Origin of the sequence: Pontibacter aydingkolensis (assembly GCF_019443125.1) — a bacterium.
In the GTDB taxonomy this organism is placed as follows: domain Bacteria; phylum Bacteroidota; class Bacteroidia; order Cytophagales; family Hymenobacteraceae; genus Pontibacter; species Pontibacter aydingkolensis.
Map to the genome: position 1 here is coordinate 1 of NZ_JAHYXK010000009.1, position 191,770 is coordinate 191,770.

Here is a 191,770-nt window from a genome sequence, read left to right on the forward strand (position 1 = left end):
CTTCTACAACCGGGAAAGGAGACACTCAGCGCTGGGCTACCTCACACCCTGCCAGTATGAGGAAAGACTATACAAACAAAGAATGGCTGCCTGAGAAAAACCCTACAGTAAACCGTTGCAATTCCAGAATATGCGTAAGCATAATACTGGTGGAACTGATAAAAAACATGAACCCTAATATGGATTTGCTGTCTGTTATGCGGCAATGTGCAGCTTCTTGCTTATCTGGGGCGAATAAGGTGGCCCTAGTCTAGGAATTGACGCTTGTACTTACCTTACTTTTACGGGCTCATGGTATTATCACGTAAAAGCAAAAGGCAGCCCGCTTTGGCGTTAATAACGCTAGTAGAATCCAGATTTACTGTACGAGCGCTTTGCTTCTAGTTGCAGACACGGCGAAGGAGAAAAATCCATACGATGAAGAGAACAATACTTGACCGCTCCATAGAGCCTATTAATAAGTTTCTGCACTATGAAAACTCAGGAGGTGCGGTTTTAATGTTAGCAGTACTTGTTGCTATTCTATGGGCGAATTCGCCTTGGAGTGAGGCTTACCATCACCTATGGGAAACAGAGTTTTCCATAGGTTTAAAAGGTTCCCTTTTAACCTATTCTCTTCACCATTGGGTAAATGACGGGCTTATGGCTATGTTCTTCTTTGTGGTGGGGCTGGAACTAAAGCGTGAAATTATTGCTGGCGAGTTGTCATCTTTCAAGAAAGCGCTGTTGCCGATGGCTGCCGCCTTGGGAGGCATGATCTTTCCGGCCTTAATCTACTTTATCATCAATATAGGCCGAACTTCCTTAAGTGGTTGGGGCATTCCCATGGCAACTGATATTGTCTTTGCGTTGGCACTCATGTCCCTTGCAGGCAAAAAATTACCTGTTTCCGCAAAGGTTTTCCTGGTTGCTCTGGCCACTATAGATGATTTGGGGGCTGTACTGGTTATAGCCTTTTTTTATAGCTCAAATTTGTCTTTTGAAAGTCTTGCTTACGGGTTTGCTTTGTTAAGCATTCTCTGGGTAGCGAACCGTGCAGGAGTCCGAAATACGCTGTTTTATGCTTTGATCGGCATTGGAGGAGTGTGGCTTGCCTTTTTGCTTTCCGGCGTGCACGCCACTATCGCAGGGGTGTTGGTAGCGTTCGCTATTCCGGCACGTACGAAGATAGATGAGTCGGCTTATTCCGCTAGTCTGGAAGTGCTGGTGGCAGAATTTGATGAGGAGATCCCGAACCAGGGCCCTCTGATGACTCAAAAGCAACATCAGGTAATTGAGAAAGTAAAAAATAAGAGTGCCGAAGCTCAGACGCCTTTACAGAAAATAGAAATTGCCCTACACCCTTGGGTCACTTTTTTGGTTATTCCCCTCTTTGCCCTTGCTAACGCCGGTGTTGCAATCGGTTCAACTTTCTTCTCAGATCTTTTACATCCCATCAGCATAGGGGTGTTTGCAGGTTTGGTATTAGGAAAGCTGACTGGAATCCTGTTATTTACCTGGGTGCTGGTAAATTTCAGGGTGGTACCCCTTCCTGAGGCAGTTACGTGGAGGCATATTGTGGGCATTGCTTTTGTAGCCGGTGTGGGCTTTACCATGTCCCTTTTTATTGCCGCCCTGGCGTTCAAAGACCCACATATGATTGAACAGGCGAAATACGGCATACTCTTGGCATCCGTTGTTTCAGGCACGCTTGGGGTTTTGACCCTTAGAAGTGCTGAATAGTGTAAACTGTGCACCTTCGCCCAAGAAGGACTGACCTCCATGCCGATTAAAGAAGAGGCATGTTCAGATTGCCAAACTCTGCCGTAGTCCTCGTGGTGCAGCTTATTATCCTCAGCTACTATGCCCTCTGCTGGTTTCTCCCTGTTCCCGACATATACGACCTTTCTAGGCAAGCTAAAATTTCCTCCTCCGAATCCTGTCAGATCTACAATGTAGCGCTACGCACACTCCCCTCGTTCCCTCGTGCGCTAATCATCAACAGCAGGTGCCTACAATGCTAGCCCTGCAGGTAGTCCTTTTTCCCCCTTGACTAGCTGAGTACATCCTTTACAGAATCCCAGCCTATATGCTATTTCTTTAGAGGTCAGATTACCAAAATGGATTTCACGTTTTGCCTAAAGTATCAACCGTTGCAAAATCCATTCTTTCACCCTAGCGCCCCTTTTCCTTTTTACAAGAACGTTCAGATGTTTAACTGGTCTGCACAGAATGTTGCTTCACATATAGTCAAAACACACCCCAAAATTCGGAATTAAGCCCAACGGGGTAAAAAATTTGAGATACCTAGCTTCTCATTGGAACACAAAACCGCATACTATACCGCTGGTAGTGATCTGCCGCTAACAGACACTTGCCAATGAACCGGCTGACGAAGTGCTAATGCCGGTATGATACAGTGGGTGCCAGTCGCTAAGCCAGGACAGGCTAATAGGTCAAATCTCAAAACTTTTCCCCTCGCCTGAAGTTAAAAGCTTCATACTCTATAATGTTTAATGATAGTCCGGAGAAATTTGAGCTGGAGGGGGATCCTCCATTACGCATGGAAAAGCCTGCTTTACTACTTGGTTCTGGCAGTTGTTGTTTACCTTGTACATGACCATTTTGAGGTGGCCTACCTGAGCATTCCTTTCAACACCGTTACCGCCCTGAGCACGGCACTGGCTATCTTTCTGGGCTTCAAGAGCAACAGTGCCTATGAGCGGTGGTGGGAAGGCCGTAAGATATGGGGCCTGCTGGTTAACTACAGCCGCGCCTGGACCCGCCAGGTGATTACGATGGTCATTCCAAGTGAAGAGGCGGAGGCCGCAGCGGCAAAGGAACTGCAGCGCCGTATGGTCTACAGGCACATTGCCTTTGTGCATGCGCTGCGCGTGTTTCTGCGGTTAAAGCATGCTTACAACATAACGGCCCAGGAAGAAATATACGAGGAGACCAACATATACACCGATATACAGGCTTTCCTACAGAAAGATGAGTTTGAGGCCTTCTACCACAAGAACAACCCTCCCAACTTCCTGCTTGAGCTGCAGGGCGAGGACTTGCGGCAGGCCTTCAAGAGAGGCTGGGTCTCGGATTACCGGTTTGTAAAGCTGGAGGACACGCTGGTGGAGTTCAACAACATCCAGGGCATGAGCGAGCGAATCAAGAATACCCCCTTCCCGCGCCAGTACAGTTTCTTCTCCCGGGTTTTTGTGTTTATACATGCCTCGTTGTTGCCCTTCGCTTTCGTGAGTGAGATGGGCCTGGCCACTATTCCTGTCTCCGTTATGATTTCTTTCGTGTTTTTAGCGCTGGATTTGGTGGGTGAGCGTATTGAGGACCCATTCGAGAACAAGCTAGAGGATGTACCACTCACGGCCCTCAGCCTCACCATAGAAACCAACGTCAAGGAGCAGTGGGGCGACCAAGACTTTCCTGTTAAGCAGACGACGCAGGAGGGCATTGTTTTATAACACCCATTTTCAAGCCGCATCGTCGGGCTGGAATTCAGAGTGCCGGAGCTTAGCCTGGGAGAGTCAGGAAGTTTGCCCTCCGGGAAGGAAAAAGGTACCGTTGCTGACAGCTCAGCAGCGTTATCGGACTTATTTTATATGCTTTCGGCCAAACCGCTTTTTACTGACATCACGTTTTCTTCACTGTATATCCTGCCGATGGATGGATTTTGCACATTGACGGCACGTAGCCCCTACCAATATTTAATATGGTTAAAGACTTCTGCCCCTCATACTCTTACTCATGCTGCGCCTCCTCACTTATCGCTAACTCACGCTCGTAGTAAATGAGATCTTTTCCAGGGGATGCTCCAAATGCGTGCCACGTACCGCCTCGTCGCCAGCCAGGGTTGACTTTAGCGTGCACAATGGCCCCCTTCGGGAAATTTATTTTCCATGGTGAAGGAAGGTGAAAGTATAGATTAGTGGTTGTTGCCTTAGCTACTTTCTTGACCTGTTTGTCAGCCTGTGCACGGATCCGCTGCGCTTTCGCATGTTTTTCGGCATAGGCCCTATTTCTGGGACACAAGCAACAAAGGGGCAACATAAAGCAATCAGTCTTGTTCTTTATTGATAGTGCTCTGCTGCTGATCATAATAGACATTGTAGAACAGGGAAGGCTCCTTAATTACGGGGAACCTTCCTTTATTTATAGCCAATATGCCAGCCTGTGTCAAGCGGGAACCTGCATGTTCAATGGCTTGCCACGATTCGGTGCTTTGCGACCTTTTGCCTATATTGAAGAATATACCAAAGCAATTACGATTATGAAATGCCCTAACTGCAGCGAAACGCTTTTGATGAGCGATAAAAACGGAGTTGAGATTGATTACTGCCCTAATTGCCGTGGCATCTGGCTGGACCGTGGTGAACTTGAAAAGATCATGGAGCGATCCGCCGACCATTACTCCAAAAAAGAAAACTACGAGGCCGACTCTAAACGCTACGGCTATGGCGATCATGGCCACAGTTCTCACAAAAAGCATCCACACAAGAAAAAGGAATCTTTTCTGAGCGATTTCTTTGATTTTTAATTCCCAAAGAAGGCAAAAGGAAAGCGCCTGTGCAAGTAATTGCACAGGCGCTTTCCTTTTGCTGAGAACGCGTTTTTAAAGTAAACAACCAGGGCCCTAACCCGATCAAAGATTCCAGTGGAGAAGTTATTGCTGCTATTGGCGTGTCGGGCAGCACTGTCGAAAATGACCACACAGTGGCCGAAGCCGGTCTGAACGCTACATTTTACTAATCTCATTATTCCGGAGATCATTGAGACAGGAGCAACAGATAGAGCAACAGCTTGAAAACTGGAGTTACAAGCGCTGTGTTTGAGCGAAATCATTATATAGAGCATGGTCAACATATTTTAGGACGGGTCAATATTACTTTTTTGAGCAGAGGATAAGTCCTGAGCCGAAAAAGAAAACTATTAACTTATAAACTATTACTTGCAAAGCACATGTTGTAGCTGTATATAGTTTTATCTTGGCCCGATGGCCAGAACTCACTAGCCGCTAAGGGCGACCTGCTCTTTTATCCATCCCGCTCCTTCTTCTTCACATATGAAAAAAAACAATGTCACCAGTAGCGACTATCAAGATTACCTGTCGGAGCTTCTGGGTAGGGTGCCAAACCCTCTGGAGCTACTCGTCTTTGAGCGTAATCAGGATTTGTTGCGTATTACTAAACGGAAGATACAGAATGATGCCTACCACATTACTTTTACCAACTGTACAGAGATTGAAATGGTGTAGGGTGTGGTAGTGCAAGGTGGTGCTATTCAGCTACACAGCCAGCAAGAGGGACACCGATTCTATTCTGTTTTCTTTGAAGAGTACGGCGTTGAAGAAAGGCATTACCTGATGTTAGATGCAGAGGTAAAGATCATCCTCCTTAGCGGCTGTGTCATCATGCTGGTATCGGGAGTTCGGCTAATAACAATTGAGGACCTTGTATTCGGCTTCAGCCCCATTTTATATGACCTAGACTAATTGCAGACAATGAAACAAGAACAGTTTTACTATTGCCTTAGTAGAATCCTGAAACTGAGAGAAAAGATTGAGCAGACATATCTTGTTCGCAGAAATGCCCAAGCTATAGAATCTGCTCAGACACAAGAGCAGCAGGTGGGGTTCGACTCATTGAAGCTCTTTGCTGAGAACAAGGAAAATGCAGACAAAAATACAGCTGAGGAAAAGGCACTTATAAAGGAACTGGCAGCGCAGGAGGCTAAGATCAGGACATTTGTGCCAGTAGCCCTCTATGGCACTAGGATAGAGGCAACACTGCCAGGGCATACTACCTTAAATGTAGTGATTGAGATTCAGAGTATCGTAATAGAGAAGGCGACTCAGCAAATTTAGCAATAAGATTAGCTTGTGATTTGAGTTGTCCATAAAGCGTCAAGAGTGTTTAATCCGCATGATTTACGTTTGGCAAGTGCAGATCAAAGCATTCTGATGTGTATTATCTTAATATTGGGTTTAAATAGCTACAGTGTAAGATAAAATGCCCTAGGCTCGCACTCACCGGAGCCTATTCGATAAAAATCTTGAAAGCTGCTTGGTATAGCCTCCTTTGGTGAGGCACAGCATCTCTCCGGTAGTGTCATTTCTCATCCAAACAACAGCATTGTCCTGCTCCCCATTTTGGAAAACATATTCATGCATTCTTGTGCAGCTAAGTTCAGCTTGCGTTCGAGTTTTTCCAATTTGTTCTCTTTCATGGTAATGGAGTTAAATACTATAGGTTATACGAAGCACTTAGCATAGGTAGTGCAGTAATACCTCAAGCTTATACAAACCGTAAAACTATATACTGGCATCAAGACAAGCCTTATTATATTTTTTACTCTTAAAGCACATATGCAATGGCAAAGCCAGCTACAACCGGCAGCAGCCGAAAAGCCTTAAAGACTGCTGGTATTGTACTTGCAAGCCTGATGGGTTTCTTATTGGTTGTGTTGGTGGCACTTTACTTCCTGGCCGAGCCACTTGTAGTGCGTTATATAAAAAAGCAGGTTGCCTATCAGACCAATGAACTGTATCAAATTGATTTAAGTGATCTTCAGCTTCACTTTCGCACTAGAAGCATCGCTTTAAAAGGACTGCACTTCTACCCGGACACAACAGTGAACAATCAGCTAAAGGAAAACAGCCTGGCGAGCCCTAGTCTCTTCGACATTCGTGTTCCAAGGCTGGAAATTAGAAACGTAAACCTAATTGATCTGATTTTTAACAATCAGCTTAATATGAATACTGTTGTAGCAGAACGTCCGGAGATCACGCAGCTGCTGAATAAGTCTGTACAGAGAAATAGAAAGTATAGAAGCAAAGGGGGGGCTATGGACGCTGTGCGCATCCGGCAGCTCGAAGTACAGGATGCAAGCTATCGTTACCTGGCACAGGGACTACAAAGCAGACCTAAACATCAAATTCATCACCTGTCGCTACAGGTTCAGGGCGTGCAACTGAACTTAGAGAAACAGCAGGATATTACAGAGATGCTTCAGGCAGATGAGGTTGAACTCCGTTTAAATAGTTATACTTATCTTTCCCCGGACAGTGTGTATTCAGTACGGCTTGGTCGACTTTCCTACTCCTACAGGCAACAAGTACTGAAAGCAGTAGACCTGGAGGTGCAGCCGGACATTAAGGCAAATTCGACCCTTTCTAAAGACTTGGCGCACCAGGTAGTGTATCAGCTTCATGCACATAAGCTACATATAAAAGGTCTGGATATAGGAGAAACCTGGCGTACAAAGCAACTGCACCTCGACCAGTTAATGTTGAACCGTACTGCCCTGCATTTAACCGAAGATCTTAATGTACCTGATGCTGCTTCATTTCCTGGCCTGGCTGAACTTTACGCTGAGCTGTCACCTTACCTAAGAGAAGTAGGCATTAAAGAGCTTCGCCTGACTGACGGCAGCTTCAGTTATGGCCAGAAAAATGGTGGCTTTCATACTGTACATAACCTTGATAAGGCAAACATTTACCTGCAGGCGCTGCAGCTCGACTCCGCAACCCTTTTTACACCGAAAGAAAAGTCTTTTGCAGCAGCAATAAGAGCAACCGCAAAAAACTATACCTACAGCCCACGCTACAGTCCTTATACCACAAAGGTAGGAAGTATGAAGCTATCTACCCGAGACAAAACCTTGCAGGTAGATGCTCTGCGCTTAAGTGGTGACTGGGATAAAAACAATAAGCTGAAAAGCCTGAACACGGCCAAACGCACTTTTTACAACATCTCCTTGCCTCATCTGCGGTTTGGTGATATAAGCCTGCTACAGGCCTTACAAACATCCCACCTGGCAATAGGAAGTATAACAGCTGTGCAACCTGTCATTGATATACGTACCGACCAGCTGGTGAAAATGCAGGATACAGGGCCGGGTCTGCAGGAGCTGTACCGGCAGGTTTCTGGTTTTATAAACAAATTGGAAGTAGGAGAGATAAACATTACGGATGCCTCACTTACACAGCACAGCAAAAACAGAGCTATCCATCTCCTGCAGCAGCTGGATCACGCCTCGCTGAAAGCCATTGGTCTGGTGGTAGATTCTGCCTTCATTTTCAATCCGGATAAAAAACTGCCCCTGCAGGATATGGTCGTAACTGCCCGTAACTACCGCTACCAGATGCCCGACAATACCTACATCTTTGCCCTGGCTGATCTGCGCTACTCCACTAGGCAGAAGGAATTTTCTGCCCGTTCGGTAGATGTGATCTCCAGCATCAGGGAAAACGACCGGCAGAAACTCTACGAAAACGCCAGCCGCAGTCTCTACGACCTTTCCGCTAATACATTACAAGTAACCGGTCTAAATCTGGTTAAGGCATTTAATACCGGGCGGCTGGAGGCAGACCATTTGCTGCTCCGTCAACCGGATGTGGCTATCCTGCTGGACCGTAAGGTGGCAGTTTCAGAATCGGGTAAACAAGGTGCAGGGGAGGGGCTCTTTAAATATTTAGATATTGTTTCCGTAAAAACTGTCCGGCTGGAAGATGGCTCCTTTACCTTTAACGAAAAGCTTGAACCGGTTATGCGGACGCATTTGCTGGAGCACGCCACCGCCACGATTACAGGATTTCAGCTGACATCTGCCAGTTTTGCGAACCTGAGCCAAGCGCTTCCGATGGAGGAGATGACCCTGCTGGCAAAAAACTATACTTACAGGACAACCGACAGCCTTTACACCATCCGGCTGGACAGCCTGCACTATTCCAGCAGGCAACAGGAGGTTGTCGCCCATACCTTCACGGTAAGCGCTGACAGGGAAGTAAACGAACGACTGAAAGCTGAACACCCGGAACTTGCCAGCCGTAACCTGATCGATATTTCATCGGAGAGGTCCCGAATAACCGGTTTTAACCTGATCCATGCTTACGCAACAGGTCAATACCACATGATCAAGCTGCTGCTCTCAGGCCCAAGGGTAACTATTCTGCAGGACCACAGTGTGAACCTGTCAAATGACAAAGTTTCGGTCTGGCAGGATACGAAGACAACCAGTGAATCTATGCAACAGCTGACTGATAGAGAAACGACTTTCCGTGTGGAACGACTGGAGATAGATGATGGCACGTTTGATTTTCACATTCTGGAAGATACGATTCGCATAAGCCAGACCCTGGAGCACGTAGCGCTGGAAATAGATCAGTTCCGGTTGGTTTCGCTGGAGTCTTCTGATCCGCTTGAAATTTTTGATGTGGATGACGTAAGTATACAAGTGCGAGGCTATACCTTCTTCACGCGCGACAGCCTGTATGCGCTCGAGGTAAAAGCAATGAGGGCTTCGATGAGTAACAGGTCCCTCTCTGTAGATAGTCTTCGCCTGCGGCCACTCTACAGTAAAGAACAATATGCTAGTCTGTTCAGGTATGCCCGTGACCGTATTGACTTGACAGTACCTGATATTGAGTTGCAGGGCATCAGTTTGCGGGCGCTTTTCAATAACCAGGATATAGTTGCGCACAACATGTTGATCCAGAACCCGGTTGTGGAGATCTACCGCGATAACCGTTTAGGGATTGACCCGGACCTAAGGCCACCAACCCTGCAGAGTGCACTACGCGGTGCGGGAGTATACATTAAACTAGACACTATTCGGGTGGAAAAAAATTACTTTATCCATCCTGTTATCGCCATAGATGGTATTAAACCTGCGGAGTTTGTGCTGGATAACATTCGAATGCAAGCCTATAATATCACCAACGATACGGCGCTCATCCGGAGGAACAATATGTTAACAGTAAATGCTTCCGCACTTTTTATGGGCGTCAGTTCTTTAAAGGCTCATTTCCAGTTTCAGCTGGACCATCCGGAAGACCGGTATACCTACGAAGGCACCTTGGAACCAATGGATTTTAAAGCTTTAAACCCTTTGTTAGAGAACTTGGTATTTATTCGGATAAAAAGCGGCCAGATACATAAAGCGACTTTCAAGATAGAGGCTACCGGAAATGAAGCCACAGGCCAGGTACACTTCCCATATAATGACCTGAAGGTACAACTACTGAACAAACATGATCCCGATAACCCTGGTTTAGTTTTAAAGGCTGGTACCAGATTAATAAATATATTTATCATCAAATCCAATAACCCGTCAGCCTGGGGTAAATTTCGAGTGGGGGATGTTGAAGAGGAGCGTGATCCAAAGCGGTCTGTATCCTACCATATAAGCCAGTCCATGCTAGATGGAGTCACTTCCAGTTTGATGACAAAATTGGTGTATCAGATAGTTTCCAGATTTGTTGAACTATGATTTTGCTTGCTATCAAAGAAGTAGCTTCACTTATAGACTGTTTTAAAACTAGTTACGCTCAATGAACTGGACTAAAAGGTATTGGTAAAAGAACGGGAGTTCCTTTTACCAGCATTCGTCTGAAGTGCTGGAGCCAGCGCTAGAGCAGGGAAGCCTATTTTAGTTGTGGATGCTCTCGTGGTGTCAGAATAGTGTCCAAAAAAAAGGCCTTCAGTGATCACTGAAGGCCTTTTTAGTAGAACCAAAGGATGGAATTATCGAATTTTATCCACAGGGATTTAACCGCCCTAAGTGATTATCTGGCGATAGGAGAGGTTCAGAAAACTTAGTAGTTCTTAGAATCAAAATAAAAGCCATTGTTTTACATAACAGTTGTAGGATAGAGAAAAGGCATCATTTTAACGGGTTGCCTTAGTCGCTGCTGCTCACATCCGTATAGCAGAACTTTAAGCATTTGCATTCGAGTCATACACCATGGAGCACACACCCGACAAAGGCCATCAGAAAGAGAAACTGCCTCAGTCACCGTCGGCACAATCCATCCATAACACCATCTACCAGGAAGCTGAATCTGAGCTCGACCGCCCAACATCGGTCTTATTCTGGTCGGGTTTGGCAGCCGGCCTGTCTATGGGTTTCTCCATGATCGCGGAAGGCCTGCTCATGGCTTACCTGCCGGATGCAGAGTGGAGTATCCTAGTGTCAAACTTTGGCTACAGCATGGGTTTCCTCATCGTCATACTCGGCAAACAGCAGCTCTTCAAAGAAAACACACTGACGCCCATCCTGCCGCTCCTCCGTAGGAAGAACGCAGATACATTCTTCAACGTGCTACGCCTTTGGGGGGGCAACTTGCTGGGCGTGCTTCTCATTGCCATGGTTACCGCTCGCACAGCTGCCTTTGACGCGCACGTGCACAAAACTTTCACGGAGATTGGCCGCAAAGTCATGGAGCCTGACTTTGGCGCCGTGCTGGTGCGGGGGATATTCGCCTAATGGCTCATCGCGCTGATGGTTTGGCTCCTGCCTTACGCGCAGACTGCCCGGGTTTGGGTTATCATCCTGATCACCTACGTAGTCGGCATCGGGCACTTCAGCCATATCATAGCGGGCGCCGTTGAAACCTTTACACTGGCTGCGACGGGCCAGGCCGCCTGGTGGGACGTTCTTGCAAACTACATCCTCCCAGCCTTGGTTGGTAACGTGACAAGGGGAGTGGTGCTGGTGGCAGCGTTAAACCACGCGCAGGTAAAAGATAAACCCGAATAAGATGGGAGCGGCTTACCTGATTCATGGGATCCTCCTTTCCCAGGGAAACTTTATCCGTCTGGAAGGGCTCTTCCCCTGATTCTAATTTTTTCAACAGGGCTTTCATTTCAGCAATTTCCTCCTCCTGTGCCTTGATAATCTCACCCGCCAGCTTCCTTACTTCCGGGTCCTCCAGGTTTGCCCTTTTACTTGCCAGAATCGCTATGGAGTGGTGTGGAATCATCGCTTTCATATACAGCACATCCCCTACGGGAGTTTGTGTTCTTGCCAAGGTTAAAGCACCGACAAACAAAACGAGACTTCCGAGTACGATGGCAATGTTCTTCTTCCTGTTCTTGTACATGCTTTGCATAAAGGCCAGCATAATAACGGCCATTGCTGCAATGCCTAAACAGGCCATATAAAACCGAGTCAAACTGAAATACACGTGATCAAAGGCGTAGGTGTTGAAGTACATGGTGATGTACATGGCTATGAAGGACCCCGCTAGCATCAGAATAAACCTAGTGTAGGGGTATTTCTTCTTTTTGTTTTGGCTCATGACCTGCTTGTTGTCCATTTGTCATTTTTTAAAATTGTACATACTTCTGCCTTATCAAGTATGGCAGCTGAATAATCGCTAAACGTGAATATACGCATACAGGCACGAAATAGTCGAAGCTGGATTTCTCTCATCTCTGAGCCGGACGCGGATGGGGTACTGTCCGCTATGGTAGACTGCAATGCCATTCCTGTTTTTACTTCCTTTTCCATCATATGGGGCTTCGGCGCCATGCGGGTCTTAATTGGCATAAGGCGATAGGCATGTTGTCAGAGGCCCTTTTGGGTTATCTCCTAAGCTTTAGGCTACCCTGATGCGTCTTTGTATAGCTGGCACTGACCTGCCTGGATGGGTTTTAACTGGTTTATGCACCTGCTGGAGAAGGGGTACAGACGGGAGGCTGCTAGTCTGCATTGCAGCGTGAAGCCACTAATCATCAGAAACGGTTGACACGGCATTATGGCGTACCCTTCTTCGTCCGCACGCCGTTTAAACTACTTTAAAATTCTATGTTTCACTATAAGTATGAAAACAGATGTTTTACCACGTAAAAGAATTGTAGTTCAACGCACGCGCCTCCAAGATAGGTGCGGCAGGAGTGATGGTTGTGGGCTACAGGCCCTACGAGGCACTGTTGCAGGCCTTGGCGCAGGTTGCCCCGGAACTGGCACCTACGCAGCATGCCGAGGATGAGGAGAAGTACAAAGCCTATTGGGGAGAAGGCATCACAGAACGAGAGGTGGCAGAAGCGCTGCTAACAAAAAAACAAGCACAGAACGCGCCTGAACCAGGCAAGCCTCCGGTGGTAGCAGCATACGAAGGAAACAAAACATAGGAAACCCTTTCCTGCTGCCCAAGGCATGCCAAGGGAAACCTTTATGTACCAATAAACTTTAAGCTATGAAGAAAATATTCTTAGTGCCGTGTGTGTTGCTGCTGCTGTGTGTCTCGTGCAGTTCAGAAACAGCATCTGAAAACAAAGGAGAGGCGAGCACTGCCTTGTCTGCGGAGCCTGTCGATTCGGTTGGCTTGCAGCTGATAGCCTCAGACCTGGTGTCACCTGTTTTCCTCACGCAACCACCCAACGACGAGAGGCTGTTTATTGTGGACCAGATCGGGGTCATACGGGTCGTCAAAGAGGGAAGCCTGTTGCCTGAGCCGTTCATGGACCTGAGGAGCAAAGTTGTAGCGCTCAAGCACGAGCATGAGGAGCGCGGGCTTCTGGGCTTGGCCTTCCACCCCGACTTCCGGGAAAACGGCAGGTTCTTCGTGTACTACAGCGCCCCGATACAGCCGTCAGCACCCAATGACTTTGACCATACCTCCGTCATCGCCGAGTATAGGGCTACTGGAGCCGGGTTGGAAAGCGGAGACGCAGCGTCCGGTAAAGTGATCCTGCAGGTAGACCAGCCACAGTACAACCACAACGCCGGCACCCTGATGTTCGGACCCGACGGCTACCTCTACATCAGCATAGGCGACGGGGGAAATAAAAATGACATCGGAACCGGCCACGTGCGGGACTGGTACGAGGAGAACGATGGCGGAAATGGGCAGGACATCAAGCACAACCTGCTTGGCAGCATCCTACGCATCGATGTCAACGGCTCTTCGCCTTACGCGGTGCCTGCCGACAATCCCTTTGCCACTGGCAACAACGGCATGAAGGAGATTTATGCCTACGGCCTTCGGAATCCCTTCCGCTTCTCCTTTGACCGGGAGACGGGTATGCTGATAGCAGCCGATGCGGGGCAGGTGCTGCGGGAGGAGATAGATGTCATCACCAGGGGGGGCAATTACGGATGGAACGTAAAGGAAGGCACGCTGTGCTTCAACGCCGCCGATAACAAGACCCCCCTTCCGGACTGTCCTGATGCGGATAGCCTTGGTCACAGCTTTATAGACCCCGTCATAGAGTTTAAAAACAGTATGACCTACCCCGAGGAGGGGTTGGGGATTGTAGGTATAGGCGGCTATGTGTACAGAGGGCAACGGCAGGCGCAGCTTAACGGGAGCTATCTTTTCGGCGTATGGACGCAGCATCATGGGAAACCTGACGGCGCTATTTTTGCTGCCAGCGTAGCTGGAGAGCAGGGGCCGTGGGCATACAGGAAGCTTCACTTCCGCGACAGGGCGAGTGGCTTGGGGCACTACCTGCTAAGCTTCGGCCAGGACAACAGCGGGGAAGTGTACCTGCTGGTCAACGACGAGCACGGTCCCCATGGCAACACAGGGAAGGTGTATCGGATTAACTGATGGCCGTGCTGAACTGCACTTTGATTCTAACTTCCGCCTTCGTTGTGTTTCGCACGGGCAAATGTTTAGACGTGATGGCTTTCGTCATCGCGCACGGCGCTGTTTTACCTTAATGGACTAAGCCACTCACCGAAGTCTCCGGCAGCCGGGCGCACCACCAGAAGTTCTGGGGTGAACAGCATGCCTACCCACTGGATTATCCGTTGCTTTGCGTGAAAACTTTCTAAGGTAAAATCAAGCAAGGTCTTGGTAAGGAGCGTTTCCGGCTCCTATTCAGGAAGGTACACTTCTTTCCAGGACCAGCCGTCCATTTCCAGCAGTGCCGTAAGCAGTCTGCGGCGCTCCCGTAGGTCCTGCTCGAAATAATGCCTTATGGCCTCCTTGCCCTTTAGCGGCACCCTTTTCTCCTCCAGCAGCCTTAGGTCAGGGACAAGGGCCTTTTCGTTGGGGGAGGCGTTCTTGAGAAAGCCCTCTCTGACCACCTCCAGGTAAGCGTCCAACGCGGTCTGCAGCATTGACATCTTCGTTTCATCAACAGCCACCTCCCGCTGTAGGGCGTTTGCCAGCAGCTGATACGCCTCGTCCAGCAGCACAATGGCCGGGGTAATGGAGTGCTTCGGCTGGCTGTTGTGAAAATAATGGATGACGGGGTAGGAATGGTGGTTCACCGCATGCTTCATCAGCATCTGGCACAGATCGGAGGTGTTGTCAAAGAAGGAGGAGAAGTCCTTGCCGTTCCAGCTCTTGGTTAGGATCTGCTGCGGGGTTTTCCCCATGCCGCTGATGTACAGGCTAAGGGTGCTCTGCAGGCCCACGGCAGAAAGCACCGGCAAAAAGTAGGTGATGGAGGTGGTAATGAACACCAGCCCCGAATACGCCGCTACGTCCGTCACGATGCGCCAGAAATCATTCGAAGCCACATAGTCGCCTATTCCCAGCGTGGAGAGGGTAAACCCCGCGTAGTAGAGTTTCTCCAACGTGCCGGCAGGGGTTTTTGTGACACTGTGAACGACGGAGTCCGAGTCGGACAGCAAGGCAATGAACAAGCCGACCCAGAATCCCGCTATCCAAACCGAAAGGATGGAAACGAGCACAGCAGGACCCGCGTACCCCAGCAGTTTGGACTTCCCCTTTTTTTCTGCTGCCAGGAAAATAGCTTTGTACACGGCTTTCGATACAAGGCTCGTAATCATGCCGCCGCCGTTGGAGGAGAAGGTGGTTTTGATGATATCCAGTGCGGTGAGGGCAAAAATTAGAGCTCCAAGGAAAAATAAAACATTCATGAAAGGCTGGTAGAATTAGTTCTTTTTGCTAAACGGAATTGCTCTTGATGGGTTAGCAGACCTTTATACAGTGTGCTCAAAAGATGTACCGGTTGTTTATCTGACAACGTTACTACCGGGCACATCGGCACTTCTCTGTATGAAGGCAAAGCATTGCTACTTAAAAAGTTGTCTTGTCCTGGTGTAGGTTGATACAAAGTCATTAAGAATAAGTCGCTCTCGTCCCAAACAATGGCCGTTTTAGCAGTATATAATTCGGAGAAGGGGTAGGTACAGGCTAAGATTAAACAGCAGTGCGGGGCATCGGACTTTGTTGCCAAATGTTGCTTTCTTGTTGCTGTAGGGCCCTAAGATCTTGCCGCACCGCCCTGAAAACGCTCCCAATACATCTGAAATAATGCAGTAACGTAATTGAGAGCATGATTTACGCAAATGCAGCGCTTGCACTTCCGGTTTAGCTGGCAATTGTTCTTCTGTTGCTCTGTGTTGGTTATTGTTGCTGGTTGTTGCTTTTGTCCCAGAAATCGACCGTTTAAGCAGTATGGGGAAATATTCAGGAAAATAGGCCTTATTCTGTCCCTTTCAGCCATCTCATAAATCAAATCAGTTTTTTGTTTTATTAGATGAGTAGGGGAGACACCACCGATGGTGTGGAAAGAGCAATGTTAACACTTTATGCAATGCTCACTTTAATTCTGATAGAAGGGGAGGAACTCTTAAAAAAAAGGCTGTCCAGCAGATATAATAGCACGTCACAAAGGACGCTTAAGGTATGAATGGAGGATTGGCAGGCGAGAGGAGAATGCATTAGCGTCCGAATAGTGTCCGAACGGCATAAGAAAAGCCCCTCATCGTTAACTGAGGGGCTTTTTAGTAGACCAAAGGATGGAATTATCGAACCTTATCCACAATGATTTGTCAGCATTGGCATTGTTTCTAAGATAGGTATAAGTTAATACTTTAGCGACGCTAGTACTACATTACAGTATTTTACGGTAACATGAATCCTCAAAGGGAGCTAATTTAGGTTCCTTTGCAATTTTTGAGTAATCTCACTTTTGCGGTAAGGCGGAAGCAAATAATTAGGTTTTGTAGGAATTGTCTATCATAGCATGTGCCTAGTTTTAGGATTAGATCGAAAAGCTCTGAACTAGTACGTTGGTTTAGAGCTTTTCGCAGAAGCTCAGTTAAAGGTTATTTCCGGATTCCAATTAGCGGATATTCCAAGCTGATTTTCTGTCCAAATCCACATATGCAGTTCATAGTATAGTGGAATGCCATGAGTGCCTCTGATGATGGAATTATAAACCTAATCCACAATTATTTAGCGGTTATAAGGTAATATATGCAACTAAGATAGAAGTAGATTTAAAATCTACTTCTATCTTAAATTTTACTAAAACTGAACGTAAAAGTACAGGCTTTTTATAAATGTACTTTATTTTTCAAACAGGTCACACTTCCGCCAAGACAACGCAGCCTCTGCTTCAGCCTTCACTATCAATAAGCGATTATAAACATAAGTACACTAATAAGATTCAACACGGACATATAGTACTCAGCTAAAGCCTGTCTAGAATTAGGGCACATTCAATCCGCGGCAGATCACAACTTGCGATTCAAGTGTAGGGTAAAATATTTGTACTTTAATTACAAAAAATAGGCTTATATAAAATAAGCTTATACTCTTTATTTTCTTACTTTTACCTATAGTTTACTTTTTTTATTAAAAAAATTGTTACAAAAGAGCAATTAAAGCATAAAGCAAATCTAAAATTTAAAATACTGGTTGCCGCTTTACCTTACCCTCTATTTATCACCCTCATATTTTAATGCTTCCCGTGGAATGGCTTTTAAAGGGCTTAAGTGAAATCTATTTGTAATATTTAAAACTTCATCCTTATTCCCCAATGTCACTTATAAAGAATTTTACAACTTTCAACAGAACAAAGTTTTTCATTGTGCTAATCATGAAGGAAATAGGCAAACTCACATTTTAACCAATATACTTAACGCAATTGTATATTTTAAATAGGCGCTAAAGAGTATGTAATATACTAATAACTAGTAATGTGATCGAAAATAGGTTTAAGAATTCATTCAAAATATAATAGAAATTATCATTAATTTTTCAATTATAAATGTAACTTTAATGTTGTTTTGAAGTACACCTATACATTTATATCCTTATATTAATATAAAAAAAGTTCAATGTGATTAAAATATTTATATTAGTTAAATCTAAATTTTTAATTCAATAAAACTATAATTATTCTACTGTGAGTTTGGTATGGAATGCATGCCTAATCAAGTTCACATTCCTTGCTATTATTACCAGCAACCCTAATTACAGCTTATTTTAGAGTAAGGCAGTTACTGCAGAACTGCTCTGGTCCTACCGTTACCCGCCTGTAAGGTTGGTAGAATACCTGCCTTTGTTAATTCAAATCTAAATAAATGTAATTATTAAATTATGAGAAAATATATCAAAACAACATTATCAATGAATCAATTTTCATTAATAGCTGCATTTGTCTTTTTTTCTTCTCTTCCTGCTATTAGTCAAAATAATCCTTTACCTATTAATCATCCAGTTCTTACTGCCGCCCCAAATTTGCCTACCGTTTTTAAGTTTAGTGGTAACACGAATGGATTAAGGTATACTGCTTATTTAACTGAACATGAGGAATCCTTTGTAAAGCAATGGGCATTGTCATTTCCAGAAGAAGTAAAAAAATATAAAGCTGCAATTTCAACTTACCTGAAAGATTCCAACCCGTCAGAGTTACCAGAGGATGAAAGGGTACTCTATTATGATTTGCAGGCACAACTTCCTAAAGTTACAGAATACTGCCTCAACTGCGATTGAACTTAGGAGTTCAGCTAACATTGGAAAAGCTAATTATTGCATGAGTTGCTCATCGCTGTTAATTCCTTATTCATTGTCTTTAGCATACCCTATTTAAGAACTTTCATTAACCATTTTCAAACTGATGATATGATAAAAATTATTACAATCCAAATTTGCGTTTTAGCAATGCTTCATGCTGGCACGGTTAAAGGTCAAGGGTGCAATGCACCTGTTATCAATTCCTTCAGCCCCAATACTGGCTTTATTGGAAGTACCGTTACAATTACAGGAGCCAATTTTGACCCGATTCCAGCCAATAATCAGGTTTTCTTTGGTGCTACAAAGGCTGCTGTGGAAACGGCAAGTTTTGGTGTTTTAACAGTAAAAGTGCCTGTTGGGGCAAGTACGGCACCTATTTTTGTAAAGAATGGCTGTAATTTAATTGGATATTCTTCTACATCATTTAATGGTATATTTTGTCCTACTCCCATCAATGCATCTACCTACCAGAATACTGCATTTGCCTTAACTGGAATACATGGAGCATATAACATGCTGTTAATGGATTTAGATTTAGACGGTAAACCAGATGTTATCTCAGCATCTAATTCAGGAGGCTTAACCATCGCAAGAAACTTAAGTACACCAGGTAGCTTAAATTTTGTAGCCCATAATTTTGCTGGTGCCGGAGGAAATAGTATAGCATTAGCAGATTTTGATGGTGATGGAAGAGTTGATATTGTTAGTCCCAACAGAATATCTAGAAATATCAGTACTGGTCCTGGAAATATAAATTTTCAATTTTTTAGTTCCTTCGGTGGCTATCAGGTAGCAGCCGGTGATTTTAATAGTGACGGTAAAATAGATATACTAGCGCAGGATGGTTCTAATAATATCATTTTATATAGGAACACTAGTACTGGACCAGGGGCAATTTCTTTTGTTCAAGCTTTTTTGATGAATGTTGGACATAGAAACAATGGCGTACAAATAGGTGATGTGGATGGAGATGGGAAGGTAGATATTATGGCCTCACAAGGGAATGGTAACAGAATGATAAGTTTAAGGAATACAACACCAGTTAATGCAACTTCTTTCGCTTTTGAGCCCTATGAGTCGTGGCCTTCAAATGGTGTATATCCTTATCGAGCTATGATTGCTGATTTTGATAAAGACGGTAAAATTGATTTTACCACTCCAAATTATGGACATGGCTCATCTGATCCCGCTCAAACTAATACTGCTATTTTTAGAAATACATCCGTTGTAGGTGATATTTCTTTTGCCCCTTCGGTAAATCTACCGGCTCCGGTTAATAATTACCGGATTGGTGTAGGCGATGTTAATGGCGACGGCTTTCCTGATATTGTGACCAAATCACTAGGCGTGAATGTATTTTCTGTGTATCCAAATATAAGTACAGGCCCAGGAAATGCTGCCTTTAGTTCCCGTATAGATTATACTTCTTCTGCCCAAGCGGAGGTGAGCGGTATTGTTATTGGTGATTTGGATGGGGATTTTGTTCCGGATATTGCAACGAGTGGTATTAGTAGTAATACCATTCGTTTCCATCGGAATACAAGTGCTCAAGCCGATATTACGCCTCCAACAGTAGTTTGTAAAAATATTACAGTTGCCTTAACTCCTTCAGGAACCGTGAAGGTGACACCGGAGATGATCGATAACGGTAGTGGTGACGCCTGCGGCATTGCTAACATGGAAGTTAATGGTGCAGCTTCTGTAGATTTTACTTGTTCTGATATTGGTGTAAATAGGGTTACATTAAAAGTTATTGACAAAGCTGGTAATGCCTCTACCTGTACTGCAACTGTAACGGTAGCGCCCGCGGCTATAATTGTTGCTGGTCAAACTACGGTTTGTAAAGGTCAAACCGTAGCATTATCGGCCAATCAAGGAGATAGTTACCAGTGGTATAAAGATGGTACTATCATCAATGGTGAAATTAATCAAAGTTATACAGCAACTGAATCGGGGAATTATACGGTGGCTGTGACCAATTCGGGCGGGTGTTCCGGTGTTTCGGCAGCTACAGCCGTTACAGTTAATGATAACCCAACAGTAACAACATTTCCAACAGGCAATGCCTCAATCTGTTCAGGTGGTAAAGTTACTATAACAGCCTCCGAATCCAGCGTTTACCAATGGTATATTAACAATAACCCAATATCAGGAGCAAACCAGAGAACTTATAGTGCAACAACTGCGGGTACCTATACAGTAAGTGTTATTGATCTTTTTGGTTGTTCAGCTATTTCAGATCCCATCATAGTAGATGCAACTGATGATATTAATCCTATAGCAAAAGTTAAGAATATCACAATTGCTTTGGATGCAAATGAATCAGCAACAGTAACGGCGGCTGATATTGATGATGGAAGTTATGACAACTGTAGCACAATATCGCTCTCATTGTCTCAATCTACCTTTAGTTGTTCAGATGTTGGTAAAGTGATTCCAGTTACACTAACTGTAACTGATGGAAACAACAACGTTAGCTCTGCAATTGCACAGGTAACTGTTACTGACCCTAACTCTTATTGCAATTCTACTCCTGTTGCGGTAGGTAGAGAAATCACTGTGCAAGCTGATGAAAACTGCCAAGGTACTGCAGAAGCTATTATGTTTGATGGTGGCTCTACTGATGAGGATGGCGATGAGTTAACCTTTAGCGTTGCACCAGCAGGACCTTATATATTAGGTTTAACGAGTGTGGTACTTACTGTGAGAGATAGTAAAGGCGCTATTAGTACTACAAACGCAAGTGTAACAGTTAAAGATGAAACTAAGCCTGTGCTATCTACTGCTCCAGCTGATATAATAGTTTATACAGGTTCAAGTGCAACTTCCTGTACAGCAACAGCTACTTGGACTACATTAACTGCTACTGATAATTGTGGAGGGGTAACTGTTTCATCCAACTTTGAACCTGGTATTGAATTTCCTATTGGTACCACAACAGTAACATATACAGCTGTTGATGGTGCGGGAAACAAATCGGAGAAATCATTCACCGTAACTGTAGTAGATAATACTAACCCTACTCTTACGGCACCTGCAGCTATTGTGCGTAATACAGATGCCGGAAAATGTGATGCAGAAATTAGTAATTTGGGTTCGCCTGTGTTCGGTGATAATTGCGCTGGAGCTACCGTCTCAAACAACGCTCCAACCGTATTTCCTAAGGGCACTACAACGGTAATATGGACAGTTACAGATGCGGCCGGTAATACTGCAACAGCTACACAGACAGTAACTGTTGAGGATAAAGAAAATCCGGTAATTACTACTCTGCAAAATATCACAAAGGCAAATGATGATAGTGAATGTGGAGCAGTTGTAACTTTTACTGGGCCAACTGCCACGGATAACTGTTCTGATGTTATTGTAACTCAAACAGATAATACAGACTTAACTTCCGGCTCTACATTCCCGGTAGGAACAACCTTACTGGAATATACTGCAACAGATGCTGCAGGTAATACTGCTGTTACCACCTTTAGCGTAACTGTTACCAATGCAGTACCTGCTATTGATTTGGTTTCAGCAACTACCGATCCTATTGCTGTTAATACTTCTATAAACTTGGGTGTTGCTTATACAGATAATAACATTACCAACGCAGCAATTAATTGGGGAGACAACTCTGGAGTACAGAATATACCCAATCCGGCCAACAACTTTGCCGTATCACATACTTACAATGCAGCGGGCGTTTATACTGTAAAGGTTATTTTAACAGATGCCTGCTTGGCGACCAGCAATGAGTATGTATACCAGTATGTTGTAGTATATGATTCTGATGGAGGCTTTGTGACTGGCGGCGGCTGGATCGATTCACCAAAAGGAGCCTATAAAGCAGACGATGCTATGGGAGGTAAAGCACACTTCGGTTTCGTGTCCAAGTACCAAAAAGGTGCTAATGTACCTAGTGGTAAAACTAATTTTGAATTCAAGACAGCTGAACTTGATTTCCAAAGTACAAGTTACGAATGGCTTGTAATATCTGGGGCTACTGCCCGCTTCAAAGGGGAGGGTACTATTAATGGAAGCGGTTGGTACGGTTTCATTCTAGCAGCTACAGATGGACAAGTGAATGGTGGTGGCGGTACTGATAAGTTCCGTATCAAAATATGGGATAAGAACAACAATGATATCATTATATATGATAACAACCTTGAGGTTGGTAATGGTGATGATGACGCTAATGCTGAAACAGCTATTATGGGTGGATCCATTGTGGTTCATGAAGGTATGAAGGGCAAGTCCACAAGCTCTGTTGTTTCTGCCGGGGCCATAGAGCCTGAGCCACTAAAGGTAAACTTCTACAGCTACCCTACAGCCTTTTCAGCCAAGACTACGATTGCCTTCTCTCTGGAGAAGGAAGAGGAGTATGTGCTTGAGGTGTTTGACATGAAGGGGGCTCTGGTGAAGAAGCTAGCTAGTGGAAATGCTGAAGCCAAGAAGCTTTATAAGTATGAGCTAAAAAGTGATGGTATGGCAGAAGGCGTATACATCACCCGCCTTACAACCACGTCAAGCGTACGAAGCATAAAAGCTGTTCTAAAGCGATAAAAAGTTGTATTAAAAATAAAGGGCTGGGTGGAGTTTTCTGCTCAGCCCTTTATTTTTAGGCTATGATGAAGATACAATAGATGCACAAAAGAGTTTGTATAAAGTTAGTGCGGTGCAACTGCCTGTGTTGAGAAAGTACTAGGAGCAAACACAAAAGGGAGTAATAACAAAGATGGAGGAGGTAATAATGTAAAAAATCTTTTTTGTTACTTTTCTGTTACTATGGAAAAGAAAAAGCGGCTTAAACTATAGTCTAAGCCGCTTTTTGCTGTTTACTCTGTAGCCCGAAGGGTGGAATTATCGAACCATTTCCATAGGGATTTAACAGCTGTAGAAGAAATATTGGTGCTAGGAGAGAACTGGAAAAGTTAATATTAGGTCTGGCTTCCATATAACAGATGGAAAGCAACTTATCATTTAATCACTCTGTTGATGAAATCTATAGCAACTCAAACTATACCCTTCTGATCAGTAGGATATAGTTTATATAAATTTTTTGTACCAACATTTATTAAATTAGATTCATCAATAACAGGCAAAAGAGCTTTCTACCCAACTTTTACAACCCTGCGCTTAGGGTTTAGCTTAAAAGCTTCGAAACATAGTTGCTGTTACATTGATCTTCCGAGAACCCGAGATAGCATCCTTTGTCGATTAATGGTAGCTTGATAAGCCTTAAAAGCTTTTTCCTTTATTTCACATCTTCTTTTTCACGTGCCTCCCGATAGCCTGTTACTTTGCCGTACAGTTTTGATAGCGGAGTAGAGCTGACCCCACACGCCACCACCGAAGCGCAGATAACCAGGCTTACCACGTCCCAGATCAACGGCTCTTTTAACTTATGCTCCGCCAGAGACGCATAGTAAATGGCAGCCACGGCAATCGGGCCAAACCAGCCCAGGAAGAGAGCGTCCTTTTTAGTGTACAGCGCAGGCAAAAAGGGCTTCAGGAGCAACAACACCGGAGGCCGTCGCAGCAGGAGCACTGCAACTGCCAGCAGTACGCCTTTCCAGCCAAGTTCGAACCAGCCAGACCATGGTATCTCGGTACCAAGCAAAGCAAAAATAGGGTAGGAGAAGAAACGGTTAACCGCCTCCTGTCCCTTTTCCTCTTCTCCCTGCTCTTCAGCGCTTATTACCTGCACAAAAGCCGCACCTGCTGCAAACACCACCAGCACTTCATCACTCTTTATCAGCTTGCCGGCCCCAACCGCCAGCAACGATAGCGCCACAGTATACACCAGCCTCCATTCTTCCTGGACCATGTCATGCCTCTCTGCCAGCCTCAGTAGCTTTCCGGCTACAAAGCCAAGCAACAGTCCAAACGCCGTGGCCCCTAGCATCTCCCAAAGTAACGTGTGCTTTAGCCATTTTTCCATAGCCAGGCCAGGGGTAAGGGTAATAACGAGGAGCGGCAGAAAGATAAACAGGTAACTCAGCCCGTCGTTGGCTCCTGATTCAAAGGAGATAGCATGCCTTATCCTGTCGGGCAGGTTCTTTTTAGCCACAGGTCCGGTAACAATGGGAGATGCAGCGATCGGGTCGGTGGGGGTGATAATGGCACCTATCAGGGCTGAAAGCCAGAAGGAAGTACCAAGTATTAAGTAGATGAGTGCAGTACTGATAACCCACATCAGCACCATGCCAGCACCGACCAGAAGCGTCATCTGTCGCCAGTTTTGCCTTGGGTATGCCTTTGGTATTCTTAGTGCCACCCCCACCAGGCCTATACCCAGGACAAGGCGCGCCGTGCTTTCCAGTATTTTTGACTTATTGCCAAGTTCCCCCAGGTCTATCAGGTCGAGAAACTCTGGTCCTATGAGGATGCCAAGCACCAGGGCTACGAGTGTAGCCGGTACCGGACTTTTCTCCAGTTTCTTTGAGGGCAAGGCAAGCAGCACAACCAAACCTCCCAGAAGGGTAACTATTATATTCAAATAGTCTTTTCCTATCATGACGTACAGTTTGTGTTAAAGTAATGTGTTACGGCTACAGCAGGAAAAGGTATTGGAGGGAGGGGCAGGGTAGTGAGAAGTCGATGATAGTGATGCCAGCCATGATCATCAGCAGTATCTTGTACTGAATCATGTTTTGTGATTAGAGGGGCGTGTCTTTTTTAGCGTTCCAAGCGCAAAAGAAAGGTGGTACTCAGTTGCCATTGAAGGCCTTTCGAGTATACCTGAAGGATGGAGTTGTCAGGCTTATCCACAGGGGTTCGGCGGCTGTGGAAGAATGCTTAGCGCTAGAGGGGGTAAGGATTTGAGCACAAGGGTTCTCAGGCAGCAGAGTACCAATGACATCAAGTATCTTCTGTTCCTGCAGTGGTTGCCACATGCATGTCATGGTGACAAGGTGATTAGTGCCTATCTAGTAGGTGTTTGTTTGTATTTGGCCGTGGAAAAGCAGTAAAAGTTAGTGAGAGGGCGGCCTTTACTGTACAAGACTCGTACAAAGGCATACCTTGGTAAGAGTTATTTGTTTTTCTATCGGGTTACTAAGGATGTGGGAGTGGCCATACCTAAGTTGGGTGCTGAGGATGGCCCTCCTGCTTTCTTGTCTTTCTAACGCGCCATTGAAACTAACAGTAAGTTCTAGATCATGCAGTTGGTTCAGTCTTACAACATTAATATGGAAAAACCGGTAAATTTAATTGATGTAAGGGAGGAGAGCAGTAATATCACTTATCATCCTGTTGCGGGAATCTACAGACTGAACAGGCAAATTCCCGGTCATGCTTATAATAGCGGTTGTATGCGTGGCAACGACAGGTATCAGGCGAGCGGCAGTGTCACTGTTGGCATCTTTGATGCTTATACGAAATTCTCACCTGATCCTAAAGGTTATAGTGAGTTTATTACGCATAACTATGGACAGGAGTACGAGCGCCAGCATCCGTCCTCTTCCTTTCCCGGAAAGGCAGAGGACGGCATGTAAGCAAATTATTATTACAAGCTGCCGTGTTAAATGGTTATCATAGTTGTTTTTTTGTTCAAAGAATGGAGGAGCGTTTGTGCATAGAGAGTAGACGCTCTTTCCATTTTAAAAGCATACGCTGTGTTTTAACCCCATCATATTGCTTTTACAGGCAAACCCAGTTCAGGCAGCGTTAGTGAAACATAGCAATCACACCCGCATTTTACCAGTACCAAGCACAGTAAAGATTATGCCTGCTACTGCGTTTAAACTTAATTACTTGTCAACTGCAGCCTTTTGCTTAAGCGACCTTAACTTCGATCTATTGATCTACAGTTCGTAAGAATAGTTTTATAATATAGGCGGACCTAAAAAAATTCTAAGTGGATTGCAGATAGGATTATCTAAGTAAATGAACACTATCCGTATCCGGGCTTTGTTTCACAACTCTAGTGGATCTTGTACAACATAAAATGCCCTCTAGCATGGCTCAGGAAAAAAACCGTAGGAAGATACACAAATCAATTTAAGATTATGCCCGTGGTATAGCGGGAAGGCTGGGTCGGATTCAGGAACAAACCCGGCGAGGCAGATACGCTGATAACAAGAGTAGTAAGTTACAAGAAGCCTTAAATTTAGCTAATAGAGATAAACAATGACAAAACGCAAAACATCAGGAAGCAATATAGCTGGCAAACAGCCACCCATACCTAAGGGCTGCCTGCTGGCCATTGGAGGCAAAGAAAGCAAAGGAGACAAACAGAAAACCGAGGATCAGCAGCGTAATGTTGATTTCGAAAGCGAGGAGATTCTCAAATTCTTCAAAGGGAAGCTGAGGGGAGACAACCCTACGGTGGCGTTCTTGCCTACTGCCTCTACGTTGCCAGAGCTTCAAGCCAAAGAGTACGTTCGCCTGTTCAATGAACTTGGCCTGAGCAAGGTGGAGGTGCTGGACGTCAGAACAAGGGAGGATGCGCAAAACGACGAGTACCTGAAAGTAATTGAGCAGGCCGACGGCATTTACTTTTCGGGCGGAGACCAGTTGCGGCTCACCTCAATCCTGGGTGGCACCAAGCTGTTGCAGCTCATGAAAGAGAGGTTCACATACGATAATGTGCTGGTGGCGGGTACGAGTGCTGGCGCAACCGCCTTGTCTACGCCTATGATCTATGAGGTGATGGCGAAGGGAGGATTTATCAAAGGCGATGTGCGCATAACTACCGGGCTGGAATTCCTAAAAAATGTTGCCGTAGATACCCATTTTATACAAAGAGGCCGCCTGGTGAGGATGGCCCAGTGTATCGTTACGAACCCTGGCTGTATCGGACTTGGCCTGGAGGAGGACACCGCTGCTTACATCACAGAAGGCAAGGAGCTGACGGTAGTGGGCAGTGGCCTTATTACCATAGTGGACGGCATGAGAATGACTGGTACCAACATTTATGATATTGAAGCCGGCGAGCCTTTTTCGGCCAAGGGACTGACCGTGCACCTGTTAAGCAAAGGCGAAAAGTATACCTTTCCTATTTACGATCAGCTTCACATATAGTCTCTGTCGTGCAAAAATGAGGAGGAGGAAGACGGTGTTTCTTTGGCCTTTATATGTTGAGGAGATCTAGCGTGCTGCCATCTTATTTGCCCGCCTTCCTTCTTACCCTAATCATTGTTGATTTTCTGCGCTCTATGGTGTAGAGTCGATTTTGAAAAAACTGGGCACTCTCCTCCTGCACCTTGAAGGGAGCTGTCGTGGAGGCCCACCATCAATATTAAGTTTATGCTCTTACTTTAAAGTTGTCTGAGCTTATACGACGTGAGACGGAGTCTAACTACTGCTTGCGCTACTTAGTGCACCCGTGGCTTAATAATCTTTTCTATGTGTCGAGCTGCATTCATTGGACATGCGCTGCCTTTTCGTTTCCTCTAAAACAGCTTTTATATAGTTTACGTCTTCCTGGCTAATCATCTCTTTGCCGGATGCTTCTTCGATTGATTGTAGTTCTCTTTCAAGAAGATTGCGGTGCCTGTCCTGTTCATCGCGCTCGCTTATCTTGCTGATCAGGTTGATGAGGCGTGTTTGAACGGTCACATCCTTTGAGGAGTAGGCGCGGATACTGGCAGAGCAGAGGTAGAAGGTGTTCTCAAACGGGACCGGGGCGTATATGATACAGGCGGTTCCGTCATCGTGCTGTATTACCTTCTGCCCGCGCAGCTGTTGGAGCCTGCACAGCAGGTCCATGAGGTAATCCACTGCCTGCACAGCGGTGCCTGGGTCATTTACTCCCGGACTCAGCGCCTTTACGGCGATCTCTGTCAGGTGCTTGAACCCGTAGAAGAAGTTCTCTTTCACCATCTCCTGGTGCCGGAGCAGCACATTTTCCTCCAATATATCCTTTATCTTCTCATTCAAGGGGGTGTTTATTTCCAGGAGAGCGTCTCCTTTCAGTAAGTACTCGCCCTGGGTTATTAAAAGCCTGAGCTTGAGCCCAAGCTTTTTGGAGGCCTTCCTGAATTCACGCTCGGTGATCTTGTCGAAGTAGCCCGAGTCCCATGCCTCCACCAGGTGGAACTGCCCGTCCTCCTGCCAGTCCTCGTGATAACTCCCGCCTTGGAGCTCCCTGTTTAGTACATCCCTGGTTTTGCGGTAGGTGCTGTTGAGGATGTTGCCTATCTGAACCTCGTTGGAGATCTTGTAGATGAAATAGATAAAGGAGATGACGCAGCCAAAGCCCAGGAGTACATTCACAACAGTAGAGAGGAGGGGGACCCCGGGACCTGCGGCCATCGTCTGTACGTTGCTGAGCACGACAATAGTGAAGCACACTGTGCCGACAATGACCCCGAGCACCACCTGGCTACCCCTTTTCCGGAGCAGGTCGGGCAGCAGCCTTGGCGAAAAGCTGGACGTGACCTGGGTCAGCACGATCATCACCATGGCAAAGGTAAAGGTAAAGAGGCTAATCAGGCCCGTCAGCAGGGATGAGAGCAGGCTTCTGGCCGTGTCGGCGTTGTTGATCATTAAAAACGACACCTTGCTGATTATTGACCTTCCTACAGAGGTCTTGTCCAGGTACGTGCAAAGAAGTGCCAGTAACAATAAGCCCAAAGCAATCAGGGTAGGGTAAAAGGCAATGCTGCTGGTCACCTGCATGTATGCCTTCTTCACAGAGTACTTTAGCTTTGAGAGTTTCATAGTAGACAATATAAATGTTGGGGTGCCAAGCGGGACGCTGCTAAAAGCAAGCGTAGCTTGAGCAGTAGTGCCTTGTGTTTCAATTCTGCTTTTTAGGATATATCTCCACACCCTGCTTTTTAGCGCTGGTTTTCCAGCCGCGGTGCATGCGCTCGCTGTTGAAGACCAGCGCTATGTTTCCCTGCAGGTCTACGCCGATCACACCTACATCTCCTTCACCAGGATCTGTGCGGTCCAGCACCACCGCTTCGCAGGCTTGCTGCAGGGAAAGACCTTTATACTCCATCAGAGCGGATATATCATAGGCGGTAATGTTTTTTATCAACAGCTCCCCGTCCCCTGTGCCCGAGATGGCGCACGTGCTGTTTTTAGCGTAGCAACCGGCACCTATAATGCAGCTGTCACCAATTCTGCCCATCTTCTTGTTTTCCGTACCACCCGTTGAGGTTGCTGCGGCAAGGTTCCCGTCCCGGTCGAGGGCAACGGCCCCTACCGTGCCGTGCATGCGGGCATTCAGTTGGTCCATCCCTATGTGGTCGCTGCTGGTAAACTCCTCTTCCCGCTTTTTAGAGAAAAGATCGAACTGGTGCTCGGTAATAAAGTAAGAAGAAGGCTCCAGCCGTATATCAATTTTCTTTGCGTACTCCAGCGCTCCCATGTCGCCCAGGAAGCGGTACTTGGTATTCATCATGACGGCTTTTGCCAGGGAAATAGGGTTTCGGATGTTTCTCACCAACGTGACAGCGCCTGAAGCCTGATCGTTGCCCCGCATGATGGCCGCGTCCATCTCCACCTCCCCGTTGGCATTAAGGGCAGAGCCTCTGCCGGCATTTAACAGCGGGTTGTTCTCCAGAGAGACTACTGCTGCCTCCACGGCGTCAACTGCTGAGCCTCCTTTCTCCAACACCATACAGCCTTCATCAACTGCTTGCCGGATACCAGCCTCGTATGCTTTCTTGTTTGAATGAATATGGTCGGAGTCGGGGTCGGCGCCGCCGTGTACGACAATTGCAAGTGGTTTTTTCTTAGCCATAGCTGCTTTCTTTACTTTTTGTTTTTAGCCTGTTTGGCAGCAACAGGATTTTTATTCATTTCCATTACGCTAATTCTAAATGCACTGGTTACTGCCTTCATTAGGTTTTGCCATACCTCAGTCTCGCCGTTCAGGTAGAACCTCTGATTGACTTCCAGCTCGAAGCCAGCGTAATGCTCATCCAGAAATAGTTTCCGGAGATGGGAGGGTAGGCCATCAGCGGTTCCTGGGTAGGGTGCGTTGTACTGTACTTTCAAGTTCGGGTCCTGCAGTAAAAGTCCTGATTTGTAGAGTATTGCTAGCGCTTTCTCCGATTTACGTTTCGGATCAAACAGAATCCCTATGTCGGCTTTGCGCACTTCTCCGTCCATAGCAGGGGTGAAGGAATGGATAGCAAAATGTACTACCTGGTTTCCGACAGCTATTTCCTTTCCAACCGCTTCCTCAACCTGCAGCCTGTGCGGGAAATAGTAGGTGCCCAGTACTTGCTTTTTCTTCTCCGGTAGCAAACCCTGCGTGTACGCTGAGAACAACTCCTCATTTTCAGGAGAGCGGTTTGCCTCTACCAGCAGCCTGGAGACGCAGGAGTAATACAGCGCAAGACCTAGCTCGGCGGCCAGGTATTGAGCCAGCTGAAGTGCCCCGAAGTCTATGGCCTTGTGCGTGAAGAGTACTTCTTCACTTGCTCTGAACAGGTGTCTGCACCTGGCCGGGATCTCGTTGACGGCATGTTCGCACGTAAGTATTAATGTTGTGGGCATAGGTCAAAGTCAATGAGAGGTTTGCTGCCTAAGCATTAAAACGAACTGTAGTACCCTTCGCAGTGACATCCATATGCACGGGAGCGCCAAAGACCATCGCCTTGTTTACGCCACCGTGTCCGGCCGGAAAGCCAAAGCAGACCGGGAAATCATACTTTTTTACTGCATCCAGAACTATTTCCTCGGGCGTCTTTCCAAAGGGCGGATCATCTTCTTGTATATCGACTAACTGGCCAACCAGAAGACCCCTTACATAGTCAAACTTACCGGCACTTTTAAGCGAGGTAAGGTAACTCCCTTGAGAGGGCGGTATCTATACAGAGGGGTTAGTCTGCTACTTCGGATGAGGTCTCCTCTAAACAGGGTTCAAAAGGAGAGATGAAGTGGGACATTACCCATTAGAGATCATTTCTATTATTCTAAAGATGTGCTATCGCTTTGAGAGTGCTGTTTGTTACTTCTTCCATTTTCTCAAGATTCAGTGTTCCAGTTGTGTTGGTGTGCATGTCCTAGGGCTGCTGTCAGCTGCTTTACCGGCAAACATTTCTCACCCTACAGCAAGCCTTACACTATAAGGGGAGATCAGGTACTTGATATAACTCAGGTACCTGCTCTCCCCTTAATAAAGCGATTCTACTACGGACGGTGCAGCAGTACCACAGACCGACCCTGCACCTCAATGGTAGCGCCTGCTTTATAGACGACATCTTTCTCTACTGCGCGGCTTTCGCTCGTGTCCAGTATCTTTGTCCATCCACTACCGTACTTTTCAGGGGGCAGCCTATACTCCAGCGGTCCGTGGTGGGCATTGAAGATCACATAGAAACTGTCGTCTACAATCCGCTCGCCTTTAGGACCCACAGAGTGCAGTCCGTGTCCGTTCAGGAACACTGCCAGCGACTTTGCATAATCATGATTCCAGTTCTCTTCAGTCATCTCGTTACCGTTGGGCAAAAACCAGGCAATGTCCTCGGCGCCGGCCCCTTTTATAGGCTGCCCCTGAAACCAGCGGCGGCGGCAGAAGACTGGGTGGTTCCTGCGCAGCTTAATAAGTTTCTGTGTGAATTCCAGCAAGTCCTTGTCCGCCTCCTGCCAGTTTAGCCATGATATTTCATTGTCCTGGCAGTAGGCGTTGTTGTTACCCTGCTGTGTGCGGCTTAACTCGTCTCCGGCCACCAGCATCGGCACCCCCTGCGATAAAAACAAAGTTGTCAGGAAATTCCTCTTTTGCCTGTTTCGTAGGGCAATAGTTGAATCATTATCGGTTGGCCCCTCTTCTCCACAGTTCCAGGAGCGGTTATGGCTTTCACCGTCGTTGTTATCTTCGCCGTTTTCTTCATTGTGCTTCTCGTTATAGCTAACCAGGTCGTGCAGGGTAAAACCATCATGGGCCGTTACAAAATTTATACTTGCCGTGGGGTTGCGGGATTCATCTCGGTACAGGTCTGAGCTGCCGGTAAAACGTTCTGCAAACTCTCCCAGCATACTGTGTTCTCCGCGCCAGTAATCACGTACGCAGTCACGATACTTGCCATTCCACTCGGCCCAACCCGGAGGGAAATTACCTACCTGATAGCCGCCTTCACCTACGTCCCAAGGTTCCGCGATCAGCTTCACCTGCGAGATAACCGGGTCCTGATGGATGATATCGAAGAAAGAGCCTAGCTGATCTACTTCATGTAACTCACGGGCCAGCGCAGAAGCCAGGTCGAAACGGAAGCCATCTACGTGCATCTCGGTTATCCAATAGCGAAGGCTGTCCATGATCAGGCGAAGCACGCTTGGCATCATGGCGTTCAGGGTGTTGCCCGTGCCGGTGTAATCCATGTAATAGCGTTTTTCTTCTTCCACAAGCCTGTAGTAAGATGCATTGTCTATACCCCGAAACGATATGGTTGGCCCCATGTGGTTACCCTCTGCCGTATGGTTGTAAACTACGTCCAGTATTACTTCAATACCCGCTTTGTGCAGGGCCTTCACCATGTTCTTAAACTCCGCCACCTGTTCTCCGAGCATGCCGCTGCCTGAGTAGCGCACGTCAGGGGCGAAGTAGCCGATGCTGTTATAGCCCCAGTAGTTACTCAGACCCTTCTCCACGAGGTGGCGGTCTGATATGAAGTGATGTACCGGCAATAGCTCCACAGCCGTTACGCCCAGGTCCTTCAGGTATTTGATTGTTTCAGGGTGAGCCAGCGCAGCATATGTTCCGCGAAGCTCTTGCGGTATGCCCGGATGCATTTTGGTGAAGCCCTTTACATGGGCCTCATAGATGATAGACCGGTGGTAAGGAGTCTTAGGGGGCTTGTCTCCGCCCCAGTCAAACGATGGGTCAACCACCACTGATTTGGGAATGAAGGGGGCACTGTCGGTAGTGCTCATGCTCAGGTCCTCATCAGGGTGCCCCACCTCATACCCAAAAAGGGAGTCATGCCAGTCTATGGTGGCCGAAATGGCCTTGGCATAGGGATCCAACAGGAGCTTGTGCGGGTTAAAGCGATGCCCGTTCTCTGGCTCGTAAGGACCATGCACCCGGTAGCCGTAAAGCTGACCCGGCTTTAAATCGGGCAGGTAAGCGTGCCACACCTGGTGGGTGCGCTCCGCCATCTTTATTTTCAATGATTCGGTTTCGTCTTCTGCGGAACTGAAAAGGCAGAGTTCCACACCTGTGGCATTGTCTGCGTAAAGGGCAAAGTTCACGCCTTCCCCGTCCCAGGTGGCTCCCAAAGGATATGGGTTGCCGGGATATGTTGTTTTCTTCATGTACTGGCTGTATTCATTCAGTGATAGCTACTCGCTGCAGAGAGAGGTAACATCCGCTCGTATACGTATCTGGCTCAAAATGGTCTACATCCTAAAGTGGCGGTTTAGGTATTGCCCTAGTACCTTTCATTCGAAAGTTTATTTACACAGAGTTGCAGTGAAACAACGGCACGCTACGAATTGTATTGATAGATCGTATTGATAGAATAAAGAGGTTTTTTAGCTTTCGCCTATGTTTGCTTTGGAACATTGACAGTTTTGTCTATCTATCCTGCCGACCTACTTTTTGGTGAAAGGTCATTTTGGGGAGTTATGGTTACCTTTCCAGTAACCTTCATCAGCTTTGGGTATAGATAAACTGAGAGCAAAACTTATATCCTGCTTTCAGGACTCAATTCCTAATGTTGCTTATCACATGGTTAGCGGTATACCTTATGCTCGCATAGGACAAGTCTAGAAGAAGTTAATGTTAGGGTAACAACTATGTAAAATAGCTGCAATCAAATTAAGAACTACTTAAGCCAACGCGGCACATAAGCTAAGCCCGGAATATGTCCAAACTATAGGCACCTCACTTATTATTGGCATTTCCTCTGCTATCGATTCGAACGAAGTTTCAATGGTCAAGGCTGGGCAAACATATTGCTTCGCTTAAGGTTAATAATTTGATAAAGCCGTCTCACGGATAAAGCACTTAAGACGGTATTTGAGATGAGTTTACGAGAAATAAAACCAGCCTTACTCTAACTAGAGGTGTGATAGAGACATCTTACTACCCTGCCTTAATGCAATGCAGGGGAGAAGGTAAAATGCAGGGGAGAAGGTAATAAGATGAGTAAGAGAAGAGTAACAACATGAAAAATATTTTCTGTTACTCTGGAAACGAAAAAGCGGCTTAAACTGTAGTCTAAGCCGCTTTTTGCTATTTACTCTGTAGCCCGAAGGATGGAATTATCGAACCATTTCCACAGGGATTTTGCTGGGTTGAATAGGTTGCTGGTCTTGTAGAATCTTCAACTTTCTGATTTGGCATCAAATGATTTTATTTCCAGAAGCTTATCGACACCTAAAGCCAGCTCAGAGTACTTCTCTGTACGTTTCAACACTATTTTCTAATGTTTCATCACTTTTAGTTGCTGTCATTACAAGAATTGCCCATTCTTATGCCTTTAAACTCCTGTGCTTCAGTAGACAGATATTGTAAGACCTATTTATGCAAAATGAACCTATGAAATTAACGACCAAAGTCATCACCGTGGCTTGCCCTGTTAGTGCGGGCAAACCTACTTTGCAGCGGTACTTAACCAAGTGCTGTAGGCCGAGGCTTTTAATATTTTTTTTGCTAATCACATTTTCTTGTAGGCCAAACAAAGCTTTTTTCAACCAAAGCAGTAGCGAATTCCTGCAAGAACATCCCCAGTTTTCATCAGAGTTTGAAAACAAGCTAAGGGGCATCTATACAGACAAATCTCTTTTCGGCGATGTCATCTTTGGTGTTGTTGATGAAAATGGACTGGTTTATTCGTTTGCTCTCAACAGAGAGATAATAGAAGGCAAAGCAACTTCTCTCGATAACAATTCCCCACTTTACATCGCCTCCAGTACAAAGTCATTTACAGGGACATTGCTCAAAATACTTGAAGAAGAAAAGAAGCTTGACTTAAACAAATCCCTTGATGAGTACCTTCCTCAACTCAACTACAGTGATAGCATAGACACAAACAAGATAACGATCAAAAGCCTCCTGAATCACACCCACGGCACCTTTAGCAATAGCATGACGTGGAAAACAGCTTATCTGGGCTATAGCGGTGAAAATGAAGAATTGATCCATGACCTGAATACTGATTTTCTTTACGATCCATCAGGTAAGTTCAGATACTCCAACGTCGGTCCGATCATAGCTGGAATGGTTGTAGAGAACCTGACAGGGAAAACGTGGAAAGCAGGCATGGAAGAGAACATTTTCGCGCCCCTCAACATGGATAATACCACTGCAAGTGTCAGCGATCATAAGCTCGATGAGATTCGCCCGTCCCTTATTGTGTCAAAAGAAAGGGGGGTAGTCGATAAAGGTTTCTACAAAAGTGATGTCACGATGCATGCAGCAGGTGGAATGATTTCTACCATAAACGACCTTTCCAGGTGGCTAAGTGCTAACATAAGACAAGACTCAGTATTACTATCTAAAGATTCCTGGGCGGCGCTTCATGCTTCTACCACACCCCAGGACAAAGTTTACTTTACCTACCGTCGCACGGGCTACAGCTTGGGCTGGGATGTTGCTCAGTATCAGCAGGAGGAGATACTGACCCGCTTCGGAAACCTGGCAGGCATCAGTTTCCACATCTCTTTTATGCCAGAGAAAAAAATTGGAGTTATTGCGTTTTCAAATGACAACAGGGCTTATTTGCTGCCTCACTTGATGGCAAACTACGCCTACAATATGCTTAACGCATTGCCGGCAGACAGCATCTTCCAGAGTGAAAGAGCAAGATTTGAGGAAGCTTTCAAAAGCGAGAACGAGATAGTGTATCCTGAAGCATCGCAACTGCTAACGCAAAGTACCGGCAATGACAGCATACTTGGAACTTACCACAATAGGGGAAACTGGCCCACTATATCTGTAATCAAGGAAGGTAACCATTACAATATGAAATGGGGCATTCTAAGCGGACCTATCTATAAAAAGGAAAAGGGTGGAAACCAATCCAATTTAGGATTGTTAACAAGAGACTTTGAAATAAGGAATGACACCCTTAAAACAGGATCATTGACTTACATCAAAGCTAAGCAGTAAAAAGGACCTCATCTGCTCATTAGGGAAAGATTAGTTGCCATATTAGGTTTGCTCTCAAAGCTGTGGCTGCCTAGTACCTGAAAAGTTCGATAAGCCTACCGAAGGGGATGAATTATCGAACCTTATCCACAGGGATCTAGCTGCTTTAAAAGATTATCTGGGGTAGGAGCTTCAGGCTTTTTACAAACCTGCTGTACATAAGGTTTATTATAAGTATAAATGACATCTGTCCATAGCCAAACACATATAGAGCTCCTTCGGGAACTAGCAGGCACAGATGGCAGATAACATGGCACCTGTATGTGCGCATGGAAACCAGAGAAGCACATCCTAGAGGATGTGCTTCTATCTCTAAAATAAAACCTAGAATAACTGATTAAGACGGGTTCTCCCCCCGGAAGGCGTCCTTTATCTTCTCACCTGCCTGCTTAAGCATGGCGGCGCCGATCTTTGACTCGTCCGTGAACCTGGTATCTTCCGTGGGAGGTGTGAACTGCAGGGCTTCGGCATAGGGGGGCGGGCGGTTGAGCATGAAGTCCGCCGTCACCTCGGCGTATTTCTCGCGTGCCTGCTCTGCTGTGTATCTCCCTTGGATGATGTCATGCATCAGGTTAAGCGAGAGGATGTTGGCGTTTTCCATGTCGCAGCGCGCAGATGCCTCGCCCCGCGTCCTGTCCACGTAGAGGCTCCCGTCGTAGCGCCCCAGCTCGGTGAGCCTGTCCACTGGCACCTTGTAGCTGATCACGTTCTCGATTACGTCCGTGTGTGGCTGGGGGAAATCGTGCGGGATCTCGTGGCGGTGCACGATGGTGCGCTTCCACGGGCCGTTGTTAAACCAGACCAGGTGGCTGGGCGTGGCCTCGTTGGGCGGGCCGTACTTCTCGGTTGTCTGCCGGGCTGACTTGGCTGCCATCTCAGGCCATTCTCCGATAATGCCTTCCACCTGTGCTATATCCACTAGTGTGGTCGTGGGCTTCTCGATTGCGGACGGTTCCGCACCCGTTTTCATCCTGCTGGCCATCGTAGTGGCGGTTGTGCTGAGTTTCTCGCTTTGTTTCATAGCTGCTTTGTGTTGTTTGTACTTTTTACGGATTTGACATGTATCTGGGCGTCATGAATTTCGGAACCCGAATATCCTCACCACTGAACTTAGGGAGGCTCTTCCCTTGGGTTATACGCCTTTGGCATTGGATCTCCATGTGTCTTTGCGTAAACAGGGGAAGCCAAACCATGGTTTTTTAATAGCAAAAGAAATAATAATGGTTTTCATATCGGAGCATATACCTACAACCGCTGCAGGATAAGCTGGTAGTTCTCGAAGTTCCTGAATCCATGTTTAAGCTCCAAATACGACCCAATTTATGTTTAAGTGATGTAAACTTTAAAATAAATTTGCTTTTAAAGCTTAACATGCTTTACCTTTGCAAGCGTAAAGTCAAAATACCTACACCGTATTTGATTTATAAAGAAGAAGGGAGAGAACAGGCTCTGTGAACTTCTAGCAACCAGTTAACCAGACCAGGTGCTAATTCCTGCCTAAATTATTTAGGGGATATAAATTGTTAAAAATGAAAATCTCAACAAGCAACCGTACTGGTATTTCAATCAACCGAAACACTTCTACTTCTTTCGGTGCCACTTCATCTATTGCTTCAGTTACCTGTTGTTGTTGCTGTTGTTGCTAACACAGCTGCTTCGGGTTCTTAATCTTACTTTTAGTTAAGCCATAACAACTCCCGTACGCGGCCTACAGGGATCATTGTACCTATTTGTTATTGAAGCAAATCAGGCTAAACCATGCTGTGCCATCTTGTTTCAGTTCCTGAATCTGGTGCTTATTCCTGTCTCCTAAGCATGTTGTCGCTCTGCCGGCGCAGGGGCATTGTATCTATACCTTTTCATTCACACTATTTCAATTCAGAACATTATGTCAACTTATTCATCAGAAAAACCTTTTGCTATATTTCACGAACACCAGGAGTGGTTCCGCCCGCTGTTTAACGAACTGGATGTGCGCGGCATCGCCTATGAGCGGCTGAATGCGGCAGAGCATACTTATGACCCGGCGCAGAAAGAGCTGCCGTACAGCCTATTCTTTAATCGCATGAGCCCATCGGCTTACCTGCGTAACAACGAGCAGGGCATTTTTTATACGTTAAACCTGCTGGTGCACCTGGAAGCGAAAGGCGTAACTGTGATCAACGGCTACAAAGCTTTCCAGTACGAAACATCAAAAGCCCTGCAGATTACCCTGTTGGATCGCTTGGGGCTAGCTTACCCGAAAGCACGTGTTATCAACCATCCTTCCCAGGCGGTGAAAGCAGCGAATGGCCTCCGCTACCCGGTGGTGGTAAAAGCGAATATTGGCGGCAGCGGAGCCGGTATAGTTCGTTATGACTCACCAGAGGAGCTGGCGTTGGCTGTAACCGCTGGCCAGATAGAGCTTGGCATAGACCACACAGCACTTGTGCAGGAGTTTATACCTGCGCGCGGTGGCCACATCAACCGGGTAGAGACATTGGGTGGCAAGTACCTGTATGCTATCAAGGTTTATACTTCAGGTGAGAGCTTTAACTTATGCCCTGCCGACATCTGCCAGACCACCAACGGAAAAGAACTGGTAAGGAATGCCTGCGCTATTGATGCGCCTAAAAACGGGATGAGGGTAGAAGCCTTTACGCCGGAGCAGGAAGTGGTTGAAGCCATTGAGCGCATTGTGCAGGAAGCAGGGATTGATGTAGGTGGCATAGAGTACATTATCGACGACCGCGACGGCCAGATCTACTACTACGATGTGAATGCCCTTTCAAATTTTGTGGCGGACGCTGTAAATGTAATTGGATTTAACCCACACGCCAGGCTTGTTGATTTCCTGGAGAAAAAGGTTCAGCTTAAAAGAGAGGAGGTTAAATAATGGAATTCGGATATTGGTTACCTGTTTTTGGAGGCTGGCTTCGTAACATTGAAGACGAGAGCATGGCTGCAAATTGGGAGTATGTGAAGAAACTGGCTCAACGCAGCGAGGGCTGGGGCTATAGCCTATCGCTGATCGCAGAACTGTTCCTTAATGACATCAAGGGGGAAGAGTCGCCTTCTATGGAAGCTTGGTCTACGGCGGCGGCGCTGGCAGCTGTAACGGAGCGACTGGAGATAATGGTAGCGGTGCGCCCTACCTTCCACAACCCGGCTATACTGGCCAAGCAGGCATCTAACATCGCCCAGATCAGCGGCGACAGATTATCACTCAACGTGGTGTCGTCGTGATGGAAAGATGAAGCCACCAAGTATGGCCTGCACTTTGAAGAGCACGACGACCGCTACGCCCGCACCAAAGAATGGCTGGATGTAGTAACAAACGTGTGGGAGCAGGATCATTTTACTTACGACGGCAAATACTACCAGGTACAGGACAATGTGCTGCAACCAAAGCCAAAGAAAAAGCCATTCCTGTATGCTGGTGGCGAATCAGAAGCTGCCAAAACACTTATCAGCAGGCAGTGTGACGGCTACGTGATGCACGGCGACTCGCCGGAGTTGATCGTTAAGCGCATTGATGACATGAAGCGCCGTCGCGAAGCAAACGGGTTGCCACCTATGAAATTCGGCGTTGCCGCCTACAGCATCGTGCGCGACTCGGAACAGGAAGTTAAAAAGGAGCTGGAGCGCATCACAAACGTGAAGGAGGCAGCCGCCGGCTTTAAAAACATGCAACAATGGGTGACTGGTACACAGTTAGAGCGCCAGCTTACCCTGCAGGATTATTCTGTCTCGAACCGTGGACTCCGCTCTGGTTTGTTAGGTACACCTGCGCAGGTACAGGATCGAATAGCAGAATTTGAAGCCGTTGGCGTTGACTTTTTCCTGCTGCAATGCAGCCCGCAATTAGAAGAAATGGAACGCTTCTCCGAAGCGATCATACAAGTAACTACCTGATGCCTTTTTAGCTTTAAGTATGACAGTAAGAACCTGCTTATATCCTGCTCCTGGTACCTTATACTTTTAGGCTATATTTAATTACTAATCTGATCTGCCTTCCCTGCCGCACCTTAACGGCAGGGATAAATTAATATCTATCAAGCTGCTATAAAAGCAGTAAAGACTGAAGATAAATAGTTACTCTTGTAAATCCTTTTTCTTCTGCTTTACCTTACTTTCTTTTGCAGCTAATTAACGATATCATAACAGTATGGAAAATATATTAGATAAAGCATACGCAACTGAAGATTTCCGCAGGCAGGGGCACGCCTTGATTGATTTGATGGCAGACTATCTGGCGCAGGCCACTTCTGATAGTAAAGAGGTTCAGGCTATCCCGTGGCAGAGCCCCGAGAAGCAACTGGATTACTGGCAGAAGGACTTTAGCAAGGTCGACACAATTGATCCGCTTGATCTGTTCAGGGACGTGATTGACCGATCTATACAGGTACACCGCAAGCGTTACCTGGGCCACCAGACAACACCCACATTACCTGTTACTGTGCTCTCTGCTGCTGTTACAGCTCTTTTAAACCAAGGTATGGGCGTATACGAAATGGGAATGGTAGGTAACACCTTCGAGAAGTTGCTCACGGAACACCTGGCGCAAAAGCTGGGTTTTAGCGGGGAAGCATCCGGTTTTATTACCTCAGGGGGATCGTTGGGTAACCTTACAGCCTTATTAGCAGCAAGAGCGGCATGTACAGGAATTTGGCACAACGGCTATGTAAATGAGCAAAAACTGGCAGTTCTGGTTTCTGAAGAAGCTCATTATTGTATAGACAGGTCTGCTCGAATCATGGGGTTTGGCGCAGCTGGTATTATAAAGGTTCCTGTAAACGATAAGTTCCAGATGCGCACAGAGCTGCTGGAATCTTATTACCAGCAAGCTATCACAGATGGAAAGCAGGTGATCAGTGTGATTGGTTGCGCAGGTTCTACCTCCACGGGCTCTTATGATGACCTGGAAGCTATTGCAGCTTTCAGTCAGAAGTATAATATTTGGTTTCACGTAGATGGCGCACATGGGGCACCGGCTGCCTTTTCACCTAAATATCAGCACTTGGTTAAAGGCATTGAAAAGGCTAATTCGGTAGTGGTGGATTATCATAAAATGATGATGACGCCATCGCTTTCAACTGCCGTGCTTTTCAAGAATGGGAGCGACGCCTATAGATCCTTTTCTCAACGAGCGCAATACCTATGGACAGATCAGGATACAGAAGAGTGGTACAACGGGGGTAAGCGCACGTTTGAATGTACAAAGGCCATGTCAGCCCTAAATGTTTACACCATATTCAGAACTTATGGGGATGATGTCTTTCGAGAGAATATAGAGCGCTTGTATGGGTTGGCTGAAAAGTTTGCTGAACTGATTAAGTCGAAGAAAAACTTCGAGCTGGCGTATGAACCACAGTGCAATATTGTTTGCTTTCGTTTAAGAACAGCAAGCGATGTTAGTAAACTGAATCTGGCTATCCGCAATCAGTTATTGGAAGATGGCAGGTTCTATATTGTTCAGACTGTCTTAAATGGTGACCTCTACCTGCGTGTCTCACTTATGAACCCCCTTTCTACTGAAGAAGAACTTATAGAACTACTACAGGCAGTAGAAGAAAAGGCTGTAATTTTAACATCAAAAGTATAGAATAGTAGTGTATGTAATAGGGTAACAGAACTGTTAACAGCTAAATTTTATTTAATTCAAGATATACTTTCAATGTTTAAAAAAGAACAGACTATCGTTGTTGCTTCAAAAAATCCGGTTAAGATTGAGGCCGCTCTCCTCGGATTTCAGAAGATGTTCCCAGAACAGACTTTTCAAACACTTACTATTTCTGTTCCTTCTGATGTGCAGGATCAGCCTATGTCTGATGATGAGACTCTCAAAGGTGCTGTAAACAGGGTAAATAATGCCTTTGAAAAGCATACTGAAGCTGACTTCTGGATTGGAATTGAAGGGGGAGTAGAAATGCACGATGGGGAGTTAACGGCCTTTGCCTGGGTAGTGATACGATCGGACAGTGGCTTGGGAAAAGCCAGGTCTGGTACGTTCTTTTTACCGGGTGCCGTAGCGGAACTGGTAGCACAGGGCATGGAGCTGGGTGAGGCGGATGATATTGTTTTCAACAAGTCTAACTCAAAGCAGCAGTCCGGAGCTATTGGTCTTCTGACAGATAATGTAGTGGATAGGATGCAACTGTACCAGCAGGCAGTCGTGCTGGCACTGGTAAGCTTTAAAAATGAAGCCTTGTACCGGCAGCAGTTGCAGAAAGTTAATTTTAAGATAGTTTAGCACTTACAAATGATAAGTCCGGAAGAACGCCTGCAGCAACTTGGCATACTACTCCCAGAGCCTGTAAAGCCCGTAGCTAATTATGTCACCTATATTCAGACAGGTAACTTGCTTTTCCTCTCAGGACACGGCTATTGCGGAGCTCCTACAGCCGTCGACATAGGAAAGCTGGGAAGAGACCTGACGGTCGAGCAGGGCTATCTGGCCGCCCGTAACTCAGGAATTTGTATTCTAGCCACTATCAAGCATGCCCTTGGGGATCTTGGCAGCGTGAAAAGAATTGTTAGGGTGCTTGGTATGGTGAACGCCACCGACGACTTTGCGGATCACCCGAAAGTAATCAACGGCTTTTCTGACCTGATGGTGGATGTCTTTGGCGAAAAGGGGAGACATGTGCGGTCAGCTGTCGGAATGGGTTCTCTTCCTGGCGGCATAGCCGTGGAAATAGAGGTAACCCTTGAAGTGGCAACAGAATAGATCGGCACAAACCGGTGAATTAAACTAAAAATTATGTACAATAAGAGAACAGGATGTGTCCAAAATCAGCAGCAGCGGCAGGGAGTGAACACCCCCATATTTACATCAACAGCTAACAGGTACATTGGCAATGATGAAATAGTATATCCAAGGAATTTTAACACAGAGAACCAGAAGGCTATAGTTGAAAAACTCTGCTTGCTGGAACGTGGAGAAGCCGGCATGATCTTGAGTTCAGGCACTGCGGCCATATCGACGGTGCTTTTTTCTTTGCTCAAAGCAGGAGACCATGCCTTGCTGTCCAGAGAAATTTACGGTGGCACCTTGAAACTGGTAAAAGAAGAGTTTACTAAATTCAACATAGCATTTGATCTTGTACCCAACGCTGAGATAGGGAACATAAAGTCTCTGATAAGAGAGAATACAAAAGTTATTTATACTGAAACGCCCTCTAATCCGCTGCTTTCAGTTGTTGACTTACAGGCTATTGCCAACATTGCCAGGGAGCACCAGATCTTAACTGTGGTTGACAACACGTTTGCTACACCAATCATCCAGAACCCGATTGCGCTGGGCATCGATATTGTAGTTCACAGCGGAACGAAATACCTGGGAGGACACCATGATCTATGCTTTGGGGCAGTGGTTACCACCCAAAAGCTAAAAGATATTATTTACCAGAGCGCGTTGAACTTTGGTGGCAGCCTGAACGGGCTGGACTGCTACCTGATCGAACGGAGCCTGAAGACTTTGGCACTCAGGGTTGAGAAACAAAACGATAACGCGATGCGAGTAGCCAAAGCGCTACAGGAAAACGCTGGAATATCAAACGTTTATTACCCCGGCCTGGTGAATCATCCGAACCACGCTATTGCAGCCAGGCAAATGGAAGGCGGCTTCGGAGGGATGCTCTCCTTTGAGTTGAAGGATATAGGTAAGACAGATGAATTTTTAGACAGGCTGCAGCTGATCATTCCTGCTTTAAGCTTGGGCGGGGTGGAGACCACGATCTGTCAGCCTTCTAACTCTTCTCATGCAAGTTTAACAGAAGCAGAGCGCTTAGGACAGGGTATCACGGATGCCTTGCTGCGGCTCTCAGTCGGGATAGAAGATGCGGATGATTTGATCAGAGACATAGAGAAAGCCCTAACAGCTTAGGCTTATGTTGTAAACAGTATCTTTTTCCTTTATGATTGGCGTAGGAGAAATGTGTCCTCCTTTGCCTTTTTAATATTAAATCAGTGTAGTATGAGTACATTAAAAGTAGCCTTAGCTCAAATAGCACCAATTTGGTTAAACAAAAATGAGACCTTGGACAAGGTAAAAGCAAGTATTTCAGAAGCAGGGGCAAAGCAATGCGATCTTGTTGTCTTTGGAGAGGGGCTGTTGCCGGGCTATCCTTTTTGGGTGTCTTTAACGAATGGATCAGAATTCAATTCCAGCGTACAGAAAGAAATACACGCGCATTACATCAGGAACTCCATACAGATTGAGGCAGGAGAGCTTGACGGGGTGTGCAGCTTAGCCAGGGAACATCATATTGCGGTTTATCTGGGAATTATTGAGCGTGGCAGGAATCGTGGTGGGCATAGCTTGTACTGCTCCCTGGTATACATTAACCAAGAGGGCGAGATTAAATCCGTTCACCGAAAGCTCCAGCCTACCTACGAGGAGCGATTGACCTGGTCGCCGGGTGACGGGAATGGCTTGAGGGTACACCCACTAAAGGAATTCACAGTGGGCGGTTTGAACTGCTGGGAGAACTGGATGCCCCTGGCCCGGACAGCGCTTTATGGGCAGGGCGAAGACCTGCATGTGGCTGTTTGGCCCGGCTCTGACCGAAACACGATTGATATTACCCGTTTCATGGCAAAGGAGTCTAGGTCCTATGTCATCTCTGTGTCTGGCCTTATGAGAGTAGGAGACTTCCCAAGCGATACACCACACTTGGATAAGATTCTGGAGAAGGCTCCTGATGTGCTGGCCAACGGTGGATCCTGCATAGCAGGCCCTGATGGAGAATGGATAGTCGAGCCTGTAATAGGGAGAGAGGGGCTTATTGTAGAAACACTGGACTTCAACAAGGTACTGGAAGAGCGTCAGAACTTTGATGTCTCAGGCCACTACTCACGCCCTGATGTCACAAAGTTGACAGTTAACCGGGAACGGCAGTCGATCTTAAATATAGAAGATGGTTATACAGGGTAGCTGGGCACTGATCCTGTACCGATTTGATGTTATTATAGAAGGTTTATGCGAGAGGTAATTATAGTTGGTGCTGGCCTGAGTGGACTGTCTGCAGCATACTATCTGAAGAAAAAAGGCATAGATGCCCTTATTCTGGAGGCAGGGGAGCGGTGGGGAGGAAGGATAGACACTGTTTATGCTGAAGGGAACGCCACCCCGGTTGAAATGGGAGCTACCTGGTTTAATGAACAGCATACGCATTTAGTGCAGTTGCTTAGAGAACTAAAGCTTCCGCATTTTAAGCAGTTTCAAAAGGGTGTAGGTGTGTTTGAAACGGAATTACATCAAGAGCCGCAGTTGTTTCAGATACCTGACTCAGAAGAGTCATCCTACAGAATTGCAGGGGGCACATCAAAGCTTACTGATGCGTTGGCTCATCAGATCGGGCAGGACCAGATTGTCTTAGGCTCTCCAATAGCCGAGGTAACAGAACACAGGGATTACATTGAAGTTATAACCGGCAAGGGCAACAGGTTTGTTTGCAGGAACCTTTTGATCACCATTCCTCCCTTTCTGATCTTATCACAGAACATAAGCTTTGATCCGCCACTACCAGGTGAGGTGCTGAGCGTCATGGCAAGCACCCATACCTGGATGGGAGATGCCATCAAGTTTGCGGTAGAATACGAAGCTCCCTTCTGGCGGAAGGAAGGCTATTCCGGAACAGTGTTCAGCCACTCAGGAATTGCTACCGAAATGTATGATCACTGTGATTCCGAGGGGACACATTATGCTCTGATGGGCTTCCTGACCACTGCTGCGTCTTCCTTATCCAAAGGGGAGAGAGAGGCCAGGCTAATCGGGCAGCTGACAAGGCTATTAGGACAGGAAGCGGCCAACTACCTTTCCTATACAGAGAGGGTATGGGCGAAAGAATATTATACTTTCGCAGATTATGGGAAGTTTGTCATGCCTCACCAGAATAACGGTCACCCGCTCTACTCAAAGCCTCTTATGGATGGCAAGTTACGCTTGTGTGGCACCGAAACATCGCCTCAACACGGAGGTTATATGAATGGTGCGGTTTCCAGTGGTTTAGTTGTTGCTCAGTTAACTATAAATAAGGTAAGAGGGGTTTGAATAATAGTAGAAGCCACCTAGGCAGAACGAATGAAACTTGCCAGGTTCTGCCTGTGGAATTCTTTTCCTTGCCTAAACACCATTCAGCTATGGCTTACTAAGACGGAGCTTGCTTGGCATTCATAACCAGAAAGGTACAGCCGGAAGTGGTTGTTGCTTTATGCCGGCTACCGGGAGCGTAATAGAGATAAGAACCCGGCCCATACTGCTTCTCCTTGTCTGCATCGGCATCAACGTAAATACCCTCAAGTATGAACACTTCCTCAGCTACGGCATGATCGTGCACCGGATAGGCTCTGCCGGGAGCGAGGCGAAGAAGAACTCGGTTTTCGCCTGGCTCAGCGCGAAGCACCAGCATCTCCACCCCTTCTGTGACTGTTTTCCAGCTTTCCGTATGGCTATTTATATGTTTGATGTCTGTCATGCCTGAATTTCAAATAAAGAATAAAGTATGTATGCGCGCAAGCAGTTTTGTCACTCCATAGGCTCGCTTTGCTGCAAAAATACTAAATTGTCTTTAAAGGCAGACAGATACTTACCTGAAAGAAGAATAAGATGCAGGTAAACTCTCTATCACTATGGCTGAAGGGCATTGATTTTCCTTCCAATCCTTTTTGATGGCGGCTCACGCCTGCGGAGGCACATGGCAGGAGCGACGAGTTTAAGAGGCACTGGCTGTGTAGCAACTTTTTACCAAAGAATTTATCCAGGCTGTTATTTTGTTGTTTAGAAATAGTTTATCCTACTGGCAAGGAGTGAGGTAATACGAACTAAGAATAACTACCTAAAAAATCCATACAGTAAACTGTTGTAATTCCAGGGGTGGAGAAGATCGCTCAGATTATGGGCATCAGCCGCGCCACCTGCTACCGCTACATCAACTTGGCACCAAAGCTTGGCAATGAATGATCTCTTCTTATATTAGCTAATGCACATTTAAAGTAATTTAGTGACATGAAATTTGAAAAAATCGGTCGCAGATACTCATTGTACAGATAAGCGTATATTGGTTGGCGGAAATAAGGTGAAACATCATAAATTTAATATAGACAGTAATGGACAGGAAAGAATTTTTAAGAAATTCGGCTATTTTAGGTGGAGCAACTATACTTCCTACAAATAGTGTTTTTTCTCAAAATATAAGCGAAAACGGCATTGACAAGTTAGTGGACAGCAACGGAAATTTTATTCAAAAACCGCTTCCTTACAACAAGACCTTTTTGGAGCCACATATGGATGAAGAAACCCTTCACTTGCACTATGAATTTCATCACGGTGGAGCCGTGAAAGGGGCTAATAAAGATTTAGAGAATATCAAGAAGCATTTAAAGTCAGGAGATTTAGACCAAGTAGATTTATGGACAAAAAAATTGGCTTATCATTTTTCAAGCCATGTGCTTCATTCAATATTTTGGACTAATCTGATAAACAAAAAAACAGAACCTAGATCCGAATTGCTAAAGCAGATAGACAAAGATTTTGGCTCATTCGACAAACTCAGAGCATACATTGCGATAATCTCAAAAACAGTTGAAGGAAGCGGTTGGGGAATTTTGGGTTATCAACCATACTCGGACAGTCTAACCTTACTACAGTGTGAAGACCATCATAAACTTACTCAATGGGGAGTAGTTCCGATCCTAGTGATAGACGTATGGGAACACGCTTATTACCTGAAGTACAAAAACAAAAGAGCTGAGTTTGTAGATACAGTTCTTGAAATTATCAATTGGGACAATGTAGCGGAGAGATTTATGACTGCAAAAAGACTGACATAATAAACATTGCAGTGGCTCAATTTCAGGGAAGCTTACAACTTATACTTAAGCAGAAAAGGTATCCTGCTTATGATGCTAAACAGGTCGCAAACGTTTACTTTTTTAACCTTGAAGAAAGCCGGCTTTGACAGCACCTTTAGCTTGTATCTAAAGCAGGTATAAGAACGACGACCAACAACGATACCAACAGGAGGGACAACAGCAACCAACACAGACACCAACAGCGGCAATAGTCCACTGTTGGTACGTCACCAAGTGAATTGCTCCAGCATAAGCTAATATAGGCAGGCATGGTGGGTGGTAATGGTTACTTCTAAAAGGATTAAAATTTTAAAGGGTGTACTTGTGCTGGGAAAGTGTAGCGAATGGAGCCATAACAAGTGCTTTTCCCTAGTTTTGTCAATGCATAGCTCCTTGTAAAGGTATGGACTGATTCAGTGCATAAAAATGCATACCTTGCCTGTTGTTTTAAACGAGTATGCATTGAATTTCCTTTCTCTGTTCTCTTTATTTAATGATCCGTGCATAAGTGCAAAAAAAGTATATAAAAAGAGGGGTACCCTATTTCATGCCTAAATAAAAGAGTAGGCGCCAATAATCTTCACAAGATTGAAAATTGTACTTAGGCAATGGGATGCTTCTGTTTTGGGTATATTGCATTGATCTTACTAATGTCTTCATTATAATAGCAGTTTTAGTGCGCCAATTTTATTTCCACTCACTCTTCTGTTTCAATGTTGGCTTTCAGCCGATGTTGAAAGCTATGTTGGCCCTGTTGTTGGAGCTAAAGTTGTCTGGCAAATGTTAGAATTATTCACCATCTCATAAAATAGCGTTTTGTGGGACAGGAATAGAAATGACCTGTCCTGTTCCTCATCCTGAAAAAAATTTACAGCTTGCGTTGTTAATCCTACACTAGTTTAACAGGAAATTCTTCATCCTGATAGTCCTTTACACTTAATACGCCATACCTCCACGGACTGGATTTAGCCTTTTAAAAATATTTTTTGTTTACTATATATGCTTGTAAGACAGTATAATAATTGGCACTATTGAAGTCACCTTCTTTTTTGTCTATCAAAAGAAGAAGGTATGGTTAACTAGGCTCGTAAAAAAACACTTTCATGCTTCCTATGCATGCGGATCAGACAACTGACATAACCGGGGCCTAGAGTAGAGTGGTTCAAAGGAATCAGAAGCTGCATGTTTCCCCTCCTTCAGTTTTTAGGATACCCTAAGTATTAAGCTAAATTCATATATACTTATACTGAATATAAGTTTTCTTCTAATTATTTCACGCGCCGCACCGTATAGATATACAGGCTATAGTTCTATACAGTACCTCCTAATATGAAAGCGATGAAAATACTCTACATGAAAGCGATGCAAATATTGAATATCCTCTGTTTTGCCATTAAAGCATAAAATATCAGAACGTGAGCTGATCGAGCGCCTTCAGTCGCGTGACCATATGGCTATCTCTGTTCTGTATGACAATTACTCTGCGGCAATATATGGCGTGATCCTGCGCGTTGTCCGGTGTGAGCACACGGCTGAGGACGTGATGCAGGAATGCTTTGTCAAAATATGGACGTCCATCTTAAGTTATGACCCCCTTAAGGCTAGGCTTTTCACTTGGTTGATACGCATTGCCCGCAACGCGGCCATCGACGCTTTGCGTTCGGCCCATTACAGGATGAGCCTGGGCACTTGCGACATAAAGGAGATAACGTTTGATGGGAATAACGCCATTCACACCTCCTTTAATCCAGACCCCATCGGCATCAGGCAACTCACTCAGGTCCTAAACACGGAGCAGAGGGAGGTGATCGACCTGCTTTACTTCGGAGGCCTCACCCAGACGGAGGCGGCAGAAGCGCTCAACATCCCGCTAGGAACCGTGAAAAACAGGTCAAGAACTGCCATTAGCAAACTTAAGAAACTTTTTGGACCTGCTTAAACAGGCAGGTCAACTAACAAAACTACAGGCAGATCCATGGATGAACTCCTAAACTTCCTCTATTCCTAGAGGAAGCATTACTCATAATTCATTGAAATTTACCTTGCTCCTGTTTTTGCCATAGCATTATTTGTAAGCTGAGAATCTGCTACAATTGATAGAGCCCCCTGTGCGCCTGGTCATGGGCAAGTGCTATTTATAACAATAACAGCAGTTATGTAAAATGCTGATGATCCCACTAGAAGATCGTTTCATTATTTATCCCTTTTATGGGACAACCAACAGCAGGGCCAACATACAAACCAACAGCAGTTGAAAGCCAACTTTGCAACACAAGAAATGGGTGCTCAAATAATGTACTTAGTTTTCATAGGTATTTATTGAGTATGGATAAAGTTTTTTGAGAAGAAGTATGGGGGCGCTTCATTACTTTACTAACATCAGGGGCACAGGGTTTCCGTTCTCCAGATTCATGTAAGGGCACTACTTTTTACATCGAGCTGCCAAAGGAGTAGCGCAGCAAATGAAGCTTGATGACTGAAATACAAAGCAAGAGAGAACAGAACAAAATAGGAGTGTAGCAGCAGTTAAAAACTTTTTTGTTACTTTTCTGTTACTCTAAAAACAAAAAACCCGCTTATTTGTTGAAATAAGCGGGTTTTTAAGCTTTACTGTGTAGCCCGTAGGATGGAATTATCGAACCATTTTCATAGGGATTTGGCTGCTCTTGAGCTATCCTTTGGTGTTTATTTAGAGGAATAATTTTTACTGTGTGGGTACATTTAAAATAGGGGTCTTTCGTTATTTGCTCCTGTACATTAAAAAATCCCGGTACCAAATTCCGGAGTCTTTTATAGTGCGCTGCTGCGTTTCATAATCTACGTGCACCAGACCAAAGCGGGGATCGTATCCTTCTGCCCATTCAAAATTATCAAGAAAAGACCACACGAAATACCCCTGCACGTTGGCGCCTTCCTGCTTTGCGCGCAGTACCTGCTGCAGGTAGCGTTGCAAAAAGTCTAGTCGTTGCTCGTCGTTAATCTGCCCATCCTTTAGCTCATCCGGGAAGGCTGCACCGTTTTCTGTAACGATCATTTTTTTGATGTTTTTATACTGGCTATACTTGTGCAGAAGGTGGTAGATACCCTCCGGGTATACTTCCCAGTTCATAAGCGTGTAAGGTACATTTCTCTTTTTAGGCGGCACCAGGTTAGCCTGTAGAAAGGGTGTCCAGAAAGAGTACTTTACTACTTCGCGTGTATAGTTCTGTATGCCTATAAAATCAAAATCAAATTGCAGCAGCGCTTCATCGTCGGGCTTCATGTATTTTTCAATGCGGCGCATGAATTTCAGGTCATCCAGCGGATATCCAAGCCCAAGTGCAGGCTCAAGAAAAAGCCTGTTTAGTAGCGCGTCTACCCGATGCGCTGCCTTTATGTCCTTTTCGCGTTGCCGGATGGGCTCTATGTGAGAGCAGGAAATGGTAGTGCCCACTTCTGCATGCGGGAGTATACTTTTTAAGATGCGGCCACCTTCGGCCTGGCAAAGGGCAGTGTGATGTACGGCAGGTATAAACGAGCCAAAGCCCCTGCGGCCAGGCGCATGAACTCCCAGAAAATAGCCGGCTCCGGTAAACACCATCGGCTCGTTCAGCACCATCCAATTATTCACTCTGTCGCCGAAGGTGTTGGCACAAAAAGCAGTATATTCCCCAAACCAGCTAACTATGTCGCGGTTTGGCCAGCCGCCTCTTTTCTCCAGTTCGTGCGGTAAATCCCAATGGTACAAAGTAACCCAGGGCGTGATGCCTAATTCCAGGCAATGGTCTATCAGGCGGTTGTAGTAGTCTATCCCTTGTTGGCTGATTTTACCTGTACCGGTAGGCATCAGGCGGGACCATGAAAGTGAAAAGCGAAAGTTCGGGATGGCCATCTCCTGCATCAGCATCAGGTCGTCGGGGTAGCGGTTAAAAAAATCGCAGGCAATTTTGCCGTGGTGGTTTTGTTTTACCTTACCTCTCTTGCCTGTGAAAACATCCCAGATGGAGGCACCTTTATCTGCTGTGTCGTGAGCACCTTCTATCTGGTAAGCTGCTGTGGCAACTCCCCAGTCAAAATCCTTCCCGAAATCCAGTCTATTCAATACAGGCTGATCCTGTACCTGTGCTGTGCTATTGTCTATCATAAAATAAGCAGCAGAAAAGATTCCTGCTGCACGAAAAAGCTATACTTTATACTTATGTGTTTTCATGCACTATACGTGCTAAAATCGCATCGGTCTCATCTGGGTAATGCACCTGAATTGGTTCACCGTGCTTCAGCCACTCGCTTATCTTGGGCAGGTGTTTTTTCTTGAGATTTTTAACAGTAGCTACTCCCATATGCTTCAGAGCTGCTGCGTTGCAAACCTGCTCGTACTGGTTTTTCATGGGCACCACCAGCAGCTTTTTTTGCAAGTATAAAACCTCTGATGGTGTTCCGAATCCTGCTGCGCAAAGCACCCCTGCCGAGGAGGCCATACTTTGCAAGAAAGCATCGTTCTGGATTGGTTTTATAGAGATATTTTCATGTTGGAAAGGCTGCTTGTTGTGCTTCGAAAAAACCTGCCACTCTACGTTTTTGAACCGGGAGAGCTTGTTTATAATTTTTTGGTCGTCGTGCGCGGGTAGGTATACAGTGTAGTGCCCCTGGTTGCTTACCTCTAGTTCCCGCACCTGCTTTCTAATGATAGGTGTAAAGATGGTATCGTCGAATTTAGCAAAGTGGAAGCCATACTGTGCAGTGGTAGGGGCGTAGTTTTTGAGGATAAACTTTCCCATGTGGTCTGTTTCCTTTGGCTTGGGCACGTTTTGGTTCAATACCGCCACCTGGTTGCTCAGCCCCACGCAATGTTTTTTTGCCCGCATGCAGGCCCAGGCTGTTACAGGCTCAAAGTCTGTGATAACAAGGTCATACTCATTTACGGGCAGCTGGCATGTTTCTTTGTAAAATGCACGGGAGTTAGCTTTCACAAATGTCCTGTAAAAGTCTACGCCTCCGCTCTTCCCAAAAACAAAACCAAGGCCTCTGAGTCTATACTTTACCGGGTATGGTAAGCTGAGATCCACCTGGCTGCCGCTCACAACTATGTCCACCTCACCGCGCTTTTGCAGGGCCGGTAAAATGTCCAGAGCACGGGTAAGGTGGCCATTACCTGTGCCCTGAATGGCATATAGTATTCTCAAGCTGATTTCAGGTTAAATTCTACCATCAGGCTATGGAACAGCTGTATATTGCTTGGCACAAGCTCCTCTTTCATGTCCATAACCACCGCATCCAGGTTCTCCCGGAACTTGTAAAGGCTCCAGGCACCCTTATTGTACTCTAAGGATGTCAGGTTCTCAATCCAATCACCGGAGTTCAGGTAGGTAACGCTGCCTTCTTCATTTGTGATCTCGCGCAGTTCCGGCTGATGAATATGGCCGCAAACCACATAGTCATATCCGGTGGATATGGCGATATCAGATGCAGTTTTCTCGAAGTTGTTGATGAACTTAACAGCGCTTTTAACACGGTTCTTAATGTTGCGGGACAGGTATACTTTCTCCCTGTTCAGCTTCAGGCAAAAGAAGTTTACCATACGGTTCAGCAGGATGAGCAAATCATAGCCATGTGCGCCTAACTTAGCCAGCCACTTAGAGTGCTGCATGGTTACATCAAACACATCGCCATGAAACATCCAGGCACGCTTACCGTCCATTTCCATTACCAGCTTATTCACAATCTGAAAGGAGCCAAGTTTTAGTCCGACAAACTTGCGAAGCATTTCATCATGGTTGCCGGTAATGTAGTACACTTTGGTGCCCTTGGCGATGAGGCCCATCAGGTGCTTGACTACACGCATGTGCGAAGCAGGCCAATAGCTTTTACTGAACTGCCAGATGTCTATGATGTCGCCGTTGAGAATAACGGTACCAGGCTTTATACTTTTAAGGTAGGCCAGCAGTTCTTTTGCGTGACAACCATAGGTGCCGAGGTGTACGTCGGATATGACAACTACCTCTACTTTTCTTTTTCTTGCCATATATCAGGCGTGGGTGAGAATTAAATTAGTCTCCATTAAATTTAAAAGGGGAGTAGAAGGAGTGCAGTCTGTACAGGAGAATGTCTAGAAGCTTGCTTGTGATAAAGCTTGCAAATGTTTTTGCCTTTTTCATTTCGTATAGTTTTAAGTCCTAATTCCCCTGGCTAAAGGTTGTTCCTAACTACGCTACTAAAGTATTGCTTGATTGTTAGCTGCAGGTTATGAGGTGGTTATGATTTTGTTAAGAATTATTTATCAGCACAGGTATATGAAGGTGCCATTATCAGTTTTGCTTTTATATGAAATATTTTTCATGTGAAGTTTTTGTGAATTTATCCTGCCGTTTAAGCCCAAAGGATTAATACAAACATAGTTTAGAGTTAATATTCGCGTAATCCGTCAAGTATAGTTTTGTGGCAGAAATCAACCAAAAAACTATGAGGATGAGAATCTTTACAATTTGTAGGTACAGCATCATCTGGGGCCTTGCCTTGCTGTGCTGCTTTAATGCTTCTGCACAAACACGTGCAGTAAAGGGAAAAGTAACAGATGAGAAAGGGCAGGGGCTACCTGGCACTAGTATCGCAGTGAAAGGTACTGCCAACGGTACAATCTCTGACGTTAACGGCAACTACAGCCTAGATGTAAACGATGAAACGGCGGTACTGCTGGTTAGCTTTGTGGGCTATCTGACCCAGGAGACGAGCATCGGCAACCGTGAAACCATCAATTTCCAACTGTTGCCAAACACCAAACAGCTGAACGTGGTAGTGGTTACAGCCCTTGGAATAGAGCGTGATGAAAAGGCGCTTGGCTACGCTGTAACAAAAGTAAGCGGCGAGCAACTGATGGAAGCACGTTCGAATAACTTTGCCAGTGCATTGTCTGGTAAAGTGGCCGGCTTGAGCCTTGTCTCTGCAGGTTCTGGCCCTATCAATACCACTACCATTAAATTAAGAGGCGATAACTCCTTAAACCCTGCTAATAACCAGGCGTTGATCGTGCTGGATGGCGTGCCGATGAACACCGGCCTTACTTCTTCTGGCGTAAACGATGCCTATGGTGCAGGTTCTGGTAACGATGTGCCGGTGGATTTCGGTAATGGTATCTCAAATATCAACCCAGACGACATTGAAAGTATAACTGTGCTGAAAGGCGCAAGTGCCGCAGCTCTTTACGGTCACCTGGCTGCTAACGGTGCTCTTATCATTACAACCAAATCCGGTTCGCGCAACAAAAAAGGACTGGGCGTAACGGTAAACACCAACATCAGCTTTGACGATGTGCTGAAATGGCCGGACTACCAGTATGAGTATGGTCAGGGTACAGGCAAGCAGTTGAATAAAAATAAAGAGCTGTACTACTCTTATGGTCCATCAGAAGACGGAAACAATACTGGTGGCACAAGTAGTGCTTACGGTCCCAAGTTCAATGGTCAGTTATACTACCAGTACGATCCTGCTACCGAAGGTCAGTCGCCGGAGCGCAGGTTATGGAGACCTTATAAAGACAACATCAAAGGCTTCTGGAGAACAGGACAGACCATTTCTAACAATGTGGCCATAGCAGGCGGCAACGAAAAAGGATCTGCCAGAGCGTCCATCACGCACACTAAAAACGAGTGGATAATGCCGAATACAGGCTTTGAGCGCCTGAATACTTCGCTTAGCCTGAACTACAAGGTAGCAGACAAACTGCGCCTGAACTCTAAAGTTAATTTTGCGCACAAGCAAAGTGATAACCTTCCGGCCACAGGCTACAACAACCAGTCTATCGCATACTTCATGATCTTCCAGAACCCGAGCATCGACCTGGCCTGGTATGAGCCAAGATGGAAGCAGGGGCAACACCAGGTAGATCAGCTTCATCCTTTCAGCCCTTTCATAGATAACCCATACGTGATTGCCTATGAGATGACCAATGGGGTAGACAACTACAGCACCGTTGGTAACATTTCTGCCACTTATGAAATCATGCCAAAGCTGGAGTTTATGCTACGTTCTGGTATAGACATGAGCACTGAAGATCGCGCCATGCAACGTCCTTTCAGCTCAGCCAACTTCCAGAAAGGTTATTTTAAGGAGCAGACGATTTTCGACCTGCAGCAGAACACTGATGCGATGTTGACTTACAAAAATCAGCTGACAAGCAGGATTGATGTTCGTGCGATGCTGGGTGGTAACATTATGTCGTCGCAGTACAAGCGCACAGAGGGCTACGTGGATGCGCTGGTAGTACCCGGTGTTTACAAACTTTCGAACGGTGTAAACAACCCTATGATGCGCACCGTTGAGCGCAACAGCGAAGTGCACAGCGTTTTCGGTTTGATGACTTTCTCTTATGACGACAAGATCTTTGTAGACGTGACAGCACGTAACGATTGGTCGAGCAAACTGCCTGTAAAGAACAGCTCTTTTTTCTACCCATCGGTTAACACCAGCTTTATACTTTCTGACCTGTTCCGATTGCCAACTGTAGTTTCTTATGCAAAGCTGAGACTCTCTGTTGCGGAAGTGGGTAACGGAGGCGATCCTTACCAGACAAATAGGTATTATATTCCAAGTGAGTTTGCCGGCTCTGCCACCGCAGATTATACTTTGTTCAACGCTGACCTGAAGCCGGAAATGGCTACGAACTATGAAGCTGGTCTAGAATATAAGCTTTTCGGCGGACGCTTGGGAATGGACATTAACTTCTACAGGAACATTACCCGCAACCAGATTGTAGCCGTTCCGCTTGACCCGACCACAGGTTATAGAGAAGCTTTCCTGAACGCAGGTAAAGTACAGAATCAGGGTATAGAGTTAGCGGTAACTGGCAAACTGCTGGATAATAACAACCTGAAGTGGAATTCTACCCTTACCTGGTCTAAGAACCAAAATGAGGTGTTAGAGCTAGCCGAAGGTATGGACGGAAGCCAGATCATTGGGTATGGCGGTAACGCTACCATCATTGCCAAAGTGGGCGGTACTACCGGCGACATCTACGGCTACGGCTTTGTTCGCAACCCGGAAGGCAAGATAGTTTATAACAAAGACGGCTTGCCAGAGCGTCCAGATGAAATTCAATACATCGGCAACGCTTACGCCGATTGGAAAGGTGGCTTGCACAACGAAATATCTTACAAAAACCTGCGCTTTAGCATGCTACTGGATGGCCAGTACGGCGGTATCGTTTACTCACAAACGCACCACAAAATGAGCGAAATGGGTAAGCTGGAGCACACACTTATGGGCCGCGAAGAAGGCTTCATCATCGGTGATGGAGTAGTAGACAACGGTGATGGAACATACTCTCCTAATACAGAGGATGTACTTCCTGTTGACTATTACAGAGAGTACTACCGTCGTGCCAACGTGGAGTCAAACTCTTTTGATGCCTCTTACCTGAAGCTGCGCGAGTTGAGACTGGAGTATAGCCTGCCACAGCAATTGCTTTCCAGGACCAAGTTTATCCAGGGTGCGAGTGTAGCAGTTTATGGCCGTAACCTTGCCATGATCACCGACTTCCCAATCTTCGATCCGGAGACAGCTGCACTTAACGGTTCTCAAGCATTGCCAGGTATAGAGATGGGCCAGCTGCCTACGCCAAGAACCTACGGCATGAACGTAACCCTGAAATTCTAATCCAGACTGAGAAACAAGTATGAAGCGCCGCCGCAGGTATAATGTGGCGGCGCTACCAAAAGCTAAAATTATGACAACGATAAAGAAATACCTGTTTGTATTGATGGCTGCACTTGGTACCATCAGTATCTCTTGTACCGATGATTTCGAGGAGCTGAACGTAGACCCGAATAAGATCGACAAGATCAGCCCGGGCACACTGCTGAACCCGATCATTTATGAGATGGCCAGCTTTAACACTTCGCGTGCCGATGCCTTTACCTTTGAGATAATGCAGGTAGGGTTGCCTTACCCAAGTCCATCAGGAGGGGAGCATCGCTACGACATCAGCGAAGCTGCCGGTAATTCTACCTGGAACAACTACTACCGCTGGATAAAGAACATCAAAGAGATGGAAAAAACAGCGGTGGCTGCGGAAGATAAGAACTACGAAGCTATTGCGCTTACACTAAACGCCTGGGTTTACTCTTTGCTTACCGACAGCTTTGGTGATGTACCGATGACTGAGGCTGCACGCGGTGATGAGAAAATTTTGCACCCGGCCTTCAATACACAGAAGGAAGTATACACTAAGATTTTGGCTGACCTGGAAAGGGCAAACACGTTGTTTGATACATCGAAGCCAATGATTTATGGCAAAGACATATTGTTTGAGAACAATATTGGCAACTGGAGAAAATTCAGTAACTCTATGCGCCTGCGACTGCTGCTTCGTGTTTCTAAGCGCACAGAGATGAACGCTTATGCAAAGATGGCAGAGATCATCAACAACCCTGCTATTCACCCGATCTTCACCAAGAACGAAGAGGCGGCTATACTTAAGATCACAGGTGTAACGCCGCTTGTATCGCCTTGGGGCCGCGCCATCGACTTCACCACTTTCCGCTCTATGTCGGAGTTTTTTGTAAACAACCTGAATGACCTGAACGACCCGCGCCGCGCAAAGTTCATGATTCAGGCGAAGTCTAAAGACGGAAAGACCTCTATCGGTTACAAAGGTATACCGAGCGGTTATACCGGCAGCGATTCACAGTTCGATTTTATCCCATCCAACCACAACATCGCACTCGTTACGGCGCCAATGGTTTCTGTAATAATGGGATATGCCGAGGTAGAGTTTATTAAAGCAGAGTTGGCTATGCAAGGTCATATTGGAGGTGATGCCAAAGCATTCTATGAAAAAGGTGTGAAGGCAGCAGTTGAGCAGTGGGGTGCCACGCTTCCTGCCGACTACTTCACCAACCCGAAAGCTGCTTACGATGGCACGTTAGAGCGTATCATTCTGCAGAAGTATTATGCTTTATACTTCAATGATTATCAGCAGTGGTTCGAGTACCGCCGCACAGGTTTCCCTGTGTTGCCAAAAACACCTGCTATGCTAAATAACCAGCAGGTGCCGGTGCGCTTTAAGTATCCGGATTTGGTGCAGATCTACAACGTTGAAAACTACAATAAAGCAGTGTCAGCAATGGGTGGCGACAACATCAATTCCAAAGGCTGGTGGGAGAAATAAAAAGCATTTAAAAATACACTTTTCAATTACTGAGGCGGGTGCTACAGGTGCCCGCTTCTTTTCCATGTCCATCTTCACATCTATTTATACTTACAAAATCCATGTCACAGAAAAGAAGAACCTTTCTTAAATCTTTGGGCCTTGCAGGGGTTGGCTTTACGCTATCGCCAAGTATACTGCAGGCCAAACCGAAAGCATTAGCAATAGGCAAAGACCTGTCTTTAGTTACACTTAGCGGCAAAGTATACGCTAACGGAAAAGGTGTTGCTGGTGTAGCTGTTACCGACGGCATAAATGTGGTGCTGACCGATGCCAGCGGAAAGTACGAATTCGAGAGCAATGCAACAGCTGAGTTTGTGTACATCTCCATACCACGTGGCTACGAGTTTAACAACGAGAAAAGCATTACCCGTTTCTATAAAAAGATTGAGTCCATCAAAGGTCGTTTTAAAGCTGACTTTGATCTGAAGAAACTGGCTCAGGACGATACCAAACACAACTTCGTAGTTTGGGCCGATCCGCAGATTATATCGGAGGCAGACGCTGTGCAGCTAAAGCAGGAGTCTGCGCCGGACCTGAAGCAACTGGTGGGCAGTTACCCGAAAGACACGTTGTTCCATGGCATCGGCTGTGGCGATTTGGTATGGGATAAGTTTGAGCTGTTTGAGGATTACCAGGAGGCGCTTGCCATTACGGGTGTTCCGTTCTTCCAGGTAATCGGAAATCACGACATGAACCTGGATGCCCGCACCGACGAAGGCTCGGCAGAAAAATTCAAGGAACTGTTTGGCCCAACCTACTACTCCTTTAACCGTGGCGACATACACTATGTGGTGCTGGATGACGTGTTCTTTATCGGTACTGCTAAAAAGTACATTGGCTACTTAACAGAGCGCCAGTTGGCTTGGCTGGAGCAGGATTTAGCTATCGTTAAACCTGGTTCTACGGTGGTGGTAAATGTGCACATTCCGGTTTACACCAAACAACACATCCGGAATAAAGATAAAGAGGAATCTATAGGTGGTGTGGTGTCTAATAGAAAGGAACTGTACCGCATCCTGAAGCCATACAAGGCGCATATCATGTCGGGCCACACGCACTTTAACGAGAAAATTGTAGACAACGAGAATATCGTAGAGCACGTGCACGGCACCGTTTGCGGCGCTTGGTGGACGGGTCCAATTTGTTACGATGGTACACCAAGCGGTTACGGCGTGTATGAAGTAAACGGTTCGGATGTGCAATGGTACTACAAGTCTACAGGCCTGCCGAAAGAACACCAGCTGCGAATTTACCCTGCGGGTGCTGTGGCAGAAAAGCCTGAGCACGTTGCGGCCAACGTCTGGAACTGGGACCCGGAATGGAAAGTGGAGTGGCTGGAAGACGGCAAACCGATGGGAGAGATGCAGCGTGAAACTGCTAAAGACCCGCTATCCATAGAGTTGCATGAAGGAGCAGCCAAGCCTGCCAAGCATAAATGGGTAGAGCCTCTGCTAACAGACCACATGTTCTTTGCCAAGCCGTCTGCTGCTGCATCAAGTATAACTGTTGTGGCTACTGATCGCTTTGGTAAAATTTACAAGGAAGAGCTGAAGCTGGAGACAACGCAAAGTCTGGTGAGGTAACTCAACTATAGTATAAAGTTTAAAAAAGCTGTTCTATTTATTTAGAGCAGCTTTTTTATTTGCTACAGATCCCTCGAAAGCAATCTTAACATAACGGTTAAAGTAGCTTTACCATCAGTAAACACAAGCTTATACCTTTTCGAAAAATAACAAATGATGTTTCAATTTCATCTCTATCCAAAGAATTAACGCCATGTCAAAGTTTATCAACTTCAAAAGCTTGGCATCAGGTACGCAGCTAGAGACACCATCTGGATTAGGCACATTTGTATCTTATAAACAAGGTAACTTCAGAAACCAGGATGTGCTAGTGGAGCATCTTTTCGGTAAACTGGTTTGGTACAAAGAGGATGTGTTGGGTAAGCCCAACGGAACGGAAGCGACTGTGGTAAGACTGGCCCAAACCCCGTACTCTAATAGTCAATTTGCCCGCTTATAAAGCTGTTCATTCGTTCAAACTAACAGAAATCTTTTGGGTAAAGTGTAAACTGTTGATAGTAGTGGCTGCAGGAGAGAAGAGAAAGTCGTATAACAAGTTCGATAAGCCTCCCCTTCGGTTAAAAATATCGAACCAAAAAAGCCGCTCCATTTGAAATGAAGCGGCTTTTATACTATGGTAGACCGAAGGATTGAATTATCGAACCTTTTCCACGATGATCTGAAGTCTATGGAGGGGTGGCTGCAGGCAGGGGAGGGCTAGTCTTCTTGATAAGTTTTGCTTAATTACTATATACTATGGAAATTACCAAAGGGAGGGGAAGCCTAGAAAAGTTGCCTTTTAGGGTGGCTTTACCGCTTAAGCACATAGTGCAGATAAATGTCACAGTGACGTTTATACAGTAGTGCTTGTATTGACTTTGTCAATGTTTCGGGCATGATAACTTGAGCTTGGCACTTAAGCCTAAAAGCTGGGGAAAGAGTAAAATCAGGTACAGGAGCTTTTGCAGCAAGACCTTTCCCAACATTGAGTGCGTGAACTCTACCGGTAGTGTGGTCCTGCTGCCCCATTAGGTTTCAAACTGGGCGATGGAGCCCGCATAGAAGAGTAAGCTGGCTGGGCGGCAGGCAAGGGCTGTTGTATTTACCCCAAAACACGAAAGCCTATGAAAAAGCAAACCTTCACAAGAAAGAGTGTCGTCAACCTGCCACTGGTCAATCCGAATGCGGCAGGTATCGACGTAGGAGACACCATTCACGCCGTCGCCGTGCCCGAAGATAGGGGTCCAGAGCCGGTCAGGTCCTTTGGGACGATGACCGGCGATTTGGAAGCCATCGCCGTCTGGCTGCTCGAGTGCGGGGTGGACACAGTGGCCATGGAGAGCACGGGCGTGTACTGGAAGCCCTTGTTCACCCTGCTCATCCAGCAGGGCCTGGAGGTGTAGCTGGTCAATGCCAAGCAGGTCAAGAACGTGTGCGGCAGGAAGAACGATGAGGATGACGCGCGCTGGATCCAGAAGCTGCACAGTTGCGGACTGCTTCGCAGCAGCTACCTGCCCGATGACGAGCATGAAGCTCTGCGCACCCTGGTGCGCCATCGCAAGGCTTTGGTGAAGGACCGAAGCCGCTGCGTGTTCCGCATGCAGAAGGCCCTGGAGCTGATGAACGTGAAGGTGCACACGCTCCTGCGTGACATCACCGGCAAGGCCGGCCTTGCCATCATTGAGGCCATCCTGCGGGGGGAACGGACAGCGGAGAACTTCCTTGCCTGCGTCCACTTCAAGGTGAAGGCCGACAGGGCCACCATCCTCAAGTCACTGCAGGGCAACTGGCGGGAAGAGCAGCTTTACCTGCTGGAGGATTGTTACATGAACTATCAGTACCTGACCCAGCGTATCGCCTCGTGCGACGTGGCCATCGAGCGGCAGCTCGAACACTACCACAGGGAGATTCGGCCTGAAGCGGCGCCTGAACGTGAGGCCACCTCCACCAAGAGGGCCAATAGGAACAAGCCCTCATTCAACACCTACTCCTACCTGAAAAAAGTGCTAGGAGTGGACGTAATGGCTATCTACGGCATTAGCGACATTGCCGCTTTAGAGATTCTCTCGGAGACGGGCACAGACATGAGCAAATGGGAAACAGCTAAGCACTTTGTCAGCTGGCTCAATCTGTGCCCTAACAACAAAATATCAGGCGGGAAGCTTATCAGCAGCACACTGATGAAGAAGAAGCCCAACCCGGCCAGTCATGCTTTCCGCAACGCCGCCAATGCTGTGCAGCGGAGCGACAACTGGCTCGGTGACTACTTCCGCCGGATGAAAGCAAAGGGCGGTAACAAGTATGCCACCGTGGCCACGGCTAATAAACTTGCCACTATTTACTACAAAATGGTATCTTGCCAACAGGAGTTTAGGCCCGTAGAATTAGCTGCTTACCAGAAGAAGTACAAGCAAGCAAAGATTATGTATCTGGAGCGAAGGCTTCATGAACTCAAAAAAGAAGCTGCTTAGTTGTTATATAGAAGTTGGGCTGCATTACAATTTATAGATAGTTCACATGACTCCAGAGGAAAAGGAAAGACAAAGGTTCATCAATAAAATAGTTTTTAACGCAAGAGCTATAATATCAAACCAAGTCGTTGTTCCACTGGGAGTCTAATTACCTGCCTGTTTTTCTCACCTTAATTTAGCCGAACCTTTTCTGCGCAGGCCGTGCAGATGCTCTCCTGGTTTATAACTACAAGCTCGCACTGCCGTTAGAAAGTAGGTAATATATCTACAAACCTATAACAAAACGCTATGGGTAGATACAACAGAGACCGATTAGGCTCAGGCTACGGGGATGATTATTACGACCGCTACGGTGATCTTAACCGTGACGGCCACAACCGCTACTACGACTTCGACCGCGGCGACCGTTACCGCGATGACCGTCACCTCGACAGGGACAGGGACAGGGACAGCGACAATAGGCTGGACCCTGAAACACGCAACAAGTTCGAAAGAGAATACCGTGCGCGATTCGAAAACGACAATCGCTATAACAGTGTATACCAGGACCGCGACCGTTTCCGCAACAACTACCGCGACGAAGATGACAGGTACTCCCGCTATGATGACCGCAGAGACTGGAGCGGCTCCAGAGGCTACAGCAACAACGACCTAGAGGACCAGAAGCGCAGCAGCAGAGAAAGACGCAGCTTGGGTGATAGACACCAAGGCTACGGCATGTCAAACTACGACAGCGCTTCCGACCGTTACACCACCCGGAACTCACGGGGCCGCAACGGCATGGACTACGACCAATCATACTACTCCGGCGGTTATTGATCAGATCCTGAGAAGAACTAAGGCAGCTCTTAAAACAGGAAAGTGCGCTGCCAAAAGAGTTGATTTTTAGGTGCGGCGCAGGGTACGTTGCTTGCATTGTGCTGCTGATCTATGAGACTAAGAAGCCGCTCCATTTTATGTGGAGCGGCTTTTACTTTTTATGTTAATACAAGTAACCTGACGCTAAATAAAACTCAGGGAAGAGGGGCAAATCTGGTTCCTGCCTTTCTGAATGTGCAGGCAACAAATGGTGTGGTGCATCTAATCGACAAAGTTATTTTACCGGGTCTTGAAAGCTAGTTAGCACCTTTGGGGTCCGGGTAGTGTCTAAGGTGAAATGAAAAAGGCCTTCAGTGTTAACTGAAGGCCTTTCGTGTAGACCAAAGTTGTCAAAAATCGAACATTATCTTTGATGATTTAACTGCCATTGCAGAATTCTGCCGGTCTCAGGAAGAAAATAAAACTCACGAAAAGCTTTCAGCAAAATAGATTGTTGCTCCTATTATTAGCCTAGCATTTTACGCAACTATGACTCATACAATCCTAAACAGGACAAATGTTTAGTAGATTATGGGGAGTCTTTGTAATCCCAACAAAGGTTTGTGCAACAGTAACATCTCTATTGAATTATTGTGTCAATCAAATGGTAAGATAATTGAACCTTGACTAAAGGGATTTCATAGCTGTAGATTAGTGTGTGAAGATATAAGAGTAACGCCTTCTTAAGGATTAAACCTAAGGTTCAGGTAAGGGCCTACGTTCAGGGTGTAAGTCTCGTTAAACCTAGCAGGCATATTTTCACTGCCCAAGAAGATATTTCTTAGCCCTCTCTCTACACTAATGCCATAGCCAACAGTCAGGCCTCCGATCCGTTTCTCCTGACCCAAAGCCCCTCGCACACCATAGTCATATTGACTGTACCTGCTTTGGGTTTCTCGCAGTTCACCTTGTTTGTCGTACAGAAACCCACCGAATAAACCGGCTTTAACGGTGATATCAGAGAGCAGGGATTTCCTGTTTTGAAGCAAGTTGTACTGATACTGTACATACCCTTTATAGTAGGTTAGCTCGAGTCCCTTTCTGATATAGCTGCCATCCCCGAAGGTTTTGTATTCTTGCCCGTTCTTTGCAAGGTGAACCTCCGCGGAAATTATACTTTTGCTGCTGAGATGGTATCCAAGTGTAAGACCTATACTTTCCTTGAACGTAGGGCTGCTTGAGATAAGGCTTCCTCTATCGAAGCTCCTTTGGGTTTCATTATTTAGTAACCAGCTATTGTTATAGGATAAGGTTAAACCAAGGTTGAGCCTGCTCAATATTATTGGCTTTTTCTCGTACTCTTCAGTAGCATTGTTTTGAACCTCAGCCATAGGCCTGAAGCCTAAGGAGTCGAAGGCTGCATAAATTCCCTTGTTCAGCGGGTCAGGTATCACCGTCCTTGTTTTCAGGAGATCCGAAGGAGTACTTTTTGATATACTGCCCAGGGAAGCCAAACTATTATCTGTTGAAGGAAGTGTTGATGCTTCGTGCTCAAGAATATTCTCATGCACTCCGGTAACAGACTTAAGAGAGACCTTCGAAGCATCTTCGTCTTCATGAAAGGGGGATTCTTCCTGTTGCTGATTTACCTGGTGTTCTGATAAATTTTCGCTGATGTTTCCTAGCTGGGGTGATTGCTGCTCTTCAGTAGTGGCGGATGTATTTTCATTGTTCTTTTTTACACCGAAACCGGTGGCCAAACTTTCTCTTGCAAGAGTGTCAGCTAACAATATGGAAGTTTCAGAGTCTCTGACTAATAAAGTCTTAGTATCTTCCGAATTTAAATAGTAGGCACCTGCAATCCCAACCATAAATAGGAACATGGCAGCTACTGCTGTCCACTGCCATTTATGCCAGCTTATACCTCCTGTTCTATCAAGTTCTTTACTGACCCTTGTCCAGACTAGATCGATGTTCAGTTGCTTGTTAATGGACTGCCAGACATGAGAAGGCGCTATATGGTGCTGCGAAGAATAGCTCTCTTTTATTTTTTGGAATAAATAAGATTCTTCTGATTCGGGCGCCGCATCAACAGGAGAATTTTCATCAAGGGAAGCGGACAGATCATTCCACAGAAGGTCTGGAGCCTTCTTGTTCATCTGTCCAAAGCTGTTCTTTATCTTATCGTTCAGCTTGTCGTTCTTCTCCTTCATCACCTAAGCTATTTGATCTTTAAGGTTAGCACCAATTAATAGGTAAATACTACTTCCGCTCCTTTGTTAAAACGGCTTACCACAATTTCATAGATGTCTTCGTTTATTTCTTCATTTATAAGAATTGTAGCTACCCCATTTCTTTGAACCACTTCCGCGCTTTCAAAATAAGAAGAAGGAACAGCCTGAAACCAATAGAAAGGGTTTAATCTGATGGTGGCAGCGGTTGGTGTTTCTCTCTTTAGGATGATCTGATTTCCGTCTGGCAAGCTTTTAGCCACAACTTCAAAATCTTCCGATGATTGAAGCTCAAGAATAAAAGGAAGCTCAGTTCCTCCACTCGGACGGTACATACCTTTCACTACAAGACCGCTCCTTCCTTGATTATCGTCAGAGTCATCATTCTCAAAGGTTTCAAAACCTATGGTTATTCGGTTATAGTTTCCCTGCGGAACTTGGAACTTCAGTTCCCCAATATTTTGATCGGGAGAAAAAGGGACATAAAGTCCCTGCTTGTATTCTTTTTCGAAATGAATGCCCTCTGCTTGCTCCCTGTCTCCTTCAAACTCAAAAGAAGATAAAATAACATGACCTTCTGTAAAGCGAATGTTGCTGCCAGAGGTCTGCTCCCTCTGCATATCTACCTGAAAGCTTACATCAACGGGTATTTTGAACTCATCTTCTTTCTCACATGAGAGAAGAAAGCAGGAAAGGAAAAGCACTAGAAACGATACTCTTCTCATTTTGAAAACTCTTTTACTATGACGTCTTTTCACTACCTTGTTAGAATAAGCGCTATTGATGTTAAGATGCATATCAAGCCGTAAACGTTGGAAGATAACGGTAAATAATTTTAATTTTCCATAAAGTTTTTTACATTTCTGCATTTTTACCCTCCTTTATAGCCTTTGATAAAGCGATTACCTTACTTTCCTGTCTTGCAATAGATTCTTTTAACAGGAATCTTGCCCTGTTGAGCTGCGACCTTGAAGTTCCTTCTGATGTTCCCATCAGCTCCGCTATTTCCTTGTGGTCATAACCTTCAATGGCGAAAAGTTTCAAAACCATACCTGCCTTTGATGGTAGCTGGTTAACTAAGGCAATCAGCTCATCAGCGTGGAGCCTGTCTAGGATATTATCCACCAAAGGGTCGATATAGTTTTGGTAAATATCAAGATGCTCTTTTTCCCGCTTTTTCTTTTGATAATATGCAAGCGCCGTATTAACCATTATTTTCCGGACCCAGCCTTCAAAGGAACCGGTAAATTCATACGAGGCAAGGCTACGGAACACCTTAATGAAACCTTCCTGCAGCACATCGCAGGCTTCGTCCTCATCTTTGGTATAGATAAGGCAGACATTATACATTTTATCTGCATGCTGCCTGTACAGCATTTCCTGCGCCCGACGCTCCTTGGCAATACATTTCTCGATAAGTTCTCTCTCAGACATAGCAAAAACGCTGGGTACTATAAAATAGAATGCGGACCTAAGTAAGCCTTAGATATAAAAAGACCACCAAAAGTTGGAATTCGAGAACCATCAAGAAGAAAAAAAGTAATAACACCATTCTTCTCCCCAAAAAGCTTTTTATTTTTCATGGTATTATCCTATAAATTAAATATGCCAATTTGCTGATACATAATTTTTAAAAAATAACAGCGTTAGTTAAGCACTGCCATTTAGTAAATTAAAAGAGATTGTAGCATCTTTTGACAAAACAACTTCTAAAGCACTGCATTAGAAACGTACAAAAGTAAACATTTCTGTAATAGAGGAAGACAGAGACGCTTTAATATTTAGAAGTATTTGTTTATGCCGCTGCAGCTTATAACTTCCTGTGCATTAAATGTTTAATAAAAGGTCATAGTTTATTGACTTATTTTTAAAAAACTAATTGCCATTTTTTTCTGCCACTATTCCAACGTTTAGCAGCCAGTCAGTGTCTTCCCCACAAAACGACCTAAATCATAACCTCATGAAAACCTCATCCTTATTACTTATTGGTTCTTTAGCGCTTGGTTTGTTTGCCTGCGATTCAGAAACTGCAGCGCCGCAGCCCCAGGTAGGGCTAAGCTTTAACACCGTCAAAGAGGCCGCGGCTATGGGAGCCAGGCTTTCGGCTCCAAACAGCCTATCCTTTACCTCCGGCACCATCACTTTAAGAGAGATCCAGTTTGAGGTGGAGAGCGATGCTGACTCCCTGGAGGTAGAATTCGAGCTGGAGCAGGATGTGACCATTGACTTCGCCACCGGCGCCACTTCCCCTGACATCAGCGCCATAACCATCCCCGCAGGCACCTATGAGGAGTTTGAAATAGAGATGGAACTACAGGATCAAGGTACTAAGCCAGCTATTATGCTGAACGGCACCTTCACGGATGCACAGGGAAAGGCCCACCCAATCCGGTTCGAGTTCAATTCAGGTGAAACATTTGAAGTGGAAAGAGAAGGCGTAATCACTTTTGCAGAAGGGCAGAGCATGGTAGCCCAGGTTACTTTTGACCCTACTGCTTGGTTCGCAGGTGTTTCTTCTGCACAGTTGGCAAGCGCAGTTAAGAACGCAGAAGGAGTTATCGTTATTAGCTCGACTCAGAACACAGACATCTTTGAAGTGGTGGCCGATGGCTTGGACCTGGCGACAAACGTAGAGATCGAAGACTAGAGCAGAGAATTTAAGGAGTATAACCTGCGATGAACAGCTATTTCCGGGACTGGAAGATCTACAACATCCGGTTAAAAAATGAAGAGCACTCTGATTGAGTGCTCTTCATTTTAATCGCTCTAAAACTGGTGGTGCACTGCACCCATGTTCACCTTTGAGTTCTTACTTAATATTTGCTTTCAGCCTTTTAACCAATTTTAACCGATCAATTATATGAAAATTCAGTTTCACTTTATATCATCAGCTCTCCTGCTCGCAGGGCTAAGCCTTTTCACCTCCTGCGAGACAGAAGAGGTGAACCGTACCAGCGGAAGTGTGGCGGTGCAGGCAACCGTCTCTCCACTTACGGCAATGGAAAGCCAGCAGGGCCGGATTGTGATCAACGATTTCCGCATCAACATGAAGGAAGTTGAGTTTGAGTTTGACAAGACTGATTTAAGGTCCACCACAGAGGTTGCCATCAAAGATGTAAAGCTCAAGGGGCCTTTTGAGTTCGACCTGCTTAGCCCAAGCGGCTCTTTGAGTGCTTTAGCGGCAACGGTAGAATTGCCTAACGCCGTTTATGAAGAAGTTGGTTTTAAAACTCACAAAGGCACCAGTGGCGTTATGCTGGATAGAGCTGTACTAATGACTGGCACTATAGACGGTGTTCCTTTTGAGTTCTGGCATGATATGGACGAAGAGTTTGATGTGGACTTTACAGATGCCAACCAGGATCTGGTGGTGAACGGGCAGGATCAGGCGCTGATCATCGACTATAAATTAGGCACCTTGGTGGGTGCCGCGTCAGGAGTAGACTTAACTACCGCCACCGACGGAAACGGAGATGGTAGAATAGAAATACATTCCAAGGACACAGACGGTAACCAAAACCTTGCAAAGGCCCTGCGTGACAGCCTACGCAATGCCATTAAGCTGATTGACGACAAGTAGCTAGGAGCATAAGTTAAAATCGTTCTAATGAGTTTGGCTTATGCAGTTTTAACTTAAGTAAATAAAGGTTTTGCAAAAGGTTAAAAGGGGGGCACTTACTGGCCCCTCTTCATTAACCCCTATTACATCTTAGTACGCTTTGTGAATGTTTATCTTGGAGTACAAAGGTGGAGTAGGGATAATAACGCTTTATCAAACGTGGTTAACACTGAGCAGAACCAAGAAAAGACGGAACAATCTACAGGCTTTAAAAGAACAACTGGAGGGTTGAACTTTCAGGAATACTATTTTACTATAGAGTTATGATAGATTGCTAAGGCTCTAGTCAAAGGCAGCAGAATATGATTGCACCGGCCATACATTGCTTTCTATATGAAGCAGAAATCCATTTGAAAAGGGGGAATTTATAGAACCAAAAAAGCCGCTCCATTTAACGTGGAGCGCCTTTTTTACTGAGGTAGCCCGGAGGATGGAATTAGCGAATCATTTCCAAAGGGATTTGGCGGTTTTAGAGATGAGGCTGCAGGTAGGGGTGGAGCAGGCATGTTACGCTCTTCCTTTCACATAAGACCTGTTATGAATACTTGATATAACAGAGTCAGTGGATAGAAGCTGGTTGTGTATGTTTCAACCTAGGCGAAACATTAGCCCTCAGACACGTGGGTGGGGGAGGGCTAATGTAAAGTTGGTGCTGTATAAGGGGGTGCACAACATGGCATACAATCCTAGCCTGCTGTGGCTTTACAAGCAGCGGCTAAGGCCGTAGCGGAGCAGATGTAGCCTAATTTTTACTCCTTAGTTTAGCGCAGGCATTGCCTGCCTTATCTCCTGCTGCATTTAATGACATAGCAGCACATGGCTTTTGGCATGCTTTTTCGGAGCGGGTGCTGGTAAGAGTTTGTTTGCCGCTGTCCGACAGATATGGCAATGGGAATAATGGAGCGAAGGCGTTCTCAACAACAAAACAGACTCAGGTTAGCGGCTCAGAGGCAGAGTTTGATTTGAGGATGTCTGTGACGCTCCCACCCGGCTTCAGGCTGCCATTTGGCTACATACAGGATAAAAATGAAGAAAGAATACTCCAGTAAGAACAGGATTGCTTTCAGCAGCAAGGGCAAAAGTATCCTAATCGCTGGTGCTCATGTGCCTGATGAAACTCATACGTAAGACAGCTTATTTATGTGTTTTTTTGCTGTCTGCCCGTTCTGCATCTGCACAGGTAGGGATTTCTGAAAATCGTAAATTTTGAGTTCCTGAATGTTTGCCGGCAAGCCAAAACCAGTTTCCAGCAGGACCTTTTTTACTTGCTGTATGATCCTCCCCTTCTAGGACACCAGTCCTTTCTTGTAGTCATCTGCCTCTCCCAAGTGCTTGAGGATTACCTTATCGACCCTAAGCCCGTCCATGTCCACTATCTCCACCTCGTAGCCGCTGACCTGCAGCTTGTCGCCGGTGGCAGGGAGCTTGCCGAGGGTGTAGGACACGAAGCCTGCGAGCGTCACGTAGCTGTCGGCGTCCATGGGGATGACCTCCTGTCCGAGTTCGCTGTTGAGCTCGTATATCTCCATGGAGCCGTTGACCAAAAGCGACCCGTCATCCCGCTTCACCACATCCGGCTCACCCGACTCGTCCATGTCCGGCAGGTCCCCCACGATGGCCTCCAGGATGTCGTGCAGGGTGATGATGCCCTCGACCGAGCCGTACTCGTCCACCACAATGCCCAGGTACTGCTTCTGCCTTTTGAAGATGTTGAGCACCGCGCTTGCCGGCATGGTCCTGGGGATGTAGATGGGCTGCTGCAGTATGCCCCGGAGCGGCTCGCCCTTTCCCTCGGCCAGGTGCTCGTAGAATCGCTTGGCCGTCAGGGTGCCGACGATGTTGTCGAAGCCGCCCACGGCCACCGGGAACTTTGAGTGCGCGCTGTGCCGCACAGTGTCCCTGATGACCTCTAATGGCTGGCTGATGTCGATGTACTCGACGTCGGCGCGGCGTGTAATCAGGCTCTTGGCGCGCTGCCCGGCGTAGGAGAAGATATTCTGGTGCAGCTGCATCTCCTCCTTGGCCAGGACGCCCTGCCGGCCGGCAGTCTTGATGATCTGCCGGAGTTCCTCCTCTGACATTTTCTCCTCTGACGGCTCTTTGATGCCCAGTGCCTTGATGACTAGGTTTGTGGAGCCTGAGAGCAGTTTCACCAGCGGCATTGTGATGAGGGTGAACACTTTGATGATCGGCGCCACGGAAAGGGCGATACCGTCGGCGTTGCCGAGCGCCAGGGTCTTGGGGATCAGCTCTCCGAAGACGATGGTGAAGTAGGTGATCAAGCCCACCACCAGTACGATGGAAAGCATGTCGGCGTATGGGGCTAGAAAGTCCACCCCGACAAGCCACCTCCTCACATCATCGGAGAGGGCCGCCCCGCCATAGGCACCGGCCACGATGCCGATCAGGGTGATGCCGACCTGTATGGCCGAGAGGAAATTCTCGGGCGATTCGAGCAGCTTCAGGACCGTGTCTGCGCTTTTGCTTCCCTGCTGTGCTTTTTGGGCAATCCTGTTCTTGTTGACTGAGATGATGGATAGCTCCGAGAGGGCGAAGAAGCCGTTGAGCAGGGTCAGCATTATCAGAATGGCTATTTCCATGCGGGTTCTGGGTAGTTAAAATATCAGTTGGCCTTTGCGTCCAGATATGAGGTAAAAAACAATACAAGGCGACTAATATAAGGAAAATTCTTGTCAGGCGCATTTAATGTGCCATTGCCTGGGCATTTACGTGCCACCAGGAGTATAAAGTGTTTCTGAGTCCTCTCCAGAAAAGGCCTAATCAACAACAGCGGCTTTAGTCGATAGCGGCGAATCATGGCGGCCTCTACTCCCGCACTGCATGCGCCTGTGATACTAAGCTCTTAGCCTGTAGAGCGTGTTCCACGCCAGGCCTTTGGTGTCATGCAGGGTCCAGAAGCCAACAGGGCTTGTTTCCTGCAATTGGCCCGCATCCGTGCCTAGCTGTACATAGGCTATGAAGTGCGCTGTCTTATCAGGCGAGGCGTTCAGAGCCTGGCGGATTACTTCACTTACTTCGATCTGATAATTTATAAGCAGCTTAAAGCGGGAGGGCTGGCTGTTGTCTGCCCTCCCCAAGCCGGGACTCGACGGCTCCTTCTTCGTAGGCCTACATTCCCAATCCGTTATTTTCAGTACGGACAGTCCGCCTTCGGCCCCACCCTCCAAGACTGGATTCCCAAGGTGAACTATCGCACCCTCCTGCCCGGCCAGCCGGCCGCGGAACACCCCACAGAAGGACTTTGCCCTGCTCTCCTCTATGATGGCGATGTCGAAATCGACTTGATTCAGGCTCAGAACGTCTGAACCAACTGATACTATCTCTATTATAGGCATAAGGTTATTATATGTCCTCTCTAAAGATCGTTTTACATGCAGCATACACCACTATGACTGCACGTCTATGAGCACAACGCATGGTGTTGGCCTTTCTGTTGCTCTGGCGCAGCTTGTTTAAATAAACCAGTTTAAAAGCACAAAGAACGGCAAAGCTTCCGTGACTCCCTATATGGTAGTATAGTTTTTGTTAACTAAGATAACGGTAAATCAACAAAAATAGCGAAGGAGTAAAGTGTAGGCGGGGCAACCCAGCTGGGTCCCGCCCCCTCTGTGTAGCGTGAACGCAGGGGCTGTACAAATAGTTAGCCTCCATGGTCCTGCGCTAGACCTATCATCATAACCCGTCTGCAGGTAGAGAAGTATATACCCATAGCAGAACACCATAACCTTGAACAGACCATACCTCAACACCCTCTTAACGATAGTTCCCCTCATCCTGGCCGGCTGCGGCCCGTACACGCACACCGTCCGGCAGGTGCCGCATGCCAGACAGGAGAAGGAGCTGTTGCTAAACGAAAGCACCATCTCTTTGGCGGCAGGCAAGCATTACCGGACAGGGAGGCTGCACACCTTCCTCTACGGCAAGCACTATCGGGACGCGTGGGCAGCGCCGGTGCCCGTCCGAGTGCTGGACCTGAAAAGGGAGAAGGGCGGGCTTACCCCGGTAAAGCAGGGGGGCAGCCGGCAGACGCTGAACCTGTGGTTGGCCGACAGCGCCGGAAGAGAATATGTGCTGCGGTCCGTCGACAAAGAGCCGGCCGTGGGGCTGCCGGAGAGCCTTCGCGCATCCTACATCGCCTTCATAGCGCGCGACGCCACCTCCGCCACGCACCCCTACGCGGCCCTCACCCTGCCCCCTATGGCCCGGGCCATTGGGATTTACCATACCCGGCCCGAGCTGGTGTACATGCCCCACAGCCAGGACCTGGGAGAGTTCCGGGACACCTTCGCAGGGATGGTGGCGATGCTGGAGCGCCGGCCGGACGGCGACCAGTCGGATGCACCTTGGTTTGGGAGCGCTGAGAACGTGAAGAGCACCCGCTCCATGCTGGAGGACCGCTTCCGCGACAATGACACCGAGGTAGACGCTGAATTCTTCTTGCGCTCCCGCCTCTTTGACATGCTGCTGGGGGATTGGAGCCGCCACGAGGGGAACTGGCGCTGGGCAGAGTTCGGGCTGGAAAAGGGGGTAAAGTACAAAGCGGTGCCGCGCGACCGGGACAACGTCTTCTACAAGCTCAACGACGCCCTTGTCCCGATGCTGTTCATGGCCACCAAGCAGAAGGAGCATTTCCGCACGTTCCGCGGCAGCATCCGGAACGTGGAGGCGCTCAACCGGAGCGGGCGCAACCTGGACGAGCTGCTGCTGGCGGAGTTGCCCCGGGAAACGTGGATACAGGAAGCTAGAACTATTAAAGCACTTTTGACGGATGAAGTGATAGAAAACGCCTTTCGGGAGCTACCAGACACCATTTACGCCCTGACAGCAGATCGAATCATAGAAAAGCTAAAGAGTAGGAGAGGGCAGCTGCTCCGAGTGGCAGAGGCTTACTACGAGTCACTGTCCCGCGAAGTAGACATCGTCGGGTCGGACAAGCACGAGGAATTCGCGGTGGAGTTTCTGAATGAAGGCCGGGTAGAGGTCAAAGCCTACAAGCTGAAGGACGGCGCCAGAGAAAAGGCGGTTTTCAGGCGCGTATTCGATCCGGAGGAGACAAAGCAGCTAAACATCTACGGGGAGGACAGGTTCTTGTTTTCTGGAGAAGGCGCAAGCCAGATAAGGATACGGGTGTTCGGCGGGGCGGGAGAGGACCGATACGCAATCAGGGAAGGGCTTGGTACCAAGGGAAAGGTGCACATCCATGACTCTACCTACGGTAACGTCTACCCTGACGGAGGCAAAGCCAAGGTCAGGAAAAATAATAATCCGCCCGTCCAGACGCTTGACGCAAAGGGGATGCTGTTAAAGTACTACCTTGATTGACAGGCATAGGATGGTCCAGCTGAAAGAGAGAGAGCAGAACTGCAAAAACATAATAGCTGCATAGCACATGGTCCCAACCCTTCTTTTCATGGGCTTTGTCATAGGGTCGAACAACCTGGCTGCGGCGCTCACGCTCGGGACGCTGGGGCAGGTGAGGCGCAGGTGGCGCATATTCCTCGTCTTCGGGGCCTTTGAGTTCCTGATGCCCCTGCTCGGGGTGTGGGTCGGAGAGAAAGCCTCTGAGTTGGTGGGGGAAATTGGTGCTGTGCTGTCCGTGCTTGTTTTGCTGGGTCTTGCGGCGATGGCCTTCTACGCGGCCGCGAAGCCGGCCAGGACGGACCGAAGGTTGACAGAGAAGCTCACCACCTGGAAGGGGCTTGTCCTGCTGGAGCTGGGGCTGAGCATGGACAACCTACTGGCCGGTTTTGGCATTGGGTTGGGACCTGTAAACTTGCCGCCGGTGCTGCTGGCAGCTACCATTGCGGCCTTTTCTGTGTTGTATACCTGGCTAGGGCTGACTGTGGGCAGGAAGGTGGCTGTCAAGTGGCAGAACTACGCGGAGGCCGGGGCGGGCGTACTGCTTTGCGCGCTGGCGGCGTTGAGCTGGTTTGACCTTGTCTGATGCAGACTTATGCGAAAGCAGGTAAGCGGCCTGCCTGGTGCCTTTGTAACTTTCGCCCCCTGTAAGGGGTACTCTTTAAAGGGGGCACCCGCACCACAGTGTTTCATGTAATAAAAGATCTATGAAAAATATCAACACACCTTGGCTACTTAACCTGCTGTTTGTCTTGTTTACGTTCACCCTGTCTGGCTGTGACTTTGTGGGGGATGTGCTCGAGTTCGGCTTTTGGACGGCCATCATTATCATAGCCGTCATCGTGCTGATTATTTACTTCATCGCCAGGCTTTTCAGAAAATAAGAGGAGCGGGATTAACCTGGGCAGCGTTTCTACCCATACTTACTGCCTCTTTCTTGGTTCACATGTAGTCTTTCCATTCTTTTTTCTGCATGTGGAGCGTACAGTCGTTTGGTTTAAGCGAAGCTTTTTTAGGCCCGGCTGCAGGCTACACCGTTTGTGTTTTTATTGATTATCATACCAACTGAATGTCTTGCTGGATGAGAACACAGCTGCTCGGGTAGGGCAAAAATGTCATTGAGCTGTAGGCTTCCGTGTCGAAGAGGCGGCAGATGTGCTTCCTGAGCACGTATCTGGTATAAAAGGGTTGATGTAAGGAAGGCAGACTGCCAATCTATAGGCTGACCAATGTCGATATTCCCTACAAATGCCGTCAATTTGTAAGCATAGCCACAGGTCCGTGCCACGCAGGGCGACTGACAAGGCTTCAGCGTAGATGAAGCGATGGTCATGTGCCTTCCAGGCTAAGCGCTGTGCAAAGGGTTGTCAGCCGCCGTGGCGTCCACGGTCTTTGCCTCCAGCACGTCCTTCACGTACAGTTCCTGCACCAGCACCATCAGCACGGCCAGTATGGGCGCGGCCAGCAGCAGCCCGAGCGCGCCCAACAGCAGGCCCAGCAGCACCTGGAAGAAGAGCAGGAGGGCTGGCGGCAGGTCCACCGTCCGCTTGAAGATGATAGGGGTGAGCACGTAGCTCTCCACAATCTGGACGCCGAAGTGAATCAGCAAGACATAGATCACCATCTGGCTCCCCTCTGTTAGGGCAATGAGCACCGCCGGCGCCAGGGCAATCCAGGGCCCGATGTTGGGCACGAAGGCGAAGAGGAAGGCGATGAAAGCCAGGGCAAAGGCCAGCGGCAGCCCGATCAGGCTATAGCCGATGGCGATGCTGACGCCAATCACGGCCATGGCCAGCAGCATGGCCACCAGCCATTTCCTGAGCGTGCGGTAACACTTGTCAAGCACCCCCAGTATCCGCGTTCGCCTGTGCACCGGGAAGAGCTTGGTCAGGCCGTGGGTATAGAGGGTGGGGCTCGCGGCCAGGAACAGGCCCGTGATAAGCACGATCAACAGGTCGGCCAGGAAGCCGAGTGTGGTGGAAAAAGCGCCTGAGATGCCAGCGAGGATATCTTTCTGTTTGGGAAGAGCGCTCTCCAGGTCCTCAGGCATCTCCTCCACGACACGCTTGCCCCAGCCCCGCTCCCCCAGCCAGCCTTCCAATTGCCCGACGGATTTTGGAATAGTCTCCCGCATCTGTCCCACCTGCTCGCCCACAGTGGGCGCCAGCAGCCAGAGAGCCCCTGCCAGCACACCGAAGAAAAAAAGCACCGACAGCAGCAGGGCAAGCCATCGCTTCATGCCGGTTTTCCCAGCAAGCCAATCTGTCATGCCGCTGAAAAGCACGGCCAATAGGATACCCGAGAACACCAGCAGGAAAAAATAGCCCTGCTCTATCAGCAGGTAAGCGCCCAGCACGATGAGCACCACGGCGGCAACCCGCTTGACGAATTCGTAGGTATCTGTCATTTAAAATCTATCTCTTTGTCCAAATATGAAAACGTTTTCATATTCCTATACTGTTCCCCTACGCCTTAGGTTTGCCGAAGAGGAGCTTGGACGGACCCTTGACTCCCTTCTCTTGTAACCTGATGGGGGCGGCTCCGTTAGAAAGGAAGACACAACCCATAGTACAAAGAGCCCCGCCCAGTCGGGGTTTTTTGTGGGTGGTGAAACCTTTCATAGCGTGTAGGCCCGCTCAGTCGAACCAGTCTCTAGGTAAGCTGTTAGCACAGGCAACCTAAAAAGAAGATAAACTTGGAAGACAGGGAGAGGACAGAAACAGAGAAACTGAGAGAGAGCCCTAAGGTCCGGCGGGCGCTTGGCGAGTACAGTCCGGTGGAACAACACCGCAGAGCGAGGGAGCCGATGGCGCTGAACAGAGAGAAGACAGCACTTTGGGTGTTCGGGGCAGTATTCATAGCCGCCGGCGTCCTCTATTACCTCTTCAGGCTGGAGGCTTTCCCCATCCGGGGCAGGTTTCTCCCGCTGCTTCAGAACCTGATGGCCGGCACGATGCTGGTGACGGTGGTACTGGTGGCCAGCCGCCTGCTCAAGTCACTTTTTAGAGGCAGGATAGAGAACCCTTCCACCCGCTACAATCTGAGAAGGATTGTGGACCTGGCCGCCGCGCTCCTGATTTTCTTCATCTTCGTCTCCATCCTGTTTGTCAACTGGTACGCGGCCGTGGTCTCGCTTGGCGTCGCCTCCCTTATACTCGGCCTGGCGCTGCAGAACCCGATCTCCAGCTTCTTCGGCTGGGTCTATATCCTTATTCGCAGGCCCTACGAGGTGGGGGACCGCATCAAGATCGGGGGCGTGTCGGGCGACGTGATCGAGCTGGGATACCTGGACACCACGCTCTGGGAGTTCAACGGGGACTACCTCACCGGGGACCACCCGAGCGGCAGGATCATCCGCTTCGCCAACTCCAGGGTGTTCAGCGAGTACGTCATCAACTACTCCTGGCCGCTCTTTCCCTACATCTGGAACGAGGTGAAGTTCTTCGTCTCCTACGAGAGCGACCTGAAGTGGGTGAGGAAAACCGCTAGAAAGGTGGTGCAGGAGGAGATAGGCCCGGAGATGGCCCGGCGGGTGGGGCTTTACCGCCAGATCCTCCGGGAGTCGCCGGTGGACGAGGTGGAGGTGCGGGCAAGGGGCTCGGTCTCCTTCAGCGCGCATGACAACACCTGGATACAGGTCACCGTCCGCTTCCTGGTCGAGCCCAAGCAATCGGGGCCCGTCAAGCGCCGGCTGTTCACCAGACTGGTGGAGGAGCTTTCCTCACAGCCTGAGCGGGTGATGTTCCCCAAGACGAACATGCGGTGAGACACACGGAGAGTAAAGTCGTCAATGGGAAATAAAGAGCTACTTTAGTATTTTAAGCTTGTTCTAAACCCTAAGCCTTTATAGCACACAACTAAACGGTATTGGAAAAGAACAATGCGGCGGTACAGGCGCGGACTGATATTTTGGCAACATTGACTACCCTGAGGGTGTATAAAGAGTAAAGACCATCTGTTTCTGATTCATGTTAGAGTATGTCAAAACAATCTTGCAGAAGGTGAGCTTTAGTAAAAAGCTGTTTGAGAAGGAACTCCGCAAAGCCTTTCGCTTCCTCGACCCAGAAGAACTAAAGCAGCTTAAACGCTGGTGCTACGCCCGGTTTAGGGGAAGATTTCTTCCGATCATGGATAGGGTCTTCTATGGAGAGTTCTCATAGGCAGGCCCACGTTGTCCCGTCAAAGCAAAGAGGCATGTGCTACTCCAACACGTGCCGATGTTTTCTTCGGGTGTTTTTAATGTGGCTGCGAGTTAACAGTCATGATGCAGGCAACTAGCGCCGGCTTGCTCTATTTTCAATAGACTAGCTGCCCAGCTTCATTATTTCCCTGTAGTCAGTTTCCATCACTTGCGAGACCTTCTCCCCGTGCTCCTGCAGGCTTTCCCCATAGAGAGCCTCTGCCATGTGCTTCAAGGCTTGACGGTACTCGCTGTTCTTTGTCAGCGTAAGCGGCTTTTTCAGTGCCCGGAGCACTTCGGCGGCAACATACATGTTTGACTTCGCATATACCCTAAAATGATCAAAGCATACATCCACTATTGCCTGGTATCCGAACTGCCTTCTGATCACCCTGACGATTCCGTTTTTGTCTCTTAGTGTTGGCTCTTGGAGCTGTACTGTTGCTATGTCGGTCAGCGCAGCACCCAGCCAGTGCAGGCAGGTGACGGCTGTGTGGGGGTCGTTGATGCCCGGCGAGAGCGCCCGTACGCCCACCTCTACAATCTGCTTGAGCGGAAACAGCAGGTCCTGGTTCGGGGTTCGCTGATAGTCAATTCTCACCAAGGCTTGAAGTTGGTCCGCGGCCTTCTCCGGTAACGCAGCCTGGTGATACACCCTTGCGTAGGGGTGATGGACGGTTGCAAACAGGCCCGGATAAACGAGCCACTCGAGGACCACGTTGTGTTCCTGTGCCCAGGTGCAGCTTCCGCCGTAGTCCATTCGCTGTACGTAGCCAGAGGTATGCAGACGCATCTCTGTTTGTAGCTTGCCCTCTGTCTGCGCCTTCTTCACCGCCTCCTGGAAAGACTCCTGTTCCTCTTTCTCCTCGCTGCGCGTGGATTCTGCCAGGATCTTCTGAAAGTCCCCGTAGGATGACTTGATCACATAGTCTGCCTGAATGGAGGTGGAGACGTGGTGGATAAAGTAGATAAGGACCCCAAGGCTGAACACGGCGACAAGAAAAGCGAGCACAACGGATATTTTGGGTACAAACTCATCGTCGCCTGTGCCGCGGATGGTCAGCAGGACGATCAGCGAGTAGACGAAGGTGGAGATAAAGGTGCCGATCACAAACTGGTTGCCCTTGTCGGCGATGAAGTTGCGCAGCAGTCTGGGGCCGAACTGCGACGAGGCCATCGTCAGGGCCACCAGCGTGACTGAAAAAGTAACGCCGGCGATGCTGACCATGGAAGATGCTATTGTTGACAGGACAGAGCGGGCGCCTTCCCGCTGGCCGCCATAGAGGAACCAATCAAAGGGGAGATCTTCATAAGTAAGGGAGTTGTCCAGTCTGATCATTCCAAACGCTATCACCGCTGCCGACAAGGCCATAAGTGTAGGTAGAAACCAAAGGCTGTTCTTAATGTTGAACCAGTACTGTTTGAGTCTTATATCCATAGGGTAACTTCAACGGCTTGTCCTGAATTCAGGTTAAGACTTTTCTATAGGATGCTTGCGTCGTAGGGTGCTCCTTCAGGTAAAGGCTGCTGCTTCAACTGGGCAGGTGTCATATGGAAGAGCGGCGTGTAAACATTTCTTTTGTGTCACGTTTATAAAGGGCATGTACACAAACACGCACAAGCACAAACTGCATGCAGTCATAAATTCACTCTTTTTCTTTTTGCCTCTGCTCTTCTCCGGCTGCGCCAAGAAAAACTTTTACTCGGGTACCCCTGTCATGAGCACTGAGGTGTACCGGCAGCTGCTGCAAGACCCAAGGGCTGTGGACAGCGTGACGGTGCAGGCCGGCAGCCACTACAAACGCGGCCTGCTGCACAAAGCCCTCTGGGGCAGCAGGCACCGGGACCTCTGGGCCGAGCCTGTGCGGGTGCCGGTGCTGGACCCGGATTCTGTGAAGGGCGGCCTGGAGGTCGAGAAGATCGGCGGCGGCATGCAGACGATCAACGCGGCGCTGGAGGCGGAAAGCGGGATGACCTACTCGCTGCGCACAGTGGACAAGCGCTCGGCCAAAATCCTGCCCCTGCCTATCCGCAGGACCTTCGTAGCCAACGTGGTGCGAGACCAAACCTCTGCCCTGCATCCCTACGGGGCCCTGGTGGTGGCACCGCTGGCCGAGGCCGCGGGCGTGCCGCACGCCACGCCGCGCCTGGTGTACGTCAGGCCCGGGGAGGAGCATTTTAACCAATATGATGAGAAGCTCAGCGACCGGCTCTATATGCTTGAGGAGAAGTTCAACGACGAGCGGGCCATCACAGGCGACGTGGCCGGGGCGCACGACATCGTGGGGCAGTGGGAATGGGCCGAGTACAAGGAGGGCGGGGAGCACCTTTACCGCCCCATCCCCAAGGACCGCGACAATGCCTTCTACCGCTTCGGCAACGGAGTCTTCTCCTGGCTCTTCAGCCGCAAGTGGGCCTTCCGCAAGTTCGAGAGCTTCACGGCCGATTACAAGGACGTGAAGGCGCTGACGGTCAACTCTGAGTTCATAGACGCGCGCGCCATGCCCGAGGTGACAGGTGCGCAGTTTGACTCACTGGCCCATGTACTGCAGCAAGAAGTCACCGATGAGGTGATCGAGCGGGCCGTGCGGCAGCTGCCGGAGAACATCTACGCGTTGCAGGGAGAGGAGCTAACGAATAAGCTCAAAAGCAGGAGGGACAAGCTGGATGTGGCGGCCTGGGAGTTCTATGAGATACTGTCAGAGAGGGTGCTGGTAGTAGGCACGGACAGAGAGGACATCTTTGAGGTGAACCGCATGCCCGGCGGGGAGACGGATGTCACGGTGCGGCGCAAGTCGGACGAAAAGGTAATGTATCACAGGATCTTTTATTCGGGTGAAACGAAGGAGATCGTGCTGCACGGGCTTGCCGAGAACGACGTGTTCCGCGTGAGCGGAGAGACGGACAAGGGAATAAAGGTCAAAATCGTGGGCGGCCGGGGGCAGGACGAGGTCTACGACACGTCCGACGTGAGGGGATGGGGAAAGAAAACATGGGTGTACGACACCCCGCGCGAAACCAAAATTGAAAGCGGTCCGGAGACCAAGGAAAAGACAAGCAGGAAACCGGAAGTGAACTTTTTTGACCGGGAGGGCTACAGGCGCTAGTCCCTAAGCCAGGCCAGGGCCACCTCCAGCCGCGCGAAGGTCTGGAACTGATAGGATGCTGCTTTTTCCCCTGCCTGTCGCCGTGACTGCACGTCGCGGGAGGCGGTGTCAGCGACCAGCCGTGCCACCTTCCGCACGCGCGTCGCCTCCAGGGCCTGCAAGAAGCGGATGCCCAGGTCCAGTTGGTCAGGTTCGTCGGCAACAGTGGTGACGCGGCGGGCGTCAACCAAGAGGCGCGGGATGTAGTAGAGGCGGAGCGTTTCTACCAGGTGCTCTAGGGCGTGCTCGAACTCGGGCACCGAGAGGCTGCCGTAGGGAGGCCACTCCACCTTTAGCAGGTCCAGGGCGGGGTTGTAGTCCATTCGGAGTAGCGTATGAGGTATGTCCATGAAGCAGAAGCTTGGATTCGGCTTCAAAGTACGAAGAATAAGCCTGACGGTAAAATTTAAGAAAATAGGAAGATATGCATGAACAGGTGTAAAGATAAAAAGCGGTGGGCGCTTGGCGCGGCGGCGGCAGTGGCAGGATACCTGTTGCTGAGGGCTTTCGTGCTGGAGAAATACTTCTTCCAGGTCAGGCGCTACAGGATCGGGGACCGCGGCGGGAGGCGGGTGATCAGGCTCGTCCTGCTTGCCGACCTGCACTTTAGGCGCCTGCTGCTGCCACAGCACCGCAGGCTGGCACGGAGGGTGAATCGGCTGCGCCCCGACCTGATCCTAATAGCCGGCGACACGCTGGACGCGGCCGGCGGCACCGGCCCGATGGAGGAGTTTTTCCGGCTGCTGGACGAGCGGACCCGGAAAGCGGCCGTACTGGGGAACCATGACTACAGGGCGAGCCCGAGCGTGGATGAGCTGCGGCGGGCATACGGGCGGCACGGCTGCGACCTGCTCGTGAATGAGACGAGGGTATACAGGCTCGGGGGCACGGAGCTGGCCGTCACGGGCCTGGATGATCTTATCGAGGGGGAAAGCTCCGTGGAAAAGGCCTTGGGCGGGGTGGGAAGGCAGGAGCACCACCTGATGCTGGTGCACAGCCCCCTGCAGCAGGAGACGGCCATGGCAGGGGTGGCGCGCCTCAACCGGGCAAGGCCGGAGGGGGAGCGCCTGCGGATCCGCTACATCTTCGCCGGCCACAACCACGGGGGGCAGGTCCGACTGCCGTTCTGGGTGCCGGTGCTGCCTCCCAGTTCCGGCGACTATGTGGAGGGGTGGTACAATGACAGCGAGCCCTTCCTCTACGTCTCCCGGGGCTTCGGAACCTCCACGCTGCCGCTGCGGTTCCTGGCCCGATCGGAGGTGACCCTTTTCAATTACTTCGCTTAGCTTGGCCCCGGCAGCACGAGACACTGGGGCTTTGTCAATATTCAGATTTTGCTTGCGCTTCGTGCGAGTGTGGCCTAAAAGGTTCGTGTTTATGAAAAAGAATATTATCCGGAGTGCTGCTAGTGGCGTTGGGCTTGGCATGCTACAGCTTCCGGAGGTGGCTTCAGGCTTTGACGGGCACAGAGGGTAAAGGAAGCAGTTAAGAGGGAGCAGCGTACCGCCTGCGCTTTGCCGGGAGCGGAGCTCTAAATGGCTTTCTGGCATACGTGTCTGCGTAGTTTGCCCTAATAGAGGGTAACGGTAGAGACAGGCAAGAGGTTATCTTGAGTGTTCTGCAAAAGCATTTTGGACACCTTCTGGTAGGTCCGTTACTGGGGCGCTCGCGCTCGCCGACGCTTAATCAGTTGTGCGAGGGGCTCTCGGGGAGATACACGAAGAAAGTGAGAGAGGAAGGGCTAGACAAAAAGATAGAGGACACAATGGTTGTAACCGGAAAGATTGGGTTCGTGGCTTGTGGTATTGTGTCGGGTATCGTCAGCTATCTGTAAGTCCGCACCGCCTTTGGAGTTAAGGAAGCAGAAGACAGCGGCAATGCATTTGAATTTATGCAGGGGTTTTCCTACGGTTCCTCTCTAATAGAAGGGGTGGCCCAGAGTCTGCTTTGCTACAGCCTGTTAGTGTTTATAAGGCTAATGACGATACAAGAACTACTGAATTCTGCTTCATAGCAGACTCGGCTTACTACCTGCTCTCCGGAGTATATCATTGGGCAGACTGTACTTTTTGCAGATGACTCAGTTTTGCCGAGAGATGTATTGTAGTTACCTGTTATATTTGATGAAATCATCAATTGCTACCATGGGCTTACTCGTTCTATACTTGCTTATCTCCTTGTTCTTTTCTTTCCTGTGCTCGCTGCTGGAGGCTTCCCTGCTCAGTATAACGCCTTCCCACGCCAGCGTGGTGAGCAAGGATAATCCTACACTTGGCAAAGACCTGCAACACTTCAAGGACAACATTGATAAGCCGCTTGCCGCTATCCTCACGCTCAACACCTTCGCCCACACTATAGGGGCGGCCGGGGTAGGCGCACAGGCGCAGGAGATTTGGGGCGATGAGTACTTGACGGTAGTCTCTGTCGTGCTGACTATCGTTATCCTTATCCTGACAGAGATAATCCCGAAAACGTTAGGCGCCAACTACTGGAAGTCGTTGACTCCTTTTACCGTCCGGACGCTGAAAGTCATGATCTACTCGCCGCTTTACCCGCTTATCCTCTTTTCACAGTTCATCACCAAAAGACTCAAGCGTGAAAAGGACAAGAGCGTGCTGAGCCGTGCCGACTTCACGGCCATGGCTGAGATCGGCACAAAAGAGGGTATCCTGCATCAAGACGAGTCCAGGGTGATCAACAACGTGCTGCGCTTCAACGTAATACAGGCCAGCCACATCATGACGCCACGTACCGTGATAAAGGCTGCCCCCGAGAAAACGTTTATTAGAGAGTTCTACGATAACTCCACAAACATGCGCTTCTCCAGGATACCTGTCTTCGACGACTCGATAGATCATGTCACAGGTTATGTGCTCAAGGATGAGGTGCTCCAGCGGATTATCGAGGGCGAAGGAGGACTGTCCCTGGCAGAGATAAAGCGGCCGATTCAAGTCGTGCATGAGAATACACCTGTGCCGCAGCTGTTCACCCGCCTCATGGAGAAGAAAGAGCACATTGCACTCGTCGTAGATGAGTACGGCGGCACAGCCGGTATCGTGACCACGGAGGACATTATAGAGACGCTACTGGGCCTGGAGATCACAGATGAGCTTGACGTGGTGGAGGACCTTCAGAAGTGGGCCAGGGAGAAATGGGAGAAAAGGGCCGGGAAGATGGGCGGCTACGATAATAATTAGCAGCGGGGCTAAGCTTAACCCAGCTGCTATTCCATACTTAGTTGCCTTTCCTGCTCCGCATCCATTTCTCTCTGTTAAATGAGGGTGCAAGTGTTTTCATAAACAAAAGGGTTCTGAAATGAGTAGTAATTATTATGCCTTCTGTACCTTAGGGTAAGCAGCAGGTAAAGCATACGTTTTATTGAAGCTATTTAAACACACAACTATGAAGATGAAAAGTTTACTAAACCTATTTGTAGTACTTATGGTTGGGCAGCTCTTATTTGCCTGTAGTACTGCCAGGTATTATGAATTTGCTGCTCATAAACCTGAAGCTTTTAACAGTGCGAAGGGTAAAACAGCCACGAAAGCCGAAAAAGTTGAAAAAGAAAAAAAAGCTGCAACTCTTTCACATATAGCCCTTGAAGCTGCGGCAGCTAAAGAGGCTAAAGAGGCCAAAAAAACAACAGAACCGGTACTAGAAGCCAAAGCAGGCAAAACAGTATCCGTGACCTTGCCTGAACCAGCCGTAAGAGAAGAAATCAGCGCGCCGGAAACTAAAACAATTACGGAGGCGGAGGCTTTAGCAATGGCAAAGGAGCGCATTGCCAATATGACCAAAGCTGAGAAGAAAGAATTAAAGAAAGAATTGAAAGAAGCTATCAAACAAGATAGGGTCACAGGAACCAATATCCTGGAAATAGTTCTGGCAATTTTCATCCCGCCCCTGGCAGTTTTCCTGCACGATGGTATTGGTACATCTTTCTGGATTAATATTATCCTGACGTTACTGTTTTTTATCCCGGGTATCATTCATGCCTTACTGGTGGTTACGGATTCTATTTAACTTATCGGGTGCAATGCTATTTTTTCTCACATCCAGTTTATAGGGTTAGGCTAAATGGCAATGGCTTGAGTGAGCTCAATTGTTGAGGTGACGGCTTGTCTGGTAGAACACTCCACTGGCTGGAACAGGCACTCACTGGCTATAGTACCGCAGCGAAAGCATTGTAATTCATACGGAAGAGGTTCTTACGCGCTGTCACCACCTCACTGAACACGCGCTGAAAGTACATCCAGAAAACATCCTGGCGCTGTGCCTGAGGGATGTACTTTGGTTTCTATAAGCCAGGCGCCTGACCAACCAATTCTGATCATTAATGGAAGGCTTAAACAAGTGTTGAGAGGTCATTACAGATTAGAGTAATCTGATGTAGTAAGTTTATGTGTCGAGTCCCAGCAGGTTAGAACTTTAAGGCCGAATTCCTCATAGATATTTCGGAAGGTGGGTAGCCGTCTGGAAAGATGTATGGGACAGGTGCACAACTAACGCTCATAGGTTGTCGTCTTAAAGGGAAATTATGTTTTATGCCAGCTGCCACAGTATCACTGCGGCAGCACGACAAATTTTAATCCCATCAAGGGTCTTGCGACAACACTTTACATGAACTTCCCTGATCCAGCCGACTATCTCCCTTCTGTCCCACGTAAATGGGTGAGACGCTTTGCCCGACTAGGCTTGGCAGCCAAAGGCATCGTCTACAGCCTTATCGGCTTTCTTGCAGCTAAAGCAGCCCTTGGCATAGGCGTCGAGGCGTATGATGTCGAGAGGAAGGATGTGTTTCTTTTCATAGAGGATCTGTTCATGGGTGGAGTGCTGTTGGGGCTTGTTGCGCTAGGCCTAGGGTTCTACAGCCTTTGGAGGTGGCTACAGGCCATAACAGACACAGAGAAGAAAGGGAGCAGTTTGAAGGGAATGGCATACCGGTTGCGCTACGCCGGCAGCGGTTTACTCTACGGGCTTCTGGCTTTCATAGCTGCGGGGCTGTCGATAGGTGATGGCAGTGAGAGGGACCGGCAGGAGGTTATTATAAGTGTGTTGCATAAGCCGTTGGGCCATTTGGTGATCATGTCGGCTGCGGCGACCGTTGCACTCGCCGGTGTGTATCAGGTTTACGTGGGGCTCTCCGGACGATACACCCGGAAGGTGAGGGAGCAAGGGCTGGACAGGAAAACTGAGGACACCATGATATTTACTGGAAAGGTCGGACACATAGCCCGTGGCTTAGTTTGGGGTATTCTGAGTTATCTCTTGGCTCGAATGGCCCTAGGGTTAAGGAAAACCGATGACAGTGGTAATGCTTTTGAGTTTATGCAGGGGTTTCCCTACGGCCCCTATCTGGTGGGGGCTATGGCTCTTGGCCTGCTTTGCTACAGCCTATTTATTTTCATAGAGGCTACCTACCGCTACCAAGATCCCTAGATTCAGCTTTAAGATTACAAAATTCGTTAAACACATTTACGCCACACTCATGTCATACTCCTTATACCTCGCCTCTGCCTGCTCCATGATTTCATCCAAGATCTCCTGCAGCTCAGCTTTCACTTTGAAACGTAACACAGACTTTACAGCCAGTTGCAGTTTGGCTTTGGTATCGTCTTTTTTGTACCAGTCGGGTTGGGAGGCGCTTTTCTTTACCTGGGCCAGTATCTTTTGTACGAGCTCTTTAATCAGGTCGAAGTCCTGCACGGCGTTTGGGTGTTTGGCCAGGATCTCGTAGAAAGCTTCTTCCTCTTCGGTAAGCCCAAGCTGGTTGCGGCGCTCGTCTTCTTCCTGCATTTGCCTGGCTACATCGCGCAGCTTTTCCATGGCTACCAGACTGTCGAAGAAGTGGTTGTGGTAGTCGGAGATGATCTTCTCTACTTCCTCTTTAAGCTTCCTGTACTTGACCAGGTTCTTCATAGAACGCACTTTAATTTCGTCGTTCATGATCTGGCGCAGCAGCTCCAGCTTTAGTTCATTGCCGGTCTTTTGTTCTTTGGCCGTTGCCAGGAAATCATCGTTGATAATCGAGATGTCGAAGCGCTCGATGCCGGCCATCTGGAAAACGTCTACCACGTCTTCGCTTTCTATGCTGCGGTGGATCAGGTCTTTTATCTTGTCCTGCTTTTTCTTGATGTTGGTGCTTGGGTACTTTACCTTTCTAACGGCAGCGCCTACGTGCTGAAAGAAAATCAGGTCCAACGCTATAACATTGATACTTGCGTGGCTTTTAATAATAGGAGCGAGGCTGCTGAGCTTTTTCTCGTTCAGCATAAAGGCCTTGCAAAGTTCATCTTCAGCAACTATATAGTTTGTTGCCTGGCTTACCAGCTTTATCTTTTCAGGACTTGTTAAGGCTGGCCAAGTGCTATAGTTAAAATTCTCCGCAATTGCTCTTTCAGCAACTCGATTATTTCCTGTGCAAGAGAAAAAGCTTCTTCTATGTCTATAGTTACGGTTCCTGAACCACCAGCACCTGTATACTTCTTCGTGGCATCCCTTAACCTGTCGCCGATGCCGATGTAATCGACGATCAGGCCGCTGGGTTTGTCACGGAAAACGGTGGCGACGCGGTTGACGGCCTGTATCAGGTTGTGGCCGCTCATTACTTTGTCGACATACAAGGTATGCATGGCAGGGTTGTCGAAGCCGGTGAGCCACATGTCGCGCACGATCACGAGTTTGAGTTCATCGTCCGGGTCTTTGAAGCGGGCTTTTATACCTTCCATCTGCTCTTTCGAGCGCACGTGCGGGTTCCAGGCCACAGGGTCTTTGGCGATGTTGGTGGTCATGATCACGGCTACTTCGGGGCAGCCTTCCAGCGCGGTGAGAGCATCGTAAAGCTTCACGCAGTTGCGGCGGCTCATGCACACGATCATGGCTTTGCCTTCCAGACTTGCTCCGTTAGCTGTGCGCGAAGTATAGTGCTGCAAAATGTCGCGGGCGATGGCTTCTACACGCTCCTTTGCTCCGGCGGCGTCTTCCATGGCCGCCCAAAGTATACGATTCTTCTCATTCTCTTCCAGACCGCCGGTTATCTCTTCGGCTTCTTCTTCTAGTTGTGGATTGCCCAGGTGCAGCTTGGCCAGGCGGGGCTCGTAGTAGATCGGCACCACGGCTTTGTCTTCAGTGGCCTGGCGGATGTCGTAGGTATGGATGATGTCGCCGAACACGGCTACGGTGTCGGCGTCTTTGCTGTCAACGGGGGTGCCGGTGAAGCCGATGAAGGAGGCCTGCGGCAGGGCGCGGCGCAGGTTGTTGGCAAAGCCCTGCACGAGGCCATACTGTGTGCGGTGGCACTCGTCGGCAATCACGATAATATTGTCGCGGGTGCTCAGCATGGGGTGCTCCACCTCGCGGCCGGTGGCGGTGTCTTTCAGGTTGAACTTCTGCACGGTGCTGAACACCACGCCGCCGCCATCACCACTCAGCAGGGCGCGCAGCTCGTCGGTGGTGTTGGCAATCTGCACGTCACCTACCAGGTCTTTGGCAGCAACGAAATCGTCGAAGAGCTGGCGGTTGAGGTCGAAGCGGTCTACCTGCACCACAATGGTCGGGTTCTTGAGCTCGGGCAGCTGGCGCAGGATGCCGGTGTAAATGGCCATGGTAATGCTTTTGCCGGAGCGGGTGGTGTGCCATACCACGCCAATGCGGCCGTCGCCGTAGGGCTTCACCGACTTTAGCGTTTCCTGCAGGGCGTACTGTATGCCGAAGAACTGATGGTACTTGGCGCCTTTCTTGATCAGCTGGCCCTTGTCGAGCTCATGGAAGATGAAGTAGCGCACGTATTGCAAGAGGCGCTCTGGAACGAGCAGCCCTTTGATGAGCGTTTCCAGTGCGAACCCGTTTGGGATCACAGATTTGCCGTCTATACTTTTCCAGGCGGCGAACCACTCCAGGCCGCTGCTGTACATGCCGTGCAAGGTGGTCTGGCCGTCGCTTACTACCGTGAGGGCATTGTACTCGAAGAGCTGCGGAATCTGGTAGGTATAGTGCTGCACCTGGTTGTAGGCGGCTTCTACGGTGGCGTCCTGGCTGAAGAGGTTCTTGAACTCGAAGAGCACCAGCGGCAGGCCGTTCACGAAAATGATCAGGTCGGGGATGCGCTTGCTTTTGCCGATGATAGTGAACTGGTTGACCACTCGAAACTCGTTCTGGTGCACATCGTCGTAGGCGATGGGGTAGAAGTGGCCGAAGTGCTGCCGGCCTGTATCGTTTTTCCAGGTTTTGCTGATGCCTTTGCTGAGCTTGAGGTGGAAGGCGTGGTTGCGCTGGTGCAGATTGGCGCCGCTGTTGTAGAGGAATTCCTGCTTCAGTTCGGCCAGCACCTTACCTGGCACCTGCGGGTAGCGGCGCTGCAGAAAGGCCTCGAACACGTCTTCGAGCACGGCTTTGCTCAGGTCGCGCTTTATATCGGAGCCGTGTTGGTAAGTATAGGGCTCCTGCTCGCGCAGCCAGGCAAGGGCCGCTTGCTCAATGGCTTCTTCAGCTAAGTACTGGCTCATAAAGCGCTGCTGGTTTGGTTTGCATTACATCAATTTCTCCTGACATGAGTTTGGGGAGAAGAGAGTCTCTTGTTTTTGATAAGGTAATGCTCTCCTTTAGGTTAGCGAGAATTTTCAGGTATAGGGGCTTGAGTTTCTCTTCAAGTGCTAACACCTTATCCTGAGCAGGAATTGAAATTTTAATGTCGCGTAAAGTATTTGTTGTTATAGTGTCAAATACGGTTCCATAGCTATTCCTTTGGAGTTCTTCTATTGAACTTTGAATAAGTTGAAAGGCAACAAAATCTGTATTTTCTTTCTTTGCTTTCAAAGCATAATTAGATTGGCTAATTGTCATTTCAGACGAAGCTATACATAGCTTACCTACTGTTCCCCTTGCAGTAATAATGGTTGAGAATTGAGGAATTAGCTTAGCACTACTTTTACTTAAGCCTAGTTCTGTAATTTTCTTTTCTGTATCAATTATAAAAGTCCCGTCGTTCGGAGTAACATCTTTAGCAGATACCCAAAATATATTTCCATCCCAGTATTCACTAACTGATGTTTTAGGCGTGCCTCCACCGATCAAGTTAGCAAAATCTAAAAGGCTAATTTGCTCTTGATTCTCTTCATCAATTCCATCCACGAAATACTGCCGAAAGAGCGTTTGCGCCATTTGCTCCAGCGTTTGGTTCATGCGGCGGTTCAGCTCTATTTTGTCATCCAGAGCAGATAAGATTTCGGCAATGCTGCGTTGGGTAGGGAGGTTTGGAAGATTAACTTCCAATTGCTCAAAAGTTTGTCTGGTAATCGTGTCGAATACGGAACCATGAGCAACAGATTTAAGCGACGCTATTCTATACTTTAGCAGGTAGTATAAAAAGTTTTTACAGCTATTTCTGGCTTGGCATCCAGACCGTAGCAAGACTGATTGAAAGCCATATCCGTACCAAGTACAGCAATTTCACCTACGGTACCTCTGGCTGAGATTATTAGCTGTCCTTTATTTAAGAGCTTTGTGCTGCTTTCGTTTAGACCTTTTTCAGTAATAGACTTTTCTGTGGTATAGACTGTCTTTCTGTCACCGCCAAAATCTACAACTGACAGCCAAGGAATATGGCCTCCCCAATACTCAGAAACGGAAGTCTTTGGAGTACCCCCGCCAATGATGTTGACGAGTTCGCTAAACTTATATGTTTTCCGATTAATCATTTAATACTTTATGATGCTCTGCTATATCTCTTTGTGGTAATAGTAATAGGTTAGGAATTAGCTATTTTGACTTCTTTGTTTTAGATGATTTAGAAGTAACTTTTTGCTTCTTGCCTTTTTCTTCTTTTTTAGAAACCTCCCAGCTTACATCAGAAACGCTAAAAATGTAGAATAGCTGACACTCATCATTATCTTCATCTTCTTCCAATAAATCCACAGTTTCAAATATGCCGCCTTGTAACTCATTTAAATAGCTATCACCGTTTACAACGAGTTGTTCTTCAAGATCAAGCATCATTTCCTGCAACGGATACGTTTTGCAAGCAGCAATTACTGCCTTAGGATAAAGATCGAAATCACCAAGGTTGTTTAGTAGACGCCAAAAAGAATCAATAGGATCTTTCGTTACTTGACTAATAGTTAAAAGTTGGGTAAGTGTAGCGCGCTCCTTTTCATCTAAACTATGAAATAACCGAATGTAAAATTCAGCTTCGTAATGAACTTCCTCTGCAACATCAATCCAAAGTTCTACAGGTAGTAGTGCAGCCCAATCAGGGTCTGTCAAATACGCTTCGACTTTATTTGAGATGTCATCAACACTATTTATTTCATAAACATCATCTTGATACTTAACTAAGTAAGGGCCATCATGATATTTCTGCACTATCTCAAAGTGTTCTGTTGTACAGTTAAACAGCTTAGCAAAAGCTTTAGCGTAATCTCCTGCTGTTGCATTAACATCTAGTTGATCTTCAGTTTGCTTCATGTGTGGTGATGATTTAATTAATTCTCAATTTAATTTCTCTGAACCACCCTAGTATTTCATTACCAGGATCAGCTGCTTGGAATTCGTCTGCAGTCATCTGAGGGGTAACATCATAATTGAGGCGCTTTTTTGCTTGGCTTATCTTTTTCTTTTTTGTATCCGATTGAACATCTGACCACGGGTTTGGGCTTTCACTAGATGAATGAATAGCTTCTGCAACCAATGCAGGAACATCGCATGTATCTGTGAAAGGAACTATGGATGTGCCTAGTAATCTGTTTATAGCTTCGTGATGAATGTAATTTTCAGTCTCTCGTTTGTTGGTTAAAACAGCATAATGATATCCACCTCTTCCAATTACTGCTTGTGCAGCAGCTAGATAGGGAGGGTTACTTGGGTCATCTCTGTCATAAATGTGATATTCTGGTAACCCTAAACCTTTCAGATAGTCATTATTTACCCAGTCTTTCAGAGTACCACCGCCCAAAGGTATAATCGCTACAGATGGTTCATTATTTAGATCGGGTAAACTAGGATCTATTTCTCTAACTATAGGAGAAACATTTTTTAGAAAGGCTATGTCATTAGGCCCTTCAACACATACCATAAGTTTTATTGTAGAAGCGAGCGGATCTGGAAGTACACCTAAAGTTCTTGCTATACATTGGAGGACATCATTTTCACCTTCCTTAACTATAGCTATACCATGTTCATCTTTAGTAACAAACCTTAAGTTCTCACTTTCTATTAACCCGCCAAGCGATGGAGTATGTGTTGTAAGTAAAATTTGTGTATTTGGTGCTTCAGCTAGTTCTTTAAATGCTTGTACAAGTAATATTTGATGATCTGGATGTTGGGAAGTCTCTGGCTCTTCAAATGCATAAATTATACTTGGATTATTAACCGTTTGTCTTCTTCTTTCTGCTTCAGCCCTAAAGAAGTTAAGCACAATTAGTCGCCTCACTCCACTACCTCTTTTATTGATTGGAATATCACGATCAGAAGCTAGTGTAAGTGAGAAAATTGAATTCCATTTCGGTTCAGCTTTAAAATCAGGTTTTAGTTCATTTGCTAAAGCTGGGTTCATTTCCTGCAGCTTCTGTAGTGTTCTGTTAGCTACTTCTAATGCTTTATCATGTACCCTTTGTTGAATCAACAGTAAATCAGCTGATACTTCTTGTAGTGCCTCATTTATAGCGACCTTCATTGGGTCTGTTATCTCCTTATCGTCCTCCCTGCTTTTTCTATCTGATTGAAATAAAGCAAAAACTGGTAGCCACTTTTCTAAAGCCTCCCAAAGTTTTTTTGAATCTTCCTTATCAACCGGAATATCAGTTAAAGCAAAATTTAGATTTTCTACATGCTGCCAAATCGCTTGTCTTATTGACGAATTTACATTTGCATTATAATTATCAGACACTACTCCTAAATCAGTTGCTCGTGTGCGGAGTTCGTTTCTTTTTAATTGTAAAAGATCGGAAGCATTAGATGTTATTGGGTGATTGGCGACAATGAAAACTTGTCCTTTAGGTTTTGCAGCTGTACATGGGAACACTTTTTTTATTTCAAGTAATCCCTCTGTATTTACTAGATATTCATCTTGTAAAGAGGTATGATTCGCTGCATCTATAATTATTCTACTTGGTAACTCGCTAAAAAAGCAGCTAATTTCTATTTTCAACTCCCCAGCGGCGAGAGAATCTTTATTTAGATCATCTTTATCAATGACTACAGTTGAGTTGTTAAAAAAGATTTCTAAGGCCTCTAAAATTGTAGATTTTCCTGCATCATTTTTACCGATAAGCGCTGTAAGATCATTGAAGTTAACCTCCATTTCATTTCGATAGCAGCGGAAGTTTTTGATTTTTACCTTGACTAGTTTCATAGCTATTTAAGTTAGTTTAATCCAAACCCAATTCCCTCCAGATTCTCCCGAATTCGCTTCTCCAGCAGGGCGCTTTCCTCAAACTGAGCGGCCAGTTCGGTGGTCAGCAATTTCATCTTCTCTTCAAACGGAACGCCGTCGTCTTCCTCGGCTTCTGAGCCCACGTAGCGGCCCGGCGAGAGCACGTAATTGTTGGCGGCCACTTCGGCTAAAGTAGCGGCCTTGCAGAAGCCTTCGGTGTCGGAGTAGCTGCCGCCGATGTTGCGCCAGGTATGGTAGGTGTCGGCAATGCGGGCCACATCGGCATCTTCGAACACGCGCAGCCGGCGGCTGGCCATCGTGCCCAGTTTGCGTGCATCTATAAAGAGGATCTCGTTTTTGCGCTCGCGGTGCTCGCCGTCGCGGCCATCGCGGTTTTTGCTAAGTATAAAAATACAGGCTGGTATGCCGGTGGTCAGGAACAGCTTGTCGGGCATCTGCACAATGCAGTCTACCATGCCTTGCTGTATCATGTGCTCGCGCACGTTCTTTTCGCCGGCGCTTCCGGTGGTCATGGCGCCGTTGGCCATCGCCACGCCCGCCGTGCCACGTTCCGAGAGGTGGTGCCACAGCGTCTGGAACCACATGTAGTTGGCGTTGCCGGGAGTTGTAAAGGTATCTTTGGCCCCGAAGAGGCGCGGGTCGTTGTCGGGCAGCAGCTCGGGGTGCCAGTTACTGATGTTGAACGGCGGGTTCATGAGGGCGTAGTCTGCCTTCAGGTCGGGGAAGCGGTCCTGCAGCAGCGAGTCGCCAAGCTTCACATCGAAAGAGAGGTTGCGCAGCAGCAGGTTCATTTTGCAGAGGCGCAGCGTGCCTTCGTAACGCTCCTGCCCGTAAATGGAAATGTCGTTTTTGTCGCCGCCGTGCGCCTGCAGAAACTTGAGGCTCTGCACAAACATACCACCCGAACCGCAGGCCAGGTCCATGATGCGGCCCTTGAGCGGCTCCAGCATTTCCACTAGCAAACGCACTACCGAGCCCGGCGTGAAAAACTGCCCCGCACCGGAGCCCTCGGCCATGGCAAACTTACCGATGTAGTATTCATACACGCGGCCGTAGATGTCGGACTCGGGGTTGTTGATCTCGGAGAACTTCTCTTTGGAGAAGAGGTTGATGAGTCCGGCCACCTGCGTAGGGGAGAGCTGACTCTTCACGAAGATCGGCTCCAGCACACCTTTGTAGTCGGGGTTGCGCTTGCTCAGGATCTCGTCGATCAGCACAAAAGCCTGGTCCACCTTCACCTTGATGTCATCCTGCTCGGCGTTCTCGCGCAGGTAAGCCCATGTCGCCTCGCGGGGCAGGCGGTACACGTTCTTCACCTGGTACTCCAACTCGTCTTCCAGCACCTCGGTCTGTTCATATGCTTCTATGTTATAGTAGTCGCTTTGCGGGTCTGCAAACGAAAGTTGCAGTTCGTGTTTGCGTACTTCAAATCGCTCGGAGAGGTGCTTCAGGAACAGCAGCGACAGCACGTAGTCTTTGTACTGGTTCTCTGCCACGGCGCCGCGCAGTTCGTTGGCGGCATTCCATAGTTCGTTTTCAAAATCGATGTCCGCCTTTGCTTTGGCAGATGGGGTGCTTTTAGTGCTCATGTATACTTGGGTACTCGGAGTTAAAACAGGAGTACAAGGTAGGGAAAAGGTGGCACTGTTCTGTAGAAAAATATAGAATTTTTGCGATGTTTTGGAGCGGGTGCTGAAGGTAAAGACGGCCGGTAGGAGCGCGGTATAGTTATAGTGGCCGTGCAGGCTAAAAGGGATTTGTAGGTGTTGTAAAGTTGGTTGTGTATATAACACAGGCTGTAGTTGTACTATAGGTAGTTGTGTTGCCGCGCTTGAATTCACGCCGGAATCCGCGGAAAACGGGTGCTCCGGGCCGCTGTTTTATGCTTGTTTACGCGCGGTTTTAGCAGCCGGAAAAAGTGCGGTAAAATCCGGTGTATTTAACGTGCGGAAAACAGTTGGTTTTTACTGTCTCTCGTTACCTGGATTCGAACTTAAGCACGGAGCAAAAAGAGTGTGCTAAAAAAGCGCGTAGCTTTCTGTAACGGCCTTTCCGGCTGCGGAAAAGTTTCGCAACCAAACGTGATTCTACCTATTGTTTAAGCGCCGGAAAAGCTGCGGTTTACCCCGGCTTTTTTTAGATCGCAAAAACAGTCTGTTTCGGCGGCGCTAAAGGGTCTGTTTAGCGTGCGGATTTACCGACTTTTTTCCTTACTTTTTTCCGTGGCTCTTTTTTGATGGTCAAGTGCATGGTATCCGTGGTACTTTACCATGAAGTTGGCCTGTGAAAGTTAAGGTTGAAGAGAGTGGGCTAAATTGCTCGTTTCGGAGCCTTGCCGTACGTAGCTCCGGAAGACGCTTTTTCTGCCTGTTTTCCGGCTCTTAATTGTTGCGTAACCCCTTGTGATAGCGTTAGTTGCGTGCATATTTGACTGCTTGTTTTAGGTGTTGTTCCGGAAGCGCTCTGCGGAATGCGATTTTGGGGTTTCCGTGGATTTTGCCTGAGAGCTATAATTTCCGGCGCGCTTCCGCCCGTAAAAACACCACATTCCGGTAGTTGATTTTAATGTTTCTGGTACACTTAAGAACGGTTGTAACTGCCTGTGCGCACGTTACTTAGCTGTCCGCAAAAGTCTCCGCAAAACAAGCACTTGCAGTGCCTATGCGGATACCTTGATTTTCTACCGAAAACCCTGCTTTTCCGGCCTTGTTTTCCGCCTCCGCTAGCGGTATAGACGTTTATATAGTCGCGCGCGCCTGCACATCATGTACGCGCGCATGCGTGCGTGCGAGATCCGGTTTCAGTTTCTTGAGACTCTCGTTTCTGCATAACAAAGCTGCTGTTTTGATAACCAAACCTGGTTTCAGAAAATATTTTACCCCGGAATAAAACAAATATTACAGAGTTGTTGTATAGTCAAAAAATAATATTACCTTTGGGTAACATATAGAATTTAACCACGCATGAGAAAGGAGACACAATCCCCGGAAACCAGCACGGAAGACTTTTCCTTGCAGTTGGACCTGCAGGAAACGGGCCAGATACCCGAGCTATATGAGAAGCTGCGCGAGCCGATCTTCTCGCTTAAGCAAACCGGTATTGCCCCCAAGCTCTACGTGGACTGGAAAAAAGCCGGGCTGGCGCCCAGGACCGAGGAGCAGTCCTGGACCAAGCTCTCGTTTCTGGAGTACCTGTGGCTGAAGATGGCCAAAGAACTGCGCGAGCTGGGTCTGCCGCTGGCACGGGTAAAAGCGCTGCGGGAGTATCTGTTTGGCGGTCAGCAAATCCCGCCTGATGCCTTCACTCCAGAGGTAGTGGCAAAGCTTCGGGAAGAGCTCGGCAAGACAATGCCCGCCAAACAGGTGGAAGCGCTGATAGAAGAACACCTGAGCGGGCAGGCGCAGGCAGCGCAGGAAAGCTACGGCATCCGGTTTTCCTTGCTCGAAACAATGGTGTATTCCGCCTTGTACCGTAAGCAGGAAGCTGGCGTGCTGATCTTCCCGGCAGGCGATCTGGTGCCGTGGCTCGACGAGATGCAGGGCATGGGGCCGGAAGGGCAGGTGCTGCTAGGCAGAACGCATGTGTTCCTGTCCATTACCCAGCACCTTTCAGCTTTTATTTTGGACGAAGATAAAGCTGATTACATTCCACGCTTGTCGCTGCTGAGTGAAGAAGAGCTGCAGGTGGTAAGAGCTATCCGCAACAAAAGTTTTCGGCAGGTGACGGTCACCTTTGACGAGAGGCGTCAGATCACCCTGCGCACCACCTCAGACGGCCATTTGGATGAAGCCTTATCAAAAGAGCTGATCGAGACGCTGGCGCTGAAGAATTACCAGTCGGTGGAGCTGGAGAACCGCGGCGGCTCTAGGCTGAAGTTCACCAAAGAGCACCGCCGTAGAATTTAGTGCCCAAGGCTTATTTGCTTTTAGCATACATTAACATTTGGCTTACCCTTGCCTGGCGCTGATCAGGTAAGAGCCAAGGGTAGCGGTCGCCCCGCACCCTAACCGTAGAAGCCAGCCCTGGTACCGGTTACCCCGGACCTGTGGCACTGGCAAATACCAAATTGAAAACGTTATCTAAAAACCAAAAAGAGAAAAACCAAAGACCAAACAAAAAACAGCGTGTAGTAAGACCTGGCAGCATCAATCCTGTTGCTACCAACGCGCAAATTGAACAAGAACAGCAAAGTGGCTACGATAGCTACTACAAGCAGCTCGCCGAGGAAATTGAAAGCATCGAGCGTCATGTCCGCGAACTAAGGCAGACACCGGGGCTGGAACATCTGACCGAAGAAGAAGCCTATGCACAGGTAGATTTTATGCTCCGTTTTAGTGCCTGGGTTTTTAACCAGCACCTTCAAGAGCAACAGGTCCAAAATTATGAAACGAAAGAGACCCAAGCAACTGAGGTGTCTAAAGTGCAAAAGCCGAAAGGCACGCGTAACAAAAGAGTAACAGCATCCCTTTCCCGTTAACCTTGATTGAACATGAACAAGCAAACCACAGCAGCCGTGTTTGAAGTAGCCGAAGCTGCACACAAAACGAAGAAAGTAACTAAAGCTACCAAGGCAGCTACTAAGTCAAAATCTGTAGGTAATGCTGCTAAGCCTTCAGCAGTAACTAAAAAGCCTTCAGCACTTAGAGTTATTACCGGGAAAGGGGATGGGCTGAGTATTTTTGCAAGGCCACTGCAGAAGGGGAGCAAGAAAGCCGCGCCACGCGGTAAGGTCGCCATCATCTATACCCGCGTATCGACCAAAGAGCAGGCTGAGACCAACCAAAGCTTATCCACCCAGTTGGAGCGCTGCTCAGCTTACGCTGAGCGCCACGGCTACCAGGTGGTGGGCAAGTTCGGCGGCACCTACGAAAGCGCCAAGTCAGACGAACGGAAGGAATTTCAGAAGATGCTTGAATTCGTCAAGAAAAGCAAGCTGCGCGTCGGTTACATTATCGTGTACTCCCACGATCGCTTTTCGCGTACCGGCTCTTCGGCCATCGGTATTGTAGATGAATTAGGCCGCATGGGCATCTCGGTTGTAGCCGTGACCCAGCCGGTGGACACCCAAACAGCCGCTGGTAAATTGCAGCAGGGCATCCAGTTCCTATTCTCGCAGTTCGACAACGACCAGCGAAGGGAAAAGTGCATGACGGGCTTGGAAGCCCGCGTCAGACGCGGTTTGTGGGTGGGCAAGATTCCGATGGGCTATGATAAGGTGATTGTGGGCAAGGAAGTGATTCTAAAGCCCAACAAAACGGGTAAACTGGTCCGCCTGGCTTTTCAGCTTAAGGCGGAGCAGGGGCTAAGTAACACAGATATTCTAAAGCGCCTGAAAGCGCAAGGCTTGATACTCTACAACCAAACCCTGACAAAGCTCTTCAGAAACCCCTTTTACTGCGGTTTGATCAGCCATGGCTTACTGGAAGATGGAGAAGTAGTGGAAGGTCAACACGAGCCGCTGATCACGCGTCAGATGTTTCTGAAGGTAAACGGGCTGCAGGCGCAGAACGCGCACGGCTATACCCAGATCAAAGAAGACGAGGAACTGCCGCTGAGGCATCACATCAAGTGCGGTAGCTGTAGAAAGCCGCTCACGGGCTACGAGATGAAGAAAAAGCAAATTCACTACTATAAGTGCAATACCATCGGCTGCAAGCTAAATAGAAACGCTTCAAAGCTGCATAATCTGTACGAAGGCTTTTTAGCGGAACTCGAGGTTGATGCTACATACTTGCCCAAGCTGTCGGAGATCATGGAAGAGACCTACTACAAACTGACTGAAGAAAGCAGGATAGAAGAAAAACGTTTGCAGACGCAGCACACCGAGCTCAAAAAGAAGCTGGACACGCTAGAAAGGCGCTATGCCTTTGGGGAAATTGAGAAAGAACTTTTCGTGAAATTCAGCTCAGAGATCAAGGCAGAACTGGTGGAAATCGAGAGAAACCTGGAGAAATGCGCCCCGGCCTTATCGAACCCCAAATCCTTCATTGAAAACGGGCTAAATACAGCGGTAACTATCTCATCTTCATGGAGTAAGAAAAACGTGCAGGGCAGAAAGCAGCTGCAAGCGATGATGTTTCCCGACGGGGTGTATTATGACCGCGAAATGGAGGGTTATCGAACCACAAGGGTGAACGGCTTTTATGCCCTTTCCAAAGAGATAGAGCGGTTTTTGGAGGCAAAAGAAAAAGGGAAAAGCGATCAAAATGATCACTTTTCCCTTCCAGTAGCCCGTAGGGGAATCGAACCCCTGTTACCAGAATGAAAATCTGGCGTCCTAACCCCTAGACGAACGGGCCGTTCTGTCTAATTGTGGTGCAAATATACTAGCTGTTTTTTTAACTACAAGTGCCTAAAGCTAATTTTTTATCACTTGTTATTAAAGTGGCTGAATATCAGGTTAAAAATTATCGTTACCTATATAGGGCTTGCCCGTTTCAACCTATAAAGCGATTTTGCGTTAGACAAAACCAAGCATAAAATTTAAGATATGAGTAAAAGAATGCAATATACTGGTGTAAAACCAGAAGCTTTTGAAGAAATGAAAAACAGATTAAAGCAAATGGGATTAACATTACAGTCAAATAGTGGCAACTTTAATGAGAAAGGTGTGTCGGGCAAGTATGATTATAACCAGGAGGCAGAAATCCTGGAAATTGACGACCTAAAAGTTGGGTTTCCGGCAAGTATGATGATGAATGCTGATAGCCTGCAGCAGCGTATGACTGAGTTGGTCGTACAGTATGGGGGACATCCTGCTAACTCATAAATAAGCCTTTAAACGTAAATACGCGTATACTTTATTTGAACCATATTTTCTGAACTAACCAATAATAAACTATGGATAATACAAACAACGATAACAAGGATAAGCAAAAACAGCAGAATACGGGAAATCAGGAGAAGCAGAACAAAAGCGGGGAAGAGGGTATTCTGACGCTGCTGCAGCCTAACGATATGTCAAAAACTGTAGAGTCGGCTATGCATGTAATTCAGGGGCGGCACGAAAAGCTGCCTGACCTGATGCATGATCTTGGAAACGTAATTTTAAAGGCTGCCAGACGCATGACCACTACACAACTCGTGCTAACCGCCGGTGCTATTACAATAGGTGCCGTACTATTGGCACGCTATAATTCTGATAACGATGAATTTGTGTTCTCTTGATAGGCATAAGTTTTTAATGAACAATGGAATGCCTTTGGTACATAACACCAAAGGCATTTTTTTTATAATAACCTTGGTGCTATAATTTATGGTACAGGATTTGATTAGATTTATACTATATAGAAAGAGTATTTACTTATTGAACTCTTTTTTACGAACTAAAACAAAATGAATTATGAAAAGAATTAATCTGATCGCTCTCCTGATCTTTGTGTTTACTGCCCTTCAGGTACAGGCACAGCAGTCTAACTTACCGCCTTTAGTAAGTGTTACCGGGCTTGGCGAGGTTAGAGTACAACCGACGGAGGTTTTGGTAAGCCTGGGTGTTGAAACAAGGGAAAAAACTTTGGATGCTGCCCGCAAAGAAACCGACAGGAAAGCAGCTTCCATTATCAATTATCTGAAGAAGAACGGAGTAGATGTCAAAGATATACAAACTTCTTTTGTTACCGTGCAGCCACTTTACAGCAGAGGCGAATATGGCATAACAACGCCTGACATGTATATGGCTGTAAAAACGATGACGGTTAAAATCAGAAAACTGGATAAATACGATGAGATACTTTCGGGCCTATATGGGGTTGGCGTAAACAGAGTAGATGGTGTACAGTTTCAGGTAGCCGACATGGAGAAGTATAAAACAGAGGCTCGCAAAAAAGCAGTTGCCAACGCCAGGCAGAAAGCTACAATACTTACAAGTGAACTGGGAGCAAAAGTTGGCCGTGTTTATGCCATAAACGAGACTGCTACCGGTGATGGTCCAAGACCCATGTATAAAATGGCCTTGCAGGAGGCTGCGGTTTCTGATATGGGTGGTGGCCCTTCTATAGCTGGCGGAGAGGTCGTGATAACTTTAAGTGTGGATGTTAGTTTTATAATTGAGTAATCAAGTTTAGCTGTTTAAGACGAAGGCTGGTGTTTTGCACCAGCCTTTTGTTTTATATTTATACTTTCTCCACCTGCTTAAAGGTGTTGTCTTCGGTTAAAAGGAAGCTTAGCGGTTGCTTTGGAACTTTTAAAATTTCTGTTTCACGAATGCTCCATGGTTTTAGCATCTCCTCCAACATGTGAGCATAAGCAGTCATGTCCCATGGGTTAAAGATCTCGTTTGTCACGTCGTCTATCAAAGTGTCCAGTACCAGGTGGTCGTCTTCGGGTTTTACAGGTCTGATAAAATACTCCGGTACCACATTAAAAATATAAGCGGCGTAAAATACTCTTGCCTTAAACTCTGCTACCTGGATTGGGTGCAACTGTTGGCCTTTCGTTATCTGCGTTAGTTTACCCAGTGCCCGCTCAATTATACCATTGTCGAGTAAGGTACAAGCAATAACTACTGAGCCCAACTTTATGCTGAACACCATTGTGGTGAGTTCGTCCTGGTACTCAAAAGGAAGTTCATCTTGCTGTGGGTTTACCTCAAGTATAAAAAAGGAACAAGGCAGAAAGTCCGAGAAAACCATAGGCACCCGCAGCGATTGCAGTACCTGGAAGAAGGAGCGGAACTTACCGAGCATTTTAGGGTCTTCGCTAACCGCATACTCCGGCATCACAAGTGGGTTTGCTTCCTTTATCAGTTCGGTGACAAGCGTGCCGTAATACATCTTGCCAATCCACTGAAAAAGCTTCTGGCGATCAAAGGCCTGTATTCCTGCCAGGCCGGCTGCTGCAGCCTGCTCTACTTCGGCCTCCAGGGGTAAGAGGTAATGGGTATGGCAATGGTCGCAGCAGGGGATGGTAAGCTGACTGAACGTGGTAACGCTTTTATCTAAAAGTAAGAGTTCTTTGTTTTGAAGGTTATACTTACGCTGCAGCCACTCGCCAAATACAGGTGCACGGTGCTCGGAAGTTATGTTAGTGCCGCACAGAAAGCAGTTCGTGTCGGTAAACTGCATCTTCTCGAACGGGTCGTAGAGGTTTAGATCAGGCATGTTTCATGTAATTTTTGCGCTGCAAAGATAAGCAAGACGTAAGCCAGTTCCGAACACTACTTAAGTTTATCTCTAGTGGAAAACTTATGTTAAGTAAAAAGATAAGGAAACTCAGCAAGTAATGATTTATATGTTGGAATCTGCCACTTCAGTCAATAAGTATAAAAATGTTAGCTACGAAAGTATAAATGTAAAAATTAATTAGGGCAGAGGCCATAGGATAACTCATACTTTACAGAGGCAAGCGAGGGCAATTACAGTATTGCTGTAGTATAAGTTAGTCTGTAAAGTATAAAAGTATACCGATTGGCTAAAGGGAGGAAAGTATAAAAATTAACAGCAAGCCTGTAAGCCGGGTTCTGTCGCTACGCCCGAAAGCGTACGTCTTATCATTTATCTAGGCCTGCACTCGCGCACAGGCTCCATCGACCTACCCACTGACATCGGACGAGCAGCCCTTAGCCCCACCGAAGCAAGGCGCTGTCAGCCTATTTGGTCTTTCAACTCCTAAGGTTTACCCAGCCGGACTGGTCACCCAGCCGCTGGTGCGCTCTTACCGCACCTTTTCACCCTTACCAGCATTGCTGCTGGCGGTTATTTTCTGTGGCACTGGCTGTATCTGTTTCGTCTCCAAAGCAGACCCTTCCCGTTAGGAAGTAGGATGCTCTGTGTTGCCCGGACTTTCCTCTCCTCTAAAAGAGCAGCGATAAGACGGCTTGCTGTTAAATTTTATTATGCAAAGGTAGTCTAAGTTTGGGAGTTAGAAAGTTAGAGAGTTAAAAAGTTATAAAACCTTAACTCCTTAACTCCTAAACTCTCTAACTCACTTAAGTCTCACCAATGTAGCGCCGTAGCCGAACTTTTCTTTTTTTGCATCTTCAAAATATTTGATGCCCTGGGTTCGGCTAAGCAGCTTTTGAATCTCTTTGCGAAGTACACCGTTTCCGGCACCATGTATAAACACGATCTCGTGCATGTTGGTAGCCAGCGCACGGTCCAGCGCGTCTTGAAACTTTTCCAGTTGCAGCTTAAGTATGGCGCTGTTACTTAAACCACTGTGGTCTTCGGTTAGTTTCTCTATGTGCAGATCTACTTCGTATTCCGGGGCAGTTAGTTTAAAGTTAGGGTGCTGCTCTGTTGCCTCCGCCAGTTGTTCTTTTATTTTATCAGTATCTACAGTTACCGGCTTCTGGTCGAGGTGGAACAGGTAGGCTTCTTTGTTGATGACCGGAGCCGTTTTTTTGCTTTTATAGAACGAACTAGCCCTGAACTGCAACCGCTTAGTTACTGGCTCAAATAGGGTAGGGCTGCCGTTGCGGTGCTGCATGAACTGTATCAGCAGGGCTGGCCATTTCTCAAAATCCTTTAGATGGTAATGTGTAATTATGCGCGTAGCCTTGGGAGCAAGCTTATCGTTCTGTAGACCTCTGTAGCGGCTTTCGCGCTCTTCGCCGGCGGTAAATAGCAGGTCGTAATCAGAGTTGTTGATGACGGTAACAGCCAGCAACTCTTCCGATTGGTGCACCAGTGCCAGGTAAATTCCCTGTGTAGCCAATACAGGCGCAACAGGCTCTCTTTTAGTAAAGGGTGTAAAATCTTCGTCCTCTTTTTTGAGGTATTTCGCCTCTTCAGCGGCAATAACCACTACCTCACGGCGCGCCACCGGTATGGTAAAGTCGTTATCAATGGCAACCTCTACTATGTTATTATCTAAAATGCGGGTAATAATGCCTTCCTCACGGCCCGACATCAGGCGCACTCTGTCTCCTACGTTCATGTTTATTATGTTTAATTATGCTTCTTTTTCAGTTGGTCTCCTTGTTCAGCCTCAGAGAACTTTACTGCATTATACTCATTAGATTTTCCTTTAGGTATCGATAATGAGGTCCAATCGGTGCTGCGCATCATTTTTCCGATATAAGCCATCTGCCCGATGTGGTATGGGTAATGCGCAAGCTGCCGGTTAATTGCATCTGTCACTGTATGGCGTTCATTGCGTATGAGCACCTCCTTTTCCAGGTCGGCCTCCGTTAAAGCATCTAACGTATCAAAAAGGCATCTCCAGCCCTCACTCCATTTCACCAGCAGCTCTTCCCGGGTGCTTCTGTTATTTTCAAATTCAGCATCTCTGTTTCGCCACTCCTTTTCACCGTCTGATGTAAGAAAATTGGTCCAGCGGGACAACATATTGCCGTGCATGTGCGCAACTATTGTTGCAATGCTGTTGCTTTCTTCGTTCGGTTGCCAGAACAGTTGTTCATCTGTTAGTTGGTCGAGCGTTTTCTCACCCACGGTTTTATAAGAAGAGAGTTGCTTTTTTACACTATTCAAATATGTGTTTTCCATAGTTTCAGTTATCGGTTTTACAGGATTTGATATGGCAAGTACACAATTGTTAGCTTGCATTGCTTGTTGTTTACTAAAGATACAAGGCAGAAAGAGAAATAAGAAATATCGCTAAGTTAGTTTGGTGGATACGATCATGTTAAAAGTATAACGAATGCAAACGTAAGCCGCTTTTTCGATTATACTCCAGCGCAGGTGCCGGTACTTTTATCATACTTAATAAGTATAAAGCTGTATTCCATACTTTGCTTTTGCCTTTAAAGTGCATCAGGTTAAGGTCAGGGCTTAAGTAAAACTGTCTGTGTGCATCAAATCCGGCAGATCTGTTTCCGCTGGGGCTGTTGTATACTACCTCTTCTGCGCCGTAACCTATAGCTATACTTAGCCACTTAGGGTACTTTGATTCTTCTTTTAAAAAGTCACCAAGGTTTAACGAAAGCCAGTAAGTTTGCCCGTTATAATCTTTTAAAGCCTGCTCGCTAAAAGTGCTACCCAAAACATTTGGACGTACATCAGAGTAACGGGTCGTATGAAACGAATACTTGGGCATAATACGAACTTCCTGCCAGGCTAATTCCTGGGCAACAATCGCCGCCGAACCTACAGTATTCGCCACTATATCGCCAACAGATGCACCATAATCTGATTGGTATCCGTCAAATATCTCGATTGGAGTCTGCAGTACTATTCCAGTAAGTCCGCCGTAAAGTATGGCTTTTTTATCGGGCACTCCAGCCCAGCGCAATAAATCTATACCTGCACGGCTCTGGTGGAAAGCAGCCCAGAAGTGACCTGCTTTATCTACCTGCTTCCATTGCCGGTTGTCGTTAAAAAAATGAAAGTCGGTGCGTTCCTGCTCTGCATACCAGGCTTTGTTCAAGCCAACCAGCATGGTGGTGTAGCCCGCTGTAAAGCCGCCTCCCAAAAGGTACAGCTTACTTCGGTTAACTTCTGTGGCTGTCGTATCAGACAACAACATGCTATCAGCCTTTGTATTAAAAGGTAACGCCAGCAGTAGCACCAGTATCCATATGTTTTTGATCCAAAGCATCAGTCAAAGATACACAGCTGCGCCTATATTTCTGGAAATACATCACATTAAAGCGTTTTAATCTGTGTCTAATCTGCCTCTAATCGCAGGACGGTAGTTTTGTCCTATCTACTGCAAATTTTACTTACAGATGAAACAACTGAAGAAGGTGCTACCCACGCTGCTGTTAGCTGCTACTGCTAGTCTGGCAAATGCACAGCATCAAAGTGCGCCTGGAGACACGACATTAACTAAGAAACCTCTAAAACTGGTGCATGCCGAGCCGCTTTACATTGACCTGATTCGGGATCTGGGGGCGCACAAAGGAGAAAAAGAATGGAACATAGGTGGTGGCCTTACCGATAACCTGGGGTACGACCAATATGAATTTCTGGTAGAGTATGAGTGGGCTCCCATAGATAGGCTGGGCCTGGAAATAGAGGTACCGGTAACCATGTACAGCCGCAACAACAAAGACCGGAACCCGGAGATAAATCGTCCTTCAGACAGAATAGAATCCCTTAAACTTGCTGCCCAGTATACGTTTCTGGTATCCGGCAGGCTGCAAACCTCTCTGGCTGTTGGAGGAATAACAGAGTTTGAGATGACGGACCTGGACAGGATTGGGAAAGAAGAGCTGTTTCATGGCATCCTGCTGAACCCATTTCTGGTAGCTGCCAAACGCTGGGGCAGCAACTTTCACTCACTCGTTTATACCGGTCCGCGCATATTTCGTCCGTTCGGGCATGGCGAGGGCAGGACAGATTATGAGGTAAATACGAGTGTGCACTACATGATACCCGGTACCCGTAACTTTTTAGGGGTGGAGGTAAATAAGCAGTTTACCTCCGAGGGTTTCGACATGGTCATCAGGCCGCAGATGCGCGTTACTATCAACGAAGGGCTGATGATCGGCATTGTGCCTGGCATACCGGTATCAAAGGAAAAAGAACGGTTGAGCTCATTTGTGCGCCTGATCTATGAGCCGGGGCACCGAAAGTTGCGCCATTAAACACCTGCTGTTTCGGTAATGGCTTTCTTGTAGGTAGCAATAGCGCGGTTGCGGGCAAAGTTGTGGTCTACCATTGGCTTGGGGTAAGCTAAGGTGCCATACTCCGGTACCCATTTTTTAATATAAGTATAGGCCTTGTCAAACTTTTTGATCTGGCTGTCAGGGTTAAATACACGGAAGTATGGCTGAGCGTCAGCGCCAGTGCCAGCGGCCCATTGCCAGTTGCCGATATTGCTGGCCTGCTCATAGTCCAGTAGCTTTTGGGCAAAGTATAGCTCGCCCCAGCGCCAGTCTATTAGCAGGTCCTTTACCAGGAAACTAGCCACCACCATGCGCACGCGGTTATGCATAAAGCCGGTGGCGTTTAACTCCCGCATACCCGCATCAACTAACGGGAACCCGGCTTTGCCTTCGCACCAACGGGTAAACTCTTCTTCGTTGTTGCGCCAGCTTATAGCTCTGAACTTGGGGTAAAAGCTTTCTTCTGCAGTTTCGGGGAAATGGTAGAGCAGCTGCATGAAAAATTCGCGCCAGATCAGCTCTTGCAGCCATACTTCGCTGTGCGTCAGAGCCAGCGCTACGGCCTCTCGTACGCTTAAGGTGCCAAAGCGCAGGTGCGGGCCAATACGCGAAGTAGCATCGAGGGCCGGTGTATCCCGCTTATCAGCATACTGCTGTAGTAGTTCTGAGGCGAGTTTAGGATCGGGTGTTAGTATGGCAGAGGGACTAAAACCCATCTCCTGAAGAGAAGGTATCTGATCAGAAGTACCTCGATAAAGGTTGCCAAAGTGCTGTTGCGTTGGGTATGGCTGTACCATCTCTGGTTCAAAGGCACTCTTCCAGGTATTTTTGTAGGGTGTGTATATTTTGTAAGGGCTGCCTGATTTTGTCATGATCTCGTCCCGCTCAAATATCACCTGGTCTTTGAAGGATTTGTAGGGAATGCTTTGTGCCTGCAGCAGCTCATAAATTGCCTTGTCGCGCTGGCGGGCATAAGGTTCATAGTCACGGTTGGTGTATACCGCCTGCAACTGGTACTCTTGCAGTAGCTCTTTGAAAATCTCTATAGGGCGGCCATACTTCACGAGTAAAGAGCTGCCGAGCTTCTGCAGGTCTTCCTGTAGCTTGGATACGGTTTTATAGATAAAGCTGACGCGGGCATCGTCACGGTCCGGGAGGTCGTCCAGTATATCGGCATCGAATATGAAAAGCGGCAGCACAGGGTGCTCCTGCTGCAGGGCGTGGTAAAGGCCAGCGTTGTCGTGCAGGCGCAGGTCGCGGCGAAACCAGATAATAGTAATTGATTTCAAAGAAAATTAATGAAGTATAGGTCTGTCTACAATAATTTAATGGAGCTCATGCCGCCATCCAGGTGAAGCACTTGCCCTGTCATCCAGGAGGAGGCATCGCTTAGCAGGTAAAGTGCGGCCTCAGCGGCATCCTGTGGTTTGCCAACGCGGTGCAAGGGGTGTCGCTTCGCGGCAGCTTCTTTTTTTTCGGGTGTACTGAGAAGTTGGCTGGCAAGCGGTGTATCTGTTAACGATAGCGAGAGGGCGTTGAAGCGTATGTTAGAAGAGGCATACTCTGCTGCGAGTGAAACCGTAAGGCCTTCTACAGCAGCCTTAGCAGTGGCAATGGAAGTATGGAAGGGCATGCCCAACTTAGTTGCAACAGTGCTGAAAAGCACGACACTGGCTCCATCGGCTTTCTTGAGCAAAGGAACTGTAGCTTTAAGCACCTGCACAGCCCCAAGCACGTTCAGTTCCAGGTCTTTACGGAAGTCCTCCAGGGGCAGGCGCTCAAAGGGCTTCAGCCGGATACTGCCGGGGCAGTAAATTAGCCCGTGCAGCAAGTTGGGTAAATGCTCTTGTAATTCGTTATCAAGTTGTAGCACATCTAGCGTAATGTGTTGCGTTTCCAGCTGCTTCAGTTCATCAGAAATGTGCCTGGATGCAGTGATAACATTTGCCCCGGCAGCTTTTAAGGCCTGTGTAAGGGAGAGCCCGACGCCGGAAGAGGCTCCTACAACAAGTATGGTTTTATCTTTTACTGTCATGAGTTCGCAGTTTAATCCATCAACCAGTGTGGGATGGATTTGTTTTAATTGGGAGCCGTGACGTCTACTAAAAAACAACAGCACATGAATACGACATACCTGCAGTATGTTAAGTGCATGATACCAGAGGATAGCCGGGCAAAAGTGTTTTTGATATACAAGAAGATATTAATACGATTCGATGCCAGTTTTTTATTTGCCGCCATGCTGTTAACTTCAGTAATTGAAAAGGAATAAGAATGAATATTCTGGTTATAGAAGATGAACCTAACGTAGCTGCTTTTATCCGAAAGGGCTTGCAGGAACAATCGTATGAAGTGGATGTAGTACATGATGGTCTAAGTGGCAAGCGCCATGCCCTCCGGAAAGACTACGATCTAATCATACTTGATATCATTCTGCCAGGCTGCAGCGGCCTGGAGGTGTGCCGGGATATCCGCCAGGATAATCCCCTGGTTCCTATCCTGATGCTGACGGCACTCGGCACGACTGACGACGTGGTAACGGGCCTGAATGCCGGAGCTGATGATTACCTGACAAAGCCGTTCAAATTTAAGGAACTGCAGGCGCGGGTGCTGGCGCTATTGCGGCGCAGTAACCTTAGCCAGGAAAGCAGCCAGTTACAAGTAGCCGACCTAACCATGAACCTCAATGCCAAGACCGTACACCGTGCCGGAAGAGAGATAAAGCTAACTGCTAAGGAGTTTGCCTTGCTGGAGTACTTTATCCGAAACAAAGGAAGGGTACTTTCACGCATCGACCTGCTGGAGAATGTGTGGGAGCTTAACTTCGACCTGAACTCCAACGTGGTGGAAGTATACGTGAACTACCTGCGCAACAAAATAGACAAGGACTTCGACTGCAAACTGCTACATACCGTGATCGGGATGGGCTATGTGCTGAAGGAGGAAAGCCAGTAACATGACATTCAGAACCAGGCTTACAATTACTTTTACTACACTCGTTGCCGCTATTATTGTGGTGATCAGTCTGTTTATATACTTTTTTTCGGAACGCTATACTCGAAATGAATTTATGACACGCCTGTGCGAACGGGCTTTTATTGCCGCCCAGGTATATCTGGAGGAAGATGAGTTGAGCAGGAGAAGCTTTGAGAAGGTTAGAAATCAGTTTCTGGAAAAGCTGCCTGAAGAGGTGGTATACATCTATTCTAAAGACCGGGAGCCAGCCTTTATGCTTGATACGGTTGCACTTAATACCACCGATTCTATTTTTGATTACATAGACGAAAACCAGTCTATTGAATTTAAAATGAATGGCCGGCAATGGATAGGGCTGTCTTACAGCGATAACCAGGGTGAGTTCTATATCCTTATCTCTGCAGTAGACCGGTATGGGCAAAGCAAGCTTCTGAACCTACAGCGGGTGCTTATCATATGCTTTTTGTGCAGTATTTTTTCTGTGTACGTGGTAGGGCGTTTTCTGTCACGGCAGGTGCTCAGGCCTATTGCTGCTATTGTGCAGCAGGTGAATAAAATACGTGCTTCCAACTTGCACCTCCGGCTGCAGCAGCCAGGTGATAAAGACGAAGTGTCGGAGCTCTCCCGCACCTTTAACCAGATGCTGGACCGGCTTGAGGTTTCTTTTGAAATGCAAAAGAACTTTATCTCTAATGCCTCCCATGAACTGCGAAACCCGCTAACAGCCATTAGTGGCGAGATAGAAGTGGCCCTGCTCCGTCAGCGTAGTCCTGAAGAATACATCGCATCCCTGGAAATTTTGCACAAAGAAACCAACCGATTAGAGAAGCTCACTAGCGATTTGCTTAACCTGGCTCAAACTGGTTTTGATGAGGCCGAGGTGAGACAGGAAGAAATACGCCTGGATGAACTGGCTATGGATTGTGCAGCCGAATTCAGGCAGTATAACCTACGTTTTCTGATGGAGCAAATGCCTGATAGTCCGCAGTCGCTTACCATCCGCGGCAACTATAGCCTGCTCCGAATTGCTGTACTCAATGTGCTGGAAAATGCCTTTAAATTCTCCGATAACCAGGAAGTGCTTTTTGAACTGAAGGCCAGGGAAAAGAAGGTAATTTTAAACGTGCATGATAAGGGAATTGGTATTCCAGCTGATGACTTGCCACATATTTTTCAGCCTTTTTACAGAGGAAGCAACGCCCGCGGACGAAAGGGCACTGGTATAGGCCTTTCCCTAACTGAGAAGATCGTAAAATTGCATAGCGGTTTTGTTACGGTTACTTCAGACGAGGAGAAAGGCACATGCCTGAGTATTGTTTTCAAAGTATAAATTTCTTCTGACTTTTCTTTTTTAGCGTGCTGTTGTAGCTTCATTATTAGTACTATAACCTTCTGCCAAAAAATCCGGTATTACCAGCAACTAAGGTATAAAATCTGGCATTTTTAATATTTGCATCTTCAACGATCAGTTTTATCACATAAGATATCACTATCTGCACGCGTGTTTCTGAGCAGCGGCGGCAGATTATTTTGCATGAATGGTTAATACTTTTACTACATCTCACCTTATATGAAAATTAAAAAAGTTCTTGTTGCTAACCGTGGCGAGATCGCTATTCGTGTGCTTCGCGCATGCACCGAGCTTAACATTGAAACGGTTGCTATTTATACTTACGAAGATCGATATTCCCTGCACCGCTACAAAGCCGACGAAGCCTACCAGATCGGCAAAGACAACCAGCCGCTTCAGCCATACCTTGACATTGAGGGCATCATTAAAATAGCCAAAGAGAACGGTGTGGATGCCATTCACCCGGGGTATGGCTTTTTGTCGGAAAACCAGCATTTTTCGAGGCGATGCGAAGAGAATGGCATTGTGTTTATCGGGCCGAAGCCAAAAGTGATGGCCTCGCTGGGTGATAAGATAGCCGCCAAAAAAGTAGCCCAAAGCTGCGAGGTGCCTATTATCCAAAGCAACGACCTGGACCTGAACACTTACGATACTGCCCTGGAAGAGGCGCACAGGATCGGGTATCCGCTAATGCTGAAGGCGGCCGCCGGTGGCGGAGGGCGCGGCATGCGCGTGATCAGGGACGACGAACAGCTGGAAAAAGGTTTTTTTGAGGCGAAGAATGAAGCTCTGAAAGCCTTTGGCGACGACACACTTTTCCTGGAGAAATATGTAGAGAACCCAAAGCACATCGAAGTACAGATCGTAGCAGACAACTATGGTAACATAACCCATTTGTTTGAGCGCGACTGCTCGGTGCAGCGACGCTTTCAGAAAGTAGTGGAAGTTGCACCGGCTATCACTTTAAAAGAGGAAACACGGCAGCAGTTGTACGACTATGCCATTAGTATCTGCAAGGCTGTAAACTATAATAATGTGGGTACGGTGGAGTTCCTGGTAGAGCCGCACACAGATAATATCTACTTTATAGAGGTTAATCCGCGCATTCAGGTAGAGCACACTGTTACCGAAATGATAACCGGCATAGACCTGATCAAAACTCAAATATTTATTGCCGACGGTTATGCTTTAGACCACGAGGAAGTATTGTTAGGACCTCAGCATAAAGTACGCGCCAATGGTGTGGCCATACAATGCCGCATTACCACCGAAGACCCTGAAAATGATTTTAAACCGGATTACGGAACAGTTATAGCCTACCGCAGTGCCGGAGGTTTCGGTATTCGCCTGGACCAGGGAAGTGTGTACCAGGGAGCCAAGATTAGCCCGTTCTTTGATTCGCTGCTTGTAAAAGTTTCGTCGCATGCGCCAACGCTACGCCACGCTGCCATGAAAATGTCGCGCACCCTGGATGAGTTCAGAATTCGTGGTGTAAAGCAAAATATACAGTTCCTGCAGAACATCATCAACCATCCCGAGTTTATTTCAGGAGAGTACACTGTAGATTTCATTAAAACCCATCCGGAGTTGTTTGTATTTAAACAGCGTAAAGACAGGGCCACGAAAATGCTTACTTTTTTGGGCAACGTGATAGTGAATGGTAACCCGGATATAAAAAAGTATGAAAAGGATAAGGTACTCCGCAAACCCGATTTTTTTGGGCAGCGCCTGAAAGAGCCTTATGAAAAAGGCACCAAAGACCTGCTGACAGAACTAGGGCCGGACGAGTTCTCGAAATGGCTGCGCAACGATCCGCTTATCCACTACACGGATACCACTTTCCGGGATGCGCATCAGTCATTACTGGCCACACGCATGCGTACCTTCGATATGCTGAAAATTGCAGAGGGTTTTGCCAAAGACCATCCGCAAACCTTTAGTATGGAAGTATGGGGAGGCGCTACTTTTGATGTTTGCCTGCGTTTTCTGCACGAAGACCCGTGGGAGAGACTTGCTCTTATCCGCAAAGCGGTTCCGAATATCCTGCTGCAGATGCTTATCCGGGGTTCTAATGGTGTTGGGTACAAGGCTTATCCGGATAACCTGATCGAGTCTTTTGTAGAGAAGTCGTGGGAGACTGGAGTAGATATATTCAGAATATTCGACTCGCTGAACTGGATGAAAAGTATGGAACCCTGCATCAACTTTGTGCGCAAACGCACGCAAGGTTTGGCAGAGGTATCTATGTGCTATACCGGGGATATACTAAACCCTGCTAAAACAAAGTATACTTTAAACTATTACCTGCAACTGGCAAAGCAGATAGAAGACTCAGGAGCACATATACTCGCCATAAAAGACATGGCGGGCCTGTTAAAGCCTTATGCGGCCACAGTGCTCATAGAGGCGTTACGCGATACAGTTAAAATTCCGATACACCTGCACACGCACGATACGGCATCCATTCAGTCGTCTACTTACCTGAAAGCCATAGAAGCAGGTGTAGACGTGATTGATGTGGCACTTGGTTCGATGTCGGGCTTAACATCGCAACCAAACTTTAACTCAGTTGTGGAGATGATGCGTTTCCAGGAGCGCCACCGCGAGTTCGACCAGACCAGTCTGAACCGCCATTCCAACTACTGGGAAACAGTGCGTGAGTATTATTATCCTTTTGAGTCTGGATTGAAAGCCGGTACTGCCGAAGTATACCACCATGAGATTCCGGGAGGGCAGTACTCCAACCTTCGTCCGCAGGCCAATGCGCTGGGCTTAGGCGATAAGTGGGAAACCATTAAAGAGACTTATGCCGAAGTAAACGCGATGTTCGGTGATATTGTAAAGGTAACGCCGAGCTCAAAAGTAGTAGGGGATATGGCCTTATACTTAGTGTCTAATAACTTAACTCCTGTAGATGTATTGGAACGCGGTGACCAGATATCTTTCCCCGATTCGGTGCAGTCGTTTTTTAAAGGTAACCTGGGCCAGCCGGTAGGAGGGTTCCCGAAAAAGATTCAGGATATAGTACTGAAGGATGAAAAGCCATTTACTGACAGACCAAACGAGCACCTGGAGCCGATTGACTTTGACAAGGAGTTTGAAGCCTTCCAGGAGAAATTCGGCAAAGAGACTAGTTTCCTTGACTTCCTGTCGTACCAGCTGTACCCGAAAGTATACGAGGATTACCACAAGCACTTTGAGCTGTATGGCGAAGTATCCAAGATTCCGACACGCTTGTTTTTCTACGGCATGCAACCCGGCGAAGAGGCCATTATCGACATTGCCCGCGGCAAATCCATCGTGATCAAGTTCCAGTCGATGGGGCCAGTAAACGAGGATGGTATGCGCACGGTGTTCTTTAAACTAAATGGCCAGACCCGTAACATAGAAGTGCGTGATAACTCGGTGAAGGTAGAGCGTGTGCAGCATCAGAAAATAGATAAAGCTAACCCGAAACACGTGGGTGCACCGCTGCAGGGAATGCTGTCTAAGATATTAGTAGAGAAGGAGCAGCAGGTAAAGAAGAATACACCACTGTTTATTATTGAGGCCATGAAAATGGAGACCACTATTACCGCTACAGAAGATACGCAGGTAGGAGCAGTGCACTTGCAGGAGGGCTCTTTGGTAAATACTGATGACCTGGTGCTTACTTTGAACTGAGATGTTTGGTATTACCCCATCCCAACCTTCCCCTAAAAACAGGGGAAGGAGCTCAGTTATTACTGGAAGTCCCACTTGAGAGGACAGCGGCGTTTCATTCTGTAAAATGGAGCTAAAAACTTTGCTCTTTCGGATTTCAAATCCCGAATAGCAACTTTCTACGTGGAAGCCATACTTTAGTACCTCAACTTTTATACTTTACCGAATACGGTTACCTTTATAAAATTACCTGTAGCGATACTTTAACAAGGTAAAGCCATTCGGTTTCTTTCAATTTAAATGACAATATGTTTATAGCCCTGAGTACGTTTACGATAGCCAACGATATGGCAGCAGAAGTAAGAGCAGCCTTTAAGAACAGGCCGCACATGGTTGATAAGGAGGCTGGTTTCCTGAAGTTGGAAGTAATGTACCCGCAGGAAAACGAGAACGAGATTTGGCTGATGACTTACTGGACCGATGAAGACAGCTATAAAGTATGGTTTGCCAACCACTACAAAGACTCGCACCACGGCATTCCGAAAGGCTTAAAACTGGTGCCAGGCAGTACCAAGGTCAGGTTTCTGGAACACGTTTGTGGATAAGTATAAAGTATAAGAGCAGCTGGTTTAAGGCTGCTCTTTTGGTTAATGCTTTGCTGGCACACTTTTGTAGGGACAGGTCGCGACCTGTCCGTGGTTCAGGTTAGACAGGCTTTTGCTATCGTTCCAGATTATTTTTGATGGAAAGACCTATTGCTGGTTTCGTTTCCGCCATGATTCTATAGCTCCAGCCATCGCGCGGACAGGTCGCGACCTGTCCCTACAAGCAGAACTGGTTCATTCTAACAATTTCTATACTTCGTGGCGTTAGTTAGAGGGGAGGTTCTGATCCTGAAATCATTCTTAATCCTCTAAATCCTGGTCCACACAAATTAATTGCAACAAAATAGCTTTACAGCAGTTTTATAAATAGTACTTGTAAATATGCTGCATGCATACTATTTTTGATGCAGGCAGACGGGGAATACTAGTCATCCTCGTAATCCAGGCCCATCATTTTGTTGTAAGCCTGCTGCAGTTCTGAGAAAGCGTGTAGGTTGCCTTCTTGCCGGCTAATCTGCATTCCTTTTTTGTAAATGCGTTCTGCCACATCGTTCTGTCCAAACTCTTCGTATAGTTTGGCTGCGTGGTAATACGTGCCAACGTAGTTCTCATGTTCGGCTAGCAGTTTTTCGTAGTACTCCATAGCCTTTTGCTTGTCTAGGTTGCGGTATTCCGTAGCAATGGCATATAAAGTAAAGGCATCATTTGGGTCCTCTTCAAGGAACTTGAAAAGTTGTTCTAATCTGTTTTGAGACATTTCGATTTGGCTATATTTTAACTAACTTCGCACAAATTTAACTTTTAATAAGCTAACATTTCTAACCATGAAAATATTAGTTTGCATCAGTAACGTTCCCGATACTACTTCTAAGATCAACTTCACGGGCGATAACAAAGAGTTCGACAAAAATGGCGTTCAGTTTGTTATCAACCCTTGGGATGAATACGCACTGACCAGAGCCATCGAACTAAAAGAGGCAAAGGGCGGCAGCGTTACCGTTTTGAATGTAGGAGAGGCCGATGCTGAGCCGAACATCCGCAAGGCACTTGCCATTGGAGCAGACGACGCCATCCGTGTTAACGCACATCCCAAAGATGCTTTCTTTGTAGCACAGCAAATTGCTGCGGTTGCCAAGGAAAACAACTACGATATGATCCTGATGGGTAAAGAGTCTATCGACTATAACGGTTTCCAGGTACACAACATGGTAGGCGAGATGCTGGGCATCCCGTCTGTTACGCCAGCCTTTAAACTGGATATGGTTGATGACAGCACTGCCCGCCTGGAGCGTGAGATTGAGGGTGGCAAAGAAGTGGTGGAAGTGAAGCTGCCTTTCGTGGCAAGCGCACAGCAGCCAATGTCGGAGCCAAGAATCCCGAACATGCGCGGTATCATGACAGCCCGTACAAAGCCATTAGCTGTAAGAGAGCCTGTAGGCGCTGAAGCAAAAGCGGAGTATGTAGGCTTCAGCAAACCTGAGAAAAAAGGCGGCGTGAAGATGATTGATGCCGAAAACGCAGGAGAGCTGATTAAATTATTAAGAAACGAAGCTAAAGTACTATAACCATGTCTGTATTAGTATTTGTAGAAGGTCTTAACGGAGAGATCAAAAAATCCTCACTGGAGGCTGCCTCTTACGGCAGCCAGGTAGCGCAGCAGCTGGGCACAACAGCCACAGCCGTAGCTATCGGAGAGGTACACGAAGAGGCGCTTGCCAAACTAGGCGAGCAGGGTATAACCAAAGTATTGTATGATGCTGATGACCGCTTAAAGCAATTTGTAGCTGATGCCTATGTTAAGGTAATCGCTAAAGCAGCCCAGCAGGAAAGCGCTAAAGTATTGGTGTTCTCTAACTCGAACATCGGTGCTGCAGTAGGTTCTAAACTGGCTGTGCGTTTAAATGGCTCGCTTGCTACTAACGTAACTACGCTGCCTAACACAGATGGCGGCTCTTTTATAGTTACGCGCGGTGTGTTCTCAGGTAAGGCATTTGCTGATGTAAACCTTACTTCTGATGTAAAAATCATCGCTGTAAAGAAAAATTCATTTGAAGTTTCAGAAAATGGCGGTGCAACTGCTACTGTAGAAAAACTCTCTGCTGACCTTGCTGACGCTGATTTTGCTGCTGCCCCGAAAGAGACAGTTATGCAGGATACAGACGGTGGTATACTTTTACCAGAGGCTGAGATCGTTGTATCTGGTGGCCGAGGATTAAAAGGCCCTGAGAACTGGCATTTGGTAGAGGATTTGGCGAAAGCACTTGGTGCTGCCACTGCCTGCTCCAAGCCGGTATCTGACCTTGACTGGAGGCCTCACCACGAGCACGTTGGACAGACAGGTATCACCGTTAGCCCTAATTTGTACATTGCCATCGGTATTTCCGGTGCAATTCAGCACCTGGCGGGGGTTAACTCTTCTAAAGTGATTGTCGTTATTAATAAGGATCCGGAAGCACCGTTCTTTAAAGCTGCCGATTATGGCATCGTTGGAGACGCTTTCGACGTAGTTCCTAAATTAATTGAAGCTGCAAGAGCTTTAGACAAATAGACTTAGAAGAATACTGTGAAGAAAATTCAGTTAGAGATACTCGGGCTTTCATCAAGCCAGTCGCAGACGGGTTCGTTTGCCCTGGTTTTAGGGGAAAGAGACGGAAACAGAAGGCTTCCGATAATTATCGGCATGTTTGAAGCGCAATCTATCGCGATACAGATTGAGAAGATAAATCCAAATCGGCCACTTACACACGACTTGTTTAAGTCGTTTGCTGAGCAGATGGACGTAAAAGTAACGGAGATACTGATCTCCGATCTGAAAGAAGGTGTGTTCTACTCCAAAATTATGTGTACCAATGGTACGACAGATTTTGAACTTGATGCCCGCCCGTCAGATGCCATTGCCATTGGTTTAAGGTTTGGAGTTCCGATCTATACTGTAGAGAGTGTTTTATCTGAAGCCGGCATTATACTTAGTGACTTGGAGGATGAAGAAGAGGAAAGCGAAGAAATGGCTGTAAAAAGCAGTTCGACGTCCAGTTCAACTTCAACTTCAAAAGAGTCTTTGAGCCAAACTTCTGTGGATGAGCTAAATAAAATGCTGAACGAGGCCCTCGAGAAAGAGGACTACGAACGTGCAGCAAAAATCCGGGACGAGTTGAACAAGCGCAACTGATTTTAACAATATCTGAATTATAAAAAGTCCTGTGCCTAAGTGGTGCAGGACTTTTTGTTTTATAAGATATTCGGGTTACTTTTGGCAAATTTTGTCCCTAAGCATGTACGATATTTTTAGAGGGGTCATCGGGTTATTAGTCCTTTTGGCCATCGCCTTCTTGTTTTCAAAAAACAAAAAACGCATTGATTGGAAGCTGGTTGGCTTCGGTGTTTTTCTGCAGATTTTATTTGGGGTGCTGGTTACGCAGGTGCCGTTAGTTGCCGACGGTTTTGCAGCCGTTAGCCGTGGCTTCGTAACCTTCCTGGATTTTTCGCAGGCGGGTGCGCAGTTTTTATTCGGTAACCTGGCTAATCCCTCTCAAAATGCTGGCTTAGGCTTTATTTTTGCTTTCTCGGTACTACCTACTATTATTTTCTTTTCAACAGTATCAGCTGGTTTATACTACCTGGGTGTTTTACAGAAGATTGTTTATGGTATTGCCTGGGTAATGTCGAAGGGTATGCGCTTGTCAGGCGCTGAGAGCCTTTCTGCCGCTGGCAACATCTTTTTAGGTCAGACAGAGGCTCCATTACTGGTGCGTCCGTTCATTGGCCGCATGACGCGCTCTGAGCTGATGTGTTTGATGACGGGTGGTATGGCTACGCTGGCCGGTGGTGTACTGGCAGCGTACGTGGCTTTCCTGGGCGGCGATGACCCTGCACAGAAAGCCATTTTTGCAGCTCACCTGCTTACTGCCTCTATCATGAACGCGCCGGCGGGCATAGTGCTGGCCAAAATACTGGTACCTGAAACTGAACCGGAGAAAATTCATACGGAACTGGAAATGAACCAGGAGCAGCTAGGAGTAAACTTAGTGGATGCACTTTCGCGCGGTGCTGCCGATGGTTTGAGACTGGCTGCAAACGTAGGTGGTATGCTGCTTGCCTTTATTGCAGTTATTGCATTGGTAAATTACCTGTTAACAGACCTTATCGGCGACCTTACCGGCCTTAATGGTTGGGTAGTTGCCAGCACAGACGGGCGTTTTTCGGGCTTTTCTTTACAATACCTGCTTGGCCAGATCTTCAGGGTATTTGCCTTTATTATGGGTGTGCCGTGGCAGGATACGCTGCTGGTAGGCAGCTTGCTTGGTCAGAAAACAGCCATTAACGAGTTTGTAGCGTACCTGGACCTTGCTGAAATGAAAAGTGCTAACTTGCTATCGCCAAAGGCTCTAATCATGTCTACGTATGCCTTATGCGGTTTCTCTAACTTCAGTTCTATTGCCATACAGATTGGTGGTATCGGAAGTATGGCGCCAAGCCAGCAGGGCAACCTGTCTAAACTTGGCTTCCTGGCACTGCTTGGTGCTTCGCTGGCCTGTATGATGACTGCCACTGTTTCAGGTATGCTTTACGGTTTATAACAGACATCAAAGTATAAAAAGTATAAAACAGAAGCGCCTGCCAAGTTAATTGGCAGGCGCTTCTGTTTTATACTTTAGAGAAGTGTAGGCTATTGGTGACTCCCGTTTTCTTCTTCTTCCACTTTTTTAGCATCACGCATCAGGCGGTTCGCAAAAATAAACTCGTTCAGTTTAGGTACATCAGAGTCCAGGATGTTATCGCGGGTACCTTCCCAAAGCTTTTTACCCTCGTAAAGGAACATGATCTTGTCGCCAATCTCAATTACGGAGTTCATATCGTGCGTTACTACGATGGTTGTAATGTTATACTCTTCAGTTATTTCCTTGATTAGTCCGTCTATTTTAAGCGCTGTAAGTGGGTCGAGGCCTGAGTTTGGTTCGTCGCAGAACAGGTAAGTACAATCAGGGGCAATGGCGCGGGCAATTCCTACACGTTTTTTCATACCACCGCTAAGTTCGGACGGCATTTTCTTGTTCGCATTCTCCAGGCCTACACGTTTAAGGCAAAAGTTTACACGATCCATACGTTCATCCTTTGGCATTTTGGCGAGCATCTTAAGCGGGAACATCACATTCTCTTCTACTGTCATGGAGTCGAACAGGGCAGAGCTTTGAAAGAGCATACCGATCTTCCGGCGGATTTCCTGGCGTATGTCCAGCTTGTTGTTGGTAAAGTATGTGCCGTCGAAAGTTACGCTTCCCAGGTCTGGTTTGACAAGCCCTACGATGCACTTCAAAAGCACACTTTTGCCTGTACCGCTGGCTCCGAGCAACAGGTTGGTTTTACCGGTCTCAAATACGCCGCTTATACCATCCAGTACTTTTTTGTCGCCGAAGGTTTTATGTATGTTATGGATCTCGATCATGGTAAACTAAGCTGATTCTTATTGTGTGTAGTGGCTGTATCAAAGTAAAAGCTGAGCGCAAATAAAATCTGCGATAAGCACGGCAATTACACTATTTGTTACAGCGGTTGTACTGGCTGCACCTACCTCTAAAGCTCCACCCGATGTATAATATCCTCTGAATGATGAGATGGAAGAGATAAGGAATGCAAATACAAAAGACTTAATAAGGGCAAATGTTATGTTATAAGGAACAAAATCTCCGCGAATACCCGTGATGTACTCCTGAGCAGTTAAGGCATCAGTTACCGTGCCAGCCACGTAGCCGCCCGCAATGGAAAGAAACATTGCCAGTACGACAAGCATCGGAAAAACAATCAGCGCGGCAATTATTTTAGGCAGTACCAAATAAGAGGCAGAATTTATACCCATTACTTCTAATGCATCTACCTGCTCGGTAATTTGCATCGTGCCCAGGCCACCCGCTATACTGGAACCAACTTTACCAGCAAGTACAATAGAAGTAATAGTAGGTGCAAGCTCCAGGATGGTCATCTCGCGTACCATAAAGCCGATAGTAGACCTGGGAATAAAAGCGTTGTTCAGGTTATAAGCTACCTGCACACAGGTAACAGCCCCGATAAAAGTAGAGACGATGGCAACAATAAAAATGGAGTTGATACCAATCAGTATCGCCTCGTCTATCGTTCTGTTAAATAATATCCTTGGAGATTCTGTTCTGGAGAAAAGGCTCGACATAAAGAGCAAGTACTTTCCGAAATGTTGCAGCATATGTGGTCAGATGCGGGTTAAAAGCGTGTTGTTAGGCAAAAATACTGTATTAATAACTATATTACGTTCAAAATTGCAAAACATATAAAACGGTACATATTTATGCAACAATACATTTTGGTAACAGGCGGTACAAAAGGAATCGGGAGGGCTGTGATAGAACAATTTGCCAAAGCCGGATTCCACATCATTACCTGTTCCCGAAACGAAAAGGATCTACAAAAGTTAAAGATTGAAATTGAACAGCGTTATACTTTTTCAAAAGTATTTTACAAGGAGGCCGATTTGAGTGAATCTGATTCACTTAAAGCTTTCATAAACTATGTTAAAGGACTAAAGATAAAGATCGATGTGCTGGTAAATAACAGCGGGTTGTTTATACCAGGTAAGATAGCCGAAGAAGATGATGAGGCGCTTCCGTTTATGATCAACACCAATCTTTATAGTGCCTATTACATTACCAAAGCTTTTGTGGGAGATATGATCAAACGGCGCTCCGGCCATATCTTTAATATGTGCTCTACGGCAAGTATAACTCCCTACATAAATGGTGGTTCGTACTGTATCTCAAAGTATGCCTTGTATGGTATGACCAAAGTGCTGCGCGAAGAAACAAAAGAGCATAATGTGCGGGTAACTGCCATACTTCCGGGTGCCACCTTAACGGCCAGCTGGGAAGGCGTGGACCTGCCGCCAGAGCGTTTCATGAAATCTGAGGATGTAGCTATGGCTATTCATAACGCTTACATCCTGTCGGAGCATAGTGTAGTAGAGGAAATGCTGATCAGGCCGCAGTTGGGAGATATTTAAACAATTGTGAATGAGTGGATGGGCGATTGAGTGAATAACTTGAAGAAATAATGATTCTATTCATACTTTTAAGTAGCCCTTCAAGTATAGGGGATTTTATTTTGATTTTATTACTATGGTTAATTATACCTATTGCACTATTAGTTTTAGTAGCTAAAGGTATAATGAAAGTTAGTCAGAAGAAAAAGAGATGAAAATTCACTCATTCACACACTCACTCATTCACAATTAAATCTATAAAACTATGAATTTAGAAGGTAAAGTAGCAGTAGTAACCGGTGTAAGCAAAGGTATAGGCCTGGCCACTGTAAAAGCATTATTGGATAATGGAGCAAAAGTGGCAGGCTGGGGCAGAACAAAACCAGACCTTGAGCACGAGAACTTTTTCTTTTATGAATGCGATGTGCGTTACAACGAATCAGTACAGCAGGCATTCGACCAAACGTTTGCGCACCTGGGTATGCACATACAAATACTTGTAAATAATGCAGGCCTTGGAGTAGCCGGATTGTTGGAAGACATAAGCCTGGACGACTGGCACACCATGTTTGAAACCAACGTGAACGGTATATTCTATTGTACGAGATTGGTAATACCCGGCATGAAAGAACTGGGAGAGGGCCATATTATTAACATTTCATCTATAGCAGGCACAACCGGTATCGAGCAGATGTCTGGTTATTGCGGCACCAAACATGCCGTACGTGGAATTTCGCACTCGCTTTACAAGGAAGTGCGCGACTACGGCGTTAAGGTTACCTGCATCTATCCGGGCTCAGTGCAAACCAACTTCTTCGATAACATAAACAGCGTAACGGTGAATGAGAACATGATGCGCCCCGAAGATATTGCCTCTACTATACTTCATACTCTGGAGTCGCACCCGAACTACCACCACGTAGATATTGAAGTGCGCCCTCTTATGCCAAAAGGAAGGAAGACATTAGGTAAAGAATAATTGTTTGAAGGGATATTTATACCTTTGGGACCAGGATTTGGACTAAGATTTTCGGGATTAAAGGATTACCAAGATTTTTGTGCTAAGCTGAAATTATAGTTATTGCTTAATGGCAAATAGATAAGTTTCTTCAATGGATAAATTGAGGTCCAACAAAAGACAGTTTGCAGTTTGGAATCAGCTATTTAGAAGAAGTCTTTCGTCTAAAATTCATTTTCAAAAATTACTCATTAATATACTTTGTCTGTAGAAGTAAAGAACCTTACCAAGATTTTCGGGACGCAGCGTGCTGTGGATGATATTTCGTTTTCGGTACAGCAAGGCCAGATACTTGGATTCTTGGGGCCAAACGGAGCTGGCAAATCCACTACCATGAAAATTGCCACCTGCTACCTACCTCCAACTTATGGTACGGTAGTAGTAAATGGCTTTGATGTGGTAAAGAGCCCGATTGAAGTACGCCGAAATGTAGGTTATTTGCCAGAGCACAACCCGCTTTACCTGGATATGTATGTGCACGAGTACCTGGAGTTTGTAGCATCGGTTTATGGCCTAAAAAGCAAGTATGCCAAAACGCGTGTGCAGGAGATGGTAGAACTGTGTGGCTTAACGCTGGAGCAGGGCAAAAAGATAGGCGCACTATCGAAGGGTTATCGGCAACGGGTTGGGCTTGCCCAGGCACTGGTGCATGACCCGCAGGTGCTTATACTTGATGAACCTACCACTGGTCTCGACCCTAACCAGATCGTAGATATACGTGCTTTGATTAAGCAGATCGGGCAGAACAAAACCGTTATTTTCTCTACACACATTATGCAGGAAGTAGCCGCCATCTGCGACAAAGTGGTGATTATTAATCGTGGCAATCTGGTTGCAGACAGCGATGTGGCCAGTCTGCAGGCAGGAGGGAAGAACGAGAAAGTAACGTTGGTTGAGTTTGAGGCGCCAATTGATGCAGTTATACTTCAAAGTATACCAGGCGTGCTTCGCGCCGAACAGGCACAGGGGAATACTTATAGAATTACTTCTAGCAAAGATGCTGATGTGCGGTCTAATGTGTTCAGAATTGCAGCCGAGCAAAACTGGCCGCTGGTAGGGCTGCGCCAGGAAGAGAACTCACTGGAAAAGATATTCCAACAACTGACTAAGTAATGAATAATTAAAAATGATGAATGACGAATGGGGGCTGCGGCAATTCATCATTTTTCATTCATCATTCATCATTAAAATAGATGCTCGCAATACTTAAAAAAGAATTTAACGGCTTTCTTAATTCACTGATCGCCTACATTGTGATCGCGGTGTTTCTGGTGGCGATTGGCATGTTTATGTGGGTGTTCCCGGAGAGCAGCGTGCTGGAGTATGGCTTTGCCGACATGCAGACGCTGTTCAGCATGGCGCCCTGGCTGTTTTTGTTCCTGATACCGGCCATAACCATGCGTACCTTTGCCGAAGAGAAGCGGGAAGGCACCATAGAACTGCTGCTAACCAAACCCATATCCGATCTGCAACTTATACTTGGTAAATATTTTGCCGCGCTGCTGCTTGCACTTTTTGCCTTGCTGCCAACGCTGCTATACTATTACTCAGTTTATGAACTGGGCAATCCGCAGGGCAACATAGATTCTGCAGCAGTGGTTGGCTCATACTTAGGACTAATCTTTCTGGCCGGTGTGTTCTGCGCCATTGGCGTATTTGCCTCATCGGTTTCCAGTAACCAGATCATCTCATTTGTGATCGCTGTTTTCCTTTGCTACATCATCTATACTGGCTTCGATCTGATAGCCTCCATACCCATGTGGGGAAGCTACGGCTATATGATCAGCCAACTGGGCATATCATACCACTACAGCGCCATCAGCAAAGGCCTGGTTGATTCCCGGGATGTTTTATACTTTATCAGTGTGATTGCTATTATGTTACTGGCCACCACCCTAGTACTAAAAAGCAGAAAATGGTAACAGAAACAGCACGAAATAAAAGCAAGCGCAGCAACGATCTGCTCAAATTTGCAGCATGGGTGGTGGGTATCATACTTCTGAATATACTTGCCGCCAACTTCTTTTTCCGCCTGGATTTAACGGAGGATAAGCGCTATACTATTGCCCCGGTTACAAAACAGATGCTGAGCCAGCTACCCGACGAGGTTGTGGTAGATGTATACTTAGAAGGCGACTTTCCTGCTGGCTTTAAACGACTGCAGCAATCTGTACGGGAAACCCTGGATGAATTCAGGATTTACTCCGGCGGCAATTTGCGCTATAACTTTATCAATCCCAACGATATAAGCGACGAGAAGCAGCGGAATGAGTTTATGATGAGCCTGGCGCAGAAAGGCATAAATCCAACCAACCTGCGTGCTACAGAAGAAGGGAAACAAGTAGAGCGTTTGGTATTTCCGGGAGCCATTGTAAAGTATAAAGGCAAAGAAACGGCAGTTAACTTCTTAAAAGGAAATCTGGCAGCCTCAGCCGACGAACGTTTGAACCAGTCGGTAGAAGGCGTTGAGTTTGAACTTGCCACCAGCATTCGCAAGCTGGCTTTTTTGGGTAATAAGATCATTGGTTATATTACAGGTCAGGGGGAGTTGGAGATGGAGCAGGTTACTGACTTGTTAGGATCACTACAGGAGCATTACCGCGTGGCCCGTGGCGAACTGGACCAGATTCCAACACTCAAAGGCCTCGACCTTATCATTATCGCCAAGCCGACAGCTGCCTATTCGGAGCTGGACAAGTATAAAATAGACCAGTTTATCATGAACGGGGGCAAGGCTGTTTTCTTTGTGGATGCCCTTAACGCCAACATGGATAGCGTAGGAGCAGGAGGAATGTTTTCACTACCCTACAACCTGAACATAGAAGACCTGCTTTTCCGGTACGGTGTGCGCCTTAACCCGACCATGATCATGGACCTTAACTCCGGATTTATACCGATGGTAACTGGTTACAGCGGAGACAGGCCACAGACAGAAATGATCAACTGGCGCTTTTACCCCTTGCTGAATAACTTTAGCAAGCACCCAATCACGCGTAACCTAGATGCCGTTTATACCAAGTTTATTGGCACTATAGATACGGTAAGGGCTGACGGTATTGTGAAGACTCCTTTGGTTTATACTTCTAAATACTCCAGGGTGCTGCAGCCGCCTGTGCCTGTAACGCTTGAGGAGGCCCGCATGGATGTGAACCCGGAACAATACCAGGATGGAGAGCAGCCTGTTGGTTATTTGCTTGAAGGGAAATTCACTTCGCTGTTCCGTAACCGTCGTGCTCCGGCAGGTGCTGAAGAAACAACTGTAAAAGAGCTGGGCGTTGAATCAAAAGTTGTTGTTTTCTCGGATGGCGACCTGGTGCGAAATGAAATTAACCCGCGTACAGGGCAAGCCTATGAGCTTGGTTTTGATCGCTTTAATAATGTGAAGTTTGCCAACAAGGAGCTTGCCATGAATACAATTCATTATTTGTTAGACTCCGGAGGCCTGATTAACGTACGCAGCAAAGAAATTCAGCTGCGGCCGTTAGACAAAGTGCGTATACGCGAGGATAAAGGCTTCTGGCAGCTGCTAAACCTTGCTGCTCCGATAGCCCTACTTGTGCTGTTTGGCATTGCAAGATATTACCTGCGCAAGCGCAAATACGAGCGTTATTAATTTTTATACTTTTTCGCATAAAATAGTGCTGTATCGCTATATTTAGTGGTGGCATAAATGCGATTTATTTATAACTTTGTCCAAATAACATTATAGATAGCATAATGAAATTTATCGTCTCTTCTTCTGCCCTTTTAAAGCAGTTATCAAGTATAAACGGTGTGGTTACCAACAACCCGGTGGTGCCAATCCTGGAGAATTTCCTGTTCGAGATAAACGACAGCACGCTAACCATCACAGCCAGCGACCTGGAGACATCCATGATCACGCAGCTGAGTGTGGAAGCGAAAGAGAACGGCCGTATAGCTGCTCCTGCCAAGATCTTGCTGGAAACACTTAAAAATCTTCCGGATCAGCCTGTTACTTTCACGATTGATGAAGAGACATACACGATAGAGATCAGTTCTTCTAACGGACGTTATAAACTGTCTGGCGAGAACGCAACGGATTTCCCGCGTGTGCCGGTAGTGCAGGGAGCCAGCGCCATCGAGATTCCTTCTAATGTTTTAGGCCGGGCAATCAACAAAACGATCTTTGCTGTAAGCAACGACGAGCTTCGCCCTGCCATGACAGGTATTTTTGTGCAGTTGCGCAGCGATAACGTAACATTTGTAGCTACAGACGGTCACCGTTTATTGCGTTACCGCCGTACAGATATCTCCAATAACCAGGAGGCTTCGCTTATTATTCCGCGTAAGGCTTTCATGCTGTTAAAGTCTACGCTGCCTTCTGAGGCTACTGCTGTTAAAGTAGAGTTCAATCAGTCTAACGCATTTTTCAGCTTCGACAACATCCGTATGATCTGTCGCCTGATTGATGAGCGCTATCCAGACTATGAGAATGTGATTCCGGTACAAAACCCTAACAAACTGGTAATTGATCGCCAGGCTTTGTTAAGCTCTGTAAAACGTATCTCCATTTACTCTAACAAAACCACGCACCAGATCCGATTAAAGCTTACAGGTTCTGAAATGCAGGTATCTGCCGAAGACCTGGACTTCTCTAATGAGGCGAATGAGCGCTTAACCTGCCAGTACGAAGGCGAGGACATGGAAATCGGTTTCAACGCCAAATTTCTGATGGAGATGCTTAACAACCTGGATTCTGATGAGATCACGTTTGAGCTGTCTACACCGAACCGCGCAGGTTTATTAATGCCAATCGTAAACGAAGAAAATGAAAGCGTACTAATGCTGGTAATGCCGGTAATGCTTAATAACTACGTTTAAAAGTATAAACATATGCAAACAAAAAAGGTGAGCTTGAGGGCTCACCTTTTTTGTTTGGGGTATTTTCAGAATCTATTTCCTTACTTTCCTTACTTTGATAAATACTGGAAAATGATCACTTGCTCCTCCAAAGTAAGTGTTTCCTGAGAAAGTTGGAAGCGGGGTGTTTTTATACTTGCCGTACAGAAATTTGAGCTCCTCGGCATCATGAATCTTGGCGGAGCCCCTTACAAACTCCAGTTCAGTGCCACCGATCAGTGATTTAGAGACCAGGATCTGGTCCAGCATCTTAAAATCGCCTCTGCTGTAGTAGCTGCCTAAACCATTTACATAGTGCATGTAAAATGTATTAAATAGCTCTTCCTTGTAGTACGGATTTGGCCTTCCGGTTGCCTGCAGCACTTTTTCCATCACAGCAGTTTTTGGCTCGGCATCAAAATCTCCCATTACAATAATATTAGCATCCGGGTTACTTGCCTGTATCGCATTAATTTCTTTGCGCAAGGTTGCAGCTGCGGCGCGTAGCCTGCTGTAGTCCTGCTGGCCACGGCGTGTAGTTGCTCTTGCAGGCCAGTGATTAACAAAAACTGTGAGAGGCTTACCTTGTAGCTTGCCGTTTACCTGCAGTATGTCCTTACCTGTAAAATTGCCGGGGTAATCGACTTTTATACTTAGCTGTTTCTCTACTTTAAAGTCTTTTGACTTGTAAAGCAGTGCCAGGTCCAGTCCTTGCTCATCCCCTGACTCGAAATGAATATAGGCATACCTATGTTTCCGGAGTGCAGGAGACTTGATCAGGTCCTGCAGCACCAGGGCGTTTTCTACTTCAGTTAAACCAATTACAGCAGGTCCGTTACCGCCACCTATAGGGGCAATGGCACCAGCTAGCTTCTCAATCTTCCTGTTATACTTTGCCTGGTCCCATTTCATACTTCCAGCAGGTGTAAAAGCATCATCGGCCTTGTTAGGGTCATCTAAAGTATCAAACAGGTTCTGTGTATTATAAAAAGCAATAGTATACAGTTTACCTGTAGAGGAGGGGGCAAATACTCTGGAACATCCTACCAGGATGCTAAGGGTAAAAATAAGTAATAGTGTTTTTATTCCGTGGCGCATCGCGTAACTTTGTACCTCTATATGTTTTCAAGCATAGTACGTGATATATATAGTATAAAGTTTAAAAACCTGGAAAATGAAGAAATCAGAAATATACTTTAGCATTGCTTTAGACGATAATCGCATACCAGAAGCCATTAGCTGGAGAGCCACAGACGCAGGTGAGAAGATTCACTTTGCCAAAGCCATTAACATTTCGTTGTGGGACCGTGATGAGGCAGGTACCATGAAAATTGACCTCTGGACAAAGGATATGCCTGTAGATGAAATGAAGTACTTTTACGTTGATACGATTGGCGCTATGGCACAAAGCGTGGCTACTGCGACCAGCGACAATGTAATGGCCCAGAAAATGCGCGCGCTTTGCGAGGACCTTATGAAGCACATAGAAGAGCAGCAGCAAAAAGGCAACGCTTAATTTACAAATACCATAAAAGAGAAGAGCCCCAAATTTGGGGCTCTTCTCTTTTATGCTTTATATGTGCTTCGGGATTAGTTTAGGCTAACAGTATTTACAGGCTCTGTTTGATTAGCAGAGGCAGTCTGGCTACCTGTAGTGTTCTGCTGGTCTAAGCTTGCCATAAATTCCTGCTCAGCCTGGTTATAGATCTTACGATCACCGAAATATTCGTTATACTGTCTTGTGCTTAATATATTCTCAAGCTGACGGTCTCTTTCAGTGCAAATCTCTTTGCATTTCTGATCAATCACTTCCTGGTTCCCTGCGAACTCAGCTTCAACAGCCATTTTACGCGCAACAACATCCTTGTTAATTTCTCTCATTTTACGAGACTGGTAGTTGTTCAAACCTAGGTCACGAATCATAACATCTGAAAGATGATCAGCTCTTTTTTCAGCTACTACAGCAACCTTCTTATCAAGTTTAACAGTCTTTTTTCCACTTGTTTTGGTTCCACCGCTTGCATTCGCTGTAAAAACACATCCAACCATCATACATAACATTGCCAGTAGCTTTTTCATAATCTTTCCCTTCTATAGTTTAGTTTGTTTCCGTTCCTTTATTTCCTTTACAACGTCCAGTACTTTCAAATAATTCCTGTATACGTTACAAATTGTTTTACATAGTATATAGTGCAGATATTATGCCAAAAGAGCTGATTTAGGGTATAAATCAGCTCTTTATTTAAATAAAATCAGGGCAATTTTACCACTCATTCATCCACATCATGGACTCTACGGGGGTAATGGTGCGATTGTTATATTTGGCGTTTTGCTTCTTGTTATAATAGTTCTCTATACCGCCTTTTACCTCAAAGTAAATAAGCTGACCAATAGGCATACCATAGTATATGCGTACAGGCTGCGATACAGATATTTCAAGTGTCCAGGTGTTGCAGAAACCAACGTCCCCTTTACCAGCGGTGGCATGAATGTCTATACCTAATCGGCCCACACTTGATTTACCCTCTAAAAACGGAACATGGGCGTGTGTTTCGGTATACTCCAGGGTAACGCCTAAGTATAAGCGGCCTGGCTGCAGCACAAAACCTTCCTCTGGTATCTCAAAGGTTTCTATCTCGTTATGCTTGCGGGCATCCAGCACCTCGTCTTTATATGTAGCCAAATAGCGGCCTAAATGTACATCATAGGAGTTGGTGCCAAGGCAGGCACGGTTAAACGGCTCCACCAGGATGTTGCCGTTCTCCATCTCCTCTAAAATCTGTCTGTCAGTTAATATCATAAGGGTAAAATATACGAAGTAAATGTAAGTAAATCAGACCACAGATTTAAGCTGATTAAACTGATTTGACTGATTATTTAAAGTGTTGATTAAATGGACTCCTGTAAAGCCTCTAAATTGGCTTTTATATATTGGTCGGCTATACTTTCAGTGATGGCAGTTGATACGAACAGTGCTTCGTACTGAGAAGGAGCTAAGTATATTCCTTTTTGCAGCATGGCATTAAAGTAACGACCAAATAAAGCGGTGTCAGATGTCTTGGCACTCTCAAAATCAGTTACAGGCTGGTCGGTAAAGAAAATGCTGAACATAGAGCCAACACGATTGATTGTAAAGGTAGCACCTAGCTGCTGCATATTCTGCTGCATGCCCTTTACCAGTTTATCTGTAATATTATTCAGTTGCGTGTATACTTCAGGATTCTCTTTTAAATAGGTAAGCATGGCCATACCTGCTGCCATGGCTATAGGGTTGCCAGATAGCGTACCCGCCTGGTAAACCGGCCCGGCTGGGGCTACATAATCCATTATCTCTTTTTTTCCGCCGTAGGCTCCAACCGGCATGCCACCACCGATAATTTTACCAAGTGTGCTCATATCCGGTGTAACACCATACAGTTCCTGAGCACCACCTGGAGCTAAACGGAAACCTGTCATTACTTCGTCAAAAATAAGCACAATGCCTTCCTGGTCGCATAAGTCGCGCAGTCCCTGAAGGAAGCCTTCAGCAGGAGTTACCAGTCCCATGTTACCGGCTACAGGTTCCAGAATTATAGCTGCGATCTGGTTTTTATTAGCCTCTACCAGCGTTTTAACAGCATCAAGGTTATTGTAAGGTGCCGTAAGCGTATCGTTGGCTGTACCTTTGGTAACACCCGGGCTGTCTGGTACACCTAAAGTAATAGCTCCACTGCCAGCCGAGATCAGGAATGAATCGCCGTGGCCGTGGTAGCAGCCTTCAAACTTGATGATCTTGTCGCGGCCTGTATAGCCACGTGCCACACGTATGGCCGACATGGTAGCTTCTGTACCTGAGTTAACCATGCGCACCTTTTCTATACTTGGCACCATGCTGATGATTAGCTCTGCTATCTCGATTTCTTTACGGGTTGGCGCTCCGAATGAAAGCGAGTTAGGAATTGCTTTCTGAACGGCATCCTGCACAACTTCTGATGCGTGGCCCAGGATCATCGGTCCCCATGAGTTAATAAAGTCGATGTAGCGGTTGCCGTCTTCATCAAACATATAGGCTCCTTTTGCCGAAACCATGAAACGTGGATTACCTCCTACGGCTTTAAAAGCTCTAACCGGGGAGTTAACGCCTCCTGGTATGCTATGCTGGGCACGTGAAAATAACTCGTTACTAATAGGTGCGTGTATCATGTAGTGTTGCGTCTATAATAAATTCAATGTTAATAAACCTGGTTTACTACTGTAAGCTGCAGGTTGTCAAGTTTAGTGATCGGTACAAACTGATTATCCTGTCGGACTTCGTTTCTGGAACTTGGATCAATATAACCAAAGCCGGAGATGAATACACCCGGTTTTATACTTGTAGCCTGTAACTGCTGGTTAAACTGCGGGCCATAAGTTTGTAGCAGGGTTCCGAAGTAGTACATCATCTCAAAGCCGGCATAGGCATATGCAGATGGAGCCATGTTAAACTTGCTCACGTACTTTTTGCGAAACCAGTTGTTTGCAGGGCTTTGCTTGGCAAAGTATTTTGGGCTGATAAAGTATACTTCCAGGTTATCGAGTTGGCGCAGTGTTATCTGGCTTATGTCCAGCCACTTGTCGTAAGTTACAATTGGCAGTTTGGATGCTTTGCTCTGCACTACACTGGTAGCATTAACGGCTGCCGTCATTTTATCAGAGAAAACGGCAATATGGCCCAGGTCGTCCAGATTAAGCCCGTTAAACAGAGTGGCCGTGGCTGTGGCCTGGCTGGAGTTTACTTTGCGATAAGTTCTTACTTTGCCTCCCAGCTTTGTAAATTGTTGCCTGTAGTGGTAAGCAAAGGTGGTATCATCTTTGGCGTTCTCGAAAAGTATGGCTGCTGTTTTTGGCGAGAAGTTCTGATAAGCATAGGTTGCTGCCTGCCGTGCCTGCGTTGCCACAGAGGATTCAAAAAGAAATGCATTGGTGTTGCCACGTACCATTTCCAGGTCCTGAGAAAGCGGGTTTACAACGTTAATGTTGTTCTGGGCTGCAAAACGGGCTGCAACTTTTGCAGTAGACTTGTAAAGAGGCCCAACCAGCAGGTCCATTTGCTTTAGCTCGGGCAAATTAAGTACTCGGTTTACACTTGCTGTATCGGCCCCGGTATCGTAAGTATAAAGGTTAATGTTTATGCCTTGTTTTTGCAGTGAGTCCTGTGCCAATTTAATACCTGCATACATGTCCGTAACAAACTGGCTTCTACGTGCTGTCTGCTGATAGTCCTGGTTTAGCTGGAAGGGTAGGAGCAGGGCAACATTAAAGCCCTGGGTACGAAGCGCCCCCTTGCTCAGGTAACGATTGCGATCCAGGTTAAAACGGGAGACAATATTCTCAAGGGTTGTTCTATCCTGGGAGCGGTACCAACCACCGATCAGCTTATCAGCAAAAGCCTGGGCAACTGCTTTATCTCGCGGGTTTTGTTGCAGTAACTCCTCAAAAGCTGCTCTTTCATTTAGTCTGTTTAAGTAATAGCGTTTCAGGCCTTCTGCATCGGTAGCAAGCGGAGTGCCTTGTAGTTCCTGCAGTTTGCTTAGTGCACGTTGGTAGTCGCCTTGCTCAAACAGAATATTAGCTAACAGGTAATCTGCATCGTTCATGCCGCTCCATTTAGGATACTGGTTCTGCAGTTGCAATAGCATATTATAAGCTTCCGGCAGCTTATCTGCTTTAAGGGCGGCTAGTGCATAAAAATAAGAAGCTTCGGGGGCATACGCAGTGGTGCTGTTCGCAAGCGGCTGGAGCTCTGCCATTGCCAACGTATACTTTTGCTGTTGCAGCAGTACCTTACCGTTGTTGTAAGTTGTAGCCGGGTCCTGTGTTTGAGCCTGTGCCTGTGTAGGTAACGCCAGCGCACCAATAAGCATCAAGCCTGCTATATTCTTCCAGAAGCTTCTGTTCATACTCTTATCAATTGTGAATGAGCGAATGAGTGATTGAGTGAATAAGTATAAAATGATATTCGCTCAATCACTCATTCAAAATTTATTCATTGAAACTACTCCCACTCAATAGTAGCCGGTGGTTTTGAGCTGATGTCGTATACCACGCGGTTAACGCCTTTTACTTTGTTGATGATCTCGTTCGATACATCTGCCAGGAATTCATACGGTAAACGGCTCCAGTCCGCTGTCATGCCATCTATACTTGTCACAGCACGCAGGGCTACCACATGCTCGTAGGTACGTTCATCTCCCATCACACCCACAGACTGTACCGGCGTAAGTATAGCGCCAGCCTGCCATACTTCATCATATAAACCGTCTTTTTTGAGGTTATTGATAAAGATGTGGTCTACCTGCTGCAGTATGTTTACTTTCTCTGGTGTAACGTCGCTAAGTATACGAATGGCTAGACCAGGACCTGGGAACGGATGGCGGCCAAGTATAGCATCGTCAATTTTAAGTGCTTTACCTACCAAACGAACTTCATCTTTAAATAATGTCTTCAGGGGCTCAACTACCTTCAGTTTCATAAAGTCTGGCAGACCACCCACGTTGTGGTGCGACTTAATGGTAGCAGACGGGCCTTTCACGCTCATCGATTCAATTACATCGGGATATATAGTGCCTTGCGCCAGCCACTTCACATCTTCTATCTTGTGCGATTCTTCATCAAACACCTCGATAAATACTCTGCCGATGGCTTTACGCTTTTGCTCCGGGTCTGAGATGCCTGCTAGTGCAGTATAAAATTTATCTTTAGCATCTACGCCTTTTACGTTCAGGCCCATGTGCTGGTAAGAGTCCAGTACCTGTTCAAACTCGCCTTTGCGTAATAATCCGTTGTCAACAAAAATGCAGTAAAGGTTTTTGCCGATCGCCTGGTGGATTAGCATAGCAGCCACGCTTGAATCTACACCACCAGATAAGCCAAGAACTACTTTGTCGTTTCCTAACTGCTGTTGCAGGTCGGCTACAGTGGCATCAATAAATTGCTCAGAGGTCCAGTCTTGCTGGCAACCGCAGATGTGTACCACAAAGTTGCGCAACAGCGTTTTGCCTTCTTCGGAGTGTGTTACCTCCGGGTGAAACTGAATGCCATAGGTTTCCTGGTCGCGCAGTTTGTAGGCAGCAACACGAACACTTTCTGTACTGGCAATAACCTCAATGTTATCCGGTATTTCTTTAATTGTATCGCCATGCGACATCCATACTACTGATCCCAGAGTAAGTTCTTTTAACAGCCTGTCGTGGTTGTGCAGTTCGCTGATGCGTGCGCGGCCATACTCACGAATAGTAGATGGAGAAACTTCACCGCCTAATTCCTGTGCCATAAGCTGTGCACCATAGCAAACACCTAGTACAGGAGCTTTACCAAGGTATTGGTTAAGGTCGATGGTGGGGTGCTCCTGGTCGCGTACTGAGCAAGGGCTACCTGAAAAGATAACGCCTTTCACGTCGTCGGTTAAGGCTGGAACATTATTGTAGGGGTATATTTCGCAATATACGTTTAGCTCGCGCACCCTTCTGGCAATTAGCTGGGTGTATTGTGAGCCAAAGTCGAGGATGAGAATTTTTTCTGGCATGCGCAAAGGTAAGGCTGTTTTATAGTAATTGCCAACAGAATCTGCTTTTTGATTGGTTTAGTGGTTGGAGATGATGTGGCAGGGTAGGTTTATACTTATACTTACTGCTATTCTTTCTAGCTGGCTCTATTCCTCAGTCTTACTCGCGTCTGACTTCATTTCTGGCTTTGGTGTGCTCAAGGCCGCAAGGCCTCGTCTTTTCGCATCGCTCTGTGTTCCCTCCTGCGCCGGGGGCGCTGCCCTCACGGGCACCGGATCTCACAAGGCGCTCAACGCAAAGACTGGGATTAACACTGCTTCGCCAGCGGCTGTTGCAATTTGAAATAAAGTATAAATATCTTTTTATGCTATAAAACGACGGCCTTTGCCAGGTGCATAAATGACGGTCCACTGTTCGAGCGTTCAGCGAGTTTGGAGCGTCTTGACTTTTTTGCCTACTTTTTGTGTCAAGACAAAAAGTAGGGCCCAGCCGGCGAGGCGAAAAGCCAGCTAGAAACAGACAAGTTCCTATTCTGAGGAGTTGTCTTTTCATGACATTTGCTTGACCTCCCTTCTACCAAGATCCTTACTGGATGACAATAAAAGAGAAAAGTATACTTCCGCAAGTTGAAAGCTTGCCTCAGTAACAGCCACAAAATGAAATCTCGCGGCAGGACATAGCGGGAGAGAGGCAGCCCGGCGCTGCAGTCACGGGGACAAGGATATCCCCGGCAGTTCGGTTCCAGACAGGGAAGTCCGTAACAGTAGAAGGGTGGAGCTAGAATAATTAAATCCGTTAATTCATCTAATCTGTTAAATCCCCTTAATCACCGGTCGATAATTTTCTCCCTGATCATCAGCCCTTAAACCCTCTTAACAATCAAAATCCAAACTTTATACTTTATACTTCTTGCATTCAAAATAAAAGTTCGTACTTTTGTAACGGCAAATCGGCACGGCCAGCTCCTGCTGAACTCCCCCAGGACCGGAAGGTAGCAAGGGTAGGTGGTTGAGCGGCGCGATGTTCGGTTTGCCACTTTTTTTTGCCCATACCCCAAGGCTTTTCTCCGCCAGCAAATTTCCAACTATTACTTTCCAGATTCCCAATTAATGCGTTAGATTTGTAGGCATAATCTACTACACTTCAGCATTATGAAATTCTTTATCGATACTGCAAACCTGCAGGAAATTCAGGAAGCGCACGACATGGGCGTGTTAGATGGCGTAACTACCAATCCATCGCTAATGGCGAAAGAAGGTATTTTCGGCCACGACAATGTAATGGCGCACTACAAGCAGATCTGCGAAATTGTAGACGGCGACATTAGCGCTGAGGTAATTGCAACAGATTTTGAGGGTATTGTGCGCGAAGGTGAACTGCTTGCCGAACTGCACCCTAACATCGTTGTAAAAGTGCCTATGATCGGCGAAGGGGTAAAAGCTATTCGTTACTTCAGCGAGAAAGGCATCAAAACCAACTGTACGCTTGTGTTCTCTGCAGGACAGGCTTTATTGGCAGCAAAAGCAGGTGCAACGTATGTATCTCCGTTTATCGGCCGACTGGACGATGTTTCGACTGATGGATTGCAGCTGATCGAGCAGATCGTACACATCTACGGAAACTACGGTTACCAGACGCAGGTATTGGCTGCCTCTGTGCGCCATGTAATGCACCTTGTGCAGTGTGCTGAACTGGGAGCTGATGTAGTTACTTGTCCGCTTAAAGTAATCACAGGCCTGTTAAAGCACCCACTTACAGACAGCGGCCTGGCTCAGTTCCTGGCAGACCACGCAAAAGGAAACAAATAAGTTAATTACGAGTTACGAATTACGAATTAAGGTAGCATCATGAAGAGTATTCTTTTGAGCTTTCATAATTCGTAATTCTTAATTCTTAATTCGTAATTATCCCCATGTACATCATCAAAGTAAAAGGCAAAGCAAAAATTCCGGATTATATTCAGCTTCGGGATGATAATTTCGTGCTTATTGCTTATTTTAGAGCCGACAGACCTCTTAAAAACCTGGACCGCTACGGCCTGGATGGAAAAGAGGAAGCGCTTGCTGCCCTTATCGAATCACTTGACTTTGGTAAGCTGCAGAAATTAGAGATCTGAACCCTTATATGAATTTTTCTACTTCCCCGGTGGTTTCGCTCCGCGAAGTCGCTATTTACCAGGATGTTAATACTATTCTTAGCAATGTCAACTTCGATATTGACAAAGGGGAGTTTGTATACTTAGTTGGACGCACCGGAAGTGGTAAAAGCTCATTGCTTAAAACACTCTATGCCGACCTTCCACTTCTGTCAGGCTCGGCAACAGTTGCAGATTTTAATATCTCGAAGCTTCCTAAAAAGCAGGTTCCATACCTTCGCCGTAAAATAGGGATCATATTTCAGGATTTTCAGCTTTTGTTCGACAGATCTGTAGCTGAGAATCTGAGCTTTGTTTTGCGGGCTACAGGCTGGAAAGACAAATCCAAAATAAAACAGCGGATGTCTGAAGTGCTGATGCGTGTAGGATTGGATGCTGCTGCTAATAAAATGCCACACCAACTCTCAGGTGGCGAGCAGCAGCGTATTGTGATTGCTCGGGCCCTGCTAAACGAGCCGGTTATACTTTTTGCCGATGAGCCAACCGGTAACCTCGACCCTATGGTGGCAGATGGCATTATGCAGTTGTTCGGGGAGATCAATAACAGCGGCACCGCCATACTTATGGCAACCCATAACTATGAGATCATAAACCGGTATCCTAAGCGCGTGCTTAAATGCGCAAACGGGAAAGTTCTGGATTCAAAAGTTGAGCAGTTCACTTTAACAAATGGTATCTGAGGTATCTATTCTAATCCCTGTCTTTAACCAGGATGTAACAGCCATGGTGCATACGCTGATTGCACAATGCAAACGGCTGGCCGTACGTTACGAAATCCTGTTGTATGACGATGGGTCTGATGAGGATATCAAGAACCTGAATCGCCTGCTGGCTAAGCAAAAACGCGTAATTTATTTTGAGCTGCCCGAGAATATTGGCCGTGCCGCCATCCGTAACAGACTTGCGCAAGATGCCCGCTACGATTACCTGCTTATGCTGGATAATGATTGCCTGCCAGTATCACCTAACTTCCTGTACAATTATTTAGTAGCTGCACCAAAAAGCGAGGTAGTTATTGGAGGGATAGCCTATGTTTCTAAAGCGCCGGATCGCCCCTATAGGCTGCACTGGAAGTATGGGAAAGTACGTGGCTCTAAAAATGCGAGAGAACGTCAAAAAAATCCTTACGGTGACATATACCTCTGTAATGCGCTGGTAAGGCGGGATATTTTTCTCCATTTTCCACTGCGCGAAAAGCTAAAGCGCTACGGCCACGAGGATACGGTTTTTGCCCAGGAAATGAGGCAGAACAACATCCATATCAAGCATATTCAGAATCCGGTTATACATTTAGGTTTAGAGCAGACACCAATTATGCTCGCTAAAACTTACCAGGCAGTAGATAACCTGGTACAGCTTTACCACGACGGAGAGGAACTGGAAGAAATTAAGCTTGTGAAAGTATTCGAAAAATTAAATAGCCTGCGCCTGGTAAACACCTATACATTGTTCTTTTCCGGTCTTGAGAGAGCCGTGCGCCACAACTTAAAATCCTCTCATCCTAACCTGCTGTTGTTCGATCTTTACAGGCTATACTTGTTCGGAAAAAAGGTACAGCAGGCTCCGGAGCTAACACCTGTTTCGGCTTAAGCGGGTATAGATGATTTTTTTCTGATGTCCAGGTATTTGTCTGTTGCCTGTTGAATAGTTCCTTTTGATTCAGTGGAGAGTTGGGCTTCCAGCGTTCTTTTACGGTTGTTCAACGTAACCCACCATCCTTCAACCAAATCCCAATCTGCTTTATTCAAGTTAGTTGCCCTACGCTCCAGATTTTCAACAAACCTGTGGTAAGTAGGAGCCAGCTCTTCAGCTGTAATGGCACTCATGTCATCCGCACTTATAGGCAACCCTAGTATCTCTTCACGCAATTTATACCTGCGGCTAGCCTCTTTGTATTTATTTTCTCGTTTAGCAACTGCTGCGTTGTAGCGAGTGTCCAGATCTTCAATTTCCGCTTGCCGGGCTTCGTCGTAGGAGCTGAAGTTATCTCTTACTTTCTTTTCCCGGTCCTCGTACTGCTGCATTAGTTCTGCAGACTCAGTTTGCCATAAGGTGCTATCCTGAACAGACTTTCGCATAGCCCTTAGCTCTGTTTCAGAATATTCAGTATCAGCATCCATTTCTGCCGTGGTAACAAACTCTTTGTAATTCGTGAACGCCTGATCAGCCTCTTCATTTGTTTGTCGGTTATCACAGGATATAAGTAGGAGCATGCTTAAGCAAACAAGCACAATCTTTAGAGATGTAAGCATTTCGATATATTTTTGATGAACAGTAATTTATAACGCATAGCAAAAGCTATGGTTTTGAGTAGTGCTTTGTATACGGTTTATACTTTACCCGCTTGTCTGTAAGGCTGCAATAAAACTTTAATTATCTTTGTTGGAGAGCACTAGAGATAATTGCCTACATGGAAGATATAAAAATGGTGGACCTGAAAGCCCAGTATGCCAAGCTTAAACCTGAGCTGGATGCCGCTTTTAGTGCCGTGATGGAAAGTATGGAGTTTATTAACGGGCCGCAGGTTTCCAACTTTGCCCGTAGCCTGGAGGATTACCTGCAAGTACAACACGCCATACCTTGCGCCAATGGTACCGATGCGCTGCAAATTGCGCTTATGGCGCTGCAACTGCCTGCCGGTGCCGAGGTTATCGTGCCTTCTTTCAATTATGTGTCAGGGGCTGAAGTGGTGGCGCTATTAGGCCTTAAACCTGTTTTTGCTGATGTGCTTGCAGATACATTTACCATTGATCCTGCATCGGTTAAAAAGATTATAACGCCGGCTACTGCTGCTATTATTCCAGTACATTTATTTGGGCAGGGCGCTCCTATGCAGGAGATTATGGAGATTGCCCACGAGCATAACCTGTTTGTTATAGAGGATAATGCCCAGTCCTTGGGTGCAGTTTATGTGCGGCCAGATGAACATGAGGTAAGACTCGGAACTATTGGCCATATCGGTACCACTTCTTTTTTCCCGTCAAAACCGCTGGGCGGCATGGGAGATGGAGGCGCTGTGTTTACCAACGACAATAAGCTGGCTGAGATCATCCGGAAGATCGCCAACCATGGGCAATCGGAAAAGTATAAGTTTTCTACCGTTGGTGTTAATTCCCGCCTGGATACGTTGCAGGCAGCCATGCTTGATGTAAAGATAAAGTATGTGGATGAGTACAATGAGGCACGTCAGGAAATTGCCCGTTTCTACGACAATGCTTTTGCCGATACTCCAGCTATTCAGGCGCCACACCGTTTTAAACAGAGTTCACATGTGTATCATCAGTACACCATCACTGTAGCACCAGCAGTACGCGACAGCTTAAAGTCACACCTGCGGGACAATCATATTCCAAGTATGGTGTATTATCCCGAGCCGCTTCACCTGCAAGAGGCTTATACTTATCTGGGTTACAAATCCGGCGATTTTCCGGTTTCAGAAGTATTAAGCCAAAGTGTATTGTCGTTGCCAATGCACTCAGAATTAAAAGAAGATCAGTTGACTTACATTTGCCAGAACATTCTGGATTTTATGAATAACAATGGCTGATTTACCTACTTCTGAAATACGGTTCGCTGTTATCGGGGTAGGGCACATCGGGCTCCGCCATGCAAAGCTCATTACCCAAAACCCGGATGCTACCCTGGTCGCGCTGATAGATAACCGGGATGGCTTTGTTTCGGAAGAAGAATTTGCCAGAGTACCGCACTTTGCTAGTATAGATGCGTTTATACTTTCAGGAGTACAGGCTGATGTGCTGTGCGTTTGCACGCCTAATTACCTGCACCACCCCCATACATTAGCCGGCCTGCAACATGGCCTGCACATAGTATGCGAAAAGCCGATGGCTCTGGAAAAAGCGCATTGCCAGGAGATGATTGCTGCCGCACAAACTGCTAATAAGCATATTTTCTGTGTGATGCAGAACCGTTACAGTCCGCCGGCAGTGTGGCTGAAGGAGGTGGTGCAAAGCGGCGTGTTAGGGCAAATATACCATGTGCAGGTAAACTGTTTCTGGAACCGCGACGAACGTTATTATACACCAGGCGGTTGGCGTGGTGTTGCAGCCAAAGACGGTGGTACGCTATTTACCCAGTTCAGCCATTTTGTAGACATGCTTTACTGGCTCTTTGGCGATGTGCAAAGTATAAACGGGCAGTTCAAGAATTTTAACCATGCTGCTTTAACCCAGTTTGAAGATAGCGGTTACCTGCAGTTCGCGTTTGAAAGAGGCGGTTTTGGTACGTTTAATTATACTACGTCGGTACATTCTCAGAACCTGGAGAGCAGCATCACGATCATTGCAGAAAACGGAAGTATAAAAGTGGGCGGGCAGTACATGAACAGCGTGGAGTTTTGCGACATCCGCAACTATACTTTGCCGGAATTACAGCCTTGCCAGCCAGCCAATAACTATGGACATTACACCGGAAGCGCAGCTAATCACCAGTTTGTTTTCGAAAACGTGATCAGCACATTACGACAGCAGAGCAATGCTACAACCAACGCACAGGAAGGTTTAAAAATAGTGGAGATAATTGAGCGGATGTACCAGTTAAAGTCTGCGCCTGAGGTGGTGGATGGTTTATAATTTCCAGCCAGTTACACTGTACACTATCTTCTTAAGCCAATCGTTCATTTCGGGGTATACATTTAAGCTGATCATCAGTCCGCCGTAAATAGCCGTGATTATGGCCGAGCGTACCAGCAAATCCAGAAATACATTTCCGAGGTAGGGCAGCAGGTAAGATGCGCCTAATGCCACGCCTGCTATTACCGTTATCGTGACAGAGCTTAGCGCAAAAGGCTGTATCTTATAAACCCACTGCACAAAAAACAGCCGCGCCAGGTTTATCACAACATACGAAATCATAGAAGCCATGGCGGCTCCTTCTATTCCGTAAAGCGGGATAAAGATATAGTTGGTCCAGATAGTGAGGCCGGCTAGTACAACATTGAACAGCAAGTCCCATCTATACTTCTCAGAGGTTGCAAGTATAATTCCGTTTATGCCAGTTGCCAGATCCACGATACGCGCCATTGACAGGAACAGCACTACATACTTACCGGCCCTGTAGGTGTCGGGCATAAAAGAGAAGAGGTTATCAATGTTAGCCCAGATGCCTATAAACAACAGCAGCCCCACGATCATGTTAATCACTGTGATCTGTTTGTAAAGCTTCTCCATTTTTACCATATCCTGCTCTTTCCAGTACTCAGCCACCTGTGGGAAAGCGATCTTGAAAATGGAACGGGCAGGAATCATGATGGCGCTGGTCATAAAAAAAGCTGTGGTGTAGATACCGTTATCGCTTAGGCTGTAAGAGCCGATCATTACCTGGTCTACGGTGGTGATTATCGTTACAGATATGTTACCCAAAAAAGTAAAGAAGCCGTAGTACAGCATCTCGCGCAGCGGTATCATTTTAAGACCTGACCAATTGGGGAGTATAAATAACTGCTTAAGCCACAGAGTATACACTACCAGCACCAGCGCAATAGCCGAGTTAATGCCGATGTACAACTGCACGAACTGGTGAAAATCTATCCAGCCGAACGCATATACCGAGATAAGTAATGTAGTGAGGATCCTGAGCAGAAAATCCTGCACAAAAGACGATACGATGGTCTTGAATAAAGAACGCAGGTATGCCGTGAACAGGTTAAAGAACAGTGTAAACAGCGCAAGCGGGATGATGTAGTAATAATAGTCTATCAGCAGCCTGGAACCTTCGCCATCGTAATAATCCATTACCACAGGCTTTAGTAGCAGGAAAAGAGCTGATATAAATGCAAAGCCCAGCATGGGCACCGACAGCAGCAGAAAAAGAAAGCCGTGGTGTTTTTGTTCTTTGCTCCGGAAGTATGGGAAGTAGCGCACGCTCATGTTCACAAACCCGAGGGCAGAGAACTGCGCAAACATCATCGAAATGGAAATAAGCAAACGTGTAAGGCCCACCTGCTCTTCGTCCAGGTAATTAGGGAAGAGGTAAATGGCATTCACAAAACCAATCAGGATACCGGCATAGGAGACAACTGTATTCCAGATGCCCTCGCGCTGTAACGTTCTACTCATTTGCTAAAGTTGGAAGCCGCAAGTAAGTTAAAAGTTTAGAGTTATGAGATAAAAGTTGATGGTAAAGTATAATTTGATGGGGCACAGTAGGTCTATTCACATCAAACATATACTTAATAGTAGGGTATTTCACCCTCTTTTACTGGCACGTGAATCATTAACGTGGAGCACACTCATTCCGAAAGCTTTCGGGGTGACAGCACATAACGCCAGTTACAAACTGGCCTCATATCTAACCACCGGTTTCCGCTGCGCTCAAACTGGCGGTATACATCAACTATGAACTCATGTTTCAGAAAAGTTACTGAACAGGATAAGGCGTTCTTGCCCGCGCCATGCTTTTAACTCTCTACCTTTCTAACTTTCTCCGCCGCCTCTGTACAGGTAAGAAAGGCCGTACCATCTGTTTTGAGCTTTTCCAGAATTTGCTCCAGCACTTGCCGCCAGGATGGGGCACCTTTTGCGACAGGGTATTCTGAGTAAGACGAGAAGTTTTCATTATGCCAGAGTATCGTAAACAATCCTCTGAATTTAATAACCTCCTCTATAACAGGGGCTACAGCCGCCATTGCCTTGTCTGACTTTAAACCCAAGTAGTTTATACTATAGAGGGTGGTATCCATGAGAATAAGCGGCAATTCCAGAAAGCTGGCTGCTTTTCGTTTATTAAAGTCGAACGGGTAGAAAGGGTGGCAAAAAGAATTCCGGAAGCCGAAATGCTCAGAAAACCCTAACGAGGAGTCGTACTTTAGTTTGCTTTGCTGCAGCACCTGTTCGGTGTTCTCTGGCTGGTAACATAAGTAGTGAAAGCGGTTGCCGTTTACTTGTACAGGTAATTTTCGCTGGTCGGCTTTTAGCTGCACCAGGTCGTTGGATGTGCCAAAGCTGCCGTGTAGAGCTACCTCATGCTCCGTTTCTGCAAGGGTTTTTATCAGTTTCTGATACCGGGGTTTTGTTATATCGTAGTCTGCATTTGGGTAGCCGTTGTAGAACTGGTTGCTGGGTAAAAAGAACAAGGTGGCTTTTGCTCCATACTTTTCTGCCACTGCTGTTACCTCCGAAAGGTTATCCCAGGCATCTTTACCAACTGCTTTCCTAACAAACAAGGCGGCTACATTTTTGAACTCAGTAGCTTTAAAAGCTTGTTTTCCGGCAGCTCTCCAGGCACTGTTAAGGCGGTCTATGTCGCTGGTAAGGCAGGTGGCAAAAGTATGATCTCCCCAAATGCTGTGGCTGATATCTACCTGGTGCACACGCTCCAGCACCTCTTTGAGTATGTCGAAATAATAATTAACAACTGGCTTTGTGATAAAATTATACTTTGCCTGTACACTGGCTTTGTAAGTATACCTCCTGAACTTGTCGCGCTCTGGGCCATAGTGCTCCTGCCAGCCGCTGAGCAGGTAAAAAGCAGAGGCAATAATGTCGTAATTTATACTTGCCGAGCCGTTGGGGTGGTAAGTAACCAGTTCCTGTTCGTTGTCAGCATCAAAGAAGAAAGGTATTTTCTCGCCTTTCCATTCGCGCCATACAAGTTGCTGTGGCCGTGGCCTTTTCTGCTCAAAAAAGCCGCCATCGTATTTTCGGATGCTTACCCGGCTTTTATGTATGATATCCTCTGATAAGTCGTAGTGAACAGATATATCCTTGGCCTTCGGAAAAAGAAGGTGAAAATGCTTGAGAGTGTAATCTAGTTGGTACAAAGCTATTTTATGACTTCGAGCCAGCCCTTAAACGTATTCTGAGAGCGGCTGCTTTTAAGGTGATAAAAGTATAAACCAGCAGGCACGCTACTTGCGGACCAGCTGTTGTCATAACGCTCACTTTGGTAGATAGATTTTCCCCAGCGGTTAATAATTTTAATTTGCAGGGTTTCGGTAGCTACACCTTCTATTAAAAATACATCATTTTTGCCGTCTCCGTTAGGGGTAATAATGTTAGGGATGATCGGGCATTCTTCATCAGACACAACTGTTTCGCGTGTAATTGTGCAGCCATTCAGCATTATATCTACTTTAAAATTGCCCGGCTGCTTTACTTCTATAGCAGGAGTGGTAGCCCCGTTGCTCCAAAAGTAGGTTGCCCCGGCAACCGTGGCATTAAGTATAACGGGCTTGCCGTAGCAAACAAAATATTCCTGTGCCCATGGAAGAGCAGGTTCTTTTGGGATAGTTACTTTTACCTCGTCGCGGGATACGCAGCCGTTAGCGCTTGTTCCTTCTACCCAGTAGGTGCCCGAAACAGTAGCTGTGATGGAAGAGGTTGTAGCACCTGTGTTCCACTTATATGCAGCAAAGCCAGAGGGGGCTGCAAGCATTACAGATTCGCCAAAGCAAAGAGTTTTATCCGGACCTAAGTCTATTGCAACTGGTGTAGTTTCCTGCACCGTTATAGAGCCCGTAAGCTGACAGCTGTTTTCGGTAACTGTTACGGTATACGTGCCTGCCTGTATTATTTGTATACTTTTAGTCGTGGCGCCTGTACTCCATTTTACTGTACCTTTATCTGTGGTTACGCTTAGTGTAGCATTAGCGCCTTTGCAAATTGCAGCAGGACCATTAATAGTAACAGCGCCACTCATGATACCAGTTGCAGAAAATTCTCCATAGTTTGCTGAGCTATGGTACGTCATTCCAGGAGAGTTTACAGTATCTGCAACGGCTGCCCATGAGGTAACAGTGTTATCGTTACGGCGGTAAAGCTTACCTCCACACGTTAGATCATACTGCTTAAACCATATTTTATATTTTTTGTCCGGTTCACCTATCTTAAAGAGTCCATAATACTCTTTTACTTCCTGCGGGTTGGGCAAGCCATTGGTTGAGGTAGGAGTTGAGGCAACCTGGTATAAATGAAAACCCTTGACAGCTGCATCGGCCCTGGAAACAGAAAAGTTGGCAATACTTGTAATTAACTCTAACGAATTATCCCATTTACTCGCATACCTGTAAACACTTTTATCCCCAACAGGAGCACCCGATACAACCCAGGCGGTGGAGGGGTTCATATTCCGGAAGGTGCCATTGATTTTTGAATTACTTTCATCCTGCACCGTACTGCCTGCTGTTTGATCGAACTTATAATATGCCACTAGCCCATTACTTGCCGTGCTCACTTTCTGGCACATGTTCTGCCTGATCTCATCTGCAGTTAGTGCCTTATTCCAAACTTTAATTTCATCCACTATACCATTATAGTTCTCGTTGTTCGCAATCACATCTTTGCCGATCGCCATTGGAACAGTAGTGGCTAAATTTGTCTGGCTAAAACCTGAGTTAAACTGTACTTCAAGTATACCATCCACATAAATCTGCCAGATGCCGTTGTTACAAACGCCTGCCAGGTGATGCCAGTTATTATCGTTAACCAGGGTGTTGGAATAGCCGGAGTTCCTGTAATTGCCAGAGCCATCGCGCCCTGCAAAAGCAGCCTTGCCATCCTTAATGATCAGGTGGTATCCTCTGTCGCCACTATTGCTATACTTGCCCAGTATCCAATGGTATTTAAAGGATGATGTTTTAACCCAGGCTTCTACGGTTACAGAATTGGTTATACCGCGGTTGCTTGTTCCCAGATCAACGTAATCGTCAATTCCATCAAGCTTTAGCGCATTAAGCGGGCCCTGTGCTTTAAGTAAGCATGGCCAAAAAATAATAAGCAGAACTGTAATGAACTGGAGTAGAGTTGTTTTCAAAGGTGTTTCTGGCAAATGGGTGAGTTATACTTAAATATATAGCAAATTATAAATTTGCGGCAATAAACGTTCTTACAAGTTGCAGAGCAAGCTCGCTGCTTTTGCCATCGTATGGGCTGCCGACGGTAGCATTAAAATATTTCGCACGCTGGTATACTTCAGGCTTGTTTTGGATGTGTTGCTGCAGCATTTCGTGTAGTGCTGTATAAGAACCAGCCTCATCGACTAACCCTTTTTGAATAAAGCCATAGTAATCATACAGTCTTTCAGACTGGTTCATGTTATAATAAATGGCCCAGACATTAAGTAAAACTGCCTCCAGATGTATGCCTGAGTTTCCGCTTAATAGTATATCAATTTCTTTTAAATACTCAAATGTCGGGACTAATCTACTGTTTGAGAACTTGATATTTGGATAGGAGCTTAGTACGTTTTCGAAATCACGATTATCGCGTGGGTGGGGGCGAAGTATAATGTCTGCTTCGGGAAAGTCTTTAGCTAGCTGGCTTGCAAGCGCTGTGATCTCTTCCGTTGCATCCATCAGGTTACAGCCAATGCCAATGCGATTTATACTTTTGTTTTGATTGCGGAACTGTGCAAATGCATCGGCCTTTGGCATTCCAACCAACTCTACACGTCCGGTAACGGGTCCGCATAGTTTATACTTATCCAGTGCATCCTGTCCCTCCAGCAGGTTTAAATCGTATTCCAGCGGAGGAAAGATTGGGCTTACGCTGGCATGTTGGATATAAGCTGTTCTAATGCCTGCGGCTTTTGCAGCCAACAACATGGCCCGGGCATCGGCGTTGTGGTCGTTGGCAAATACAATGGCAGTTGGTTTATACTTCTGTAGTTTAGTTAAGTATACTTCGTAAAAGCCAACAGCATCGTAAAGTACATCTACAAAACGCTGTGTACTATTTTTTTTATACTTCAGAAATGTAAAGTAGAGCGGTAAGAACTTGTAATAATATAAAAATTTGCGGCGCAGCGAAATACGGGCTACGGCATGGTTATACCTCCCGATCTCTTTGCTTTGGCCGGCTACAAAAACTACATTAGGTAATCCCGCCTGCAAAAACTGGAGACTATCGTAATTATTCTGGCTAACCACATAAAGCCATACTTTTCCCCGTAGCTGTTCCGGCTGTTCTACCTTTTTGAACAGGTTTCCTATTAAGCGCACCACAGTATAGCCTGCTATCTTAAGCAGGCGTTTTACTGGTGAGGTAGGAGAAATGGCAGCTTTAGCACTTTCAGGTAGATCATAGAAACCTTCTGAAAAGGGCAGGTGGAGAATATTACTATAAATGGCGTACCATTTTTTCATGGGCTATATTTTGTCCCAGCTTAGCGGTGTGCCTGCCTTAATATCTTTAGAGGCAGCTTTGCCAAGCAATTCTTCGTAGTGTTTCGGCGCCAGCCCCAGACCCGGACGGATCACGCGGATGTTCTCTTTGGTGAATGCCTCGCCGGCGGCAATATCTTTGGCCGCATACACAGAGCGTTTGAACAGGCGGCTTTTCTCTTCTGCCCGCTGTACGCCGTACTGCACATGCCCCAAGGCCTGCCACGCCCGCTCAGACTCCACCACCAAAGCATGCAGCTCTTGCGGTTCCAAAGAAAAAGCTGAATCTACACCGCCATCTGCTCTAAGTAGTGTAAAGTGTTTCTCGATAACGGTTGCGCCCAAAGCCACAGCAGCCACAGCAGCACCAACGCCCATGGTATGGTCTGAGAGGCCTACCTGCACACCAAACAGCTCGCGCATGTGCGGTATGGTAGCCAGGTTGGTGTTTTCTGGGGTAGAAGGATAGGTGCTGGTGCATTTTAAAAGTATAAACTGCTCGCAGCCAGCCTCTCGTAGCACGCGCACGGCCTCGTCCAGCTCGGTGAGCGTGGCAGCTCCCGTGCTCATAATTACAGGCTTGCCCGTAGCGGCTACCTTGCGCAGCAGCGGGTGGTCTGTATTCTCAAAGGAAGCGATCTTGTAAACCGGTGCGCCCAGTTCCTCCAGAAAATCCACAGCAGACTCATCGAAAGGAGAGGAGAAGGCAATCAGGCCATGCTCTTTGGCTCTCTCGAAAATCGGCTGGTGCCACTCCCATGGCGTGTAGGCCTCTTTGTAGAGATCATACAACTCTCGGCCTTTCCATAGCGAGTTTTCGTCCTCTATGGTGAAGGCACCGGGCAAGGTCATGGTGTCGGCGGTGTAAGTTTGCAGCTTAATGGCGTCGGCGCCGGCGTCGGCGGCGGCATCTACAATAGCCAGGGCACGCTCCAAAGAGTGGTTGTGGTTGCCCGACATCTCCGCAATAATAAAAGGCTTGTGACCCGGGCCAACCAATCGTCCCGCAATATTTATATCCTGAATCATGTTCAAATCTGGTTTATACTTTCCGGGCGCAGCTCAAAGCGATGTGCTTGCGGGTATTTCGAATCCGGAGTTCCGTAGCTGAAGCCAGCTTTCTCAAAAGCCCTTATCGAGGCAATATTCTCTTTCTGTACCAGTCCCTCAATGAGATTAAGTTTTGGCTGGTGCTGCAGGAGTTTAGCAACGCCTTTCTTCAGGATCATGTGCCCCAGGCCTTTGCCCCTGAAATCAGAGCCGATCAGGTAACTGATGATAGCTTTGCCATTTAATAGCTCAAACCGGATATGGGCGGCCGGTACTCCGGAAACCTCCGCAATATAGAGCATAGACTGCTTATCTTCCAGTTTTGTGTGCAGCCATCGCGTATGGCTCTCTAAAAGTATAGGATTAGGGTTGAAGGAGTTTTTACGCACCTCCGGGTCATTAGCCCAATCGAAGAGCAGCATCAGGTCGTCGGTTGTGGCTTCTCGCATCGATATGCCTGTTGCCAATGCCATGTTATGGAACACCTGCCTTAGCCTTTCATCTGACTTTCCGTCAAAATACTGGCGCTGCGTTGCTACCACCTGCTCAAATGCAGTAGCCAGGTCAGTATTTATACTTTGCTGCACCTGCTCATACTTTTGTGCAATGCCGTTCTGGATCAGGAAAGTATATAGCCCTTCCTGGTTATCCGCTGTCTGAAGCACGAACAGCAAGCCGCTCACGGAGGCATACTCATAAGCTACACCGCTGGCAGAGGTAATGGCTATGGCACAGCCCTGCATTAACGCACGCATATCTTCCGCGGTGAGGTTCTGGTGCAAGTTATACTTTGGGTTGTGGTGCAGCCACGTTTTTAGTTCCTGTAGGTGCTGGTAGGCACTGCCAACAATTATCTCTACCTGATCTATACTTTGAATGCTCTCCAGGTCTTTGGCAATCTGTAAAGTATAGTTATGTGGGTCGGCTCCGCCCAGGTTAAGGAACAGGCGCACATCACCGGCTGGTAAAATCCTCTCTGATCTGGCAGCCTCTAAAAATGGTGTTCTGAGCAAGGCAAACTTCGGACCCAGCAGAAATTTGGTATAAGGTGCGGTTTTATACTTTGTCGCATCTACACCACCGGCCTGGTTAAGTATGGCATCGGCTACAAAAGTATAACTATGGATATCGTCGATGCAGAAAAGCTGGCAGCCTTTGCGTTTTATACTTTGCTGATAAGTTGTGTTAAAATTGTAACCGTCCAGCACCACCAGCACATCTTCAGCAATATAGGCGTCAAGTTCATGGATAAACCTTTCCTCGTCGTGGTTACAGGCCGGAAGTATAATCACGCCCTCACAGGTTTTCTTTATCTGTTCCTGCAGCTCGTGACTAGGGGCCTGTATGGCAAATATGCATTCGAAATCGTGGCTCAGCATTTGGGCCAGGGCAAGTGACCGGACCACATGGCCTAAGCCGATCTGGCTGTTTCCGTCGGCACGGAAAATGATGCGGGTTCTGGGATTCACTTTAACACCTCCTGTAGTTTTTGCAGCACACGGGCGTAGCCGCCTTCTTGTAGTGCTTTGGCAGCAACTGCAAACTCTTCCTCCTCGGTTGCAAAGGCCTGCCGTTGCTGGTTTTGTGTATTAACGCTTACAAGCCAGCCATGTTCCTGCAACAGCTTTTCGATGTCAGCAAAACTAAAAAGCTTATTCTGATGATAGAGCCTGTCGTAAAGCAGGTTTGCCAAAGCGTAATCAGAAGGATAATCAACAGTAAGGCGCAGTGAGCTTAGTGCCGAAGTATAGTTTATACTTTGCCGTTTAAAACCCTGCTCTCTGCGAATGTATGGCGTTACGTGTTCGTGGTCTGCTTCTGCAGTTGCCTCTCTTGCTGCTCGTTCTAGTGCTGAAAAAGACAATACTTCTATGTTAGTGCCAAGCGGAAGGCCTTCGGTTATAGTATAATCCACACCTGCCGCCAAATGTTTAGCAACGGCTTCATCAATAGTGGCTGGCATGATGAACGGGTTATCGCCTGTCAGTCTTACCACTACGTTTAGTTTATATTTTTGAGCAGTAGTGTAAAATCTTTCCAGCACATCATTCTCTGAGCCTCTGAAGCAATCTGTCTGGTTATCCTGGCAGAAAGTATGGATGGCATCGTCGGCTGTTTTTTCTGTAGTGGCTATGATAATGGTGGCTAAACTTTGGGCAGCTTTTGCACGAGATATCACATGCTGCAGCAGGGTAGGGCCGCCACTAAACGGAAGAGGCAGCAGCGCCTTGTTCGGCAAACGCTCCGAGCCTAACCGGGCTTGTATAATGGCGCCAACCTTTACCATGCCGTCCAGCCTCCGTCTATCACCATATTCTGACCCGTCATAAAGGCAGACGCATCCGAGGCCAGGTATACAAAGGCTCCTTTCAGATCCTCGGGTTTACCTATTCTGCCAAGCGGATTTTTTCTCTTTAACTGCTCTATAAAAACCTCGTTCTGCTGCACCGTCTGGCTCGGGAAAGGACCTGGCGTAACTGCGTTAACTCTGATATTGTTTTTACCCAGGTAGCAGGCAAAGTACTTGGTAAGTTGCAGTACGCCAGCTTTAGCAGCCCCATAATGCGGCGGGTTCAGGAACGCCGGACTTTCGTCGTAAATGCTGAAGTCAGGAGACACCATGCCGTACATAGACGATACATTGATGATGCTGCCGCCACTAGATTTAAAGTATGGTACTGCCTCCCGGATGCACCGGTACACGCTGTTCAGGTTTCCGTCGATACCAAAAGCCCATTCCTCGTCAGTTAATGCTTCCGGGTTTTGGCCTTTGGAGTAAAAGGCATTGTTTACCAGCACATCCAGTTTACCTTCTTTTTGCTCAACGGCTGCAAAGGCGTTTTTTATACTTTGAGTATCCGCTATGTCACACTCCTGAAACTGAATAGCCTCATCAGCCTGGTTCTGAAAAGCTTCTGTAAATTTCTCTTTGCTCCGGCCCAGCACGTATACTTTTGCCCCGGCCTCTGCCAAACCTTCCGAAATGGCAGTTCCCAAATGGCCGTAACCTCCGGTAACCAAAGCTATTTTACCCGTAAGGTTAAACAAGGTATTCACGTTTGTGCTCATGCTTTTGCCCAGTTGTAGGGTAAAATAATGTTTTCGTCCTGCTCCTCAAAATCCTGGAGAGCAAGTATGAGTTCTTTAGGAAGTTGGGTAGATGCAAAGGTTATATTCTCTTTCAGGGTCTGCAAATTCTCCACACCTACCACAACATTTGTAATGTATTCATTCTGCAGCACAAAGCCCATCAGCATACTGCCCAATGGCAATTTATCCTTTGTTGCCAATTGCTGTAAGGCTTTAACTTTTGGTGCTGCTTTTTGCAGATGTGCAGGAATAGCTTCCGGTTTCATAAAGTATAAACCCTGCAGATAAATAGAGCGCACATGCGTTTCTATACCTTTTGCACGTAACTCCGGAAGTATACTTTCAAAGCGGCGATCGAACACGCTGTACGGAAACTGCAAGATATCTATAGGAGCAGCAGCTTTTAAAAGAGTTTCAGCCTCTGAGGGATGATAAAGCGATACACCTATTTTCGCTACTTTGCCCTCTGCTTTTAATTGTAAAAGTTCGTCTAAAACAGCAGGATTTGTCTCGTAAGTGCTGAAGCTGTGCAAAAGGTAACCATATACTTTTTCCTGCACCAGCCGCTGCAGCGACTCCTCAAAAGCCTGCTTTATACTTTTACCGGGTGTGTTAGGCGGATATTTGGTGATGATGCTGAAACCACTTTTTCCCTGCAAGGCCTTGCCTATAGTTGTCTCACTTTCGCCGTAGGCTGCAGCTGAATCCAGGGTAGTAATGCCAGCCTCAGCTGCCCTTAAAAGTATGGCCTCTACTTCAGTCTGCGTAATTTGACCACGCGTGTTGCTGATGCCATAGTCCAGACCGAATTGCGCGGTACCTAAAATGAGCTTATGTACGTTTTCTAGTTTGCTCACTAGCCTACGAACTCTTTAACCTTCTCAATCACGAACTCCTGCTCTTCCTGCGTCAGGCTAGGGTACATGGGCAGGCTTAGACAGCCGGCGTAATAGCTCTCAGCCTTTGGATAGTCGCCCTTTTTGTAGCCCAGATTGCGGTAGTAAGGCATGGTGTGCGCCGGAATGTAATGCACCTGCGCAAAGATGTTGTGCTGGCGCAGGTAGTCGTACAGTCCTTTGCGGTCCTCTACTTTTATTACATACAAATGGTAAGCATGGCCGGTTTCTCCTTCTGAATCATATGCCTCAGGGGTGGTTCCTAAAATCTCTATGCCTGCATGACTTTCGAATGCCTTGTCATATACTTTGGCGATACCTCTACGGCGGGCAAGGCCGGCCTCGGCGCGCTGCAGCTGCGAAATGCCCAGTGCACAGAGCATGTCAGGAATGCGGTAGTTGTAGCCCAGTTCCTGCATCTCCATGTACCAGCCACCATGGTTCTCGTCCATCAGGTTCGGGTCGCGGGTAATGCCGTGGGTACGGAGTTTCAGTAGTTCCTGGTACAGTTTCTCGTCGTTGGTAGTTACCATACCGCCCTCACCGGTGGCAATGTGCTTTACCGGATGGAACGAGAAAATAGCCAGGTCGGCATACTTCCCGTTGCCGCAAAGTTGTTTCTCGCCTTTGCTGTCAATATAGTATCCGCCGGGTGCGTGGCAGGCATCCTCAATAATCCAAAGGCCATACTCGTTGGCCAGCTGGCGGTACTCCTCCAGATTTACCGGGTTGCCGGCAAAGTCCACGGGAATGATGCCGGCGTAATAGCCTTGTGGTTTATTCTCCAGCAACTGACGCACCTTGTTTATATCGAGCAGGGCAGTGGCCGGATCGATATCGGCAAACGCTACGGTGCCTCCGCAGTAGCGCACACAGTTGGCAGAGGCCACAAAAGTAATGGGAGTGGTGATGACTCTTGACTCCTTGTTTACACCTAGTGCCATGGTGCATAGGTGCAGTGCCGCTGTGCCGTTAGAACAGGCCACTGCATACTTTGCGCCAACATAACTGGCAAAGGCCTGCTCAAACTCCAGTACCTTCGGCCCCTGCGTCAGAAAATCCGACTGCAAAGTTTCCACTACCGCTGCTATGTCATCGTCGGTGATGTGCTGGCGGCCATAGGGGATAGGGCGGTGCGACTGATCTAAATGCTTAGCTTCTGACACAGGCGTAATATTAGTTAAGAGTTAAAATTTATCAATTCTGAATGAGTGGGTGATTGAGTGAATTATTCTGGAGTTTTAATCCAGTTTATCCTTTACAATCCTGAAAATCCTGATTCAGACAAGTAAACATTATCCACTCATTCACTCATTCAAAATTCACACATTAAAATTTGGGTCAACGTGCTGGCGAATCTGCTCTCTCAGTTCGTTTACGGTTAGCCACTCGGTGTTGGTGCCGGAGTTATACTTAAAGCCCAGCTCGGTCATTTTGCCGTTGTGTGCTTTTAAAAACTCGTCGGTGCTCCAGATCGGTGTAGATGGAAGTATAACGTAATACTTATCCAGTTCTACGGTATTCAGAGAATCGGTTTCGGTGATCATTTCTTCGTGCAGCTTCTCTCCAGGACGAATACCCACGATTTCCTGCTCACAGTTCGGGCCGATAGCCTCGGCTACATCGGTAATGCGGTAAGACGGTATCTTTGGTACGAAGATCTCACCACCCCAGTGTTTGTCCAGCGCATGAAACACCATCTCCACGCCTTCTTCCAAAGAGATGTTAAAGCGGGTCATGTCGGGGTGCGTGATAGGTAAAATGCCATCGGAACGTTTTTTCAAGAAGAACGGCACCACAGAACCCCTCGAGCCAATCACGTTTCCGTAGCGGACCACCGAAAAACGAATGTCGCGTTTGCCGCGCATGTTGTTTGCTGCCACAAACAGCTTATCAGAGCAAAGTTTGGTAGCACCGTACAGGTTTATCGGGGCAGCGGCCTTGTCTGTAGACAGCGCCACCACGTCCTTCACGCCACAGTCAAGAGCAGCGTTAATCACGTTTTCAGCACCTAGCACATTTGTTTTGATGCACTCCATGGGGTTATACTCGGCAGCAGGCACCTGCTTTAATGCGGCAGCGTGTATAATAATGTCGATACCTTCGCAGGCACGCTTAAAACGCTCTCCATCGCGCACATCGCCAATAAAATACCGGATAGAGTTATACTTGCTGTGCGGGAAGGTCTGCGACATTTCAAACTGCTTCAACTCGTCGCGCGAGTAGATCACCAGTCGCTTCACGTTCGGGAATCGCGCGTATACCATCTCTACGAACTTCTTTCCGAACGAGCCTGTACCGCCTGTTACTAAAATAGCCTTGTTGTTAAGGTCTAATGCCATTCTCTCAATTTATGCTTTATACCACAGGTGTGCTTTCGTCACCCATTTTGCTGCAAGTTAAATATTATATTGTTTAATTGTTGGATTGTCTGAATCAGGATTTTCAGGATTATAAAGGATAAACTGGATTTAAATCTCAGAATAATTCACGCAATCACTCAGCCACTCATTCAGAATTGATAATGATCTCTAACTTTTTAACTTTATTTCCTATCTTTCCGGCTATACTTCCGACTAAAGATGCTAAAGAAACTGCTGTTTAAGCTGCTGCATGGGGCTGGTTATTACTTCCGTTATACTTCGGTGCTGCACCACACGGGCAAGCAGGTAATGGCCCCAAGTATAGTTTTGCAGTTTGATGAAGAGGAAACAGTTTTTTTGGAGCAGTCGGCGGAGAGCTTTAATTATAGCATAGATTACAGCCTGGGCTACCGTACTAAAGCACAGTACCTGGTGCACCTGCGCGACGTGGAGTTTTTAGGTAATTCCGGTGCCGTGGTGCTAGAGGATAAGCTGGTGGTGGAGTCGGTGTTTGATGTGAGCCGTCTGGCTAAATCACCGGCTTTTAAAACGCCAGCTTTGCTGCTGCCAAAGTATAAACATGGGCTTTATACGTCGGTGCTGCACCTGCCTTGGGCAGAGAACAACAATTACCACTGGTTTTTTGATTGCCTGCCTCGGTTATACTTTCTGCTGAATACAGTGCAGGAGTCCATTAAGATTATCATGCGGCCAGACCTGCCAGCTTACCAACTGCAAACGCTACAGTTTATACTTTCTGGTTACCCTCAGGCGGAGGTGGTGTTTATAGGCAAGCATGACAAATGGCAAGTGCAGGAATTTATACTCCCGTCTTTTATATCTAACCCGCAGAGTGGTTACCTGCCACAACCTGTTGGCCAATGGTTACGAGAGAAGATCTGGCGAGGCTATAACGTACAAATCGGAGTACCCAAAAAGCGAATCTATATTAGCAGGGCTAAAGCCAAAACACGCCGCGTATTAAACGAGCAGGAACTGTTGCCTGTACTTGGCAAGTATGGCTTTGAGGTGGTTCGTCCCGAAGAGTTGAGCTATCAACAGCAAGTGCAGCTGTTTTTTGACGCTGAGCTTGTAGTTGCCCCTCATGGTGCTGGCCTTACCAATTTGCTTTTTTCGGAGCGCTGTAAGGTGCTGGAGTTGCATCCGGCTAACCTGATCAAAACGCATTACTTCCTGCTCTGCAAAGGTCTTGGCTTTGAGTATGACGCTGTTATTGGAACAGTAGGAGATAGGCTGGAGAATTATACTGTAGATGTGCGGGAGGTTGAGGCGTGGTTGGAAAAAGACAGTTAAATCTTATATTTATTATCTGGATTGGCTTTGGCTAATAATAGTGTAAAGTGAAATAACAGATATATTACAGATAGTGGGAGTTTGTACTCCTGTTAGCAGATAGTTAGCCAAAACTTATTTTACAATATTGACATTAAATGAATTATCAAGAATTATTAGCTACTCAAGAATGGAAGGTAAAGCGCCAGCAAATTCTCCAGAGAGACAATCACCAATGTAAAAGGTGTGGGATTGATAATACATTTTCACCAAAACAGAGAGGTCCATTGTTTGAGAGCAACTATTTTGAATTGAATCCAAACTATGAATTTATTAAATCAGACAATTTGAATGTCAATCTGATTATCTTATCTCTTAAGACCACAACTCTAATTTGTAAGACAAGCTTAGACAAAAGTAGCTTTGACAAGAGTAAAGAGCACGTCATTGCTTTCAATATAGGGCTAAAGTATAAACTAAATTACAACTATAACGGCACTACATTAGATACCAATATTCGCAATCTATTTACAAATACACTTTGCAACACCACTACAATCGAAAAACTGACAAACACGATTAGTGATGGAAATTATGTAATTGACAAAGAAGGTTTTTGGTTTCTTGAAAGAGAAAGGGAGCAAGAATATTTGAAAACTAACTCGCTACAAGTTCATCATAAATGTTATCGAAAAAACATTGAAATATGGGCACAGGATGATTCTGAATATGAAACTCTTTGTAATGTTTGCCACAGAATTGTTCATGAAAATCAAAAAATACCTTTCTATGACTCTTCAGGCAACCTTTTCTCAGAATTGATACCTTGCTCCAGATGTGGTGGTCAAAAATATTTTAAGTGTTATAGTCATATTAATGGTGGCGCTTGTTTTAAATGCGGAGGTTATGGTTTCGAAAATAAAGCCTTTGGTTAACCCCACCTTTACGGTAGCTACGCCACCGCAAAGCCCAGTCCGTTGACAGTAATTTAAAAGCATGTTGAAGCCACTACATTTTAAACTTCTCATTCTACTCTGCTTAATTTTCTTCGGGTGCAAGCAGGGGTTTCCTGTGATATAAGTAAATATAGAAGATTATAAGAAGGAGATAATAATCCTTAAAAATGGCAAGGCTCTAAGGATAATAGCTAATGAGATAACGTTTCCGCCAGAGTTGCAGTTCGAATTAAACTCGATGGTAAGCTACGATATCGACTCTTTAAATCGAATCTTGTACATCAACAACTACGCTAAGGATCTTTTAGCTATATCCATTGACAACGGTCAAATAATACATAGGTCAAATTTAGCACAAATTGACTTCAATGGGGAACATTCTCATAGTAAATTGAAGGGAAAAGTTTTTCATGTTAAGAAGTACAGAGACAAAGTACTTCTTATAACGAATATGGATGTTCTAGTTTACAATGAAGAGTTACAGTTGCAGAAGAAGCTTTTGGATAGTGTGGCTGTTAAGAATCCAAGACTAATAAAAGGTTTCGTCGGTAGTTTTGATTATACTGTGGAAGAAGATTCTGTTAAGTTAATCTACAACATAAAATCCTATCGATATGGACTAAATGATTTAGATAAGCCTGTCATAGTAGAAGACTACACATTCATGTTGTAGAAAACTTATCAATACCTACAAAGATTCTAGCGTAAAGCAGGTACTTAGAAGAGCGACTATATAAATAGGAACTTTCTCCAACCCCAACTTTACAGTAGCTTCGCCACCTTATAGCAGAGCACGTTGTAGATAAATTCTTTTTACCTCGCTAACCCCCTTATCAACTGTGCCAACTCCTCCGTTAGTGCCTTTCTGGAAAAGCAGCTGTGGTTGATGAATGGCAGGTCGAGGTTCGGGTTTATCTTCCAGGCTTTGCTCATTTGAGTCATGTGGTCCAGCATCAGGTCGTAGGCCGCGTAATGAAATAGCCTGCCAGCGCCACACTCATCAATTATGTGGTCCATGGCCGAGTGAACCGGGCCTAATGCTACAATCGGTTTGTTGGATGCCAGGTACTCGAACAGTTTGCCTGGTACATTAGTATGGTCGGCATCTACATCAGCGACAGACAGGAGCAGCACCGTACTTTCCATCATGTGCTTAATGGCCTCCTGGTGGGGTACGTAAGGTATAAATTCCGTTATGCCCAAAACACCTGCCTTCTCAATCCGCTTCTTCACACCTTCTGATACTTTGCCAACAAAACGCAGCTTATAGTTAATCTCGCTATGTATCGATAACAGGTGCGCGATCACTTTCAGGAAAACATCAATGTTGTAGTTCTCTGTAATGGTGCCGGTAAAGGTGATCAGGAAGGTATCCTTAGGCGGTTTTGACTGGAAAAAGAAGTCGTCTTCATCGTAGCCATTCGGAATTACATGTATCTTGTCCGGGTTTAGATTTGCCGGCTTGTTCATAAAGAGCCGCTTGGTATCTTCGCTGGTCACAAGTATGGCGTCAGCCTGCTCCAGCACCTGCTGTTCATACTTCTGGTCGAGGCGTTTGGCTATGGGCGTATGGTACAGCTGGTCGTAGTAGTGTATGTTCGTCCAGGGGTCGCGCAGGTCGGCAATCCAGGGCAGTTTATACTTTTGCTTTAGTTTCAGGCCTATTAACTGCGTAGAGTGCGGCGGGCTGGTGGTAAGTATAACGTTATACTTACCAGATGGCAATAGTTCGTCAGCTTTTGCCAGCGCATGCTTGTTCCAACCTACCCGTGCGTCGGGTATAAACAGGTTGCCGCGCACAAACTTAAACACCTTGTCCATAAAGGTGTCTTTGGTTTTCTGGTTGGCAAAGCCGCTGTATGGTATTTCCTTTTTGCCTGATAGCTTTTTGTAATACTCAAATGGCTCTGACGTGGCAGTGCGGTATACTTTCAGTCCTTCGGGAATTTCATTCTCGAACGTTTTATCCAACAGGGGATAGGAGGCCTGCTTTTCGTCTACGGTAAGTACGGTTGGCTGCACATCAAACTGGGGCAGGTACTTACAAAATTTAAGGCCACGTTGCACGCCTGGTCCTCCGGATGGTGGCCAGTAATAGGATATATATAATAGGTTGGTCAGTTCTGTTTTTTCCAAAGCAGTATCAGCTTTTCATTTGTTTCAAATATAGAAATATTCTTACGGGATGCAGCGTGTGCTGTTTAAAATGGTGGTGTTTGATTGTGGATTGTTCGGTAGCATCTGGTCAAACCACCCCTGCCCCTCCTTATCCAAGGCGTGGAGCTCTGCTACTACTCAATTAATTTTATCAGCTTTGTTGTATACGCATAACCTCCCTTTTACCAAGATCCTTAACAGGATGACAAAATTGGAGAATGGCTGCTATTGTGATGAAAGTTGAAGCAGCAGGTAAAAGCTCCCCTCCTTGGATAAGGAGGGGCAGGGGTGGTTTGACCCGGTATTGCGTATAATTCTACAATTTTTATACAATTCTGAAAATCCTGATTCTGACAAACCCGCCTTGAGCACACCAAAGCCAGAGGTGAAAGTATAGGCAAGATAGACTGAGGAAGGGATCTAGCTGGAAAGAATAGTAGAAAGTATAAGTATCCCCTTGGGAATTATACTTTTGCCGCTTCCGTTACTCCAATAGCAAAAACCACGAATCCTATTCGTAAATCATCAGTATAATCCTTATTTTTGTAGGTAAATCCAGAAAAAGAGATGTTTGATAATTTAAGTAACAAACTAGACCGCGCGTTTAAAACGCTTAAAGGCCAGGGAAGTATAACCGAGATCAACGTTGCAGCAACTATAAAAGAGATACGCCGTGCTCTTGTAGATGCTGACGTTAACTATAAAGTAGCCAAAACTGTAACCGATAAGATTAAAGACGAAGCCTTAGGCCGCGATGTATTGATCGCTGTGTCTCCGGGCCAGTTAATGATCAAGATCGTGCATGAAGAACTGACTGCTTTGATGGGTGGCGAAAAGCAGGACATTAACCTGAAAGGCGATCCGGCTATTATACTTATTGCAGGTTTGCAGGGCTCGGGTAAAACAACCTTTACTGGTAAACTGGCCAGCTACGTTAAAAAGCAGGGCCGTAACGTACTGGTAGCTGCCTGCGACGTATACCGTCCGGCTGCGATTAACCAGCTGCAGGTGCTTGCAGAACAGGTAGGAGTAGAGGCGTACACTGAGTTGGATAACAAGAATCCGGTTCAGATTGCCCTTAACGCCATCGAGCACGCCAAAAAGACAAACAAGAAAGTAGTTATCATCGATACCGCAGGTCGTTTGGCCGTGGACGAGGCGATGATGAAAGAAATAGCCGAGATCAAGGCTGCCGTTAAGCCAACCGAAACCCTGTTTGTGGTAGACTCCATGACAGGCCAGGATGCAGTTAACACAGCCAAAACCTTTAACGAGCGCATCGACTTTGATGGCGTAGTGCTTACAAAGTTAGACGGTGACTCGCGTGGTGGTGCTGCCCTTTCTATCCGTGCTGTTGTAGAAAAACCGATCAAGTTTATCTCTACCGGTGAGAAAATGGAAGCGCTGGACCTGTTCTATCCTGATCGTATGGCGCAACGTATCCTGGGCATGGGTGACGTTATCTCCCTTGTGGAGCGTGCGCAGCAGGCCTTCGATGAGGACGAGGCGAAGCGAATCAACAAGAAGATCCGCAAGAACCAGTTTAACTTTGACGACTTCCTTACTCAGCTGGAGCAGATCAAGAAAATGGGTGATATCAAAGACCTGGTGGGTATGATACCTGGTGTTGGCAAAGCCCTGAAAGATGTGGAGATCGATGACAATGCCTTTAAGCCTATTGAGGCTATTATTAAATCGATGACTCCTGCTGAGCGTGAGAACCCGGATATGATCAGCGGAAGCCGACGTGCCCGTATTGCCAAAGGCAGCGGCACAGATGTGCAGCAGGTAAACAACCTGATGAAACAGTTTAACGACATGCGCAAAATGATGCGCTCGATGAACAAGATGTCTGGTAAACGCGGAGGGTTGGGTAACCTGGCAAATATGATGAAGCGCTAAGCTTTATTTAAAGCCTAAAAAGCAGCGGGGACTATACTTCAAAAGTATAGTCCCCGCTGCTTTTTAGGCTCTATTCTGCTTCAGAGGCGTTGCGATGTTCTTGTTGTAGGAGTTCGATAAGTTCGTTGCACTCCACAATGGCCTGTGCTGCATTACGTTGCAGCAGTTTAGTGTTTTTGACGTGTAAAGCACTTGCCATGCGCTCGAAGGTAAATTGCAACGGCTTGGCAGATAAAACCGATATACTGTCATATAATTCTGAGAGGGCTACCCGTGCCTCTTCCAGTTTATCAGACTCAATCAGTTCGTGCAGTTTGGCAACGGCTCCTGGCGTACTTTCGATATACATTTCCAGGATCTCCAGGATAAAGGAGGTATTATTGCCAGCCATTCCTCTCAAAGCCTTCATGTTTACAGAAGCTCCTTTATACTTGCCTTCCTGATTTATCAGCTTTACAATGGTTTTAAAAAGGTCGTTTGTGTCGAATGGTTTTGAAAGATACGCAGTGGCACCTGAAGCCAGGCACTTTTTAATTTCATCATGCGCTGCATGTGCGGTAAGGGATATGACTGGCAGGCTTGCATTAACACACGCAGAGGCACGAAGTTGCTCAATAGCCTCATAACCATCCAATACTGGCATTTGCATATCCATTAAAATCAGGTCATAGGGTTTGCTAAATGCTTTTTCAAGCGCATCAAGGCCATTTGTTACTACATCTGTTTCTACGCCCCAATTCGCAAGTATGGTAGTAAGCAATAACTGGTTTATCTCATTATCCTCTGCGAGCAATACTTTTATACCTGATAGTTTATTTAAAAATGTTTCTTCCTCTTCTTCTATAGCACTTTCTGCAGCCAGCTGTTCTGGATTATGTACTTTTTTAAACGGGATGGAGAACGTGAATGCACTGCCTGCCTGTGGCTGGCTGCGAACTGAAATAGTGCCACCCTGCATCTCTACTATGTTTTTAGAGATTGTAAGTCCTAAACCGGTGCCGCCATACTTACGGGTAGTGTCGTTGCTGCCCTGGTTAAAGCTTTCGAAAACTGCTTTGTGCTTTTCAGGAGGTATTCCAATGCCCGTATCCTCAACTGTAAACTCCAGCACAATGGTTTCTGCATGTTCCTCCAGGGCATTTACTAATATCTTGATCTTCCCGTTTTGTGTAAATTTAGTTGCGTTGCTTACCAGGTTCAGGATCACCTGCCTTAGCCGCAAAGGGTCTCCGTTAACCTGTAAAGGCACATCGTCACCAATATGAGTAGTGAGCTGGTTTTGTTTTTCCCTGGCTTTATTATCCATAAGATCCACAATATCCTGCACTAGTTCTGCAAGGTTAAACTGCACCTCCTCAAACGCGAACTGGTTGGAAGATATCTTGGAAAAATCGAGCAAGTCATTTATGATCTGCATCAGGTTATCTGCTGACTTACGGATGGCGTTGAGGTATTTCTGCTGTTCCGGTTCCAGTTCAGTTTTACGCAATACGTTTGCCAGGCCGATAATGCCGTTCATGGGAGTGCGTATTTCGTGGCTGATGTTAGCCAGGAACTGTTCTTTAATACGAGAAGAGTTTTCAGCAACCTCCTTGGCCTTTAGCAGTTCACGCTCATTCTTCACCCTTTCGGTTATATCTACTGCAAAACCTGTCACTCCTGTGATATGGCCTTGTTCGTCGTAAACCGGCACGTAGTGGGACTTAAAGAAAAGTCCGTTCGTTTCATCAACAGCCTGTACCACTTCTCCGCTAAGTGTGCGCTTAAATCGGCCTACAATCCTGGGATAAGCCTTAAAAACATCGTAGAAATTATTTCCGATGATGTCTTCAGGGTGAATGCCGATCTGCTCAAAACCCATACCGCTGGCAAACTTAAAATTACCTTTGGCATCGATGTTCCAGAAAGCAGTTGGGGTATTTGATACCAGAAACTCCAGTTGTTCTTCGCTGGAGCGCAGTTTCTCTCCCGTGCGAAGCCGTTCCACCTCTGCCTGCTTTAACCTGATGGCGTTACGGATAAAATGCGGCGTACTTTCCGGAGTCAATGCACTTATGGGCAGGCATTCAGCAGCACCCAGTTGCAATGCCTGTTCCGTTAATGGGGCATTTTCGGTTGCGGTGATAACTACTACCGGCGTTGTTCTATGTAAAAAATTAATACTTTCCAGAACTTCCAGGCAATTCATGTCTGGTAAGCTAAAGTTTAGCAGCACGCAATCGAAACTGTGCTGCTGCAAGAGTCTAAGCCCTTCTGATGCTGCGCCTGAAGTGTAAATTTTAGCCTTATGGATAGCAATGCTTAAGGCGTACCTGGCCGTCTGCTCTATTTCGCCTTGGCCAATTACGAGCAGTTTGTATTCTTTAATGGCGTTACCTGAGGTGTATGTTAAAGTGGGCACAAGGTAAAAGTCTGAACCTGTTAATATTATCTATGTTTTATAAAAGCCCGTTTTCTATTTGTAAATAGGTTAGATCAAATCAGCACAAATTGATAAAAATAAATTACAAAAGCTAGTGTAAACCTTACTGCAAAATATTTAAATAACGAATATCTGCTACAAAAAAATGTGGCCTTACATTCCGGAATTTATTCTTCTGCTCCAGGCTTTATTACAAAATCTGGAATAGACCAGCTAAAGGAAATGCTGCTTAGTAATTTTGCTTGCTTTCCATTTCCTGCCAGGCTTTAAAAGCCGATTTTGCTTCGTGAGGCAATAATTGCTGCATGGGTATATGGCGTTTATCAACGGGCACGTTTATTTCTTCGTAAATAAAGTTGTCGTCAAATCCAATGCTGGCTGCGTCCTGGCGGGTGTTGCCGTAGTATACTTTTTTAAGCCTGGCCCAGTAGATTGCTCCCAAACACATAGGGCAGGGTTCGCAGCTGGTGTATAGTTCACAGTCAGGGAGTTGAAAGTCACCAAGCAACTGACATGCTTTCCGGATGGCATCTACTTCGGCATGTGCTGTAGGGTCGTTGGAGGAGAGTACGTTATTAAAGCCCCTGGCAATAATCTCATCATTGCGTACTATCACAGCGCCAAAAGGACCTCCAAATCCAGCTTTCATTTTTTCTTCAGACAAACGTATTGCCTCCCGCATGTAGGGCTCCTTTTTTTGCATACTGTAAATTTTTGACGGACTAAATATCTCAGCAAAGTATACTTCAGTAAAGAGAATTTGTTAGGTGACTATTAAATTACTGCCCCATCTGTTATACAGCATTCATATTTATCATACTACACGTAAAAAAATTAGCCTATACTACACTTGTGCCCTTGGGTGCATACTCGTAGCATAGGCTATTTCATTCTTTAGCTGCTATTAAAGCTTGTATTTGAATTATAGCATTATTAAATGTAATAAATCATATTCTATAAGTTAATACGATTGGATTTTGTAATTGTTTAGCTATTAGCAAGTTATAATACTTTTTTGCCAAAGTAATTTTAGTAGTATTTATCCAATAATTCTTTTGCGCGTATGAGAAGTTATCTTAAACCAAATTATTACAACTATGAGAAAATTAACACTGTGGTTAAGTATGCTGTTTTTTGTGATACTGACTAGTGCATGCTCTACAACAAAGGAGGCAGAAAGAGAAACAGAAGATGTATTGTCTGACTTCAGAACCTGGATTGGGAATACGACCTCCAATGTGGCTGACAGAACAGAAGAAGACTGGCAAAGGGCAAAGGCTGATTTCAGGACACGCACCGATGAACTTGACCAGATGCAAAGCAACTTCAGTACGGAGGTAAAAGAAGAATATCAGCAGTTAAAGCAAGAGTTTAACGATGCGGATATCCGCTATATGCAAAGCCGCCAGCAAAGTAATTTAACAGAATGGCAAAGCACACTGCTGGGCAATTATGCTAATATGAGCACCATAAACAACACAAATGTGCGTGAGGCTTACATTACGTTTATGGATAACGTACGGCAAAATAAAGGTACCTGGAGTAACGAAGACTGGGAAATGGCCAAGATGGTGCTGGAGTCGCTGAATAAGCGCAAAGGCGAAATCTCTGACATCCCTACTGACACGGAGGTAAAAATAAAAGCCCTGCAACTGGAGTTTACAACCCTGGAGACGGCAGATGATGTAGACGGTAATTAAACTATAATGCGGCCTTCTGTGGCATCGCCGTAAAGTATAGACTGCCCCTGGTTGTGGCGATAACTGCTAAACCATGCCAGCAGGCTATCGAACTGGTGCCAGTTAACAGGAGGCTGTTTTAATTGAAAAGGAAGAAGGCCCTGCAGCGCGTCTGTGAAAACAGGAAGTGCTACAGGGCTTTTTTTGTAGTCTTGCAAATGGCTGAAGAGCAATTTAGCCAATTGGCTGGGATAGGTTTCCAGTATAGCAATACCCGTCTCACTCAATTTTGCCCTAAACTGTATGGCGCGGGCCGTTAAGCCCCCGATAAACATCGGCGACATAGCCTGTACCTCTCTGTCGCAGGCCCTGTAAAAATATTCTGTCGCAGAAGTATAAACGCCTTGTGTGTACACCTTTGGTAAGGTAAGCGGAGCATCTATAAATATAGCTTTAGGCTGCAGTGTATTAACCAGTTGCCACAACCATTCATCGGCATTTTGGCCACGCTGGCTTTGGCTTATCTGCAATTGGCCGCCGGCTACATAAGCAGCCGCTGTGGTGCCAGCCAGTTTAGAGCCATAATCAACTCCTATAAAATTTACTGCCTGGCTCATAAGTGCGTATTAAAAGCTGCCTTCTAAGTTTTTATAAAGTCTGATGGGGCTCCAGTAGCCACTCGCAATTATACGCCTGATCGTGAACAATGGGTCCTGCTCATCGCGTTTGGCGGCCAGCTGGAAAGCTGCGGTCATGCCGTTATTTTTTAATTCAGGTATGGCTTCTTTGTTCCAGAGGCCAAAAGGGTAAGCAAAGTAGGTAACGGGTTTTCCAGTGATCTCTTCGAGTACTTTTTTTGGCTTTGCTACCTGCGTTATCCAGTCGTTACCTTCATACTTTTTCACGTTGTGGTGGTCCCAGGTATGGCTTCCGATGGCGTGGCCTTTATCTGAAAGTTCTTTTACCTGCTCCCTGGTCATGTAGCGGGGTCTGTTAAGTGATACTGTCATGATAAAGTATACCGCCTTAAAATTATGCTTCTCCAATTCTGGTAGCGCATTGGTGTACTGATCCAGGTTGGTATCATCGAAGGTGATCATGACGGGCTTTTCCGGTAGCGGTGCACCTGTGGTTAGGTAAGCCATCAGCTGATCGGGCAAAATAGTATGATACCCGCTATCAGCCAACATCTGCATCTGATCTCTAAAAACCGCAGTAGGCACAATATAATCGCGGGCTTGTTTTGAGTCGGAATCGCGCCAGTCGCGCACCTGGTGGTAGCAAAGTATAGGCACCTGAGGTTTTGCCAGTATAGCGGCTGCATCGGCACTTAAATTTATAATTGGGGCTGTTACCGCAACAGACGCCTGTTCAGTAGAGGCAAGTATAACCTGAGCTGAATCCGGTAAGCTGGCAGGCGCTGCCTTTACGGCTGTTCTTTCTTCTGGCTTTGCGCTGTCGCAGGAAGTTAAAAGGCCCGCCATTACTGTAGAAAAGCCTAAAAAGGTAAGGGTATAAATAGTACGCATATGCTGTTTAGTATGAGCATCAATATACTCATTTATACTTACCGGAAATTAAAGTAGATAGTGATTTTAGTTAAATAACTTTAGTAGCGACATCCCTTTCCAGCTACTTAGTTATCCACTCCAAATATACAATGCCATCGAATTAAAAAGTACACCAGCGATTTTGTCATCTCGACAGAAGGAGAGCACTTTTGAGTGCTGGCTTGCAAGAATTTTATATAGATCTCTCCTTCTGTCGAGATGACAGCTTTTGCTTATGTTAAGCATCGATACTGAAAGCCCGGCTGTGAGTTTTATACTTTATACTTCCCCTCTACATTATCCATGTACTTCTGGCCAGAACCTGTGTTTAGCAGCAGAATTTTCTCGTCTCTGCCTATTGTGCCGTTATCAACCAGTTTGCGTGCGGCCATCCAAACGGCGGCACCTTCGGGGGCAACAAAAAGCCCTTCGCTTTTGCCGAGTTCCTGCAGGCCTTCCAGCATTTCGTTTTCGGTTATACTTATGGCCGTTCCTCCGGACTGGTGCAGCACCTTAAGCATCATGTGTTCGCCTAGGGGCCGTGGTACAGCCAGACCGTTTGCAATGGTAGGTTTACCGGTATAGTTCTTACAGTTTTCCTGGCGGCCAAAGTATGTTTCTACCAGCGGCTGGCAGTTGAATGCCTGCACGGCCACCATGCGCGGTAGTTTTATACTTTTAGGTAGCCAGCCAAGCTGCTGCATTTCTTTAAAGGCTTTCCAGATACCGATAAGGCCAGTGCCGCCACCAGCCGGGTAAAGTATAACATCAGGCAAGGTCCAGTTAAGCTGCTCAGCAATTTCGTAACCCATGGTCTTTTTACCTTCCAGGCGGTAAGGCTCTTTCAGGGTAGATACATCCAGTAAACTGCCATCGGCATTCAATTCCTTAGCACGCGCGGCACAATCGTTGATAAGGCCATCTACCAGTTGCACATCGGCACCATACCAGTAACACTCTTCTTTAAATGCTTTTGGCGTGTGGCGTGGCATTACCACAACTGCTTTCATACCGGCTTTTGCACAATAAGCAGCCATGGCCACACCTGCATTGCCGGCGGTAGGAATAATGCACCCCTCTGCCTCAAACTCTTTTGCTTTAGAGATAGCCATACTTAGTCCGCGCGCTTTAAACGATCCGGTTGGGTTCTTGCCTTCATCTTTCAGCAGTAGATGGCTAAGGTTATACTTTTTAGCTAAGTTGTATAATGAAAGTATAGGAGTAAAGCCTTCGCCAAGGCTCACAATATTTTCGTCGGAGAAAACTGGCAGCATTTCACGGTAACGCCACATAGTGCCCTCCCGGCCATTTAGAATACTTTTCGATAGTGGCTCTGTAATTTCATACTGCGACTCCAGGGGCAGTTGGCAGCACTCCGAAACTAATTGTGGTTGAAAAGCTGAATGGGTTGCTCCGCAGGCAGAACAGGTTAAATGTGAAATATTGCTTAGGGTTTGAGTAGTGGGTTCCATGTTATGATTTGATACCTTTTTGCATACGGCAAATTGGACCAAAGCTATGATGAAACCAAATGCAAATTAGGAATGGGCTATTCCGTTTTGGAATACTGGCGTTTGATAAACCGGATGAAATTCTTGTAGAGTATATCATTTTCCGTGCCTTTGCGCTGTATAAAATGGAAGGCTCTTTTTATCTGCAGTCCTACAACCGGCACCTCAGTTAATTCTCCGGTTTCCAGCTCTTTGCGCACAGCAGGCTTCGGTAAAAAGGATAGACAGGTATCTGCCCGCACAAAGTTCTTCAATGCCTCTGTACCGCCTAGTCTAATTTTAACGGGTATGTCGTTTAGTTTGACCTGCTTTTTGTTTAGCGCATCTTCCAATGATTCTAATGTACCAGAGCCATGTTCGCGCAATGCAAGGGGCAAAGTATAGAGGTCTTTGAGTTGCAGCGTTTGCCCGGCCAACGGACTCTGTGAAGAGCAAACGGCAATTACCTCATCGGTAACAAAAGGGGTGTAGCTTACATTGCTCACCTTGTTTAATCCCTCAATTATACCCAGGTCGATCTCGTGCTCCAGCAGAGCTTTAAGTATGTTTTCGCTGTTACGGTTCTTCAGGGTTATCTGTACATTGGGGTGCTGCTGCAGGTAAGTAGAAAGCAATGGCGGCAGCACGTAAAGCGAAATGGTGGTGCTGGAACCTATCACCATGCGTACCTGCGGGTTAAAATCTGTACTAACGCTTTTAAACTCTTCGTACAGCTGGTGTTGCAGTTGTCGAGCAGAGAGTAGTTTCTGGTATAAAAGGCTTCCGGCAGGTGTTAGGCTTACCGTATTGCCATGTCGCTCAAACAGGCCAACTTTGTAATACTCCTCCAGGGCTTTTACGTGTTTGCTTATAGCAGACTGGCTGATGTACAGGCTCTGGCTGGCTTTTGTAAAGCTCAGTTCGCGGGCAACCTCAAAAAAGATATCATGGCGGTGTGATAGCATAGCGTAAAGTATGGCCAAAGTTTATACTACAAAACTACTTTACTAATGTAATAACAGTTTCTGGTAAAGCGGTATACTTCCACGATTTTAACCTGCTGGGGCTGCTGTTTGTGGTAACCTATACTTATTACAAACAAGGTAAAAGGCCTTTGCTCAAGTGCTTTTATGAAAACATCTGCCGGACAGCGGCGTACATTTATAGGAGTATATGCTAGTTGGCAGGTAAATTATTAATGAACTTAAAGTATAAAGATATGTCTGATAACAAAAATAAGAACAGCTCGCAGAAAGGAAACAAACCAGATAGTAACGCAAACGCTACGCATGTGCCTAAAGACGCAGCGAACACTGCAAACTATAAAGGTGCCGTAGATTTGGGCACCGATGGTACGAAGGCCACAGCCAGCCAGCAGCAAGGCCAGGGCGCCTGGAACGCTAAGAACAGAGATAACCGCAGCGGCACGGAAAGCGGCAGAGAGAAAACGGGCCAGGGAGGAGAGAACAATACCGGCGGTAACAAATAAAACCATAGCCTGAATAAAAGAATAGCCGCGGCTTCTCAATTTTAAGAGAAGCCGCGGCTATTTGTGCTTTAGATTATACTTTAGTCGTTAAAGTGATACAGGAAGGTAACAACCCCGTTAAAGGCTGGCTTTTTGTTGTCTTTAATTTCCATCACAACTTCTATCTGGGCTTTTGCAATGCCACGCAGGTTTTTAAGCGACAGCAGTTTAGCTCTTAAGCGAACAGCACCATCAACCAAAACCGGCTGGTTAAAACGAAGCTCTTCCATGCCATAGTTTACCTGCATTTTAAGGTTCTCTATGCTTATGATCTGAGACCACAGATAGGGCAGAAGCGATACTGTTAAATAGCCGTGTGCAATGGTGTTGCCAAACGGAGATTCAGTTTTTGCGCGTTCCTGGTCCAGGTGTATCCACTGGTGATCAAGCGTGGCATCTGCAAACTTCTGAATCTGCTCCTGAGTGATGATGTGGTAATCTGATACGCCAAGTTCTTCCCCTTCATACTTCGCAAAGTCGTCGAAGCTTGTGATGGTTAATTTGCTCATGTTATAGTTCGTTTGTTGTTTGTCTGGTATGCAGCAGCTAATGTATACTTTTAATCAAGTATAGGGTTTTAGCTATTTGTAAATATAAGTTCTTTTTGCTTTTGAGAAAGTGAAATAGGAAAAAGAGTTTGAGAGCCGTCTCACTTATGTCATTCCGGACTTAAGAAGAGATTAGCCTGGAATTCTTGAAAGAATACCCATTATAAATTAAAACATTAAACTAAACTTGAGCAAAATCAGAATTCAGCACGCTTTTGAAATAAACAAGCAAAAGTATAGCTACAATGGTAAATGCCTGAATTGGAAAAGCAACCAAATTACAGCTTCACCAGATTTTTCATCAACTGCTGTATCTGGCGTTCGTGATGATCGAAGTGGTCTTGAAGAAAGCTAAGTGTTTGGGTGATGGAAAGCGGGCCGACATACGGGTGTTTAAATAAGCATTTATCCATCAACTCCCCGGGAACCTCGTTTAACACATCTTCTAGCTTAAAGCGCGTGTCGTCCCAATGCTGGCGCATTTTATGGAGCATCACTGTATCAGGAACATCAGCCACTACAGCAGGGGCTTTATACTTGCGGCCGGAACGTAAGGCCAGTTTTAGCAGCAACGATTTAAAACTATGCGTAAAAGAGGATGTTACCAGGCTTTCCTTTTTCTGTAGTTTATTGGCTACGTAACCAGTCGTCAGTTTTTCTACTTCTATAAGGTGGTATATGATCTGGTTGATAGACCATTTACCTTCAGCAGGAGGTGTGTTCAGTATGTCATCGTCGAGGCCTTCTAACACGTCGAGTAAGCGGTTGCGAGACTTTTCCAGGTTAAGATACTTTATTTCAAGTCTGGGATTCATAAGTTCAATATGACTGTACGCTGCTGTGCTCATTCTGATAATAGATTACATACTACGGCTAAATCTAGCGATTTTTTTGATTAATACAACAAAGGGTGTCGTAATTTTTGATGTAACTATCTGATATGTAGTAGTATTAAAGAGTATAGTTTTTTGTATATAATTTGATTTGTTCAAATTTCTATTTCTAAATAAATAATTTGTGCTTTACTTTACATCCTGATTAATGTTACCATGAATAATAACGACCCAATTGGCCTTGCAGTATCAGAGTACCTGGCTGGAGAGAAAAAAGCTGAAATAACTGTAGAAAGCAATCTGGCCGAAGATGATTTTATACCAGTGCAGTACCTGTTCAGGGCTTTTTCGGAGATGCCGGAAATGGAGCAGATTGCCCTACAAACTAGTAAAGGAAAAGTGCTGGACATTGGCGCCGGAGCCGGTTGTCATGCCCTGGCCCTCCAAAAACTAGGCTACGAAGTTACTGCCCTGGATATTTCTCAAGGCGCTGCAGCGGTAATGCAGAAGCAAGGCGTTAAGCATGTTTTACATCAGGATATATTTGACGTTACCGGCAAGTATGATACCCTGCTGCTGCTGATGAACGGAATCGGCATAGCAGGTACACTGGATGGCCTGGATCGCTTTTTGCAACACGCCAAAACCCTGCTTAACCCTGGTGGCCAGATCTTACTGGAGTCGTCGGATATACTTTATATGTACGAAGATGAAGATGGCTCTGTACTGCTGGACCTGAATGCCGGTTATTACGGCGAGGTAAAGTATAACATGAAGTATAAAGAGCAGGAGAGTGGCTGGTTCGACTGGCTGTTCATAGACCCTGCCATACTGGAAGACTACGCCACCAAACACGGTTATACTTTTGAGGTGATGTACGAAGGCGATATGGGCAACTACCTGGCTAAGCTTAGCCTGCCCTAATTTAGGGAGCGTGTAAAATAGCTATACTTTTTAGTAGATTTAATAAAGTCAAAAAGTAATCAAATGGCCATAACCTCTTTTCCCTTTATTCCTTATCATCCCGCAAAGCTATCTGAAGCAGAAACCCAGGATAAAGCAGCAGCCTATTACAAGTTAATGGACAGCCGTCGTTCTGTGCGGGAGTTCTCGGATAAACGTGTTTCGCGTGAGGTAATCGAAAACCTGATACTTACAGCCTCTACGGCACCCTCAGGTGCCCACAAACAGCCCTGGACCTTTTGTGCTATTTCTGCCACTGCCCTTAAAAAGCAGATCCGTGAGGCAGCCGAAAAAGAAGAGTTTGAAAGCTACAACGGCCGCATGACCCCTGAGTGGCTCGAAGACCTGGCACCTTTGGGTACCGACTGGCAAAAACCGTTTCTGGAAGTAGCTCCCTGGCTTATCATCGTTTTTAAGAAGATCTATGATGTAAAAGAGGATGGCAGCAAGCGGAATAATTACTATGTGTCTGAGTCTGTGGGTATTGCCTGCGGCTTTCTGATCTCAGCCATACACCAGGCTGGTTTGGTAACGTTAACGCACACACCCAGCCCCATGAACTTCCTTACAAAGCTGCTGAACCGCCCCGCTAACGAACGGCCATACTTGTTGCTACCTGTAGGCTATGCGGCAGATAATGTGCTCGTGCCCGATCTTGAAAGAAAGCCGCTGCAAGAGGTGTCGGAATGGTATGAGTAGTTTTTTACCATACTAGGATTTACGCTACCTGATATCGTAAGCTGTTTAAGTACCGTATGAATAGGTTATCATGTGTAATGGCATGGGTCTGAAATAAAATTTTCTCAGCCTGCCAGATATTAAAGGATAATTTGAAACGTACATGAATAAGCGTATAGCCTCTACCTGGGATATTACCAAAAGGACCTTCAAAGAGTTTGTGGATGATAATCCACTTGATTATGCTGCGATTATTGGCTTTTATACCATTTTTTCCTTGCCTGCCATTCTTATCATCACTATCAGAATAGCTGGAGCGGCTTTTGGTCAGGATGCTGTTCAGGGAGAATTGGTACAGCAGATCGGAGGAATTGTAGGGCGTGGCAGCGCCTCTCAGATCCAAAGTATAATCGAGAATGCAAGTGTGTCTGAGTCCAGCACGATCGGGACCCTTGTAGGTGTAGCGACTATGATTTTTTCTGCTACTACAGTTTTTGTAGCCTTACAGGACTCGCTCAATGCCATGTGGGAAGTAAAAGCCAAGCCGGAAAAAGGGTGGCTTAAGCTGATCATAAACCGGGTGCTGTCGCTGGCTATGGTGATAAGTATGGGATTTCTGCTGCTGGTTTCGCTTTCGGTCGATGTGGTTCTGGGCATTTTATACCGCTATCTGAGTGAGCAATTTTCGGGGGTGGCAGTTTACTTTATTACAATTGGAAATATGCTTATCTCTATACTCATTAGCGCCACCATTTTTGCGGCTATTTACCGGGTACTGCCCGATGCCAAAATAAAGTGGAAGAACGTTTGGATTGGCGCTTTTGTAACAGCCATACTTTTTGTGCTGGGTAAGTATATCCTTAACATATATTTTCAGCACGACCCCTTGGCCGACACTTATGGCGCAGCTGGTTCGCTGGTTCTGATTCTTGTATGGGTATTTTATACTTCGATTATCTTCCTGTTTGGCGCAGAGTTTACACAAGTGTATTCCCGTGTGCACGATAGAGGCATACAACCCGACGATACAGCTGTTAAAGTAAAAAAGAAAGAAGTAGAGATGGACCCGGATACCGGGGAAATACAGGAGAAAGAAAAAGGAAAAGGCGACCCTTTATGAGAGTCGCCTTTCTTATCAGGATTTAAAGCAGGTTATGCTTTCTTGTACATTACTTGTTTAACAGCCTCAATTGTACGCTCAATATTTGGCAAAGAAGCCTCAATTAAAGTTGGTGCATAAGGAAGCGGCACATCGCGACAGGTTACACGCTTAACCGGAGCATCCATGTAATCAAACGCGTTGCTCTGTATGTGGTAAGCAAGTTCCGCAGAGATAGACGCCAGCGGCCAAGCCTCCTCAACAACTACCATGCGGTTAGTCTTTTTAACAGACTCTACCAGTGTTTTATAGTCGATAGGGCGAACCGTGCGCAAGTCAATAACTTCAGCGTTGATACCGTCTTTTGCCAGTTCTTCGGCAGCAGCCAGCACAACTTTCATCATCTTGCCAAACGAAACGATGGTTACGTCAGAACCTTCGCGCTTAATATCAGCAACGCCAATCGGGATCAGGTACTCTTCTTCAGGCACTTCACCTTTATCGCCATACATTTGCTCCGACTCCATGAAAATAACCGGGTCGTTGTCGCGGATGGCAGATTTCATCAGGCCTTTTGCATCGTAAGGGTTAGATGGCACCACTACTTTAAGACCCGGCGTGTTAGCATACCAGTTCTCGAAGTTCTGTGAGTGCTGCGAAGAAAGCATACCAGCGCTACCAGTAGGGCCACGGAAAACCATCGGGCAAGAGTACTGGCCACCAGACATCGACATCATTTTAGCAGCAGAGTTGATTACCTGGTCAATGGCTACTAAAGAGAAGTTGAATGTCATGAACTCGATGATAGGACGCAGGCCGTTCATGGATGCACCTACACCGATACCGGCAAAACCAAGCTCGGCAATAGGAGTGTCAATCACACGCTCCGGACCAAACTCGTCCAGCATGCCCTGGCTAACTTTGTAAGCCCCGTTATACTCAGCTACTTCTTCACCCATAAGAAACACGCTTTTATCGCGGCGCATTTCCTCTGACATAGCTTCACGAAGGGCTTCTCTAAACTGTATACTTCGCATATAAGATGTTTAATTCTCTGTTCAGAAGGTAAAATTAAGAGAAGTCTGTCAATTTACAATGTAACTGTAAGTTTTTAGCACCATGTGTTACCGTATAAGTGCGTCTTTGTAGGCTGCTTTGTCGCGGTAGGGCTTAAACTCCAGGTCGTTAATGGCTTTCTGGATATAGCTTTGATCGGCTCTTACAGCCCTACGAAGGTTCTCCTCAAGCATTTGCTCATTTTTTGTGCGGGCACCAATTATGGCCATACTATAATAAGCCAGTGCATCTTTGGGTTTTTGCTCCAGAGTTGTAGTATAAAATTTTTGAGCCCCTTCGTAGTTTTCTTTTAGCAAATAGCTTAAGCCCAGGTTCATGTTAGTCTGGTAGCTGTTTCCGGCATAGCGCAGGCTCTCAATGGCGTCGTCGTACTGGCCAATTTCTATCTCCAAAGCAGCTTTATCCGCAAAAATGCGCTGCAGTTCATCTTCTGAGCCGCCTAACTTAACAGCATAATCGTAGTACTGCAGGGCTTCTAAAAAATCGTTGCGTTGGTGGTAGGCGCTGGCAAGGCTGTAGTGTACTTTGGCAGTAGGGTTCCGGAAACCGGCAAAGGTAAGGTTATGAATGGCTTTGGCTAACAGTGCCTGCTTCGCCTTTGGCCTGTAGTCTTTTTGTGCCATCTCAGAGTATACCACACCCAGGTTATAATAAGCCGGCCACTTGTCCGTAGACTTTACTGCTGCCTCGTAAAACCGGCGCTTTTCGTCCAGCAAAGGTGTTAAGGTAGCGGCATGCTGCAGTTCTTCTTCTGTCAGTACGCTGGCCGGTACTTTTTCCTCGGCTATCTTTTTGGCCAGTAAGTATAACTCGTAATCTGCTTTGCGGTCGCGGTTATAGTTAAAAGTTACTTCGGCGGTGCGCATAATAGGGTACACATACTGCTGCAGGTAATCGTGTGCATTCGTAGCCTCCAGTGCCTTTACTTTTTCTTTGTCTGATTTTTCGGTGGCAAGTATAGTTAGCACTTCCTGCTTGTCTTTTTTAGGCAGTACCGATGCCTGTACTTTTTGTTGTAGCAGGTCGAGGTTATTTGGTTGGATTGCGGTTTCTATACTAACATTTTTGTTGCTGTAGTCGTTTGTCTGCAGTTGCTGGCGGTAATAATTCTCCAGCCCCCTGGCTCTTGCCTGTGCAATGCCGGTTCCTGTTTCGTCGGGGGCCTGGCCAGCGGTAATGGTTATACTTTGCGACTCTACGTTATCGGAAATATACTTGTCAAGCACCTCCAGGTTAGAACCTATATAATTGCGCAATTTGGCTTGGTTCTTCTCAAAATAAAAAGTAAGCGTTGCAGGTTTCCCGGCTTCCTCTTTGTAGTTATCAGGTATAAAATCGTAGGCATTGTTACGCACCAGCAGCAGGGGAGTGGTGTTCAGGCCAATGGCTATTTGTTTGGGCTCTGCATACTTTACATCGCCGGTTTTATTGTCGATGGCCATGCCCTGTACCATTAACCTGCCTTCCTCTTTTTTGGGTGCATGTGGGAAAGACATTTGCTTGGTGATAGTCGGGATGCTGCGCTCATAAATAAACTCTCCAAATTCAAAATTCAAAGAGCCTACGTCCTCACGCACCTGCTGGTCGTATTCATAATATAGATCCAGCTTGTAGCGCTGCTTGTCCTTTATAAGCTTTTGGGGTACCTGGCCTTTTATCTCGAAGGATACCAACTGGCCGCGGGCAACCAACGGACTTGGCTCAACGGTTATTTTTTGCTCTTTTTCTGCGATTTTTACCATCCGCGACAGGGTGCAACCTGAGGCAAACATTGTAATAAACAGAACAAAACAGAAGGGTGTTTTTCTATGAAATTGATAGTTTTGCATATCCCGAACTAAGCTTTAGTCGTAAACAAGTACATTACAATCATTTTTTATTCGTTGCAAGGGATACCTGTCGCAGCTTAAATTATTTTGACAATAGTATAAATTGCGATAATTTTATATCCTAATTACCTTAAAATCTAATGAGACGGCTACAGTACTTTATCGAATCGCAGGCATTTGGTGTGTGTACGATGCTGGGTGAAAAACTTGGCTTTGCTACCAGCAGCATCCGCCTAACCTTCATCTATGTTTCATTTCTTACCATGGGTTCACCGGTGCTTATTTACCTGATGCTGGCCTTTTGGATGAATATCAGCAAGCATCTTCGCCGTGAGCGCAGCACCGTTTGGGACTTATAGATCTCTGATGGTACGTTTTTGGCGCACAAAGTATTCCCACACAACACTGCCTTTGTAAACGCCCGGTTGCGCCAGGAAATTGCCTTTATGGTAGTGTGCCTTTCGCTGCCTCCCCCAGTAACCGCTGTTTCGCAATAAATTAGCGTGGGCATCTAAAACTGCCCTGGCATCCCTTGTTTGCCCGGCAAGCAACATTCTGAAAGCCGCTATCCAATCAAGTATTACACGCAGTGCAAGCGTAGGAATAAGCTCATTGGCAGGTAAATTCTTATACAAAAGGGCAAAGCCGTTACGGAAATTAAGGAAAGTTTTGCGCGGGTTAGATTTGTGCAAAGTGCCGCCACCCACATGATATACTTTGCTGTGGCCGTTGTACATTACTTTGTAACCGGTATTTTGGGCGCGCCAGCAAAAGTCAATTTCTTCCATGTGCGCAAAAAAGGCTGGCTCCAGACCTCCCAGGCCATGGAAAACATTAGCCCGAACAAACATGCAGGCCCCGGTTGCCCAGAAAATCTCCTGCACATCGTTATACTGCCCTTTGTCTTCTTCCAGTGTCTCAAAAAGTCGGCCACGGCAAAAAGGGTAGCCCAATGTATCAATCATGCCACCGCCGGCTCCGGCATATTCAAAAAATTCAGGGTGTTGCTCCGATAAGATCTTAGGCTGGCAAACAGCAATGTTCTCATCCGCTTCCATCAGCTCAAGTATAGGAAGCGTCCAGCCTTCGGGCACATGCACATCAGAGTTTAGCAATACGTAATATTTCGCCTCTACCTGCCGCAGTGCCTTATTATAACCTTCACAAAAGCCATAATTCTGGTCCAGGAGTATAAGCCTTACCTGCGGGAAATGCTCCTGCAAAAAAGCAACAGAGCCATCAGTGGAGGCATTGTCGGCTACGATTACTTCGCAATTGCCGCTATGCGCCACCACCGATGGCAGATACTGTTGTAAAAACCGCAGTCCGTTCCAGTTCAGGATAACTACGGCCGTATGAGCCGGATTATAAGCCAAAGTTGCCTAAGTCTAAGCCTGGGATATTGGGTAATAAACCTTCGGTACTTTTTTTCATTTCTTCCTGTGCGCGCTCTCCGGCAGTAAGCATGGCATTGTTCACAGCTGCCACCACCAGGTCGTTTACCATATCCTGATCGTTTTGATTAAGTATAGATGGGTCGATCTCAATCTTTAACAGTTTGCGCTGGCCATTTACAGTTGCCTTAACAAGACCTGCCCCAGACTCTGCCGTTACAGTTATATCTTTCAGTTTTTCCTGTGCCTCTTTCATTTTGGCCTGGACCTCTTTCATCTTGCCCATCATGCCGAACATATCAAACATAGTTTCTTCTTTTAGATGTAGGAATTACGCAGTGCTTATGCAAATGCGCATAGGTGCAAATATACAAGCATTATACTTACAATGCTTAATGTATAATTATCAACAATTAATATGAAGCAGCCATAAAGTATAATTCTGTTTATGTGTTCAATATTTATTTGCCATTAAAAAGTATGATTATACCTGCTATAATATAAGGTTAACCAAATGGCATGGATGAAAATAAGCAGCATCAGTATAATCATAGATAGAGCCCTACATGTTTTTAATTGATTCTTTCTTGTTAAAAGAAGCCCCTCCATTACCCTTATTGTGCTAAGGTGTGTTCCTTAGAGTGCTTCCTGGTTCTTGTGAGATGTTCTTTTTTATATAGAGCACCAATTCATTTCCTAATTTCTATCCCTATGAAAACAACTTTATTTATTAAACCCGGCCTGAAGTGGCTGAGTCTGGCATTGTTTTACATGTTGATTGCTTTTTTAGCCTCAGCACAAACTGTAAAAGAAGAGTGGGCGCGAAGGTACGCTGGCGAGGGCCCAAGTAGCACAGAGTTTCAGGCTTCCGTTATTGATGATCAAGGGAATGTATACCTAACGGGAAACAGTAAAGGTACTATACTTACTGTAAATTACTCTCCGGAAGGAGAAGTACTATGGTCTCATGAGGTCGCCGACTTTAACGGAACTGTACGTGCAATCGTGTTAGACAGCTCCGGAGATGCGTACATAACAGGTAATGGCTCTCAGATTAGAACATTTAAATTGAGTGGGGCTAACGGAAACATACTTTGGGAGTCAACATATCTGGGTACTGCTGAGGTCTTCGATATTGCTGTAGACAATGCAGGAAGTGTATATATTATAGGCTCTGTAGACAGGGATCTTCAAAGTGAAAATTACCTGACTGTCAGATATAATGCATCAGATGGTATGCAGGTTTGGGAAGCAGAATACAACGGCCCTGTAAACGAAACGGATGTAGCTCATACGATAACTACTGATAACCAAGGTGGAGTTTACGTTACAGGGTCCAGTGTTGAAAGAATACAGCCAGCCGACAGGGCAATGCCTGCAATACCTGAACAGTGGGTTGTTACAGTAAAGTATAATGCTGCAAACGGAGAACGACTCTGGACATCAAAAGAAGCAGGCCAGGGAGATTCCAAATCCATAGGTTATGATATCGCCCACGACGGAATGGGGGGAGTGTATATAACAGGTGTACGCTTTAATTCTTTTATAACTGCTAAGTATGATGCTGCTACAGGGCAACGGGTCTGGCTCAGTGAAATCGACGGTGTTGCCTCCGAGGAGCCAAACCAGCTTGTGCTTGATGGCGATGATAATGTTTACGTGTTGAGTACTCTTTATGAAATAGAAGGAGGACAGATTATAAGCTATACTTCTACAACTACTAAGTACAGTTCATCTACTGGTGATTTATTGTGGGAAAGCCGGTACCAGGCTGATGCAGGTAGGTTTTTATCTGCTCAATCTATAGCAATAGGTACATCTGATGATATATATGTAACAGGGATTGACCGAAAACAATTTACGGCATACAGTTTTGTAACGATCCGTTATAATGCCGATAATGGTGATACAGATTGGGTTAGCAGATATAATGCCTTGAGCGACAATTTTGTAAACAAAAGCGCAGTGTTAACTGATGGAAAGGGCAATTTGTATCTGGTTACTTCTAATTATAAGCCCTCCACTTTTATCCAGGATTTTCTTATTGTAAAGTATGAACCTGAAAATGGCCAGGAATCCTGGGTAAGGAGTTATGGAAGCAGTACCGCTGCAAGTGACCTGGCTCAGAAAATAATAGTTGATAACGCCGGTAACAGCTATGTTTCTGGATTTAGTGCTGTGCAAGGTGGCTTATCTCAGATTGTTACTATAAAATATTCCCCGTCCGGAGAGCTGCTGTGGGTGGCAAAGTATAGCACAGAACTACCTAGAGATGCACAAACCGATGTAGCTTATGCAAACGGTAGCGTTTTTGTGATCGCATCCTTGAGCGGAAAATCTTTTCTGGTTCACTATAACGCAGCTACAGGCATGGAAACTTGGGTAAAGCAACATGAAACAGAAGACAACCGAAATGTGAGATTGGTTGCGCTAAGTACCGGTAAGGAGGGAGATGTTTTTGTAACCGGATACAGTTATATTATCGGTTCGGCAAACGAAAATTATTTAACAGCGCGGTATGATGCATCAACTGGTAACAAAGTATGGGAAAGCACCTTTGACTTTGATAACGACAATGACCAAGCCAGTGCTATTGCAGTCGATGCTGATGGAGGGGTGTATGTAACAGGTTTTAGCTGGGGCCCAGGTACTACCATACGTTATGCCACCTTACGCTACGATGCGACTTCAGGCGACCAAAAATGGGTAGCTCGATACAGTGGGAGTAGTACAGGCTATTCTAGAGCAAGTGCTATTGCCGTAGATAATAAGGGTGGCGTGTATGTAACTGGTACAGTTCAGCTTTCAGAGAGTTTCCCATCCGAATGGGATTACGGCACTGTGCGTTATGATGCCGCAACTGGTACACAAACATGGGCCACACACTATCATGTGCCCGGGTTCGAAAGTCATGCCACAGCAATAGCAGTTGATACTAACGGAGGAGTTTATGTTACAGGATGGAGTAATAAAAATGAATTTGACCTTTCAAGTTCTGATTATGCTACTGTCAGGTACGAAGCTACTACAGGCGATCTAACTTGGGTAACACGTTATGATGGACCTGCTGAGATGGAAGATCACGCCTCAGCGATTTCAGTTGACAATGCCGGAGGAGTATACGTGACTGGTTGGAGCCAGGTAAGCGAGGATAACTTTGATTATGCCACAATACGGTACAATGCATTCAATGGTCAGCAGGTATGGTTGATACGATACAGTGGAGAAGCTAACTCCACAGATCTGGCAAATGATTTAGCAGTAAATTCTGAGGGCAGTGTTTTTGTAACCGGAACGTCTCAAAACCAAAATCGCAATTTCGATTTCCTCACCATTAAGTACAGCCAGGAGGGGGAGACGCCATGCAACATCCCGGTGCAGGCGCGTTTGTACCTGCCGCCGGTTGCCAAGCGCGTGGGCTGGCAGGTGCGCACCACGGCAGACTTCCGCCCCTACATCCTGGGCGCTGACCACGGCGTGCGCTGGAGCTGGGGCGACGGCAGCGCCTCCACTGTCTCCTACACGGCCCCTGGCACCTCGCGCATCACCGGCGAGCACACCTACCTCTCGGCGGGCATCTACCAGATAGGCCTGGACTTTTCACAGAGCTGCCTGCGGCCGGTCAACCAGGGCTACGAGCAGTGGATGCCTATCTTTGATCCCGAGGCGGGCTTCGTGACGGGGGCTGGGCAGACGGAGGGCATCCGCTTCAACCTCAACGTGCGCTACAGCGGTCGGTTCGCCACCGAGCCGCAGGGCAGCCTGCAGCTGGACATCGGTAACCTGGGCAGGCTCCGCAGCAACCAACTCGAGTGGCTGGTGGTGACCGGCGACAGGGCCGCCTGGAAGGGAGAGGGCACACTGGATGGCAGGGGCCGCTACGGCTTCACCGTCTCGGTGACGGACGCCGGCAGCCCGTCAGCTGACGACTCTGGCGACAGGCTCCGGGTACGCATCTGGGACCTGGGGCGCTACAACAGAGTGGTCTACGACAACGGAACCGGGGAAATACTTGATCTAGGCAACCAGGGCCCAATGATCCAGCGGGGCAACATCGTCATCCACAGGCAGGGCAACGCCAGCATGGCGGCCAGGGGCAGCAGCAACGCCCAGGCGGCGGACGCAGGTCAGCAGTTGATGGCTTACCCCAATACCTTCTCCGAGCGCACCCTCATCTCTTTCTCTCTTGAACAGGGTCAGGCTTACACGTTGGAGGTCTACGATACCAGGGGCAGGCTGGTAAAGCAGCTTGCAAGAGGCAATGCCAAAGCCGGCAATACCTATGAGTACGAGCTAAGCGGGCAGGGCCTCAATGAGGGACTCTACATTGCCAGGCTCGTCACCGGTTCAGACTCCCAAAGTATAAAGGTGCTATTAAAGCGATAGTGGGTGTTTGGTGTAGTAAAAGAGGGAGCTGCCAGGCTCCCTCTTTTGTGTTTATTAGGTTATAACTGTTTATCTAAGCAATGTAACTGTGCCTGTTCTGCGTTTTGTAGTTCCAAAATTAGTTTTAACTGTAACCTCATAGGCATACGCACCCGCTGGTAACTGTTTGCCCTGGTAGGTGCCGTCCCAGTTCGTATTCCCATCCGATTGAAAAACCACATTGCCCAGGCTGTTGTATACTTTTAAAGTATAGGTTTGAATAAAGCGGCCTTTAATTTCCAGCACATCATTTAAACCATCACCATTAGGTGTAAAAGCGCTGGGAATGTATAGCTGGAGGTCCTGCTCGATCTGTTCTATGTTTGAGTAAGTAACCTCTGTACCCTGGTTTGATGAAGCTTTAATGCGGTAGCGCAGCAGCTGCACTTCGTTGCTAAGCACTCTGTCGGTATAGGTTGTGCCGGTAGCTGCATAGCTGGTAAGCAATGCGCCACCAGCATCCAGTACTTCAACAGTATACTGCCATACACCACCCGGAAAGCCGGTGTAAGGTGTCCAGGATAGTTGCACCGAACCCTCACCATCCCGTTTAGCAGTTAGAATTATTGGGCAGGCAATGTTGCTTACAGGTGATGTATTGTTACATGGGTCTGTAAAAGTTGCGCGGTAGCATATTGGGTTCAAGCTGGGGATGGCATCGGTATACTGTGGTTGGGTTACACTCGCCAGGTTCTGGTAAGCGGCTCCGTTTATACTTCGCTGTATGTCGATTTTCTGAGCCAGCTTATTTTGGGGCAGGTTTATACTTAGCTCTACCTGGTTGTTTAAGTTAAATGAAGCCAGCACATAAGGTGCATTAGGTATAACTGTAGAGGTAGCCCGTATACTTTGTGCAGCAGAAGTAGAAGTGCTGCCATCCGGCCCTACGCCTTTAATAAAGTATGTATAGGTTTGCCCACAGCTAAGATCCTCGTCTGTAAAGGTAAAAGTGTTACTGTTTAAAGTAGTGATTCGGGTGTTGTTTCGGTAAATTTCATATTGGGACGCTCCGGGAAAAGCCTGCCATTTAAGTGATGCCTGCTCATTACCCGGCGCTACTTCCAAGGCAATGGAACTGATAATATTGGAGTTGCTTATTCCTGTTACACTGCTACATTCGTCCGTGATCCTTACCAGGTACCATACTCCTTCAGCTGTGTTTACATTCCGCAACGTATGGCTGATGCTGTTTTGCGTTACATTCCGGATGGTGTCTATCTTCTGGAAGTTAGTTCTGGGGTCTTGCCAGCGCTCAATAATGTATAAGTAGCCAGGCTGCAAATCCCGGATGTCGAGCCATACTTCACCGGCGGTACCTTGCTGGGTTATAGCCAGATTCTGGAGGTAGGGAAGCTTAAATGGCGGCAGTGTGGTAATTTGCTTGGTGCTGGTTGCGCTGCAGGTGGAGCCGGTAAACGTGCCGGAAACAGTTATGGTAAATGTGCCGGAGGTAGTATAATTGTGTGTTACAGTAGCTTTTGGCTGTGCTGCCTGGCTAGTGCCATCTCCAAAATTTATAGTATAGCTATCGTACGTATCATCAGTAATTGTCATAGATACTGCATTGTTGGCGCAGGCTGTTGCCGTAAATTCCGGAGTTGTATCAGCAGCTTTAACCGTGTAAGTTTTCTCGAAAAACTGTGTCAGACCTCCGTCTTTTTTATTGATAATCTGTGTGACGATGTAGGTGCCAGGCGTTTTATACTCTGTAGGTTGTTCACCGGTTAGTACGTTTGTCTGTATGCTGAACTTTTCTGGCCCGGGATAATAAAAGATGACCGTATTGGGGTCTGGGGGGGCGCAGTCGCGAAAGAAAACCGGTTTATTTGCACAAATAACATCCACTACCTGCCCATCCTGAATAGCCTGAAAGCAACCTGTCTGCGACCAGGAAACTGTTGCCAGCAGGAGAAGCCATATAGTTAGCAGGAACTTCAAGTTATACTTTGCAGATGATCAACTAAATTTATTTAAATAATGAGTAGAAATGAAGTTTATTGTACTCAAACAAAAAAAAGACCTTGCTTTAGCTATACTTTAAACAAGGCCCTTTTGATGTTGTTTTATTCGTTACCTGGAATTTATACTTTATACTTTCTCAGGAAGTCTATACTTTGGATGATATCGTTGTGCAGCACCCTGTCTGTGGCTACAAACGGAACCGCTACCCGAAAGTCCTCTAAAAGCTGCTCTAACACAGGAGAGGTTTTGCCTGGTCTTCTGAACGCAATAGCCTGGGCCGCATTCATTATCTCAATAGCTAGAATACGCTCTAAATTGTGTACAACCTGGTACAGCTTTGTAGCAGCATTGGCACCCATACTTACGTGGTCTTCCTGATTGTGCGACGATGGGATGGAGTCGATGGAGGCTGGTGTGCAGAGTTGCTTGCTCTGGCTTACGATAGAAGCCGCTGTGTACTGGCTTATCATAAAGCCGGAGTTCAGGCCAGGCTCTGCCACTAGAAAGGCCGGCAACTCTCTTTGCCCTGAAATAAGCTGGTACGTTCTGCGTTCAGAAATACTACCCAGTTCTGCCAGGGCAATGGCCAGAAAATCCAGTGCCAGTGCCAGTGGCTGTCCATGAAAATTGCCTCCGGATATAATCTCATCCTCATCCGGGAAAATATTCGGGTTATCTGTAACGGCATTGATCTCTGTCAGGAACACCTGCTCGGCATAGGCAATGGCATCTTTGGAGGCCCCGTGCACCTGCGGTATGCAACGGAAAGAGTATGGGTCCTGCACATGCTGCTTCTCTCTTGAAATCAACTCGCTGCCATCCAACAGTTTTCTGAAATTGGCAGCGGTTTCCAGTTGCCCTTTGTGCGGCCTGATACGGTGAATCAGCTCATTGAAAGGCTCTATTCTGCCATCAAAACCATCCAGTGATAAAGCGCCTACTACATCTGCCTGCCTGGACAACCGCTTTGCCATTAACAGCACATATACACCATAAGCTGCCATAAATTGCGTACCGTTAAGCAATGCAAGCCCTTCTTTGGCTTTTAGTGCAATAGGCTCCCAGCTAAACATTTCCAGCACATGCTCACTAGCCAGTTTATACCCCTGAAAGTTTACCTCCCCCATACCAATTAGCGGCAGGCAAAGGTGGGCAAGAGGAGCCAGGTCGCCGCTGGCACCCAAAGACCCCTGCTGGTATACTACCGGGTAGATATCACGATTGTAAAAATCAACCAGCCGCTTAACAGTTTGCAGTTGCACACCGCTGTGGCCATACGCAAGTGATTGTATCTTGAGCAAAAGCATCAGCTTTACTACCCCGGCAGGTACCTCAGGGCCGGTGCCACATGCATGCGACATCATCAGGTTACGCTGCAACTGCTCCAGGTCGGCGGTAGAGATCTTTTTGCTGTACAGAGACCCGAAACCGGTATTGATCCCGTAAATACTGCGATCAGAGTCTTTTATCTTCTGGTGCAGGTAGTTAAAGCATTTGGTAATCCGCTTTTCTGCATCCTCTGAAAGTGCTAGCGTATACTTTTCGCTGATGATTGTCTCAATCGTCTCCAGGCTAAGGTGCTCGCCGGAGATGTAATGCACATGGCCCATTCCGTTATTTTAATTTTTAAGAACACTGATGATTTCTTCGATGGTCAGGTCCTGCTGCTCACCTTGTTGCATGTTGCGTAGCTTCAGTTTGCCTGTGGCAATTTCCTCTGAGCCGATAAGTATAACATAAGGGATGTTTTTCTGGTCAGCGTATCCCATCTGCTTTTTCAGTTTGGCCGGTTCAGGGTATAGTTCTGAGGCAATACCTGCATTACGTAACTGCTGAAGTATAGGCAATGCATGCATTTCAGACTCTTTATCGAACTGCACGAGCAGTACTTTTGTGCCAACCTGGCTACTGTCGGGGAAAAGCTGAAGCTCCTCCAGTACATCGTATATACGGTCTACACCAAACGAGAAGCCTACACCCGATATACCCGGCATACCGAACATGCCTGTAAGGTTATCGTAACGGCCACCACCGCTGATGCTGCCCATACTTACATTGTTTACCTTTACCTCAAAAATACAGCCGGTGTAGTAGGAGAGGCCCCTTGCCAGTGTCACATCCAGCATCAACCTTGGGTTACCGGAATCATTGGTGGCTGTGAGCGCCTGGCTTTTTAATGCAGATAAGTACTGCCATACTTCGTGCAGGTCTTTCAGGCCGCGCGCACCTTCAGTAGTTTCGCCAAGTATACTTTGCAGTTGATCCAGAATCTGCTCGTTGTTGCCCTCTAAAGTATAAAGTGGTTCCAGCTTAGATACAGCCTCCTCCGAAATGCCTCTCTCAATTAACTCCTTCCGAACGCCTTCTTTTCCGATCTTATCCAGTTTATCAATTGCCACGCAAATGTCACCCTCTCTACCTTTTTCGCCAATGGCTTCTGCGATGCCGGAAAGTATGCCTCTGTGGTTTATTTTGATGGTAAAGTCGGTAAGGCCAAGCATTGTCAGCACTTCGTTTATCATTTGAACGATCTCGGCTTCGCACAGCAAAGAGTTAGTGCCCACCACATCGGCATCGCACTGGTAAAACTCACGATAACGGCCTCTCTGCGGACGATCTGCTCTCCAGACAGGCTGTATCTGGTAGCGCTTGAACGGGAACGTGATCTCGTTGCGATTCATCACCACAAAGCGGGCAAATGGCACCGTTAAATCATATCGGAGGCCTTTTTCCGATACTTTGCGGGTAAGGTGCTTATGGCCCTGCTCAATGTCCTCAGTTCTGGTTTTAGACATAAAGTCGCCGGAGTTGAGAATCTTGAAAAGCAACTGGTCGCCTTCGTCGCCATACTTGCCTGTAAGTACAGACAACTGCTCCATAGCGGGTGTTTCGAGTGGCAGGTAGCCAAACTTCTCAAACGTACGCTTAATAATATTAAAAATATAGTTTCTTTTGACCACTACGGCAGGGCCAAAATCGCGGGTTCCTTTAGGGATAGATGGTTTCTCTTTGCTCATACTTCTGCAAGTTTGCCGGCGAAGTTACTAAAAGCTGGGGAAAAGGGGAGGGGGATCTAAATCTTATTCCTTGTTTTATCGAACACTACCTGATTTCAGGTATGGATTCTTGTCTTATATACTCTTTGATTTACTTGATAATGGATATGGTAACATTAAAAACGGAATAGGCTATACTAAGTGTATGGCTATCTTGTAAACTTGGTTGGATAAGAAATATTTACACAAAATTTCTTACTTGAAGTGTACTTATATAGCATATGCCCTATATTACTTAAATTGCTATAGGAAAAGCTTGCATATAGGGATATCCATACATAAATCTGAGTTAAAATTCGTTATAATAATTACTTAACTCAAGTTGCGTGATAGTACACGCGGTTTAACACAAAAAATCTGTTCTGCCAGCGGCTGTTGTACGTTTTAAAGTTTGCAGACTTAATTCGTAACAGCCATGACAGAACAGACCATTAC

At 46.6% G+C, this 191,770-nt stretch carries 153 protein-coding genes, 1 tRNA gene, 2 other RNA genes, 4 pseudogenes and 1 riboswitch; of the genes and pseudogenes, 85 read left to right on the plus strand and 75 right to left on the minus strand.

All coding sequences use genetic code 11. From position 1 onward, the window contains the following. The 3 genes from K0O23_RS20495 to K0O23_RS11875 form a co-directional block, all read left to right on the plus strand. Positions 1 to 94 (plus strand): IS3 family transposase (locus K0O23_RS20495; protein ID WP_394371704.1); only part of this gene is annotated, 94 nt, incomplete at its 5' end. Between the two features lie 323 nt (positions 95 to 417). Next, positions 418 to 1,722, plus strand: coding sequence for a Na+/H+ antiporter NhaA (nhaA, locus tag K0O23_RS11870; RefSeq protein WP_219877649.1), 1,305 nt, complete (start codon positions 418 to 420; stop codon positions 1,720 to 1,722). Positions 1,723 to 2,495: 773 nt separating this feature from the next. Beyond that, positions 2,496 to 3,455, plus strand: a complete 960-nt coding sequence (locus K0O23_RS11875; RefSeq protein ID WP_219877650.1) for a bestrophin family protein — start codon at positions 2,496 to 2,498, stop codon at positions 3,453 to 3,455. A gap of 277 nt (positions 3,456 to 3,732) precedes the next feature. Here the strand turns inward: K0O23_RS11875 and K0O23_RS11880 are convergent, their stop codons facing one another. Then, the gene (locus tag K0O23_RS11880; RefSeq protein ID WP_219877651.1) at positions 3,733 to 4,023 is read right to left on the minus strand and encodes a hypothetical protein; all 291 of its coding nucleotides are present in this window, start codon (positions 4,021 to 4,023) and stop codon (positions 3,733 to 3,735) included. A 238-nt stretch (positions 4,024 to 4,261) separates the two neighbouring features. Between K0O23_RS11880 and K0O23_RS11885 the strand changes: the two genes are divergently transcribed. The 6 genes and pseudogenes from K0O23_RS11885 to K0O23_RS11910 all read left to right on the plus strand — a co-directional run. Next, a complete protein-coding gene (locus K0O23_RS11885) occupies positions 4,262 to 4,528 on the plus strand; it encodes a TFIIB-type zinc ribbon-containing protein (RefSeq protein ID WP_219877652.1) in 267 nt (88 codons plus the stop codon). A 92-nt stretch (positions 4,529 to 4,620) separates the two neighbouring features. Beyond that, positions 4,621 to 4,740, plus strand: a pseudogene (locus K0O23_RS11890) (heme-binding protein); the annotation flags it as partial. A 508-nt stretch (positions 4,741 to 5,248) separates the two neighbouring features. Next, a complete protein-coding gene (locus tag K0O23_RS11895; RefSeq protein WP_219877653.1) occupies positions 5,249 to 5,482 on the plus strand; it encodes a hypothetical protein in 234 nt (77 codons plus the stop codon). A gap of 9 nt (positions 5,483 to 5,491) precedes the next feature. Beyond that, positions 5,492 to 5,854 (plus strand): hypothetical protein, encoded by a 363-nt coding sequence (locus K0O23_RS11900; protein WP_219877654.1) that lies wholly within the window; start codon positions 5,492 to 5,494, stop codon positions 5,852 to 5,854. 506 nt (positions 5,855 to 6,360) lie between these two features. Next, positions 6,361 to 10,260: an AsmA family protein gene (locus K0O23_RS11905; protein ID WP_219877655.1), complete on the plus strand. Its 3,900-nt coding sequence runs from the start codon at positions 6,361 to 6,363 to the stop codon at positions 10,258 to 10,260. Positions 10,261 to 10,734: 474 nt separating this feature from the next. Further along, a pseudogene (locus tag K0O23_RS11910) lies at positions 10,735 to 11,442 on the plus strand (formate/nitrite transporter family protein); the annotation flags it as partial. Here K0O23_RS11910 and K0O23_RS11915 read toward each other — a convergent pair. Continuing rightward, entirely contained in the window at positions 11,387 to 12,088 is a 702-nt protein-coding gene (locus tag K0O23_RS11915; protein WP_317195687.1) for a DUF305 domain-containing protein, read from the minus strand. The pseudogene K0O23_RS11910 and the gene K0O23_RS11915 sit on opposite strands and share 56 nt — an antisense overlap. 589 nt (positions 12,089 to 12,677) lie before the next feature. Between K0O23_RS11915 and K0O23_RS11920 the strand changes: the two genes are divergently transcribed. Both K0O23_RS11920 and K0O23_RS11925 read left to right on the plus strand, forming a co-directional pair. Beyond that, on the plus strand, positions 12,678 to 12,905 hold the full coding sequence (locus tag K0O23_RS11920) for a hypothetical protein (RefSeq protein WP_219877656.1): 228 nt from the start codon (positions 12,678 to 12,680) through the stop codon (positions 12,903 to 12,905). A gap of 65 nt (positions 12,906 to 12,970) precedes the next feature. Next, positions 12,971 to 14,326, plus strand: a complete 1,356-nt coding sequence (locus tag K0O23_RS11925; protein ID WP_219877657.1) for a PQQ-dependent sugar dehydrogenase — start codon at positions 12,971 to 12,973, stop codon at positions 14,324 to 14,326. Positions 14,327 to 14,595: 269 nt separating this feature from the next. Here K0O23_RS11925 and K0O23_RS11930 read toward each other — a convergent pair whose 3' ends face one another. After that, on the minus strand, positions 14,596 to 15,609 hold the full coding sequence (locus K0O23_RS11930) for an ion channel (RefSeq protein ID WP_219877658.1): 1,014 nt from the start codon (positions 15,607 to 15,609) through the stop codon (positions 14,596 to 14,598). Positions 15,610 to 18,082: 2,473 nt separating this feature from the next. Here K0O23_RS11930 and K0O23_RS11935 point away from each other — a divergent pair. Further along, positions 18,083 to 18,478, plus strand: coding sequence for a hypothetical protein (locus K0O23_RS11935; protein WP_219877659.1), 396 nt, complete (start codon positions 18,083 to 18,085; stop codon positions 18,476 to 18,478). A gap of 129 nt (positions 18,479 to 18,607) precedes the next feature. Continuing rightward, entirely contained in the window at positions 18,608 to 23,053 is a 4,446-nt protein-coding gene (locus tag K0O23_RS11940) for an HYR domain-containing protein (protein WP_219877660.1), read from the plus strand. Positions 23,054 to 23,744: 691 nt separating this feature from the next. Here K0O23_RS11940 and K0O23_RS11945 read toward each other — a convergent pair. Beyond that, on the minus strand, positions 23,745 to 25,007 hold the full coding sequence (locus tag K0O23_RS11945; protein ID WP_219877661.1) for a cation:proton antiporter domain-containing protein: 1,263 nt from the start codon (positions 25,005 to 25,007) through the stop codon (positions 23,745 to 23,747). Positions 25,008 to 25,680: 673 nt separating this feature from the next. Here K0O23_RS11945 and K0O23_RS11950 point away from each other — a divergent pair. Next, positions 25,681 to 25,986: a hypothetical protein gene (locus K0O23_RS11950; RefSeq protein ID WP_219877662.1), complete on the plus strand. Its 306-nt coding sequence runs from the start codon at positions 25,681 to 25,683 to the stop codon at positions 25,984 to 25,986. Positions 25,987 to 26,620: 634 nt separating this feature from the next. Then, positions 26,621 to 27,514: a cyanophycinase gene (locus K0O23_RS11955; RefSeq protein ID WP_219877663.1), complete on the plus strand. Its 894-nt coding sequence runs from the start codon at positions 26,621 to 26,623 to the stop codon at positions 27,512 to 27,514. Positions 27,515 to 27,823: 309 nt separating this feature from the next. Here K0O23_RS11955 and K0O23_RS11960 read toward each other — a convergent pair whose 3' ends face one another. The 5 genes from K0O23_RS11960 to glgX all read right to left on the minus strand — a co-directional run bounded on the left by K0O23_RS11960 (position 27,824) and on the right by glgX (position 33,709). Next, positions 27,824 to 29,155, minus strand: a complete 1,332-nt coding sequence (locus K0O23_RS11960) for a DUF2254 domain-containing protein (RefSeq protein ID WP_219877664.1) — start codon at positions 29,153 to 29,155, stop codon at positions 27,824 to 27,826. 79 nt (positions 29,156 to 29,234) lie between these two features. Continuing rightward, positions 29,235 to 30,188, minus strand: a complete 954-nt coding sequence (locus K0O23_RS11965) for an isoaspartyl peptidase/L-asparaginase family protein (RefSeq protein ID WP_219877665.1) — start codon at positions 30,186 to 30,188, stop codon at positions 29,235 to 29,237. 11 nt (positions 30,189 to 30,199) lie between these two features. Continuing rightward, a complete protein-coding gene (locus tag K0O23_RS11970) occupies positions 30,200 to 30,949 on the minus strand; it encodes an N-formylglutamate amidohydrolase (RefSeq protein WP_219877666.1) in 750 nt (249 codons plus the stop codon). A gap of 28 nt (positions 30,950 to 30,977) precedes the next feature. Then, positions 30,978 to 31,262: a hypothetical protein gene (locus tag K0O23_RS20500; protein WP_219877789.1), complete on the minus strand. Its 285-nt coding sequence runs from the start codon at positions 31,260 to 31,262 to the stop codon at positions 30,978 to 30,980. 323 nt (positions 31,263 to 31,585) lie between these two features. Next, complete coding sequence (gene glgX, locus K0O23_RS11980; protein ID WP_219877667.1) at positions 31,586 to 33,709, minus strand: glycogen debranching protein GlgX; 2,124 nt, start codon at positions 33,707 to 33,709, stop codon at positions 31,586 to 31,588. Positions 33,710 to 34,937: 1,228 nt separating this feature from the next. On the opposite strand from glgX, the gene K0O23_RS11985 reads away from it, so the two are divergent. After that, the gene (locus tag K0O23_RS11985; RefSeq protein WP_219877668.1) at positions 34,938 to 36,509 is read left to right on the plus strand and encodes a serine hydrolase domain-containing protein; all 1,572 of its coding nucleotides are present in this window, start codon (positions 34,938 to 34,940) and stop codon (positions 36,507 to 36,509) included. 376 nt (positions 36,510 to 36,885) lie between these two features. Here K0O23_RS11985 and K0O23_RS11990 read toward each other — a convergent pair whose 3' ends face one another. Beyond that, positions 36,886 to 37,569, minus strand: a complete 684-nt coding sequence (locus K0O23_RS11990) for a hypothetical protein (protein ID WP_219877669.1) — start codon at positions 37,567 to 37,569, stop codon at positions 36,886 to 36,888. Positions 37,570 to 37,966: 397 nt separating this feature from the next. Beyond that, positions 37,967 to 38,070, plus strand: a riboswitch (SAM riboswitch). Positions 38,071 to 38,436: 366 nt separating this feature from the next. On the opposite strand from K0O23_RS11990, the gene K0O23_RS11995 reads away from it, so the two are divergent. The 8 genes and pseudogenes from K0O23_RS11995 (at position 38,437) to K0O23_RS12030 (ending at position 46,584) form a co-directional block, all read left to right on the plus strand. Further along, on the plus strand, positions 38,437 to 39,423 hold the full coding sequence (locus tag K0O23_RS11995; protein ID WP_219877670.1) for an ATP-grasp domain-containing protein: 987 nt from the start codon (positions 38,437 to 38,439) through the stop codon (positions 39,421 to 39,423). Beyond that, a pseudogene (locus K0O23_RS12000) lies at positions 39,423 to 40,442 on the plus strand (LLM class flavin-dependent oxidoreductase). The gene K0O23_RS11995 and the pseudogene K0O23_RS12000 overlap by 1 nt, the downstream one beginning before the upstream one ends. Before the next feature lie 253 nt (positions 40,443 to 40,695). After that, positions 40,696 to 42,132: a pyridoxal phosphate-dependent decarboxylase family protein gene (locus K0O23_RS12005; RefSeq protein ID WP_219877671.1), complete on the plus strand. Its 1,437-nt coding sequence runs from the start codon at positions 40,696 to 40,698 to the stop codon at positions 42,130 to 42,132. Between the two features lie 72 nt (positions 42,133 to 42,204). Beyond that, positions 42,205 to 42,780, plus strand: a complete 576-nt coding sequence (gene yjjX / locus K0O23_RS12010) for an inosine/xanthosine triphosphatase (protein ID WP_219877672.1) — start codon at positions 42,205 to 42,207, stop codon at positions 42,778 to 42,780. Between the two features lie 9 nt (positions 42,781 to 42,789). Next, positions 42,790 to 43,257: a RidA family protein gene (locus K0O23_RS12015; protein WP_219877673.1), complete on the plus strand. Its 468-nt coding sequence runs from the start codon at positions 42,790 to 42,792 to the stop codon at positions 43,255 to 43,257. A 33-nt stretch (positions 43,258 to 43,290) separates the two neighbouring features. Then, positions 43,291 to 44,415, plus strand: coding sequence for a trans-sulfuration enzyme family protein (locus K0O23_RS12020; protein WP_219877674.1), 1,125 nt, complete (start codon positions 43,291 to 43,293; stop codon positions 44,413 to 44,415). A 90-nt stretch (positions 44,416 to 44,505) separates the two neighbouring features. Next, the gene (locus K0O23_RS12025) at positions 44,506 to 45,465 is read left to right on the plus strand and encodes a carbon-nitrogen hydrolase family protein (RefSeq protein WP_219877675.1); all 960 of its coding nucleotides are present in this window, start codon (positions 44,506 to 44,508) and stop codon (positions 45,463 to 45,465) included. A 45-nt stretch (positions 45,466 to 45,510) separates the two neighbouring features. After that, a complete protein-coding gene (locus tag K0O23_RS12030) occupies positions 45,511 to 46,584 on the plus strand; it encodes a flavin monoamine oxidase family protein (RefSeq protein WP_219877676.1) in 1,074 nt (357 codons plus the stop codon). A gap of 97 nt (positions 46,585 to 46,681) precedes the next feature. On the opposite strand, the gene K0O23_RS12035 is transcribed toward K0O23_RS12030, so the two are convergent. After that, a complete protein-coding gene (locus tag K0O23_RS12035) occupies positions 46,682 to 47,008 on the minus strand; it encodes a cupin domain-containing protein (protein WP_219877677.1) in 327 nt (108 codons plus the stop codon). A 631-nt stretch (positions 47,009 to 47,639) separates the two neighbouring features. On the opposite strand from K0O23_RS12035, the gene K0O23_RS12040 reads away from it, so the two are divergent. Both K0O23_RS12040 and K0O23_RS12045 read left to right on the plus strand, forming a co-directional pair. Further along, positions 47,640 to 48,362 carry a superoxide dismutase gene (locus K0O23_RS12040; protein WP_219877678.1) on the plus strand — a complete coding sequence of 241 codons (723 nt, stop codon included), beginning with the start codon at positions 47,640 to 47,642 and terminating at the stop codon, positions 48,360 to 48,362. Between the two features lie 1,471 nt (positions 48,363 to 49,833). Continuing rightward, positions 49,834 to 50,322 carry an RNA polymerase sigma factor gene (locus K0O23_RS12045; protein ID WP_219877679.1) on the plus strand — a complete coding sequence of 163 codons (489 nt, stop codon included), beginning with the start codon at positions 49,834 to 49,836 and terminating at the stop codon, positions 50,320 to 50,322. An 801-nt stretch (positions 50,323 to 51,123) separates the two neighbouring features. Here the strand turns inward: K0O23_RS12045 and K0O23_RS12050 are convergent. Genes K0O23_RS12050 through K0O23_RS12060 form a run of 3 tightly spaced genes read right to left on the minus strand, consistent with a single transcriptional unit; the run spans position 51,124 to position 54,384 of the window. Continuing rightward, entirely contained in the window at positions 51,124 to 52,506 is a 1,383-nt protein-coding gene (locus K0O23_RS12050; protein WP_219877680.1) for a GH1 family beta-glucosidase, read from the minus strand. A gap of 52 nt (positions 52,507 to 52,558) precedes the next feature. Beyond that, positions 52,559 to 53,545 carry a glycosyltransferase family protein gene (locus K0O23_RS12055; RefSeq protein WP_219877681.1) on the minus strand — a complete coding sequence of 329 codons (987 nt, stop codon included), beginning with the start codon at positions 53,543 to 53,545 and terminating at the stop codon, positions 52,559 to 52,561. Beyond that, positions 53,542 to 54,384 carry a UDP-2,3-diacylglucosamine diphosphatase gene (locus K0O23_RS12060; RefSeq protein ID WP_219877682.1) on the minus strand — a complete coding sequence of 281 codons (843 nt, stop codon included), beginning with the start codon at positions 54,382 to 54,384 and terminating at the stop codon, positions 53,542 to 53,544. Before K0O23_RS12060 ends, K0O23_RS12055 begins: the two co-directional genes overlap by 4 nt. A 437-nt stretch (positions 54,385 to 54,821) precedes the next feature. Between K0O23_RS12060 and K0O23_RS12065 the strand changes: the two genes are divergently transcribed. From K0O23_RS12065 to K0O23_RS20505, 7 genes and pseudogenes are all read left to right on the plus strand, one after another. Further along, positions 54,822 to 58,010: a SusC/RagA family TonB-linked outer membrane protein gene (locus K0O23_RS12065; protein ID WP_219877683.1), complete on the plus strand. Its 3,189-nt coding sequence runs from the start codon at positions 54,822 to 54,824 to the stop codon at positions 58,008 to 58,010. 70 nt (positions 58,011 to 58,080) lie between these two features. Beyond that, entirely contained in the window at positions 58,081 to 59,523 is a 1,443-nt protein-coding gene (locus tag K0O23_RS12070) for a SusD/RagB family nutrient-binding outer membrane lipoprotein (protein WP_219877684.1), read from the plus strand. Positions 59,524 to 59,624: 101 nt separating this feature from the next. Then, positions 59,625 to 61,148 (plus strand): calcineurin-like phosphoesterase C-terminal domain-containing protein, encoded by a 1,524-nt coding sequence (locus tag K0O23_RS12075; protein ID WP_219877685.1) that lies wholly within the window; start codon positions 59,625 to 59,627, stop codon positions 61,146 to 61,148. A gap of 193 nt (positions 61,149 to 61,341) precedes the next feature. Further along, a complete protein-coding gene (locus K0O23_RS12080) occupies positions 61,342 to 61,587 on the plus strand; it encodes a hypothetical protein (RefSeq protein WP_219877686.1) in 246 nt (81 codons plus the stop codon). A gap of 664 nt (positions 61,588 to 62,251) precedes the next feature. Further along, positions 62,252 to 63,598, plus strand: a pseudogene (locus K0O23_RS12090) (IS110 family transposase). A 288-nt stretch (positions 63,599 to 63,886) separates the two neighbouring features. Then, positions 63,887 to 64,417: a hypothetical protein gene (locus K0O23_RS12095; RefSeq protein WP_219877689.1), complete on the plus strand. Its 531-nt coding sequence runs from the start codon at positions 63,887 to 63,889 to the stop codon at positions 64,415 to 64,417. A gap of 111 nt (positions 64,418 to 64,528) precedes the next feature. Further along, entirely contained in the window at positions 64,529 to 64,717 is a 189-nt protein-coding gene (locus K0O23_RS20505) for a fasciclin domain-containing protein (protein WP_354353340.1), read from the plus strand. 422 nt (positions 64,718 to 65,139) lie between these two features. Here K0O23_RS20505 and K0O23_RS12100 read toward each other — a convergent pair whose 3' ends face one another. The 4 genes from K0O23_RS12100 to K0O23_RS20295 are packed head-to-tail and all read right to left on the minus strand — an operon-like array spanning position 65,140 to position 68,210. After that, positions 65,140 to 66,609 (minus strand): hypothetical protein, encoded by a 1,470-nt coding sequence (locus K0O23_RS12100; protein ID WP_219877690.1) that lies wholly within the window; start codon positions 66,607 to 66,609, stop codon positions 65,140 to 65,142. Positions 66,610 to 66,644: 35 nt separating this feature from the next. Next, positions 66,645 to 67,496, minus strand: coding sequence for a hypothetical protein (locus K0O23_RS12105; RefSeq protein WP_219877691.1), 852 nt, complete (start codon positions 67,494 to 67,496; stop codon positions 66,645 to 66,647). Then, the gene (locus K0O23_RS12110; protein WP_219877692.1) at positions 67,483 to 68,061 is read right to left on the minus strand and encodes an RNA polymerase sigma factor; all 579 of its coding nucleotides are present in this window, start codon (positions 68,059 to 68,061) and stop codon (positions 67,483 to 67,485) included. The genes K0O23_RS12105 and K0O23_RS12110 overlap by 14 nt, the downstream gene beginning before the upstream one ends. A 17-nt stretch (positions 68,062 to 68,078) precedes the next feature. Next, positions 68,079 to 68,210, minus strand: coding sequence for a hypothetical protein (locus K0O23_RS20295; protein WP_262902621.1), 132 nt, complete (start codon positions 68,208 to 68,210; stop codon positions 68,079 to 68,081). A gap of 377 nt (positions 68,211 to 68,587) precedes the next feature. On the opposite strand from K0O23_RS20295, the gene K0O23_RS12115 reads away from it, so the two are divergent. From K0O23_RS12115 to K0O23_RS12125, 3 genes are all read left to right on the plus strand, one after another. Then, positions 68,588 to 69,274 carry a hypothetical protein gene (locus K0O23_RS12115; RefSeq protein WP_219877693.1) on the plus strand — a complete coding sequence of 229 codons (687 nt, stop codon included), beginning with the start codon at positions 68,588 to 68,590 and terminating at the stop codon, positions 69,272 to 69,274. 213 nt (positions 69,275 to 69,487) lie between these two features. Continuing rightward, positions 69,488 to 70,207, plus strand: coding sequence for a hypothetical protein (locus K0O23_RS12120; RefSeq protein ID WP_219877694.1), 720 nt, complete (start codon positions 69,488 to 69,490; stop codon positions 70,205 to 70,207). An 812-nt stretch (positions 70,208 to 71,019) separates the two neighbouring features. After that, complete coding sequence (locus K0O23_RS12125; RefSeq protein WP_219877695.1) at positions 71,020 to 71,295, plus strand: hypothetical protein; 276 nt, start codon at positions 71,020 to 71,022, stop codon at positions 71,293 to 71,295. A gap of 237 nt (positions 71,296 to 71,532) precedes the next feature. Here K0O23_RS12125 and K0O23_RS12130 read toward each other — a convergent pair whose 3' ends face one another. Together K0O23_RS12130 and K0O23_RS12135 are read right to left on the minus strand one after the other, a co-directional pair. Then, on the minus strand, positions 71,533 to 72,846 hold the full coding sequence (locus K0O23_RS12130) for a hemolysin family protein (RefSeq protein ID WP_219877696.1): 1,314 nt from the start codon (positions 72,844 to 72,846) through the stop codon (positions 71,533 to 71,535). A 255-nt stretch (positions 72,847 to 73,101) separates the two neighbouring features. Continuing rightward, positions 73,102 to 73,494, minus strand: a complete 393-nt coding sequence (locus tag K0O23_RS12135) for a hypothetical protein (protein ID WP_219877697.1) — start codon at positions 73,492 to 73,494, stop codon at positions 73,102 to 73,104. 499 nt (positions 73,495 to 73,993) lie between these two features. Here K0O23_RS12135 and K0O23_RS12140 point away from each other — a divergent pair, with 499 nt between their 5' ends. The 3 genes from K0O23_RS12140 to K0O23_RS12150 all read left to right on the plus strand — a co-directional run bounded on the left by K0O23_RS12140 (position 73,994) and on the right by K0O23_RS12150 (position 76,509). Continuing rightward, the gene (locus tag K0O23_RS12140) at positions 73,994 to 75,589 is read left to right on the plus strand and encodes a hypothetical protein (protein WP_219877698.1); all 1,596 of its coding nucleotides are present in this window, start codon (positions 73,994 to 73,996) and stop codon (positions 75,587 to 75,589) included. 67 nt (positions 75,590 to 75,656) lie between these two features. Next, on the plus strand, positions 75,657 to 76,211 hold the full coding sequence (locus K0O23_RS12145) for a manganese efflux pump MntP (RefSeq protein ID WP_219877699.1): 555 nt from the start codon (positions 75,657 to 75,659) through the stop codon (positions 76,209 to 76,211). Positions 76,212 to 76,332: 121 nt separating this feature from the next. After that, the gene (locus K0O23_RS12150) at positions 76,333 to 76,509 is read left to right on the plus strand and encodes a hypothetical protein (RefSeq protein ID WP_219877700.1); all 177 of its coding nucleotides are present in this window, start codon (positions 76,333 to 76,335) and stop codon (positions 76,507 to 76,509) included. Between the two features lie 461 nt (positions 76,510 to 76,970). Here K0O23_RS12150 and K0O23_RS12155 read toward each other — a convergent pair whose 3' ends face one another. Further along, positions 76,971 to 78,032 (minus strand): AI-2E family transporter, encoded by a 1,062-nt coding sequence (locus tag K0O23_RS12155; protein WP_219877701.1) that lies wholly within the window; start codon positions 78,030 to 78,032, stop codon positions 76,971 to 76,973. A 288-nt stretch (positions 78,033 to 78,320) separates the two neighbouring features. Here K0O23_RS12155 and K0O23_RS12160 point away from each other — a divergent pair, with 288 nt between their 5' ends. After that, entirely contained in the window at positions 78,321 to 79,391 is a 1,071-nt protein-coding gene (locus K0O23_RS12160) for a mechanosensitive ion channel family protein (RefSeq protein WP_246597071.1), read from the plus strand. A gap of 538 nt (positions 79,392 to 79,929) precedes the next feature. Here K0O23_RS12160 and K0O23_RS12165 read toward each other — a convergent pair. Then, complete coding sequence (locus K0O23_RS12165; RefSeq protein ID WP_219877702.1) at positions 79,930 to 81,243, minus strand: DUF2254 domain-containing protein; 1,314 nt, start codon at positions 81,241 to 81,243, stop codon at positions 79,930 to 79,932. Positions 81,244 to 81,406: 163 nt separating this feature from the next. Here K0O23_RS12165 and K0O23_RS12170 point away from each other — a divergent pair, with 163 nt between their 5' ends. Next, positions 81,407 to 82,912: a hypothetical protein gene (locus K0O23_RS12170; protein WP_219877703.1), complete on the plus strand. Its 1,506-nt coding sequence runs from the start codon at positions 81,407 to 81,409 to the stop codon at positions 82,910 to 82,912. On the opposite strand, the gene K0O23_RS12175 is transcribed toward K0O23_RS12170, so the two are convergent. Beyond that, positions 82,909 to 83,274, minus strand: coding sequence for a hypothetical protein (locus K0O23_RS12175; protein WP_219877704.1), 366 nt, complete (start codon positions 83,272 to 83,274; stop codon positions 82,909 to 82,911). The two genes, K0O23_RS12170 and K0O23_RS12175, sit on opposite strands and share 4 nt — an antisense overlap. Before the next feature lie 105 nt (positions 83,275 to 83,379). Here K0O23_RS12175 and K0O23_RS12180 point away from each other — a divergent pair, with 105 nt between their 5' ends. The 4 genes from K0O23_RS12180 to K0O23_RS12195 all read left to right on the plus strand — a co-directional run bounded on the left by K0O23_RS12180 (position 83,380) and on the right by K0O23_RS12195 (position 88,390). After that, positions 83,380 to 84,237: a metallophosphoesterase gene (locus K0O23_RS12180; RefSeq protein ID WP_219877705.1), complete on the plus strand. Its 858-nt coding sequence runs from the start codon at positions 83,380 to 83,382 to the stop codon at positions 84,235 to 84,237. Positions 84,238 to 85,074: 837 nt separating this feature from the next. Next, entirely contained in the window at positions 85,075 to 86,148 is a 1,074-nt protein-coding gene (locus tag K0O23_RS12185) for a CNNM domain-containing protein (RefSeq protein ID WP_246597073.1), read from the plus strand. A gap of 211 nt (positions 86,149 to 86,359) precedes the next feature. Then, positions 86,360 to 86,974: a YqaE/Pmp3 family membrane protein gene (locus K0O23_RS20390; protein ID WP_317195688.1), complete on the plus strand. Its 615-nt coding sequence runs from the start codon at positions 86,360 to 86,362 to the stop codon at positions 86,972 to 86,974. Positions 86,975 to 87,646: 672 nt separating this feature from the next. Then, positions 87,647 to 88,390, plus strand: coding sequence for a DUF1206 domain-containing protein (locus K0O23_RS12195; protein WP_219877706.1), 744 nt, complete (start codon positions 87,647 to 87,649; stop codon positions 88,388 to 88,390). Between the two features lie 36 nt (positions 88,391 to 88,426). On the opposite strand, the gene K0O23_RS20160 is transcribed toward K0O23_RS12195, so the two are convergent. From K0O23_RS20160 to K0O23_RS12225, 7 genes are all read right to left on the minus strand, one after another. Next, on the minus strand, positions 88,427 to 89,341 hold the full coding sequence (locus K0O23_RS20160) for a type I restriction enzyme endonuclease domain-containing protein (protein ID WP_317195690.1): 915 nt from the start codon (positions 89,339 to 89,341) through the stop codon (positions 88,427 to 88,429). Continuing rightward, positions 89,302 to 91,455 carry a type I restriction endonuclease subunit R gene (locus K0O23_RS12200; RefSeq protein WP_246597074.1) on the minus strand — a complete coding sequence of 718 codons (2,154 nt, stop codon included), beginning with the start codon at positions 91,453 to 91,455 and terminating at the stop codon, positions 89,302 to 89,304. Before K0O23_RS12200 ends, K0O23_RS20160 begins: the two co-directional genes overlap by 40 nt. Beyond that, positions 91,436 to 92,359, minus strand: a complete 924-nt coding sequence (locus tag K0O23_RS12205) for a restriction endonuclease subunit S (RefSeq protein ID WP_219877707.1) — start codon at positions 92,357 to 92,359, stop codon at positions 91,436 to 91,438. Before K0O23_RS12205 ends, K0O23_RS12200 begins: the two co-directional genes overlap by 20 nt. Then, positions 92,299 to 92,646 (minus strand): restriction endonuclease subunit S, encoded by a 348-nt coding sequence (locus tag K0O23_RS12210; protein WP_219877708.1) that lies wholly within the window; start codon positions 92,644 to 92,646, stop codon positions 92,299 to 92,301. The genes K0O23_RS12205 and K0O23_RS12210 overlap by 61 nt, the downstream gene beginning before the upstream one ends. 61 nt (positions 92,647 to 92,707) lie before the next feature. After that, positions 92,708 to 93,412 carry a hypothetical protein gene (locus K0O23_RS12215; protein WP_219877709.1) on the minus strand — a complete coding sequence of 235 codons (705 nt, stop codon included), beginning with the start codon at positions 93,410 to 93,412 and terminating at the stop codon, positions 92,708 to 92,710. A 13-nt stretch (positions 93,413 to 93,425) separates the two neighbouring features. Then, positions 93,426 to 95,297, minus strand: coding sequence for an ATP-binding protein (locus tag K0O23_RS12220; protein ID WP_219877710.1), 1,872 nt, complete (start codon positions 95,295 to 95,297; stop codon positions 93,426 to 93,428). A gap of 11 nt (positions 95,298 to 95,308) precedes the next feature. Next, a complete protein-coding gene (locus tag K0O23_RS12225; protein ID WP_317195689.1) occupies positions 95,309 to 97,132 on the minus strand; it encodes a type I restriction-modification system subunit M in 1,824 nt (607 codons plus the stop codon). A 1,170-nt stretch (positions 97,133 to 98,302) separates the two neighbouring features. On the opposite strand from K0O23_RS12225, the gene K0O23_RS12230 reads away from it, so the two are divergent. The 3 genes from K0O23_RS12230 (at position 98,303) to K0O23_RS20510 (ending at position 101,604) form a co-directional block, all read left to right on the plus strand. Next, complete coding sequence (locus tag K0O23_RS12230) at positions 98,303 to 99,244, plus strand: hypothetical protein (RefSeq protein WP_219877711.1); 942 nt, start codon at positions 98,303 to 98,305, stop codon at positions 99,242 to 99,244. A 140-nt stretch (positions 99,245 to 99,384) separates the two neighbouring features. Further along, positions 99,385 to 99,816, plus strand: coding sequence for a hypothetical protein (locus K0O23_RS12235; RefSeq protein WP_219877712.1), 432 nt, complete (start codon positions 99,385 to 99,387; stop codon positions 99,814 to 99,816). A gap of 12 nt (positions 99,817 to 99,828) precedes the next feature. Further along, the gene (locus tag K0O23_RS20510; protein ID WP_394371705.1) at positions 99,829 to 101,604 is read left to right on the plus strand and encodes a recombinase family protein; all 1,776 of its coding nucleotides are present in this window, start codon (positions 99,829 to 99,831) and stop codon (positions 101,602 to 101,604) included. On the opposite strand, the gene K0O23_RS12250 is transcribed toward K0O23_RS20510, so the two are convergent. Continuing rightward, positions 101,567 to 101,638: transfer RNA gene (locus K0O23_RS12250), tRNA-Glu, on the minus strand. The two genes, K0O23_RS20510 and K0O23_RS12250, sit on opposite strands and share 38 nt — an antisense overlap. Positions 101,639 to 101,829: 191 nt before the next feature. On the opposite strand from K0O23_RS12250, the gene K0O23_RS12255 reads away from it, so the two are divergent. The 3 genes from K0O23_RS12255 to K0O23_RS12265 all read left to right on the plus strand — a co-directional run bounded on the left by K0O23_RS12255 (position 101,830) and on the right by K0O23_RS12265 (position 103,392). After that, positions 101,830 to 102,108, plus strand: coding sequence for a hypothetical protein (locus K0O23_RS12255; RefSeq protein ID WP_219877714.1), 279 nt, complete (start codon positions 101,830 to 101,832; stop codon positions 102,106 to 102,108). Positions 102,109 to 102,179: 71 nt separating this feature from the next. After that, complete coding sequence (locus K0O23_RS12260; RefSeq protein WP_219877715.1) at positions 102,180 to 102,506, plus strand: hypothetical protein; 327 nt, start codon at positions 102,180 to 102,182, stop codon at positions 102,504 to 102,506. 175 nt (positions 102,507 to 102,681) lie between these two features. Next, entirely contained in the window at positions 102,682 to 103,392 is a 711-nt protein-coding gene (locus K0O23_RS12265; RefSeq protein WP_219877716.1) for an SIMPL domain-containing protein, read from the plus strand. Between the two features lie 58 nt (positions 103,393 to 103,450). Here the strand turns inward: K0O23_RS12265 and K0O23_RS12270 are convergent, their stop codons facing one another. The 5 genes from K0O23_RS12270 to K0O23_RS12290 all read right to left on the minus strand — a co-directional run bounded on the left by K0O23_RS12270 (position 103,451) and on the right by K0O23_RS12290 (position 107,834). Continuing rightward, a complete protein-coding gene (locus K0O23_RS12270) occupies positions 103,451 to 104,437 on the minus strand; it encodes a hypothetical protein (protein ID WP_219877717.1) in 987 nt (328 codons plus the stop codon). A gap of 332 nt (positions 104,438 to 104,769) precedes the next feature. Then, positions 104,770 to 105,160: RNase P RNA component class A (rnpB, locus tag K0O23_RS12275), an RNA gene on the minus strand. 100 nt (positions 105,161 to 105,260) lie between these two features. After that, entirely contained in the window at positions 105,261 to 106,214 is a 954-nt protein-coding gene (locus tag K0O23_RS12280; RefSeq protein ID WP_219877718.1) for a Smr/MutS family protein, read from the minus strand. Between the two features lie 11 nt (positions 106,215 to 106,225). Beyond that, complete coding sequence (locus tag K0O23_RS12285; RefSeq protein WP_219877719.1) at positions 106,226 to 106,783, minus strand: DUF1572 family protein; 558 nt, start codon at positions 106,781 to 106,783, stop codon at positions 106,226 to 106,228. Between the two features lie 139 nt (positions 106,784 to 106,922). After that, positions 106,923 to 107,834 (minus strand): DUF2279 domain-containing protein, encoded by a 912-nt coding sequence (locus tag K0O23_RS12290; protein WP_246597076.1) that lies wholly within the window; start codon positions 107,832 to 107,834, stop codon positions 106,923 to 106,925. A gap of 130 nt (positions 107,835 to 107,964) precedes the next feature. On the opposite strand from K0O23_RS12290, the gene K0O23_RS12295 reads away from it, so the two are divergent. Further along, a complete protein-coding gene (locus tag K0O23_RS12295; protein ID WP_219877720.1) occupies positions 107,965 to 108,825 on the plus strand; it encodes an HAEPLYID family protein in 861 nt (286 codons plus the stop codon). Here K0O23_RS12295 and K0O23_RS12300 read toward each other — a convergent pair. Continuing rightward, positions 108,822 to 110,135: a cryptochrome/photolyase family protein gene (locus tag K0O23_RS12300; protein ID WP_219877721.1), complete on the minus strand. Its 1,314-nt coding sequence runs from the start codon at positions 110,133 to 110,135 to the stop codon at positions 108,822 to 108,824. The two genes, K0O23_RS12295 and K0O23_RS12300, sit on opposite strands and share 4 nt — an antisense overlap. A gap of 26 nt (positions 110,136 to 110,161) precedes the next feature. After that, positions 110,162 to 110,881, minus strand: a complete 720-nt coding sequence (locus tag K0O23_RS12305; protein ID WP_219877722.1) for an SDR family NAD(P)-dependent oxidoreductase — start codon at positions 110,879 to 110,881, stop codon at positions 110,162 to 110,164. 239 nt (positions 110,882 to 111,120) lie between these two features. Between K0O23_RS12305 and K0O23_RS12310 the strand changes: the two genes are divergently transcribed. The 4 genes from K0O23_RS12310 to K0O23_RS12325 all read left to right on the plus strand — a co-directional run bounded on the left by K0O23_RS12310 (position 111,121) and on the right by K0O23_RS12325 (position 117,420). Then, the gene (locus tag K0O23_RS12310; protein WP_219877723.1) at positions 111,121 to 111,801 is read left to right on the plus strand and encodes a response regulator transcription factor; all 681 of its coding nucleotides are present in this window, start codon (positions 111,121 to 111,123) and stop codon (positions 111,799 to 111,801) included. Position 111,802: 1 nt separating this feature from the next. Continuing rightward, complete coding sequence (locus K0O23_RS12315) at positions 111,803 to 113,152, plus strand: sensor histidine kinase (protein WP_219877724.1); 1,350 nt, start codon at positions 111,803 to 111,805, stop codon at positions 113,150 to 113,152. 240 nt (positions 113,153 to 113,392) lie between these two features. After that, positions 113,393 to 116,836 (plus strand): pyruvate carboxylase, encoded by a 3,444-nt coding sequence (locus K0O23_RS12320; protein WP_219877725.1) that lies wholly within the window; start codon positions 113,393 to 113,395, stop codon positions 116,834 to 116,836. Positions 116,837 to 117,123: 287 nt separating this feature from the next. Then, complete coding sequence (locus tag K0O23_RS12325) at positions 117,124 to 117,420, plus strand: antibiotic biosynthesis monooxygenase family protein (RefSeq protein ID WP_219877726.1); 297 nt, start codon at positions 117,124 to 117,126, stop codon at positions 117,418 to 117,420. A 424-nt stretch (positions 117,421 to 117,844) separates the two neighbouring features. On the opposite strand, the gene K0O23_RS12330 is transcribed toward K0O23_RS12325, so the two are convergent. Beyond that, positions 117,845 to 118,177, minus strand: a complete 333-nt coding sequence (locus K0O23_RS12330; protein ID WP_219877727.1) for a tetratricopeptide repeat protein — start codon at positions 118,175 to 118,177, stop codon at positions 117,845 to 117,847. Between the two features lie 67 nt (positions 118,178 to 118,244). Here K0O23_RS12330 and K0O23_RS12335 point away from each other — a divergent pair, with 67 nt between their 5' ends. The 4 genes from K0O23_RS12335 (at position 118,245) to K0O23_RS12350 (ending at position 121,997) form a co-directional block, all read left to right on the plus strand. After that, positions 118,245 to 118,985: an electron transfer flavoprotein subunit beta/FixA family protein gene (locus K0O23_RS12335; protein WP_219877728.1), complete on the plus strand. Its 741-nt coding sequence runs from the start codon at positions 118,245 to 118,247 to the stop codon at positions 118,983 to 118,985. 2 nt (positions 118,986 to 118,987) lie between these two features. Next, positions 118,988 to 119,968 (plus strand): electron transfer flavoprotein subunit alpha/FixB family protein, encoded by a 981-nt coding sequence (locus K0O23_RS12340; RefSeq protein ID WP_219877729.1) that lies wholly within the window; start codon positions 118,988 to 118,990, stop codon positions 119,966 to 119,968. 15 nt (positions 119,969 to 119,983) lie between these two features. After that, positions 119,984 to 120,589, plus strand: coding sequence for a bifunctional nuclease family protein (locus tag K0O23_RS12345; RefSeq protein ID WP_219877730.1), 606 nt, complete (start codon positions 119,984 to 119,986; stop codon positions 120,587 to 120,589). Positions 120,590 to 120,692: 103 nt separating this feature from the next. After that, positions 120,693 to 121,997, plus strand: coding sequence for a NupC/NupG family nucleoside CNT transporter (locus K0O23_RS12350; RefSeq protein ID WP_219877731.1), 1,305 nt, complete (start codon positions 120,693 to 120,695; stop codon positions 121,995 to 121,997). An 89-nt stretch (positions 121,998 to 122,086) separates the two neighbouring features. Here the strand turns inward: K0O23_RS12350 and K0O23_RS12355 are convergent, their stop codons facing one another. Together K0O23_RS12355 and K0O23_RS12360 are read right to left on the minus strand one after the other, a co-directional pair. Further along, positions 122,087 to 122,863, minus strand: a complete 777-nt coding sequence (locus K0O23_RS12355) for an ABC transporter ATP-binding protein (RefSeq protein WP_219877732.1) — start codon at positions 122,861 to 122,863, stop codon at positions 122,087 to 122,089. A 39-nt stretch (positions 122,864 to 122,902) separates the two neighbouring features. Further along, positions 122,903 to 123,634, minus strand: a complete 732-nt coding sequence (locus K0O23_RS12360; RefSeq protein WP_219877733.1) for an MlaE family ABC transporter permease — start codon at positions 123,632 to 123,634, stop codon at positions 122,903 to 122,905. A 102-nt stretch (positions 123,635 to 123,736) separates the two neighbouring features. On the opposite strand from K0O23_RS12360, the gene K0O23_RS12365 reads away from it, so the two are divergent. From K0O23_RS12365 to dnaN, 6 genes are all read left to right on the plus strand, one after another. Beyond that, a complete protein-coding gene (locus K0O23_RS12365; RefSeq protein WP_219877734.1) occupies positions 123,737 to 124,444 on the plus strand; it encodes an SDR family NAD(P)-dependent oxidoreductase in 708 nt (235 codons plus the stop codon). 244 nt (positions 124,445 to 124,688) lie between these two features. Beyond that, positions 124,689 to 125,402 carry an SDR family oxidoreductase gene (locus K0O23_RS12370; protein ID WP_219877735.1) on the plus strand — a complete coding sequence of 238 codons (714 nt, stop codon included), beginning with the start codon at positions 124,689 to 124,691 and terminating at the stop codon, positions 125,400 to 125,402. Between the two features lie 240 nt (positions 125,403 to 125,642). After that, a complete protein-coding gene (gldA, locus tag K0O23_RS12375) occupies positions 125,643 to 126,554 on the plus strand; it encodes a gliding motility-associated ABC transporter ATP-binding subunit GldA (RefSeq protein ID WP_219877736.1) in 912 nt (303 codons plus the stop codon). 80 nt (positions 126,555 to 126,634) lie between these two features. After that, complete coding sequence (gldF, locus tag K0O23_RS12380; RefSeq protein ID WP_219877737.1) at positions 126,635 to 127,363, plus strand: gliding motility-associated ABC transporter permease subunit GldF; 729 nt, start codon at positions 126,635 to 126,637, stop codon at positions 127,361 to 127,363. Next, on the plus strand, positions 127,357 to 129,054 hold the full coding sequence (gldG, locus tag K0O23_RS12385; protein ID WP_219877738.1) for a gliding motility-associated ABC transporter substrate-binding protein GldG: 1,698 nt from the start codon (positions 127,357 to 127,359) through the stop codon (positions 129,052 to 129,054). The genes gldF and gldG overlap by 7 nt, the downstream gene beginning before the upstream one ends. A 104-nt stretch (positions 129,055 to 129,158) precedes the next feature. Next, the gene (gene dnaN / locus K0O23_RS12390) at positions 129,159 to 130,283 is read left to right on the plus strand and encodes a DNA polymerase III subunit beta (RefSeq protein ID WP_219877739.1); all 1,125 of its coding nucleotides are present in this window, start codon (positions 129,159 to 129,161) and stop codon (positions 130,281 to 130,283) included. A gap of 72 nt (positions 130,284 to 130,355) precedes the next feature. Here the strand turns inward: dnaN and K0O23_RS12395 are convergent, their stop codons facing one another. Further along, the gene (locus tag K0O23_RS12395) at positions 130,356 to 131,399 is read right to left on the minus strand and encodes an endonuclease/exonuclease/phosphatase family protein (protein WP_219877740.1); all 1,044 of its coding nucleotides are present in this window, start codon (positions 131,397 to 131,399) and stop codon (positions 130,356 to 130,358) included. Between the two features lie 76 nt (positions 131,400 to 131,475). Here K0O23_RS12395 and gldC point away from each other — a divergent pair, with 76 nt between their 5' ends. Next, positions 131,476 to 131,817, plus strand: coding sequence for a gliding motility protein GldC (gene gldC, locus K0O23_RS12400; RefSeq protein WP_219877741.1), 342 nt, complete (start codon positions 131,476 to 131,478; stop codon positions 131,815 to 131,817). Positions 131,818 to 131,891: 74 nt separating this feature from the next. On the opposite strand, the gene K0O23_RS12405 is transcribed toward gldC, so the two are convergent. The 5 genes from K0O23_RS12405 to guaA form a co-directional block, all read right to left on the minus strand. Beyond that, positions 131,892 to 132,380 carry a hypothetical protein gene (locus tag K0O23_RS12405; protein ID WP_219877742.1) on the minus strand — a complete coding sequence of 163 codons (489 nt, stop codon included), beginning with the start codon at positions 132,378 to 132,380 and terminating at the stop codon, positions 131,892 to 131,894. 184 nt (positions 132,381 to 132,564) lie between these two features. Continuing rightward, positions 132,565 to 133,101, minus strand: a complete 537-nt coding sequence (dcd, locus tag K0O23_RS12410; protein ID WP_219877743.1) for a dCTP deaminase — start codon at positions 133,099 to 133,101, stop codon at positions 132,565 to 132,567. An 89-nt stretch (positions 133,102 to 133,190) separates the two neighbouring features. Beyond that, complete coding sequence (gene hemL / locus K0O23_RS12415) at positions 133,191 to 134,483, minus strand: glutamate-1-semialdehyde 2,1-aminomutase (RefSeq protein ID WP_219877744.1); 1,293 nt, start codon at positions 134,481 to 134,483, stop codon at positions 133,191 to 133,193. 29 nt (positions 134,484 to 134,512) lie between these two features. Then, on the minus strand, positions 134,513 to 136,219 hold the full coding sequence (locus K0O23_RS12420; protein ID WP_246597077.1) for an ABC transporter substrate-binding protein: 1,707 nt from the start codon (positions 136,217 to 136,219) through the stop codon (positions 134,513 to 134,515). Positions 136,220 to 136,314: 95 nt separating this feature from the next. Beyond that, positions 136,315 to 137,844: a glutamine-hydrolyzing GMP synthase gene (guaA, locus tag K0O23_RS12425; protein ID WP_219877745.1), complete on the minus strand. Its 1,530-nt coding sequence runs from the start codon at positions 137,842 to 137,844 to the stop codon at positions 136,315 to 136,317. Positions 137,845 to 138,764: 920 nt separating this feature from the next. On the opposite strand from guaA, the gene ffs reads away from it, so the two are divergent. The 5 genes from ffs (at position 138,765) to K0O23_RS12450 (ending at position 141,569) form a co-directional block, all read left to right on the plus strand. Continuing rightward, positions 138,765 to 138,864, plus strand: an RNA gene (gene ffs, locus K0O23_RS12430) — signal recognition particle sRNA small type. A 111-nt stretch (positions 138,865 to 138,975) separates the two neighbouring features. Beyond that, on the plus strand, positions 138,976 to 139,632 hold the full coding sequence (gene fsa / locus K0O23_RS12435; protein ID WP_219877746.1) for a fructose-6-phosphate aldolase: 657 nt from the start codon (positions 138,976 to 138,978) through the stop codon (positions 139,630 to 139,632). Positions 139,633 to 139,736: 104 nt separating this feature from the next. Beyond that, a complete protein-coding gene (locus tag K0O23_RS12440) occupies positions 139,737 to 139,940 on the plus strand; it encodes a fructose-6-phosphate aldolase (RefSeq protein ID WP_219877747.1) in 204 nt (67 codons plus the stop codon). Positions 139,941 to 139,948: 8 nt separating this feature from the next. After that, complete coding sequence (locus K0O23_RS12445; RefSeq protein WP_219877748.1) at positions 139,949 to 140,659, plus strand: cell division ATP-binding protein FtsE; 711 nt, start codon at positions 139,949 to 139,951, stop codon at positions 140,657 to 140,659. Continuing rightward, the gene (locus tag K0O23_RS12450; protein ID WP_219877749.1) at positions 140,649 to 141,569 is read left to right on the plus strand and encodes a glycosyltransferase family 2 protein; all 921 of its coding nucleotides are present in this window, start codon (positions 140,649 to 140,651) and stop codon (positions 141,567 to 141,569) included. Before K0O23_RS12445 ends, K0O23_RS12450 begins: the two co-directional genes overlap by 11 nt. On the opposite strand, the gene K0O23_RS12455 is transcribed toward K0O23_RS12450, so the two are convergent. Next, positions 141,566 to 142,192, minus strand: coding sequence for a hypothetical protein (locus K0O23_RS12455; protein ID WP_219877750.1), 627 nt, complete (start codon positions 142,190 to 142,192; stop codon positions 141,566 to 141,568). The two genes, K0O23_RS12450 and K0O23_RS12455, sit on opposite strands and share 4 nt — an antisense overlap. A gap of 197 nt (positions 142,193 to 142,389) precedes the next feature. On the opposite strand from K0O23_RS12455, the gene K0O23_RS12460 reads away from it, so the two are divergent. Then, positions 142,390 to 143,526, plus strand: a complete 1,137-nt coding sequence (locus tag K0O23_RS12460; RefSeq protein WP_219877751.1) for a DegT/DnrJ/EryC1/StrS family aminotransferase — start codon at positions 142,390 to 142,392, stop codon at positions 143,524 to 143,526. Next, positions 143,519 to 144,568, plus strand: coding sequence for a Gfo/Idh/MocA family protein (locus K0O23_RS12465; protein WP_219877752.1), 1,050 nt, complete (start codon positions 143,519 to 143,521; stop codon positions 144,566 to 144,568). Before K0O23_RS12460 ends, K0O23_RS12465 begins: the two co-directional genes overlap by 8 nt. Here the strand turns inward: K0O23_RS12465 and K0O23_RS12470 are convergent. From K0O23_RS12470 to pseB, 11 genes are all read right to left on the minus strand, one after another. Next, positions 144,563 to 146,053 carry a lipopolysaccharide biosynthesis protein gene (locus tag K0O23_RS12470; protein WP_219877753.1) on the minus strand — a complete coding sequence of 497 codons (1,491 nt, stop codon included), beginning with the start codon at positions 146,051 to 146,053 and terminating at the stop codon, positions 144,563 to 144,565. The two genes, K0O23_RS12465 and K0O23_RS12470, sit on opposite strands and share 6 nt — an antisense overlap. 341 nt (positions 146,054 to 146,394) lie before the next feature. Next, a complete protein-coding gene (locus K0O23_RS12475; protein WP_219877754.1) occupies positions 146,395 to 147,756 on the minus strand; it encodes a DUF7033 domain-containing protein in 1,362 nt (453 codons plus the stop codon). Between the two features lie 2 nt (positions 147,757 to 147,758). Then, complete coding sequence (locus K0O23_RS12480; RefSeq protein WP_219877755.1) at positions 147,759 to 149,747, minus strand: LamG-like jellyroll fold domain-containing protein; 1,989 nt, start codon at positions 149,745 to 149,747, stop codon at positions 147,759 to 147,761. A gap of 46 nt (positions 149,748 to 149,793) precedes the next feature. Continuing rightward, entirely contained in the window at positions 149,794 to 151,077 is a 1,284-nt protein-coding gene (locus K0O23_RS12485; protein ID WP_219877756.1) for a glycosyltransferase family protein, read from the minus strand. 3 nt (positions 151,078 to 151,080) lie between these two features. Then, the gene (gene pseI / locus K0O23_RS12490) at positions 151,081 to 152,124 is read right to left on the minus strand and encodes a pseudaminic acid synthase (protein WP_219877757.1); all 1,044 of its coding nucleotides are present in this window, start codon (positions 152,122 to 152,124) and stop codon (positions 151,081 to 151,083) included. Positions 152,125 to 152,126: 2 nt separating this feature from the next. Further along, complete coding sequence (pseG, locus tag K0O23_RS20395; protein ID WP_219877758.1) at positions 152,127 to 153,614, minus strand: UDP-2,4-diacetamido-2,4,6-trideoxy-beta-L-altropyranose hydrolase; 1,488 nt, start codon at positions 153,612 to 153,614, stop codon at positions 152,127 to 152,129. Then, complete coding sequence (locus K0O23_RS12500; protein WP_219877759.1) at positions 153,611 to 154,432, minus strand: cytidylyltransferase domain-containing protein; 822 nt, start codon at positions 154,430 to 154,432, stop codon at positions 153,611 to 153,613. Before K0O23_RS12500 ends, pseG begins: the two co-directional genes overlap by 4 nt. Further along, complete coding sequence (locus tag K0O23_RS12505) at positions 154,426 to 155,214, minus strand: SDR family NAD(P)-dependent oxidoreductase (protein WP_246597078.1); 789 nt, start codon at positions 155,212 to 155,214, stop codon at positions 154,426 to 154,428. Before K0O23_RS12505 ends, K0O23_RS12500 begins: the two co-directional genes overlap by 7 nt. Beyond that, complete coding sequence (locus K0O23_RS12510) at positions 155,211 to 156,092, minus strand: aldo/keto reductase (protein ID WP_219877760.1); 882 nt, start codon at positions 156,090 to 156,092, stop codon at positions 155,211 to 155,213. Before K0O23_RS12510 ends, K0O23_RS12505 begins: the two co-directional genes overlap by 4 nt. After that, complete coding sequence (pseC, locus tag K0O23_RS12515; RefSeq protein WP_219877761.1) at positions 156,092 to 157,297, minus strand: UDP-4-amino-4,6-dideoxy-N-acetyl-beta-L-altrosamine transaminase; 1,206 nt, start codon at positions 157,295 to 157,297, stop codon at positions 156,092 to 156,094. The genes K0O23_RS12510 and pseC overlap by 1 nt, the downstream gene beginning before the upstream one ends. Before the next feature lie 156 nt (positions 157,298 to 157,453). Further along, a complete protein-coding gene (gene pseB, locus K0O23_RS12520) occupies positions 157,454 to 158,473 on the minus strand; it encodes a UDP-N-acetylglucosamine 4,6-dehydratase (inverting) (RefSeq protein WP_219877762.1) in 1,020 nt (339 codons plus the stop codon). Positions 158,474 to 158,713: 240 nt separating this feature from the next. On the opposite strand from pseB, the gene K0O23_RS12525 reads away from it, so the two are divergent. From K0O23_RS12525 to K0O23_RS12535, 3 genes are all read left to right on the plus strand, one after another. Beyond that, positions 158,714 to 159,808, plus strand: coding sequence for a glycosyltransferase family 61 protein (locus K0O23_RS12525; protein ID WP_219877763.1), 1,095 nt, complete (start codon positions 158,714 to 158,716; stop codon positions 159,806 to 159,808). Between the two features lie 137 nt (positions 159,809 to 159,945). Continuing rightward, a complete protein-coding gene (locus tag K0O23_RS12530; protein WP_219877764.1) occupies positions 159,946 to 160,722 on the plus strand; it encodes an HNH endonuclease in 777 nt (258 codons plus the stop codon). Positions 160,723 to 161,017: 295 nt separating this feature from the next. After that, positions 161,018 to 161,416, plus strand: a complete 399-nt coding sequence (locus K0O23_RS12535) for a hypothetical protein (protein WP_219877765.1) — start codon at positions 161,018 to 161,020, stop codon at positions 161,414 to 161,416. A gap of 140 nt (positions 161,417 to 161,556) precedes the next feature. Here the strand turns inward: K0O23_RS12535 and K0O23_RS12540 are convergent, their stop codons facing one another. Further along, positions 161,557 to 162,879, minus strand: a complete 1,323-nt coding sequence (locus K0O23_RS12540) for a glycosyltransferase family 4 protein (RefSeq protein WP_219877766.1) — start codon at positions 162,877 to 162,879, stop codon at positions 161,557 to 161,559. Between the two features lie 588 nt (positions 162,880 to 163,467). Here K0O23_RS12540 and ffh point away from each other — a divergent pair. Further along, entirely contained in the window at positions 163,468 to 164,802 is a 1,335-nt protein-coding gene (gene ffh, locus K0O23_RS12545; RefSeq protein WP_219877767.1) for a signal recognition particle protein, read from the plus strand. A gap of 70 nt (positions 164,803 to 164,872) precedes the next feature. Here the strand turns inward: ffh and K0O23_RS12550 are convergent, their stop codons facing one another. Together K0O23_RS12550 and K0O23_RS12555 are read right to left on the minus strand one after the other, a co-directional pair. Further along, a complete protein-coding gene (locus tag K0O23_RS12550) occupies positions 164,873 to 167,203 on the minus strand; it encodes a response regulator (protein ID WP_219877768.1) in 2,331 nt (776 codons plus the stop codon). Between the two features lie 250 nt (positions 167,204 to 167,453). Beyond that, the gene (locus K0O23_RS12555) at positions 167,454 to 167,927 is read right to left on the minus strand and encodes a nucleoside deaminase (protein ID WP_219877769.1); all 474 of its coding nucleotides are present in this window, start codon (positions 167,925 to 167,927) and stop codon (positions 167,454 to 167,456) included. Between the two features lie 394 nt (positions 167,928 to 168,321). Between K0O23_RS12555 and K0O23_RS12560 the strand changes: the two genes are divergently transcribed. Then, on the plus strand, positions 168,322 to 168,924 hold the full coding sequence (locus K0O23_RS12560) for a hypothetical protein (protein WP_219877770.1): 603 nt from the start codon (positions 168,322 to 168,324) through the stop codon (positions 168,922 to 168,924). On the opposite strand, the gene K0O23_RS12565 is transcribed toward K0O23_RS12560, so the two are convergent. The 4 genes from K0O23_RS12565 to K0O23_RS12580 all read right to left on the minus strand — a co-directional run bounded on the left by K0O23_RS12565 (position 168,921) and on the right by K0O23_RS12580 (position 172,926). Further along, positions 168,921 to 169,520: a DUF429 domain-containing protein gene (locus K0O23_RS12565; RefSeq protein WP_219877771.1), complete on the minus strand. Its 600-nt coding sequence runs from the start codon at positions 169,518 to 169,520 to the stop codon at positions 168,921 to 168,923. The genes K0O23_RS12560 and K0O23_RS12565 overlap by 4 nt on opposite strands. Before the next feature lie 9 nt (positions 169,521 to 169,529). After that, positions 169,530 to 170,432: a polysaccharide deacetylase family protein gene (locus K0O23_RS12570; RefSeq protein ID WP_219877772.1), complete on the minus strand. Its 903-nt coding sequence runs from the start codon at positions 170,430 to 170,432 to the stop codon at positions 169,530 to 169,532. A gap of 293 nt (positions 170,433 to 170,725) precedes the next feature. Continuing rightward, a complete protein-coding gene (locus K0O23_RS12575) occupies positions 170,726 to 171,925 on the minus strand; it encodes a threonine synthase (RefSeq protein ID WP_219877773.1) in 1,200 nt (399 codons plus the stop codon). Between the two features lie 77 nt (positions 171,926 to 172,002). Beyond that, entirely contained in the window at positions 172,003 to 172,926 is a 924-nt protein-coding gene (locus K0O23_RS12580; RefSeq protein ID WP_246597079.1) for a LysR family transcriptional regulator, read from the minus strand. Between the two features lie 236 nt (positions 172,927 to 173,162). On the opposite strand from K0O23_RS12580, the gene K0O23_RS12585 reads away from it, so the two are divergent. Next, positions 173,163 to 173,432: a hypothetical protein gene (locus tag K0O23_RS12585; RefSeq protein ID WP_219877774.1), complete on the plus strand. Its 270-nt coding sequence runs from the start codon at positions 173,163 to 173,165 to the stop codon at positions 173,430 to 173,432. An 80-nt stretch (positions 173,433 to 173,512) separates the two neighbouring features. On the opposite strand, the gene K0O23_RS12590 is transcribed toward K0O23_RS12585, so the two are convergent. Beyond that, a complete protein-coding gene (locus tag K0O23_RS12590) occupies positions 173,513 to 173,980 on the minus strand; it encodes a MaoC family dehydratase (protein WP_219877775.1) in 468 nt (155 codons plus the stop codon). Positions 173,981 to 174,297: 317 nt separating this feature from the next. Further along, a complete protein-coding gene (locus tag K0O23_RS12595) occupies positions 174,298 to 174,834 on the minus strand; it encodes a DinB family protein (protein ID WP_219877776.1) in 537 nt (178 codons plus the stop codon). A 234-nt stretch (positions 174,835 to 175,068) separates the two neighbouring features. Between K0O23_RS12595 and K0O23_RS12600 the strand changes: the two genes are divergently transcribed. The 3 genes from K0O23_RS12600 (at position 175,069) to K0O23_RS12610 (ending at position 177,613) form a co-directional block, all read left to right on the plus strand. Next, on the plus strand, positions 175,069 to 175,776 hold the full coding sequence (locus tag K0O23_RS12600) for a class I SAM-dependent methyltransferase (RefSeq protein ID WP_219877777.1): 708 nt from the start codon (positions 175,069 to 175,071) through the stop codon (positions 175,774 to 175,776). Positions 175,777 to 175,839: 63 nt separating this feature from the next. Next, a complete protein-coding gene (locus tag K0O23_RS12605; protein ID WP_219877778.1) occupies positions 175,840 to 176,514 on the plus strand; it encodes a nitroreductase family protein in 675 nt (224 codons plus the stop codon). A 142-nt stretch (positions 176,515 to 176,656) separates the two neighbouring features. Beyond that, entirely contained in the window at positions 176,657 to 177,613 is a 957-nt protein-coding gene (locus K0O23_RS12610; RefSeq protein WP_219877779.1) for a YihY/virulence factor BrkB family protein, read from the plus strand. A gap of 32 nt (positions 177,614 to 177,645) precedes the next feature. Here the strand turns inward: K0O23_RS12610 and K0O23_RS12615 are convergent, their stop codons facing one another. Both K0O23_RS12615 and K0O23_RS12620 read right to left on the minus strand, forming a co-directional pair. Then, a complete protein-coding gene (locus K0O23_RS12615) occupies positions 177,646 to 178,629 on the minus strand; it encodes a pyruvate dehydrogenase complex E1 component subunit beta (protein ID WP_219877780.1) in 984 nt (327 codons plus the stop codon). Between the two features lie 87 nt (positions 178,630 to 178,716). Next, on the minus strand, positions 178,717 to 180,411 hold the full coding sequence (locus K0O23_RS12620; protein WP_219877781.1) for a tetratricopeptide repeat protein: 1,695 nt from the start codon (positions 180,409 to 180,411) through the stop codon (positions 178,717 to 178,719). A 227-nt stretch (positions 180,412 to 180,638) separates the two neighbouring features. On the opposite strand from K0O23_RS12620, the gene K0O23_RS12625 reads away from it, so the two are divergent. Next, the gene (locus tag K0O23_RS12625; RefSeq protein ID WP_219877782.1) at positions 180,639 to 180,857 is read left to right on the plus strand and encodes a PspC domain-containing protein; all 219 of its coding nucleotides are present in this window, start codon (positions 180,639 to 180,641) and stop codon (positions 180,855 to 180,857) included. On the opposite strand, the gene K0O23_RS12630 is transcribed toward K0O23_RS12625, so the two are convergent. Continuing rightward, positions 180,852 to 181,874, minus strand: a complete 1,023-nt coding sequence (locus K0O23_RS12630) for a glycosyltransferase family 2 protein (protein WP_219877783.1) — start codon at positions 181,872 to 181,874, stop codon at positions 180,852 to 180,854. The two genes, K0O23_RS12625 and K0O23_RS12630, sit on opposite strands and share 6 nt — an antisense overlap. Beyond that, positions 181,864 to 182,199, minus strand: coding sequence for a YbaB/EbfC family nucleoid-associated protein (locus K0O23_RS12635; protein ID WP_219877784.1), 336 nt, complete (start codon positions 182,197 to 182,199; stop codon positions 181,864 to 181,866). Before K0O23_RS12635 ends, K0O23_RS12630 begins: the two co-directional genes overlap by 11 nt. Before the next feature lie 404 nt (positions 182,200 to 182,603). Here K0O23_RS12635 and K0O23_RS12640 point away from each other — a divergent pair, with 404 nt between their 5' ends. Continuing rightward, positions 182,604 to 186,278 (plus strand): SBBP repeat-containing protein, encoded by a 3,675-nt coding sequence (locus K0O23_RS12640; protein WP_219877785.1) that lies wholly within the window; start codon positions 182,604 to 182,606, stop codon positions 186,276 to 186,278. 69 nt (positions 186,279 to 186,347) lie between these two features. On the opposite strand, the gene K0O23_RS12645 is transcribed toward K0O23_RS12640, so the two are convergent. From K0O23_RS12645 to hisS, 3 genes are all read right to left on the minus strand, one after another. Next, positions 186,348 to 188,255: a T9SS type B sorting domain-containing protein gene (locus tag K0O23_RS12645; RefSeq protein WP_219877786.1), complete on the minus strand. Its 1,908-nt coding sequence runs from the start codon at positions 188,253 to 188,255 to the stop codon at positions 186,348 to 186,350. 143 nt (positions 188,256 to 188,398) lie between these two features. Next, complete coding sequence (gene hutH / locus K0O23_RS12650) at positions 188,399 to 189,889, minus strand: histidine ammonia-lyase (protein WP_219877787.1); 1,491 nt, start codon at positions 189,887 to 189,889, stop codon at positions 188,399 to 188,401. A gap of 9 nt (positions 189,890 to 189,898) precedes the next feature. Continuing rightward, complete coding sequence (hisS, locus tag K0O23_RS12655; RefSeq protein ID WP_219877788.1) at positions 189,899 to 191,296, minus strand: histidine--tRNA ligase; 1,398 nt, start codon at positions 191,294 to 191,296, stop codon at positions 189,899 to 189,901. Positions 191,297 to 191,770: the final 474 nt, after the last annotated feature.

What these genes read in the sequence shown, in the direction of transcription:
- nhaA (WP_219877649.1), top strand. Translation starts at nt 418, where the DNA reads ATGAAGAGAACAATACTTGACCGCTCCATAGAGCCTATTAATAAGTTT.
- K0O23_RS11875 (WP_219877650.1), top strand. Translation starts at nt 2,496, where the DNA reads ATGATAGTCCGGAGAAATTTGAGCTGGAGGGGGATCCTCCATTACGCA.
- K0O23_RS11885 (WP_219877652.1), top strand. Translation starts at nt 4,262, where the DNA reads ATGAAATGCCCTAACTGCAGCGAAACGCTTTTGATGAGCGATAAAAAC.
- K0O23_RS11900 (WP_219877654.1), top strand. Translation starts at nt 5,492, where the DNA reads ATGAAACAAGAACAGTTTTACTATTGCCTTAGTAGAATCCTGAAACTG.
- K0O23_RS11905 (WP_219877655.1), top strand. Translation starts at nt 6,361, where the DNA reads ATGGCAAAGCCAGCTACAACCGGCAGCAGCCGAAAAGCCTTAAAGACT.
- K0O23_RS11915 (WP_317195687.1), bottom strand. Translation starts at nt 12,088, where the DNA reads ATGGACAACAAGCAGGTCATGAGCCAAAACAAAAAGAAGAAATACCCC.
- K0O23_RS11925 (WP_219877657.1), top strand. Translation starts at nt 12,971, where the DNA reads ATGAAGAAAATATTCTTAGTGCCGTGTGTGTTGCTGCTGCTGTGTGTC.
- K0O23_RS11930 (WP_219877658.1), bottom strand. Translation starts at nt 15,609, where the DNA reads ATGAATGTTTTATTTTTCCTTGGAGCTCTAATTTTTGCCCTCACCGCA.
- K0O23_RS11935 (WP_219877659.1), top strand. Translation starts at nt 18,083, where the DNA reads ATGAGAAAATATATCAAAACAACATTATCAATGAATCAATTTTCATTA.
- K0O23_RS11940 (WP_219877660.1), top strand. Translation starts at nt 18,608, where the DNA reads ATGATAAAAATTATTACAATCCAAATTTGCGTTTTAGCAATGCTTCAT.
- K0O23_RS11945 (WP_219877661.1), bottom strand. Translation starts at nt 25,007, where the DNA reads ATGATAGGAAAAGACTATTTGAATATAATAGTTACCCTTCTGGGAGGT.
- K0O23_RS11950 (WP_219877662.1), top strand. Translation starts at nt 25,681, where the DNA reads ATGGAAAAACCGGTAAATTTAATTGATGTAAGGGAGGAGAGCAGTAAT.
- K0O23_RS11955 (WP_219877663.1), top strand. Translation starts at nt 26,621, where the DNA reads ATGACAAAACGCAAAACATCAGGAAGCAATATAGCTGGCAAACAGCCA.
- K0O23_RS11960 (WP_219877664.1), bottom strand. Translation starts at nt 29,155, where the DNA reads ATGAAACTCTCAAAGCTAAAGTACTCTGTGAAGAAGGCATACATGCAG.
- K0O23_RS11965 (WP_219877665.1), bottom strand. Translation starts at nt 30,188, where the DNA reads ATGGCTAAGAAAAAACCACTTGCAATTGTCGTACACGGCGGCGCCGAC.
- K0O23_RS11970 (WP_219877666.1), bottom strand. Translation starts at nt 30,949, where the DNA reads ATGCCCACAACATTAATACTTACGTGCGAACATGCCGTCAACGAGATC.
- glgX (WP_219877667.1), bottom strand. Translation starts at nt 33,709, where the DNA reads ATGAAGAAAACAACATATCCCGGCAACCCATATCCTTTGGGAGCCACC.
- K0O23_RS11985 (WP_219877668.1), top strand. Translation starts at nt 34,938, where the DNA reads ATGAAATTAACGACCAAAGTCATCACCGTGGCTTGCCCTGTTAGTGCG.
- K0O23_RS11990 (WP_219877669.1), bottom strand. Translation starts at nt 37,569, where the DNA reads ATGAAACAAAGCGAGAAACTCAGCACAACCGCCACTACGATGGCCAGC.
- K0O23_RS11995 (WP_219877670.1), top strand. Translation starts at nt 38,437, where the DNA reads ATGTCAACTTATTCATCAGAAAAACCTTTTGCTATATTTCACGAACAC.
- K0O23_RS12005 (WP_219877671.1), top strand. Translation starts at nt 40,696, where the DNA reads ATGGAAAATATATTAGATAAAGCATACGCAACTGAAGATTTCCGCAGG.
- yjjX (WP_219877672.1), top strand. Translation starts at nt 42,205, where the DNA reads ATGTTTAAAAAAGAACAGACTATCGTTGTTGCTTCAAAAAATCCGGTT.
- K0O23_RS12015 (WP_219877673.1), top strand. Translation starts at nt 42,790, where the DNA reads ATGATAAGTCCGGAAGAACGCCTGCAGCAACTTGGCATACTACTCCCA.
- K0O23_RS12020 (WP_219877674.1), top strand. Translation starts at nt 43,291, where the DNA reads ATGTACAATAAGAGAACAGGATGTGTCCAAAATCAGCAGCAGCGGCAG.
- K0O23_RS12025 (WP_219877675.1), top strand. Translation starts at nt 44,506, where the DNA reads ATGAGTACATTAAAAGTAGCCTTAGCTCAAATAGCACCAATTTGGTTA.
- K0O23_RS12030 (WP_219877676.1), top strand. Translation starts at nt 45,511, where the DNA reads ATGCGAGAGGTAATTATAGTTGGTGCTGGCCTGAGTGGACTGTCTGCA.
- K0O23_RS12035 (WP_219877677.1), bottom strand. Translation starts at nt 47,008, where the DNA reads ATGACAGACATCAAACATATAAATAGCCATACGGAAAGCTGGAAAACA.
- K0O23_RS12040 (WP_219877678.1), top strand. Translation starts at nt 47,640, where the DNA reads ATGGACAGGAAAGAATTTTTAAGAAATTCGGCTATTTTAGGTGGAGCA.
- K0O23_RS12045 (WP_219877679.1), top strand. Translation starts at nt 49,834, where the DNA reads ATGGCTATCTCTGTTCTGTATGACAATTACTCTGCGGCAATATATGGC.
- K0O23_RS12050 (WP_219877680.1), bottom strand. Translation starts at nt 52,506, where the DNA reads ATGATAGACAATAGCACAGCACAGGTACAGGATCAGCCTGTATTGAAT.
- K0O23_RS12060 (WP_219877682.1), bottom strand. Translation starts at nt 54,384, where the DNA reads ATGGCAAGAAAAAGAAAAGTAGAGGTAGTTGTCATATCCGACGTACAC.
- K0O23_RS12065 (WP_219877683.1), top strand. Translation starts at nt 54,822, where the DNA reads ATGAGGATGAGAATCTTTACAATTTGTAGGTACAGCATCATCTGGGGC.
- K0O23_RS12070 (WP_219877684.1), top strand. Translation starts at nt 58,081, where the DNA reads ATGACAACGATAAAGAAATACCTGTTTGTATTGATGGCTGCACTTGGT.
- K0O23_RS12075 (WP_219877685.1), top strand. Translation starts at nt 59,625, where the DNA reads ATGTCACAGAAAAGAAGAACCTTTCTTAAATCTTTGGGCCTTGCAGGG.
- K0O23_RS12080 (WP_219877686.1), top strand. Translation starts at nt 61,342, where the DNA reads ATGTCAAAGTTTATCAACTTCAAAAGCTTGGCATCAGGTACGCAGCTA.
- K0O23_RS12095 (WP_219877689.1), top strand. Translation starts at nt 63,887, where the DNA reads ATGGGTAGATACAACAGAGACCGATTAGGCTCAGGCTACGGGGATGAT.
- K0O23_RS20505 (WP_354353340.1), top strand. Translation starts at nt 64,529, where the DNA reads ATGAGACTAAGAAGCCGCTCCATTTTATGTGGAGCGGCTTTTACTTTT.
- K0O23_RS12100 (WP_219877690.1), bottom strand. Translation starts at nt 66,609, where the DNA reads ATGAAGGAGAAGAACGACAAGCTGAACGATAAGATAAAGAACAGCTTT.
- K0O23_RS12105 (WP_219877691.1), bottom strand. Translation starts at nt 67,496, where the DNA reads ATGCAGAAATGTAAAAAACTTTATGGAAAATTAAAATTATTTACCGTT.
- K0O23_RS12110 (WP_219877692.1), bottom strand. Translation starts at nt 68,061, where the DNA reads ATGTCTGAGAGAGAACTTATCGAGAAATGTATTGCCAAGGAGCGTCGG.
- K0O23_RS20295 (WP_262902621.1), bottom strand. Translation starts at nt 68,210, where the DNA reads ATGAAAAATAAAAAGCTTTTTGGGGAGAAGAATGGTGTTATTACTTTT.
- K0O23_RS12115 (WP_219877693.1), top strand. Translation starts at nt 68,588, where the DNA reads ATGAAAACCTCATCCTTATTACTTATTGGTTCTTTAGCGCTTGGTTTG.
- K0O23_RS12120 (WP_219877694.1), top strand. Translation starts at nt 69,488, where the DNA reads ATGAAAATTCAGTTTCACTTTATATCATCAGCTCTCCTGCTCGCAGGG.
- K0O23_RS12130 (WP_219877696.1), bottom strand. Translation starts at nt 72,846, where the DNA reads ATGGAAATAGCCATTCTGATAATGCTGACCCTGCTCAACGGCTTCTTC.
- K0O23_RS12145 (WP_219877699.1), top strand. Translation starts at nt 75,657, where the DNA reads ATGGTCCCAACCCTTCTTTTCATGGGCTTTGTCATAGGGTCGAACAAC.
- K0O23_RS12150 (WP_219877700.1), top strand. Translation starts at nt 76,333, where the DNA reads ATGAAAAATATCAACACACCTTGGCTACTTAACCTGCTGTTTGTCTTG.
- K0O23_RS12155 (WP_219877701.1), bottom strand. Translation starts at nt 78,032, where the DNA reads ATGACAGATACCTACGAATTCGTCAAGCGGGTTGCCGCCGTGGTGCTC.
- K0O23_RS12165 (WP_219877702.1), bottom strand. Translation starts at nt 81,243, where the DNA reads ATGGATATAAGACTCAAACAGTACTGGTTCAACATTAAGAACAGCCTT.
- K0O23_RS12170 (WP_219877703.1), top strand. Translation starts at nt 81,407, where the DNA reads ATGTACACAAACACGCACAAGCACAAACTGCATGCAGTCATAAATTCA.
- K0O23_RS12175 (WP_219877704.1), bottom strand. Translation starts at nt 83,274, where the DNA reads ATGGACTACAACCCCGCCCTGGACCTGCTAAAGGTGGAGTGGCCTCCC.
- K0O23_RS12180 (WP_219877705.1), top strand. Translation starts at nt 83,380, where the DNA reads ATGAACAGGTGTAAAGATAAAAAGCGGTGGGCGCTTGGCGCGGCGGCG.
- K0O23_RS12185 (WP_246597073.1), top strand. Translation starts at nt 85,075, where the DNA reads ATGAAATCATCAATTGCTACCATGGGCTTACTCGTTCTATACTTGCTT.
- K0O23_RS20390 (WP_317195688.1), top strand. Translation starts at nt 86,360, where the DNA reads ATGAAAAGTTTACTAAACCTATTTGTAGTACTTATGGTTGGGCAGCTC.
- K0O23_RS12200 (WP_246597074.1), bottom strand. Translation starts at nt 91,455, where the DNA reads ATGAGCCAGTACTTAGCTGAAGAAGCCATTGAGCAAGCGGCCCTTGCC.
- K0O23_RS12210 (WP_219877708.1), bottom strand. Translation starts at nt 92,646, where the DNA reads ATGATTAATCGGAAAACATATAAGTTTAGCGAACTCGTCAACATCATT.
- K0O23_RS12215 (WP_219877709.1), bottom strand. Translation starts at nt 93,412, where the DNA reads ATGAAGCAAACTGAAGATCAACTAGATGTTAATGCAACAGCAGGAGAT.
- K0O23_RS12220 (WP_219877710.1), bottom strand. Translation starts at nt 95,297, where the DNA reads ATGAAACTAGTCAAGGTAAAAATCAAAAACTTCCGCTGCTATCGAAAT.
- K0O23_RS12230 (WP_219877711.1), top strand. Translation starts at nt 98,303, where the DNA reads ATGAGAAAGGAGACACAATCCCCGGAAACCAGCACGGAAGACTTTTCC.
- K0O23_RS20510 (WP_394371705.1), top strand. Translation starts at nt 99,829, where the DNA reads ATGAACAAGCAAACCACAGCAGCCGTGTTTGAAGTAGCCGAAGCTGCA.
- K0O23_RS12255 (WP_219877714.1), top strand. Translation starts at nt 101,830, where the DNA reads ATGAGTAAAAGAATGCAATATACTGGTGTAAAACCAGAAGCTTTTGAA.
- K0O23_RS12260 (WP_219877715.1), top strand. Translation starts at nt 102,180, where the DNA reads ATGGATAATACAAACAACGATAACAAGGATAAGCAAAAACAGCAGAAT.
- K0O23_RS12265 (WP_219877716.1), top strand. Translation starts at nt 102,682, where the DNA reads ATGAAAAGAATTAATCTGATCGCTCTCCTGATCTTTGTGTTTACTGCC.
- K0O23_RS12270 (WP_219877717.1), bottom strand. Translation starts at nt 104,437, where the DNA reads ATGCCTGATCTAAACCTCTACGACCCGTTCGAGAAGATGCAGTTTACC.
- K0O23_RS12280 (WP_219877718.1), bottom strand. Translation starts at nt 106,214, where the DNA reads ATGAACGTAGGAGACAGAGTGCGCCTGATGTCGGGCCGTGAGGAAGGC.
- K0O23_RS12285 (WP_219877719.1), bottom strand. Translation starts at nt 106,783, where the DNA reads ATGGAAAACACATATTTGAATAGTGTAAAAAAGCAACTCTCTTCTTAT.
- K0O23_RS12290 (WP_246597076.1), bottom strand. Translation starts at nt 107,834, where the DNA reads ATGCTTTGGATCAAAAACATATGGATACTGGTGCTACTGCTGGCGTTA.
- K0O23_RS12295 (WP_219877720.1), top strand. Translation starts at nt 107,965, where the DNA reads ATGAAACAACTGAAGAAGGTGCTACCCACGCTGCTGTTAGCTGCTACT.
- K0O23_RS12305 (WP_219877722.1), bottom strand. Translation starts at nt 110,881, where the DNA reads ATGACAGTAAAAGATAAAACCATACTTGTTGTAGGAGCCTCTTCCGGC.
- K0O23_RS12310 (WP_219877723.1), top strand. Translation starts at nt 111,121, where the DNA reads ATGAATATTCTGGTTATAGAAGATGAACCTAACGTAGCTGCTTTTATC.
- K0O23_RS12315 (WP_219877724.1), top strand. Translation starts at nt 111,803, where the DNA reads ATGACATTCAGAACCAGGCTTACAATTACTTTTACTACACTCGTTGCC.
- K0O23_RS12320 (WP_219877725.1), top strand. Translation starts at nt 113,393, where the DNA reads ATGAAAATTAAAAAAGTTCTTGTTGCTAACCGTGGCGAGATCGCTATT.
- K0O23_RS12325 (WP_219877726.1), top strand. Translation starts at nt 117,124, where the DNA reads ATGTTTATAGCCCTGAGTACGTTTACGATAGCCAACGATATGGCAGCA.
- K0O23_RS12330 (WP_219877727.1), bottom strand. Translation starts at nt 118,177, where the DNA reads ATGTCTCAAAACAGATTAGAACAACTTTTCAAGTTCCTTGAAGAGGAC.
- K0O23_RS12335 (WP_219877728.1), top strand. Translation starts at nt 118,245, where the DNA reads ATGAAAATATTAGTTTGCATCAGTAACGTTCCCGATACTACTTCTAAG.
- K0O23_RS12340 (WP_219877729.1), top strand. Translation starts at nt 118,988, where the DNA reads ATGTCTGTATTAGTATTTGTAGAAGGTCTTAACGGAGAGATCAAAAAA.
- K0O23_RS12350 (WP_219877731.1), top strand. Translation starts at nt 120,693, where the DNA reads ATGTACGATATTTTTAGAGGGGTCATCGGGTTATTAGTCCTTTTGGCC.
- K0O23_RS12355 (WP_219877732.1), bottom strand. Translation starts at nt 122,863, where the DNA reads ATGATCGAGATCCATAACATACATAAAACCTTCGGCGACAAAAAAGTA.
- K0O23_RS12360 (WP_219877733.1), bottom strand. Translation starts at nt 123,634, where the DNA reads ATGCTGCAACATTTCGGAAAGTACTTGCTCTTTATGTCGAGCCTTTTC.
- K0O23_RS12365 (WP_219877734.1), top strand. Translation starts at nt 123,737, where the DNA reads ATGCAACAATACATTTTGGTAACAGGCGGTACAAAAGGAATCGGGAGG.
- K0O23_RS12370 (WP_219877735.1), top strand. Translation starts at nt 124,689, where the DNA reads ATGAATTTAGAAGGTAAAGTAGCAGTAGTAACCGGTGTAAGCAAAGGT.
- gldF (WP_219877737.1), top strand. Translation starts at nt 126,635, where the DNA reads ATGCTCGCAATACTTAAAAAAGAATTTAACGGCTTTCTTAATTCACTG.
- gldG (WP_219877738.1), top strand. Translation starts at nt 127,357, where the DNA reads ATGGTAACAGAAACAGCACGAAATAAAAGCAAGCGCAGCAACGATCTG.
- dnaN (WP_219877739.1), top strand. Translation starts at nt 129,159, where the DNA reads ATGAAATTTATCGTCTCTTCTTCTGCCCTTTTAAAGCAGTTATCAAGT.
- K0O23_RS12395 (WP_219877740.1), bottom strand. Translation starts at nt 131,399, where the DNA reads ATGCGCCACGGAATAAAAACACTATTACTTATTTTTACCCTTAGCATC.
- gldC (WP_219877741.1), top strand. Translation starts at nt 131,476, where the DNA reads ATGAAGAAATCAGAAATATACTTTAGCATTGCTTTAGACGATAATCGC.
- K0O23_RS12405 (WP_219877742.1), bottom strand. Translation starts at nt 132,380, where the DNA reads ATGAAAAAGCTACTGGCAATGTTATGTATGATGGTTGGATGTGTTTTT.
- dcd (WP_219877743.1), bottom strand. Translation starts at nt 133,101, where the DNA reads ATGATATTAACTGACAGACAGATTTTAGAGGAGATGGAGAACGGCAAC.
- hemL (WP_219877744.1), bottom strand. Translation starts at nt 134,483, where the DNA reads ATGATACACGCACCTATTAGTAACGAGTTATTTTCACGTGCCCAGCAT.
- K0O23_RS12420 (WP_246597077.1), bottom strand. Translation starts at nt 136,219, where the DNA reads ATGAACAGAAGCTTCTGGAAGAATATAGCAGGCTTGATGCTTATTGGT.
- guaA (WP_219877745.1), bottom strand. Translation starts at nt 137,844, where the DNA reads ATGCCAGAAAAAATTCTCATCCTCGACTTTGGCTCACAATACACCCAG.
- fsa (WP_219877746.1), top strand. Translation starts at nt 138,976, where the DNA reads ATGAAATTCTTTATCGATACTGCAAACCTGCAGGAAATTCAGGAAGCG.
- K0O23_RS12440 (WP_219877747.1), top strand. Translation starts at nt 139,737, where the DNA reads ATGTACATCATCAAAGTAAAAGGCAAAGCAAAAATTCCGGATTATATT.
- K0O23_RS12445 (WP_219877748.1), top strand. Translation starts at nt 139,949, where the DNA reads ATGAATTTTTCTACTTCCCCGGTGGTTTCGCTCCGCGAAGTCGCTATT.
- K0O23_RS12450 (WP_219877749.1), top strand. Translation starts at nt 140,649, where the DNA reads ATGGTATCTGAGGTATCTATTCTAATCCCTGTCTTTAACCAGGATGTA.
- K0O23_RS12455 (WP_219877750.1), bottom strand. Translation starts at nt 142,192, where the DNA reads ATGCTCCTACTTATATCCTGTGATAACCGACAAACAAATGAAGAGGCT.
- K0O23_RS12460 (WP_219877751.1), top strand. Translation starts at nt 142,390, where the DNA reads ATGGAAGATATAAAAATGGTGGACCTGAAAGCCCAGTATGCCAAGCTT.
- K0O23_RS12465 (WP_219877752.1), top strand. Translation starts at nt 143,519, where the DNA reads ATGGCTGATTTACCTACTTCTGAAATACGGTTCGCTGTTATCGGGGTA.
- K0O23_RS12470 (WP_219877753.1), bottom strand. Translation starts at nt 146,053, where the DNA reads ATGAGTAGAACGTTACAGCGCGAGGGCATCTGGAATACAGTTGTCTCC.
- K0O23_RS12485 (WP_219877756.1), bottom strand. Translation starts at nt 151,077, where the DNA reads ATGAAAAAATGGTACGCCATTTATAGTAATATTCTCCACCTGCCCTTT.
- pseI (WP_219877757.1), bottom strand. Translation starts at nt 152,124, where the DNA reads ATGATTCAGGATATAAATATTGCGGGACGATTGGTTGGCCCGGGTCAC.
- K0O23_RS12500 (WP_219877759.1), bottom strand. Translation starts at nt 154,432, where the DNA reads ATGGTAAAGGTTGGCGCCATTATACAAGCCCGGTTAGGCTCGGAGCGT.
- K0O23_RS12505 (WP_246597078.1), bottom strand. Translation starts at nt 155,214, where the DNA reads ATGAGCACAAACGTGAATACCTTGTTTAACCTTACGGGTAAAATAGCT.
- pseB (WP_219877762.1), bottom strand. Translation starts at nt 158,473, where the DNA reads ATGGCATTAGACCTTAACAACAAGGCTATTTTAGTAACAGGCGGTACA.
- K0O23_RS12525 (WP_219877763.1), top strand. Translation starts at nt 158,714, where the DNA reads ATGCTAAAGAAACTGCTGTTTAAGCTGCTGCATGGGGCTGGTTATTAC.
- K0O23_RS12530 (WP_219877764.1), top strand. Translation starts at nt 159,946, where the DNA reads ATGAATTATCAAGAATTATTAGCTACTCAAGAATGGAAGGTAAAGCGC.
- ffh (WP_219877767.1), top strand. Translation starts at nt 163,468, where the DNA reads ATGTTTGATAATTTAAGTAACAAACTAGACCGCGCGTTTAAAACGCTT.
- K0O23_RS12555 (WP_219877769.1), bottom strand. Translation starts at nt 167,927, where the DNA reads ATGCAAAAAAAGGAGCCCTACATGCGGGAGGCAATACGTTTGTCTGAA.
- K0O23_RS12560 (WP_219877770.1), top strand. Translation starts at nt 168,322, where the DNA reads ATGAGAAAATTAACACTGTGGTTAAGTATGCTGTTTTTTGTGATACTG.
- K0O23_RS12565 (WP_219877771.1), bottom strand. Translation starts at nt 169,520, where the DNA reads ATGAGCCAGGCAGTAAATTTTATAGGAGTTGATTATGGCTCTAAACTG.
- K0O23_RS12570 (WP_219877772.1), bottom strand. Translation starts at nt 170,432, where the DNA reads ATGCGTACTATTTATACCCTTACCTTTTTAGGCTTTTCTACAGTAATG.
- K0O23_RS12575 (WP_219877773.1), bottom strand. Translation starts at nt 171,925, where the DNA reads ATGGAACCCACTACTCAAACCCTAAGCAATATTTCACATTTAACCTGT.
- K0O23_RS12585 (WP_219877774.1), top strand. Translation starts at nt 173,163, where the DNA reads ATGTCTGATAACAAAAATAAGAACAGCTCGCAGAAAGGAAACAAACCA.
- K0O23_RS12590 (WP_219877775.1), bottom strand. Translation starts at nt 173,980, where the DNA reads ATGAGCAAATTAACCATCACAAGCTTCGACGACTTTGCGAAGTATGAA.
- K0O23_RS12595 (WP_219877776.1), bottom strand. Translation starts at nt 174,834, where the DNA reads ATGAATCCCAGACTTGAAATAAAGTATCTTAACCTGGAAAAGTCTCGC.
- K0O23_RS12600 (WP_219877777.1), top strand. Translation starts at nt 175,069, where the DNA reads ATGAATAATAACGACCCAATTGGCCTTGCAGTATCAGAGTACCTGGCT.
- K0O23_RS12605 (WP_219877778.1), top strand. Translation starts at nt 175,840, where the DNA reads ATGGCCATAACCTCTTTTCCCTTTATTCCTTATCATCCCGCAAAGCTA.
- K0O23_RS12610 (WP_219877779.1), top strand. Translation starts at nt 176,657, where the DNA reads ATGAATAAGCGTATAGCCTCTACCTGGGATATTACCAAAAGGACCTTC.
- K0O23_RS12615 (WP_219877780.1), bottom strand. Translation starts at nt 178,629, where the DNA reads ATGCGAAGTATACAGTTTAGAGAAGCCCTTCGTGAAGCTATGTCAGAG.
- K0O23_RS12620 (WP_219877781.1), bottom strand. Translation starts at nt 180,411, where the DNA reads ATGGTAAAAATCGCAGAAAAAGAGCAAAAAATAACCGTTGAGCCAAGT.
- K0O23_RS12625 (WP_219877782.1), top strand. Translation starts at nt 180,639, where the DNA reads ATGAGACGGCTACAGTACTTTATCGAATCGCAGGCATTTGGTGTGTGT.
- K0O23_RS12635 (WP_219877784.1), bottom strand. Translation starts at nt 182,199, where the DNA reads ATGTTTGATATGTTCGGCATGATGGGCAAGATGAAAGAGGTCCAGGCC.
- K0O23_RS12640 (WP_219877785.1), top strand. Translation starts at nt 182,604, where the DNA reads ATGAAAACAACTTTATTTATTAAACCCGGCCTGAAGTGGCTGAGTCTG.
- hutH (WP_219877787.1), bottom strand. Translation starts at nt 189,889, where the DNA reads ATGGGCCATGTGCATTACATCTCCGGCGAGCACCTTAGCCTGGAGACG.
- hisS (WP_219877788.1), bottom strand. Translation starts at nt 191,296, where the DNA reads ATGAGCAAAGAGAAACCATCTATCCCTAAAGGAACCCGCGATTTTGGC.